Source organism: Gimesia maris (assembly GCF_008298035.1).
GTDB lineage: Bacteria > Planctomycetota > Planctomycetia > Planctomycetales > Planctomycetaceae > Gimesia > Gimesia maris.
In genome coordinates this window covers 5,818,297-6,048,982 of record NZ_CP042910.1, presented here as the reverse complement: position 1 = coordinate 6,048,982, position 230,686 = coordinate 5,818,297, and the positions used below count along the sequence as shown (strand labels likewise).

The 230,686-nt window shown below is 50.3% G+C and carries 161 protein-coding genes and 1 tRNA gene (2 of these 162 running past the window's edge); 79 read left to right on the top strand and 83 right to left on the bottom strand.

All coding sequences use genetic code 11. The annotated features are described in order from the left end of the window. The 3 genes in view from GmarT_RS22365 to GmarT_RS22355 are tightly spaced (each overlapping or abutting the next) and all read left to right on the top strand, a layout consistent with a single transcriptional unit that may run on beyond the window. Positions 1-359, top strand: partial view of a hypothetical protein gene (locus GmarT_RS22365; RefSeq protein ID WP_002645650.1) — the 3' portion only. 340 nt of this gene lie to the left of the window's left edge; 359 of the gene's 699 nt are visible here — the last part of the coding sequence; the start codon falls outside the window, past its left edge; its stop codon occupies positions 357-359. Then, positions 352-1,065, top strand: a complete 714-nt coding sequence (locus GmarT_RS22360; protein ID WP_002645651.1) for a hypothetical protein — start codon at positions 352-354, stop codon at positions 1,063-1,065. The genes GmarT_RS22365 and GmarT_RS22360 overlap by 8 nt, the downstream gene beginning before the upstream one ends. Continuing rightward, the gene (locus tag GmarT_RS22355; protein WP_002645652.1) at positions 1,062-1,547 is read left to right on the top strand and encodes a hypothetical protein; all 486 of its coding nucleotides are present in this window, start codon (positions 1,062-1,064) and stop codon (positions 1,545-1,547) included. Before GmarT_RS22360 ends, GmarT_RS22355 begins: the two co-directional genes overlap by 4 nt. Positions 1,548-1,559: 12 nt before the next feature. Here the strand turns inward: GmarT_RS22355 and GmarT_RS22350 are convergent, their stop codons facing one another. The 14 genes from GmarT_RS22350 to GmarT_RS22285 all read right to left on the bottom strand — a co-directional run bounded on the left by GmarT_RS22350 (position 1,560) and on the right by GmarT_RS22285 (position 14,058). Next, entirely contained in the window at positions 1,560-1,985 is a 426-nt protein-coding gene (locus tag GmarT_RS22350; protein WP_149303255.1) for a hypothetical protein, read from the bottom strand. Between the two features lie 165 nt (positions 1,986-2,150). Beyond that, positions 2,151-2,642 (bottom strand): hypothetical protein, encoded by a 492-nt coding sequence (locus GmarT_RS22345; RefSeq protein ID WP_002645654.1) that lies wholly within the window; start codon positions 2,640-2,642, stop codon positions 2,151-2,153. A 70-nt stretch (positions 2,643-2,712) separates the two neighbouring features. Continuing rightward, positions 2,713-3,687, bottom strand: a complete 975-nt coding sequence (locus tag GmarT_RS22340; RefSeq protein WP_002645655.1) for a DUF1559 domain-containing protein — start codon at positions 3,685-3,687, stop codon at positions 2,713-2,715. Positions 3,688-3,944: 257 nt separating this feature from the next. Beyond that, on the bottom strand, positions 3,945-5,051 hold the full coding sequence (locus GmarT_RS22335) for a slipin family protein (protein ID WP_002645656.1): 1,107 nt from the start codon (positions 5,049-5,051) through the stop codon (positions 3,945-3,947). A gap of 468 nt (positions 5,052-5,519) precedes the next feature. Continuing rightward, positions 5,520-5,585, bottom strand: a tRNA-Asn gene (locus GmarT_RS22330). Positions 5,586-5,759: 174 nt separating this feature from the next. After that, positions 5,760-6,851 carry a TRAP transporter substrate-binding protein gene (locus GmarT_RS22325; protein WP_002645657.1) on the bottom strand — a complete coding sequence of 364 codons (1,092 nt, stop codon included), beginning with the start codon at positions 6,849-6,851 and terminating at the stop codon, positions 5,760-5,762. Positions 6,852-6,868: 17 nt separating this feature from the next. Further along, a complete protein-coding gene (locus tag GmarT_RS22320) occupies positions 6,869-8,131 on the bottom strand; it encodes a TRAP transporter large permease (protein WP_044237314.1) in 1,263 nt (420 codons plus the stop codon). 56 nt (positions 8,132-8,187) lie between these two features. Further along, entirely contained in the window at positions 8,188-8,718 is a 531-nt protein-coding gene (locus tag GmarT_RS22315; RefSeq protein ID WP_002645659.1) for a TRAP transporter small permease, read from the bottom strand. Positions 8,719-8,800: 82 nt separating this feature from the next. Continuing rightward, positions 8,801-9,739 (bottom strand): ectoine hydroxylase, encoded by a 939-nt coding sequence (gene thpD / locus GmarT_RS22310; protein ID WP_002645660.1) that lies wholly within the window; start codon positions 9,737-9,739, stop codon positions 8,801-8,803. 86 nt (positions 9,740-9,825) lie between these two features. Further along, entirely contained in the window at positions 9,826-10,221 is a 396-nt protein-coding gene (locus GmarT_RS22305) for an ectoine synthase (protein WP_002645661.1), read from the bottom strand. Between the two features lie 77 nt (positions 10,222-10,298). Then, positions 10,299-11,591, bottom strand: coding sequence for a diaminobutyrate--2-oxoglutarate transaminase (gene ectB, locus GmarT_RS22300; RefSeq protein ID WP_149303253.1), 1,293 nt, complete (start codon positions 11,589-11,591; stop codon positions 10,299-10,301). After that, positions 11,588-12,121, bottom strand: coding sequence for a diaminobutyrate acetyltransferase (gene ectA, locus GmarT_RS22295; RefSeq protein WP_002645664.1), 534 nt, complete (start codon positions 12,119-12,121; stop codon positions 11,588-11,590). The genes ectB and ectA overlap by 4 nt, the downstream gene beginning before the upstream one ends. Before the next feature lie 493 nt (positions 12,122-12,614). Beyond that, the gene (locus tag GmarT_RS22290) at positions 12,615-13,127 is read right to left on the bottom strand and encodes a MarR family winged helix-turn-helix transcriptional regulator (RefSeq protein ID WP_002645665.1); all 513 of its coding nucleotides are present in this window, start codon (positions 13,125-13,127) and stop codon (positions 12,615-12,617) included. A gap of 100 nt (positions 13,128-13,227) precedes the next feature. After that, on the bottom strand, positions 13,228-14,058 hold the full coding sequence (locus GmarT_RS22285) for a glycerophosphodiester phosphodiesterase (RefSeq protein ID WP_002645666.1): 831 nt from the start codon (positions 14,056-14,058) through the stop codon (positions 13,228-13,230). 432 nt (positions 14,059-14,490) lie between these two features. Here GmarT_RS22285 and GmarT_RS22280 point away from each other — a divergent pair, with 432 nt between their 5' ends. From GmarT_RS22280 to GmarT_RS22265, 4 genes are all read left to right on the top strand, one after another. Then, positions 14,491-16,680: a peptidase domain-containing ABC transporter gene (locus GmarT_RS22280; RefSeq protein WP_002645667.1), complete on the top strand. Its 2,190-nt coding sequence runs from the start codon at positions 14,491-14,493 to the stop codon at positions 16,678-16,680. Then, positions 16,670-18,154 carry an HlyD family secretion protein gene (locus GmarT_RS22275; RefSeq protein ID WP_198139404.1) on the top strand — a complete coding sequence of 495 codons (1,485 nt, stop codon included), beginning with the start codon at positions 16,670-16,672 and terminating at the stop codon, positions 18,152-18,154. The genes GmarT_RS22280 and GmarT_RS22275 overlap by 11 nt, the downstream gene beginning before the upstream one ends. A 246-nt stretch (positions 18,155-18,400) precedes the next feature. Beyond that, positions 18,401-20,038, top strand: coding sequence for a TolC family protein (locus GmarT_RS22270; protein WP_002645669.1), 1,638 nt, complete (start codon positions 18,401-18,403; stop codon positions 20,036-20,038). Positions 20,039-20,131: 93 nt separating this feature from the next. Next, the gene (locus tag GmarT_RS22265; protein WP_002645670.1) at positions 20,132-21,106 is read left to right on the top strand and encodes a transporter; all 975 of its coding nucleotides are present in this window, start codon (positions 20,132-20,134) and stop codon (positions 21,104-21,106) included. 16 nt (positions 21,107-21,122) lie between these two features. On the opposite strand, the gene GmarT_RS22260 is transcribed toward GmarT_RS22265, so the two are convergent. From GmarT_RS22260 to GmarT_RS29595, 8 genes are all read right to left on the bottom strand, one after another. Beyond that, a complete protein-coding gene (locus GmarT_RS22260; RefSeq protein ID WP_002645671.1) occupies positions 21,123-22,130 on the bottom strand; it encodes a methyltransferase in 1,008 nt (335 codons plus the stop codon). 35 nt (positions 22,131-22,165) lie between these two features. Beyond that, positions 22,166-23,179 (bottom strand): methyltransferase, encoded by a 1,014-nt coding sequence (locus tag GmarT_RS22255; protein ID WP_002645672.1) that lies wholly within the window; start codon positions 23,177-23,179, stop codon positions 22,166-22,168. 24 nt (positions 23,180-23,203) lie between these two features. After that, positions 23,204-23,995 carry a peroxide stress protein YaaA gene (gene yaaA, locus GmarT_RS22250; protein ID WP_002645673.1) on the bottom strand — a complete coding sequence of 264 codons (792 nt, stop codon included), beginning with the start codon at positions 23,993-23,995 and terminating at the stop codon, positions 23,204-23,206. Between the two features lie 91 nt (positions 23,996-24,086). After that, positions 24,087-25,208 (bottom strand): glycoside hydrolase family protein, encoded by a 1,122-nt coding sequence (locus GmarT_RS22245; RefSeq protein WP_149303251.1) that lies wholly within the window; start codon positions 25,206-25,208, stop codon positions 24,087-24,089. A gap of 74 nt (positions 25,209-25,282) precedes the next feature. Continuing rightward, a complete protein-coding gene (locus tag GmarT_RS22240; protein WP_002645676.1) occupies positions 25,283-26,155 on the bottom strand; it encodes an alpha/beta hydrolase family protein in 873 nt (290 codons plus the stop codon). Positions 26,156-26,178: 23 nt separating this feature from the next. Then, on the bottom strand, positions 26,179-28,638 hold the full coding sequence (locus GmarT_RS22235) for a c-type cytochrome (protein WP_002645677.1): 2,460 nt from the start codon (positions 28,636-28,638) through the stop codon (positions 26,179-26,181). A gap of 48 nt (positions 28,639-28,686) precedes the next feature. Further along, positions 28,687-29,529 carry an endonuclease/exonuclease/phosphatase family protein gene (locus GmarT_RS22230; RefSeq protein ID WP_002645678.1) on the bottom strand — a complete coding sequence of 281 codons (843 nt, stop codon included), beginning with the start codon at positions 29,527-29,529 and terminating at the stop codon, positions 28,687-28,689. Positions 29,530-29,742: 213 nt separating this feature from the next. Continuing rightward, the gene (locus tag GmarT_RS29595; RefSeq protein ID WP_155367800.1) at positions 29,743-29,880 is read right to left on the bottom strand and encodes a hypothetical protein; all 138 of its coding nucleotides are present in this window, start codon (positions 29,878-29,880) and stop codon (positions 29,743-29,745) included. Between the two features lie 646 nt (positions 29,881-30,526). Here GmarT_RS29595 and GmarT_RS22225 point away from each other — a divergent pair. From GmarT_RS22225 to GmarT_RS22210, 5 genes are all read left to right on the top strand, one after another. Further along, entirely contained in the window at positions 30,527-31,513 is a 987-nt protein-coding gene (locus GmarT_RS22225; RefSeq protein WP_002645681.1) for a DUF1559 domain-containing protein, read from the top strand. A gap of 188 nt (positions 31,514-31,701) precedes the next feature. Beyond that, complete coding sequence (locus tag GmarT_RS30260; protein WP_261337826.1) at positions 31,702-31,830, top strand: hypothetical protein; 129 nt, start codon at positions 31,702-31,704, stop codon at positions 31,828-31,830. Between the two features lie 297 nt (positions 31,831-32,127). Continuing rightward, entirely contained in the window at positions 32,128-33,114 is a 987-nt protein-coding gene (locus GmarT_RS22220) for a DUF1559 domain-containing protein (RefSeq protein WP_044237271.1), read from the top strand. Positions 33,115-33,645: 531 nt separating this feature from the next. Beyond that, positions 33,646-34,641 (top strand): DUF1559 domain-containing protein, encoded by a 996-nt coding sequence (locus GmarT_RS22215; protein WP_315851737.1) that lies wholly within the window; start codon positions 33,646-33,648, stop codon positions 34,639-34,641. Between the two features lie 356 nt (positions 34,642-34,997). Next, positions 34,998-36,638: a calcineurin-like phosphoesterase C-terminal domain-containing protein gene (locus tag GmarT_RS22210; protein ID WP_002645685.1), complete on the top strand. Its 1,641-nt coding sequence runs from the start codon at positions 34,998-35,000 to the stop codon at positions 36,636-36,638. A gap of 179 nt (positions 36,639-36,817) precedes the next feature. On the opposite strand, the gene GmarT_RS22205 is transcribed toward GmarT_RS22210, so the two are convergent. Together GmarT_RS22205 and GmarT_RS22200 are read right to left on the bottom strand one after the other, a co-directional pair. Then, positions 36,818-37,276: a hypothetical protein gene (locus tag GmarT_RS22205; protein WP_002645686.1), complete on the bottom strand. Its 459-nt coding sequence runs from the start codon at positions 37,274-37,276 to the stop codon at positions 36,818-36,820. A gap of 161 nt (positions 37,277-37,437) precedes the next feature. After that, a complete protein-coding gene (locus GmarT_RS22200; RefSeq protein ID WP_002645687.1) occupies positions 37,438-39,819 on the bottom strand; it encodes a WD40 repeat domain-containing protein in 2,382 nt (793 codons plus the stop codon). Between the two features lie 253 nt (positions 39,820-40,072). Here GmarT_RS22200 and GmarT_RS22195 point away from each other — a divergent pair, with 253 nt between their 5' ends. The 9 genes from GmarT_RS22195 to GmarT_RS22155 all read left to right on the top strand — a co-directional run bounded on the left by GmarT_RS22195 (position 40,073) and on the right by GmarT_RS22155 (position 48,408). Beyond that, positions 40,073-41,515 (top strand): sulfatase-like hydrolase/transferase, encoded by a 1,443-nt coding sequence (locus tag GmarT_RS22195; RefSeq protein ID WP_002645688.1) that lies wholly within the window; start codon positions 40,073-40,075, stop codon positions 41,513-41,515. A gap of 772 nt (positions 41,516-42,287) precedes the next feature. Further along, positions 42,288-42,821, top strand: coding sequence for a DUF2975 domain-containing protein (locus GmarT_RS22190; protein WP_002645690.1), 534 nt, complete (start codon positions 42,288-42,290; stop codon positions 42,819-42,821). Between the two features lie 77 nt (positions 42,822-42,898). Next, complete coding sequence (locus tag GmarT_RS22185; RefSeq protein ID WP_002645691.1) at positions 42,899-43,138, top strand: helix-turn-helix domain-containing protein; 240 nt, start codon at positions 42,899-42,901, stop codon at positions 43,136-43,138. A gap of 15 nt (positions 43,139-43,153) precedes the next feature. Next, complete coding sequence (locus tag GmarT_RS22180) at positions 43,154-43,564, top strand: VOC family protein (RefSeq protein WP_002645692.1); 411 nt, start codon at positions 43,154-43,156, stop codon at positions 43,562-43,564. A 410-nt stretch (positions 43,565-43,974) separates the two neighbouring features. Continuing rightward, a complete protein-coding gene (locus tag GmarT_RS22175; protein WP_149303249.1) occupies positions 43,975-44,226 on the top strand; it encodes a hypothetical protein in 252 nt (83 codons plus the stop codon). Positions 44,227-44,382: 156 nt separating this feature from the next. Continuing rightward, positions 44,383-44,862, top strand: a complete 480-nt coding sequence (locus GmarT_RS22170) for a hypothetical protein (protein WP_002645694.1) — start codon at positions 44,383-44,385, stop codon at positions 44,860-44,862. Positions 44,863-45,001: 139 nt separating this feature from the next. Continuing rightward, entirely contained in the window at positions 45,002-45,544 is a 543-nt protein-coding gene (locus tag GmarT_RS22165; RefSeq protein ID WP_149303247.1) for a hypothetical protein, read from the top strand. A 103-nt stretch (positions 45,545-45,647) separates the two neighbouring features. Continuing rightward, positions 45,648-47,009, top strand: a complete 1,362-nt coding sequence (locus GmarT_RS22160) for a sulfatase (protein WP_044237334.1) — start codon at positions 45,648-45,650, stop codon at positions 47,007-47,009. After that, positions 46,975-48,408 carry an arylsulfatase gene (locus GmarT_RS22155; protein WP_198139405.1) on the top strand — a complete coding sequence of 478 codons (1,434 nt, stop codon included), beginning with the start codon at positions 46,975-46,977 and terminating at the stop codon, positions 48,406-48,408. Before GmarT_RS22160 ends, GmarT_RS22155 begins: the two co-directional genes overlap by 35 nt. A gap of 87 nt (positions 48,409-48,495) precedes the next feature. On the opposite strand, the gene GmarT_RS22150 is transcribed toward GmarT_RS22155, so the two are convergent. Next, positions 48,496-48,918 carry a hypothetical protein gene (locus tag GmarT_RS22150; protein ID WP_002645698.1) on the bottom strand — a complete coding sequence of 141 codons (423 nt, stop codon included), beginning with the start codon at positions 48,916-48,918 and terminating at the stop codon, positions 48,496-48,498. 553 nt (positions 48,919-49,471) lie between these two features. Here GmarT_RS22150 and GmarT_RS22145 point away from each other — a divergent pair. From GmarT_RS22145 to GmarT_RS22130, 4 genes are all read left to right on the top strand, one after another. After that, the gene (locus GmarT_RS22145) at positions 49,472-50,185 is read left to right on the top strand and encodes a GntR family transcriptional regulator (protein WP_002645699.1); all 714 of its coding nucleotides are present in this window, start codon (positions 49,472-49,474) and stop codon (positions 50,183-50,185) included. Between the two features lie 10 nt (positions 50,186-50,195). Next, the gene (locus tag GmarT_RS22140) at positions 50,196-51,359 is read left to right on the top strand and encodes a sialidase family protein (protein ID WP_149303245.1); all 1,164 of its coding nucleotides are present in this window, start codon (positions 50,196-50,198) and stop codon (positions 51,357-51,359) included. Between the two features lie 154 nt (positions 51,360-51,513). Then, positions 51,514-52,467, top strand: a complete 954-nt coding sequence (locus tag GmarT_RS22135; protein ID WP_002645701.1) for a DUF1559 domain-containing protein — start codon at positions 51,514-51,516, stop codon at positions 52,465-52,467. A gap of 171 nt (positions 52,468-52,638) precedes the next feature. Then, positions 52,639-53,028, top strand: coding sequence for a hypothetical protein (locus GmarT_RS22130; RefSeq protein ID WP_149303243.1), 390 nt, complete (start codon positions 52,639-52,641; stop codon positions 53,026-53,028). Positions 53,029-53,167: 139 nt separating this feature from the next. On the opposite strand, the gene GmarT_RS22125 is transcribed toward GmarT_RS22130, so the two are convergent. After that, positions 53,168-55,846, bottom strand: a complete 2,679-nt coding sequence (locus GmarT_RS22125) for a cation-translocating P-type ATPase (protein ID WP_149303241.1) — start codon at positions 55,844-55,846, stop codon at positions 53,168-53,170. Positions 55,847-56,144: 298 nt separating this feature from the next. On the opposite strand from GmarT_RS22125, the gene GmarT_RS22120 reads away from it, so the two are divergent. Then, positions 56,145-56,984 carry an alpha/beta hydrolase gene (locus GmarT_RS22120; protein WP_002645704.1) on the top strand — a complete coding sequence of 280 codons (840 nt, stop codon included), beginning with the start codon at positions 56,145-56,147 and terminating at the stop codon, positions 56,982-56,984. Between the two features lie 142 nt (positions 56,985-57,126). On the opposite strand, the gene GmarT_RS22115 is transcribed toward GmarT_RS22120, so the two are convergent. The 5 genes from GmarT_RS22115 to GmarT_RS22095 all read right to left on the bottom strand — a co-directional run bounded on the left by GmarT_RS22115 (position 57,127) and on the right by GmarT_RS22095 (position 61,576). Further along, positions 57,127-57,351 (bottom strand): hypothetical protein, encoded by a 225-nt coding sequence (locus tag GmarT_RS22115; RefSeq protein WP_002645705.1) that lies wholly within the window; start codon positions 57,349-57,351, stop codon positions 57,127-57,129. Positions 57,352-57,379: 28 nt separating this feature from the next. Continuing rightward, positions 57,380-57,862, bottom strand: a complete 483-nt coding sequence (locus GmarT_RS22110) for a hypothetical protein (RefSeq protein WP_002645706.1) — start codon at positions 57,860-57,862, stop codon at positions 57,380-57,382. An 80-nt stretch (positions 57,863-57,942) separates the two neighbouring features. Then, entirely contained in the window at positions 57,943-58,725 is a 783-nt protein-coding gene (locus GmarT_RS22105) for a class I SAM-dependent methyltransferase (RefSeq protein WP_002645707.1), read from the bottom strand. Between the two features lie 82 nt (positions 58,726-58,807). Beyond that, positions 58,808-60,301 carry a cryptochrome/DNA photolyase family protein gene (locus GmarT_RS22100; RefSeq protein WP_002645708.1) on the bottom strand — a complete coding sequence of 498 codons (1,494 nt, stop codon included), beginning with the start codon at positions 60,299-60,301 and terminating at the stop codon, positions 58,808-58,810. A gap of 9 nt (positions 60,302-60,310) precedes the next feature. Continuing rightward, positions 60,311-61,576: a PQQ-binding-like beta-propeller repeat protein gene (locus GmarT_RS22095; protein ID WP_002645709.1), complete on the bottom strand. Its 1,266-nt coding sequence runs from the start codon at positions 61,574-61,576 to the stop codon at positions 60,311-60,313. Between the two features lie 461 nt (positions 61,577-62,037). On the opposite strand from GmarT_RS22095, the gene GmarT_RS22090 reads away from it, so the two are divergent. Next, entirely contained in the window at positions 62,038-64,314 is a 2,277-nt protein-coding gene (locus GmarT_RS22090; RefSeq protein ID WP_002645710.1) for a bifunctional SulP family inorganic anion transporter/carbonic anhydrase, read from the top strand. A gap of 10 nt (positions 64,315-64,324) precedes the next feature. Here GmarT_RS22090 and GmarT_RS22085 read toward each other — a convergent pair whose 3' ends face one another. From GmarT_RS22085 to GmarT_RS22070, 4 genes are all read right to left on the bottom strand, one after another. Further along, the gene (locus GmarT_RS22085; RefSeq protein ID WP_002645711.1) at positions 64,325-64,654 is read right to left on the bottom strand and encodes a hypothetical protein; all 330 of its coding nucleotides are present in this window, start codon (positions 64,652-64,654) and stop codon (positions 64,325-64,327) included. Positions 64,655-64,712: 58 nt separating this feature from the next. Continuing rightward, positions 64,713-65,018 (bottom strand): hypothetical protein, encoded by a 306-nt coding sequence (locus tag GmarT_RS22080; RefSeq protein WP_002645712.1) that lies wholly within the window; start codon positions 65,016-65,018, stop codon positions 64,713-64,715. Then, positions 65,015-65,269, bottom strand: a complete 255-nt coding sequence (locus GmarT_RS22075) for a hypothetical protein (RefSeq protein WP_002645713.1) — start codon at positions 65,267-65,269, stop codon at positions 65,015-65,017. Before GmarT_RS22075 ends, GmarT_RS22080 begins: the two co-directional genes overlap by 4 nt. A 184-nt stretch (positions 65,270-65,453) precedes the next feature. Beyond that, on the bottom strand, positions 65,454-67,232 hold the full coding sequence (locus tag GmarT_RS22070) for a DUF3300 domain-containing protein (RefSeq protein WP_002645714.1): 1,779 nt from the start codon (positions 67,230-67,232) through the stop codon (positions 65,454-65,456). Between the two features lie 666 nt (positions 67,233-67,898). On the opposite strand from GmarT_RS22070, the gene GmarT_RS22065 reads away from it, so the two are divergent. From GmarT_RS22065 to GmarT_RS22055, 3 genes are all read left to right on the top strand, one after another. Beyond that, positions 67,899-69,353, top strand: coding sequence for a DUF1501 domain-containing protein (locus GmarT_RS22065; RefSeq protein ID WP_002645716.1), 1,455 nt, complete (start codon positions 67,899-67,901; stop codon positions 69,351-69,353). Then, positions 69,350-71,299 (top strand): DUF1549 and DUF1553 domain-containing protein, encoded by a 1,950-nt coding sequence (locus GmarT_RS22060; protein WP_002645717.1) that lies wholly within the window; start codon positions 69,350-69,352, stop codon positions 71,297-71,299. The genes GmarT_RS22065 and GmarT_RS22060 overlap by 4 nt, the downstream gene beginning before the upstream one ends. A 135-nt stretch (positions 71,300-71,434) precedes the next feature. Then, positions 71,435-73,090, top strand: coding sequence for a LamG domain-containing protein (locus GmarT_RS22055; RefSeq protein WP_081459445.1), 1,656 nt, complete (start codon positions 71,435-71,437; stop codon positions 73,088-73,090). Between the two features lie 79 nt (positions 73,091-73,169). Here the strand turns inward: GmarT_RS22055 and GmarT_RS22050 are convergent, their stop codons facing one another. The 4 genes from GmarT_RS22050 to GmarT_RS22035 all read right to left on the bottom strand — a co-directional run bounded on the left by GmarT_RS22050 (position 73,170) and on the right by GmarT_RS22035 (position 78,699). Beyond that, positions 73,170-74,498, bottom strand: coding sequence for a hypothetical protein (locus tag GmarT_RS22050; RefSeq protein WP_002645719.1), 1,329 nt, complete (start codon positions 74,496-74,498; stop codon positions 73,170-73,172). Further along, the gene (locus tag GmarT_RS22045) at positions 74,495-76,291 is read right to left on the bottom strand and encodes an ABC transporter permease (protein ID WP_002645720.1); all 1,797 of its coding nucleotides are present in this window, start codon (positions 76,289-76,291) and stop codon (positions 74,495-74,497) included. Before GmarT_RS22045 ends, GmarT_RS22050 begins: the two co-directional genes overlap by 4 nt. 110 nt (positions 76,292-76,401) lie before the next feature. Beyond that, positions 76,402-77,307: an ABC transporter ATP-binding protein gene (locus tag GmarT_RS22040; RefSeq protein ID WP_002645722.1), complete on the bottom strand. Its 906-nt coding sequence runs from the start codon at positions 77,305-77,307 to the stop codon at positions 76,402-76,404. A gap of 495 nt (positions 77,308-77,802) precedes the next feature. Further along, the gene (locus tag GmarT_RS22035) at positions 77,803-78,699 is read right to left on the bottom strand and encodes a DUF58 domain-containing protein (protein ID WP_002645723.1); all 897 of its coding nucleotides are present in this window, start codon (positions 78,697-78,699) and stop codon (positions 77,803-77,805) included. Positions 78,700-79,266: 567 nt separating this feature from the next. Here GmarT_RS22035 and GmarT_RS22030 point away from each other — a divergent pair. The 4 genes from GmarT_RS22030 (at position 79,267) to GmarT_RS22015 (ending at position 85,893) form a co-directional block, all read left to right on the top strand. Further along, entirely contained in the window at positions 79,267-80,892 is a 1,626-nt protein-coding gene (locus tag GmarT_RS22030) for a hypothetical protein (RefSeq protein ID WP_002645724.1), read from the top strand. 454 nt (positions 80,893-81,346) lie between these two features. After that, entirely contained in the window at positions 81,347-83,257 is a 1,911-nt protein-coding gene (gene dnaG, locus GmarT_RS22025; protein WP_002645725.1) for a DNA primase, read from the top strand. A gap of 32 nt (positions 83,258-83,289) precedes the next feature. Beyond that, a complete protein-coding gene (rpoD, locus tag GmarT_RS30255; protein ID WP_002645726.1) occupies positions 83,290-84,975 on the top strand; it encodes an RNA polymerase sigma factor RpoD in 1,686 nt (561 codons plus the stop codon). Between the two features lie 207 nt (positions 84,976-85,182). After that, the gene (locus GmarT_RS22015) at positions 85,183-85,893 is read left to right on the top strand and encodes a zinc ribbon domain-containing protein (protein ID WP_002645727.1); all 711 of its coding nucleotides are present in this window, start codon (positions 85,183-85,185) and stop codon (positions 85,891-85,893) included. A 145-nt stretch (positions 85,894-86,038) separates the two neighbouring features. On the opposite strand, the gene GmarT_RS22010 is transcribed toward GmarT_RS22015, so the two are convergent. Further along, the gene (locus tag GmarT_RS22010) at positions 86,039-86,971 is read right to left on the bottom strand and encodes a prenyltransferase/squalene oxidase repeat-containing protein (protein WP_002645728.1); all 933 of its coding nucleotides are present in this window, start codon (positions 86,969-86,971) and stop codon (positions 86,039-86,041) included. 817 nt (positions 86,972-87,788) lie between these two features. Between GmarT_RS22010 and GmarT_RS22005 the strand changes: the two genes are divergently transcribed. After that, the gene (locus GmarT_RS22005) at positions 87,789-91,649 is read left to right on the top strand and encodes a beta strand repeat-containing protein (RefSeq protein ID WP_149303235.1); all 3,861 of its coding nucleotides are present in this window, start codon (positions 87,789-87,791) and stop codon (positions 91,647-91,649) included. Between the two features lie 74 nt (positions 91,650-91,723). Then, a complete protein-coding gene (locus GmarT_RS22000; protein ID WP_081459447.1) occupies positions 91,724-93,031 on the top strand; it encodes a BBP7 family outer membrane beta-barrel protein in 1,308 nt (435 codons plus the stop codon). A gap of 6 nt (positions 93,032-93,037) precedes the next feature. Here the strand turns inward: GmarT_RS22000 and GmarT_RS21995 are convergent, their stop codons facing one another. Both GmarT_RS21995 and GmarT_RS21990 read right to left on the bottom strand, forming a co-directional pair. Beyond that, positions 93,038-93,973, bottom strand: coding sequence for a DUF6807 domain-containing protein (locus GmarT_RS21995; RefSeq protein ID WP_149303233.1), 936 nt, complete (start codon positions 93,971-93,973; stop codon positions 93,038-93,040). Between the two features lie 105 nt (positions 93,974-94,078). After that, positions 94,079-95,536, bottom strand: coding sequence for a GntP family permease (locus GmarT_RS21990; RefSeq protein WP_002645732.1), 1,458 nt, complete (start codon positions 95,534-95,536; stop codon positions 94,079-94,081). A 215-nt stretch (positions 95,537-95,751) separates the two neighbouring features. Here GmarT_RS21990 and GmarT_RS21985 point away from each other — a divergent pair, with 215 nt between their 5' ends. Then, positions 95,752-97,209: a pectate lyase gene (locus GmarT_RS21985; RefSeq protein WP_052301242.1), complete on the top strand. Its 1,458-nt coding sequence runs from the start codon at positions 95,752-95,754 to the stop codon at positions 97,207-97,209. A 35-nt stretch (positions 97,210-97,244) separates the two neighbouring features. Here the strand turns inward: GmarT_RS21985 and GmarT_RS21980 are convergent, their stop codons facing one another. Next, positions 97,245-98,060, bottom strand: a complete 816-nt coding sequence (locus tag GmarT_RS21980; RefSeq protein WP_002645734.1) for a sugar phosphate isomerase/epimerase family protein — start codon at positions 98,058-98,060, stop codon at positions 97,245-97,247. A gap of 250 nt (positions 98,061-98,310) precedes the next feature. Between GmarT_RS21980 and GmarT_RS21975 the strand changes: the two genes are divergently transcribed. From GmarT_RS21975 to GmarT_RS21960, 4 genes are all read left to right on the top strand, one after another. After that, positions 98,311-99,876: an SPOR domain-containing protein gene (locus tag GmarT_RS21975; RefSeq protein WP_044237282.1), complete on the top strand. Its 1,566-nt coding sequence runs from the start codon at positions 98,311-98,313 to the stop codon at positions 99,874-99,876. A gap of 84 nt (positions 99,877-99,960) precedes the next feature. Continuing rightward, positions 99,961-100,866, top strand: a complete 906-nt coding sequence (locus GmarT_RS21970; RefSeq protein ID WP_002645737.1) for a sugar phosphate isomerase/epimerase family protein — start codon at positions 99,961-99,963, stop codon at positions 100,864-100,866. Positions 100,867-101,020: 154 nt separating this feature from the next. Then, complete coding sequence (locus GmarT_RS21965; RefSeq protein WP_002645738.1) at positions 101,021-102,322, top strand: Gfo/Idh/MocA family protein; 1,302 nt, start codon at positions 101,021-101,023, stop codon at positions 102,320-102,322. Positions 102,323-102,442: 120 nt separating this feature from the next. Next, positions 102,443-103,345, top strand: a complete 903-nt coding sequence (locus GmarT_RS21960; protein ID WP_198139406.1) for a hypothetical protein — start codon at positions 102,443-102,445, stop codon at positions 103,343-103,345. Between the two features lie 15 nt (positions 103,346-103,360). Here the strand turns inward: GmarT_RS21960 and GmarT_RS21955 are convergent, their stop codons facing one another. After that, positions 103,361-104,872 carry a COG1361 family protein gene (locus tag GmarT_RS21955; RefSeq protein WP_002645740.1) on the bottom strand — a complete coding sequence of 504 codons (1,512 nt, stop codon included), beginning with the start codon at positions 104,870-104,872 and terminating at the stop codon, positions 103,361-103,363. A gap of 409 nt (positions 104,873-105,281) precedes the next feature. Here GmarT_RS21955 and GmarT_RS21950 point away from each other — a divergent pair, with 409 nt between their 5' ends. The 5 genes from GmarT_RS21950 to GmarT_RS21930 all read left to right on the top strand — a co-directional run bounded on the left by GmarT_RS21950 (position 105,282) and on the right by GmarT_RS21930 (position 111,769). Then, positions 105,282-106,352, top strand: a complete 1,071-nt coding sequence (locus GmarT_RS21950) for an ATP-grasp domain-containing protein (RefSeq protein WP_002645742.1) — start codon at positions 105,282-105,284, stop codon at positions 106,350-106,352. A 2-nt stretch (positions 106,353-106,354) separates the two neighbouring features. Further along, on the top strand, positions 106,355-107,392 hold the full coding sequence (locus GmarT_RS21945; protein ID WP_002645743.1) for a hydantoinase/oxoprolinase family protein: 1,038 nt from the start codon (positions 106,355-106,357) through the stop codon (positions 107,390-107,392). A gap of 290 nt (positions 107,393-107,682) precedes the next feature. Continuing rightward, positions 107,683-109,545 (top strand): glutamine--fructose-6-phosphate transaminase (isomerizing), encoded by a 1,863-nt coding sequence (gene glmS / locus GmarT_RS21940; RefSeq protein WP_002645744.1) that lies wholly within the window; start codon positions 107,683-107,685, stop codon positions 109,543-109,545. 334 nt (positions 109,546-109,879) lie between these two features. Next, entirely contained in the window at positions 109,880-110,812 is a 933-nt protein-coding gene (ispH, locus tag GmarT_RS21935) for a 4-hydroxy-3-methylbut-2-enyl diphosphate reductase (RefSeq protein WP_002645745.1), read from the top strand. Positions 110,813-110,947: 135 nt separating this feature from the next. After that, entirely contained in the window at positions 110,948-111,769 is an 822-nt protein-coding gene (locus GmarT_RS21930; RefSeq protein WP_002645746.1) for a DUF3467 domain-containing protein, read from the top strand. Positions 111,770-111,811: 42 nt separating this feature from the next. Here the strand turns inward: GmarT_RS21930 and GmarT_RS21925 are convergent, their stop codons facing one another. After that, a complete protein-coding gene (locus GmarT_RS21925; protein ID WP_002645747.1) occupies positions 111,812-112,951 on the bottom strand; it encodes a glycosyltransferase in 1,140 nt (379 codons plus the stop codon). Between the two features lie 448 nt (positions 112,952-113,399). Between GmarT_RS21925 and GmarT_RS21920 the strand changes: the two genes are divergently transcribed. The 6 genes from GmarT_RS21920 (at position 113,400) to deoC (ending at position 119,542) form a co-directional block, all read left to right on the top strand. Then, on the top strand, positions 113,400-114,707 hold the full coding sequence (locus GmarT_RS21920; RefSeq protein WP_044237362.1) for a TadA family conjugal transfer-associated ATPase: 1,308 nt from the start codon (positions 113,400-113,402) through the stop codon (positions 114,705-114,707). A gap of 61 nt (positions 114,708-114,768) precedes the next feature. Continuing rightward, positions 114,769-115,740, top strand: coding sequence for a type II secretion system F family protein (locus GmarT_RS21915; RefSeq protein WP_002645750.1), 972 nt, complete (start codon positions 114,769-114,771; stop codon positions 115,738-115,740). 92 nt (positions 115,741-115,832) lie between these two features. Further along, on the top strand, positions 115,833-116,759 hold the full coding sequence (locus GmarT_RS21910) for a type II secretion system F family protein (RefSeq protein WP_002645751.1): 927 nt from the start codon (positions 115,833-115,835) through the stop codon (positions 116,757-116,759). A gap of 579 nt (positions 116,760-117,338) precedes the next feature. Next, positions 117,339-117,731 (top strand): hypothetical protein, encoded by a 393-nt coding sequence (locus GmarT_RS21905; protein WP_002645752.1) that lies wholly within the window; start codon positions 117,339-117,341, stop codon positions 117,729-117,731. Positions 117,732-117,914: 183 nt separating this feature from the next. Further along, positions 117,915-118,832 (top strand): sugar phosphate isomerase/epimerase family protein, encoded by a 918-nt coding sequence (locus GmarT_RS21900; RefSeq protein ID WP_002645753.1) that lies wholly within the window; start codon positions 117,915-117,917, stop codon positions 118,830-118,832. Between the two features lie 11 nt (positions 118,833-118,843). Further along, positions 118,844-119,542, top strand: a complete 699-nt coding sequence (gene deoC / locus GmarT_RS21895; RefSeq protein WP_002645754.1) for a deoxyribose-phosphate aldolase — start codon at positions 118,844-118,846, stop codon at positions 119,540-119,542. A gap of 360 nt (positions 119,543-119,902) precedes the next feature. Here the strand turns inward: deoC and GmarT_RS21890 are convergent, their stop codons facing one another. The 4 genes from GmarT_RS21890 to GmarT_RS21880 all read right to left on the bottom strand — a co-directional run bounded on the left by GmarT_RS21890 (position 119,903) and on the right by GmarT_RS21880 (position 124,023). Further along, the gene (locus GmarT_RS21890; RefSeq protein WP_002645756.1) at positions 119,903-120,835 is read right to left on the bottom strand and encodes a DUF1559 family PulG-like putative transporter; all 933 of its coding nucleotides are present in this window, start codon (positions 120,833-120,835) and stop codon (positions 119,903-119,905) included. Between the two features lie 501 nt (positions 120,836-121,336). Beyond that, positions 121,337-122,263, bottom strand: coding sequence for a DUF1559 domain-containing protein (locus GmarT_RS21885; RefSeq protein ID WP_002645757.1), 927 nt, complete (start codon positions 122,261-122,263; stop codon positions 121,337-121,339). Between the two features lie 504 nt (positions 122,264-122,767). After that, a complete protein-coding gene (locus GmarT_RS29590) occupies positions 122,768-122,932 on the bottom strand; it encodes a hypothetical protein (protein ID WP_002645758.1) in 165 nt (54 codons plus the stop codon). 164 nt (positions 122,933-123,096) lie between these two features. Then, positions 123,097-124,023 (bottom strand): DUF1559 domain-containing protein, encoded by a 927-nt coding sequence (locus GmarT_RS21880; RefSeq protein ID WP_002645759.1) that lies wholly within the window; start codon positions 124,021-124,023, stop codon positions 123,097-123,099. A gap of 660 nt (positions 124,024-124,683) precedes the next feature. Here GmarT_RS21880 and GmarT_RS21875 point away from each other — a divergent pair. From GmarT_RS21875 to GmarT_RS21860, 4 genes are all read left to right on the top strand, one after another. Then, the gene (locus GmarT_RS21875; protein ID WP_002645760.1) at positions 124,684-124,908 is read left to right on the top strand and encodes a FeoA family protein; all 225 of its coding nucleotides are present in this window, start codon (positions 124,684-124,686) and stop codon (positions 124,906-124,908) included. Between the two features lie 73 nt (positions 124,909-124,981). Further along, positions 124,982-127,285, top strand: coding sequence for a ferrous iron transport protein B (gene feoB / locus GmarT_RS21870; RefSeq protein WP_002645761.1), 2,304 nt, complete (start codon positions 124,982-124,984; stop codon positions 127,283-127,285). Between the two features lie 48 nt (positions 127,286-127,333). Continuing rightward, positions 127,334-127,531: a FeoB-associated Cys-rich membrane protein gene (locus GmarT_RS21865; RefSeq protein ID WP_002645762.1), complete on the top strand. Its 198-nt coding sequence runs from the start codon at positions 127,334-127,336 to the stop codon at positions 127,529-127,531. 213 nt (positions 127,532-127,744) lie between these two features. Then, positions 127,745-128,683: an SPFH domain-containing protein gene (locus GmarT_RS21860; RefSeq protein ID WP_002645763.1), complete on the top strand. Its 939-nt coding sequence runs from the start codon at positions 127,745-127,747 to the stop codon at positions 128,681-128,683. A 14-nt stretch (positions 128,684-128,697) separates the two neighbouring features. On the opposite strand, the gene GmarT_RS21855 is transcribed toward GmarT_RS21860, so the two are convergent. Both GmarT_RS21855 and GmarT_RS21850 read right to left on the bottom strand, forming a co-directional pair. Next, positions 128,698-131,034: an aminotransferase class III-fold pyridoxal phosphate-dependent enzyme gene (locus GmarT_RS21855; RefSeq protein ID WP_002645764.1), complete on the bottom strand. Its 2,337-nt coding sequence runs from the start codon at positions 131,032-131,034 to the stop codon at positions 128,698-128,700. After that, positions 131,031-131,861 carry an HpcH/HpaI aldolase family protein gene (locus GmarT_RS21850; protein WP_002645765.1) on the bottom strand — a complete coding sequence of 277 codons (831 nt, stop codon included), beginning with the start codon at positions 131,859-131,861 and terminating at the stop codon, positions 131,031-131,033. The genes GmarT_RS21855 and GmarT_RS21850 overlap by 4 nt, the downstream gene beginning before the upstream one ends. 201 nt (positions 131,862-132,062) lie before the next feature. Here GmarT_RS21850 and GmarT_RS21845 point away from each other — a divergent pair, with 201 nt between their 5' ends. Beyond that, positions 132,063-132,752 carry a FadR/GntR family transcriptional regulator gene (locus GmarT_RS21845; RefSeq protein ID WP_044237376.1) on the top strand — a complete coding sequence of 230 codons (690 nt, stop codon included), beginning with the start codon at positions 132,063-132,065 and terminating at the stop codon, positions 132,750-132,752. 295 nt (positions 132,753-133,047) lie between these two features. Here the strand turns inward: GmarT_RS21845 and GmarT_RS21840 are convergent, their stop codons facing one another. Next, positions 133,048-134,718 carry a hypothetical protein gene (locus tag GmarT_RS21840; protein ID WP_002645767.1) on the bottom strand — a complete coding sequence of 557 codons (1,671 nt, stop codon included), beginning with the start codon at positions 134,716-134,718 and terminating at the stop codon, positions 133,048-133,050. Further along, positions 134,718-135,263 (bottom strand): sigma-70 family RNA polymerase sigma factor, encoded by a 546-nt coding sequence (locus tag GmarT_RS21835; protein ID WP_081459449.1) that lies wholly within the window; start codon positions 135,261-135,263, stop codon positions 134,718-134,720. The genes GmarT_RS21840 and GmarT_RS21835 overlap by 1 nt, the downstream gene beginning before the upstream one ends. A gap of 411 nt (positions 135,264-135,674) precedes the next feature. On the opposite strand from GmarT_RS21835, the gene GmarT_RS21830 reads away from it, so the two are divergent. Further along, positions 135,675-136,268: a hypothetical protein gene (locus tag GmarT_RS21830; protein WP_149303231.1), complete on the top strand. Its 594-nt coding sequence runs from the start codon at positions 135,675-135,677 to the stop codon at positions 136,266-136,268. A 155-nt stretch (positions 136,269-136,423) separates the two neighbouring features. Then, positions 136,424-136,765: a hypothetical protein gene (locus GmarT_RS21825; protein WP_149303229.1), complete on the top strand. Its 342-nt coding sequence runs from the start codon at positions 136,424-136,426 to the stop codon at positions 136,763-136,765. 68 nt (positions 136,766-136,833) lie between these two features. Here the strand turns inward: GmarT_RS21825 and GmarT_RS21820 are convergent, their stop codons facing one another. The 4 genes from GmarT_RS21820 to GmarT_RS21805 form a co-directional block, all read right to left on the bottom strand. Next, a complete protein-coding gene (locus tag GmarT_RS21820) occupies positions 136,834-137,553 on the bottom strand; it encodes a hypothetical protein (RefSeq protein WP_002645771.1) in 720 nt (239 codons plus the stop codon). Beyond that, positions 137,553-141,296, bottom strand: coding sequence for a coiled-coil domain-containing protein (locus GmarT_RS21815; protein ID WP_002645772.1), 3,744 nt, complete (start codon positions 141,294-141,296; stop codon positions 137,553-137,555). The genes GmarT_RS21820 and GmarT_RS21815 overlap by 1 nt, the downstream gene beginning before the upstream one ends. Positions 141,297-141,348: 52 nt before the next feature. Then, positions 141,349-143,763: a hypothetical protein gene (locus tag GmarT_RS21810; protein ID WP_002645773.1), complete on the bottom strand. Its 2,415-nt coding sequence runs from the start codon at positions 143,761-143,763 to the stop codon at positions 141,349-141,351. A 73-nt stretch (positions 143,764-143,836) separates the two neighbouring features. Beyond that, positions 143,837-144,298, bottom strand: a complete 462-nt coding sequence (locus GmarT_RS21805; RefSeq protein ID WP_002645774.1) for a hypothetical protein — start codon at positions 144,296-144,298, stop codon at positions 143,837-143,839. 426 nt (positions 144,299-144,724) lie between these two features. Here GmarT_RS21805 and murC point away from each other — a divergent pair, with 426 nt between their 5' ends. Both murC and murB read left to right on the top strand, forming a co-directional pair. Further along, a complete protein-coding gene (gene murC / locus GmarT_RS21800) occupies positions 144,725-146,185 on the top strand; it encodes a UDP-N-acetylmuramate--L-alanine ligase (protein ID WP_002645775.1) in 1,461 nt (486 codons plus the stop codon). After that, a complete protein-coding gene (gene murB / locus GmarT_RS21795; protein WP_002645776.1) occupies positions 146,142-147,020 on the top strand; it encodes a UDP-N-acetylmuramate dehydrogenase in 879 nt (292 codons plus the stop codon). The genes murC and murB overlap by 44 nt, the downstream gene beginning before the upstream one ends. Positions 147,021-147,080: 60 nt before the next feature. Here the strand turns inward: murB and GmarT_RS21790 are convergent, their stop codons facing one another. The 6 genes from GmarT_RS21790 to GmarT_RS21765 all read right to left on the bottom strand — a co-directional run bounded on the left by GmarT_RS21790 (position 147,081) and on the right by GmarT_RS21765 (position 156,748). Next, positions 147,081-148,316, bottom strand: coding sequence for a PQQ-binding-like beta-propeller repeat protein (locus GmarT_RS21790; RefSeq protein WP_002645777.1), 1,236 nt, complete (start codon positions 148,314-148,316; stop codon positions 147,081-147,083). 85 nt (positions 148,317-148,401) lie between these two features. After that, the gene (locus GmarT_RS21785; protein WP_002645778.1) at positions 148,402-149,811 is read right to left on the bottom strand and encodes a DUF1501 domain-containing protein; all 1,410 of its coding nucleotides are present in this window, start codon (positions 149,809-149,811) and stop codon (positions 148,402-148,404) included. Between the two features lie 19 nt (positions 149,812-149,830). Beyond that, positions 149,831-153,196: a PSD1 and planctomycete cytochrome C domain-containing protein gene (locus GmarT_RS21780; RefSeq protein ID WP_002645779.1), complete on the bottom strand. Its 3,366-nt coding sequence runs from the start codon at positions 153,194-153,196 to the stop codon at positions 149,831-149,833. Positions 153,197-153,393: 197 nt separating this feature from the next. After that, positions 153,394-154,758, bottom strand: a complete 1,365-nt coding sequence (locus GmarT_RS21775) for a DUF1501 domain-containing protein (protein WP_002645780.1) — start codon at positions 154,756-154,758, stop codon at positions 153,394-153,396. Positions 154,759-154,863: 105 nt separating this feature from the next. Then, positions 154,864-155,634 carry an HpcH/HpaI aldolase family protein gene (locus GmarT_RS21770; protein WP_002645781.1) on the bottom strand — a complete coding sequence of 257 codons (771 nt, stop codon included), beginning with the start codon at positions 155,632-155,634 and terminating at the stop codon, positions 154,864-154,866. 154 nt (positions 155,635-155,788) lie between these two features. After that, on the bottom strand, positions 155,789-156,748 hold the full coding sequence (locus GmarT_RS21765) for a hypothetical protein (RefSeq protein WP_002645782.1): 960 nt from the start codon (positions 156,746-156,748) through the stop codon (positions 155,789-155,791). A gap of 519 nt (positions 156,749-157,267) precedes the next feature. On the opposite strand from GmarT_RS21765, the gene guaA reads away from it, so the two are divergent. Then, positions 157,268-158,866 (top strand): glutamine-hydrolyzing GMP synthase, encoded by a 1,599-nt coding sequence (gene guaA, locus GmarT_RS21760; RefSeq protein WP_002645783.1) that lies wholly within the window; start codon positions 157,268-157,270, stop codon positions 158,864-158,866. Positions 158,867-159,148: 282 nt separating this feature from the next. Next, entirely contained in the window at positions 159,149-162,211 is a 3,063-nt protein-coding gene (locus tag GmarT_RS21755) for a PVC-type heme-binding CxxCH protein (protein ID WP_002645784.1), read from the top strand. Between the two features lie 86 nt (positions 162,212-162,297). Here GmarT_RS21755 and GmarT_RS21750 read toward each other — a convergent pair whose 3' ends face one another. Then, the gene (locus GmarT_RS21750) at positions 162,298-163,524 is read right to left on the bottom strand and encodes a hypothetical protein (protein WP_002645785.1); all 1,227 of its coding nucleotides are present in this window, start codon (positions 163,522-163,524) and stop codon (positions 162,298-162,300) included. A gap of 841 nt (positions 163,525-164,365) precedes the next feature. On the opposite strand from GmarT_RS21750, the gene GmarT_RS21745 reads away from it, so the two are divergent. From GmarT_RS21745 to GmarT_RS21735, 3 genes are all read left to right on the top strand, one after another. Continuing rightward, positions 164,366-181,837 carry a choice-of-anchor Q domain-containing protein gene (locus GmarT_RS21745; RefSeq protein WP_044237291.1) on the top strand — a complete coding sequence of 5,824 codons (17,472 nt, stop codon included), beginning with the start codon at positions 164,366-164,368 and terminating at the stop codon, positions 181,835-181,837. A gap of 299 nt (positions 181,838-182,136) precedes the next feature. Beyond that, positions 182,137-182,922: a hypothetical protein gene (locus GmarT_RS21740; protein ID WP_052301243.1), complete on the top strand. Its 786-nt coding sequence runs from the start codon at positions 182,137-182,139 to the stop codon at positions 182,920-182,922. A gap of 13 nt (positions 182,923-182,935) precedes the next feature. After that, complete coding sequence (locus GmarT_RS21735) at positions 182,936-183,667, top strand: endonuclease/exonuclease/phosphatase family protein (protein ID WP_044237294.1); 732 nt, start codon at positions 182,936-182,938, stop codon at positions 183,665-183,667. 83 nt (positions 183,668-183,750) lie between these two features. Here the strand turns inward: GmarT_RS21735 and GmarT_RS21730 are convergent, their stop codons facing one another. Further along, the gene (locus tag GmarT_RS21730; protein WP_149303223.1) at positions 183,751-184,113 is read right to left on the bottom strand and encodes a hypothetical protein; all 363 of its coding nucleotides are present in this window, start codon (positions 184,111-184,113) and stop codon (positions 183,751-183,753) included. A gap of 604 nt (positions 184,114-184,717) precedes the next feature. Between GmarT_RS21730 and GmarT_RS21725 the strand changes: the two genes are divergently transcribed. Then, positions 184,718-186,043, top strand: a complete 1,326-nt coding sequence (locus GmarT_RS21725; RefSeq protein ID WP_198139407.1) for a sulfatase family protein — start codon at positions 184,718-184,720, stop codon at positions 186,041-186,043. A gap of 203 nt (positions 186,044-186,246) precedes the next feature. Here the strand turns inward: GmarT_RS21725 and GmarT_RS21720 are convergent, their stop codons facing one another. After that, positions 186,247-186,567: a hypothetical protein gene (locus GmarT_RS21720; protein ID WP_002645816.1), complete on the bottom strand. Its 321-nt coding sequence runs from the start codon at positions 186,565-186,567 to the stop codon at positions 186,247-186,249. Between the two features lie 260 nt (positions 186,568-186,827). Beyond that, the gene (locus GmarT_RS21715) at positions 186,828-190,526 is read right to left on the bottom strand and encodes a [protein-PII] uridylyltransferase family protein (protein ID WP_149303221.1); all 3,699 of its coding nucleotides are present in this window, start codon (positions 190,524-190,526) and stop codon (positions 186,828-186,830) included. Positions 190,527-190,903: 377 nt separating this feature from the next. Between GmarT_RS21715 and GmarT_RS21710 the strand changes: the two genes are divergently transcribed. After that, positions 190,904-192,175, top strand: a complete 1,272-nt coding sequence (locus GmarT_RS21710; protein ID WP_044237304.1) for a hypothetical protein — start codon at positions 190,904-190,906, stop codon at positions 192,173-192,175. Between the two features lie 26 nt (positions 192,176-192,201). Here GmarT_RS21710 and GmarT_RS21705 read toward each other — a convergent pair whose 3' ends face one another. The 3 genes from GmarT_RS21705 to GmarT_RS21695 form a co-directional block, all read right to left on the bottom strand. After that, entirely contained in the window at positions 192,202-194,730 is a 2,529-nt protein-coding gene (locus tag GmarT_RS21705; protein ID WP_149303833.1) for a prolyl oligopeptidase family serine peptidase, read from the bottom strand. 144 nt (positions 194,731-194,874) lie between these two features. Further along, a complete protein-coding gene (locus GmarT_RS21700) occupies positions 194,875-195,438 on the bottom strand; it encodes a hypothetical protein (RefSeq protein ID WP_149303219.1) in 564 nt (187 codons plus the stop codon). 154 nt (positions 195,439-195,592) lie between these two features. Next, a complete protein-coding gene (locus GmarT_RS21695; protein ID WP_149303217.1) occupies positions 195,593-197,662 on the bottom strand; it encodes an ABC transporter ATP-binding protein in 2,070 nt (689 codons plus the stop codon). A 497-nt stretch (positions 197,663-198,159) separates the two neighbouring features. Between GmarT_RS21695 and GmarT_RS21690 the strand changes: the two genes are divergently transcribed. Continuing rightward, positions 198,160-199,608, top strand: coding sequence for an MATE family efflux transporter (locus tag GmarT_RS21690; protein WP_044236103.1), 1,449 nt, complete (start codon positions 198,160-198,162; stop codon positions 199,606-199,608). Between the two features lies 1 nt (position 199,609). Here GmarT_RS21690 and GmarT_RS21685 read toward each other — a convergent pair whose 3' ends face one another. The 4 genes from GmarT_RS21685 to GmarT_RS21670 all read right to left on the bottom strand — a co-directional run bounded on the left by GmarT_RS21685 (position 199,610) and on the right by GmarT_RS21670 (position 204,251). After that, the gene (locus GmarT_RS21685) at positions 199,610-200,347 is read right to left on the bottom strand and encodes a lipoate--protein ligase family protein (RefSeq protein WP_002643785.1); all 738 of its coding nucleotides are present in this window, start codon (positions 200,345-200,347) and stop codon (positions 199,610-199,612) included. A 1-nt stretch (position 200,348) separates the two neighbouring features. After that, entirely contained in the window at positions 200,349-201,731 is a 1,383-nt protein-coding gene (gene lpdA / locus GmarT_RS21680) for a dihydrolipoyl dehydrogenase (RefSeq protein WP_002643786.1), read from the bottom strand. A gap of 62 nt (positions 201,732-201,793) precedes the next feature. Continuing rightward, a complete protein-coding gene (gene odhB / locus GmarT_RS21675; RefSeq protein ID WP_002643787.1) occupies positions 201,794-202,981 on the bottom strand; it encodes a 2-oxoglutarate dehydrogenase complex dihydrolipoyllysine-residue succinyltransferase in 1,188 nt (395 codons plus the stop codon). Positions 202,982-203,306: 325 nt separating this feature from the next. Next, positions 203,307-204,251: an SMP-30/gluconolactonase/LRE family protein gene (locus tag GmarT_RS21670; protein WP_002643788.1), complete on the bottom strand. Its 945-nt coding sequence runs from the start codon at positions 204,249-204,251 to the stop codon at positions 203,307-203,309. 17 nt (positions 204,252-204,268) lie between these two features. Between GmarT_RS21670 and GmarT_RS30440 the strand changes: the two genes are divergently transcribed. From GmarT_RS30440 to GmarT_RS21635, 7 genes are all read left to right on the top strand, one after another. After that, positions 204,269-204,457 carry a hypothetical protein gene (locus GmarT_RS30440; RefSeq protein WP_002643789.1) on the top strand — a complete coding sequence of 63 codons (189 nt, stop codon included), beginning with the start codon at positions 204,269-204,271 and terminating at the stop codon, positions 204,455-204,457. Continuing rightward, positions 204,447-205,646: a M20 family metallopeptidase gene (locus GmarT_RS21660; RefSeq protein WP_002643790.1), complete on the top strand. Its 1,200-nt coding sequence runs from the start codon at positions 204,447-204,449 to the stop codon at positions 205,644-205,646. The genes GmarT_RS30440 and GmarT_RS21660 overlap by 11 nt, the downstream gene beginning before the upstream one ends. Positions 205,647-205,981: 335 nt before the next feature. Continuing rightward, positions 205,982-206,314: a PadR family transcriptional regulator gene (locus tag GmarT_RS21655; protein ID WP_002643791.1), complete on the top strand. Its 333-nt coding sequence runs from the start codon at positions 205,982-205,984 to the stop codon at positions 206,312-206,314. After that, entirely contained in the window at positions 206,301-207,758 is a 1,458-nt protein-coding gene (locus tag GmarT_RS21650; RefSeq protein WP_002643792.1) for a DUF1700 domain-containing protein, read from the top strand. Before GmarT_RS21655 ends, GmarT_RS21650 begins: the two co-directional genes overlap by 14 nt. Before the next feature lie 43 nt (positions 207,759-207,801). Continuing rightward, complete coding sequence (locus tag GmarT_RS21645; protein WP_002643793.1) at positions 207,802-209,187, top strand: DUF1700 domain-containing protein; 1,386 nt, start codon at positions 207,802-207,804, stop codon at positions 209,185-209,187. 83 nt (positions 209,188-209,270) lie between these two features. Beyond that, a complete protein-coding gene (locus GmarT_RS21640) occupies positions 209,271-210,698 on the top strand; it encodes a DUF1700 domain-containing protein (RefSeq protein ID WP_002643794.1) in 1,428 nt (475 codons plus the stop codon). Beyond that, a complete protein-coding gene (locus GmarT_RS21635) occupies positions 210,664-212,247 on the top strand; it encodes a hypothetical protein (RefSeq protein WP_149303215.1) in 1,584 nt (527 codons plus the stop codon). Before GmarT_RS21640 ends, GmarT_RS21635 begins: the two co-directional genes overlap by 35 nt. Here GmarT_RS21635 and GmarT_RS21630 read toward each other — a convergent pair. The 5 genes from GmarT_RS21630 to GmarT_RS21610 form a co-directional block, all read right to left on the bottom strand. After that, positions 212,210-216,385, bottom strand: coding sequence for a DUF7133 domain-containing protein (locus tag GmarT_RS21630; RefSeq protein ID WP_187782313.1), 4,176 nt, complete (start codon positions 216,383-216,385; stop codon positions 212,210-212,212). The two genes, GmarT_RS21635 and GmarT_RS21630, sit on opposite strands and share 38 nt — an antisense overlap. Positions 216,386-216,520: 135 nt before the next feature. Continuing rightward, complete coding sequence (locus GmarT_RS21625; protein WP_002643797.1) at positions 216,521-217,126, bottom strand: hypothetical protein; 606 nt, start codon at positions 217,124-217,126, stop codon at positions 216,521-216,523. 192 nt (positions 217,127-217,318) lie between these two features. Continuing rightward, positions 217,319-218,806, bottom strand: a complete 1,488-nt coding sequence (locus GmarT_RS21620) for an AAA family ATPase (RefSeq protein ID WP_002643798.1) — start codon at positions 218,804-218,806, stop codon at positions 217,319-217,321. Between the two features lie 70 nt (positions 218,807-218,876). Further along, a complete protein-coding gene (gene polX, locus GmarT_RS21615) occupies positions 218,877-220,598 on the bottom strand; it encodes a DNA polymerase/3'-5' exonuclease PolX (RefSeq protein WP_002643799.1) in 1,722 nt (573 codons plus the stop codon). A 141-nt stretch (positions 220,599-220,739) separates the two neighbouring features. Next, complete coding sequence (locus tag GmarT_RS21610) at positions 220,740-221,936, bottom strand: hypothetical protein (RefSeq protein ID WP_002643800.1); 1,197 nt, start codon at positions 221,934-221,936, stop codon at positions 220,740-220,742. A gap of 739 nt (positions 221,937-222,675) precedes the next feature. Between GmarT_RS21610 and GmarT_RS21605 the strand changes: the two genes are divergently transcribed. From GmarT_RS21605 to GmarT_RS21595, 3 genes are all read left to right on the top strand, one after another. After that, positions 222,676-223,632, top strand: a complete 957-nt coding sequence (locus GmarT_RS21605) for a tetratricopeptide repeat protein (RefSeq protein ID WP_157158890.1) — start codon at positions 222,676-222,678, stop codon at positions 223,630-223,632. 384 nt (positions 223,633-224,016) lie between these two features. Beyond that, positions 224,017-225,027 (top strand): GTP cyclohydrolase FolE2, encoded by a 1,011-nt coding sequence (gene folE2, locus GmarT_RS21600; protein WP_002643803.1) that lies wholly within the window; start codon positions 224,017-224,019, stop codon positions 225,025-225,027. A 253-nt stretch (positions 225,028-225,280) separates the two neighbouring features. After that, positions 225,281-226,126 carry a 3-keto-disaccharide hydrolase gene (locus GmarT_RS21595; RefSeq protein WP_002643804.1) on the top strand — a complete coding sequence of 282 codons (846 nt, stop codon included), beginning with the start codon at positions 225,281-225,283 and terminating at the stop codon, positions 226,124-226,126. A gap of 105 nt (positions 226,127-226,231) precedes the next feature. Here the strand turns inward: GmarT_RS21595 and GmarT_RS21590 are convergent, their stop codons facing one another. The 4 genes from GmarT_RS21590 to GmarT_RS21575 form a co-directional block, all read right to left on the bottom strand. After that, entirely contained in the window at positions 226,232-227,524 is a 1,293-nt protein-coding gene (locus tag GmarT_RS21590) for an NAD(P)/FAD-dependent oxidoreductase (RefSeq protein ID WP_002643805.1), read from the bottom strand. A 148-nt stretch (positions 227,525-227,672) separates the two neighbouring features. Next, positions 227,673-228,209: a hypothetical protein gene (locus tag GmarT_RS21585; protein ID WP_002643806.1), complete on the bottom strand. Its 537-nt coding sequence runs from the start codon at positions 228,207-228,209 to the stop codon at positions 227,673-227,675. A gap of 67 nt (positions 228,210-228,276) precedes the next feature. Further along, entirely contained in the window at positions 228,277-229,587 is a 1,311-nt protein-coding gene (locus GmarT_RS21580; RefSeq protein WP_002643807.1) for a coproporphyrinogen-III oxidase family protein, read from the bottom strand. Positions 229,588-229,667: 80 nt separating this feature from the next. Further along, positions 229,668-230,686 carry the 3' portion of an outer membrane protein assembly factor BamB family protein gene (locus GmarT_RS21575; RefSeq protein WP_002643808.1) on the bottom strand. The gene runs 208 nt beyond the window's last position, so 1,019 of the gene's 1,227 nt are visible here — the last part of the coding sequence; its start codon lies beyond the right edge, outside the window; its stop codon occupies positions 229,668-229,670.

Below are 230,686 nucleotides of genomic sequence, written 5' to 3'. Positions count from 1 at the left end.
GTCCGCACTGCAGGCAGATCATTATGGCAGGGACGCTGTCTTCTGCAGAAGCAATACATGAGTACTATGCGGAGCAGGAACTAAAAATTAAGCGTCTGGAAATAGTAAATATGAAGAGCGGAGCAAGGATTTCTTTCTGGTCCGCGTTTCTCATTTTACCACTCTCGATCCCCATGTATTACTGGATGAAAAGTCTGGAAGAAGTGCTGGGGCAGGAGACCTCCTTTAGAGGCGTGAGTGGTATTCTCATCATGTCAGTGGGCTTGATACTTTTGTCGGTCTTTCTCAAAAGAACAGGGAACCGCCTGGAACAAAAGCTGAATGAGCTATTTAAGCAGGAAGAGACTGCCCATGAATGACGGAGGGATTTTAGTCTCAGATTTCAGGTTGCGATTTGAAGCAGCAGAGAAAAAAGCGGGCATGCGGATGGTCTTTTCTACTTTATTTGCCTTTGCACTTTTCGACGTGAATTTATTTCTGCTCTATTTGTTACTGGTACGATATGAAACGACGTTGGCTCCGATCCGTGCAATCGTCTCCAGTCAATCTGACTGTATTGCGGGGATCGGCTGTCTACTTTTCGGCTGTTCTGCTTTTCTCTTAGCGAGTCTGATCCCGCTTCTTTTTTTAAGAGATCAAATCAAACGTGCGCGGCGTAACCCGGCATTCCAGTGCCCGCACTGTCAAAATTCAGTAGCCAAGGAGAAGCTGAGAAATGTCGTGCAATGGACGGGGTACTGTCCTCTCTGCAAAGTCAAACTGATGGAAGGGAAATTTGCTTCGACGGCAGAAGTCAAAGAACACAGCGAGAAAATCCGGAAGACAGAAAAGCGTGCGGTCCGGTTTGCTTGGATTGCTACTCTGGCAGGAATCCCGATTGGTATCGTAATTTATCCCTGGTCCATCTCCACAGCCGAGGCTGCGGGAGGCACGGTTCGCGGGCATTGGGCAATCCCCTTGCTGACTCTGGTGATTCCGGTCATGTTGTGGGGGATATCGAAATTCAGTGGAAATGAATATAATGCTACCATTCAGTTATTTCACGAGATTGAGAATCAGACATGACCAGCCTTTCATTGTATTATCATCGCCAACGGGGACCGCTCTGTCTGATTCTGTACGGGCTGGCGATTGCATTTTTTGTGATTGCCTGGTTTGTACGGACGGTACCACCACAATCAACTCTGAGTCTGATCTTCGTGCTGGTGGGACTGGTGATATTGATCCTGGCGACAGGCTTTCATCATCTGACGGTGGCTGATGAAATCGATCGCCTGCGGATTTCCTTTGGCCCGCTCCCCCTGTTTCAACGCAGCGTATTGTATGAAGAAGTAATCCGGGCCGACGTGGACCGGACCACATTTATAGAAGGCTGGGGGATTCATCTGAGCCCGCGCGGAGGCTGGGTCTGGAATCTCTGGGGCCGCGACTGTGTGGCCATTCAGATGAAACGCGGCACTTTACGCATCGGCACTGATGATGCTGAGAACCTGGCCGCCTTTGTGAATGGTCGCGTGGAAGAATTGGGTTTGAATGCTGCGGAGTAGTAAGCATCAGCCTTAATCATCAAACATCCATTTCTTGCCGACACTCATGAAAACTCCCGCCATCACTAGAGCAGAAACCGGTCGAGCCTTTCCGCCTTTAAAATCTTCTCCGACATAGAACATATAAAGGGCAGCACCCAGCATCGCTACGCCTAACGCCATCGACATCACGCCAAAAGTCTTTTTGACGACGCCTCCTGCCGAGATGTTGAGAGGTTTTCTGCTGGATGACTTTTTCTTTTTGGCTTTGATCGCTTTTTTCTTCCGAGGTTGTGCGATCGGCTCACCATATTCGGCAGACAGGTCTTCCAGTTCCTCTTCCACTGCGGGCACACGCATTTTGCTGCCGCAGGACTTACACTTCAGAGTTTGTCCTGCTCGTTCCTCTTTGACCTGATAACTTTGAAAACATTCCTCACACTGGACCGCAATGGACATCAAATCAACCTCAAAATAAGTCAGGAGAACGAGCCGCTTCTGATATACTGATGTGAGGACCTTTTTACCCGAAAGGTTCACGGCTTTCCAGTAGTTTATCAAAAAAATCCCTTTGCTCGAAGTCGAGTCAGAGGGATCAGAGATTTTGAATTGTGTCGGAAGAACTTATTTCTTCAGAGTGAAATCATTTGTGGTGGGTTCTGATCCAACGACCGCGGTGAGCTTACTCGCCGTGGGACTGGAGTACTGTGCGGGCAGCAGTTGTTTTGCCCCTTTTTCTTCAGCTTCCGCATCGGAAAGGGTTTCCGGTACTGCTGATCCATCCGGCAGAACCAGCTTATGAATATAGATACGGTAGTTACCGGGAAGGGCTCCCTGTGAGTCTTCCGGTGATTGACCCGTCAGTTGAGTCTGCAGAGTATAACTGCCTGTTTCATCAGTCAGGCCGAAGGCAATTTCACCCCCCGGTTGACCTTCCGCCGGAATGTAATTGATCATCACTCCAGACAACGGTTCCCCTTCCAAGGTGACTTTGCCGGTCACAGGAACCAGCTTGGATACAAATTCCGGTTCTGCTGAAGTAGATCCGCAACCGGAAAGATTCAATACAATCGGAACCAGGAAGCAGAACAGGGAAATACGAATGAAATGTCGCATAGTAATTCTTTCAGGATAAACGTTCGATACGTGAAGACAGATTACTTGATCAGGTAAACTGAGTTTCAGATTACCATTCTCCAATGACATTTCCGTCAGCGATGCGATCCAGATTCAATCGAATGGAATAGTCTGTGTTATCGCCCATGAATCTTACAGCACCGTCACCCAGCAGAACATGAAGTCCGCCGACATGCAGACTGCCTGTGGTATTCCAGTCGCCCAGCCAGGGAGCAAAATCTTTTGACCCGCCCGGGTAGCTGGAACTGTTACGCGTCGTGCGATTCGGCGTGACGCCGCTCAGACTCAGACCGATTTGTGTATAACCTCTTCCGCCCCAGTTGGCGTTGGCACCATTACCGCAACAGGCCTGACGCGTTTCCGCCATCATGGCGGTATTCGACATGCCATCGGTGACATCGCGGGGACGGCATTTGCTGCCATCTTCAAACATGGTGCGCTGGCTCGCCGCCCGGGAAGTCCAGCCATGACAGTTGTTGTAGGTTAGTCGATAGACAATGAAATCGTAGTTAGTACGATGCTCATTCGAACCGCCGGGAAGCATGTAACTGCTGCTGACCGGGATTCCCTGGGGACCGGGATCGGAGGGGCAGTTAAAGATCGCCATTCTCCGGTTCACCAGATCTGCATTTGTAGTTGCACCGCCACTGGGGAGCGGGGCACTTCCCGGACCGTAATCATCAAAGGCCAGGCTGAAATTGAGCTGATTATACAGGGCACTTTGATCTAAATAGGGGAGCAGCAGAACCAGCCCGTTACCATTTAACGTATTACTGGCGGCAACCCCGGTTGAACAGAGCCCTTTGGCAACGGAACTGGGAGGCAGTACGCTGTGTGTTTCCAGGTAATTATGTAACGCCAGTCCCAGCTGTTTCATCTTATTGCGGCAATCAGATCGACGGGCCGCTTCCCGCGCCTGTTGAACGGCAGGCAGTAACAAGGCAATCAGAATGGCGATAATGGCAATTACAACCAGCAGCTCAATCAGCGTAAATCCCTTGCGGGTTTTAGTTTCGAGCATCATAAAGTTCTCTCCTCGGGTGGGAATTCAGGAAGGATCAGTTATTGAGACGCAAATATATAAGTGATATTAATTATATACTGTTAAATAAGCATAGTTAATGAACAGGAAGGAACTTTCTGATGCGAAAGTGGGAAAATATTGGCAGGAATGATGGTGGGTTTATCAGGTGAGAATTCATGAAAGGAGCGGAATCAAAAAAAAAAGCCCCGGCTCTGATTTCTCAGATCCAGGGCTTTGATTCAGTGGATAAATCCGGGTTAAAGCAGGTTTACCACGCGGTCTGTCAAACCCTTCTCACCCAGGATGATATTGAGTTTGTTTTCCGCAGCGACTTTTTCCAGGACTTCCAGTTCACGCAGACGCATCAGAACCGGGTTGTCCTGCAGCAGTTTAGCGGTATTTACCTGACTGCGGATCGCCGCTGTTTCCTCGCGACGCGCAATCAGATTGGCCTCCGCTGCTTTCTTCGCTTCGGTGACCTTGTTCATCAGGTCTTTCATTTCGCCTGGCAGGATCACATCGCGAATCCCCACCGATGCGATTTCCAGACCCAGTTCAGCGGCACGACGTCGCAGGTTTTCTTCGATGTCCTGTGCCAGCGCATCCTTCTCAGTCAGGAAGACGTCCAGTTCCCGGGCACCCAGAACGGCACGCAGCACCAGCTGCGTTTCGCGGTAGAGTGCCTGTCGCACGTCGTCTGTCTGTGAAGCGGCTTTCCGGGCATCGACCACTTTATAAGTCACAACGGCATTGATCCGCAGTGTGACTTTGTCCGCAGTCATGATGTCCTGACCACTGATGTCGACCATCGTTTCCCGCAGGTCATATTCCGCGATCAGCGCCGGGGACTGACCCAGCCAGAACGCATACAGACCTGGTTCCAGGGTGTCCATATAGCGACCGTCGATAAACAGAACCCCGACATGGTCACGTTCCACCGTGCAGACATCCAACAGACGCTGTGCTGCGACAGAGCGCGCGATGACTTTCAGATCGATGTGCTCAAAGCGTACTTTTCGCGCATCGACGATTTCGACTCGCACTTCTTTCAGCTCTGTCCAGAAGACGTACTGGCCAGGTGACAGGATGTGGTTGAACCGGTTGTCGATCCAGACCAGTCCCCGTTCGTGGTCCTGCAGGTCCAGTACCAGCGCATGTTCCTGTAGTGCCTTCGATTTGAAGATCAGGTCCAGTTTTTCGTGGGTCAGCAGTGGAGTGCGCAGCGACACGATGTCGACCTGAACTTCATCGAAGGGATTGAAAAACCAGTGCGTTCCCGCTTTGAGGAGTCCCTGAAATTCACCATTCTTAAAGAACAGTCCCATTTCGTAACTGTGAATTTCATAGCGTTTGATACCGAACATAACTACCTCCTCAGGGAACGTCCCTGGACGGGAATTCTGCTTTGACATTCTAGCAGAGACAAAAAAATAAAACGCGACGTCAGTGTCGCAAACAGTTTTGAAGAGACACCTTTCGAAGACAGAGTGTTCGCCGATCACACAGGCACTTCGCGGAGTACGCTTCAGCAGGCTTATTCCACCGCATCCACATTGTTTCACGCGACTTGATTCAGACTGGGGACCTGGAGGCATCCCAGTTGAATCGCACCTCGCTTCACTATGTTTCTACGTTGACAGGACGCCAGCGGTATCCACGTACTGCAAGGCGGTGACTTGTGCCGCCTGAAATCACTTTCTCCACGCACATAGCAGGCAATCCACGCGGAGTCCATCACTTCAGGCCGATCCAACGGACATCTGTCTTCGTCCGGTTTCTTGGGTTAACGCTTGCAGCGTTTGAGAGATAGCCGTTTTCCGGCTAACTCGTGATTGGAACAGGAATCGAACCTGTAACAGCCAGATTAACAGTCTGGTGCTCTACCAGTTGAGCTATCCTGGCATTGTTATCATCCGGTTAGAACCCCGACACGGCACGTACAGCATCAAACCGGACACGGTGATCTGCACGCCGCTGGACGGACGACGAACAATGGTTCCTGCATAGACAACTGCGTGAACAGGAGGGTTCAGTATTCTCTGAGAGAAAAAGCAGGATGGCAGAAAGAAGATTTAATCTTGAGCAGTTGACGATGCTGGAGTCTGTTTTCGTTCATACTCTTTGATCGTCGCTTTGATTTCTTCCAGGAGTTGGCGACCATCTTCACCCGTCATTTCGATAAACTGTTCGCGAACAGGCTGACTCGCTTCGCGAAACGCAATGCGGGCTTCGGGGGTAAGTTCGTCGACGATATTGAGCTTGGGTCTGTTTTTACGTATCAGATTCAATCGCTCCCGGTTGAATTGCTTCTGTACATCCAGAATATAACCGTTCAAATCGGAGACAACTCCCAGAACCAGCTGCTGTCGTTTCGGAGGGAGGGAGTTAAAAAATTCACGATTAGTGACAGCAGTGGTGATAAAGGGAGCGTGTCGTGCGAAGATCATCCAGTCGGTGACTTCATAAAAATTCATTTCCTGAATCGCAAAGACCGGGTTCTCCTGACCGTCGATCATATTGAGCTGCAGAGCCGAATACACTTCGGAGTAAGGCAGAGGAGTCGGGCTGGCACCATAGGCTTCATACGCGGCCAGTAACAGAGGCGTCGTCATGACCCGCATTTTTACTCCCTGAAAATCATCGGGCTTCTGGATGTCTTTCTTGGTGGTCCAGACCTGCCAGCCTTCGGAGAAAATCGAAAGCAGTTTCAGATCTTTGCGGGCGTAAAGTTCATCGAACGTTTCCTGCAGTTTGGGATCTTCGTTGAGCACCTTGTTATTGATTTCGTCGTCATCGGAAAACAGAAAGTGGAGCAGAAAGACCTGGACCTCCGGAATCAGTTTCCCCAGGTGACCCGGCGATGCCATGGCAAACTGAATCACCTCCATGTCGACGAGTTCGGTGATCTGGTCTGACGTCCCCAAAGTTCCATAGGGATAAATCGTGACTTCAATTTTTCCCTCGGACCGCGTTTCAATCAGTTCTTTGAACTTGAGGGCGTATCGATGCTGTACGCTGCCGATGGTCTCTTCAATGGCAAACCGCCACTGCACTACCGGTTCTTCTGTAGAAGCGGCTCCCTCTGATTCACAGGCAGAAGGCAGTGTGAGGCAGATCAGAAGACTGCATAACTGAATCATTTTGAAAGCGAATGTGCTGTTCATCGTTGTTACCTGTCTGATCAGTTAAAAGCCAGATCGCGGAGGAAAAGGGAAATCGCAGGGAACGCGATTAATAAAACTCCAGCGAGCAGCAGGATGGCAATGAACGGGGGCGTGCCGCGAATGACTTCCAGGTAAGGGCGGCGGAAAACCGCAATCGCCGTAAAAATATCACAACCGAAGGGCGGAGTAGCCGAACCGATCGCGACCTGCAACGTCACGACAATGCCCACCAGCACCGGGTCTATGCCCGCAGCCGCTGCGACAGGATGGAAGATGGGGGTCAGGATCAGAATCACCACAATCGGGTCGACGAACATGCAGCCAATGAAATAGGCGACGGCAATCGTCAGCATAATCGTCCAGTAACCGGATTCGGGAGTCAGCCCCAGCCAGTTATTTATGAGTACATCGGGCAGTTGGGCAAACGAGATCACCCAGCTGAATCCCGCGCCGGCGCCGACCAGGATAAAGACCACGGCAGTCACCAGGCCGGTCGAAAGCGCAATATCGGGAATATCTTTCAGCGAGAGATCGCGAAAGCAGACGATTTCTAATATGCCGGCATAAAGGACAGAGACGGCTGCCGCTTCGGTGGGGCTGAAGATACCGGAATAGATGCCTCCGATGATGATCAGCGGGAATCCCAAAGGCAGTAAGGCCCGTTGAATTGCGGAGCGGCGCTGCGCATGATCCGCTTTTGGTTGACGGGGAATCTGCATCCGGATGGAGGCGACCCAGCAGTAGATGCAGAACATCAGCAGTACCAATAGACCGGGACCGATCCCGGCTATGAACATTTCACCGATCGATGTTCCCGAGACAACACCATACACAATCATGCCGATGCTGGGAGGAATCAATAAGGCGATGTCACTGGCATTGATAATCAAAGCGGTGGTGAAAGAGTCGGAATAGCCGGCTTTGAGCAACTGGGGCCGCAGTGGTCCGCCTATCGCGACGACAGTCGCCTGGGTGGAACCCGACATGGCCCCAAACAGGGTACAGCTGATGGCACTGGCAATGGGCAGTCCGCCACGCAGGTGACCTACAAATGCGGTCACCAGGTCCAGCAGCCGATTCGCCGAGTTCCCGCGCGTCATGATATCTGCGGCAAAAATAAACATGGGAACCGCGATCAACGCTGCCGGCTTAATGCCGCCAATCATCTGCTGGATCAACACCGCCGGAGTCACATCCGGGTGAAACACCAGCAGGACCGCCAGTGCTGCGGTGATGAGGGGGACTTTCATGGGAAAGCCCAGCATCAACAGCACCAGCATGATTCCCAGAATGAGTAATGCTTCCACGCGGTTATCTCCCCACTGCCTTGGTCATTTCAGAGTTCCCCTACCACTGTGGTTTCATATTCGTCCTTCTGGCTATACGAAATATACACATCAGGGGATGTCAGATTCTTCAGAACGGTTAAGCCGTACTGAATGGCTGACAGCAGCAGGCCCAGTGGCACAAACAGATAAACCAGGTACAGGGGAACCTGCAGGACGGGAGAGACGGTCTCCAGAAAGCGGACCGTGAAAATATATTCGAATGCATACCAGGTGAGTAGCAACATCAGCAGGGCAGTCAGCCCGCTGATGGCAATCATCAGGATTTTGCGCCAGCGCTGATTGAGCTGATCGTAGAAGGCCGTCATGCGAATGTGGCGACCGCGACTGGCGGCGTAGCTTAAGCCCACAAATGTCACAATGATAATCAGGAACTGGGAGAGCTCCCCGGTAAAGGAGAGACTGAAACCAAGCACAGCGCGGCAGAACACATTGCCGATCGAAAGCGCAGCGATCGCAATGATTGACCAGGCGAGCAGAAACGCTTCGATTTTCTGAATCAACTGAAAGAGGCGGTTCATCAGCGTCTCTTTCTGAGATTCATGATACGATCCATGCAGTCACCTGCAGGTCGCCTGGGAATGCGGATTTGTTTGAACGACATCAAATGAACTCTCTGGGTTTCATTGTATTACTGAATTCACGTGAGGCGATAAATTCAGGCCGTGGTTTCTGATTACAGAAAGGGTTAGCAAGCTGGTTCCAGATACTGTTATAAACAAAAAACAGGTTGGAGCGGGGATACGGTGTAATATTACCATTAGAACCATGCATGGTGTTGCAGTCAAACAACAGTAACGATCCGGCGGGCCCTGTCGCCTGTGAAATCCCATATTCCTGCACTAACTGTGTGAGCGATTCCGGATCGGGGACCCCATATTTCTGTTGTTTTAACGACGACTGATAATGGTTTTCGGGTGCCTGACCGACACTGGTCACGTATTGGCGATGTGATCCTGGCAGCAACATTAACGGCGCATTAAACTCATGATTATCATCCAGCAGCAGAGAGCAGCTGACCGTTCGCATTCGCGGCAGACCATCTTCAACGTGCCAGGTTTCAAAATCGGAATGCCAGAAAAATTCTTTGCCGGCAAATCCCGGTTTGAGGTTCACCCGCGACTGATGGATATAAACTTCGCTTCCCAGAACCTGCATCACCATTTCCAGAATTCTTTTATCGGCTGCGACTTGAGAAAATCGAGTGCTGATTTCCGGTCGATGTACTGCAAACAGCGAGCGTAACGCGGAGCCGTCCGGCTCAACGATCGCTTCAGGACGTTGTCTGATTTGCTCTGAGTCACGCAGCCTGTCTAGTTCCTGGTGGCACTGCGAAACCTGCTGGTTAGTATAGAATCCGGGTAACAGCAGAAAACCATCCCGGTCAAATTGTTCAAGTTGTTCCGCGTTCAACGGTCCATTTTGAGCATCTCCATACACGACCGGATCATGGCGTTCGAGAAACTCGGGTTGCTGTTTGACGCGGGAAGGATAGAGATCCTCTACGCGTGTAGTAGAATCAGGTGTTGTGTTGGCAGTCATCAGAGGCGCTTTCTGTGGATGTTGCCGCTACAGGTAGTATCTGAAGCCTTTCGCTTTACGAGAATGATAAAATGATAAAATCAAGGTCAGGCATCGGTACCAGCGGCAGCCGGATAAACCCCGTTTTCATCATGCACTTCCTGACCCGTCACCGGCGGATTAAAAACACAGATCATTCGCAACTGTGTTTTCGCCCGCAGCAGGTGACGGTCGTGTTCATTTAATGCATACATCATTCCCGGTTTGATGGCGTATGTCGGGCCACCGGGGATCAGTTCAATTTCCCCTTCTCCTTCAATGCAGTAAACCGCTTCCAGATGATTCTGGTACCAGATTTCGGTTTCCGTGCCGGGATGAATCAACGTATCGTGCAGTGAAAAACCCATCTTTTGACCCGCCAGTAATAGACGGCGACTGTTCCAGGTTTCCGCATGGACATCCCTGTCTGTTCCGAGAATGTCCTCCAGTTGTGTTACAATCATGATCTCACTCTTCTGAATCTATTTGAAATACCGGTATTATTGACTGTCGTCTGAATTACATCAGAGAACGGGGGGGCTCAATTTGAGACCAGACCCAGTTCTTTAATTACCTTTTCGTCATTGAGGACTGCTTTGAAGCAGTCTGCAACAATATCCAGGCCATCCAGCAACTGGTCATCTTCGATCGTCAGTGGTGCCAGAATTTTCAAAACATGGCTGTCCGTCCCGCTGGTTTCAATAATCAAGCCGCGTTTAAAAGCTTCAGCACTGATCATGTCCGGCAGTTGAGGGTATTCCTGACAGGCGAGGCCCCAGATCATCCCGCGGCCACGTACTTCCATTTCCAGTTCGGTTGTCGTATCAGCAATTGCCTGGAGCCGGCTTTCAATCAGAGTTCCTTTGCGTTTGACTTCGCGAGTGAGTCGGTAATCGCTCCAGTAAGTTTCGATGGCAGCTGCTGCTGAAACAAAAGCCAGGTTGTTTCCGCGGAATGTACCGTTGTGCTCACCTGGTTCCCATTGATCGAGTTCCGATCGCATCAATACCAGCGACATGGGTAAGCCATAACCGCTCAAAGATTTGGAGAGCGTGACGATATCGGGAACGATGCCCGCTTCTTCAAAACTGAAGAAACTACCGGTACGGCCGCAGCCGACCTGGATATCGTCAATAATCAGCAGCATGCCATGTTCCTGGCAAAGTGTTTCGAGCTGTTGCAGCCATTCTGCACTGGCAACATTGACGCCCCCTTCACCCTGCACCGTTTCCACAATCACGGCAGCCGGCAAATCTAAACCACTGCTGTTATCTTTCAGCAGCGCTTCGAAGTATTCCAGTGTGTCGATGTTGTCACCCAGGTAGCCGTAATAAGGCATGAAGGTCACATTGTTCAGAGGCGTACCGGCGGCATCGCGAAAATGACTGTTGCCTGTCGCAGCGACAGAACCGAGGCTGACGCCATGAAATCCATTGGTGAAGGAAACGACGTTGGTTCGTCCGGTTACTTTACGTGCCAGCTTGAGGGCCGCTTCGACGGCGTTGGTCCCGGTGGGGCCGGTGAACTGGACTTTGTAATCGAATTCCAGTGGAGAAAGAATATGTTTTTCAAATACTTCCAGGAAACGTTGTTTGGCATCAGTGTGCATATCCAGGCCATGCAACAAGCCGTCCCGTTCCAGAAATTCGAGCAGTTTTTCTTTGAAGACCGGGTTGTTATGACCGTAGTTTACAGTACCGGCTCCGGCGAGGAAGTCGATGTATTCGTTTCCTGCTTCATCAGTTAGAATCGCATTCTGGGCTTTTGTAAAGGTTGTCGGGAACGAGCGGCAGTATCCCCGGACATTGGATTCGAGTCGGTTGAATATATTCATGATACTTGTGATTTCTCTCCATAAGAAGGTGTGAGTGTGAATGGGCCTAGCTGGTACAGTTCTTCGGCTTCGTGTTCTTCAGCTTCACCAAACAAATCCGAAGGAAATCCGCAGCACGTTCGGCACTCAGTGTTGAGCCGCTTCGCCAGTGAGCGAAACAGCTTTTGGGACGATTTGTTAGAAGGTGTAATCGTCGTTTCCAGATAGTTGATGTCAGACATATTGTCTCGGGAAAGCAGGGCGTCCAGCATACGGGAAGCAACTCCGCAGCCACGCATACTACTGTCGACGGCTGCCTGCCAGATGAAGATCGTGTTTTCTCGCTGAGGGGGGCAATAAGCCGAGAGAAAACCAACGATACGGGAATCATGCTCTGCCAGGACACATGTATCGTGAAAGTCGCGGCAAAGCAGCAGTGAGACGTAATGGGAATTCACGTCCAGGGGAGGGCAGTTCTTCACCAGGTTTGTGATAGCGCGACCATCTTCCAGAGTGGGTTCGCGAAAATTCAGTTGTGTGGCCTTATCCATTTGGCTGTGTGTTACGGGCTTAAGAGCAAACGGCTCTAGTGTGTGAAAAGATTAGACTACAAAGTAAAGTTGGCTTCAAAAGCTGCCTTGAACATCTGATGTTTTCAAAGCAGTGAATCCTTAAACATAACTGTTTAATGAGTGTTATGTTGATACATGTAAGGAGTTTTAGTAAATACAATCCACTTTCTGTACCATGCTTGTAGGTCTATAATGCTTAGTGTGCATTGTTTTGTACACAATGGAATATTGGGTGTCAACCCTCAGTTTTTTAAAAGCCCGTGAAAAGAGTGTGAGATGATGACGCACGCTGCTGGAGAGACACCAGCTGATCTTCGGCCTGGACGGCGGAATCAGGTTAGATAGACAGGCTGAGCTGAGCAGGCTTATTGTCAGAATGCAGCAGGAAATAGAGTCTGTTCGTATGTATTGCAGTATTTTCGCTTTTTTTGCCCGGATCTTTGTCGATTGAGGTTCGGGTAACGAAGCAGGTCTATTCGTTCAGGTATCGGGCATCATGTTCTGCAGGAGTCGAAACTTCACCTGCAGACAGTACGGGAGAGGCATCGATGTCTTCGGCATCCATCATGGATGCGATACGTTGCAGGGTGGAAAGCATCTGAGTCTGTTCCCATTCCTGCAGCAGCAGCAGTTCGCGGTGAAAACGGTCCTGTAATAAGGAGGGGGCATTTTTAATCATCGCCTGCCCCTCTTCGGTCAATTCGACGACGACCGTCCGCTTATCCTGTCCTCGACGACCCCGGGAAACCAGGTTTCGGGATTCCAGTCGACTTAAGATCCCGGTGAGTGTTGCCTGGCTGAGATGAATCGATTTCGCCAGGGCACCTACGGTAATGGGTTGCATTCGTGCGATCGTCTGCAGCGAGGCCAGCTGAGGCGCTGTCAGTCCGATTTCCTGCATCAGGCCCCTGGAGTGTAAATCAATCGCGCGTGTGATTCGTCGCAACGCGACAATGACCTGATCCTCAAGACTGAGAGGTGACATAAGATTCTCGATGTAAGTAGCAGGTGGATAAAAACAAAGCGCAGACGACCCCTGGGAGATATTATGCATACATAATATTGTTTTTCAACCAGTTGTAAATTCAATCGTCAGATTTCAATTGACTCTGTTGCTGCAGGGCGCGTAAAGCGAGTGGATAGTCAGTCAGAATGGCATCAATGCCGGCAGCGGTTGCCTGCTGCCAGTTTTGTGGAACATTTCCACTGACGGAGGAACCGGCGATGAATGACTTCTTACCGGCAGCTTGTACCTGTTGCATTTCTGACCGGGTGGGAAGGTACCGCACATAAACCCAGTCTGCATCTGGTTCTGACAGCGCTGCGGAAAATTCAGCCATGTTGTTGGCGACCGCCGCCGTTTCCGCTGCCAGGGAGGCAGCCTTGATATTTTTTCTGACCAGGGGATTTTGAATCGTTCGCCCGATAAAAATAAGTCGTTTGAGAATTCCCTGTTTTTTCGCGAGTTCGACAACCTCCTGTTCGACGCCAGGGTCTTTGAAGTCGACGGCGATCAGGATCTCATGCTGTCGATATTGCGCAGCGAGTTGCAGCACTTCCTCGACTGTGGGAACCCGTTCTCCTTGAAAACGAGGATCGAACCAGCTGCCGGCATCCAGCTGTCTGATTTCCGCCAGTGTCAGCTCGGCGACTTTCCCGGAACCATTGGTGGTTCGATTGAGGGTACTGTCATGAATACAGACCAGATGACCGTCCTTACTGCGTTGTACATCAAACTCAAACCCCAGTCGCAGCTCCAGGCAGGCTCGGAAATTCGCCAGCGTATTTTCCGGGGCCACTCTGAGTAAACCGCGATGGGCGACGATCAGAGGTTCTCCTGCAGTTGCAGAACGAACGTCGACAGGTAAGCAGGCAACTGCGATGATCAGAATTAAAAACGGGAAATATCGTTTCATGCCAGGTTGCTTTCAATGTGGACTGTCATCGGTGATTTCAATCAGCTTGATTTAATCAGAGTACTGGCCCAGACACGGTTGTTCAATCATTGTCGGGGTAAATCAGACCTTGTGGAATGAGTAATCGAAATTGTTCTGATAATCCGAGATCATTGATTGTCTCCCGGCCTGGGCTGTCTAAAATGGGGCGAGAATGCGCTTAACTACAGTGTTGTCGGGAACTTTTATGTCATATCGTACAGGGAATAGTCGATAGAAAAAGAGAAGCTGCTTCGCGTGAAGGTTGTCGTGTGTTCAGTTTTTATTACTGCAAACTGCTGAGCATATAGTTTAATTTGGAATTCTCCCTCCCCATTTCTTGGATAGCTGCCTGGTTCTATAGAGGAATCAAAGTTGTAACCTCCTTAATAATTTTGCACTTACGAACTCCTGATGTCTACAACACCACCTGACAATGCGGATAATTCAGCAGACGCTGATACGAAGTCGGTACAATCCGATATTAAGGCAGCTGCCTGGCTGTTTGAGCATCTGGCCGTTGATGATGGTCATTCGGCTGATCGTTCACGCGTTCGGCGTGCACTGATCGAAGCAGCGTCTGCCAGATCATCGGAAACAGACGACGACTGGTGGAACTGGTTAGTCGAAGCGAGTCGCAGTTTAGAGCTCAAGTACAAAGTGATGGACTGTACCTTCCATGAACTGGTTGCAATCACCAGTGAGGGAGGGCGAATCATTACGCGTGTCGGGGATGATCATCGCTGGACTGCGATCCTCTCGACAAAACGCCGACGGTTCCAGATTCTGCAACCACAGCGGGATCGCACTCGGATCTGGATCAGCGCTCGCAGGATGCGGTCAGTATTAGAGGTTTCAAATCGTGAGGATGTGGTAAGGTGCCTGGTCGTCGAGCCTGAACTCATTGCCGCACATTCTGCTTCGGGAGATGCCCACGCTCATCGCCCGCTTGATCGTGTGTTGCAATTGTTGAAACCAGAATTTTCTGATATCTGGATCATTATGGTTTTCGCGCTGGTCACAGGGTTACTGACACTGGCGACACCGCTGGCTGTTGAGACGCTGGTCAATACGGTGGCCTTCGGTCGGTTGCTTCAACCAGTCATCATTCTGGCATTAATGCTGCTGGCTTTTCTTTCCTTCTCCGCGGCTTTGCTGGGATTGCAGATCTATGTTGCAGAAATAATCCAACGGCGCCTGTTCGCGCGCGTGTCTGCAGATCTTTCATTTCGACTGCCTCGCGTAGTTCCTGCTGCTCTGGATGGTCAATCGGGGCGAGAACTGGTCAACCGCTTTTTTGATGTCCTGACAGTTCAAAAAGCGACGGCCTCTCTTCTGCTGGACGGGATTTCTCTGGTACTGAGTACCTTGATTGGTATGACCGTTCTGGCTTTCTATCATCCCTGGTTGCTGGGGTTCGATATTGTGCTGCTGGCGTTGATTGCGTTTGTGATCTTCGTACTGGGACGGGGGGCCGTTAACAGCAGTATTAAAGAGTCCAAGGCAAAGTATAAAGTCGCAGCCTGGCTGGAAGATCTGATCAGTTGCGGAACAGCCTTTCGTTATCGGGGAGCAGCCGAATTTGCACTGGATCAGGCAGACCATTTAACATTTGAATATCTCAGTGCGCGTAAAAAACATTTCCGAATTGTAATGCGACAGATTATTTTTGCGCTGGGAATGCAGGCAGTTGCCAGTACGGCTTTGCTGGGTTTAGGGGGCTGGCTTGTCATTTCAGGGCAGTTGACGCTTGGGCAGCTGGTGGCAGCTGAGTTGATCGTGACGGTCATCGTAGGCTCGTTCGCCAAGTTGGGCAAACACTTGCAGAGCTATTATGATCTGCTGGCTTCGGTTGACAAACTGGGGATCTTATTTGATCTGCCTATGGAGCGTCAGGATGGACTGCTCAAAATACCGCATCATCAACCCGCTGAGGTGATTGTCAGCAATGTCAGTTGTGCGACGCACCAACATGATTCTCATACTGAGCCAATCAGCCTGACAGTGGAAAGCGGTGCGCGATTAATGTTGATGGGCCCCAGTGGAACTGGCAAAAGTCAGCTTCTGGATCTGCTTTTCGGATCACGCATGCCTGCCGAGGGACACGTTTCCATCAATGGAATTGATCCTCGCGATCTGCGCCCCGACGCCCTCAGGAAACATGTGGCGCTGGTGAGGGATATTGAAATATTTTCCGGATCGCTGGAAGAGAACGTGCATCTGGAACGTACCCATGTTTCCACGAGTGATGTACGGGAAGCGCTGGAACTCGTGGGGCTGACGGACGAAATCCTGCGACTCCCCGATGCGCTGAATACCCATCTCGTGGAGACCGGATACCCGCTGACACCCAATCAGGCACGCAAATTGATGCTGGCCCGTGCCATTGTCGGCCGCCCCCGGTTATTACTGATTGACGGGTTGATTGATGCATTTCCTGATCGTGAGGCAGAGCAGTTGATGCAAATGCTGGTTGATTCTGATCGTCTCTGGACATTGATCATGGTCACCGGGCGACTCAGTCTGGCAGAAGCCGGAACTGCGATTCACGAATTGGGAGCACATGCTGTCAGTTCTGATGAAGGAGAAAACCATGCCAGCTAAACAGCAACTGGATCTACCTGCATCCCAGACGGAGCATCAGCGCTGGTCAATGCTGGTGCCCGTGGCTTACAGTGAATCGAGTATGCCGGCCTTAAGGCTGGCAAGATCATCAAAGACGGTACGTAAGATCGCCCGAGTTCTCTTTGTGGCTCTACTGTTAACGATTGTCTTGATGGTGTTTGCTCCCTGGCAGCAATCTGTGACGGGGACCGGCAATGTGCTGGCGTACGCACCTGATCAGCGTCAACAGGTCATTCAGGCACCGATTAAAGGGCGGATTGCCAGCTGGGGAGATCAGATCTTTGAAAATGCCCGCGTCGATCAGGGACAGGTGATTGCTAAAATCAGTGATTTGGACGAATCGTATGCAGCGCGTCTGGATCTGCAGTTGATGAACAGCCAGCAGTCAGTGACAGCAGCCGGTCAGCAACTGGAAGCGAGTCAACGCGCCCTTGACGCAGCGAAGACGATCGTAGAATCATATCAGGCACAAGTTCAGGCTTATGAAACAGTCAAGCGGGAGACGATTGCCGCCCAGGATGCCTATATCGAAATGGCTGTAAAAAAAGTGAAAGCCGAAAACCAGAAACTGGTGGAATATGAAGCTGCATTACCGCAATTGCAGGCTGAGTATAATCGAATGAAAACACTGCAGGCTGAGAACAATATCTCGCTGCAGAAATTACAGGAAGTGAATCGGAAGCTGAAAGAAGCATCCAGTAAAGCCAAGGGGGCCGAATTTTATTACGGGGCTGCCCAGGATGAATTGTCCGGCAAGCAGAGTGAGCGAAAAGCAAAAATTGAAAAAGCGCAGGCCGATATCGATAAAACGAGGGCACTGCTGCGAAAAGCTAACGGGGATGTCTCCAAAGCTGAAAGCGATGTTGCCAAGGCGCAACAGGGGTTGAATAAAGCTGAAAAAGAACTACTCGATATGCGGGTTAAAGTGGCACGCCAGGAGACCCAGGTGATCAAAGCCCCCTTTGATGGCTACATAGTTCAGATTACCCCGAATCTGGGAACCGGTATTCTGAAAGAAGGTGACCCCATTTGTACGATCGTGCCTTATACAACTGAACGATCTGTTCAAGTCTGGCTCGATGGGAATGACGCACCACTGGTTGAACCCGGTCGACCTGTAAGGCTGCAGTTTGAAGGATGGCCGGCCGTTCAGTTTGCCGGTTGGCCTTCGGTGGCCGTCGGGACCTTTGGTGGAACGGTTGTTTCCGTTGATGCGACTGACAACGGAAACGGAAAGTTTCGTATTCTGGTTCGTCCCGATCCCTCAGATGAACCTTGGCCTCAGGAGCGGTTTCTCAGGCAGGGAGTACGTGCGAATGCCTGGGTTCTGCTGAATCGCGTGCCTCTCTGGTATGAAGTCTGGCGAAAACTCAATGGCTTCCCTCCGGTCGTCTCAATCAACGAGCCAGGTCAGAAAAACAACAAGAGCAAGCCTCCCAAGCTGCCCAAGTAAAAATGGGAGGGCTGGGTGCAGTTTGCGGCCTTCGTCGTTTGTTACGGAAAAGTAGAGAATTTCTGTGATAACGCTTAGCGTGTTCTGACTCTCTATTAATACCCTGATTCCCTTATGCCGAATTCTAATACAGAGCGGTTTGTACCGATTGTAATAACTGTATTGATAATTCAGGTTGCTGGTGAAGCAGGCCAGTAGAGTGATTCCGTAATGTTAAGAGCTTTTATACCCTTGATCTCCGCAACCATGGCATTCGGATGTGCAGGCACAAAACAGAATGTGTCACAGCCGGAAATGACATCTGCTGTTGCGCGGATTACGGTTGATGCTACTTTTTCTGAAACCGTTGAACCGACTGAACTTCAATCGGCGTTGTTTCATGACGAGCGAGCAGAGCAGACAGACGAGAATCAGAATCAACCATCCACACCTTCAGATCAGGTGTCGCTCGTATCTTCTGAAACGATCGATCAAGAAACATTTGCTATTCCGAACATTCCTCCGTTGCCAGGCGAAAACTTTGAGCCCAGCCGGCATGGACTGGATCTGGAAGAAGTGATTTACTCGGTTTATCAAAGCTATCCCTTGCTGGATGCCGCCATTGATTCACGTGAAGTTGCTTCTGGTGAGCGTTTGCAGACATTAGGAGAATTTGACCGTAAATTCAAAGCAGCGACGGAAAACGGGCCGATGGGGTATTACAAAACTTATCGCCAGAATATCGGACTGGTGCAGCCGTTGTATCAGGGAGGGGAACTCTTTGCAGGTTATAAAATTGGTCGCGGAAATTTTCAGCCCTGGTATAAGGAGAGGCAGACCAATGAAGCAGGGGAGTTTAAAGCTGGTTTTTCGGTACCACTCTCCCGCAATCGAGACATTGATGCCCGACGGGCTGCGTTATGGCGTTCGACATTTGGCGTAGATGCTGTTGAACCGGACATTCAGGCACAGCTGATCGGCTTCGTTCAGGAAGGCACGTATGCCTATTGGGACTGGGTCGCTGCGGGTGCCAAGCTGGTGATAGCGGATCGGATACTCAAGCTGGCTGAAGCGCGGACGGATCGGATTCGAAGTCAGGTTGAAAATGGATTTCTTGATCCACCGGAGTTAACCGATAATTTGCGGCTGGTTGCTGAGCGTTCAGGGAAGCGTGCCTTTGCCGAACGAAAGCTGCAACAGGCAGCCGTCAAACTCTCATTGTATTATCGCGATGCCAGTGGTGAACCGCTGATACCGGGGCCCGATCAGATTCCCGAATTCCCGGAAATGAGGGAGATCGATGCATCACGGGTCGAGTACGATGCTGCATTGGCCCTCGAACGGCGACCGGAAATTTACGCACTTGAATTATTACGACGCCAGTTGGATATCGATCACTCAGAGGCCATGAACGACTGCCTGCCCGATGTGGATTTAGTGATGGCAGCCGCCCAGGATATCGGTTATCAGACAGATCCCAAGAATGATAAAGGTCCCTTTCAACTCGATGCAATGCTCTATGTGGAAGTTCCCATTGAACGTCGCAAAGCACGCGGGAAGATCCAGTCGGTCAGCGGCAAGATCTCTCAGCTGAATGCCAAGCGAAAATTAACCGAAGAGAAAATTGTTGCTGAAGTCGAGTACGCCTATGCCGGCTTAATCGGTGCTTACAAACAGGCCAGACAGGCCGAGCAGGCCGTGGGTTATGCAGAAGACCTGGCACGCCGGGAACGACGCAACTTCGAAGAAGGATTATCCGATCTGTTAAAAGTGACTTTGCGCGAACAATATGCCGTTGAGTCTGCAGAAAAAGCAGTCGATGCAAAACTGCTGTATTTCAGAGAACAGGCAGATTACCGGGCAGCGCTGGCAGAAGATCAGCTTCCAATCTCTCAAGGCGAGTGAGCGTCTCTGACCTGAAAATGGCAGACAATACCAGGTCGTAGACCTTTTAGTCGTAGACTTTTTCAATGAAAGAATCAACAGAGAGCCACTACGATGATGCAACATCGGATTCGCAGCCTGCTCTTCCTGCTGACACTCTGTTCCATAATCAGTTGCCCCCGTTTAGTGAGTGCAGACCGCGGGCCAGTTTTGTTTGAGCAGAGTCTGCTTGCATCAGAATGGGGCGAAACTCCCGAGGTGGAATATGCAGCCTCTCGTGATCGGATTCTTAATTTATCACCAGAGTGTGGCACCCTGTTTCAGTGGAAAGGCAGCTCTGGCTGTCACGGAGGGCCGCAGCTTGATCAACCTCTGCAGACCGACCGGCCGAACTTTACATCCACTTCTGTGACGGTAGGGAAAGGCGTGACTCAACTTGAATTCGGTTATACCTATCTGGACAGTAAGGAAGCGGGAGCGGATGTCAAATACCAGTCATTCGGTGAATTCCTGTTTCGCCGGGGGATTGTGGCTGACTGGATGGAATTTCGGTTGTCGTTTGCTCCTCTGGAACAGAGTACCGATGCGGGATTCTATCAGAATACGACTTTCGGGAGCCAGGATCTGGGACTGGCGCTGCAGTTCTCGCTGACTCCCCAGCAGGGTATTCTGCCTGAAATGGCTTTGATTACTTCGATGAGCGTACCGACAGGAAGTACTGCGTTTACTGCGAATCAGGTGGAAGCGGGCATTGATCTGGTCTATGCCTGGACCCTCAATGATTTTGTGAACGTCGCGGCCGCTACACAGGGTTATGGCGATATCGATGATTCCGGCGAATCCTTTCTTGAAATCGCACAATCCTGTTCGGTGGGTTATACCCTGACTGAGAAACTGGGAGCCTTTACCGAATGGTTTGTATTGATTCCCAGCGGTGCCCGTACGGCGCGCACCGAACACTATTTTGATGCCGGCCTCACGTACCTGATCAACAACAACCTGCAGCTCGACATGAGTGCGGGCGTAGGTTTGAATGACGCAGCAGATGCATACTTTGTCGGCGCGGGCTGCTCAATTCGTTTTCCCTGAAAAGACGACAGGGGATTCAGCGTTTGATTCCTTCAATGATACTCAGTTCCGATTGGGTCGGTAGAATGCGTGTCAGTTCGAAGCCCGCCTGATCGTAGAGTAGCTGAAATTCTTCAGCCGTGCGTTCCTTACCACCTGTCACCAGCAGCATTACCAGGTCGACGAATTTGCCCGCGAATGGATCGTTGCCCGGATCGATCACACTTTCCATCACCAGCAGTTTTCCGTTCACGGGCAGTGCTGCATGACAGTTCTTGAGAATCTGAAGTGATTTCTCGTCATTCCAGTCGTGGATGATATGTCGCAGGAGATACGCGTCTGCTCCGGCTGGCACTGACTGAAAGAAGTCACCACCGACGAGATCACAGCGGTCGGTCAGACCTGCCTGGTCGAATTGCTCCTGGGCATTATCAACGACATGAGGCAGATCAAAGAGAACGCCCTTCAGGTTCGGACAGGCCTGGAGGATGCTGATCAGATTTGAACCATTGCCGCCCCCGACATCCGCCAGTACTTTGATGTCTGCAAAATCGTACGCTTTGATTGCGGCATCGGTGCCGCGACCATGGATGCCGATCATCGCCTTGTCAAAGATGCGTGCTTTCTCCGGATGCTCAGACAGAAATTCAAAAATCGACTTCCCCCAGATGTTGTCGTACGCCGGCTTTCCGGTTTGAAGACTATAAATGATTTCGCACCAGGGGCGAAACTGGTCTTCGCCGTTCATGATGGCTAACGCCTGCTTTGACTCGGGGTCGTCAGTGCGTAATGGTTCTGCCAGCGGGGTTAAAGCGAATTCCCCCGCTTCATTTTCTTCAAAGATACCGATACTGGCCAAAGCGCGTAACAGGCGATAGAGGGCACTGGCATCAGTATTGGTGGCAGCCGCCAGTTGCTCAGGAGTCTGAGGGCCCGTGATCAGCAGATCCGCAATTCCCAGTTTCGCAGCGGCATAAATACTCTGCGATTTCCAGTAGCCGGTAATCAATTCCTCCACTTGCTGATGCGTTGTTTTCTCTGGCATGTCGTTTCACTTTCGTGTGTGAATGCTTCGGTTCATCAGGGCAGGCGCTTGGTTCCTTCAATGATGCTCAGTTCGGACTCGGTGGGGATGATACGTGTGAGTTCAAAGCCTGCCTGTTCGAAAAGTGCCTCATATTCTTCAGCCGTGCGTTCCTTGCCGCCGGGAATCATCAGCATCACCAGGTCCAGGAACTTGCCGGGAAAAGGATCATTCCCCTCGGGGATCACGCTTTCCACAACCAGCAGTCTGCTGTTCTCTGACATCACGGCATGGCAATGACGCAGAATTGTAAGCGATTTCTCATCATCCCAGTCATGGATGATGTGTCGCAGAAAAATGGTATCAGCGCCTGCGGGGACGGATTCAAAGAAGCTGCCTCCGATTAACTGGCAGCGGTCTGTCAAACCCGCCTGTTCGATATGAGGCTCTGCCCGTTCCACGACCTGCGGTAAGTCGAACAGGATCCCTTTCATCTCCGGGTAGTTCTGCAGAAGATTGACGATGTTGGAGCCGTTTCCCCCGCCGACATCCATCAGGGTGTTTATTCCGGAGAAATCATAGGCGTTCATGATATCGCCGGTTTCTCTTCCATGAATGCCCGTCATCGCCTGGTCAAAAATCTGTCCTTTGTCCGGGTTGTCAGACAGGTATTCGAAGATCGGTTTTTCAAATACTTTATCGAACGAAGTTTTTCCGGTCTGGATACTGTACAGGATCTCGCTCCAGGCCTGGAACTGTTCATCACCACTCATCAAAGCCAGTGCGCGTTTGGAACCGGGGACATCGCTTCGTAGAAATTCCGCCATCGGTGTGAGCGCGAATTCACGTTGTGCGTTCTCAGCAAAAATACCGACACTCGCCAGGGCGCGTAACAGGCGATAGAGAGCACCACAATTTGTTTTTGTCGCGTCAGCGAGCAGTTCGGCTGTTTGAGGGCCGGCAACCAGTAGATCGGCAATTCCCAGTTTCGCGGCGGCATAAATACTTTGGGAGACCCAGTAACCGGTAATCATCTGGTCGAGTTGTTGTGGGAGCGCATTTTCTTTCATTGGTTTTATCTTTAAAAAGTGAGGTTATTTTTTTCCGACCGGTGGCGGCTGCGGGCGGGAGAAAGTCAATTTGGCGGACGTCGATTCATCCGCTTGAAATTCATAACCGTCCAGATTGAAATCGCTCAGTTGATCGGGCTGGTCAATCCGATTTTGAATGATCCAGGCCGCCATCCGTCCCCGGGCCTGTTTTGCGAATAAGGCGATGGTTCGCGATTTGCCATCCTTGATTTCTTTGAAAACTGGTGTAATGACCGGGCCTGAGAGCAGCCGGGGTTTCACCGATTTGAAGTATTCATTTGACGCCAGGTTGATCAGTTCCTGATGTTTGTGTGTTTCCAGTTCTTGATTGAGGGAACGTGTGATTTTCTCCCCCCAGAAGTCATACAGGGAATTCCCGCTGCGGGTGGAGAGGCTGGTTCCCATTTCGAGACGATAGGCCTGCATCAGGTCCAATGGGCGCAGTACGCCATAGAGTCCCGAAAGTATCCGCAGGTGATCCTGGGCAAAGGCGAGATCGCGGGCTTTGAACTGTTCCGCCTGTAAACCCTGGTAAACGTCACCATTAAACATCAGGGCCGCCTGTTTGGCATTCTCTGTGGAGAAGGGGCGTGCCCATTGATTGAAGCGTTCGTGATTCAACTCCGCCAGATCCTCACTGATCCCCATCAGTTCCCGCAACGACTTCTTCGACATCCGTCGCAGTTTTTTAACGAGTGTTTCCGCTTCATCCAGAAATTCAGGAGTCGAGAATTTCGATGTCTGCTTTTGCGGTTCCAGATTCAGTGATTTGGCAGGTGAGAGAACAGTCAGCATGGTCGCGATATATCCTTAAACGTTGTGAGGGGGATTCGTTTCGGTTATAGATCGCGCCTTTCAGATTGTCAACGAATACAAATCCCCTCGCCTATGGTTTGATCGCACGATAGTACTCGATCATCGCGTCCACTTTGTCCGTTTGTGGATGGAGTGAACCCCAGCGAAAGACCATCACGCCGGTCGCAGGCAGACGGGTGCCATGGTCCAGAACAGAATGCACCTGTTCGACGGGCACTGATTCGCCCCAGTCCGAAAGCTGGACGATCGGCCAGATTTTGAGCCGTTCTCCCGGTTCACCTTTGATGTCCAGATATTGTCCCAGCCAGGTGGTCTGACGTGAGATCCAGGCTGGATCTTGCGGGTGATTGAAGCGGGCGTGATAAGGCATGGTGCTGAAAACATCCAGGTACTTCGCCTGCGATTTGAGATCAATGGCGAGTTTGTTTTTGAGTGCGCCATTGAAATCAGTGTCGGACCAGGGACAGTGAAAGGTTCCCAATAGCGCCTGGGGGCGCGTTTCGTTGAGGATCGAACGGAATTCGCGGACCCAGTCGGTAAAGACATCGCAGCGCCACGCTACCCAGGCGGCTTTCCGTTTTCCCAACAGGATCTGCGAGAGTTCCGAAGCGGGGACATCAGGCAGTGATGTGTTGGTATCCTTCTGAAATTGATTCAGGCACCGTTTACAAAAACAGGTGTCAGGCATATCGGGAACCGCGCGCTCCCAACTGGCGTGGCTGTGGTGATAATCGAGCCAGATGCCGTCGATCTCATACTCCTTGAGTACTCTGCGGAACTCATCCATCCGATATTTGCGATAACCAGGATGCGTCGGGCAGATCCCCTGCCAGCCCTGCGGCGCTGGACAGACTTTTCCATCAACGCCAATCGGGGCAGCGTCCGGATGGTCTTTAAGATAGTTGGCAACGTGCATTGTATTGAATTCGGCAAAGACCTGTGCGCCCTGTTTTTTCAACTGCGCAATGCGCTCATCAGTTAAACTTCCCGAACCCATGAAGATCGCATTCACACCCAGTTCGGGCAGTTGTTTATTCTGTTCCAGCAACTGTGTCGGCGCGCCGCCATAAATGCCACGGATTTTGATATGCGGTCGTGGTTCATCCTGGGCCTGAACAGATTTTAAAGGTGAAAAAACGCCGGAAATGACGACCATCAATATTAACAGGGAGTTCAGCAGTCGATTTGACATTTTGTTGTTTCCTCTGGAACTGGTTGCAGATCAGATTCCAATCTACCACGATGCCGGATCAGAGTAAATTGAGATCAGTTTTTGAGACAATCAGTCAGCCATTGGCGGGCCCTGGCTCGTTCGGGAATGTCTTTCAGAACCCATTTATCGGAATGATTGGGGTAGGGGATCGCCATGAATGTGAACTGGCCGTGGGGATCGGAGTCCTTGAGATATACTTCTGTGGCTTGAGTTGACTTTTCCTGTGTGATGAATTGCCGCCGGCTACCAAGACGGGCCAGACGCTGGCGGGCGGAAGCGGCATCACAGTCGGGGTAATTCCATTTTCGTACGCCATCATAATGACTGTGAGGCAGCATGCCTTTCCAGAGAGCCGCGATTTCGTCGTCGCGCAGGCCGATATAATTGCAGGCGATCGCACCCCGGGAGAAGCCGGTGAGAAACACATACTCAGGATCGCCACCGAATTCTCTGCAGATGCGGGCGACGGTCTGGCGGCAGTAGTCCGCAGTGGCGTCCGGATCGCCCCACCACTTGATCGTATGCTTGCCGGTCCGGGGATCGACGAAGGGCAGACTGACCCAGATCATCCCCTTGCCGGCGGACAGGCCAAATCCCAGTTTACAGTCTTGGACTCTCCCTTGGCTGACATCATTTAAAGCATTCGAATAGCCGCCATTCCCCGGGTACTCCATGATGACCGGGTATTTTTTACCAGGTACCCAGTCGGAAGGCAGATAGAGAGCGTGTGTAATTTCGGTCTGTTCGAACCCGGGATTCTGCTGCCAGACCCGTTTTCCCGCCTGTGGCTTTTCTTGTGTGACTTTGGGAACCTGCAGATCATTGGGGATGCTGTGAATGTTGACCGGTTCTGCTGCGAACAGTCTGCCGACGGCGTCCAGCATCAAAAACAGCACGAACAGTTTCATCCATTGATTGACTGGCATATTCAGATCTGACCCTGTGTGGATTACTTTTGAAACGCGGTTGCCTGTGGATCTCCGCCCGCTTTGAGATAAGCCAGCAGATCCAGGATTTCTTCCCGTGTGAGGACATCAATCAGATTGGCAGGCATCGGCGATGTTTTGGAAAGGATGGATTCTTCAATTTCTTCCCGGACAACAGGGACCGTGGTTTGGCGAATCGGATCGGTTTCCACAGTGATGGTGGTCTTGCTGACCCCAACAGGACGCCCGGTCACAATTTTTCCGTTCGTGAGAACATAGACGGTATAGAGATATTTTTCGTCCATGACTTTGGAAGGAGTGATAATCGACTCCAGTATCGCGCGGCTGTCGAAGCGTTTGCCGACCGTGGTCAGATCGGGGCCGACCTGGGCGCCGGTCGAACCGATGCGATGGCATTTCAGACAGTTCGCAGCCAGCAACGCCTGCCGCGCACTTTTGAAAGACCTCTTTGACGAAACTGCAGCCAGATGTGGTTCCAGTTCACTGAGCGTCCATTCCTGCACGACCGGGCGAGCGGGAACCAGTTCTTCTTCGACGAGAGGCTTATCCAGTTCGGCGATCTGTTTACTGAACTGCTCTCGCTGCTGATCAGAGAGTGTTTTCAGGAAATCTTCGCGAATGTCGCGCAGTCGCTCGGTAAGCTGCTTACCGCCCGTAAAAGTGCGGGCATGAGCCAGCCAACTGAGAAACTGCCGCTGCTGAGTCTTCGTCCAGGACTGTTTTGCATAAGTCAATGTACGCGCTGCTCTGATCTGCTCTTCCTGTGTTGAGGTATCAGTGAGTAGTGTTAATGTCTGCGGGATAACCTGGCTGTCGTTCAAGTAAACCAGCAATTCGCCCAGCAGATGATTCACACTGCTGCTGAGATGTGGATAAAGCGGGCTCAGTCGCTTTTTCAGTTCGCTCGCCTGGGCGTCTGTGGGAGAACCGAGTCGAATCAGGCAGAGCTGATAAGCTCGCAGTAGTGCCAGCAGTTGTTGCTGTTCCAGCGAACTCATGTCGATACGATTCAAAGCCGCCAGAACGGTGTCCCGATCTTCGGCAGTTCCCTGGTGACTTAAAGCGATCAGACCGGCGATGGCAGCAGTAGGATGGGTTTCGGTAATCGCCTGCGTCCGCCAGCGTGATACAGCCTGGTTTTCAAGGGCGCGTCGCGCGGTAAAACGGAGCCAGCGATCCTCACTACTGAGATGCTTCCAGAGCGTGTCGATTTCGGGGACCGGTCTGGAGAGGTATTGTTCCAGGTCTCTTCTGATCTGCCGGGCAGTGGCTGCCTGCCTGAGAACCTGTTTGCTGATCTGGGGGGGCTTAGATTTTGTTTTCTGACCTGACAACGACGTCACACGGTACAGACCAGACTGGGAACCGCGACCGCCTGTAATGAAGTACAGCGCACCATCGGGGCCAAACTGCATATCACAGACATTGAGCGGGCCTCCCTCCAGAAAGACTTCGTACTGGCAGGAATAAGTGGCTCCGCTGGGAATCAGGTCGACCAGCAGGATGCGGCCGTTCTGCCAGTCGGCGATATACATCGCCTGTTGGAAGCGCGGAGGGAAGCTGCTGTCGGTTCCGAATACCATGCCGGTTGGAGAACCCAGGCCGGTATTCAATGTGGAGGGGAGGCTGTCGGCGTAGTATTCGGGCCATTTACCGGTGCCCCAGCGCCAGCCATATTCTCCGCCGGGGATGATATGATTGATGCGGGTCGGGCGGTACCAGGGCTGTCCGATATCCCATTCCATATCCGCGTCGTAGGTAAACATCTCCCCTGCCGGATTAAATGCGATATCGACCTGGTTACGAAAACCGCCCGCGACAATTTCCCAGGTCTTGCCGTCCGGATCGGTTTTCAGAATGTAGCCCACACGGTTATCCTGACCGGCGTCGTGCGGATTGGGCAGCAGGTGATCATTCTGAGGATTGCGATATGGTGACTGGGGAGAGACTCCTTCCGGAAAGGAGACATCATTGCCGACAACCAGATAAATGTTCTGATCCGGGCCGAGCACGATCTGGTTATGCCCGTGCCCGAAGCGGCTGCGGTAGTCCAGTTTTTTCAGGAGCTGTCTCTGATCGAACTGATCGTCACCCGTGGTATCTTTCAGGCGATGCAAGCCCTGTCCATTCGTCTCACTCACATACAGACTGTGGTGGGCATACAGCACGCCGCGCGGATGCTTGAAAGTTTTATCGATCTTCTCGAAGCTGGTTTTTGCTGGATCATCATTAAACGTGATTCGTCCCAGACCCACATCATCGAGCCCCAGGATGATTCTGCCCCGATCATCAAAGGTCATGCTGATCCAGGAACTTTCGTCTTTCTGAGCAGATCGAAGTAACTCAACCTGAAAACCGGGCTGAACACGAATCGAGCTGACCGGTGTTGCCTGCGGCTCTACTGCGTTCAAAAGAGTTGGCATGAACAACAGAAGCAGGATACAGTAAACTGGCAGACGCATGATACTTCTTTCGTCTTGTTTTACTTGAGGTTGGTGTTTTTCAGGAACTTATTTCTGTTTCCACTTCAAGATGGCAAAGATCGGTCGATGATCCGAGGCCAGCGACTCATCGATGACTTTGGTCTCAATCACTTCAAAATCAGCAGCAGGTCGATAAAAAATATAATCGATGCGCGACCGGGGTTTGGTGGCAGGAGCCGAGGGGGTGGCTTTGTCATCGATGGCATTGGTCCACTGTTTTTGGAGAATCTGAATCGGTTCTGCCTCGGGAGTGGCATTCATGTCACCGGCGAGGATTGTGGGGATATCGGAGTCTAAGGTGAAATGCCCGTTGATTGCTTTGGCTTCTTCGATCCGGTCTGCCGGGAGATTATGTTGAAAGTGCGTGCTGATAAATCGAAGTGGTTTTCCATTCTGACCACGGACAGTCACGATGATGGCACCACGGGGGTAGGTTACCAGTTGGGGGGTACTTTCCGTGTAAGGCAGAGGCTGGATCATTACATCCAGGATCGGGAGTCGCGTCAGGACGGCGTTCCCGAACAGGCCTCCTTCGTAGTGTTGTGTCGGTCCAAACCGGACGGCCAGACCTGTGAGCTCTGCCAGACGTTGCGCTTCATGAACGCGGTTTGAGCGTTTCACGCCCACATCTACTTCCTGCAGGGCAACCAGATCCGGCTTCGTCTCTTGAATGACTCGCGCCAGCCGGGAAATGTCATATTTTCCATCCGTTCCCTGTCCATAATGGATGTTGTAGCAGAGCACCCGCAAAGTCTGCGTCTTTTGATCTGCAGAAACTTCTACTGTGATCAGGCTGAGAAACAGGAGCAGGCCAAGCCGGTAGAACACGGGAGCCAGGCGAATCGGTTTGAAGATAAGGGTATGCTGCATGCGGGCAGGCTCCTGTCTGAATCATGTCTGGATGTCTGGCTCTTCAGTATTTTGAGCGGTAAGTCTCCTTCTTACTATGAGAAATCCGATGACTTGCGTCAATCTCCGGCTGTCATTCATCATCCGGTAAATAAGCTGCTCCAGAGACAAACGGCATCGAGGCTCAGCCCCACGATTCCCAATGTCCAGCCTCAGACCCAGATCATGAACATTTTAAATTACCCTTCTTCGCCCTCGAACTTCGGCATCCAGCATGGTTTCGGGATACATCTGGGATGCGATCCCCATTCCAGGTAATCCGATTCCAAAGAGAACCGATTGCCAGTTTTGCAGCACATGTCGCGGGTGCATTCCGAGATTCCTTCCATATCAGGACATATTGCTTGTCAGGGACTGAAGCGGGTAGCTCGAGTGAATTGCATCGGATTGTATTCATATAGTACCTACTGTCAATAAATTCATTTTCCAGTAACGTTACACGAAAAAAAGGAGAAAGCACCAGAAATTAAAAAATAGTCGAATGCAGGATTGTATGAATTCCTTTAATTCTCAGTGCTCTTTACAGGGGCATCTTCCCGATTTCAGTGATTCCGGAATTTGTGACAAAATATATCAGAGACTTTTACGCTGGCAGCGAATGATGAAAATCGATTGTCTTTTGAAGTTTCAGAACCGATCGGAGTCAGCAGGGAATTTTGTCTGTATGCGAAGTATGATTCTGCTTGCTTGCTACAGAAAAATTGTGCCGGAGCAGATCGCTTTGTTTCGATATCGATTCTGGATGAATCTGATTTGGAAGTCGAGCGGCAGCGGTCGCGAAGAAGATTTCATTTTTCGAACATGTAATCTTAATAATCCACCGGTAAGATTCTCAAAAATTCGGAGCGCGAAGCCCTCTTCCCCCGAGCCTGGGTCAGTCAAGACCTGCACCGGCATCAAAGTGCCTTGAAACGCTGAAACAATTTTTTTTCATTCTTCCTTATTTAGGGGATGCTTGATGCTTCTTCGTTTTTCGCGCCTTGCCGGTGCGCGTGCTGTGAATTCAGCACCACGTCGTGGATTTACTTTGATTGAACTTCTGGTGGTGATTGCCATCATCGCAATTTTGATTGCGTTACTGTTACCCGCTGTGCAGCAGGCACGTGAAGCCGCCCGTCGCAGCAGCTGTAAAAACAATCTCAAACAGTTGGGGATTGCATTACAAAACTATCACGACACACATGGTGTCTTTCCTCCCGGTGGCGTCATTGGTACCTGTGCCGGTACACCTCCCACCAATCTTTCCGGCAGCCAGGAATGCAGTGGACAGAGTCTCGGCGGGAACTGGATGGTTTTTATTCTGCCTCAAATGGAGCAAAGTGCTTTATGGGAAAAAGCGGCTCCCATTCTGAATACGAATCATCCGTTGGACAGCATGAATAACGTCTTTGGACATTTTTCACCTGCTGCCTACCGTTGCCCCAGTCATCCCTGGGACCGTCGCAGTAATGTGGCATTCCGGGCTCTGGAGCATATGTCGCGTGCCAACTATGGTGCCAATTATGGTGCAAGTGATCTGACCGCTTCTTATGCCAATACCACTGGTGGCGTTTTTACAGCCAACTCTTCAGTAAGTATTCGTGATATCAAAGATGGTACGACCAACACACTGCTGGTCAGTGAACTGATCTACGCGAATGATGTGACCGCCGATGCCCGTGGTGCATGGGTTTATTCTGGTATGGGCGGATCTGCCTTCAGTACCGGACGTGGTCCGAACAGTACGCTTGCTGACATTCTGGCCAGCTGCAGTACTTCTACAGAATATCCCTGTACTGAAGGAAACGATGGAACCCAGATTGCCGCTGCCCGCAGTATGCATGATGGCGGTGTGCAGGTCTGCTTTGTTGATGGTTCCGGCCGATTCATTTCGGAAAACATCAGCCAGACAATCTGGAGTGCACTGGGAACGCGTGCCGGTCGAGAAGTGATCGATAATTTCTAGACATGATAAAAGTCTGCCTTCCGCAGTTGGATGTTGAATGAAGTCTCTTTCAAGAGACTGAACGGTTCCGGAAGGCAGAGTCAGCTCTCAGGATTGATCCTGAAAAACTCGCAAGCCTGAGTCGGGGAATGATCAGAAAATCGTTCCTCGGCTTTTTCTGTAAGATTCAATTATCGGAGAGACCAGTGATGAAAAAATTAATGTTATGCCTGTTTTGTTTGACCTGTCTGGCGCTGACAACCTCCGGTTGCTCAGGAGAACCAGAAGAAGGTGTGACAGGTGATACGACTCCCACTCCTGAATACACCGATCCCTAAGACAGGGACTGGCTTTATATTTTTAAATCCGGAATGGCTCACGCTGTGCCCGAAATAAACTCAATGTTCTCATACTTACTGACAGACTTCCCGTTAAAGGGTTGTCGGTGAAGCTGACCACAGGAATTATATTTTATTTTCTCTGAATGAACTGGTTGACGTTTTGTACTGGGTTGAATCCACAAGGTCTAATCCATCAGACGTGACCGTGGTTCACATTTAAAAGACTGATTTTGAGAACATTGAGAAACCTATGTTATCTGTCATCTTTTTTTACAACTTTCGAAGGAGAATATGATGCTACGCTTGCTCTCGTTAGTTAAGCCAGTGAATCCGACTTCTAAAAAACGTCGAGGATTTACTTTAATTGAGCTTCTGGTGGTAATCGCCATCATCGCCATTTTGATCGCGTTACTGTTACCCGCCGTACAGCAGGCGCGAGAAGCGGCTCGTCGCAGCAGCTGCAAAAACAATCTGAAGCAGTTGGGTATCGCTCTGCAGAATTACCATGATACGCATAACGTCTTTCCTCCCGGTGGAGTGATCGGAGACTGTGCAGGGAGTCCTCCGACTAATCTGACCGGGCTTCAGGAATGCGGCAGTGGACAAAGCCTGGGGGGAAACTGGCTGCTCTACATACTGCCTCAAATGGAACAGAGTTCTCTCTGGGAGAAAGCGGCACCCATTCTCAATGCAAAAGACCCCCTGGACAATATGAATAATATCTTTGGACATTTCTCACCTGTTGCCTATCGCTGCCCCAGTCATCCCTGGGATCGCCGCAGTAATGTTGCCTTTCGTTCCCTGGAGCACATGTCGCGTGCCAACTATGGTGCCAATTATGGTTCAGGTGACCTGACGGCTTCTTATGCCAATACCACCGGCGGCGTGTTTACGATTAATTCCTCGGTGAATATCCGGGATATCAAAGATGGAACCACCAACACATTTCTGGTGGGTGAATTAACCTATCTGAATGACGTGACTGCCGATGCCCGCGGCGCCTGGGTTTATTCAGGAATGGGAGGCTCAGCTTTCAGTGCTGCACGCACCCCGAACAGCAAGACAGCTGATATTCTGGGAAGATGCACAAGCACCACAGAAATGCCCTGTACCGAGGCCAACGATGGAACTCAGATAGCCGCTATGCGAAGTTATCACGATGGCGGAGTTCAAGTCTGCCTGGTCGATGGCTCCTGCCGCTTCATCTCTGAAAATATCAGTCAGACCATTTTAAACGCATTGGGAACCCGCTCTGGTCGAGAGGTGATCGACAACTTCTAAGTGCGAAAGCAGATCACTAGACGGAATGATCTCACAGCAATGATCCTGAAAGACTCGCAAGCTTGAGTCGGAAAAGGTCCTGAAAAATTATTCCTCGACTTGATCTATAAGATTCAATTAATGGAGAGACAAGTGATGAAAAAAATATTGTTGTGTATGTTTTGTTTGACCTGCCTCGCACTGACAACTTCAGGTTGCTCAGGCGAACCAGAGGAAGGTGTGGTTGGCGACACAACTCCGACTCCCGAATACACCGATCCCTGATCCAGTGATAGAACGGGCAGGCTGAATTCCAGTTTGTAATGAACTACTACTGAAAAGAAGAGTCCGATTTCACTGGCAGTCCTGAAACATCAGGCTGTCAGTGATTCTGTTCTCGCAATTCAAATATAGCGCATAGAGGTCAGCTCCCTGGTAAGGCGGCTATGTACCGTGTCGAAGCTTTCTGAACGGTCTTCTATGTAATACAGCTCTAACTGGTTGTGAGAGCACTAATTGTCCTATGTCATTTTTCTATTTATGAAGGAGAGCATGATGCAACGCTTACTGTCGTTAGTGAAGCCTGTGAATCAGACTTCCACAACACGCCGTGGCTTCACTTTAATCGAGCTGCTGGTTGTGATCGCCATTATTGCCATTTTAATCGCGCTACTTTTACCTGCCGTGCAACAGGCACGTGAAGCTGCTCGTCGCAGCAGCTGCAAAAATAATCTCAAGCAGCTGGGCCTTGCTCTGCAGAATTATCACGATACCCACAACGTCTTTCCTCCCGGCGGGGTGATTGGTGACTGTGCAGGTAGTCCACCCACCATTCTGACCGGCGCTCAGGAGTGTGGCAGCTTCAATGGTCAAAGTATGGGAGGAAACTGGTTGGTCTTTATTCTACCTCAAATGGAGCAAAGTGCATTATGGGAGAAGGCAACTCCGGTTCTCAACGGGGGTGATCCTCTGGATTACATGAACAATATTTTCGGGCATTTTTCTCCCGTTGCCTATCGTTGCCCGAGTCATCCCTGGGATCGTCGCAGCAATGTTGCCTTTCGTTCCCTGGAGCACATGTCGCGCGCTAACTATGGCGCCAATTATGGGTCAGGTGATCTGACGGCTTCTTACGCCAATACTACCGGGGGCGTATTTACCATGAATTCCTCGGTGAATATCCGCGATATTAAAGACGGGACGACCAATACGTTTCTGGTGGGTGAATTAAACTACCTGAATGATGTGACTTCGGATGCCCGTGGCGCCTGGGTCTATTCCGGCATGGGAGGCTCTGCCTTCAGTGCAGGCCGCAGTCCAAACAGCAAGACAGCTGATATCCTGAGCAAATGCGTCAGTACAACAGAAATGCCCTGTACCGAGGCCAACGATGGAACTCAGATTGCCGCCATGCGAAGTCTGCATGATGGCGGAGTTCAGGTCTGCCTGGTTGATGGCTCCTGCCGCTTTATCTCAGAAAATATCAGTCAGACCATCTTACAGGCATTAGGTACACGTTCTGGTCGTGAAGTTATTGATAACTTTTAGACTGTGTGCAGTTTTTACTGTAGCGTCTCCAGGGCCATTTGGATCGAATATCATAGATCAGGAGACGTTACGGTTAAATGTGATGCACTCTGGAATGGTTATTATGACACAGGCTGAATGCTGAAATGTTTCACAACCGGAGCCGGTTCAATTCACCGCACTCCGGTTGTGTTATTTCAACAGTGTGAGAAGCTGTCAGAGTGTGACGTCGCGATTGAATTCTTGTCACTCGTACACTGGTTCGGTGCAAATCCGAGAATTTGTCTGAAATCAGTTTTGTCAGCCGCTGTGAGCGCGTACCATATTAATAAACCAGATTAAGTAATATTATGTTTTCGTATTTTAAAGGAAAGTCAATGAGTCGATCGTTTCTCACTGGAATCGTACTGGGAGGCCTGTTGCTGGGGTCGCTAAGCGGAACCATTCAGGCTGAATCAAAAACAGAGCAGACCGCCACCGGTTATGTTTTTCAGGATACCAATCAGAACCGGAAGCGAGACCCCGGCGAGCAGGGGCTGGCCTGTGTGCGTGTTTCCAACGGCCGTGAAGTTGTCTGTACAGATCAATCTGGAAAATACGAACTGCCAGTCACTGATGATACCATTTTGTTTGTCATCAAACCTCAGGGTTGGCGGACGCCGCTCAGCAAAAATCTGACGCCCGAGTTTTACTACATTCATAAACCCGCCGGTTCTCCCCAGTCAAAATATCCGGGAGTCAAACCGACAGGTCCACTGCCGGCCTCGGTTGATTTTCCCCTGTATCCTCAAAAAGAACCGGAACAGTTTCGGGCCATCTTTTTTGGTGATCCCCAACCGCGAGACCAGAAGGAGATTGATTACATCGCCCACGATATCATTGAAGAACTGGTGGGCACCGATGCTTCGTTTGGTGTGACCCTGGGTGATATTCTGTTCGATGATCTGTCCCTGTTTGAATCGCAGGCCCGGGGGATCGCGTTACTGGGAATTCCCTGGTACAACGTGATTGGCAATCATGATATCAACTATGATGCACCCAATGATAAATTGAGTGATGAAACATTTGAACGGGCTTTTGGTCCCGCTTATTATTCCTTCGACTACGGACAGGTGCACTTTATCGTGCTGGACGATATCGAATGGATCGTTCCTGAAGAAAACAAAAAAACAAAGAAGGAAAAGAAGGGACATTATCAGGGCGGACTCGGAAAAGAGCAGATCGAGTTTGTAAAAAATGACCTGCAGCAGATTCCCGCAGACCAGCTGGTTGTTTTGATGATGCATATTCCACTCGTAGGCGTGGAAGATCGTCAGGACCTGTATCGTCTCATTGAAAAACGTCCGTTCTGCATGTCGATCTCCGGGCACACACATCATCATGAGCATCGTTTTATTACAAAAGAGGATGGCTGGCGCGGACCCAAACCACATCATCACATCATCAATGTCACTGTGAGTGGCAGCTGGTGGTCGGGTTCGCCGGATGAACGAGGCATCCCCCATACGATGATGGCGGACGGCGCGCCCAACGGGTATTCGATTATCTCGTTCGACGGAACCGAATACGATCTTGATTTTCGGGCCGCCGGTCGTGCAGCCAGTTATCAGATGAATATCCTGGCTCCCGAAGAAGTGACTGCTGATCAGACGTCTGAGATCGAAATCTTTGCCAATATCTTCAACGGTTCAGAACGTTCCAAAGTCGAAATGCAGGTAGGAGAGTCCGGCAGCTGGACGGTTATGGAAAAGATTGATGATATCGATCCCAGTTTTAATAAACTCTCTGAGACTGAAAATGCAGTGGAAGGTAAGAAATATCGTAATCTGCCCAAAGCCAAAAAATCAACGCATCTCTGGCGGACGAAATTACCAGCCGGGTTGAAGCCGGGGACGCATCTGATTCGCATTCGTACTGTAGAAATGGATGGCGACAAACATCAGAGCGGACGCGTGATTCGTGTTCTGCCTGCGAAGCCCGCAGAAAAGACGGCTTCGACGTCTGGAACTGAAAAGTAACGAAGTGAGACTGAGTTAAAAACAGGGGAATGCGATTTGGTTTCGCGTTCCCCTGTTTGCGTATCGGCGAGAGCGCATCACTTTAAATCCTGGCGTCTCTCTAACTTGGTTTACACGGTTCCCAATGGACCTGGAGTCGTTACAGTAGAACGGAGCACAGACTATAGACCCCTGGAAGTTTAACGCTGGGAAATGACGACCTTATTCACTTTCTTATGACAGGCAATGCAGGTCATCGTTAAATGCAGGTAACTGAGTGATGCACCATCCAGGTTTTTCGCCTTGGCAAATTTGATGACTTCTTTTGCGGAAGAGCGGAACTCTTCACTCTGTCTGGCAAATATGGGACCTTCAATCACCTGCCATTCGGTCGCATTACTCATCTCGATCATCCGCTTGGCTCCTTTCTGCATCAGGTCGTAGTCTTCCACCATCAACCCTTCCAGAACCTGCTGCGAACTGGTGAGCTTTTCCCGCATAAACCGACTGAGTCGTTTTTCGCCCTCTGTTTCCTTCGAATCTTCTTCCTGATCACATTGATCCGGCGCGAAGGCATGTGCTACGCGAATTTCCTGAGAACTGATTCCTGCGAACATCAGTAATAATCCACCAAACAGGTAACAGAGAGATTTCGACATTGCTCGGGCCTTTTTTCTGTTGAAAGTGAAGGAAACATTATTAAAAGTACAAACGGATCCCTTAGTCCATTATTGTACCGGATACGCTCCCTTTTTATCAATGCCGATCCCAATGGCAGAAAGATTCGATGCCTGTGGAGTCTCATTTCCCGACGAAATTCTCAGTCTGGCAAAGCGATTTCCAGCGGTAGCGAAGACAGCTTTTTATCCCGGGGGATGAAGTAGGGAATGGATTCTGCCATCAGCCGGTTCTGCAGACCTTCGAACATTTTGGTACGTGCTTCTTCAGCGGTGGCATTTCGCAGAATGAGAAACCGTGGATTCACCAGTGCCTGTGTTGACCAGAGTGTCCGTTTACTTGTCGTATCGACCCAGGATAGTTTGAAGGCGGCAGCGGTTGCCTGCAGCGTTTCTCCCGTGGGAGTCTGACCCAGGGGATTTCCCGAGCCCGGCCTGCCACGTTTGGTCATTTGCAGCTTATTTCCATCCTGTTCCTGGTATTCGATTTTTAATACCACCGGTTGATCAGGGGCAACTTTAAAAGTGTCTGACTCCAGACGCTGCTGCATGACTTCGGCCAGAACAGATTTGACTTCATCCTGATCCCCGAATTTGAGATTGCCTACAGAAACATCAATGCTGACCTCCTGGCCGGCTCCTAAAATGGAATCGGACTGGCTCTGGTAGGCAGCCAGACTGTCAGCGATTTTTTGTTCTGGAATATTAACCGGTACCAGTTTGGGTTTTCGATTGAGCAGAGCGCGGCCTTTGGCATCCCGCAAGGTGGTCGCCGTTTCTGCCAGCAGGTACCTGGGAGTCAGATAGATCTCGCTGCGAATGATGACATAAGGAACCGGTTTTAAGGTCCACAATACCTGCTGCAGTTTGCGGTCAATAAACCAGGCGCCATACAGCAGCCAGCCACGCCCGTCCGGGAACCAGACCATGTCTTCTCCGCTGTATCCGGGATCCCGTGTCGCTTCACTCAAGTTTCCGGTAACGTGATAACCCAATGCTGCCTGACCATTGGCCAGGTCAAGCGTCCAGAGGGTCGTACTGTCTGAACTCATCAACAGCAGTCCCAGTTCCTTGCCGTCTGCTGAGAAATTCATACCGTTATAGATGTAGTAAGGGTCCTTGCCATATTCAGAGCCCGTGGCACTCAGCAGTTGTTTGACATCAACTTCTCGCAGCAAGTCCAGTGTTCTCAGGTCATAGATATGAAGTTTATTGGAAGAGTCATAGGAGATCAGATAGTTTCCACCCGGGCTGATTCTAAAATACAAATCAGAAAATTCATTGTATTTGACTTCCCGTTCCTTAATCAGTTTTCCCGATGAGATATTCCAGACTTTCAGCATTGTTTTAAAACCAGATGCTTCTTTGGAGAGCATTTTGGCGAACGCGAGGTCCGATCCGCAAATTTCATATTTGGAAAGAATCGAATCGACAGGTCCGACTTCCCAGTCTGCAAGCTTTTGCCCGGTCTCTACGCTCCAGCTTTCCATTTTGGGAGTTTTCGAATCGCGAATCACATAGCCGAACAGCAATGTTTTTCCATCAGTACTTAACTTGATTCGCTCTGATAAAATCCTCCAGCCTTTGTCCAGCGGAATCGAAAGCTGGCCGGTCTTTTTCTCGGTCGCCAGATTCCAGATTTCGACGTTAAAAAAATTACGGTTTCTGTCACGAAATCCCATAAAGGGGCTGAATGAGTTGGGAATCAGTCTGTGAGAATCGATGTTTCTTAAATCAATCGAAAGTTTAGGTGTATCCGACCAGTCTGCCACGACCAGAGGTGGGTCGACGAGCGAACTCCAGGGTTGATTTGCCTGTTTCGGCGTGGATGCTGTTTTCTCCGGCTTTGAGCCAGACTTTTTCTGGACGGCTGCGACTTCTTCTTTTTGCTTACCGGTAATCAGTTTGATACGGGCCAGTGTCGTTTTCATCTTTTCGACGATCGCCTCACGTTCACTGGCCTCGGTGGTCGTTTTCATTGTTTCAGAATAGGCAGTCATCTGTTTACGAAGCCGATTTAATTCTTCGGTGCGCGCTTGAGGATCTGCAGGAATCGGCGTCGTATCAACAGGCGCGTCCACAGTCGATGTCTGTGGTGAAGTCGCAGTGGCATTCGATGCGACCGTTTCTGCTGGCGCTTCCTCTCCCGCTGCTCCAGGCTGCTGTTCTGCCACTGCATCTGCTGGTTGATCCTGCTTGTCGTTGCCCGGAAATAATCCTTTCACGACGGTATAAGAAATAAAGAATGCGACGACAAACGCGCCCACTCCCGCGATAATTCCCACCAGGTTTGAGCCGCTCTCAGCAGATTTCTTTTTCTTCGAAGTGCGAGCGGAAGTTTTCTTTTTTCGGGTGGGACGCACAGGCGACTCGAAATCTTCCTCGTAAAAGTCCTCCAGCACATCATCGTTCCCGTCAGGCACGCGCATTTTGCTTCCGCAGGATTTGCATTTCAACGTCTGACCAGCGCGTTCATCACGTACTTTATATTCCTGAAAACAGGATTCGCATTCGAAATTAATCATTCGTGGAGGCCCTTGCAGTTTCGATCAGTCAGAAATGAAAATGAGAATTATCTCAGCTTAAATCATCTCTCAATTAATATTGAATCGCAAGTAGAAAATACTGATTTCGATCGATTTCAGATGTATGGCGAATTTTGTATCCACGCGTGAGAATTAAGCATACAGACTGTGATTGTAACCAGCTCAGCATATAATCAATCTTGAGGAAAAATGATAACTCGTAAGCTTGCCCATGAGACTTAAGGACACTTTGATGAAACAAACAATCAAGTTGTTGACGGGGATGATGACAACGGCTGTTTTCAGCATGTTCTGTCTGGTGAATCTGGCAGATGCGGCTGAACGACCACCGGGAGATCGTCCCAACCTGATCGTGATCATGGTGGATGATATGGGGTATGCCGGCGTGAGCTGTTTTGGGAACCCTTATTTCAAAACACCCGAGATCGATCGCCTCGCTGCCGAAGGCATGAAGTTTACCGACTTTCATTCTTCGGGCACCGTCTGTTCTCCCACTCGGGCCGGCCTGCTGACAGGCCGCTATCAGCAGCGTGCTGGAATTGAAGCGGTCATCCATCCGGTCAGCGATCATCCCGAACATCAAAAAGGACTCCGTAAAAGTGAAAATACATTCGCCGAACTCTTAAAGCAGGCCGGGTACCGCACGGCGCTGATTGGAAAATGGCATCAAGGCTATCCCCATAATTCCGCGGAGTTTCATCCTGACAATCATGGCTTCGACACCTTCGTCGGTTATCACAGTGGCAATATCGATTTCATCAGCCATGTCGGAGATCACGTCAAACACGACTGGTGGCATGGACGCAAGGAGACGCAGGAAACAGGTTACTCCACTCATCTGATTAATCAGTACGCACTGCAGTTTATCAAAGAGAGCCGAAATCAACCGTTCTGCCTGTATCTGGCACATGAAGCCATTCATAATCCCGTGCAGGTTCCCGGCGATCCGATCCGTCGCACGGAAGCAGCAGGCTGGAAACGCTGGAAGCCCGCCAGTGAAGCCGAACGCATCGAGAAATTTCGAGGCATGACACTGCCCGTGGATGCAGGGGTTGGCCAGATCCGTGAGTTCCTGGTGAAGTCCGGCCTGGATAAAAATACGTTCGTACTGTTCTTCTCGGACAATGGCCCGTCGCGCGACTTTCCCAGTGGCAGTCCGAAATGGCGCGGTGCTAAAGGTTCGGTCTATGAAGGCGGACATCGCGTCCCCGCGATCGCCTGGTGGCCGGGAAAAATTCAGGCAGGAACCGAGACTGATGTGCCCGCGATCAGCCTGGATGTCATGCCGACCCTGCTGGGAATCGCACATATCGATATGCCGAAAGAACGTCCGCTGGATGGCGTCGATCTCTCCCCGGTATTGTTCGAACAGAAACCACTGTCCGAGCGTCCGCTGTTCTGGGCTTCCTTGTCGAATAACGGCAGTCGTTCTGAAGCCATGCGCGCAGGACCGTGGAAACTGGTGGTGCAGCATCCCCGCGCGAAGCCGGGCACATTTGAAAATGAGAAGGTCGAACTCTATCGTCTGGATCAGGACCCCGGAGAAGCAAACAACCTCAGCAAAGCTGAACCGCAGCGCGCCTCCCGTATGCTGAAACAGCTGAAAGACTGGTACCAGGACACACAGAACACAGCCACATCCCAACCAGGGGGCTGGTTGAAACAGGGGAGTTAATATCTCAGCCTTACATTTCTTCATTTCTTGCATATCCGTGATACTCTCTGACATTCTTTGAGTTCCGGTTTCATTCATACTGGTCAGATTCGACTTGACTCCAGCGCACCGCTGCCGAGGATATGCGACAAAGTGAGTCGCGCGCGTGACCAGTTTACAGTGCACCGAAACACGCGACACTGATTCTTGATCATCACCATAAATGAGCCTGTTTTTTCCAGATCTTCACTGACTGTAACCACACTAATTCCTGATGTATGCCTGCGGGTCGCCGCACATCGCAGCCTTTCATCACAGCACCACCCCTGCTCACACCTGCATCGGACTACTGTCAACAAACATCGCCACCCGATTCTATTCATCTCCCTTGACCTCCCCACGCCTCTGCATAAGATTTTACTTCGTGCAATGAAAACAGGCTGCTCCTGTTCTCAGAGATCACACATGACTCATCAGAGAATAAATTATCGAAACCGTCCATTACTCTAACTGGTTCTCCCTTCAGAAATGTCACTATTAATTTCGTGTTTTTTCGTACTTTTTGTGGTAGCAATAAACATTTCACAGTGTGCCCGCAGTCGGCTGTCCCTACCGTACCTGCTCTTCCAGGCACAGCACCCATTTCATTGTATCCCAATACAGCTTTTCAGCCTCAGATGAATAATCTGAACCAGATCGGTAGAAATCGCTCAAAACTGGGATTGCAGTGTTTATCGTAAAACGATAAAAGTTCGCCGTCTTACATTAAAACCCTTTGGAAAGGATTCCTGAGATGGCTCGAAAAGATCGTACCAGTGTCATTTGCCGTGTTCTGTATTATCTGTGTGCACTATCCCTCTGGTTGCTCCCCGCATTTTTAATCTGGGTCTGGTTATATGCCGACCTGATTGCCATGCAGAACGGAATCATCCCGGTGAAAGCCATCCCGCTTCCGGTCCCGGTTTCAACGAGAGTCGGCATGGTCCTGGTGACGGCCCTGTTACTGGCACCCACCTACTGGGGCCTGTTTGCTTTACGTCGTTTTCTCAAAGCCTGTTGTGCCGAAGATTACCTGGGCACGCAAAACAGCCGCCTGCTCAAACGCTTTGCCCTGGGACTGATGGGCACCGCTTTTCTCTCTCCTGTCTGTGGCGCTGTTCTGAGCGTCTTATTGACCATGCATAATCCACCCGGACAGAAAATGCTGGCGATCAACATCAGTTCGAATCAGATCGTCCTGGCCGCAGTCGGAGCACTGATCTTTCTGCTGGCGAATCTGCTAAAGCGAGCCAGTCTGATCGCGGAAGAACATGCCCAGATTGTTTAACCGCTGGTCTGATCTGTAACATTCAGTTATAGTGGAATGAGAGAACGGTACTGCTTCGGAAAGCTAATCAAGATATCATGCAAATTTATATTACCCTGAATGTAATGCTGGCGAAACGTAAAGTGACTTCCCGCGATCTCGCGAAGCACGTGGGAATCACCGAACAGAACCTGTCCCTGTTAAAATCGGGAAAGGTCAAAGGGATTCGCTTTGCGACGCTGGAAAAGATCTGTGAGTTCCTGGAATGCCAGCCAGGCGATATCCTGCAGTATTCAGCAGCAGAAGAAGAACAACAATCAACAGGCCAGGCAGCCTGAGCAGGAGAGAGACTCGTGAAAGTGCACGGCGTGCTGGAAACAGCCATTTATGTTGATGATCTGCAGGTCGCCATCGACTTTTATCAGCGGCTGTTTGAATTTGAAATCATGGCAGAAGACCAGCGGTTTTGTGCCATGAACGCCGGCGACCGCAGTGTGTTCCTGATCTTTAAACGGGGCGCCACCCACACCGCCGCCCATCTGGAAGGGGGCGTGATACCACCGCACGACGGGGACGGCCCCGTGCATTTCGCTTTCGCGATCGAGCCGGATGATTTTAAAAAATGGGAAGCCCGCCTGGTAGCCGACGGCGTTGAAATCGAAAGTCGCGTCAGCTGGCCGCGCGGCGGAGAAAGTCTTTATTTCCGCGACCCCGACAATCACGTCCTCGAACTCGCGACCCCCGGCATCTGGCCCATTTATTAAGCCCCTGTAATGTCGATATTAAAGGAAGCACCAAAGCCACGAAATTATTTACTGGATTTTCATTGTGCTGAAGTGTTCCGTGGGTGGTCCCGAATGTAATTCGGGATTGCCGCAGGCAACAGGAAATGGCAGGATTCGCACACTTGTGTTTCAAGTGGTTCCTCATCCTCTGATAAACAATAACAGCTGCTCCTGTCTGGCGGCGCGTTGATTTCTGTATCGGTGAAATAAGGTACAAATGGTCTCGACTGAAATCGGGTTTTCTGTTACATCACGGCTCTGGACAACGAACTTTATTCAGGCCCGATGATTTCAGGAGGCTCACGATGCTGAAACCGTTTCTGTCACTCGTTTTCTGCTGTGTTTGTTCATCTCTGTTCGCAGAGGACGTATCTCAAAGCATTTACGAAATGGATTCTTTCGAGACGCCCGTTTTAAAGCCGGTCATCGCGCCTCTGGCCCCGTCTGAGAATGAGATGGATCTCATCGAGCTGACAGATCTGAAACTGGATCAAACACAGGTCCGTGAACCAGCACAAGTCTTTCTCAGTCAGTCGCTTCCGTTTACACCGGTGGTCTGCCCCTCAGCAAAAACAGATCCCAGTCTCCTGTGGCCCCGCCCGCGGCTGGAACTGCAGTGGCTGATGGCTGATAGACCCTGATCGTTTCTTCAAGCGATTTCCAGAGCGCATCACATTTAACCATAGCGTCATTCAATCTCATATACTCGTCCCAGATGGCATTGGAGACGTTACAGTAAAACTGGACACAGTCTAATCAATTCAACTGATCAGAAACAATTTGAAAGGAGTTCTTTCATGCAGCGACTGTTCTGTGCACTCGTTATCTGGGGTTCCACCTGCATCATTCTCCATGCCAGTGAAGGGCATGACAGTATCTACAAACTGGATGTGTTGAATGTGTCCGCCCCGGATGCCGTCGTAGTCCCCCTGATTTGCTTTCCGGAACAACCCACGGCAGAAACGCCCCGCGAGCGGAATGATGTGGACGTCAGCCTGCTCTTTCAGGCGCAGTCTGTCCCTCTTCTTCCCTTCTATGAGTCATACGATGCCAGTCAGTTTTACGACCGGATGCGTTACTTGAATGCAGGACTTGAGTGTGTCATGCCCCGAAAGAAGCATGAAGAGACAAAGCTCGCCGCGGCTGACGGAGCCTTCACCATTTCAAAAAAACTCGAAGCAGCCTGGGAACGTTTGAAATCCGACTACCAGGAATCCGAAGAGAAATATCGCCTGCTCAATCTTTACTACGGGGCGCGATACGTCGATCGACCTTAAGCTTTCTCCCGTTCACGCTTGAGAGGGCATACCTGTCTCCGTATGCTGGGGTTCAATTGGAAACACGCGCAGGCTGATAAATCAGTGTGCTTCCAAGACTGAACGACACGAGATGAACCAGCAGATCGGGGAGCGCGTCATGAATTCAGGTGAAGTGGAACCGGAGCGTCCAGAGAAAACAGTTCAGGCAGACGTGGAAATCCCGATTTTAAATCAGGGAGTTCCTCAGTCCATAGATTCAAATCAGAATCCGACAGCACGTTTAGAGGCGGAAGCTCTGGAGTATCAGCATGATCTGAGAAAACTGGCCTGGTCCATCGTGATTGCCCTGTTTCTGATTGGGATTTCAGTTATCGGATACGCTCAGTACACCATGCTCAGTAATGAATGGCATAACGATGAACTCGATGCGCAAAAGAAATCTCTTGTCGATGAGATCAACAGTCGTAATCGCGATTATTTTATCAGAAACAATCGTAAGCGGCCGTACGATGAAGCGATGGAGGAAGTCTGGGCCGCCGAGGAGAAAGTAGAAGGCTGGAAAAGAAAGCAGGAATCGAACCGGGACATGAGAAGCGAACTGCTGCAGACACGCACCATCGGCATGGGGGTTCTGGCACTGGCAATTATTCTAATGTCCTTCATGTTGATCGGAAAGCTGCGGCGGGAACGACTGGAATAACACGATTGCGTCTTTTCATTTGTGCTCGACTGCTTCTACCAGCTATAGTAAAGAGAACTGATTCTAAAACCCGCGTTCTCTTTTGATGGAAGCACCAGACCTCATGCGTTCCGTTCTGTTTGCTTTGTTCATTGCCGTTTCCTGCCTGCTGATCCGTTTCTCTGCTGCAGAGGCAGCGCAGCAACCGCCGAACATCGTCCTGATCATGGCAGACGATCTTGGGTATGGGGATCTGGCCTGCTACGGAAACAAACAGGTCAAGACGCCTCATATCGATCGGCTTGCTGCGTCCGCTCTGAAGTTCACCGACTTCCATTCCGCCGGCGCGATGTGCACGCCCACCAGGGCCGCGATGCTCACGGGGCAGTACCAGCAGCGTTTCGGGCGACAATTCGAGTCGGCTCTGTCAGGGAAATCCAATCACGATATCGGACTGCCGCATCAGGCGGTGACGATGGCGGAACTGCTCAAGCAACAGGGTTATGCGACCGCCTGCTTTGGCAAGTGGCATCTGGGCTATCAGCCTCCCTGGCTGCCCACAAATCAGGGCTTTGATCTGTTTCGCGGCCTGACCTCGGGTGACGGCGACCACCACACCCACGTCGATCGCTCCGGTAACGAGGACTGGTGGCATAACAATGAAATCAGCATGGAGAAAGGATACACCGCCGACCTGTTGAGCAAATACAGCGTGGCATTTATGGAAGCCAACCGCACGCGTCCCTTCTTTCTCTATGTGCCACACCTGGCGATCCATTTCCCCTGGCAGGGACCCCAAGATCCGCCACATCGCAAAGCAGGGCAGGACTATCACGCTGGCAAATGGGGTATCATTCCCGATCCCGGCAATGTCAGTCCCCACACCACGGCCATGATTGAGTCCCTGGATCAGAGCGTGGGGAAAATACTGTCTGCCTTGAAACGTCTTGATCTGGAGCAGAACACGCTGGTGATCTTCACTTCCGACAATGGTGGCTATCTCACCTATGGAAAAAACTTTCAAAACATCTCTAGTAACGGCCCCCTGCGCGGGCAGAAAGCAACCCTGTATGAAGGCGGGCATCGTGTCCCCTGTCTGATCAGCTGGCCGGGAGTCATCACCGCCGGCGTGACCGACCAGACCGCCCATTCGGTGGATCTGCTTCCCACCCTGGCGCAGGCAGCGGGAATATCAGCGACCAACTTCCAGACCGACGGTCTCGACCTGGCACCACTCTGGCAAACGGGACGTCCTTTAGCAGACCGCGACCTGTTCTGGCGGATGGGGAACAACCGCGCTGTCCGCCGCGGGCAGTGGAAGCTCTGTCTCAAAAACAATCGCAGTGAACTGTATCATCTGGAAACGGATCTCGGGGAACAGCAGAATCGGGCAGCGGAGCACCCGGAAATCGTCAAATCAATGAGTCAGGCCTTGAAGGAATGGGAAGCAGATGTCGACACCAGCGCGAAACAATTCAGTAAGTGAAATTGGAAACGGAGGCCATATGATTTCAGGTTCACGAGTGTTCTGGCTGATTGTCTGCCTTGTCTGTCTGCCCGCGTCGATGCAGGCCGCGGAAGGGGAGCGTCCCAATATTATTTTCATCATGGCCGACGATCTGGGTTACGGCGACCTGGGTTGTTACGGCCAGAAGCTGATGAAAACGCCTCACATCGATCAGTTTGCCGCTCAGGGAACGCGGTTCACCCAGGCTTATGCAGGCGGTTCCGTCTGCACGGCTTCGCGGGCTGTACTGCTGACCGGACTCCACAACGGGCACACTCCCGCGCGGGACAACATCCCTCATTACGCGACCTATCTGCAGGAAAGCGATGTGACCATCGCCGAGGTCCTGCAGAAGTCTGGCTACCGCTGTGGTGGCGTGGGGAAATGGTCACTGGGAGATGCAGGCACGGTCGGGCGGGCGACGAATCAGGGGTTCGATATGTGGTTCGGCTATCTGAATCAGGACCATGCGCATTATTACTTTACCGAGTACCTGGACGACAATGAGGGCCGCCTGGAACTGAAGGGGAATACCAAAAACCGCCAGCAATACAGCCACGATCTGCTCACCGAACGCGCGCTGCAGTTTATTCGCGACTCCGCCGCCCAACCTTTCTTTCTGTACGCGGCTTATACGCTACCTCACTTTTCCGCGAAAGCAGAAGACCCGCACGGTCTGGCGGTGCCGGACACGGAACCATATTCAGACCGGGACTGGGACATCAAATCAAAAAAATACGCCGCGATGATTCACAGGCTGGACCGCGATGTCGGACGGATCATGTCCCTGGTGAATGAGCTCCAGCTGCGCGAGCGAACGCTGATCATTTTCACCAGCGATAACGGCGGCCACAGAGGCGTGCCCGCACAACTCCACACGAACGGCCCCCTTCGAGGTTTTAAACGCGATCTCACCGAAGGGGGAATCCGCGTGCCATTCATCGCAAACTGGCCTGGCACGATTCCTGCAGGCAAAGTGAGCGACGAAGTCATCGCCTTCCAGGACATGCTGCCCACCTTTGCCGAACTGGCGGGCGCACAGGTTTCCGCGAATCTCGATGGCATCTCGGTGCTGCCCGCCTTACGGGGGGAGCCTCGCAAAGTCAAACACGAATATCTCTACTGGGATTACGGCCACTGCCGGGCCCGCTACGATCAGGCAGTCCGCTGGAACAACTGGAAAGGCATCCGCCACGGCCAGCAGGGAGAAATCGCCCTCTACAATTTAGACCAGGATCTGAGCGAATCCAGAGACGTCGCCGACAAACATCCCCAGGTCGTCCAGCGGATCGCAGAGATCATGAACACAGCCGCAGTCCCCAACCCCCGCTACCCCATCGGCACAAAATACAAAGGCAAAGCACTATGGCATCCGTGAGCGTCTGCCGCTGCAGAGCGATGAAGAAATCGTGATTGATTAATGCTGACCTGATGTTTTCAATTCAGTGAGGAGCGAAATCCTCGTTTATCCAATTTGAAGACCCATCCTCTTTGATCTCACTCGAAATATCCACGCGATCAGCCACGGACAGAGGGACAAAGCAAGCGTGGCGAAAATCTGTGTCTGCTTGCGAGTCATCGTCCTCTTGTGAGGCGGATTCGACATGGAAGTGGAAATGTCATCCGCATCAAAACCGTCGGCTGGTGAAGTCCCGTTTGCGCCATGGAAAGTAACGATTGTCCCGTTGGACGGCGTGTGTTCAATATCGAATGCATGGTCCCACGGATCAACGGTATCGGGAGGAAGTTCTCCTGTCTTGATTTTCTGAGCCTGATTGAAGGCCAGCGCGTTGCGGGCCTCCTGGCGGCCTTGCTCGACATTGGGCATCCCCAGCAGGAGGATCAGCAGGGAGAGAGCAGCCAGAAAAATGAACTTGATGATTACCATCACGATACCGCAGGAACGGTGGGAATTTTACTTTGTCTAACAACGGATAGACCGACTTATGACTCTTTCTGAATATATCAGGATGAGTGTCTCCAGACAATTGGATTACTGCTTAACCTTTATTCTCTTCATATCCAGGCCGCCCCTCCTGACATGTAAATCACACTTCGAAAATCAGTTCCGTCGGCACACCCAATATTACTGTCAATGACGGCGGGAACTGCATGCTTCCAACATCTGCCGTATGTCGTTAGCCACGGATCAGTAGGAATCTACTCCCGCTTAAAACAGGCTGGAGCAGTCATGTATCAGCAAGTTTTCTGCTCCCGATCCTCTCTTTGTTTCCCTGGATATCGATCCCCGGCAGGGTAACAGATTCGGCGATTTTCCGCAGATAATGTGGTCTGTATATTCGTAAGTGTATGATAAATATAGAGATAACGTGTTCAGTTGAAATGGGTTTCGATTGATGGTATTGAGTGTTGACACATGGTATACCATGTGGTAATTATGATGGTTCATTATTTCATGTTCTAAAACAGGGAATGGGCGCATGGGAGAAAGTGATGTTTATGAGAAACTCTCACAGTTGATATTTTCCGGTGAATTCGAGACGGGAAGCAGTCTGGTCGAGCGTAATCTTGCCGACCGACTGGGCGTCAGTCGGATACCGATGCGTGAAACGCTTTCCAGTCTTGTGGCACAGGGGGCGCTCGAAGGAGGCCGCAAAGGGGAAAGTGTGCGTTTACGACGGTACACGGTCGATGAACTGCGACAGCTCTTTGATTATCGTGCGGTCATTGAGGGCGGCTGTGTTCGTTCCGCGGCGATGTATACCAGTGAGGCCGACCTGATGCGGCTGGAGATCATTTGCGACGGCATGCAAGACATTCTGGAGGGAGATGATTTCACGAAATGGAGTTCGCTGGATGTCAAATTTCATGAAGCACTGGCAGAAGCGAGTCGCAATGATCGCTTTGAACGGACGTTGAAAAGTCTGCTTCGTGAGTGCTTCTATGTGTTTTATGTACTTTCAAGACGTCGCAGTCGGCGTGAACTGACGAAGGAAGAATTCGCATTTCATAAACAGCAGGCGTTGGACGATCATCGGGCCATTATTGAATTGTTGAAAACCAAACAGGTTGAAGAAGCGGAAGCTCGAATACGTCTGCATATCCTCCGCTCTGCCGACCGCGTGATACGAGCTTCCATTGAAACAGACCTGGAGTCGAATGATGACAAAGCTGACCAGGCTGAATCCAGTTAACGGGAATACGATGATGAGACATACTCTGATCCTGACTGCACTGTTACTGTTGTTGATAAACTCAGCCGTGCACGCCGATCCGAAACCGGAACGACCTGTCTTCAGGCAGGAGCAGGTGATCTTGAATCCCGATCAGTTTTCTGCTGAAAAGCAGATGTCATACCTGGCGTTTCCGGCCGTACTGCGTCTGAATTCAAAGGAAATTCTGATCTCCTATAAACGGGGACGCAGACACTCCAGTGATCCTGGTGCCGTGCTGGAAATGGTGCGTTTCGATACCGGTACCAACGAAATTACCGAACGCAGAGTCATCGGAGAACAGCAGCCGCTGATCTTTCAAATGGGAGAATGGGTTCAGTTTCCCCAGGGGAGAATCGGAAATCTGGTTGACGTCCAGAAAGTGGTGCAAGCGCGGAAACGCAATCATCGTACCGGCGTCTATTGGACAATGAGTGATGATCAGGGTAAGACATTCTCTCCCATGCAGAAGCTCGGTCCCATTGATGGAGTGGAATATGGTTACATCTTTGAGAGTGCAGTTGTCGGCGACACCGTCTATCTGTTGGCGATGGACTTTCCTGAACTGACTGCGCGAAAAAGTGCTTATGATGAACAGGGAAAACGGATCTATGGACAGGTTTCGGTGATCGCATCGGCTGATAATGGACAGAGCTGGAAACACGTGCGCAACCTCAGCCGGGAATTTGGAGATCTGAATCTGAATGAGAGCTCGATCATTGTCGACGGGACAGGGTTTCTGATTGCGACGCGGGGATACGATAACAGGGTTCGCCTGCATCGGGTCGATCAGGATTTTAAATTAATCAAACAGCGTGACCTGACTGCAGCTTGCGAGACCATCGGTACACATATTGGACGCCCACGACTCTTCAAGCGCAACGGACATTTGTATCTGCTGGGACGAAATTCACGCGGAGGACCGATGGAACTGGCTTTGTTTCGTATTAATCCTGACTCGTTTGACGTAGAACGCCACGTTGTGCTGGACCCCGAACCGGGAGTCACGATTAAAGACGGATATTATGCCGTTCCTTATTTTCAACAGAACAATGATCAGACGCTCTTCAATGTGGTTACTTATCGTATGTCTGCGGGAAACCAGAAAAATCCGGAACTCGTCCGTCTGGAATTTCTCTGGAATGAAATTCGATAACTGGCGTGTCGACCGACCAGAATAGGTGTTTTTTATCAGAGGAGTTTTATAACTCAACGATTTTTATTCTCACGTTTAGTCAATATTTATCATTTTTTATATCGGCTGACGTCGGATCTCTATTATATGCGTTAATTAAAATGGAGGGTTTCAGATGTGGTTGATAGTTAAACAGAAAAAACACGGTTTTACGTTAATCGAACTGCTTGTTGTGATTGCCATTATCGCGATTCTGATTGCACTGTTGTTGCCGGCGGTTCAGCAGGCACGAGAAGCGGCCCGACGAAGTACCTGTAAAAATAATATGAAGCAACTCGGGCTGGCGCTGCATAACTACCATGATACGCATCGCACCTTTCCTCCCGGTACCATCTCGACACGCCCCGGATTTTCTTATAGCGGTAACTGGTGCGCGTCCAGTGCGATGGATTCCCGCGCTTCCTGGACTGTCCAGGTTCTGCCTTTTCTCGAGGATTCCAATCTGTATAACAAACTGAATTTCGAAGCACTCTTCACGACGACCTCAAATCTGCCGGGGGTTACAGAGAACGAATCTGTTTTTCGACAGAGTAACAAAAAGTATCAGTGCCCTTCCGATCCCAATTCCGGTTCAGGCGTCAATAATTTGAATTACCTGGGAGTGCAGGGAGGGGGTGCATCCATCGTAGCTCCTTCCTGTTCTACAGTAAGCGGACAGCGGGTGTTTTATGTCAACGGGCTCCTGTTCCATAATTCAAATATACGCATGCGTGATGTTACTGACGGAACAACCAATACATTTCTGGTCGGGGAAACCAAATATGCCTTAACTCACACAGGTCGGAGCGACGGAGTTCACATTGGCTGGGCATCCGGCGGACGACTGGGTTCCTCCGGGGCACCAAACGTTCTGGCTGGCGCACAATTGCCGATCAACTCTGTAGCCGGTCATGGCGGAGACCACGATACGATTAATCAACAATCGCGTCTGTTCGGTAGTTTTCATGTCGGTGGATGCCATTTTACTTTAGGAGACGGGTCGGTCCGCTTCATCAGTCAAAATATTGATCTGAATACGTATTTTGATCTGGCGCAGCGTGCCGATGGTCGGGTGATCGGCGAATTCTAGACGGAGGCCAGATTGAGAAAAGCAATGGCGAAGTGGATGTACTCTGGATGAAGTGAAATTGTCATTGGGGATTCCATGATTTCCCGATCTGAATTTCGGTAGAAACCATTTAAGACCGCTGTTCACAAAGGTGGCAACATGTTGATGATCTGCTGGAACGTAATCAAACTGATGTCTGTTCTCATTGTACTGGCCGCGGTGGGCTGCGGTGGGCAGGCCGAAGGGCCTCAACGCTACACCCTGACCGGTACTGTTACTTATCAGGGGAAGCCAGTTCCCGAAGGTGAGATCGTGATCACTCCCGATCGCTCAGCGAATCACAGCGGACTGGGGAGTTACGCGACGATCAAGAATGGGCATTATGAAACTGCGCCGGGAAAAGGTATCACAGGTGGGGCTTACCTTCTGAGTGTCACAGGCTTCGATGGCGTCCCTTTCAAATCCGATGACGGCGGAGAAACCTTCCTCCAGGGCAAAGCACTGTTTTCTGATTTCAAACTCAAGCAGCAGTTTCAATCCCAGGATGAAACGCTGGACATTGAAGTCCCTGCCGGTAAGTAAAACCCGGTCTTGGGAATCTGTGGATTGATGAGCTGGATGGTATCGAAATCCGTCAGGTTCATTACTCTCAATAATTGATCCCTTGCAACCCCTGCATTTACTTTATACCCGAATGTTTTCCCGATCTTATTGAGAGTTCTTAATCCTGCTGTCGCATTCGTTTGCAGGCTTTTTCGACTTCGACGGCGATGAATACGATTGATGAGAGGGCAAGGGTGATGGCAAGTTCGCCCGCTGTCAGGGGGACGGTTTTGAAAATCCGGTTCAGAACAGGGACATAAAGGGTGGCCATCTGCAGTGCGAGGGTCAGCAGCACGGCTGCCATGAGTGGTTTGTTCGTAAACGGACCTTGTGAGAAGAATGATTGCCGTTCCGAGCGAATGGCCAGAACGTGTCCCATCTGGCTCAGGCAGAGAACCGTGAAGACCATGGTCTGCCATTGCGCCTGGCTGTGATCAATGAACCAGGCCTGCGTCACCACCGAGACCGCTCCCATCAGCAGACCGACCCAGATGATATGCGTCCCCAGGCCATGGGCGAAAATATTCTCTTTGGGATCGCGGGGCGGTCGCTGCATCAGGTTTTTTTCTCCGGGTTCAGCCGTGAGTGCCAGTCCGGGAACACCATCGGTGACGAGATTGATCCACAAAATATGAATCGGCAGCAGCGGGATGGGCAGACCCAGCAGCGGCGCCAGGAAGATCGTCCAGATCTCACCCAGGTTACTGGTCATCGTGTATTTGATAAATTTGCGAATGTTATCGAAGATCCGTCGGCCTTCCCTGACGGTCTTGACAATCGTCGCGAAATTGTCGTCCAGCAGAATCATATGCGCTGCTTCCCGGGAGACGTCAGTGCCGGTAATGCCCATCGCGATTCCGATGTCGGCCCGTTTCAATGCCGGTGCATCATTCACGCCGTCCCCGGTCATCGCGACAAAGTGTCCCCGATCCTGCAGAGCCTGCACGATCTTCAGTTTCTGCTGCGGAGAGACACGGGCATAGACTTGAACTTTTTCAACCTGGCATTCCAATGCTTCCAGGGACATCTGTTCGAGCTGCCGACCTGTAAGCACGGTTCCTTTCTCCTGTTCATCGAGAATCCCCACCCGCCGGGCAATCATCTCCGCGGTCAGGGGATGATCGCCGGTAATCATCACCGGGTGGATACCGGCCGAGCGACAGAGGGCCACCGATTCCGCTGCTTCCGGCCGGGGAGGATCCAGCATCCCGATCAGCCCGGCCAGGGTCAATGCGGATTCCACCTCTTCCGAGATGAGCGGTTCCGGAACGGAGTCCCAGATGCGCAGTCCGAAGCCCAGGGTTCTCAGGCCTTCTCCGGCAATCTGTTCTGCAGTACTCTGGAGCTGGTCCTGGTTGATCTCGATCTGTTCCGCCGGGGAATACTCATGAGTCGAGCGGGACACAATTTCTTCAGCAGCCCCTTTCGTGATGGAAACGACCTTCCCCTCACTCCAGGGGTGGAAGGTGGTCATCAGCTTGCGCTCGGCATCGAAGGGGATCTCGGCCAGACGGGGAAATGTTTTTTCCAGGGACTCGCGCAGAAATCCTTTCTCCCGCGCCAGTTCAAACAAAGCTGTTTCAGTCGGATCGCCGACGGCCTCGTCGTCGCCGTCCAGGCGGGTGTCGTTACAGAGTGCCAGCGCACAGAGCAGCAGTTCGGGATGGGAAAGTTCTGTGAAACTCCGCGGGGTCTGGGATTCCTCAACTGTCACAGGGAGTTCGTCCGGAGCGACGAGTTCGCCGTTGAGATAAACCTGTTCGACGGTCATCCGGTTCTGTGTAAGGGTTCCGGTTTTATCGGTGCAGATATAAGAGACTGACCCCAGCGTTTCGACGGCAGGAAGTTTGCGGATGAGCGCCTGTTGCTTAACCAGCTTTCGTGCTCCCAACGCCAGTGAAATGGTAATCACCGCGGGCAGTGCTTCCGGGATCGCAGCGACCGCCAGGGAGATCGACGTCAGCAACATCAGCAGCGGCGGTTCCCCCCTGGACAGACCAGCGATAAAGACAATCGCGCAGATCGCCAGGATGACATACGCGAGTTTCTGGCCGAATGTGGCCAGGCGTTTCTGCAGAGGAGTACGTCCTTCTTCCTGATCCTGGAGCAAGGTGGCGATCTGTCCCAGTTGGGTCTGCATACCCGTTTCGGTCACGATTCCCTGGCCGCGGCCTTTGGTGATCAGCGTGCCTTTAAAGGCAAGGTTTTTCCGGTCACCCAGGGGGAGATCTGCTTCTTGAATAGCCTGTGTGATCTTTTCGACAGTCAATGATTCACCCGTTAAGGCAGCTTCATTGATCTGTAACTGGACCGCTTCTGTCAGTCGCAAATCCGCGGGCACAATGTTGCCTGCCTCCAGTAGGACGCGGTCGCCGGGGACAAGCTGCCCTACCGGAATGGTCACGACTTTATTGCCTCGCACCACGTTTGCAGAAGGAGCCGCCATTTTTTTCAAAGCCGCCATAGCTTTCTCAGCCCGGTATTCCTGAATGAACCCCAGAATGGCGTTGAGCAGTACGATGACTGTAATCGCGATGGTGTCAGCAACTTCCCCGATCACCCCGGAAATGACCGCGGCGACGATCAGAATCAGAATCATAAAATCCTTGAACTGATCCAGAAACATCATCCAGATGGATTTACGCTGTTTTTCGATCAGTTCATTCAGTCCAACTTCCGCGCGGCGGGTTTCCACTTCAGAGAGCGCCAGCCCCTGGTCAGGCGATTGCAACCGTTCCGCGACTTGACTGAGATCGAGCTGATACCAGGTGAGAGAGTTGTCATCCTTGGGAGCCATCAGGTACCTGTTCATTACAGTAGATATGAATCACTTTAGCGGACTATTGCGTTCCGCTTCTGGAACTTTACAAAAGCGGAACGCACGTTTGATTCTAGTGGATCAAACCTGTTTCAGCTATGGGGGAAGTCATAACTTCCGTTGAGGTCGCTGGTGTATCAGACACCCTTGAATGATTCGGTTGTATGTTTCCTGCTGATTCCTCAGGAATGCCATCAGACGCTTTCAGCAAGATCAACATTGACTTGCTGGCTGCCGATCGTTTATTCTCCGTCGCTTCTTTCTCCTGGAGATGTTCATGCGCCTATCTTATCAACTCGTGTGGGGGCTGCTTTTCCTGCTGGTGGGTTGTGCCTCCCTGGGGCCGCTGTCCCCACTGGTTCCGGTGGAACGTACGCTCGTTTACCAGCCCAGTCCGTTTCCCGAACCGGGTTCGCTTCCAGAGAACCTCCCTTTTGAAGATGCCTGGTTCGAAGCAGAGGACGGGACGCGGCTGCATGGCTGGTTTCTGGGACACCCGAAACCACGTGCGGTGGCGCTGTTCTGTCATGGCAACGCGGGGAACATCGTCAGTCGAGGCGAAACATTAAAGATCCTGCAGGAGCGTCATGGCCTCGCGATCATGACTTTTGATTATCGGGGATACGGCAAGAGCGAGGGCAAACCGAGCGAACGCGGTATCTTGCAGGATGCGCGTGCGGCCCGCGCCTGGCTGGCTTCGCGTGCTGGTGTTGAGGAAACGGAAATCGTACTCATGGGCCGTTCGCTGGGAGGAGCGGTCGCCGTGGATCTGGCGGCGCAAGACGGCGCGCGGGGGCTGGTTCTTGCCAGCACATTCTCATCTCTTCCTGATGCCGCGGCTCACCATATGCCGTGGATGTTTCCGAACCTGAATATGACGCAGCGATTGAACTCGGCCGGAAAGATCGGGAACTATTCGGGACCTCTCCTACAGAGCCATGGCGACAAAGATCTATTGATCCCAATCGAACTGGGGCGGAAGCTGTTCGACGCAGCCGGGGAGCCAAAACAGTTCTTCGTCCTGCCAGGAGCAGGGCACAACGATCCTCAACCGGAGGAGTACCGCCGCGTTTTCGACGAGTTCATCGCGTCACTGCCTCCAGCTGGCACTCAATAAACATTTTTCTCGACCGCACGCAGCGACAGAGATACTGCGGGCCTGATTTACTAGAACGCATCACATTTAACCATAGCGTCTGTCAATCTAATCTACTCGGTCCCAATGGACCTGGAGACGCTACAGTAATACGGGACACAGTCTAGACCTCATTCACACCCGAGTGATCTTTCAGCAGTGCCAGAATAATCAGCCCGATCAATGACAGAAAACCAGCCAGGTACCACAGCAGCATCACGGTTCCGCCAATAAACATCACTAAGCCGAGCGCCTCCTGTCCGCTGTCCATAATGAAACGTCCCGCAATCTGGATGATGAGTCCGGGAATGGCAATCGCCAGGCTCAGGTTGTTGTACCGTTTGATCATGAATCCGATCCTTTTGAGGAGTTTCGTGTTACTCCTGGGTAAATCGATTGATCACTGAGTTCAAAGATTCTTCTGATGGAGAAGTGAGCAGGGAAGGCTCACTGGCGGCTGGTCTATGAAACGCAAATATGATTTGATTCTGGAGCATTACTTCTGCCCATTTAAATTCAGGGATGGAATATAAGCTGAATCCCGCAGGTTGATGCTTGTCACTAAGAACAAAATCGATTCCGTGTGAAAAAATTGATTCAGTAAAACGCAAGAAGTCAATCGTTGAGATTGAGATATCGAGCTCCAGACGATGAATTGTATATTTCAACTCAAGATCAGAAGTATTAAAGATGGTATTGGCTAACAGGGGATTCAGCTGACCGGACAATTCAACCTGGGGATTGTGAATCCAGGTAAAACCTTGATTGGGAAGAATTTTAGACCAGTCTTTGTTATGAAACGGAGGCAATACCGTTTTGAATACGCCATCTTCTACATTCACTTTGAAAAACTCAATCATAGTAATTATTCACATCTATTATTCTAACGAGAAAAACAAAGAGGATTCTTCTGCCGGCCTCCTGAACTTCTTTGTAGAATTCATGAATGAGGGAAAGCAATCAGCGCGTAAAACATCATCTGTTCTTCATAGACGCCGTTGGGGTTGAAGTCGAGCAGGGTGGCTCGCAGGTCGGCTTCAAAGTCGGGTTGCTTCTCTCTCAGAACGGCGGGGGAGGCGAAAGAGGTCGAGTACAGATTGCCCAACAGATCGTCCAGCGTCCAGGTTTGCGGATGCTCGTATTTGATTTCTTCCAGTTGGTAACCGGCGTCGAGTAAGACCAGTTCGTGCGGAGCCGCGAGATTGTTGAATTCACCCGTGCCGGCACGCCGTTTTTCGCCATGCCAGCGTTTGACGACCTCGCGAACCAGCGGATGCCAGTCGGCATTGCCGCTCCAGATACTGGTGTAACCCATGATGACCAGGGGCTGCTGCGGCTGGAGCCAACTGCGGATGCGCGGCGCCATGACGGGCCGATCCATCCAGTGGAAGGCGGCACCGATCGTGATCAACTCGAATGAATCCGGCTCCGTGGAGAACTGCTCGGCGCTTTGATTGCGCCACTGAATGTTAGTGGCCTGTTGCTCCCTTGCTTTCTGCTGTGCGGCTGCCAGCATCTCTGCATCAGGGTCAACAGCAAGCACTTCCTCAAAGCGGGACGCCAGACGGATCGCGAGTTCACCCGTGCCACAGCCCAGGTCCAGCAGTCGGCCGGAGCCTGTCAGTGGGGCCTGCTCGCAGACCTGTAACAGAAGTGCCTGTGGATAGGGAACGCGGTAACGCGCATAGTAGGGAACCGTTCCCTGGAATAGATGTCTGTTCAAAACCGAAGTTCCCGTTTAAGTCGACTGTTGCCTGAATGCTTTGTTACAGGAGAGTCAGTTTAAACCAGAGGGCAATACGACTTCAATCGAACAGAGAGCCTTGCCGCTTTTCTTTGCTGAAACGTTCCAGGTAACCATCTACGCTGAATTTGCGGGCCGTGTTTTCGCAGGTCATATAGCGAATTTTTCCGAAGATCGGTCGTTCGGGGCCCCAGGCACGATCATAACGACCTAAACACCAGAAGATGCCCGAATAGGAATTCGGGTTCCGACCATCGACCGCGTATTTGTTGTTGAGGTGCATCATAATCTCCAGCGCCGCCTGGGGAGATTTCGACCAGTGCAGAATTTTTTTGCCCCAGAGCATCCGCATGTAATTATGCATGCGTCCTTCCGTAACCAGTTGCGTCTGGGCAGCGTTCCAGAGTTCATCGTGAGTGCGGGCTTGTTCGAATTCTTCCAATGTATAACACGGGTCACGTTTATCAGCAGCATGTTCCTCGAGTGTGGTCCGTGCCCAGTCGGGCAGTGACTCATACTGGTCATAGTCGTCGCGCTGCCAGCACATGTTATAACCCAGTTCGCGCCAGGTGATCAGTTCGTCCAGAAATCCCTCGGCGGTTTCACTCATCTGCCACCAGCCCGCCCGTTTGCCGGTCGCTTTCTGATCGATTACTTTTGCAGCGTTCCAATCTTCCCGATCGGCGACCCGTTTAAAAACTTCATGCACAGAGATATGCCCGAAATGCAGGTAAGGGGAGAGCCCGCTGGTAACTTCTTCTTCCGGCAGATTCCGTTCTTCAGCGTAACGTTCGAAGCGCACATTGAGAAACTGTTTGAGCGTTTTGCTCGCAGCCTTCATTCCTCCATCAAAATCTGCCGGTCCGACCTGATGATCAAGGGGCAGGTCAGCCAGGACTTCGGGAGTTGCCTGTAATAATTGATCCGATGCCATCGGCCAGCGTTCCAGGATTTTTGCGGGCAACGAGGAAAATTCGGGAAGATCGATGTGGGACAGTGGGTTGATTTTAGGAGTCTGATCCAGGTGGTCTGGCAGCGCTTTGTGCAGAAAGCGGCGGAACGCGTACGCGGTCGGATAAATCTGAGAAGCGGCTCGCAGCGGCAAGAGACCGTTGGAATCAATGGCTTCCAGTCGCACGGACAATCGGGGGGCGACCGACTTCAGCATCTGGGGAATGAAAAAACAGGGGAAGTCATCAGTGACAACAGCGCAGGCCTTTGTTGCCAAAGCCGACAGCAGTCCTGAACCATGGCCGGCTTTCGGTTCCACGTAACAGTAATAACCCACGGGGCTGTCCTGTAAACTGTCCCGATTGTCGACCATCCCCTGCAGGACGAATCGATGCAGGCGATCGCTAGCCCATTCGTAGCCGCAGCGCAGTGCTTCGAAGACAAGCAGAGGTTTGTTGAGTTCTTTGCTGAGTTCCACAGCCCGCTGCAGACTGTAGTTGTAGCGGGTCCGCCGATTGGCGATCATCCAGTACAGAACGTAATCACCGTTTTTTTGCAGAGAAGCCTGGTTAAGCGGACGAATTCGTATTTCGGGAACGGTCATGAGGATTGGTTATTTTTCGGTATCCGAGGTGTTCCAGCGATAGACGGCGAGATGATCCAGTGCACGAATGAAAAGTTCATTGCCGCTGACCGCAATGTGCGCCCACGAATCGTCGGCTACTTTGCGCCGATCCAGCAGTTCAAACTTTTCCGGGTTCGCATTGATCAACAGCAGGTCACCGGTTTGATCGAGTGCCAGTATTTTATCACCATCGGTGACCATGCTCCAGTATTTTCCATAGGGGGTCGTGGTCCAGCGGGTTTCGCCCGTCTTGAGATCTATACAGGTGAAACGCTGATTCCGCAGATGCAGGTAAATGAAACCGTCAATGATCAGCGGAGAGGACATGTAGCCCTGGGCTTTGTTGGTCCAGATTTCCTCAGGGGCCGCGGAGTCGCCCGACTTGTCAGGAGTATAAAGAAAAGACTTGCCGCCGTAGCTGCTGGTGAATACGGAATTCTCGTGCACTGTGGGAGTCAGAATATTCATGCCTCGAAAGGCGGGAATGTCCTGTTGCCAGTAAACAGCCCCATCAGCGGGATTGACGCCGGTCAGTGTCGTGCGGGTCTGAACAATCAACTGCGGAACCCCATTCAGGGTGGCGTAATAAGGTGAGGAAAAGGCACTGCCAAACATGCCGCCCCCATTGTCAAGGGCCCGCCATTTGATCGCGCCGGTCAGTTTGTCGACCTTACACAAACCACCGCCTGCCTGGACATAAACGGCATCGCCCACAATGAGAGGCGAAGAAGCAAACCCGAAAGCGGGGGGAGGCGTTTTCAGTTTTTCCACAAAATCAATCCGCCAGAGCACCTCGCCGCTCTCTGCATTCAGGCAGACGAGAACATCACGGATGCCGGCGACGTAGAGTCGTTCGCCATCATAAGCGGGGGTTGCCCGAATCCAGTCCCCGTTGGCTTTGGCAAAGAAGGGAACACTGATGGCGCCGGGCCACTCCTGTTTCCAGATCAGTTTGCCAGTCGCGCGATCCAATGCACTGACGACCTCCATTTTCTCATCAATGGTTTCCGTTACAAACACACGATCCGCAGTGACAATGGGGCCCGAGTAACCCGGACCGAGCGGGATTTTCCAAACCTGGGTCAGAGATTGATCAGACAGGCTGTCAGGGAACTCTGTCCCCTTGATGAGACCATCGCGGTTCGGCCCTCGCCACTGAGACCAGTCCGCTGGGCCGGGGTCTGCTGAGAGAGTCAATGCAGGTATCAGTGCGAGAATCAAACTGGCCAGTGGAAAGGGGAGAGGCGACTGCATGGATGAACTCTTTCGTCTGTTGACGCAGGAAATACTATGGCGCGGGTTGAAGTTATCGGTACAAATAGACCTACAGGTCTGAAAATAACTGCTGTTCTCGTAGTTTGAAGGTGTCCAGTAAGGAATGAAAAACTGTTTTGAATTTTAATCTGATCGGTTATAGTCAGTGCGTCGGCTTTTGAAGTGAAAAAAATCTGATCAGAATTCAAATTGCTGAAAAAACTGTAAAAGCAGATTGTAAAACGAGATGTGATTTTATAATACAGTGTCAAAGGTCTGAGGTCTTGCGCGGTAAGCGATGATAGCTCTCTGATGTTTCAGATGGTTCCGCCCTAGAAGTTCTCAGATTTTGATATCAATGCAGACTTTGTTCCGCTGTGTGATTGCACTGACGATCCCATTCAGTTTACAGAGACTGTGAGTAACCCGCCAAACTTTAAAAATTGATTGAGTGAATAGACATGAGCGACGCACGTCTTTCGGGCTATCCCCTTACGTACCTGCCACGCGACCTGACAGCAGGTCTGGTGGTATTTCTTGTGGCACTTCCACTCTGCCTGGGAATTGCCCTGGCTTCCGGGGCGCCGTTGTTTTCGGGCTTGGTATCGGGAATCATCGGTGGAATTGTGGTGGGGTCCATCAGTGGATCCAGCACCAGCGTGAGTGGACCTGCTGCAGGTCTGACGGCCATCGTGATCGCGCAAATTGCCGCCCTGGGTTCTTTTGAAGCGTTTCTGCTTGCTGTCATGCTGGGCGGGGTGATCCAGATTGTGCTGGGGATCGTGAAAGCCGGTTCACTCTCCGCGTTTTTCCCTTCCAGTGTGATCAAGGGGCTGTTGGCTGCCATCGGTGTGATTCTGATTCTGAAACAGATTCCCCATGTTGTGGGACACGATTCCGACCCGGAAGGGGAAATGTCATTCACGCAGCCAGACAAACAGAACACATTTTCTGAAATTCTGACAGTCTTTGAGGGCGATATCCATTATGGAGCCGCTGTCGTCGGATTGTCTTCCATTGCTCTGCTGGTGCTCTGGGGCCGAATTAAAATGCTGAAAAATTCTGTCATCCCTGGCCCGCTGATGGTGGTGCTGCTGGGGGTGAGTCTGCATATTCTGTTTCAGCGCACGGGTGGCCCGTGGGCGATTGAGGCCAGTCACCTGGTGCAAATTCCTGTTGCAGAAACAGCCGGTGATCTGCTGACCTTCCTGAAGTTTCCTGACTTTACTCAGTGGGCTAACCCGGCCATCTATGTGGCTGCAGCGACGATCGCGATCGTCGCTTCTCTGGAAACCCTGTTGAACCTGGAAGCCGTTGATAAGCTCGATCCTGAAAACCGCAATTCGCCCTCCAGTCGTGAGTTGATTGCACAGGGGGTTGGTAACGTGACCGCCGGTATGATTGGCGGCCTGCCTGTGACGTCGGTGATTGTGCGTGGTTCCGTGAATGTGAACGCTGGTGCTAAAACCAAAGTGTCATGTATATTCCATGGAGTTTTGCTGCTGATATCAGTCGCGTTAATCCCCGTTTATATGAATATGATTCCTCTCGCGGCGCTGGCAGCAATTCTGCTGGTCACCGGTTTCAAACTGGCCAGTCCCGCCTTGTTTCGACAGATGTGGAGCGAGGGACGCTACCAGTTTCTGCCCTTCATGATCACGTTACTTTCAATCGTGTTTACCGACCTGTTGATCGGTATTTTAATTGGACTGGGTGTGAGTCTGCTGTTTATTCTGAACAGTAGTCTCCGACAACCGATCCGTCGAATTGTGGAGACACACGCCGGGGGTGATGTTCTGCATGTTGAACTGGCAAACCAGGTCAGCTTTCTGAACCGTGCCGCACTGGACACAGTGTTTAACGATGCCCCTCCCGGCACCAACATGCTGATTGATGCCAGCGGCACGGATTATATTGACCCGGATATTTTAAGTCTGATCCAGGAGTTCAAGGATAAAATCGGCCCCGCGCGAGGGATGAAAGTCAGTTTGCGCGGTTTCCGTAAAAAGTATCAGTTGAATGACGAAATCCAGTTCGCTGACTATTCCACGCGTGAACTGAAAGACCGGATTACACCGGATCAGGTCCTGCAGATTTTACGTGAAGGGAACGAGCGGTTCTATACCGGCAATCGACTCTCACGCGACCTGGGGCATCAGGTTAATGCCACTGCGGGTGAACAGAATCCGCTGGCGGTCGTTTTAAGTTGTATCGATTCGCGCGTCCCCGCGGAACTGGTGCTCGACCTGGGGATTGGTGATATTTTCAGCGTGCGTGTTGCTGGAAACGTGATCGGGAATAAATCGCTGGGCAGTATCGAATATGGTGTCGCTGTCGTCGGCGTGAAACTGGTGCTGGTGCTGGGGCACACCCGCTGCGGAGCCGTCACTTCCACAGTGGAACTGATGTGCGAAGATGATAATGCCTTGCAAGTCACAGGTTGTTCACACCTGGAATCGATTGTCAATGAAATTGTTCCCTGTGTCGACGAAGAAACCTGCTCGGAAATCCCTCGGATGAGCCAGGATGAAAAGGAACGGTTTATCGACGAAACGGCACGACGTAACGTCTGTCGCAGCGTATACGAGATAAAGGCCCGCAGCGAAGTCCTTCGTAACCTCGTCGATGCCGGCAAGGTCATGGTGGTTGGTGCGCTTTACGACGTAAAAAGCGGCAAAATGGAATTCCTGACCGATCCGTCAGCGGAACCGGAATATGAGCAATCACCGCAGGCTTAAGTTCCCTGAATCAGCGCTCCCCTGTTAACCAGGGGAGCGAGAATTTCACTTGCTCTGAAGTGATACATTGTCTTTCACTTTTGACTTGCACCTTGCCGCTGACGGGCTGCACGGTGGATTCTGGACCCTCTTCTCTCTGAAAGGTCAGTTGATCTGTTTTGCAGACGAGATGTCCGATGCGAATTTCCAACTGGGGACCGTCGGCTGTCTGAATCGAACGCAGAATGACTTGCGTTGGATCAACCTGGGGTTTGGCAGCCTGGTTGTTTTCAGATGAGGAAAACAAAATCAGACCTGCGAGGATGAGAACAAGATAAAACGTTTCTTTTGAATGAAACATGACCTGACTCCTTTCGAGTTTATGGTTTGCCTTCAGGTTTTACGACCCATCCCGATATTTATGTTGCAAAAGGGATGACTTGCTTCTGCCCGTTGAAGCAGATGGTGCCTTGTGTTTTTTCAAACTGCACAATGATCAGATAATCGGACGGAGTCCAATTGCGTGAGAGATGCTGAATTGCCTGCATGTCTTTTAAGAGTCCGACGACATAATCTTCCAGCAACAGTCGAAAACGTAAGCGGTCTGCATCTGAGATTTCCCGTTCCACAACTGACGGCAGCCTGTTTAAGGCTTTCTGCAGCAGTCGGATAAAATCTTTCTCAGACTGACTGCTGACTTCAAATGTGTGCAGGGGAAATTTCATGATGAATTCACTGGGATACTTTCCGTTTTCTTCCAGGCACGAAAACAAATCAGTACAGCAAGGACTGAGAGACTAATTACGGTCCAGTAAAAAAAAGAGGACATATTTCCCAATCCGAAAACCGCATAGCCATAGACGCCGTAATGTTTCTGCGAGGCGTTTCCCACTATCTGGTAGCGGGGCGTTGAGGAAACCAGCAGTAAGATCGTAAAGGCTAACCAGAAGTTAGTTGCGATAAAGTAGCGGAGCATGTTTCTTTATCTGCCTTGTGAAAAGATGGGATGAAATCGGTTTCTTCTCAATTTCATTCTAAACGAAATATCCTGAGAGGGGAAATAAAAAATCTATTTGGACAGGAAGTCAAAAAAACAGGCCTCTTTCCATTACGAAAAGAGGCCTGCCCGCACTTAATATACTCTTAGTATTGCAGCGAACTTATCTCCGCCCGCCCCGTCCACCGGAACGTCCTGATGAACCGCGGTTGCTGCTGCCCCGTGAGGAACTGCCGCGCGAGTACGAAGGTGTGCGACTGCTGGAAGGACTGAAGCTGGAGCCACGTGAATAGGCAGACGAAGGTCGCTGCTGTGAGTACGTTTGCACTCCCTGGCGAGACTTGGAAGCAGCCTGGGAGGAACGGTTCATCTGCTGGCTGAGCTGTCCCCAGTTTTTCTGCATGCTTTGCAGGCCGGACGCAATCTGCTGACTTGAAGATTGACTGTAGCGGGAATTTGAGGCAGTCGACTGGCGGCTGGAACGGTACGAACCTTTCTGGCTGCTGCTGCGGGCCGCCTGCTGGCTGCCTGTGGATTGTCGATTGCGGGCCGAAGAGGAGCTCTGCCCGACCTGACCGTCGCCGAGTGTACCCGTCGCGGAGCCATTTTGTGTGGTAACCGTTGAGGAGACCTGTCCATTACCGGCAGTTGTATCCACCGAGGCAGAACCTTTGCTGGAATCGATGGTTGTGGAACCGTTGTAGGTCCCGTTGCCATTTCCGGTCGCTGTGCCGGAACTGTTATGCTCCACATCAGCATAACCCCTGGTTCCTTGAACGGAAGTGGAGGACGAACGAACGCCGCTGACCGAGCCATCGGCGTTCTGGTTCACGCTGCCACTGGTGTTCCTGCTGCCATACGCGTTGACGCCAGTATTTGTTGCGACAGAGCCACTGGCCTGGGTGTTGTAGTTGGCTCCTGTCTGTGTCTGTTGAACGGATCCGGTCACCTGACCTGCGCCGGCCGCCGAGAGTCCATTGGATGTGTTGACGGTTCCGCCGCCCGCTGCGCCGAAGTAAGTCGTATCACCGGCGGTTGTCGTACCGGCAATGCCCGCGCCTGTTGCGGTCGCTGAATTTCCCTGGGGCCCGGTGACCGTTGTGGTGGCTGCACCCGCACCGACAGTGATAGCACCATTCTGGTAGACAACACTGCCTCCCTGGGTGGCTCCCGTCACTGTGTTGCCATTCGGACCTGTGTATGTTGTCGCGCTGCTGCCGGTGGACGCCGTTGCGTGTCCATAGGGACCCGTTGTGGTGGTTTGAGTCGCAGCGCCATTTACGTTTTCACCATGATAGGTGGTCGTCGTTGTCGTCTGATGCGGATACGCGTATGCGGTGTAGAGTTCGGAAACGGTCGCAGGAACGAAGTATCGACCGGCGACATAACCGGCGGCGGCCACGTATGCGGCCTGGCCTGTCAGCGGAACGCCACTCTCATCCACAAACTGTTGGGGCTGTTCTTGTAGTGCGGCATCGACTTCAGCGCGGAGTTTGTCAATCGCCCGCCAGACGTCATCAGGCTGGGACTGGTAAGCACGTCCCAGTAAGGTGGTGGTCGCGATGTTGTCGCTCAGTTGCGACAGAATTTCGGGATACTGTTTCAGCTTGTCGACATTCGGGTCGACTGCTTTGTTGAACTGCTGCACGCGTTCTGCAAAGCGTCCGCCACCAATGCGGACGACCGGTTTGTCAGAAGCCTGGCGGATTGCCAGTGGATGCTGTGATGCGTTGAGAATTGTTTCGACCAGATCGTCCGGATAGAAGGCAATCCCGGTGACCAGGCTTTCCAAAGCCCGCGGTGACAGGTTTTTCTGTGGCAGCTTCTGTTGCATTATGCCGCCGGGCTGTTGTGCATTGCTGATCCCTGAATGCAGAATAAAACAGGCTCCGACTGTGAGGGCGATGAATCCTTTCAAATAATTCTGTGAAGTAGCAGTCATTGATCTCCCCATCTTTTTACTGAGATTGTGAAAACGGTCTCTCGTGGTTCACATCTTGCCTTCTCTGATGTTTCTCGACCTGATATTGCGCTGGTCACTATTCATATAGCTCAGATTTGATGAGTGATCGGAAATGCTTTTCAGAAAAACAGGTTTTCCGGGAACTCTTTTTAACTGACAGTGCAATGGGCCGGGAAACGATGTTCGTAGACAACATGTTGCCAAAAAGAAACATCACATGGCCTCATTCAAAACCATGTTGTTAACCCCGCGGGGAAGCATACTCAAGCTGTAGAAGCGCGGTTTCAGAAAGCAGAAAAAATGAGTGAGAAAAAAGGAATCACTCGAAAAGAAATCAGAAAAAAATTCGGAACGAATCGGGATCGAATGGGTTTGATTTATATCATCAAAGAGACAATGTGCCAGACAGGTTGTTTCTGCGTGTGCGTCTCTCACTTTGATCTGTCTGAATGGTTCCGCACCGTGCCAACATTCGTCCCGAAGGTCTCAGGTCGAATTCCAGCCATCGAAGCCCGTTTTGGAGATGGGACGCATTTCTGTCAATTTCAGACAAATCAAAAAACGTGGATGAATTCAGTCGAGCTGACTGTGTTTCCCTGATATATTAATGTCTTGCCCAATAGGACCTCAGGGAGAGAACGCAGTATGCAGGCGAAGCGATCCAGCCACGATACGATTTCTGATAACTGTGGGAACGGTCTGTTTAATCGTCGTGAAATGTTGCGGACTGCCGGTGGCGGTATCGGAATGATGGCCCTTAATTCTCTATTAGCGACAGATGGAGTTGCACAGGCCGCCTCTGATTCATTGAAACCGAAAGAACCGGATTTCAAACCGCGTGCCAAGCGGATGATCTGGCTGTTTATGCACGGCGGTCCCAGTCACGTGGATCTGTGGGATCCCAAACCCGATCTGGTCAAGTACTCAGGGAAACCGTTGCCCGACAGTTTCGGCGAAGTGATGACCCGCCGCAAGGTCGCAAAAAATCCGTTGCTCGCGCCGATTAAACCGTTTCGCAAACGTGGAGAATCGGGACTCGAAGTCAGTGATTTTCTGCCGCATACCGGTGCGCTGGTTGACGATCTCTGTGTGGTACGCTCGCTGCATGGTGACAGTGTGAATCACCCGCAGTCGGTCTACCAGATGAATACCGGCAGCATTTTGATGGGGCATCCCAGCGTCGGCAGCTGGGTTGCTTACGGACTGGGTTCTGAGAATGCAGACATGCCTGCGTTTGTGGTGATGCCTGATCCCGGAGGTGGCATCAAAGGAGGTCCTCCCGCGTGGGGCAGTGGTTATCTTCCCGCGACGTTTCAGGGAACCACGATGCGCGCCGGTAAGACACCGATTCTGAATTTAAAACCGCCGGCGTCGATTTCGTCGCAGCAACAACGGGCGACCCTGGATCTGATTCAATCGATGAATCGCCGCCACCTGGAAGCCCGCGACCAGGATGACGAACTGGCGGCGCGCATTTCTGCCTACGAACTTGCTTTCCGCATGCAGACGGCCGCTCCGGAAATCGTCGATCTGACACAGGAGACACAAGACACGCATGCCATGTACGGGCTCAATGATCCCCAGACGCGGGACTTCGGCGAACGTTGTTTGCTGGCGCGACGGATGATCGAACGGGGCGTACGCTTCGTACAGCTCTATTCCGGAGACACCGTTGGCTGGGATGCACACAGTGATGTGACTAAAAATCATACCGCCTATTGTAAAAAAACGGATCAGCCTGTTGCCGCTCTGCTGAAAGACTTGAAACAAAGAGGGCTGCTGGAAGACACGCTCGTGGTCTGGTGTGGTGAATTTGGTCGCATGCCGATGAGCGAGCAGGGCAGAGGCCGCGATCACAATCCGTGGGGGTATTCCGGCTGGCTGGCCGGAGCCGGAATTACCGGCGGACGGTCTTACGGGGCCACCGATGCCATCGGCCTGCGATCCGTTGAGAACAAGGTGCACGTCAATGAATTTCATGCAACACTGCTGCATCTGCTGGGTTTGGATCATGAATCGCTGACCTATTTCCATAACGGTCTGGATGAGCGTCTGACAGGGCCTGCCGAAGTGGAGATTGTGAAAGGATTGCTCACATGATTTCACACAACATGAGGTTCGTATTATCAATCGCGACTTTGATATTTGCTTGCAGTTCTTCATTGAAAGCAGAGGAAGCAGTAAAGCTTTCAGAGGAACCGATTACGGAAGCAGACCGGGAACACTGGTCGTTTCAACCGATCAAACGACCGGCACTGCCCGCTGTAAAAAATCAAACCTGGCCGCGCACCCCGATTGACCATTTCATTCTGGCTGAACTGGAGTCAGCAGAATTGCAACCCGCGACTGAAGCAAACCGTACCACGCTGATCCGTCGGCTCTATTTTGATGTGATCGGTCTGCCGCCAATGCCGGAAGAGGTCGAAACGTTTCTCGCGGATCAAAGTCCCGATGCCTATGATAAACTCGTGGATCGACTGCTGGCCTCGAAACATTATGGGGAACGCTGGGCGCAGCACTGGCTGGATCTGGCCCGCTTTGCCGAGACCGATGGTTACGAACATGATAAGGTGCGACCTGATGCCTGGAAGTACCGGGACTGGGTCATCAAAGCGCTGAATGAGGATATGCCTTACGATCAGTTTGTCCGCTGGCAACTGGCGGGCGACGTGATCGCACCGGAAAACCCGGAGGCGAAAATTGCGACCGCCTTCTGTCTGTCCGGTCCCGATATGCCTGATATCAATTCGCAGGAAGAACGCAGGCATACGTTGCTGAATGAAATGACCTCCACCGTCGGCTCTGCATTCATGGCGCTGCAGATGGGGTGTGCCCAGTGTCACGATCATAAATACGATCCGATCAGCACCATTGACTTTTACCGCATGCGCGCCTTTTTTGAACCGGCGGTCAAACCGGTCAAGAACAGATCGGTCACCATGCTGGCTTCGATCGGAAAGCCTGTCGCCCTCAGTCGTGTCATGATTCGCGGTGACTGGCGTCAGCCCGGCCCGCGAGTGCAACCGGCATTTTTAAGAGTAGCGAATCTCCAGGAGCAGGCTGTCGACGCCGATGATTCACGCCAGCAGCGACGCGAATTTGCCTTCTGGCTGACCCAGCAAAACCACCCGCTGACTTCGCGTGTGATTGTGAACCGCATCTGGCAGCATCACTTCGGGCGTGGCCTGTCTGCGACTCCCAGCGATTTCGGGTTGATGGGCGATCTGCCCACGCATCCGGAACTGCTGGACTGGCTGGCGGCCGAACTGATGTCGTCCGGCTGGAAAATGAAATCACTGCATCGACTGATTCTGACTTCAAGCGTGTATCGACAGGCGGGGCAGTTTAACGGTTCTCAAGCATCAGAAAGTGCCTGGAAACGCTCCCTGAAGGAAGATCCGGACGTTTCCCTTTTATCCCGATTTCCGCGTCAGCGTCTGGATGCGGAAGTCATACGTGATGCGATGCTGGCGGTCAGTGGTAAACTGTCAGAGAATTCAGGAGGACGTGGCGTGATGCCACCGCTGCCACGCGAGTTACGGGCGACGTTACTCAAGGATCAGTGGAAGACCAGTGCCAACGTCGAGGATCACTATCGGCGGAGTATTTATGTTTTCGCCCGACGAAATTTGCGTTATCCCCTGTTTGATGTATTTGATCGTCCGGATGCGAATACCAGTTGTTCGCGACGCGGGAATTCGACAACGGCACCGCAGTCACTGTTGATGATGAATTCGGAGAGTTCTCTGAAGTGTGCGCAGGAACTGGCGGGATTGATCTGGGATCAGGCTGGTGAAAATGAGGTACAACAGGTTAAATTGCTTTTCCGTCGTGCCCTGGGTCGCATGCCGACGGATAACGAGTTGGATGAAATGCGCCGGTTTCTCAGCACGCAGCAGAAGATACTGGCACAGGAACAACGTTCTGCCGGAGAATTGCTGTTACCTTTAAGCGAGACGCCGATCAAAAATGCATATGCCGGTGCCGCCTTGACGGATCTGTGCCTGGCGATTTTCAATACCAGCGAATTCCTGTATGTGGATTAATCAGTTTCAACAGGAATACGCCTGCCTCATCACTGAACTTGGATCAAAGAGTTTTTTTAAATGTTGAATTTGTTAGATTTGTTAAGAATGGAGCTGTGTAGATGCCGTTCTCTTTTCTGTACTAGAAGGTGAAAGATGATGATACGACCTGGAATTTATTTGCTGATGATATTGCTCGGAAGTGTGACAGGCTTTGATTGCGTGGCACTGAATGCAGAGGAACCTGAGTTGCTGGGGGACTGGCGATTGCAGGGGGACTCTCAGGATCGGAGTGCACTGCATCTGAAAACGATCAATCAGGGGGTCGTGCTGAAACCAGATCAGGCGGCGGTATTTGACGGGCGCAAAGCCTTTCTGGAAGTACCGCATACAGATCCGTTATCGCTGGGGACTGATGAGTTTTCCATTTCGCTGACCGTGCATACCAGTGCTGAACTGGATGATGTGCTGGGAACCCTGCTCAGTAAATACGATCGAAAGACGCGGCGAGGTTTTCAGTTGAGTCTCAAGAATCATGCCGGCGTGACCAGCAGTCAGTCGAATGACCGGCATCTGCAGTTTGGAATCGACAATGGCAGAATCGATGCCGAGTGGACCGATCACGGACAACTGGGGAATGCCGTGCTGATTTACAGCATGGCCGTTCACGATGGGAATCTGTATGCAGGAACCTGTGTGCCGGGTGAAGCAGCCGCCGGTCGGGTTTATCGGTTTGACCAGGGACAGAAATGGATCGACTGTGGCGCACCCGATTTGTGCAACGCGGTTTCCTCTCTGGCGGTCTACCAGGGGAAGTTGTACGCGGGGACAGGCAAGTATCGCTTGAAGGGTTCATCGCTTTCGGAGTCAGATAATCCTCATCACGGAGGGAACGTTTATCGTTATGAAGGCGACGGCAAGTGGGAGCACTGCGGCAAACTGCCCGAGGTAGAAGCGATTAACGGCATGGTCGTTTATCGGGGTAAACTGTATGCCTCTTCCATGTATAAACCGGCTGCCTTTTACCGTTACGACGGTGATCAGAAATGGACGTCGTGTGGAGTGCCTGACGGGAAACGTGTGGAATCGCTGGCCGTTTATAACGGCGATCTGTACGCATCGGGTTACGATGAAGGAGCCGTCTATCGTTTTGACGGAACAAACTGGTCACAGGCCGGGAAGGTGGGAGAGTCGACACAGACTTATGGCTTCACCGTTTACGAGGGGGACCTCTACGTGAGTGAGTGGCCGCACGCGGAAGTGTATCGTTATGCGGGTAAGAATCTGTGGAACCTGGCCGGGCGGTTGGGAGAGGAGAAAGAGAGTATGCCGTTGGCGGTCTATAACGGAGCCATGTATTCGGGCTCATTGCCTCTGGCTGAAGTGTATCGTTATAACGGCGGTGTGGACTGGACGAATACAGGTCGGCTCGATTTGACTCCGGATGTACGTTATCGGCGTGTCTGGTCGATGGCGGTTTTTCAGGGGAGACTGTTTGCAGGCACCCTGCCTGCCGGACGTGTGCACTCTATCGAAGCGGGCAAGAGCGTGACGTACGATACGGCGCTCAAGCCTGGCTGGAGACAGATTGTGGCGGTAAAGGAACCCAAACATCTCAAACTGTATGTCGATGGCAAACTGGTTGCGACCTCTGGTGAATTCAATTCAGCAGACTATGATTTAACAAACTCGGAACCATTGAAGATCGGCTTTGGAGCCCACGATTACTTCAATGGGAAAATGAAGGATGTCAAACTGTATCGCCGTGCCTTATCCGCGGAAGAAGTTCAGAAAGCGTTTTCTGCAGACTGATCATTCATAGATATGACAAAAAAAGAGTCATCTGAGATTCTCAGATGACTCTTTTCGTTTTAAATTGAGAGGCTGGATTTTACTGAATACCGTGATTTCGTCGCAGTTCACTTTCGAGTTCTGGAACCCGCCCCTGCTCCTTCAGCCACAATTCTTTGAGTGCGAAGGATGAAGGTAACTGCAGACCTTTGAGTTCATGGATGTATCGCCAGAGAATGACTGCCCGGAGCCCTTCTTCGATGGCGAGATCTTCAGACTTCAAACTGGGGTACCGATTGAGAATCGCAGCATATAAAGCCATTCCTTCTTCCAGTTTCTGTTTCGCTTCATCAAGCTTATTTTCGAATACGAGCTGCTCGCCCTGATAAAGATATTCGTGCGCTTTGATCGTATTCTCTTCTGACTCTGAAGAGGCCCGCGTCCGCCAGAATCGATAGTTGGAAGTATCCTGGTAGCGACTGGTCCAATCACGCACATCTTTTTCCGTAATGGATTCATCCCGCGCTGCCAGGGCTTTGATATCTTCCTCTGTCCATTCCAGTACGATCGGACCTTTGGGTGTGATGAACTCTTCACGGCCGTAAATCTCGGTCCATTCATCATAACCCTGTTTCCAGGCATCGGTGCGCTGTTTGCCGAAGACACCTTCACGCTGCATGGCGTTGGCATAATCAAATTGTGCATGCCACGGAGAGCCCCGGAAGAGCATCCGCATCTGCAGGTGCTGTTTGTGTTTGAGTTCTTTGTCGTTGGCAATCAGGAAGTGTTCTTTGGCCACCTGGTAGTTATCGAGACGTTCGGGGTTGATTTCCGGATCCGGGCCCCCATCGTAGCGTTCCGTATCGGGGTCCACTTTATAGAAGCGGCGGAACTGTCGCCATTCGTCCGAGCGTCCCACTTTCTGACCATGCAGGTTTCCGACTTTCCAGTCCAGTTCCGGAAATCGCTCGTTGCGTGTGACACCTTCATTCAGGAATTTAATGCCCTCTTTGACCCAGAAGTAGCGGTCTTCAACAGCGTCCCATTCAGCGGAAACGTTATAGGCCAGATTCCAGCCCTGGAAATCCCAGACTTTCATATAGTGAGGCTGGAGCAGGATGATGGAATCAACGGTCGAGCGGAGTTTTCCCCATTCTTTTTTCTTCTGATACTCGTTGGCATCGATCCAGAGCATATTCGTAGCAATGCCGCGCAGCCCCAGCAGAACAAAGTTCATGGAGGCACTCGAGGGATCAACGTCACCCAGGGTACTTTCCCCGAGTTCATGTTTGTCACGCAGTTGAGCCAGTTTACCACCAGAGCCATCTTCACCCGTGGAAGGCATGCCGAGCCAGATCACCGGGATCAACAGGACAATAATGGCAATAACGTATGCCAGTTTACGATGTTTGGAAGAGAGGTTGTTCATTTCGCCTCCAATTCGCGAAGTTTCAAGCTATAGAATGATATGATTAAACACGGAAGTATATAAGCCGCGGTTGTCGCGATAGCAGGCAGCATGGCCGCACTCCAGGAGATATCAAAACCTTTAATGACGTATTCACGCATATTGGAAAAGATACCAAAGTTCGGGATCACCTGCTGGCAGAGCCAGAGGAAGTTAATAATGATGGAATCGACCACTCCAATTATTACTTTTACGGGACCAGGTGGTAATTCTGTTTGAGAATTCATATGAGTAATCAGCCGATACCAGGCTTCAATCGCTCCTGCTGCTTCCATTTTGCCGCTGAGTATTTCATTCATGTATTCTTTCGACATGAATCCCACCAGTACGACTGTTAACGTGGTGAGAATGGCGACGGGGCCTTTCACAAAGCAACTGATGGTCACGCCGAGCATGATGACCAGCACCATGGGCATCCAGATTCCAAATACTGCTTTTGAGTAGCCTACGTAAAACTGACGGTCGGGCGTCCGGATAAACAGGTCGGATCGGGCCATTCCGAGCAGCTGCCCTGCTTCCTGGCAGTGTACTTCGACAGTCAGGTTCCCTTCGTCATCCACCAGGTCATCAAAAATATCGACTTCCACATCTTCTGAACCATCGAATTTTTTCTGGACCATTTTGCGGTTGATCGCGATTCGGTTATCCGAATATTCCCTATTCACATACGGCGGGGACTCAACACGCAGGCCTTTATCTTCATTCACGAAAGTGAGCTGGAATAGAATACCGCCCACTTCCATATTTCCTTTATGAGTACGAAACGCTTCAAATGACGACTGCAGAACCAGATCGTCGCCAATCGCATCGCTTTCGTCGACTCCTTTGAACTTGTAGATGGCGCTGGCTTTGGTAGCCCCTTCGATGTAACTGCGGAACATCCAGACGTCGCCGACATTGATCCCCAATGCGGTGGGAGCGCCTTCACGATCGGTAAAAGAGATCTCGCCATACAACGGGACTTTGGAAACCAGCAGAGAGACATCTTCTTCCGGTTTCTCTTCTGAAGTCGATTTTTCCCCGGATTCCTGATTCTTCGCGGCAGATGCCACCGATTTACTTTGTTCGATGTCCGCGACCTGACGTTCGATCCAGATGTAACCGACTGTTCCCATTACCAGCAGGATCACTGTACCCAGCAGAGTAAAACCAAGCATACGACCGAGCACGATTTCAATGCGGTAGGCAGGTTTGGTAACCACGGTGTGAATGGTTCTGAGGCGAATGTCTTCGGGTAAAGACCAGCAGGCCAGCAGCAGCATGATGGGGATCACGAGCCAGCTGATGGCTTTCAAAACGAAGTCAATGTAGGACTGAACCTGCAGATCAGGTCTGTCTGCCGTTCCGGAGAGGAACCAGCCGGCAAACATGAACAGGACTGCGAAGATAATAAAGACATACAGAATTTTCTGACGGAGTGACTCGCGAATGGTGAGCACACTCAGCGACCAGATGCGCCGACAGGAAAGGTGGATCATCTGGACAAAGAAATCGCCGATTGCCAGCAAGATGGAATAGAGAGCTTCCCCGGCAGAAGAAAAGGTAAATTTAATGGCATTGAAAAAAGGGATTTTTTTGACTTTCGTCAGGAAAGCCCCTTCACCGGAAAAGTATTGGTAGATCCCGCTACAGATTCGAGTGAGAAAATCTAACAGGAAGCAGAACAGGACCGCGAGTAACATTGAGCTGCCGAACACGATCAGAAAATGAACGAGAGCAGCTGACTTGTCATATGGAATCGGATCAAAAGACATAATGATTTACTTCTGTGAATAACATCTCAGCGGAAATGATGTCTGCTGATTTCTGCAGCAGAGCCAGAATCAATGATCGAGAGTGGCATTATGCACAACAGGCATCCTGCTTACTCGGCCGTTTTTTTCTCTTCCGTCTCGGGAACAAATCGTTGACCGGGCCGCTCTTTACTTTCCTGCACTGTTTTCAGGAACAGAGATTCCAGAGTCGCCGTCGGATGGTCAATCGTATCCACTTTTCCATTGTGTTTAGCGACAACCTGTTCAATTTCTTTGATGGCTTCATCACTCAGTTTCGAAGTCAGGATTTGTGTTTCTTCCTGTTCTTTGAGCAGGTCATCCACGCGGCCCATCACCTTGAGTTCGCCGCCGTACAGAATTGCGATGCGGTCACACACGTCTTGAACATCTGCCAGCAGGTGGCTGCACATCAGAACGGTTTTCCCCTGTTCCTTGAGCTCCACAATCATCCGCTTCATGTCGTCCGTTCCCAGCGGGTCGAGACCACTGGTTGGTTCGTCCAGCATGACCAGGTCGGGATTGTTGATTAACGCCTGAGCCAGACCGATACGACGGGTCATCCCTTTGGAGTATTCTTTAAGCTGGCGGCGCTTGGCGTGGCCTAAGCCGACTTTTTCGATCAGTTCGGCTGATCGCTCGCGGCGCTCCTGTGCCGACATCTTGAAGAGACGTCCGTAGAAATCAAGGGTTTCTTCTGCATTCAGGAAACGGTACAGGTAGGATTCTTCAGGCAGATAGCCGATGCGTTCGTTCTTTTCCACATTGGACGCGGGTTGACCGAGGACTGTAATTTCCCCTTCAGAAGGGAACAGCAGACCCAGAAGCAGTTTCAGCGTGGTCGTTTTACCAGAGCCGTTCGGACCCAGCAGACCAAAGATCTCCCCTTTTTTTACTTCCAGGCTTAATGAATTGAGTGCGCGAACTTTTTTGCGGCCCCAGAAATCACGATAGATCTTTGTCAGATTGCTAATCTGAATCACTGACTCATTGTCCATTGGCGGTTCTTAGCTCCACTGTTGTAGTTAGATTATGACCAGTATAAGAACGGTTTCTCAGTCCTAAAAAGAACCAACTAAAACTAACGCTAGAAAATCTGCGAGTTTACTACGATTTGTATCTGTGCTCCGTTGGTAAAATTTTCAATTTCCAGACGAGGAAACGAAAAAACAGAGCAGGCAGCAGATCAATGTGAGGCCAGCATCCATGACAGGGGCCAGAAGATCAGGAATCCATTCGAAAACAATGATCCATGGTGGATAACACTCTAAAATTGCAGAGCAGCTCTTGCAAGCTATTAGAGTGGCATACTGGGTTAAGATTTCAAGAACGTGGTCGCTGCAACCTGTATACGACGGCGAACCCGTATAACTTAACCCCGACTGGTTATGGAAGCGGTTACAAATGACAATGGTTTGTGTTCATGCGGATAGATGGATGCTCCGCTTCGAATCGGTAAACGCAGCAGATGGCAGGAGCAGCACAATTCGTTTTCAGAAACGGGCTTTGCGTTGAGAGAGATATTCGATCAATGCCTTGTCGAAGGGCATGCTGGTATCCAGGGGGACATAATCCACGCCCATGGCGAGCAGTTTTTCCTGATAGGTTCCTCGAAGTTCCTGCACTGCTTCCAGGTAGTCGGCTTTCATGCCTTCCGCATCGAGGACCAGGGAGTCGCCCCCTTCAGGTTCTTTGAGATCAACCATGCCTTCAAAGGGAAAATAGACCTCGGCTTCATCCAGAATATGAAACAGAATGACATCATGACCTGCATATCTCAATCTCTGCAACCCGTCGAGAACGTTTTTCTGATCCGTCAGCAGGTCTGAGAAAATCATCAACAGGCTGCGATGTTTGACCATGGATGCGATCTGCTGGATATTCTGTCCGATTTCAGTAGTGCCGCTGGGCTGCGAATTGGCCAGCATTGCCAGAATATTACCCAGCTGTCCCCGTTTACTGCGGGCCGGCAGAAAGTTCTTAATCCGGTCTCCAAATGTAATCAGGCCGACCGGGTCCTGCTGGTGGATCATCATATATGCCAGCGAGGCAGCCAGGCAGATCCCATAATCAAACTTGGAAAGCTGCTGGCGATAGGTATAAGCCATGCTCTCCGAAAGATCGAGAATCAGATAACCCGTGAGATTGGTTTCGGCCTGGTATTTTTTGATGTAGAAGCGATCCGTTTTGGCATAGACCTGCCAGTCGATATCGCGTGGATCATCTCCCTGGGTGTAGCGACGATGTTCGCTGAATTCAACACTGAAACCATGATACGGGCTGGCGTGCAGTCCACTTAGAAATCCTTCGACGATGAATTTCGCTCTCAGATCCAGCCGCGCCACCGTCTGTATGACTTCTGGTTTCAGGTATTGTTCCGCATTAGCCATAAAGGGTTGTCTCAGTCAGATCAGGATTACAAAAGAGATATCTTTGTCTTGTAAGGCTTGCTGTCAGCTCAAGCTGGTGCCTTGAATTGGTTTAGAAGCGATTAACCGTGTTACAGGTATTAGTTAGGCCAGGGAGGTATACTCTTGAGCATTTCGGGTCGGTTGGTTATGGTTATTCATCAGACAGGCTATTCGAAACAGGATCTTCATCTTGATTTCGAAAGGGAATAAACTAGGTTTATGATAACCAGACATCACAGGATCGCGATCCTTTTTTCTGAAAAGGGGTGGTCTGGTGTCAGGTAATACATAATATTAGTAAAAGCAGAATTCATTACTGCAATCAGCCTGTGGCTATGTTAATCTGGAGTGCGGGCTTCCTTCTAAGCCAGATCATCAGGTTTAGTATACCTTCACAATAAATTACGTTCGAGACCTGCATTTTTCTTCTGCTAAATCTTAATCTTTTCGATATCTGATCCTAATACATTAGCAGAAGTACTAAATATTTAATCTGTTTTCTAATTTCACTTTCTCGTCATTTATTTATCCAAACAGGGATTTATTATGTCAAATGGCATAACTCCGGATGAGCAGAATAATAATCCTTCGGAAATACCGTGTCCGCTGTGTAATGAAATGGTTCGTTCAGGCCTGGTTCGCTGTTGGAATTGTGGTTCCTTCATGCGGGAAGACATAGCAGAAGCTTATCGAAAAATGCAGGAGAATCCGGCACCGATGATCTTCAGCCAGCTACCGGAAGAAACAGAGAATCCGGAAGAGGAGCAGTCCCGAAGTTCAATCGCTACGATGACCGGCTATTCCGACCGTGATGACGACGACTTCGAACTGGATAAGAGTATTGCCGTCACGGAATATGAAGCCAGTGATGATGATTTCCAGTTGACCGGGGACTTGGATTCCAGCCAGGATGATCAAAAGACGATTCCCCTGGCACGTGAAGAATCCGAGGTCGAAGCCAGGCAACATGAGGAGCAGGAAGAGGAAGCTGAGGCACCTGCGACAGAAGAGAAAGCGAAAAAGATTGCAGAAGCCCCTGCCGAAGATCATTCTGTCGCAACAGGTGGTGATGTATTATTCAACGTCGCCATCGAGGAAGAAAAAGAAGAGAAAAGACGGCGCAAAGGGGGCGGACGACGTCGACGGCGACGCGGTGGAAAAGTTGAGGGTGGCATCGTCGTTTATTGTCCTAATGGGCATCGCATTCGGGTCCGGGAAGAATATCGGGGTGCGGCAGGAAAATGTCCTGCGTGCAGTGTCGTGTACCTGGTTCCCAGGGCGGTTCCCAGCGAGCAGCAAGCTGAACAGCCTGAGGCTGCCGAGGGGCAGGAGGTAACAGAGGGTTCGGATGGATTCGACGCTGGTGCGTACTCACACTGGCTGAAAGGGATCAAACTGCATGCAATTGACCCGACCAAGCTGAAGCTGAAACCGAACAGTCTGGAAAAGGCATTTACCACAGTCGATCTGGCGATTTCTCCGGAAAAAATGCTGGTTCTGGTTGTGGCCAAAGCCGGTTTGCTCGGCGGTGGTTCGAAAGACAAACTGGATAAAGCCAGAGCGGAAATTGCAGCCCATCTCAGGGAAGAAAAAGAGGAAGCCGAAATTCCAGCAGCCAGCGTACAGACGGTCACAGCCGAGCAGATTTCCAAATTGCGCGTGGTTTTCCCGACGATGTACGATCATGAGTCCGTGTTTGCAGGAGTTCCCGTGTTTGGTAAAGGCCGGATTGCGATAGCCCTGCCAAAACAGGAAGATTCAAAGGAAAATCAGTATCTCACTTTCTCGTTGAGCGAATATCGCAAACTGACTGAAGCACTTTCAGAATTCTTCGGCATTGATCAACTGGGACAGGATTCAGGAATTCCTCTGACTGATCAGATGCAGCAGGTAACCTGCCATTACAGCGAGGAATCGTTTGAAGTTCTGGATAACGAAAATCTGGAATTTTATGAGGCAGATCCTGAAATCGAACTGACTCTGGCGGGCAGACAATGTCAGGGATGTCAGTTGATTGTCAGTGAAGATTCCCGAAAAAAGGAGCGAATCGGGGGCAAGACTGGCAAAGGGATTGCCAAAACCAAGTGCCCGAAATGCAATGAGAAATTCGGCAATATCTCACTCTACCAGCTCGCAAAAACAGAAGTGCCTGCAGAAGCTGCTGCCGAATAGGTGAAAGGTACGGCGTTTCCTCAATCGTTGAAACAAACCACCACTGCGCGCAGCGGGGGAATTTTATTGTGCGGTGATTGCAGACGCCGGACGGACGGCTATAATATGTTTAATTCATATAAACCAACTGTCCAGACTTGTCTGCGTACGGGAGTTGACAGTCACTGAAGATTCCGGTTACGCAAGCGAAAGAAGCATGGTTTGCTTTATGGTTTTAAGCTCACCTGGATGGTTAGGTATTTTTGTAACGTTATACAAATTTTGAGCTTAAGAGACGATCAGAGTTGGGAATCGTGAAGGGGAAATTCTTGACCCACTCGATCTATGGAGTAGAATTAAAGTACGCCAAGTTGAGCAGGGAAGCACTCTTGTACTGTGTTTGTATGTTCACTTTTCATTCTGAGACGAAAAGTGACATCGAGGGGCCGCTTTTTGAACTGTTCAGGAGAAACTGGTGTCGCCAGGATTTGATCAAAATTTCAAAGAACTGGTCCGCCAGAGAACGAGTCTGGTCGAGTTGGTTTCCGAGTCAGTCCAGCTGATTCCCAACGGGCGGGATTTCAAGTGCCTTTGCCCTTTTCATAACGATCATAACCCCTCACTGGTTGTCTATCCCGATCGCGAAACCTGGCGCTGCTGGGTGTGTAACACCGGGGGAGACTGTTTTGAGTGGGTCCAGAAGTACGATGATGTCGAGTTTTTCGAAGCTTTGAAGATTCTGGCCGAGCGTGCTCATCTGGAAATGCCCCAGTTAGCGCGGCAGTCAAACGGCGCGCCACGATCAAATATTGTTGAAAAAACATCATTATTCGATGTGATGAAATGGGCGGAACAGCAGTTTCATGACTGTCTGATGAATACACGCGAAGGAGAAATGGCCCGCCGTTATCTGATGGAAGACCGGGGCTATACCGAAGAAACCATTCAGCAGTTCCGACTGGGCTTTCATCCGAATGACTGGCAATGGCTGGTCAACCGGTCACGGGGACATTATCCGGAGAGCCTGTTGTCAGAAGCCAGATTGATCTTTAAAAAGGAAGGTCATTCCCGCTATTCCGATTATTTCGTAAATCGGGTCATGTTTCCCGTTCGCGACGAACGGAAACGGGTTGTTGCATTTGGGGGACGGATCCTGCCTGGCTCCGCGGCGGAGGGAATCGCAAAATACTTTAACAGCCCTGAAAGCATTATTTTCACTAAGAGTAAGCTGTTATTTGGTTTGGATGAATCCCGCCAGACCATTCGCGAAACGGAAACGGTCGTTGTCGTGGAAGGGTACACTGATTGCATTACAGCACATCAGTTTGGTGTGACGAATGCGGTGGCGACATTAGGGACAGCTTTGACAGAAACTCATGTTTCTTATCTCAAACGTCTGGCGCGAAAAGTCGTATTAGTTTTTGATGGAGATACTGCGGGGCAACAGGCTGCAGAGCGATCTTTAACTAAATTTATTGCCCAGGAAGTTGATTTACGAATTTTAACACTGCCTGCAGGTAAAGATCCTGCTGAATTTTTAGAAGAACAGGGAGCAGAGCAGTTGAAGCAGTTGATCGCGGATGCTCCTGAAGCCTGGAATTTTAAATTGAATGTCTGTGTCCAGAAATTTGGACTGGAGTCTATTGACGGTCAACACCGAATTTTAGAAGAGATGCTGGAGTTACTGGCGTCAAGCCCTAACCTAACCGGCAAAATTCGTGAAGACATCATATTAAGAAAGTTGGCAGATCGACTGGGTTTAAACGAATCAGTTGTCCGAAAACGACTGAGTGAAGTGAAACAAAAAAAAAGCCCGAGTCTTAATACGAACCTCTCCTCCAGCGAATCCTACTCGACTCCGAGACCGACTGACACTTCCGGTAACTTCCAGGAAGCAGACAATTCAACGAAAGACAATCAACTTGAGAGCGAACTTCTTGAAATCATTTTTGTGTATCCCGAATGTGTCACTCGTATTCAACAGCTTATCTCCCCCGAAAACCTGAAAAATCCCCAGTTACGATTCCTGTATCAGTTATGTGTTGATTTGACTGAAGAGGGACTGGTACTGGATATCAATCGCATTTTGGATCGCATCGCTGATCCAGATCTGAAACAGCTGGTTGTCAAAATAGACGCCCATGCCCGCGAAAAAGCAGTTCACGCCAAACTGCTTGATGATCCGGCTCCACTTGAGGGAATTCCACATTTTCTGAAACATTCCATCAAGAATCTCAAATGGCGGGAAGAACGGGAACACCATGAAAAAACCAAAGGGCTGCTGTTCCAGAATGCCCAGAACCAGAGTTTAAATTCGGATGCAAAAGAACTGTTAAGAAAAGCATCTGAATTTCATCAAAAACGAAACATTAAAAAAATTCACTAGAGAATCTAACCAGACTGATTGGGAGAAGCAACGTGCACCGACTCGACGCCCGATTGAATGAACTAATTGAAAATGGCAAAAAGCAGGGTTACCTGACCTACGATCAGGTCAGCGCCTATCTGCCTGATGAAGCGCTGAATCCCGAAAAGCTGGATAATCTCCTGCTGACGATTGAGGAGATTGAGTTAGACATCATTCCGGATCAGATCATTACGATCTTACAGCCGGAGAAGCCCAAGGGACGCTCCCGCACTTCCGATGATCTCTCCCGTAGGATTGATGATCCCGTGCGGATGTATCTGACGCAGATGGGAGAAATTCCACTCCTGACGCGAGATGAAGAAATTCGTCTGGCGAAGAAGATTGAAATCACCCGCCGTCGCTTCCGTCGTGAATTATTGAGCAGCGACTATGCAATGCGTCAGGCGATTGAAATCCTGGATAAAGTACATAAATCCGAGCTTCCCTTTGACCGGACCATTAAGGTTTCCGTCACGGAAGGCCTCGAGAAGAATCAGATTCTGGGGCGGATGCCACACAATCTCAAGACGCTCGAATTCCTGAGTAATAAAAATGCCAGTGATTTTCAGCAGTTCGTCAATCCGGAACTGACCAAAAGCCAGCGAATGGAAGCTTATGCTTCACTACAGAAACGTCGTCGTAAGATGGCCACTCTGATTGAAGAATTAAGCCTGAGGACACAACGTCTGCAGATTGGTATGAAACGCCTGGAGCAGATTTCCCAACGGATGACGGAACTGGAAGATCAGATTCGCGACATGAGTGATATGCGAATCAAAAACTCCAAAGATGACCGAGCCAACCTGGAGCGAGAGCTGCAGGACCTGGTGGCCATGACCATGGAAACTCCCGAAACACTGCGGGAACGCATCAAAGCCGTCAAGCAGCGTTACCTGGACTATGAAACGGCAATGCGGGAACTTTCCGGCGGTAACCTGCGACTGGTGGTTTCGATTGCCAAGAAATATCGCAATCGTGGCTTAAGCTTTCTGGACTTGATTCAGGAAGGTAATACCGGTCTGATGCGTGCTGTTGATAAGTATGAGTATCGGCGGGGTTATAAATTCTCGACCTATGCGACCTGGTGGATTCGCCAGGCCATTACCCGTGCCATTGCCGATCAGGCTCGTACGATCCGGATTCCGGTGCATATGATCGAGACCATGTCGAAATTACGAAAGGTCAGTAAGCAGTTGCTGCAGGAAAATGGCCGCGAGCCTACCCTGGAAGAAACTGCGGAAGTGGCCGGCATCAGCCTGGAAGAGACGCGACGCGTACTCAAGATTTCGCGACATCCCATCAGTCTGGATCGACCCGTTGGTGAAAGTGAAGACAGCTACTTCGGTGATTTCATTGAAGATTCAGATTCAGACAGCCCGGTGAATACCGCCAGTCAGGAAATGCTCAAAGATAAAATTGATCATGTCCTCAAAACACTGACCTATCGCGAACGTGAAATCATTAAACTTAGATTTGGTCTGGGGGATGGTTACACCTACACCCTGGAAGAAGTCGGTCGGATTTTTAAAGTGACTCGAGAACGTGTACGACAGATCGAAGCCAAAGCGGTCAGGAAATTACAGCATCCTGTTCGCAGTAAACAGCTGCAGGGTTTCATAGAAGGCCTGGTTCCTGAATGGGGACAGGCCGAAACCGAAGAAGAGACGGCGGATGCCACAGCATCAGCCAGTATCTGAAATTCAAAACGCCGATCAATTCTGATCGGCGTTTTTTTTATGATCAAAACAGTACTGAAACCGAGTTTTCCCGGGAGAGGCTGAGAAGATCGGTCAGTTTTACAGCGTATGTCTGGCTATTTGGTACGAAAATCTTTATAACAAGGTAAAAGCACTGAGGCGCTGCCTTAATTGCCTCAAATATGAGCGTTTCCGGAGTTCTTTAACATGTCGACGACTGCTGCCAGTTTGAAAGCTTTACATCATTTGTATCTGAGACTGCATGATGTGAATCAGAAATTAGAACAGGGGCCCAAGCGAATTAAACTGAAGGAACAGTTCGCATTGGTGCAGGAAGACAAGCTCAAAGCGGTGCAGGATCAGGTCACTCAGCTGAAGAAGCAGGTCCACCAGAAAAACCTGGATCTGCAGACCAATGAAGCAAAAATCCTCAGCCTCAAAGGAAAACTGAATACCGCTTCGTCAAACAAAGAATTCGACATCATCAAAGGCCAGATTGAAGCTGACCAGATGGCCAACAGTGTGCTGGAAGATGAAATTCTGGAACTGATGGATAAAATTGACGCGACTGAAACGGAAGTTCAGGAGTGGGTCAGGAAAAAAGACACAGCGCACGCCGAAGCCAAAAAAATGGAACAGGATTTTGAGTCGATGCGCAACTCTCTGGATGAAGAGATCAAAGAGTGTAACGCGGCGATCGCAGATGCAGAGCAGATCATTCCTGACAGCATTAAAGTACAATTTGAACGACTCGTGCGAACACATGGAGCGGGGGCCCTGGCTTTTGTAGCCGGCAAATTCTGCTCTGCCTGTAATGTAATGATTGAGCCTCAGTTGCGCGTCGAGTTGAATTCAGGTCGACTTGTATTCTGTAAGTCTTGTGGGCGGCTGCTGTATATGGAAGATGCTTCCGAATAATCACAGCACGGGTTTTCAACGAGAGCGCATCACTTCGCGAGCAGATCGCATGTACGCATAGCGTCTGTCGATCTATTATATTCGGCCCAAACCGCTTTGGAGACGCGACAGTAAAACTGGACCGGTCCAGTCTTTTCCTCAGAAATCAGCGTCCCAGCAGAGCGAGTACTCCCAGCCCGTAAAACGTGTATTCCACGTCTGCCTGTTCATCCCAGCTGGCTCCTCGAAATCCACCCGTGGGAAACTCCAGCCACTCGGTCATAAATTTTTGTACCTGTTCCGGGTCGATCAATGTCTCCAGCTCCAGATCCTGTGCGGTCAACAAGCCTGTGAAGGTAGAGAGACCATCAGCAAATGGGATTCTGGTATTAGCCTGGAAGCCTCCTTCGGAACTTTTGACCTGTTTCAGGAAGTCCTGAACATCATTTTTGAGTTCGTCATCCATGCTATTCAATATTATCAATGTTGCCACTGCTGCCGCGGTAGGGTTTGTGCCACTCCGTTTCATGGGCGAGATTTCGACAAAACCACCATCGTCGCGTTGTCTGTCGTACAGAAATTGGATCAGATTGTTCGGATCAGGCAGATCCAGGCCGATCAACTGGTAAATCAGAATGACTAAAAAGCTATGATAAGTGCTTCCCAGTGCTCCCTGTTCCGACTTGGCATAGCCTCCATCTGCGGTTCGCAGGCGTTCCAGCGAACAGGATATTTCTGAATTCCAGTTGGCTGGCGCTGTTTGCAGCAGGTCTTCTCCACCGGATGCTTGAACAATCAACGCGCAGTAGAGCCAGCTTAACAGGTCAATGGTAGACAGTTTTTCAATTTGAAACTGTCTGAGATAGTCACTGATCTTCTCGCATTCGTCAGGTTTCACTCCGCCTAAGATTCCCAGGCTACGGACTGCAAAACCTGTATAATAGAGGTCTGATCCCCCTTCTCTGCCGGAAAACCCCCCGTCGGGCTGTTGTTGCGATAAAATAAACTGGCGATGTTTTTCCAGAGAAGTTGCTGGCCACTTTTCCAGACCCTCCGCCAGGCGAAGTGCCAGATTCAGTAAATAGGGCTGGTGATTCATAAAAAATGCGGGCCTTAAGCGGAAAAACCAGATGACAGGCAGTATTTGAAGCTGTTTTTCGCTGGACTATTTTTAAAATTGTCAAAAAATTCTCGTGGGAAATGTCAAATTCGTCTTTCGTCGGATCAGAATTTAGAATATGTTCCCGCCCAACATCTCTAAAACTCAAAGAATCATTCTCTCTCCAGACTGTAAAACAAGTAAACCATTCGGAACTCTCTTATTTTACTGTCTAACCGGTTTTGTCTGATCTTCAGACGGATCCACGATTCTTCCGAGCTACAATTCACATTAAAAACAACCAGTAAACTAATCAAATCACCGTAACATGTTTCCGTGAAAAAGCTGCTTTTTCCCGGTTCGTGTCACAACATATCCAATATCAGGATGACCAGTGCCTCATTTGAGGAAACCGTCATGATCACAGCCTCTCTCTTGATCTTGATTCACCGGTCAAACTGAACCCACTCCAGTAAATCAATCAATCAATTTAAATAGACATTCAATAACAGATGTGTCTCCATCTGCGAGTGTTTCTGCCTGTGGTGGAATCATCTGTCATCGAATGTGCGCGTAACGTAGATACGACTTGAATAATCGAGTCTGTGGAGAATTCTCCCTGGCTCATTACCGAATTCAGAAGATTTCTTGTTGAGATAATCTCATGGATTTTCCTGAAAATATTGTCATAGATCAAAACAAATTCATGACAGATCAAAATAGAACAAACCGGGACGAAAACGCCAAAATGCACTCAGCGTGCTTTGCCGAGGTGAAACAGATGCCTGTGTTGACATCAAGCTATTCTGGACGATTTATGAAAATTGCATTTCGCCTGATTGCCGGCGTAATCGTTCTGGCGATCTCCGCCATGTCAGGAACATTATTAGCCGAGGATGAAGTCGAATTTTCGACGATCATTGCTGACGGATCAGAGGCAACAGATACGCTTGATGGAATTTCATCAGTCGTGCCGGGTAACGGAATGGGAACACTCTTTCGGGCAGGTCACCAGGCGGGTAAAACCGTTGGTCTGGGCGAATCCATCTCTCACATCGAGGCCATGCCCTATCTGTTTACTCATACCAAAAACCCGGATGATGCCGGGATGATGTTTGGTAACTTTCGCCTGTGGCGAACCAATCGCGGTAACCTTGGTGGTGGCGCAGGCCTGGGCTATCGTTTCTACAATTACGACACAGACCGGATCTTCGGTACCAGTTTTTATTACGACCGTGATGATTCGACGGATAAAATATTCCAGCAGTTGGCATTGAACGTCGAGACCATGGGACGCTACTGGGATGCAAACGGAAACTTTTATCTGCCAATCGGAAATCGTGAACAGCAGTTGAACCTGGAGTTTAATGATGGCAGCCAGAGATTCTCTGGATTTAATGTACTGTACGATCAAACGCGGACCATCGGAAAATCGATGCGGGGGTTCGATGCGGAAATCGGGGTTCCCATCTGGGGTGAACTGGCACAACAGTTTCAGGCACGCGCTTACGCAGGTACGTATGGATTCCAGGCGTCAGAAAGTGCAGATGTCTGGGGCTGGCGTGGTCGTCTGCAGGCTTATCCTCTGCCTAATGTACTGACAGAACTCAGCATCACGAGCGATGACACTTTTAATACTAATGTCTTTTTCAATGTTACCTGGACCTTCGCCGGTCGTCCTGAGTGGAACCAGATGGAAAAATCCACCCAGATGTATCGTATGGCGGAACGGGTTCGCAAAAACTATAACGTTGTTGTCGAACAGAGTAAGGTTGTCGATTCCGGCCTGGTGGCAATTAACCCGGAAACCGGTTTACCCTGGACCATTTCTCATGTGGACTCTTATGCGGGAGCTGGTGGAACCGGAAGCGTTCTCGATCCTTACCAGACCATCCCGGAGGCACAGGCAGGCGTATCCCGGGACATTATCTTTACTCATGCTGGCAGCGAATATAGTAATGCTGCACCAATCACTCTGGTTGCCGGTGACCGGATTCTGGGTGAAGGACAGGGAGTAGATCATTTCATCAATATTCAGGGATTTGGATCAAAGTTACTACCTAACTCACCCCTCTATGGAAGTCCACTCAGGCCCAACAGTCTCATCAGACCTACGTTTAACGATACCGTCGGCGATGGTGCGATCCTGGCATCAAACAGTGAATTTTCCGGTTTCATCCTGAATAATGCGACAGGGCGTGGTATTGTCGGCATTGGAGTTTCAGAAACCGTTGTGAATAATGTTGATGTCAACAATGCCGTTGGCGAGGGAATCTATCTGAACAGTACCTCCGGCACCCTGACCTTTGAAACCACAAATGTAACGAACTCGGCGGGAGATGCCTTTGTCGTTGATGGCGGTAATCCATTGATCCGCTACGAAACGGGTACGATCACGAACACGGGAGCAGGTCGCGCCGTGTTGGTTCAGAATACCACGGGTGGTTCCGTGAATATGACAGGCTCAAGGATCAGTGATACCAACAGTCAGGGGGTCCTGATTAACAATATCGGCGGTGGAGCCGTATTGGATAATGTTACGATTACAGGCAGTACGAATGAAGGGATTCATGTGACTGGCGGTTCTGCCAATGCCGTGGTCACAATCAGAAATACCGCCCAGGCGGCCACCATCATTGATTCTGCCACCGATGCGAGCATTTTCGTTGAGGATTACCCGGGCGTCTTTCAGATGCAGGATATCGATATCCTGAACCGAAATGGTACCGGTATCCTGGTTGAAAACTTAACCGGTAACATGTCTGTCGTAGGGAACACCACAATCTCTGATGGAGTCTCCCTGGCGACTGAACATGGTATTGATATCAATAATACTTCTGGAAATATTTCGTTTGGCGGGAATGTCGGTGTTACAGGTAGTGCCGGCGAAGGGATCTCGTTCAATACGGGTGGTAACACTGGTACCTTCAGCGTCTCAGGGACAACCACGGTTTCCGGTACCGCAAATGAAGCCTTTATCGTTCTCGATGACAGTCCCATTATTCGCATGGGGAACATGGTACTTTCCAACAGCAGTACTACCAGCTCTGTGTTGTTGATCGACAATGCCGGACAGGGAGGAACCGCGGGTTCTGTATCCTTTAATAACACGACCGTCACCGGAACAACGAATGCCGCTGTGCCAGTCGTTCATATTCTGAATACAACTCCTATCGTAAGCTTTGGTTCTCTTAATGTGACAGCCAACAGTATCGCTTATGTAGCACCAGTAGTATTACCGGTTGTCGATCCACCAGTTGGCGTCTATGTGCATGATAACCCGGGTAATGTTAATTTCGGCGACTTGAATATCACCGCGGTTGATAACCTGGCATTGATTGCGAATGATAATGCAGGAACATTAAGCTCCACAGGTGGTATCATTACGGTAACCGATGCGGCAGCGATTGATATCGAAGACTCCAGTCTCTCTTTGAATCTCACCTCGGTCACCGCGGGACCCTCAAACGGGCCTGACTTAAACACAGTCAATAGCGCCGGAGATAACGCCTTTTATCTGAACAGTGCCGGTATTCGCCTGGTGCGTACCCCCGGACTATTCTCCATCGCCGGTGATGGTGCCACCATCGATGCTGGTGGAACAATCACTGCAACCACTCACGGTGTCTGGATGGAAGACATTGGTCGCGTCAACCTGGATGGACTGGAAATTCAGATCCCGACGGTTTCCGGTATCGAGTGGCATGAGACAGATGTTGACGATGGCCCACGCGTGAACCTCACACGTGTACGAGTCGAAGATTCGCTGGGCGATGGTGTCCGAATTGTCAATGGTCGCACATTCCAGATGGTCGATTCCGAATTACTGGATAACGGTACTGATAATACTGAGCATTCGATTGACTACCTGGCCAATATTGAACTGGACGATACCGACGATGATGTGTTTGCCATCATCTTGCAGAACAATACCATTACTGACGACAGTGCAGATGCCATTCGTATTCAATCCGGTGGATTACTTGACGATTCCCTGCTGACCGTATCGATGGAAGGCAACAATATTACAAACAGTATCTCCAACACCGCTGGACTGAGTGTGATCTGGGAAGGTCCGATGGATATTACGGTTACCAATGGGAACCAGTTCTTTGGAACCGGGGCTACAAATAATCAGGGGATTGATATCGAGGCCACCAGCAGTGACCTGGAAGACCTGATGACATTGACCGTCACCAATAATAACAACTTTACAATCGCAGGAACAAACAGTGAAGGGATTCAGGTTACTACAGAAGGACCTTCCAACATCCTGATCGCCAATAATATCGATCAGGGCTTTGTCATGGCGGGTGAAGACTCGACCGGTCTGCGATTTCTGGATTTAGCTGCTAACTCCTCAGTACAAATCGATACAAATATTATCAATATGTCTGCAATAGGCGGCGACGCCATTTTCTTTGATCTGATTGATGCCACAAGTTCTTCTGTTGTCATTGATAACAACCTGATTGGTTTATTCGATGGCGGTTTTGATGATAACGAAACAGCAGTTGGCTTCAACGCGATGCTCAATGGTCCGCTGCAACTGGGAACTGGAATCAATAATATTGTGAATGTAACAACGGTCGGTAATAACAACAGTTTCATCCTGTTCAATCCTGGTGGTGGTACATTCGATGGCCAGATCAGCCTGAACGGATTCCTGCTGCCGTAAAGCCATACCTGAGTCAGTTTCATGTTTAAGAGCACGTTCGTGTGTTTTAATCCAAAAATTCAAGGTTTTAATCGATGAGTCGCACATCCTGGAAAGTAATGATGATTACTCCATTCAGACTGAGTGCACTACTGGTGTTGCTGTGCTCGACCGGCTTACCTGTCGGGATGCATAAAGTAGCAGCAGCCGATGATGGCACAACCGAATTTGTCATGCACGGTGATGCCGACATGGTGGATGAAGAAATTGTTAATGAATCAGGCCTGTTCTCAGGCGTCAATACCTATTCCCGATCTCTGGTTCGGCAGTTGCCCGTCGATCGGGGATGGACCTACGACTCTCCCATTGATAAGTCGATCAAAAGCATGTTTGGTTCGACAACTCTCAAACTGGAGTATCTGCACTGGTCCCTGGAAGGACCTGATAACATATTATTGAGTGCACCAATCCTGGGGGTTCCGGATCCAACTGAGCCAACACCTGTATTTGACCGTTCGACCGGTATTGCCCGAGGTGATGGTGTCGCTTTGAATTATATCGACCGTACCATGGATACGAACGGGATGCGGGCTACATTAGCGTTTCCCATACAGGATGGAGCAATCGAGTGGAATGCCTGGGGGATTTTCAAGAATAAATCGACTCGTCCTACTGATTCCATTTACGCAACTCAGTCGAATTCCATTCCCGATGATGACCTGGTCGTTGTGACCAACTTCAATATCAATGGAGCTCTGGCTTCCAATACAAACGTGTACGATACGAGCTATAGCGTGAACCTGAACACTGAGATGTTCGGTACCGGGGTGAATTATATCTTGGATCCCTACCTCCCCGGCGAAGGATTTCGGATGCAGCCTCTGTTCGGTTTTCGTTTCATCAGTCTGCGGGAAACAATGAACCAGGTAGGCGTGGATTCAGGTGGGGGAATCGGAACACCTCGTACTACAACCATCTATTCAAAAGTCGAAAACCGTGTGTTCGGCCCCAGCATTGGTGCCCGGGCAGAATACCGACACAGTCGCTTTACAATTGGGGCAGAACCCAAATTTACCTTCGGGTTCAATCGGGATACCGATCAGGTGCGAACAGATCAACTGTTTGAAGCCACCGACCCGACAATTGTTTCCGTACAGAAAAACAATGAGTTTTCTCCTACATTCCAGCTTTCCTTGTATGCCAAACTGAATGTGACTGAACATCTTCGCTGTTTCGTCGGGTACGATTACCTGTTTATTGGTCAGGTCTCGCGTGCTTACGATATCATTGACTACAATGAAGACCGGTCTTCTTCAAATCCGGCAACTGGTACGAAAGTCCGCCAGGAGCACTCCAAGTTCTCTGCCGATGGTATTACCGGCGGGATTGAACTTGTCTGGTAAATCTACTTACTGAGAAGTTCTTCGACTGACCGATGCGCTGGTGTGCTTCTTTTCCGGCTTACGCAACTGATAACGCAGACTCTCCGAAAATTGCTGATAGACCCTGCTTGCCTGGTCATGATTGATTTCGCCGGCATGGGCATGCAGTAGAAATCGAAATGTCAACGGCGTCTTTCGAGTTGTTTCCAGAGATCCGTGCATGCAGGGAGATGCTCCCATCCAGCCATCTTCCCGAACATGCCACGATACAGAATCCTCTGATGCTGCCACGGGATTTTCGGGATGATAAAAATAGGTGATTCCCTCTGTGATTTCAGGTGCAACAGGACCTGAATAATCCATCCATTCAGCCGGTTTACCAAAGATCTCTTTTTCACCCGACTGCTGGCGACTGTTCGTGATTTTTCCTGCACCGAAAAAACTGGAGATGGATTTCGCGACCCGCACCGCCAGAAAACCGAAATTCGTTTTCTGAAACTCCAGGGATTCTGCCATCGGATAAAATGTGGTTTGCAGTTCCAGAAACAGTTCCTGTTTTTGATTCGTACGTATTGCAGAAATCAGTTCCTGGCGCAGTAAAGGCTGTGGGTCATGTCCATCCCGCCATTCCAGTTCCACTGCCAGGATTGCTTCGTCGTCTGCTTCATCGAGGGAAAGCCAGCGTTTCTGTGCGATGGTCGCTTCCGTATTTTCTGCCCAGAAGTTGATTCCCAGTACCTGGTGGTGCGCGAACCAGACCGAACGATGATGGTCATGATTGGGAGCCCCGGGATGTCCAATGCGAGTTAACGGGATGCCGGACGGCCCGGTCAGCGGATAGAAAAAAGGGCGTGAATAATGGGTTGCATGATGCCAGCGCAACCGTTCCTTGCCCTGAATTCGAAACGAGAATTGAGATTCGGGCTGAGGAACAATCTGGCATTGCGGAAAAAGGGCGCTCATCTCCGGACTCCTCTCAAGCGGAAAGCATACGTCAGGTGTGTATCGGGACCTCGATTCAGAGTAGACCCTGATTTCAGCAATGTAAAGCTGACATCCGGAAAAGAGTTATGACATTGGCCAGACGATGGAAAGCAGGATGGTCGTCGCCATACTCGTACATCCCATCACAAACAGCAGGGGGGTCCAGGATTTAAGGGCTTCCGCCTCGGTCAGGCCACTCATCTTACAGAAAATCCAGAAACCACTGTCATTCATCCAGGAACCAATCAAAGAGCCGGCACCAATCGCTGTTGCCAGGTAAACGGGATCAAATCCGAGGGAGATTGGATTAACAGTGTTTGTAGTCAGCATGGCTGACAGCATTGCCGAAGTTGTAATCATCGCGACCGTACTGGAGCCTTGTGCCACTTTCAACAGGGCGGCGATTCCAAATCCCAGGAACAGAAAGCTCAACCCCGTTCCACCAGACTCGTTGCTGAACATCTCCTGAATGGCGGGACCGATTTTGGCCACGGTCAGCATTTTACCAAAGGCTCCTCCGCCTGCAGTAATCAGAATGATCACGCCGCCACTCATCAATGCCTGTTCAACGGTGGCACTCAACTGTAATAGAGTCATGCTGCGTTGTCTCAGCAGGATGATCAGAGAGATCGCTGTCGCAACCAGGAGTGCGAAGTTGGCATCACCAATGATCGTAGTATAAGGAGCGATATTGGTGAGAAGTTTCTGGGGGCCAATGTTGGCATCGACAAGTGAATTGACGAGTGTATTGGCGGTAATCATCAGCACCGGGAGGACAATCGGGAGCAATGAAACAAACAGCGAAGGGAGCTCGTGCTCTTCAAGCGGATCAGGTTCTTTATGTTCGGCGACGTCCCGCATGGGAATATCCATCATGTGATTGGAAAACTTTCCATACAGGATGCCAACCAGTGCAGCCGGTAAAGCAACCAGCACGCCGACAAAGATCATTTTTCCCAGGTCAACACCCAGGTATTCTGCCATCGCCAGAGGACCGGGAGTCGGAGGAACCAGTGTGTGAGTAATGGCGCCACCGGCGGCGATCGCCATGATATATAACAGGTAGTTACGATGCGTGCTGCGGTACAGTGAACGTGCCAATGGGATCAACAGGTAGAAGACCGTATCAAAAAAGACCGGCACAGCGAGGACAAAGCCACTTCCCATCAGCGCAAACGATGCATTCTTTTCACCTAATGCCTTGAGAAAAGTGCGCACAATTCTGTCCGCTGCACCACTATCCATCATGCATTTACCGATGATCGCAGCCAGCGCAATGACGATACCGATCCCGGAGACCGAGTCACCAAAGGCGATCGCGACCCGTTTCATGCGATTAATTCCCTCGGCAGATTCGGGACCCAGCAGACTGACTACCATGGCAGCAGTGATCAATGCCAGAAAAGCATTAATCCGGAGAAAGATAATCATCCCGATGACTATGGAGATACCGATCGCCAATATGACGAATGGCTCGTCCAGATAGCTGAACAATTTATTGAAGCGGATCGCTGATAGGATAAATGGACTGTTTTCCAACATAAGCGCTTCTCCGGGAAAATCTTAGATGAATCTTCATGAATGGGTACGAGCATTACATAGAATTGTCGCTGACGCAACCCACCGCGCCGTAGAAATTGAGGCCTCTATTACTGAAGTAAATTAAGAAAAGGTGATGCTTCCGTTTAAAATCTGTTTGCAGTACGATGATTCTCTGTTGCCTGTCATACAACTATTGCGAAAAGGATCTGTGGCTCATGTCGGAAACGCGCCCCTTGATGAGAATGTGTTTTTTGTTCTGTATCAGCTTTGTTTTCTTCTGTGTCATCGCCGATGATCTTCCCGGTGCCGATGTGACGGACGCAGCGGCGCGACAGGCCATGCAGAAGGCAACGAATTATTTTACCAGCCAGGTTTCCACCGAAGGCGGTTATCTCTGGCTGTACAGTCAGGATCTCAAAGAACGGGAAGGGGAAAATCAGGCGCCTGCTTCGCGTGTCTGGGTTCAGCCTCCGGGAACCCCCAGTGTGGGCGAAGCGTATCTGAGAGCTTATCAGAAAACCGGTGAGCCTTATTTACTGAAAGCAGCGAAATCTGCCGCCTATGCTCTGGTCAACGGACAACTGAAATCGGGTGGCTGGAATTACTACATCGATTATGAAGATCGCAAATCTTATCAGTATCGTGTGAATGGCGGCGGTCCCAAGGCACGCAATACAACCACACTGGATGATAATACGACTCAGGCCGCATTACAGTTCCTGATTCTGATGGATCAGGAACTGAAGTTTCAGGATCAATCAATTCACGAAGCAGCCATGTATGCATTAAACGCATTACTGAAAGCCCAGTATCCCAATGGAGGCTGGCCGCAACGCTTTGACAGTCCACCCGATCCCCAAGAGTATCCTGTGATCAAAGCGAATTATCCGGAAAGCTGGCCGCGCGAGTTTCCTAAGAAAAAGTATCTCAATTACTACACCTTTAACGACAATCTGATTGAAGATCTGGTAGACGTGATGTTTCTGGCACATCACGTGTATCAGGATGAGCGCTATCAGCAGGCTGCATTGAAAGCGGGAGACTTCATCATTCTGGCCCAAATGCCCGAACCACAGCCAGCCTGGGCACAGCAGTATAACAGCCAGATGCAACCAGCCTGGGCTCGCAAGTTCGAACCCCCTGCCGTGACCGGTGGCGAGTCGCAAGGCATTATCAAAACGCTGATGCAGATCTATATTTATTCTGGTGATAAAAAATATCTGAAACCGATTCCACCTGCCCTGGCGTATTTAAAAAAGTCGGAACTGCCTGATGGAAAGCTGGCCCGGTTTTATGAGTTGAAAACCAATCGTCCCCTGTACTTTACGAAAAAGTATCAGTTGACCTACAACGACAATGACCTCCCCACACATTACGGCTTCATTATTAAATCCGGTGTCGATTCTCTGGAGGGTCGTTATCGTAGACTGCTGGATGATTCACCTGAGAAACTGGCTTCCATGCGGTTTCCCACACATCGGGTCCGTTTGACTCCTTCGTTGACAGCGAAGGCGAAATCTGCCATCGAGTCCCTGAACTCCGAAGGTGCCTGGTTGAAACAGGGCGATCTTAATGCATCGGGCAAAGAAAATTTGCGCACGATTGATACCCGTGTCTTCATCCGGAATCTGAACACTTTGGCTGATTTTGTCGCTGCAAAACAAAAGGACTAATCAAGTCGTATCGTGAAATAGAGTAGCAAGACAGATCAGGCATTTTCTGCAATCGACCGCATACGTTCCAGGCCGAGCCGGGCAACACTGAGCGGGTCCTGCTGCCAGAGGTCGTCGCGAAACAGTTCCAGTGAAAGCCAGCTGTTGTAACCAATCTGTTTTAAGAGCCGGCAATAGCGGGTCAGGTCGAGGTGCCCGTCGCCAGGAAGCACACGATCCGGATCCATCTGCTGTTCGCGGGGAATCGTATCGACGGCGTCGTTGAAATGGGAAATCGCGATCTGAGCTGGTTTCAGCTGCGCGATCGTTTCCATGCTGCCTCCGCCGCGGAAGACATGAAACGGATCGAGGACTAACGTCGCCTGGGGATGTGCCGATTTCTCGACGACCTGCAGTGCGTCTTCGATTTTTGTGACGGCTTCGACGAAGCCCAGGAATTCGACTGCCGGTTTGGCCCCTGCTTCAATGCCGGCTTCAAGCAGTTCCCGATAGCGTTTGCCGCCCAGATCATAATCGGGGACTTCACGATGCGGACAGGCGATGACATATTCCGCCCCCAGTTCGGCAGCGATTTTGATGCGTTTCAGACAGATCTCAAACACAGTCGGGTACTCTTCTTCTGATGCGGACCACCAGTCTCGCAGCATGATCATGGTGGGAATGGCCAGGCCGGATTTCTGAATTGCCGCAGAAATTGTCTCCAGTGTTCCTCCTGCCTCCAGATATGCTTCGATTTCATCAAACCACAGCTCAATGCCTTCGTAGCCGGCTTCCGCCGTCACGCTGATTTTTTCAAGCAGAGGAGTGGTACGGATTGTACTGGCATTCAGGCTGTAACGAAAAGCACTCATAGAGCGGATCCTCTAAAACAAAAACGAAGAAATGATTCAGCATTCGGCACTGATCTTACGTAAGAATAAGATACGGCTACTGTTTCTGCCATCAGCAACTGATCTGATCATTCTGCAATAATTGATCGAATTGATCAACTCAGGCACTCACCCGAAAGGTTCCTCGACTCCAGCCGCTCAATCAGTCACAATAGTCAGGTCGATCAGCGTTGATTCAAATCCAGTACATAAACTGAACACTGTAGATGATATGAATAGACTTGCTCCCAACCTGGACTGTCTCAGAGGCCCTGTATCTTTTTCACTGGCAATCTGTTTCTGTCTGCTCGCCGCGTGTAGCTCTGAAAAAAAATCGCCGCAAGCAGCTGAAGAATCCGTGGTGATTGTCGCTGATGCTCCCGTCGAAACAGCGGGAAGTGAAAAAACTGTTCCGCCACAGAACGTCAGGCAAAATACGCCTCAGCCTGAAAAAACTCCGGCCACGTCATCCACGGCCGCTCCCGAAGCTTCGAAACCGGATCAGACGATCTACCGCCCCAGTGATCAGAGGCCCGTCCATAATAATCAGCGACTGGAACTTTTGGGGATTAAATGTTACGAATCTCCGCGGCTGAAACTGTACACAGATATTGATCCCAAAATTGCAGTCACGCTACCGGCGGTGATCGATCAGGCTTATGCTTCGCTGGCCGACTATTTTGGTCCGCTGCCTCCCGATCGTGAAGGAACGGAATTTCAGGTCACCGGTTACATCATGCAGAACCGGGCCCTGTTCAGGGAAGCGGGGGTGATTCTGGATTCACTTCCGGCAATTGTGAACGGTCGGCATCAGGGGGCTCAGTTCTGGATGGACGCACAGAGTCAGCCTTATTACCTCAAACATCTGATGCTGCATGAATACACGCATTGCTATAGCATGATCATGGGGGACATTGGTGCTCCGGTCTGGTATCTGGAGGGCATTGCAGAGTCAATGGCAACCCATACCACGGACGCAGACGGTAAGATTCACTTAAATGTGATGCCTCATAATAAAAATGATTTTGGTGGCCTGGGACGAATCACTCTGATTGAAGATGCAGTGGAACAGGCTCCCCCCAGGTCGATTCAGGAGATCATGCAGTTTCATCCGGCAAACTTTTTATATAACAATGAAGAATATGCCTGGTCCTGGGCCTTATGTCAGTTTTTTGATAAGCATCCTGTCTATGGAAGCCCATTTCGCGAACTGGCTCAGCATATGCATGGAGACGGGTTCTCTAAAAAAATTCAGGAAATGCTGGGCGATGATTATGCCAAAGTGAATGATGACTGGATGCTGTTCGCCCGCAATCTGCAACCGGGCTACGATTTCCAGAATGCGGCAGTGACGTTTGCTTCAGGTGAATCTTTGCGGCCTGATAGCAGCGCGACGGCAGTGGTAAACAGTCAAAAAGGCTGGCAGTCAAGTGGAATTCATGTCGAGCAGGGAATTGTATATGAAGTCAGTGCTACGGGGCGATTTACGCTGGCTCAGAAACCAAAGCCGTGGGAGAGTACTGCGGACGGAATCAGTTTTCAGTATTTCAAAGGACAGCCATTGGGGCGGTTGATCATGATGATTCAACCGGATCCGGATATGAAGCTGACCCATCCCAATTCGATCTTAAAAGAATACCCGCTTGGTGCCCATGCCAGCTGGATGGCTCCCGTGAGCGGTACCGTTTATTTTCGCTTGAACGATGCCTGGAATTCACTGGCGGATAACAGGGGGGAAGTAGAAGTCACACTGCAGCGAAAGTCAAAGCCGACCACTGGAGATGATTCGGACAGATAAACGGATTGGTACGTTGCAGACAGAACCGATATTCTTTGTTGATGCGTGATCATCAGCTTTAATCCGATACAGAGGAGCGGCAGTATGTTAAATCAGAATCTGGAAAACCTGGCATTATCACATCAGGCATCCCGTAGATTGTTTCTGAAACAGTCTACCGCCGCACTGCTGGCAGGAACTATGACGCAAACAGGTGTCTCGCTTGCTGCTGAGACTGCGCCGGTAAAACCAAAACCGGGTATCAAAAAAGCGGTGAAGTATCAGATGATTACGGAACCCGTTTCAGTGCTCGATAAATTCAAAATGCTGAAGGATCTCGGCTTTGACGGGACGGAAATTCATTATCGTTCCAAGGTGGATCCCAAAGAAGTGCGACGGGCCATTGATGAAACGGGAGTGCAGGTTCACGGGTTTCTGAACAGCAGTCGCGACGAACTGAAAGATTCCATCGATCAGGCAAAATATTACGGCGGTACGAGTGTGCTGGTCGTCGCCGGCCGCGTGGATAACAGCCATCCGTATGATGTGGTGTATCAACAGCAGCAGGCCAAGCTGAGAAAGCATCTGCCTTATGCCGAGCAGCAGGGCATAAAACTGCTGGTGGAAAATGTCTGGAACAATTTTCTGTTAAGTCCGCTGGAGATGGCGCGTTTCATTGATGAACTGGAGAGTCCCGCGGCAGGCGTGTATTTCGATGTTGGAAATGTCGTTCGGTTCGGCTGGCCCGAACAGTGGATTCGCATCCTGGGCCCCCGGATTGTCAAACTGGATATCAAGGAATACAGTCGCAAGAAACAGGTCGACGAAGGACTCTGGAAAGGTTTTCAGGTTGAGATTACGGAAGGGGACTGCAACTGGTCTGAAGTGCGTAAAGCCCTGGCAGACATAGGTTACACACAAGGCTGGGCGACAGCGGAAGTCAAAGGAGGGGATCGCCAGAGATTGCAGGATATTTCGGAACGCATGGATCGTGCACTTGATCTTGCCTGAGACAGAGTTGATAATAAATTAAGGTCATTTAGTAGCCATGCTGTCAGATGACCGTCCTCATATTAATCCTGCCTGTAGTTAGCTCTTCAACAATTATTTGCGTAGTAGATACAGATTAAGAACCCTGTCTACCATCTGAATGAAAGGTTTTTCCATGTCCGAAAAAGCATCTGAACAACAGCCGAACCAGAGTCGCCGTAAATTTATGAAACAGTCTCTGACCACGCTGGCAACAACGGGGCTGGTTGTAAATCCGGCATTAACTTCTGGTGCTTTTGCTGCCAGTACCGAATTGATTAAAGTCGGACTGGTTGGTTGTGGCGGTCGTGGAACAGGAGCGGCAGCACAGACCCTGCGGGCGGATTCGAATGTCGAACTGGTCGCACTGGCGGATGCATTTGGCGATCAGCTGGAGCAGAGTTATCAGAACCTGAAAAAAACGGAAGTTCAGGATCGCATCAAAGTCGACGCGGACCATAAATTTGTCGGTTTTGATGCCTTTCAGAAACTGATTGATTCTGATGTGGATCTGGTTATTCTGGCAACACCTCCTCATTTCCGTCCACAGCATCTGCAGGCATGTATCGATGCCGGCAAGCATGTGTTCTGTGAAAAACCGGTCGCCGTGGATGCACCCGGGATTCGCTCTGTACTGAAAACAACTGCTGAAGCGAAAAAGAAAAACCTCACGATCGTTTCCGGTCTCTGCTGGCGGTATGAGACGGGGATGCAGGAGATGGTCGATAAAATTCATAATGGTGGCATTGGTGATATCATCGCCATGCACAGCACCCGCTATCTGGGCGGAGTTGCCAAAATGGTGAAACGCAAGCCGGAATGGTCAGACATGGAATACCAGATGCGAAACTGGTATTACTACACCTGGTTGTCGGGTGACTTCAATACCGAACAGTTCGTGCATGAGCTGGATAAGCAGTCCTGGGTCATGGGAGAATATCCTGTCCGCTGCTACAGCACAGGCGGACGTCAGACCCGAACCGGTGAAGATTACGGACAAATATTTGATCACTTCAGTACGGTGTACGAGTATGCCAACGGGGCGAAGTTTGTCGCGTCCACCCGTCATCAACTGGGCTGCAGTTCCATGTTTGTGGATACCGTGTCAGGGACCGAGGGGACTGCCACGCTGATGAAATACCAGATCGAAGGTAAGAATCCCTGGAAAGGCGCTCGTCGTCGCACCAACATGCATCAGCTGGAACATAATGAGATGTACAAAGCCCTCAGAAATGGTGAAGTGATCAATAATGGCGAGTACATGGCGAACAGTTCCATGATGGGAATTATCGCCCGTATGTCTGCCTATACGGGCAAGACGCTCACTTGGGAAGAAGCCATGAATTCCAAAGAAGATCTTTCTCCCGAGAAATACGACATGACCATGTCGCTGCCCGAACCCAAAGTGGCGACACCCGGTGTGACTCCCTTCGTATGAACAGAGTCGACAAATCGAATTTGATTCAACAACCGGAGTGTGATTCGCACTTCGGTTGTTTTTCTACCGTGATATCAAAAGGATCAGTTTTACAAATTGAAAATGAAACCGGAGGAAGTGATGAATTCGCTCGCGAATTCGCTTTTACTGCTGGGAGTTGTGGCAGGGACCTGCCTGTATGATGCCGCTGCCACGTGCCGGGGTAATGAAAAATCAGCCAGCCAGACACAAGCGAAACCGCGTCTGACGCTCTCGCGTGAAAAAAACATGCTGTATATTCACGGCGATCATATTCCGGGGGGAAAGATCCCCATCAATTATCTGGAAGCTTACTGTCGCGCGAATTCGACTGATGCCGACTGGGGAAAGCATACGGTGGTCAAACACGAAACACAGACGCTCTCCCTGAACAAAGACCAGACCGTTCTGAAACTGAAATGCACGGTAGCCGATGGTGTAACGGTGCAGCATACAATTACCGCGCAGGGGGATGAGATCGACTTTCAACTGGTGGCCCACAATCCGACCGATCGACGGTCTGAAGTCCATTGGGCACAACCCTGTATCCGTGTAGGTGAATTTGCCGGCCTGGGCGCCTCCACGACAGATGATAAATATGCCTACATCAAAAAATCATTTGTCTTTCTGGATGGCAAGCCAGCCTTCATGCCGACCCGCAACTGGGCTACAAAAGCACGTTATGTACCCGGTCAGGTCTGGTGTCCGCAGAATGTGCCTCGCACCGATGTGAATCCCCGTCCGTTAAACAGTGAAGTTCCCAGTAATGGCCTGATCGGCTGTTACAGCGGCGATGGAGAGTGGATCTTCGCCACTGCGTTCGAACCGTATCAGGAACTGTTTCAGGGCGTGATTCGCTGTCTGCACGCTGATTTTCGTCTGGGCGGACTGCAACCGGGAGAGAAAAAAACCATTCGCGGGAAAATCTATATCGTTCCCGCCGACATGGAGGCACTGGTGAAACGCTACGAACGCGATTTTCCTGAGCAGGTAAAACAGAAATAAGGGTAGCGGTGCTGATTAACGGTTTACCGTTGTGATTTCGGTTACCTGGGTTTCCAGCTTTTCCGCATCCGCACCGGAAATCGTGACATTAAATTCGCCGTCACCCGAGCCAATCGCTTTGACCAGAATCGTGTATTTTAGAAAGGCATCGGCAGGAAGTTCACGTACCGGAGAGACACGCAGGATATCCTGATTGACTTCCGGCCTGAGATTGAGCTTCTGGTTTCCCTGGTGCGCTTCGACAGACACGACGCGAAACATACGCGGGATTTTTGCCTGAAGGACGATGTCTTTAGCCGGCTGCAGCCCTCGATTTTCGATGCTGACTTCGTAAACCGTCTCTTCGCCGCGGGCAATCGGATCTTTGGTGTCGCGGACCTGCACATCCAGCACGCCTTGTGCAGGGGTGACTTTGAGACAGGCCGAAACCTGTTCGTTGGGCAGGTCCGGGCTGGTCACGTTGACTCGCATGCAGGCATGCTCGGCGGCAACTTCGCATTCGAATTCCACCTGCAGCTGCACCCCTTCACCAACACGAATCGTATCCAGGGTCCATGTCAACCGATCGGATTCCCTGGTGGAACCGATGGATGCTTCGCGAGGGATCAGGGCCGAATCGTATGTGACTGCCACCTGGATGTTATTCAGATCGACGTCTGCCACATTGGAAAGTTTCAGGTTGTATTCTGCCCGGCTGCCGATGCTGCGGGAAGAGGGGCCAACCACAGACAGATCCAGTTGCTTCTTTTCATATTCCACACAGACCGATTTCCAGACCAGTTCATCTCCGTCAGCCAATGCCCGGAAACGACAACAGTGACTGCCTAGAACATCACTGAAGAGTGTCAGAGAAATCTCTTTTGATTCGCCGGGCTGCAGTGTGCCCAGACGCTGTCCGATTTTCTTTTCGCGGCGACCCGGGAACATCAGGGCGGCATCAAACTCACATTCCAGCAGAACATTTCTGACGGAGCGATCACTCGCATTTTTGATGATCAGATAGAATGTGGCGCCACTTCCCAGCTGGCGTTTGGGAATGACGTCCACCGTCATCTCCAGCGGTCCAGCGGTCGCAGGTGCAGTCATCATGGGGCCTGATGGCTGTTTTGATAAAGGTTCCGGCTTCGATCTGCTTTGGATATCGGGTACATTCAACTGGGGACGCGGCATCACCTGCTCAGGCAGGTCTCGCGGTTGAGGAGGCTGATTCTGTTTGAGCGATTCCGGTACGGCAAACAGATCTTCTTTGGGTTGGGGCGAAGTCGGCTGTCTTTGCGGAATCGTCTGGGGATTTGTTCGTGGCTGACTTAAAGGATTGACACGTTGCGTTTCACGTGACTGGGGAGATGCCTGCGGAACGGGACCGTTCAATGGCTGATTCTGGGGGTCCAGAGGGGGCGGATCAGTCAGTTTCCAGGAGGAGCGTTGACTGGGCGCAAGGGCTGAGCAGGCTGCTGTCGAGAGTGTCAACAGCAGCAGCAGGAATGATATGACTCCTGATGAGGGTCGAATTCTGCTACCCGGCATGAATAATCCCCGTTGGTTAAAACAAAACTATACACTGAAAGTTTATCACGAAAACTTGAGTGTAACAGGGAGAGATTTGCAGGAAATTGAGAATAGTAATTGCGCGAATCCAGCTGGAAAACACGTGTTTATCTGCATTATCTCGATTATGGTGACTCTATGAATTCTAACAGTATTAAGTGCGTTCCATTCGGCAGAATCCGTACAGGAGGGGCATGGCAGGAAGCTTATGAAAAACAGTCTGAAAAACTTGAGATGATTCGTCAGGGCAATTAACAAAGCATAGTGGAGTTTCTAGACTGAACCTGCTTGAAGTGTTGTATGAAAAATACAGGCGGTACTGAATTTAATACCGACAGGCGAAGTCAACGCAGCCTGTTTCAGTAACAAAACGTGGCAAGGATCGGCTTTGAACATCTTTGTGTCTGAATATCTCTGTAGTGGTGCCTGGGACCTTACCGATGCAGAATCCGGTTTACTCAAAGAGGGAACCGCAATGCTGGAAGCGGTCATGACTGATCTGCTTGCGCTTCCTCACTTTCGCGTGATGACAGTCCTGCAGCAGACGCTCTCTCTGAAATCACCGCTCATAGTGGAAGCGCTCCAAACCGGACGGTTGCAAATCTTCCGCGCCGCCACATCACAGCAGGAACGTGAGAACTTTAAAACAGCCTGTCGCTTAGCCGATTGTGTGATGGTCATCGCACCCGAGTTCGAGGATCTGCTGTCCAGTCGAACGCAGCTGGCTTTGGATTGTGGCGCGACAGTCGCCGGCTCTGCTCTCAAAGCAATTCAGTTAACAGCCGATAAGTGGCGATTGTTTGAATTGATGCAGGAATCCTCAATCCCCACGATTCCAACCTGGCAGTTTTCAGGTGAGTTGCTTCGGTCTGCGGTTTCGTTTCCCTGTCTGATCAAACATCGTTTCGGCGCAGGAGGTCTGGGATTAGAAACGTTTCAAAATGATGACTGTTTGCAGAAACGAAGGAATCAACTGAGATCATCCGAGGAACAGTTTCTGATGCAACCTTTACTGCCAGGAAAAGCCCTTTCGACCGTGGCACTGATCAGAGCAGGGGGACGGGAATTTTTTCCGGTGGGGGAGCAGCAGATCAGCTGGAAGCAGGGCTTTCGGTATCAGGGAGGAACCATTCCCGCGGACGTCGATGCCCGTGTGCTCCCGGCCATTTCTGATTTACTGAATCGTGTCTGTGATTTACTGCCGGGACTTGCGGGATATGTGGGCTTTGATATTCTCTTACCAGAAGACGCGCCGCACGAACCCGTGCTGGTGGAAATCAATCCGAGACTGACGACCAGTTACACTGGTTATCGCAGGCTGACGTTTGATAATCTGGCAGCCCGACTCATCGATCCGGATACCGATTTCCCCGACATTAAATGGAAGCAGGGAGAAATGATTCGGTTTCAACCAGATGGAAGTTCTACACTGTTACCACAATCTGAATCGAGAAACTGAACATGTATGTCATTGGCCTGGATATCGGCGGTGCGAACCTCAAGGCGGCAGACAGCGATGGTGCCGCCCGGTCGATGTCGTTTGAACTCTGGAAAACTCCCGAATTACTACAGTCAGCATTACAGGAGTTATTGACCTCGTTCCAGCGTCCCGATCTGGTTGCGGTGACGATGACTGGGGAACTGGCAGACTGCTTTTCAACCAAAGCAGACGGGGTGGATCATATTCTGACCGCCGTCGAACAGGCTGTACCCGGTGTGCCCGTGCTGGTCTGGCAGACCGGAGCCGAATTTCTGCCCACAGAGATCGCACGGGAATTTCCTCTATTGGCGGCTGCCGCCAACTGGCATGCGCTGGCAACCTGGCTGGGACGGATGATTCCCGATCAGCATGGCCTGTTGATCGATATCGGCTCAACGACAACCGATCTGATTCCACTCAAAAACGGATTACCGGTTTCCGAGGGATTAACGGATGTCGAACGATTACTGTCAGGAGAACTGGTTTATACCGGTGGTCGTCGGACCCCACTGGCGATGCTGGAGAAACGTGTACCATTACGGGGACAGGACTGTCCCCTGGCGGCGGAATCTTTTGCGACGACGGCAGATCTCTATCTGCTGCTGGAAGAAGTGCCCGAATCTCCCGAAGATGTCGATACGGCGGACGGCAGACCTGCGACACGGGCGAATGCATTTGCCCGAATTGCCCGTTCTGTCTGTTGTGACATCAATGAACTGAGCGAAACAGAAGCGATCGAGATGGCAGGCTGGCTGGTTGCACGACAGCAGGCACAGATTACCGAGGCACTCAATCAGGTCCTGAGCCGTATGGATGAACATCCCCAGACGGTTTTAATCAGTGGCAGTTCCGTGTTCCTTGCAGAAAAAATCGCTCGCTCCCATCCGCAACTTGCTCAGGCAATGATCACGAATGTTGCTGAGATATTTGATCGATCCATATCAGACGCTGCCTGTGCTTTTGCCGTCGCGCGACTGGCAGCAGAACGGGTTCAGATCTCCCGCGGGGATAACGGGTGAGATTAAGAATCCTGACTGTAAGTTTATATAAGTTTATAATTTACAGTAGTTTAATGAGTATGTGTCCAAACGATTCATACGGAATCGTAGTTGACTTATTTTCGAATCTTGTGGTATCTTCCCGCACTTGAAACTGTTCCCAACAGACAAAATCAAGACTCACGAGCTTCCCCCTTTCATTTCTAAGTTCTGGTAACTTGAACAAGGATGACAGGCTACCAGAATGATGGGGAATTGCGCTGAGCACTCAAAATATATTTTTACCCTCATCCAGCGATGGAGCGCGAAACATGTGTGGTATAGTCGGATATATCGGTCATCGACAGGCCGGACCCATTTTGATCAAGGGGCTGCAGAAACTGGAATATCGTGGCTATGACAGTGCCGGGGTGGCAGTCCACGATGGTGATGCGATCCAGATTCGCAAGAAAAAAGGACGTGTCATGGAGATGGCGTCCCTCTACAAGTCGAATCCGGTTTCCGGTACGGCAGGCATAGGACACACACGCTGGGCGACGCATGGCGAAACCAACGATCAGAACTCGCATCCCCATGTGGGGGGAAACGCTGATGTTGTCATCGTCCATAATGGAGTGATCGAAAACTATACTTCGCTGCGAAAGCAACTGCAGGGATTGGGATACGTTTTTCGTACAACGACTGATACCGAGTCAGTGGCGCATCTGCTGTCACATCATCTCGAAGAACAAATTAAATTTGGTTCTGACCCGGAAGAGTTGGCCACCTATCTGAAAGCGGTAGAAATCACCCTGACGAAACTCAAGGGAACTTATGGCCTGGTTGTGATGTTTCGGGATCTGCCCGACGTGATGATCGCTGCACGACTGGGGAGTCCGCTGGTGTTAGGTGTCGGCAAAGGCGAACATTTTATCGCCAGTGATGCCACCCCGCTGGCGGGGTATACCGACGAAGTGATTTACCTTGCTGATCATGAAATGGCTGTGATCACACGCGATGAAATCGAAATCTTTCACCGTGATGAAGGTCAGCAGAAGCTTTCGATTCAGACCCTGGATCAGGTGAGTGTCGAAGCGGAACTGGGTGAATTTGAACATTATATGCTGAAGGAAATATTCGAGCAGCCCCAGGCTCTGGAAAACGCCATGCGTGGTCGCCTGGATGAAGATGAAGCGACTGCCAAATTTGGTGGTTTGAATCTGAGTGCACAACAACTGCGAAAAATTGATCGCGTCGTGCTGACAGCATGTGGAACCAGCTGGCATTCCGGACTGGTGGGTGAATATCTGCTGGAAGAGTTTGCCCGGATTCCGACGGAGGTGGAGTATGCGAGTGAATTACGCTATCGCAATCCCCCGATCTCAAACAGTACCATGATTTTCGCGATTACTCAAAGTGGTGAAACTGCGGACACACTGGCAGCGATGCGCGAATGCAAACGAAAAGGCCATCCAACACTGGCGATCTGTAATGTGGTCGGATCGACGATCGCCCGTGAAGCGGATGGCGGGATTTATCTGCACGCCGGACAGGAAGTAGGAGTGGCATCGACAAAAGCTTTCACTTCTCAGGTCATGGTCTTAATCCAGTTAGCACTGTTTCTGGGACGGATGCGTCACTTGTCGTATCCGGCGGGGCGCAGAATCATCGATGCCATTCATAAAGTTCCCGACCAGATCCGTAAGTGCCTGGAATGCAATGAGCAGGTGAAAGACATTGCGTTGAAGTACTGCAACTTTAATAACTTTCTTTATCTGGGACGCCTGTATAATTTTCCCGGTGCTCTGGAAGGGGCGTTGAAGCTCAAAGAGATCAGCTACATTCATGCCGAGGGATACCCGGCTGCTGAAATGAAGCATGGTCCAATTGCCCTGGTGGATGAAGCCACTCCCAGTGTGTTTGTGGTGCCCCGCGGACAGATTTATCCCAAAGTTATGAGCAATCTGGAAGAGGTCAAAGCACGTAAAGGCCCCGTCATCGCCATCGCCTGCGAAGGGGATGATAAGATTGCGGATATTGCCGACGATGTGATTTATGTTCCCGACGTCGACGATTTTCTTCAGCCTCTTGTCACGGCGATTCCATTGCAGCTGCTTTCGTACCATATTGCGGTTTTGCGCGGCTGCAATGTCGACCGGCCACGGAATCTGGCAAAAAGTGTGACAGTCGAATAAGACCGACGACCTCTTGATCTGGTTCCACCAGTGTGTGTCGCTGCGCGTGTCTGTCTGGCGACTGTTGATGAATCGATCAGTTTATCGCCCGAAATAAGCTGAAAACTGGTTTTCCTTTGTTGAAAGTGGGAAAAATCAACTTCCCGGATCTGGTTTCGCCTGATGATCAGCATAGAATAGTAGCTGAGACCGTCAGAGAGATTACTTCTGACGGATTTGACGCTTCAAATCATTGCAGACGGGACATTACCCCTGCACCTTTTCAGGGGAATGGGATACGACGCCCCTCAACAGAAATAAGAAATTGCATTTCTGTGCTACTGGAACAAAAACAATGAAAGTAATTCTGGCGAATCCCCGCGGTTTCTGTGCGGGTGTGAATATGGCAATCGAGTGTCTTGAAGAAGTCATTCGCATTTTTGGCAGTAATGTGTATGTCTATCATGAGATCGTACATAATAAATATGTCGTGAATCGTTTTACGAACCAGGGGGTCACCTTTGTCGAAGCAGTCAGTGAAGTACCGGAAAATTCCATTCTGGTCTTCAGTGCTCATGGGGTGTCCCCGGTGATTCGTAACCAGGCGCGAGAACGAAATATTCGCACGATTGATGCAACTTGTCCGCTGGTGACCAAGGTACATACCGAAGCCATCAAATATGCCGACGCCGGGTATCATATCATTTTGATTGGCCATGAAGGGCATGACGAAGTCATCGGTACGATGGGGGAAGCTCCGGAAAGCATAACGTTGATCGAAACTCCGGAAGAAGTGGCCGCCCTGGAATTTCCTGAAGGGGCGCGACTGGCTTTTCTGACTCAGACCACTTTAAGTGTAGAAGAAGCGGGCCGCGTGATTCGCAGCCTCAAGGAAAAATATCCTGCCATTGAAAGTCCACCGAAGGAAGATATCTGTTATGCCACCACAAATCGACAGGAGGCGGTCTCTGAACTGGTCTCTCGAGTCGACCTGGTACTTGTCCTTGGCAGTCAGAACAGCTCTAACAGCAAACGCTTAATGGAAATTGGTAAGACGGCCGGCAAGCCCGCCTTTCTGATCGACGGGGTGGAAGAGGTCTTACCGGAATGGTTCGACCAGGCAGAAACCATTCTGATCACAGCGGGCGCCAGTGCCCCCGAAGTCGTCGTGCAGGAACTGATTCAATTTCTGGAAGATAACTACCAGGCGGAAGTCGAAAATGCGATTGTCCGCAAGGAGTCAGTTCGATTTCCCCTGCCCAAAGAATTACGGGCTATTCAGACGTAGTATCAGATCGCATGAAATGATCAAAATGCTCTGTCTGGTTTGCTGAGTGTCGTCCGGAACCTGCTATGATTATTGTCAACCAAGATCTTTGAGTCGCGAGACCGTCAAGCAACCTGAAAGAATGAAACAGTAGCCATGAGTGATAATCCGACGCCAGCAGACAATAATGATGATTCTTCCGAATTCAATCCGGAACGCCATACGCAGGAAATCAGGCATTCCCAGGTCAGTGCCCGGGTACCGGAAGGCGTCTCACGCGGCGTTTTCAGTACGGGCGCTGTTGTGCTTCAGGGAGGCCATGAATTCATCCTTGATTTTCTGTTGCGGATTTCCACGCCGCAGCAGGTCGTCGCACGGGTCGTGCTCCCGATTGGAGTCGTTCCGCAGATGATACGCGCACTCCGCGATAATCTCACAAACTATGAAAATCGGTTTGGGACTCCTGTCATCCCGACTCCATTGCCTCCCGCGGTTACTGGATCCTCTGAATCCATCAACGTCGGGGCAGGTATCGAAACTCCTGAAACGGAGCAGTCTGTTTCCCCGACAGCCGATTCAGTATCGGGGGCCGCTGCTGGCGGGGCAGGAGTGGTCGGAGAAACGAGAACCCCGGAGTCCGGTAATGAAGAGACATCGGAAACCAAAATCAGCCCGGTACAATCTGCCCAGAAACCGCCGTCAGCGGAAGAACTGTATGATGAATTGAAACTGCCCGATGAAATGCTGTCCGGCACGTATGCGAATGCGGTACGGATTGGACACTCGGCAACAGAATTTTCGTTCGATTTCATCACAACGTTTTTTCCCCGTTCCTGCGTGTCTGCCCGCGTCCATCTGGCAGCACCGAATATTCCCCGCCTGCTGGATTCGCTGACGCATTCCTTTGAGCAGTTTCAGAGAAAAGTCGCCCAGCAGCAGAAACGTCAGCCTCCACAGCAGGATGACCTGCCCGACTGACAGGGACCGGTCTGGAAAGCATCTCTTGCGAAACGGGAGTATTTACTCTGTGCGCCTGAGTTCTTTATCGGTCGCTGCTGTATCTGTCTCTGCTTCTGGTTTGTGTTTGGAGAAAACCAGATAGCGGCAGAGCAGAAAATTGAAGCCCATGCCGACCAGAATTCCAATGAATGCCGCCAGCAGGATCCGCTTCTCAAAGAACTGGAAGGACCGGCTCAGGACCATTGTCGTCAGCCAGTTAAAGACGGCCCCGGTCAGGCAACTGCCACAATAGCTCAGGTACTGTTTCAGGAACGGTTTATGTCTGGCGTATGAGAAGGTGATGTTCCGGTTGAGCAGGAAGTTGGTACTCATGGAGGTCCAGATTGCCAATGCCACTGCGATCGGGGATATCATCCAGTTTGAGAGCAGGGCGAGCATCTGCAGATTCACGAAGACACCCGTCAGCCCAATCAGTGCGAATTGCGTGAAATAGGCATAGTTCTGATATTTGAAATCAAACAGTCGTTTGAGATGTTTCAGATAACGCAGTTGCTCTTTGAATGAAAGTTTACTCGAGCCTGCGACTCGATCTGTAAATTCAATCGGAATTTCAACCACGTTTCGACAGCGGCATTTGACGATGAGTTCCAACCCGATTTTATACCCGACGGGATTCAGGATCTGGTGAGCCTTCAGGTAAGTTTGCCTCTTGATCGCGAAGAAACCGGCCAGGGGGTCTCGAGCACTGGTGAAAGGACGGGATAACCAGGTGGCCACCCGGGAATTCCACTTTCTGAACCAGCCCCAGCTCTGGTCGGTTGTGCCTCCCTCGACATAGCGACTGCCAATCACAAAATCCGCCTGCCGCTGATTGAGCGCGGAAACCAGTTCGGGTATTTTTTCAGGAGGATGGGAGAGGTCTGCATCCATGACCAGCAGGATACCGCCCGAGGCAGCATTCAGTCCTGCAATCACAGCAGTCGAGAGTCCTCGCTCATTTTTGCGGGTAATCAGCCGCAGGGGACAGTTTTCGGCCAGTTTCTCACACACCTGTATCGTCTCATCCGGGCTGTCGTCATCGACTACAATGATTTCCGCATCCAGTTCGGCTTCAGTGAGAACGCGGTTTACGCGCGGGATGAGGACCGTCAGATTTTCAGCTTCGCAATAAGTAGGAACAATAATTGATAATTGCAGCAATGTTTTTACTTTTCAGGATTGTAGCGGTAATGCGGCTGGAGATGTTTGCTGCTGGTTTTCAGTGAGCGGCAGACAGTATGCAGGGTGAATCTGATTTTCAGCTCTTACACTGATGAAAAGCCACCTCACAGGGAGGAAAAGCCGATGAATCCTGCAATCTCATTCTCCATCATGTTTGCGATGAGATCAACCGGATTGACCGTCATAGAGCTTAAACCGGACATCATCGACAGAACCGTTATGCATGTCCGCTTTTGGCTGATGCAGAGATGCTGCTTTTTTGCATCATTTTATTCTTCAGGCGACTTGCTGTCATTTTATGAACTAAATTTAAGCTGAAAACCCTGTCACACCTGCCTGAACCGCTGGTGTGATTACGGATGTCGAAGTCGGACAGAACATTCTGGTTTTTAAATTAAAGACACAACTTCAAGGAGTTTTGAATAAGATGGCAGCTACAGGCTTTTCGCACGCCGATTCTAATATGGCATTTGATGATCTGAAACGACTGATTCATGGCAAACTGGTTGAGAAACTGGACCTGTCACGCGTGGGTGATCTGGAAGGTGATTCACTGCGTCGCGAAATTCGACTGGTCATCGAGCACTTGTGCGATACCGAAAATCCACTGTTAAACCGTTCTGAACGGGAGCGGTTGATCGAAGAGATTCTGGACGAGACTTTTGGTTTCGGGCCACTCGAACTGCTGCTTAAAGATCAGGATATCGCGGACATCATGATCAACGGTCCCAAGCATGTCTTCGTGGAAAAGAACGGTCGGATTGAACGGTCCAGTGTCGTATTCCGCGATAATCAGCATCTGCTGCAGATCCTGGACCGGATCGTCTCCAAAGTGGGACGACGCGTCGATGAAACGTCTCCGCTGGTCGACGCCCGCCTGCCTGATGGCTCGCGTTTAAACGCCGTCATCCCTCCGCTGGCTCTGGATGGCCCGTCATTAACGATTCGTAAATTCGGATCGAATCCACTGGGGCTGGAAGATCTGCTGCGGTTTGGTGCGTTCACACCGGAAATCGCCATGCTGCTGGAAGGTGCGATTAAAGCGCGAATCAATACGATCATCAGTGGTGGTACCGGTTCCGGTAAAACGACACTGTTAAATACATTATCCGGATTTATCCAGAGTGACCATCGCGTGATTACGATTGAAGACGCGGCGGAACTTCAATTGCAACAGGAACATATTTTACGCCTGGAAACCCGGCCTCCCAATATCGAAGGCCGTGGTGCGATATCCGCAACGGACCTGGTGAAAAACGCATTGCGTATGCGACCGGACCGGATCATCATCGGGGAATGTCGTGGCGGCGAATCGCTGGACATGTTGCAGGCAATGAATACCGGTCACGAAGGTTCATTAACGACGATTCACGCCAACTCTCCTCGTGATGCTGTTTCCCGTCTGGAGACCATGATTACGATGGGCGGAGTGGAACTGCCTCTCAAAGCATTAAGGCAACAGTTTGCTTCCGCAGTGGATCTGATCATTCAGGTTAACCGTCTGCAGGGGGGGCCGCGAAAGGTAACCCACGTGACAGAGGTGCTGAACATGGAGCAGGACACCGTGATTATGCAGGATATATTTCTGTTCGTACAGGATGGTATTGACGCGGACGGCAGAGCCTATGGTCATTTTGAAGCGACCGGTGTACGACCTGCTTTCATGGATCGACTGGAGGCTGCCGGAATTCGACTGCCAGGGAATCTGTTTGCCAATCGCGTATTACAGGGCTGATATCAATTCTGTTTCGATAAGACTTAAAACACGACTTTTCAAACGATAAAGGTAATCCGAGATGGATCAGACACTTATCATCTCCATCGCTGCATTTCTGGGAATGATGGCTTTTGCAGGAGCCGTCATCTTTGTCATCAAGGATTTTTCGTCCAGCAAGGCAGAAGATCGACTGGCTGTCATAACCGGTAAAAAGAAATCGTCGGAAGAATCAGCCTCGTTACTCAAAGAAGAATTTGTGAAGGGAGGCTTAAACAGCCTGTCTGATCAGGTCGCACACTTATTTGATAAGTTTGGAAATATCAAGTTGCTGCTGGAACAGGCAGAAGCGCCTTTTAAAGCAGATACATTTCTATTAATGACCGCTGTTACCGGTTCAATGGGTTTTGCTGCTGCCTGGTTTACGAATGCACCTGGTCCTTTTTGCCCTGTGGCTGCATTGGGCACCGGGGTATTACCGTTTATGTGGCTGCTGTTCCGTCGCAACCGGCGATTCAAAAAATTTGGTCAACAGTTACCTGATGCACTGGAACTGGTAGGGCGTGCGTTACGTTCCGGGCACAGCCTTTCCTCCGGGCTCAGTGTTGTGGTTCAGGAAATGCCGCCACCGATTTCAACGGAATTCGCATTAGCTTATGAAGAACAGAATCTGGGGATTCCCATTGGAGAAGCATTGAAAAACATGCTCACGCGAATGCCAAACCTGGATTTGAAATTTTTCGTAACAGCCGTTGTCATCCAGAGACAGGCCGGGGGAGACCTGGCTGAAATTCTGGACAAAATCGGTTACATCATCAGGCAGCGCTTTAAGATTATGGGTCAGGTCCAGGCTTTGACCGGGGAAGGTCGTATCAGTGGAGTTGTGCTGATGGCTTTGCCTATCGCGTTGTTCTTTGCTGTGTATTACCTGAACCCTGATTATGTGATGCTCCTGTTTACAGATGAACTGGGACGAAAAATGATTGCCGGTGGTATCGTCCTGCAGGTACTGGGTGCATTGTGGATTAAGAAGATTGTCAACATCAAAATCTGACCAGGCAGAGATACCTCGGGATGTACCTCGTAAATTGATTTCTGAAATAATGTGAATACTGTTTTGCTTCGTTGAATGCTGGAGATTTAAACATGGATTTTGTTCAATTATTACCATGGGCTATTTTCGGAATGGTGATTGTGGGTGTGATTGCCCTGATCAACAAACTGAATTTCGATCATTCACGTGCCAATGCGCGGCTGGATGAATTACGGAATCCCCATCTGCGAAATAATCCCGAGGATGCGAATTCCGCCAGTTCGTTATTTGAAAAAGCGGCTCCTGCGCTTTCGAAGGCATTAACACCAAAATCAGAACTGGAAGAAAATCAGTTAAAAGTGCGACTGGCGAACGCCGGTTATAATTCAGAAGCGGCTCCTTCGATCTTTCTCTCGTTAAAAGTCGCATTAGGTCTCCTGGGGGTGGTGCTGGGCTCGGGTTACGGTTTTTATAACTTTGGGATGACTCAAAATGGCTGGACTTCGCTGGTGATTGCCGGGGGGATCGGCTTTTATCTCCCGGAGATTGCGTTGCGTCTGTTGATTAAAGGGCGTGTCGAACGCATTTTTCTGTCTCTGCCCGATGCGCTGGACCTGCTGGTGGTATGTGTGGAGGCGGGGCTGGGACTGGACGCTGCGATGCGACGGGTTTCTGAGGAACTGGAAGAAACCGCACCTGATGTGTGCAGTGAGTTTGCCTTGTGTAATCTGCAGTTACAGATGGGGCGCCCCCGCAGGGAAGTGCTGCATGATCTGGGGATTCGCAGTGGGGTCGATGATATGCGGGCTTTGGCGGCGATTCTGATCCAGGCCGACAAATTCGGTTCGTCGATTGCCCAGGCTTTACGCGTGCAGTCGGACAGTATGCGAGTGAAACGAAGTCAACTGGCCGAAGAGCAGGCTGCGATGACTGCCGTTAAGATGATCTTTCCGCTGGTATTGTTTATTTTTCCGGGTATCTTTGTGGTCCTGGTCGGGCCCGCCGCGATTATGATGATCAATGGCCTGCTGACAAGTTGAACTGCATCTTCAGAACTGTTTCCTGAAAACATCAAAACGTAAACACCTTTGAACATTCTGTAAATCAAAGGTGTTTATTTTTTTTACACACTATCTCACGTGTCGGGTTTACTGCTTATTTACTTGATAAATCTCTTGTGAGATAAAACACATTCAGAACTAAAGCTGCCCTATATTGAAATAATATTGATTCTCAAATCAGTATAAATCACTAATCCGGTTAGCTGACTCAATTTGGCACTTTTTTTGCGTCATTGGTTGGGGAATCGGATATTCGAAAGTGTTTCTGTACGTCTTTAGCCGTAATCACTCACTATTGAATCTTCGCTTGATTGCCGTCTTGCAGAATGAAATACAGGCTGACTCTGATGCAGCCACGGGCAAGGCACCTCAATCAATTAGAAATCAGTTGCACTGATACCGGGAAGCAGATAGTCGTGTAAAATTCGCATGATCTGGCATTGTCTTAGTTCCTGTGTCAATTGATTTACAGCGCAGTTAAAATGATTCTCCCAACTTCCAGACCAGTTACTAGATTGAATACTTCAGATGCCTGCCCCACCTTCATGGCTGAAAACAATGGCAAATCAAGTGGCATCTCTGATGTACGATGTCGATATGCTTTCGCCGATCGGATGTCATTTTTTCCACAACGGCAGTCGCAACGAGTGGGAAGTGACATTATTTGCTTCCAGTACTGAGATTGTCGGTGGTGAATGGGATGGTGTACTGGCACCTTCCAAGTTCTGCTTCAATATCCTCAAACTGGGTGAAATATTTGAGGAAGTCGAGTCTTTATACTGGCAGGCATTGCCCGTCGACTATGATGATCAGTTGGGTTGTCATATCTCCATCGAAGGGATGTATGAAGGCGAGCGCGTCTGGGTCCGCGTTTTGGCGGAAGCCCCGGAAGAATTCGAAGCGGGACGTCGTATGCAGGCTTACGAATTCAACCTGAAAGAGATCTGGTAAGCTCGCCTGCTGTTCGCTTGATTCAGCCATGAAACCTTCCACCCGTCCCGTTCCAGTCGCAACAGGCCTGGCCGTTTCTGTTTCCGGTTGTAGACCTGTTCTCCTTAGTTGCTTATGATATCAGTCTCGGAGCAGGAAACTTCCGAAATGACATATCACAGGAGCAGCAGGGAGAAACAGAGAATGCAACTGGGTTTTGTGACGGCTATTTTACCAGATTATGATCTGCGCGGGGTATTTCAGGCGGCTGCAGAGATTGGCTATGACTGTGTTGAAGTCATGTGCTGGCCTGAGGGAAACGATTCCCGTCGCTATGCAGGAATTACACATATTTCTGCAGAGCAGTTTACCGATTCGGATGTCGAGACGATTTCACAGCTCTCCGACGAATTCGGAATCGAGATCAGTGCGCTGGGCTATTATCCGAATCCTCTCTGTCCCGATCTGGAAGTAGCCGGTAAGTATGTGGAGCATATTCAAAAGGTGATTACCGCCTCGGAAAAACTGGGAATCAATCGCATGAATACTTTCATCGGGCGAGACTGGAAAAAGTCGGTCGATGAGAACTGGCCTCGTTTTCTGCAAACCTGGCCTGAGATAATTCAACATGCCGAACAGCAGCAGGTGCGCGTTGGAATCGAAAACTGTCCCATGTCATTTACCCAGGATGAATGGCCGGGCGGGAAAAACCTGGCCTGCACACCTGCCATCTGGCGGCGGATGTATGCGGATATTCCAAGCGAGTATTTCGGTCTGAATTATGATCCTTCCCATCTGGTGTGGATGCAGATGGATTATGTGGCTCCCATTCGTGACTTTGCCGATCGGATCTTCCATGTGCATGCAAAAGATGTCCGCGTCGATCAGCATCGGCTGAACCAGGTGGGAATTATGGCCTGTCCCCTGGAATATCATACCCCCAAGTTACCGGGGCTGGGCCAGGTTGACTGGGGCAGTTTTTTTTCACAACTGAATGAAATTGGTTATCAGGGACCGGTGTGCGTCGAAGTGGAAGATCGCGCCTACGAAGGTTCCACAGAATCGTGCCTGGCTGCGTTGAGACAGTGTCATACTTACCTGCGAAATTATATTCCCTGTTGAGAGTAAAGCTCATGGAAGACCAGTTCAAAAAAATTTCAAAGATGATCGATCACTCGCTGTTGAGTCCCATATTGACGGTTCCGGAGCTGGAAGCAGGCTGTCAGCTGGCACTGGCTTATGATGTGGCGAGTGTGTGTATTATGCCTTTTTACCTTAAGCGGTGTGCCGAGATACTGGAGCACTCTACTGTCCATCCCAGCACGACCATTGGCTTTCCGCATGGCGGACATACGCTGATTATGAAACAGCGAGAAGCAGAACAGGCGATTGAGGATGGTTGTGAAGAACTGGACATGGTCGTCAATCTTTCGCGGGTACTCAGCGGTGACTGGAAATACGTCGAGAACGAAATTGGAGCGATTACCAGAGTTGCGCACCAGGCAGGCCAGAAAATCAAAGTGATTTTTGAGAACTGTTACCTGACCAATGATCAGAAGATCGAGCTGTGTCGTATCTGTGCGGGCCTGGGGGCGGACTGGGTGAAAACCTCGACCGGTTATGGTACCGGAGGCGCGACATTAGATGATTTGAAGTTGATGCGGGAACACAGTCCAGATCGGGTGCAGATCAAAGCGGCAGGCGGCATCCGAACGCTGGATCAGCTTCTTGAAGTTCGTGATCTGGGAGTGAGCCGCGTCGGGGCCAGCGCCACTCGCGTTATTCTGGATACCTGCCGGACCAGGTTGAAACTTCCCGCGATTTCAATATGACATGCCGTTGCAAAACGGACGTTTCCTGCCTGCAAGCCTATTGTAATTTTTTCATGTCTTCAGCTTCCTGTTCCGGGGAGGTTTCACTAAGGATGTCCTCATCATTTCCAGTTGAAGCTGGCGGTTCTTCATTACCACAACCGAACTGAAAAGGAGCCAGACAGAACATTAACAGGAACGAAAACAGGTATCGATTCATAGCGAATTATTTAACCTTTGCTGATAGTCGCTGCGATGTGATCTGAAGAGTGACATCGATCGCAGTCAGTGCTATATCCAGTAATGAAACAAATGCTAAGCAGAAACCTCGCCACCTGAGCTACGTGGCGAGGTTTGCTTCATTTCACAGTTAAGGCAGGTTTACCATTCACCCAGTACGTTTCCGTCTTGAGGGTTCCCCAGATTTCTCCAGATAGTATTGTCAATGTTATCGGAGGCAAATCTTACTGCACCATCGGCAATGAGAGCGTGGACACCACCCGTGTGCTTGCTGCGCGCCGCCAGCAGGGCAGACGTTGTACTGGAACCAGCACCACAGTCCGGCATGTCCTTGTTATTCGGATTATAAACAGTCCCGTAATAATGAGACTCGTAATGCGTTCCATAGAACCAGGAATAACCTTGCTGATTACTACCCGTGTAAGGTGCTTTTGTCAGACAACTGGCAGGACAAACGCCACTGGCAGGTTGATCATCACAGAAAGGTGCACTGGCAAAAGTTTCCGAAACCATCATCGTGTTAGAGGTGCCATCTTCGATATCGCGGATTGCGACGCGGCTATTAATACTGAACATCGAATTGGTTCTGTCATTTCCAGAGCTTGTTTCCGTACCACGGCAAGCCAGATAGCTGGTCTGGGCGTAACTGTTGTTAGGACGACGTGAAGAGTCACTGGGGCAGCGGACTACCGTTAAATTCACAACTCTGACGTCGGCATTTGAGCCTCCATTGCCAGGAGCCCGCTCAAAGTTAATCTGATTATACAGCGGTCCCTGATCGAGGAACGGGAGAATCCGGCCAATCCAGGTGATCTGGCTGGTGGACCATGAATTAAGACCACTATAGGTGTCTCGAACATCACCAGGAGGAAACGTCTTGAAGTTGTCGTGATAGTTGTGCAAGGCGAGTCCAATCTGCTTGAGATTGTTTTTACATTGCGAGCGACGGGCCGCTTCACGGGCTTGTTGAACGGCTGGCAATAATAATGCAATGAGAATCGCGATGATGGCAATCACGACCAGCAATTCGATGAGCGTGAAACCGCGCTTCTTGGTGAGCAACATTTTTTTCATTGCTTGAACTCCTGATAATAAAATGAAACGGATAACGTAGAACGGAATAATGACGATGAGGCGCAAAGCATCACCGCTTGAATTTCTGTATTAAAACTCAGGTTGAGTTGGTATCAGTGTTCAATTAGGAACAGAGCTTCAAAATGTGCGAATGCACTGGAAAATGAGAAAGTTTGAAGCCGCTGAGTGATTTGATTTGATGAGACTGCATGAAGAGAATACATGGAGTTACGAAACAAATCGGTCTATTGAATCTTAGCGGGGCTTGTAATATTTTCCAGTTGATTTAATAGAAACAAACTGAAAAACAGGGTTTCCCTCCACGGTACGGTTTCAAAATATTGTTAAAACTCCCTTGCAGACCGTCGTTTAACAAGGGAGTGATGGATTGATGATAAACCAATTTCAGGGAAAACCCTTAAGCAAAAACGCCACCCGATCAAAAGACCGGATGGCGTTTCATAATTAGAAAATTCTGCTTTTCAGATTTAAGCGATAAGCTTACCACTCACCCAGCACATTTCCATCAGCGGGGTTGCCGAGGTTTCTCCAGATGGTTGTGTCGATGTTGTCTCCGGCAAAGCGAACGGAACCGTCGCCGAGCAGAACATGAGCCCCACCTGTGTGTTTACTGCGAGCAGACAGATGTGCTGCCTGAGAGCTGGAACTGCCACCACAGTCTGGTTGTTTATTATTGGGGGTGTAAACAGTTCCGTAGTAGGCGGCTTCATATAATGAAGCATACATCCAGGAGTATCCCTGTTGTGCTCCTCCGGTATATTTCGTACATGTGGCAGGACAGACGCCGCCTGAAGGTTGTTCCGTACACAGGTCAGCGCTGGCAAATGTTTCTGAAACCATCATGGTATTCGAAGTACCGTCTTCGACGTCGCGAATTCTGACGTCACTGTTGTTCCAGAACATGGAAGTCCCTTTGTTACTTGTGGTGGTAGTATTATTACCACGACAGGCCAGGTAATTGGTCGGACCATAAGATGAAGAGGGCTGACGTGAAGAGTCACTGGGGCAGCGAACGGCAGGAATTTTTTCCGCACGGAGACTGTTGTTAGGAGCAGCGCTGACTCCGTGTTCCATTTCCCAGTTGATCTGATTGTAGATCACAGCCTGATCGAGAAAAGGGAGAATGCGGGGAATCCAGCCCAGTTGACTGGTCGTCCATGACTGAACTCCGGAACCATAAGTTCTGCGGACATCTCCTGGAGGAAACATATTGAAGTTGTCGTGATAGTTGTGCAATGCGAGACCAATCTGTTTGAGATTGTTCTTACATGTCGAGCGACGGGCGGCTTCACGCGCCTGTTGAACTGCTGGCAATAATAATGCAATAAGAATCGCGATGATGGCAATCACGACCAGCAGTTCGATAAGCGTGAAACCACGCTTTCTTGTGAGCAACATTTTTTCCATTACTTGAACTCCCAAAATATAGAAAATGAAACGAGAAAATTTTGTAGGGTAAATTTATGGATGTGCGAACGCATTGCCAGATTGATAACTTCTGGGGCAGCAATAAATTTTCAATTGAGATTAGAGATATTTGAAATTGAATTCAGGCTTCGGTTTGTGAGTTAACACGCGAATGTGAATGATTTGAAGCCTCTCTCTGGCCGATTGCATGTGAAATCTACATGAAATTACCAGTAAAATAGATTGTCTTACTATAGTGGAATCAGACGGAAAAATCCAGTGTATTCTGCTGAAAGGAAACAGAAATAATTGATCTAAGTGATTGTGTACAGTTGGTTTAGAGTGGTGAACAATACTGAGAGTTCTTAAAAAAGCTGTCTCTGTATTACGGGAAAGCAATTTTCAGCTGCGGTTCAGGATTGCTTATAAAAAAAGACTGCAAGGTCTCTGGCAATTCAGAGACGTTGCAGTCTGGATCAGTCTAAACCTGATAAATTTAAAGTCTCAGTTTTCCTGCATTGCTTTCTTTTGGGCAGCAGCTTCTTCAGCGGGATCAAGTTGATCCATTTCGTTAAAGGTTTCTTCCGGCGGAGCTTCTTCTCCTCCACATCCTTGCAGGAACGTCGTCACACAGGTCAGAATCAGGATAGATAGAATGTAGCGCATCATGATAGTTTCAATTCTTTATGCTATGAGAAACGAAGAAAGATCTTACAGAAATCGCATCTGAGAGATCCGGTATAATCAATATAACTGTTTTAAAAATAACGCCACCTGATTCTTGAATCAAGTGGCGTTGAGAAAATTCTGCTTTTCAGATTTAAGCGATAAGCTTACCACTCACCCAGCACATTTCCATCAGCGGGGTTGCCGAGGTTTCTCCAGATGGTTGTGTCGATGTTGTCTCCGGCAAAGCGAACGGAGCCGTCGCCGAGCAGGACATGAGCCCCACCTGTGTGCTTACTGCGAGCAGACAGATGTGCTGCCTGAGAGCTGGAACTGCCACCACAGTCTGGTTGTTTATTATTGGGGGTGTAAACAGTTCCGTAGTAGGCGGCTTCATATAATGAAGCATACATCCAGGAGTATCCCTGTTGTGCTCCTCCGGTATACTTCGTACATGTGGCAGGACAGACGCCGCCTGAAGGTTGTTCCGTACACAGGTCAGCGCTGGCAAATGTTTCTGAAACCATCATGGTATTCGAAGTACCGTCTTCGACGTCGCGGATTCTGACGTCACTGTTGTTCCAGAACATGGAAGTCCCTTTGTTACTTGTGGTGGTAGTATTATTACCACGACAGGCCAGGTAGTTGGTGGGACCATAAGATGAAGAGGGCTGACGTGAAGAGTCACTGGGGCAGCGAACGGCAGGAATTTTTTCCGCACGGAGACTGTTGTTAGGAGCAGCGCTGACTCCGTGTTCCATCTCGAAGTTGATCTGGTTATAGATTACAGCCTGATCGAGAAAAGGGAGAATGCGAGGAATCCAGCCCAGTTGACTGGTCGTCCATGACTGAACTCCGGAACCATAAGTTCTGCGGACATCGCCCGGAGGAAACATATTGAAGTTGTCGTGATAGTTGTGCAATGCGAGACCAATCTGTTTGAGATTGTTCTTGCATGTCGAGCGACGGGCGGCTTCACGCGCCTGTTGAACTGCTGGCAATAATAATGCAATAAGAATCGCGATGATGGCAATCACGACCAGCAGTTCGATAAGCGTGAAACCACGCTTTCTTGTGAGCAACATTTTTTCCATTACTTGAACTCCTGAAAAGTTGAAAAAGACGTCGACCATAATTGTCGACAAAATAGAGTCTGCATCCTATCTATATTATTCTTTGAGCGTAATAAAACAGTATGTGTAACGATGAGAAATCAGTTGAGCGCCGGAGCCCTCCTGTATAATTAATAATTGTGCCAGCCTGAAAGAACTTACTCTGGCATTTGCGGAAATACAGATTCAGGGGGAGGTCATTACCTGTTTATGTTGAGCAAAAATGAGTATCGATAACAGGTTAAGACCACACAGGATTTTAGAAGTCTGCATGAGGAGAGACAATCACTGGTTTCTCGAAAACTTTATGAGACCATCATAATTAATGATCACAGTATGTTTTTATGTGCATGTATATCGAATGGAACGCCATAACTGATCGGAAAGAGATTCCTGTTCTGTACATGTCACGGTGCGGCTCTTTTCTCAGGTCGTCTTAGTGGAAACCCGGAAGAATCCGCATAATCTCAAATTACATTTGCTTCAGCAGGGCAAAGGGTTACATCTATTTCAGCCATTGATAAATATCAGATCTTAGTTGAAACTGAGTCTCAATTTCCTTATATTGGAGTGCTCTCTGCTGAGAGCACACGAGATGATATCCACCCTCCGACTTCTATTGTGTTGAGTTACTTAACTGTGATGACATTAAATCAACTTATCAAAGGTCAAGTGGCACGGATCACACAGATCAAAGGTGAAGACGCCATTTCCATTCGCCTGATGGAAATGGGGCTCATTGATGGAGAACAGATTCAGTTGCTGGGGAAAGCACCACTGGGTGACCCGCTGGAATATGCGGTACGAGGGTACCGGTTATCCCTGCGTTTAAACGAGGCCAAGTGTGTTGAAGTCGAGATTGTGTAAAATCCCTCCCCTCTGAATCAGAGGGTCCTGCCTGTCCTTCCTGACGAAAGCATGCTTTCAGATTTCAAAATCCATGACCAACCCTTCCACCGTTCCGAAGCAGCAAACTGTGCAACAACAGAAAATGACGATTGCCATTATTGGCAATCCAAATACGGGCAAGAGCACGCTGTTCAACCAGCTTTCAGGCGGCCACGCCCATATTGGCAATTTCCCCGGCGTGACGGTTGAAAAGAAAGTGGGTAGCGTGACATGGGAGGGGCGCAAGATCGACCTGGTCGACCTGCCTGGTACTTACAGTCTGGCACCGAGATCAATCGATGAAATGCTGGCGGTGGATGTGCTGCTGGGCAGGCAGAAAGGTGTTCCGCGGCCTGATGCGATTATCTGTATTGCGGATGCATCCAACCTGGAACGAAACCTGTATCTGTTCAGCCAGATTCTTGATCTTTCGACACCGGTAGTGCTCGTCTTGAATATGTGTGACCTGGCGCGATCCCGTGGTATCGAGATTGATGCGACTGCTTTGTCCGAACGACTTGGTCAGCCCGTGGTCTGTACCGAGGCCCATCATGGGAAAGGGATCAAAGAACTTAAGGCGGCGATTCTGAAGATCGATCCGGGCAGTCGGCATGAAGTTCAGCAGTTATTCCCGGAGTCATTTTATACAGAACGTGCACAATTGCGGGAAAAGCTGGAGTCAAACCAGGATGAAAGTCCTCCTGATTTTCTCGTCGACCGTCTGTTGCTGGATGTGGGTGGGTACGTTGAATCTTACTTTGAACATCATACCCACAACGGTCTGATCGAGCATCTGCATCAGGCACGTCTGCGTCTGAAAGAGGCGGGATGTGCGGTCCCTGCAACCGAAGCCCGGGTCCGTTACGGCTGGACACGTGAATTATTACAGGGAGTGATTCAGCAACCGGAAATTCAACAGGAAACGACTTCGGATAAAATTGATCGCTGGCTGACCCATCCGGCTTTCGGTTTTATCTTCTTTATCGTATTGATGTTCTTTGTGTTTCAGTCTGTATTTACCTGGGCCGGGCCGCTGATGGATCAGGTCGAAGCCGCCCAGACAGCGGTGGGAGGAGCGATCGAGTCGCTGATCGCTCCCGGTCCTCTGCGAAGTCTACTGGTCGATGGTGTGATTGCCGGAGTAGGAGGCGTGCTGATCTTCCTGCCTCAGATTGTGATATTGTATTTCTTCATCGCCGTTCTGGAAGATAGCGGGTATATGGCACGCGCTGCTTATATTATGGACCGCTTAATGCGAAGCCTGGGGCTGAGTGGAAAATCGTTTATTCCCCTCATGTCATCCTATGCCTGTGCTGTCCCCGGCATTATGGCGACGCGGGTGATTGAAAATCGTCACGAACGCCTGACCACAATCCTGGTGGCACCGTTGATGAGTTGTTCGGCACGCTGGCCCGTTTATACACTGTTCATCGCTGCTTTTATTCCCAATGTCATTTATTTCTCACTGGGTGAAGTGACCTTCGTTTCGCTGCAGGGCATTGTGCTGTTTGCGATGTCCTCAATCGGTGCCGTGATCGCGATTCCCGTGGCCTGGTTCCTGAAGCGAGTCTGCTTTAAAGGGGATGTGGCTCCTTTTGTGATGGAACTGCCCGGGTATAAATGGCCTTCGCCACGAAATGTGATTTACCGCGTGTATAACCGGGGAAAATCATTCGTGGTGAAAGCCGGAACACTGATTTTTGCAACCTCGATCGTGATCTGGGCTGCGGGCTATTTTCCCGGGGATCACAGCGAGCAGTTCACACTGCAGGAGCAGATTGAGACAGTAGATGCTTCGGTAGAGAAAACAGAAGCACAACTGGAAGCTGCGAAAATAGAGACGCCGGAAAAAGTGGAAAGTCTGGAGGTTCAGTTGAATAATCTGGAGTCAACTCAATCGTTGCTGTACGAAAGACAGAACCATGTCAGTGGCCAACTGATCGAAAACAGTTATCTCGGGAAAGCCGGTCATCTGATTGAGCCGGCAGTGAGGCCTTTGGGCTGGGACTGGAAAATCGGAGTGGGCGTGATTGCCTCTTTTCCTGCCCGGGAGGTCATCATTTCGACACTGGGAACGATCTACAGTCTGGGAGGAGATGTGGACGAAGAGAGCGAAGGATTGATCGGCTCGATTCGTTCAGCGACCTGGCCGGATGGTCGGAAGGTGTTTAATATTCCCGTGGCGATTTCGATCATGGTCTTTTTTGCGTTATGTGCCCAGTGCGCTGCGACTTTGATGGTGATGCGACGGGAAACGAACAGCTGGGTCTGGCCCATTGTATCCTTTACTTACATGACAACGCTGGCTTATCTGGGCGCCCTGGTTTCTTACCAGGTTGGTATGCTGTTTATCTGAATCAGAAGTTTCGGGGTTTGAAATACTGTTCTGGCAGGAAAGGGGGGAATGATGAATCAGATTGACTGGCAAATGGTGGTTACTGTGTTCTTTATCGCCGCTGCGGTTCTGTTTCTGGTACGGCGCAGTATCCGTTTTTTTAAACAACGTTCGGGTTGCGTCGGCGGTTCCTGCTCCGGTTGCCCTTCGTCTTCCCGGGAGCCTGCCAATTTTATTTCACTGGATCAGTTGAAACAGACGAAGTAGCTTCTGGCTTTCCCGTACATGCGATCTCTCTCTCTGGTACTCAGTCCCTTGATTTTCAGTACCGGGAAGGTGCTCCTTCTTCTGGTGAGACAAAACCAGATACACATACAGGCTGTTTTTCAGGGATGAGATTATTTTTAATCCTTTTTTGATTTGAGTCCGTTTCACTGGATATCACACTGAAACGAGACAATTCATTCCGGGAGAGTAAAAATGGCTGAAGAACGTGTCTATCATCCAATGTCGGGCTGGTTTCCGCTGACCGTTTGTCTCGCAGGTATATTGGCAGCGGGGCTTCTTTTTGTTGCTGGAGCTGTTTCAGAGAGCGGGCTGCTGATTTTGCTGGGAGTCATGACTGGCCCTGCCTGTCTGGTCGGGTTATTTGGTTGCATGGCGATTGCCCCCAATCAGGCGCGGGTTCTGCTGCTGTTTGGAGAGTATAAAGGCTCCGTCATGCAGTCCGGATTCTTCTGGGTCAATCCGTTTTACTCCAAGAAGAAGATTTCCCTGCGGATCCGGAATTTTGAAACGGGCTCGGTTTCCACGCCAGAGCAGAAAGATCAGGCGGGAAATATCATCCAGCACAAAACGAGGTCAGGCGGGCGTCCTTCCAAAGTGAATGACCGGGACGGGAATCCGATTGATATTTCAGCGGTTGTGGTCTGGCGGGTGGTGAATACTGCAGAGGCAATGTTCGAAGTGGATGATTACGAGGATTTTGTCTCGGTGCAAAGCGAAGCAGCGTTACGAAACCTGGCCAGTCGTCATCCTTATGACAGTGAGGACCATGAACTCTCGTTAAGAGGTAATACGCAGGATATCTGTGATCAACTGATGGTGGATATTCAGGAGCGGCTGGATAAAGCAGGTGTGGAAGTCATAGAGGCCCGGATCAGTCATCTGGCTTATGCACAGGAGATTGCCGCTGCGATGTTGCAGCGACAGCAGGCGCAGGCCGTCGTGGCAGCCCGGACCAAAATCGTAGAGGGGGCTGTTGGAATGGTGGACATGGCACTGCAGCACTTGTCTGCGGGGAAAATTGTGGAACTGAATGAAGACCGTCGCGCAGCACTGGTCTCCAATCTGCTGGTTGTCTTATGCAGTGACCGTCATACACAGCCGGTGGTGAATACGGGTTCGTCAGGTGCTTAAAATAAGACCGGCAGTTATGTTTTCGGGCTCGGCGTCAGTCGGGCGAAACCGGAATGTCTGACGGGCGTTTTGAGCCGGCTGGATAAGTCACCAGATGAAAGTGCCGCTGCGAGTTCCGCAAAAACCGGGTCAGCAGCAGCAAAATAATTCTGGATGTGGCGTGGCTGATGGGCGAGCGTGGGGTAAAAGCCACTGCCGGTCAGGAAACCTTTTTCCAGCATGCGAATGGTAAACAGCGTTCCCAGTTCGGCTGCCTGGGGATGGTCAAACTGATGGTGCAGCAGAGCGGCATGTCCGACGGCTTTCACCGGTATGTCGTGTTGCCGGCCGAGCTCCAGCCAGCCTGAGCGGAAGGCCTCACCAGTCTGCTGAATGTGTTCGCGGACGTTGACAGTCTGCATTTTCTGAATGGTGGCCAATGCAGCCGTTGAGCCCACGCCTTCGGTCCAGTAGGTGCTGGAGATGAATGACGTTTCGGCTGCATCCATCACGGAACGCCTGCCGATGATGGCTGCGACCGGATGCCCGTTTCCTAACGCTTTGGCGAAAACGGCGATGTCCGGTTCAATTCCATAGTGCAGGTGAGCGCCCCCCATCGCGAGACGCCAGCCTGTTGTGATTTCATCAATCACGAAAACCGCGCCGCATTCATCACAGAGTTCGCGAACTGCTTCCAGAAAGCCGGGGTCGGGGTGAATGAAACGAGTCGGCTCCATAACGACCGCTGCCAGTTTTGAGCCCCGTTCTTGAATAATCTTTCTCAGGCCGTCGATGTCATTGTAGGTAAAGGGATGCGTGGTTTCAGACAAGCCAGAAGGAACCCCGGACGGATCCAGGCCCGGCAGGAGATGTTTATCGAGAGAGGTTCCAGACTCGTTCGATTTGCGAGGCAGGTTTGTCGCGAGGTACCAGTCGCTCCAGCCATGATAGCCACACAAGGCAATTTCATCGCGTCCGGTTTTCGCGCGGGCAATACGGACAGCGATGGCCATCGATTCTCCGCCGGTCCGGCAGAAGCGGGCCTGGTCAGACCAGGGGTGGAGGCTGGTCAGCAACTCGGCGAGTTCCACTTCTTCTGGTGAATTCAGCGAGCTCATCGAGCCCAGTTGAACACGGCGGACAACGGCGTCGGTCACATCGAGGTCCCGATAGCCGAGCAGGCAGGACCCGATGCCCGAGGTTGCCAGGTCGTGATAGGTTTTTCCGTCGAGGTCGATGACTTCGCAGCCATTCGCTTCCCGGAAGTAAGCAGGCCAGCAGTCCGGGGCAAACATTTCAGGCCGCTTGCTCAGCAACTGGGTACCGCCGGGAATTAACTGTTTGGCCCGTTTGTAGGTTTCCTGGGTTTTGTTTTTGGTTGAGCTCGTTTCAATCCCCAGCATGGCACGGGCATTAAAGCAGAAGATACGTTCGATGTCCGCGTCGTTCAGTCGCAGTGTATGGCAGGCCTGTTTGATTGCCAGTAGCGATTCCAGTCCCACGCGAACCGGTTTAGCGAAGGTCGTCGATTCCCAGTTCACATTCTCTTCGCCCAGCCAGAAGAAACCATCGCCAATGCTCACGCAGCGGCCAAAAATTTCGCTGACAGAAAAATCGGTTCCGAACAGCAGGCGGCTGGTACCAAATTCTCGCAGGATGGCTTCGAAAGGCTGTGGTTCACAAATGGCAGAAGTGTCGAAGAAGACATTGTCGATCCCACGGAGTGATGCGATGCCTTCCGTGGTATGGTTTCCACAGAACCCCCGGGCGGCATGTGCGAGAATGAGTTTCGCATCCGGGTATTGCAGACAGTGTTCACGGATGTAGGACTGATTGATGGGGTCTGCCATCGCCCGGGCGCGAACCATGTGAAGCATGATGGCCAGGCTGTAACGGTTTGAAAGTTCCCAGACCCATTCCGGAATGTACTCCTGGGGTTCTGCCTGCAGGGTATCTTTTCGATTGGCATAGACGTGGTAAACTTTAAAGCCGCTATACTTGCCTGCGAGAATTTGTGCTTCGACTTCTTCGGGCGAATCTTCAGGAGTGACCAGCAGAAGTGCTCGACAGCCAGGCTGATCTGCTAACTCGCTCAGAATGAACTGATTCGCCGGCTTGCGATCCAGGGTAGGCTTCGGGATGGCAAAAAACAGTCCGGCTGAAGGACGCAGTGAGCCCATCCAGAGTTCCAGGTTCTCACAGTATTCGTTCCAGCCTGAAAAGCCCTGTTCGTTTTCTGCTGCGGGGGGCAGGGCGGAGATGGCATCCTGTGGCCGGTAGAGGTGGGCATGGGCGTCAAAGCTGTCAGGGGGAACAAAGTCTTTGAGCTGGCTGGCAAACAGTTCCTGATCGTCGGGTAAAAACTCAGTCATGATTTCTTTCCCTGCGTGTAGTGAGTGGCTGAATCTTTCAGTTGATTTTCGAATGTAAATCCGATCTGGCTGAATTGCTGCTGCATCTGTTCAAGGCCATTTTTCACGAAAATGATATCAGCCATGTGGTACAGCATTCTGGCGCCCCGCTGCAGAAGCTGCTGGGCATGTTCCAGGTTAAAAGTGGGCATGCCCCAGTGTTTTCCCTGATTGGCTGCAGCGGTGGCAATCGTCTCGATGGCAGTCTGCATTTGTGGATGATTGAACTGACCGGGGAAACCTTCGAGTATTGAAAAATCGGCAGGGCCCAGCATTAACGCGTCGACGCCGGGAACCGCGGCGATTTCTTCCGCCTGGTCGACGGCGGACTGTTCTTCGAGTTGGATGGTGATGAAAGTGTTTTCATTCGCCTGTTGCACATAGTCTGAGACAGGCATGGTGCAATAAGGCATGTCCGCTCCTGAACCATCGAAGCCTCGTTTCCCCAGTGGAGCGAACTTGGACCATTTTACGACTTCTGCTGCTTCCGCTGCATTGCTGCAGCGAGGGTACATGATGCCTTGCGCACCGGCCTCGAGCATGCGACCGATTCTCATGAATTCCCCATTCGCAGGCCGGGCAAGAATATCTGAGGAGCCGATGCGTGCCGCCCGCATCAGTTGTGTGGCTGTCTCCAGGCTATAGGTATGGTGCTCCATGTCCATCCAGATACCATCAAAGCCCATCAGGCTGGTGAGCTCAAACAGTGAAGGGTCCAGCAGATGCAATTGAGTAATCAGGACCGGTTCGTTCTGGCTGAGCTTGTGTTTGATGCGGCTGGCTCTCATCGAGTCATTCCTGTTTCTGGATTTTAGAGGAGTGAGAATATTTCAAGATATTACGTTATTATATGATAATAAAGACTGCAAGTGTGATGGCGGAAATATTAAGTTAAGCTATTAATTGTTGCGTTAAGGCTGTTGTTTCGCGTGGAATTTTATATCTGGAAATTGACAGCTATTGCTTAAATGTATGATAATATCTGCAATATGGCCGAACCACTACAAAATTCGATGGCGACAGTACTGGCGGAGAAAATCCGTCGAAGGATCATGAAAGAACAGTTGCCTGAAGGCCATGTTTTCATGACCGAGGGGCAGTTGGCAGAGGAATACCAGGTTTCCAGGCCCATTGTCAGGGAAGCGGTCAGCCGGTTACGTGCCCTGGGCATTCTGGATGTCAGGCAACGGAAAGGGCTGGTTGTACAACGTCCTGACTTGATGCAGTTGCTTTCGGACAGCATTCCCTTACTGGCTGTCTCTGAGCAGGAGCAACGTGAACTGGGAATGTTGCGCTATGTATTGGAGATTGGTGCCATCGAACTGGCGGTCAAGTATGCGACTGAGGATCAACTGGACCGACTGGATCTGATCGTTGCAGAGATGGAGCAATATCTGGAGCAGGAAGATTGGGAACAGGAAATAGAACTTGATCTGGCATTTCATTCACTGGTACTGGAAATGACAAATTCTGTCTATGTGGCGGGCATGCAGCAGATTCTGGCAAAGTATTTTCGGAACATTTCTGGAACCGGTCATTCCAGTTCAGACCAGAAATCGCGGATTATCTGGGAACATTCAGAGCTGGCAGCTGCGATTCGCAATCGTGATCTGGAGCATGCGCGTGTGATGATCCGAATGCAGTTCCAGGGGCTTGTTTCAGAAGTTCAACCAGAATAAAAATGGGGCTTGAGCAAAATACTCAAGCCCCACCGTTCAGGGACTAGATGATTAAAATACCTGAAAATCAGGTGAATTATGCCTGCTCACAATCAAGGGTCGCCTGCTGTAAAGAGATTGTCTGTCGAGATTCAATTTTTACTACCAAAAAGCTGAGAAAAATAAATTTATCGTGAAATCGCGATATATGAGGTGAATCCCGTATCGTCTGGAACGGAGATTCGCCTGTTGAAGCGTCACCAGTTCGCAGGACGCTCGGGCAAAAAAAACAGGCGAATCTGATTCGGGCTGACTCTCAGGGAGCGAGTTCTGGAGATTGAGTATTGATTACCGAATCCCAGGTGGTGCCGATGCGTAGTTCGTCAAACAGAAATTCTGCATTGCGGGCGGCGTGCAGTCTGACCTGATCGTACACGGAGGAGTCCTTGAATGGATCCGATGCACAAGTCCAGACGGGGGGCTCATGGCCGGGGATCGTTTCTTCCGGCGCGAAAGCACGCATGAAAATCTGATCTGAAGCATTCTCGCTGGCAACAATCTTGGCGACAAAGAAATAATTCTTATTCGTCTGTAACGGTGGAGCGTTCTCGATGACCTGCATTCCTGCCTGCAGGGTGGAGAAATTGTGGGAACTCATGCCGATTAATATTTTATTCTGAGATTGTGCCGGTGTAAATGTCATCAGGGAGAGGTTCCCATATTGCTTATCTGATGCTTTTCCGGAATTCTGTTTCTGCATGTAGAAGCTTAAGTAGTAGATCGCATCTTTATTCATGCGGACCGGCTTTTCCAGGGTGCGCCAGGCGGTATTCCCTTTTCTCAGTTCAACGAGCCCCAGTTGATCCTCGGCCAGTTTCGAACCCGTCAGTGAGTTAAGGGGCTGGCTGTCACCGTGGGCCGGTTCTCCGCCATTCAACTTGTTTCGCCAGGGGTTCTTCCAGCCCATTCCGGCATTTCTCCAGTCTGAAAAACTTTCCGGATCACTGATGATGGCAGGGTGAAAGCTGTCGTAGGCCCTGGTTTCTTCTCGAATCGCCTGAATGTTTTTGGGATTGGTGGGGACTTCGCGTTTAAAATCTTCCGGTTTGATCTGAATATCGTCGATCCGGTCCTCTTTGAGCTGTTTTGCCTGACCCTCTTTGATAATGATGGATGCAACGAACATTTGATTGTCCTGATTGGGATCAACGCGTACAGCCCCTTCGAATACGTGCAGATCGACTTCGCCATCGGCGTCGATTTTAGCGCCGTATTCTGTTCCAATATCGTGAAACGTCAGTTGGGGTGTGATTAATGCAAATTCCGGAGCTGCTTCGTACCCATGCAGGACAACCTTCCCGGAGGAAACGGTGGCACAGCAGGCAGAATCCATTTTGATTTTGGTCGGGCCTTCGATCACAAGGCGGACGCCGGTATCGAAGCGAAATTCTGCATATCCTTCTTCAAGGAAGAGGTCTTGTGATAACAGTCGCTGTCCTGAAAATTTAGGAGGAGCGTCTCCTCCCCAGACACAATCGGTGGCACGTGTGAGCGTCGCGATATAGGGGAGGTTGACAACAGCGGTTTCTGTCTGAGCGATCTGGGGCTGATCCCAGAAGAAGTGTCCCGAAACCAACCATTCCATGAGCAGGAAGACCATCATGGATGCAGCAGCCACCAGCGCGTAGTTTATGTATTGGGAACGTCGTGGGCCTGGTGCGTGAATCTGTGCAACGGAAGGGGAACGCACAGAAACTGGAGTTTCTCGCGTCACGATCTGTTCAAGGGACTGGAGTCGTTCGTTCCAGTCTGATTTGATACCGGTATTGATGTCGATGTACTCAAAATACTGGTGCATCGCATCGGGGCTGCTTTTCAGAATGTTTTGAAATGCTTCGAACTCGGTAGGTGAAAACTCTCCCTCCGGGCTATCGAGTAGCCGATTCAACAATTCTTCGAATTCCGGGGGAATTTCCTGTACCGACATTATTGTTGACGCTCACTTTGAAGCTTACGGGATATACAAGCCGCCAGTTCACGTCTGAGGAGTGAGAGGCGGTTATAAAGGGTTTGGATTGTTTTTCCTGCAGTTTTGGCGATCTCTTTCACCGACTGATTTTCGTATACTGCATTTTTTAGTAACTGCTGGTCTGAGGAATTCAAGTTCTGCATGCAGTCCTGCAGAAAATCGAGGCGAATATCGTGGTTGTTTAAATGTTCTTCACGTTCATGGGACATGGTTTCAATGAGTTCCTGATTGAAAAAATGTCGATCTCTTCCAATACTTCTTCGATAATTGCAAACAGTAAAAAAAGCGACTCCACAGGCCCAGGAGAAAAAGTCCCGGTCCTGATCAAATTCATCGAACTTATTCCACAGTGTTAAACAGACATGCTGATAAACATCTTCTGCATCTGAATTATTGGGGACGAGTGTTCGGATATAACCGAAAATCCGTAAACGATCTTTACTCAGTAAAGATGTAAACAAACCCCTTGTATCTGGATGTAAAGACGATGTGGAAGTCGACATAAAAGTCGGGAACTCCGTTCGTAAGAGGCTTTGGCGATTTGCAATCGTTTAATCATAATGAAATCAAAGGGCCATTAAAATTAAATAGAAGCAAACTTTGCTTTAGAACGGAAATCTTCGCCAATTCTTATGTCATTATCAATACAAATGGTTAGTATATTGTCAGTAAAATTCTGCCTGCTTATTGAAACTTGTTCTCAAACCAATGACATTTACCATATAAAATTGCGAAATATGTAAAATCCTCACTGGAATTCGGAAACCAGCGAATTTACTTCTGGATTCTACTGCTATTTCCCTTGCTTGAATCGCCAGGATTTGGATGAAACAATTATCTGGTTATGGTACTCTGTCAGTTCAGAGCGTGTCGTTTCCAGTATCTCAGCATTAAAAAATAAACGAGTGTGTCCGATGAAAAAAAAGACCCGAAGAATGTTTGATGCGACCAGCCTGCTGTTAGCAGCAGTGATGGTCATGCTGGCAGGTAATGGATGTAAGGATCCAAAAGAAATCGCCCGTCAACAGGGAGAAACAATCGAAGATAAACCGCAAAGCAAAGCGCCTCAAGAACCGGTAGCAGAAAATGCGGCTGCCGACGAACAGGGAGGCAATGCAAATGAAGACAAGAAAAGTATTATCCACAAGACCACCGCTGTTGTAGTGGATGCAAAAAAAGCATTGGAAAATCCGGATATTGAAGTTGTGGATGGCAAAATCAAAGGGGGCGACCCTTTCACCCAGGCTGGCAGTGCTTATGTTTCCATGGCGTCCCGGGTCAGCACATTGGGAATGCAGCAGGCGATTAAAGCGCACAAAGCGCTGAATGACCGATTCCCCACTTACGATGAATATATGCAGATGATGAAAGAGAATCGCATCGAATTCGCAGAACTCCCGCCTTACAAAATGTATGGCTACGATGCAGAGTCCGGAAATATCCTGGTTCTCCAGGATAACAGGAAAAAAGCAGAGCTCTATAAGAAAGCAGGTATTCCGCTCGACTGAGTGATTTGGTTCGTGACTGGCATACAATCTGCGTCTTACTTCTTCATCCCCTGAATTGAAGAGTGAATGTTGATTCGATTCAACATTCGTTTCAAAACAGTATCAGCGTGTTGCAAAAAATCAACATGTTGAACAACATTGAAGAGGTGAGTCTTATGAAATTCCAACACTCTGCAAAAATCGGAAAGTCAACCACACGATTATTGATGCTTGGAATCTTAACAGCCACTCTGAGCATTGGCAGCGGAACTCAGTCTGCAGAAGCAGAAAACTGGACATTCGGCCGTTCCTATTACAGCCATGAGTTGCCACCAGAGGTCGCTGCCCGTTATCCTCGCCCGGAAAGTCGTTCTGCTTATCGCACACCAGAACTGGCGACAACTCCCGGATTCGCTTTACGGGGAGCCCGTCGCTGGAATTACGTGCGTCTGTATAGTGGAAACAGCTATGATACGACGATTTATCGAAGTGATACATTCAATGTCGTCGCCCCCTGATCATTAGTCTGATATGCCTGACTAATTTTGCTCTCTGAAAACGTACTTCCCTGGCTTTCCCGAAACAGTCAGGGAGTACGTTTTTTCTTTTCTGCCAGAGCCTCATAATAACGTCGCACCTGATCTTCGTACTGGGGAAGAAATTTCTCGGTGTAGATGTTCAATAACTGCTGTCTCATCGCGGGTGGCAGATGTCCCCACGCATCTTTGGCATAGTTGCTTTTTGCATTCAGGTTGCCGGGAGTTACCTGGCCTTCATTCTGGCGGTCGGTGGACTGCCGCGCAGGTCCTTGAGAGAGCTGATTCTCATTGTTCTGTTTCTGCATCCCTTCACGATCCTGTCGTTTCTGCTGCTGTTCCTGTTGCTGCTGATTATTCTGATTTTGCAGACGCATCGAAGTTTTGGGTGCCTGTTCGACCAGGCGAATCAGTTTTTCCAGGTCTTCCACAACCTGTTTCTGAACCTGTTGCACTTCTTTCCCGCCATCCTGCTTTTCAATCAGTTTGCCGGCACGTTCCATCTCTTTAATGATGGGTTCAATCGGTAATTGATTTTTTTGAGCCCATTTTTTGAGCTTTTCTACCTGCTTATCAGACTGGTCTTTGTCCGGTTGGATTTTGTCGGCAGGTTCGTCCGGTTCTGACTCTGCTCTCTGAGTTTTGACGGGTTCTTTTTTTTCAGAACTTTCATCTGCGTTCGTCGGCTGTTCTAAGACAGTAAAGACGATGGTCGTACTGATCGCCAGCAGATACAGGAACGGTATTGATTTTGAGTTTCTCATCTGCATTATTGGATCTCAAGATTTTCTTCCGGGTTGTCCGGCAGGAGTTGATTAAAGAGCTCTAATATTTTCTGAGAGAGTTCTGCCAGATCAGCCTGTTCTTTTGAAAGTTGCTTTCTTAATTCAAGCTGCTGTGCCGTTAATTGTTTTTGTGGAGTCAGAGTGTCATTAAACTCTGTCGTCCGCTCAAGAATATCCTCTTGCAGAAGCTTGAGTAAACGAAGTTGTGCGATGATGGGAATCTGATCGGAGGGCATCAACTGCTGGCCATCGCCTGGCTGCTGTTCTGTCTGTACTGGTTCCGTTTTGGCATTCAGGGCTTGCAGCAGAGTTTTGAATCTGGATTGGGCATTCTGTTCGGCGCTTAGCGTCTGCTGGTCCGTCAGCCTCTGATCCAGGCGGTCGACAGCCAATTCCAGTTGATCGATTGCTTTCTCCATCGCCAGTTTAAAGACAGGGGCTTTCGACAGTTTTTCTGCTACTTTGACGGACTGCAGCTGCAGGTCCTGTTCGGTCTGCTGTAGCAGTTTCAGAGATTTCAACTGTCCCCGAGACCAGCGACCACGTGAAATGCGTTCCTGTTCCAGCCGGACGGTCTCTTCAATTACCGACTGCTGCCGTTCAATCAGTCCTTTGATTTCTGATTCCAGCTTGATGAATTCTTCAAAGGCCAGAGATTCCTCCAGCTCGTTGCGACGGGCTGCCAGTTCACGTTGTGCCTGCTCCAGATCATCAAGCGATTCCTGGATCTGTTCCTGTGCTTCTTCCGTATTTCCCTGTTGTAATGCATTGTCGATCTGCGATGTTCGCCGGCCGCTGCGCTGCATCGAATCCGCTGCTTTATTGAGGCTGAGTCGCTGCAGTTTCAGTTCCAGCTGTTGCATCTGCTGTTTCAGTTCCTGCTCCTGTTTTCTTAACTTCTGCAGTTCGGCCTCTTTTTCTTCACTATCAGGTGCATTCTCCGCTTTCTTCAGTTTTTGTAATATTTCCTCCTGTTTCTGTTTGATCAGGTTTAATTCCTGCTCACTTTTTATCAATTGATTTAACAATTCTGCAGTCGAATTGACGGGTTGGTTTTCGAAAATATTTTTTAATTTCTGCATCGATTCCTGAAGTTGCTGCTGTTCCTGTAATGCCTGCCCCACCTGATTCTGTTTTATTCTGTCTGCGGTCTGTTTCATGACTTCGGGAATCGAATTTTTCCGCAGGAAGTCGATTGCTTCCTGGTTTCGCTGCCGTTCGGAATGGGCGATTTCCTGTTCCTGGTCGTTTAATGTATCAAGCAGGTTGCGGAAGGCTTTAAACTGATCGGCCTGTTGCTCCTGGCGATGAGCAAGTTTTTCCAGGTCTGCCTGTTCCTGCAGTTTCAGCTTCCCAAAGGTTTTGGTAATCGTTTTCCTGGCCAGCTTTTCTGTCTGATTTTGAATGTCTGCCTGCTGCTGGATCTGTTCATCCAGTTCGGAAACCAGATCCCTGGTCTGCTGCCACTGCGCCAGTGATTTTAAGACATGATCCAGCCTTTCAATCACACGCTGTTGACCATTCCCCGCGATGGTTAATGATTCCAGGGGTGTTGTTTCCGCTCCATCTTTTGTGCTCTTGTTCTCTTCAGCAGCGGTAGACTTAGTTTCTTTGCTGGATGATGTTGTGCCCGGCTCCCGGGATGGTTGTGTATCCACTTTAGCCAGCATTTTTTTTCGAGCCTGTGTGATCTGCTCCTGGATCTCCGGGAAGACCTGCTGATTCAACTGGGAAAGTTCCGTGTTGAGTTCTGCGAGTCGTTGCTGCATGGCCGGATCTTCAATGCCATTCCATTCCAGTTCCTGCAGCAGTTCACTGGAGCGTTGCTCCAGACCAGTCCGGGGGCTGTGGAGTTGCGATGCAATCCGCTTCTGATCCATTTCCACCTGTTTGATTGTATCAATTTCTTCGGTACGTGCCTGGCCTACGCGCTGCAGTTGATGCTGAACGTCTTTGATTTCCGTTCGCAGCAGTCTCTGGTCTTTCAGGATACGGGCGAGTTCTTCCAGCAGGTTTGCCTGACGATTCGCCAGTTCATTGGCTTTGAACTGCGGGCTGACAATGGTCAAAACTCGAGAAATACTGGTTCCTGTATGGGAGTCTGCAGGTTGCGCTTCCTGTGAACTGGTTGCGGAACTGTCCTGGAATAGATCACGGGCTTCGGCCCGAAAAATAATCCGATCCCCTTCTTTAAGCGCCAGTTCAGAGAGCTTCCAGTTGTCTGTCAGCGTCAGGTCCTTCAACTGGTTTTGCCGCTGGTTTGCTGCCGGCTCCGGGGGAAATGGCAGGCGAAAAGAAAAGTTTTCACGGTCTGTACGCAGGGCGCGCGAGAGAGTCTCCTGGCTGGAAGATTTCTGATAGCGGATGAGAACATCTTCGATCCCCAGGTCATCATGAACAACGACTTTGAGAGGGATTTGAGCAGTGGGTGTCACTTGCAGGTCGGTATCGGGAACTTCCAGAAAAATTTCCGGTACGTCATCGCTGATTGCAGTGATTTCAAAATGATCGGGAGTGGGTGGTTTAAATCCCTGATCATTTTCCGCTTCGAACCAGTAGGAATAGGTTCCCGGCGCATTGACAACAAAGGTACCTGAAAAATGTTTACGATCCGGTTGTAATTTAAGGGATACAGGTTCGCTGTTTTTAATCCGCAGGTCTACCGTTTTCAACAGTTTGTTAGAACTGGCTTTAAACTCAACACGCGTGCCGACCAGCGCTTTGAAGTTGCCTATTCCGGTGGGGAGGATTTCTTCGGAAAGCTGCGAGTAAGCGGGAGGAATAAGTCTGACCTGCTTCAGACGAATCATGGTGGGAGGGACCGAGACAATATTGAGCCAGGGCATGTGGGTATCATCACCGCCAACTGCGCGCAGTTTGAGCAGTTTGTTTGTGATGACTAAAGAACCTGTGCCCAGATCATGTGTGACTCCCGAATTATCGGGAACCGATACAATACGCAGGGGGTCAGAATAAATTTTACCCGCAGACTGTTCTTTCTGACGGGACTGATATTCGAGACGAAGATCGTCGGGAGGAGTGCCTTTGCGGTTTTCAACAAAAAACTGAAATGTCTGTCCTTCGACTACCTGGTAGGGATTGTCTGGCCCGGTTTCGATGGGAACCAGTTTTTCGTCCAGGATCAGCAGTTCAACCCGTTGAGGCCAGTCCGGTGCCGAGAAAGGGAGTATCAGGCGGTGAAGCCCCAGGATCACTACCTGCGGATGCAGCAGGGTTAAGAAGGCTGTGATCAGACAGAGCAGAGTAGCAGAAAACATAATCTTTCTGAGGGGGTGTGTATCAATCAGTTCCAGAAAATTAATCTGAGAGGCACGTTGATAGGCATCTTCGATCACAGCCTGACGCATCTGTGTTGAACCGGCAAACTGAGTGTTGGACTGGTGATCAAACTGAATGCTGCTGGAAAAACTGTCTCGCAATGTCGGGTAGCGACGTTCAATTTTGAGCGCCAGGTCTAAATCGGTCAGAGGGGTTTTTAACGGGATGATGAGATGTTTCCAGAGGATCCAGATCACACTGGAACCTGCTGCAAGACCGAGCAGGAGTCTGCTGGCGGGATCTGAAATATTCAGCATCCAGTCCAGACTGATGATCAATGCTGCGAGCCCGAGAAACAGGGTCAGTCCCCAGCACAATCCATTCAGCCAGATGAGCTGGCGAATCTTGTGATGCAGTTGTTCCAGTTGTGCTCGAATGGAATGTTGCATGATACCGGTTTCAGGAAAACTGATTGATGCCCCAAAAAGTGACTATGGTTTATTATACTAAGCGAAAACGTTTTCTTAACAGCCATTCTGCTGAGATCAGTAAAGTAAACAGTATCAGGAATTCCCAGCGATTCCAGAGAGGGATGGGTTCTTCATTTTCCAGTGGAACGGGATGGCCCGCCGGTATGGTCTGGGGAAGCTGTTCTGCTGCATAAATGGGAAAATATTTTCCACGCGATTCACGGGCCGTTTTTTTCATATCACTCTGATTCATATCGCGGTTGACCAGTTCGCGTTGAGAAATTTCGACGCGAAAATCCACCGCAGGCGGCGTTCCCTGAAGAATGGGCTGTGAGACCCAGGTGTGATAGGCGCCTTCCGGGATATTCGAGACACTGCCTTCAAAAATTCCGGGTGAGTTTTCCAGAGGCGTTAATTTCACCGGCTTCGAAGCTTCGCCCTGTCGTTCGAGCATGACCGTAACGCTTTTTGAATCTGTGGGAATCAACTGTTCATCGAGGAATTTGACACGAAACTGTACGGTATCGGCCTGTTGGTAGGTCTTTCTATCCAGCGTCAGCTCCACAGCCTGTTCCTGGTTTAAGAGTTTGGACCGACTCAGATAGCGAATCGTTTGCACCCAGAATCGCGAATAGTAAAGGTCTCCTACCAGGTCCCGCCAGCGCCACAGGTCATCCGTGGCGTTGAAAATGACTTTGCCGGCACCGACTCGCTGGGTCGAGATAATGGGAATTCTCTGACCTTTTTTTCCCTTTTGCGTAGGATGCACTGCGAAGACGGAGGCGCCCGGTTTGATCTCATCTGCTGCATAGAACCAGTACAGCTCAGGCAGCTGATTCCAGATCAACTGGCTTTCTTCAGCATTGTCAGCAAATCGAAAAATGGAGGTGCTGAACTGTCCTTCCGTGGTCAACTCCGGCTGAAAACCTTCGATCACCGGTTTGTATTCTGCAGGTTGCCTGTTATTGGAAATCTCGACCGGCAGCAATGCTTCCAGATCGGTGTTTAAATAAGCGTGGGGAGAAAAACGGGGACCGGCCACCATAATCAGCCCGCCACCTTTTTCCCGAACGAACTGGTCCAGGTTCTCAAATACGGCCTGGCTGAAGTAGGCCGGATCGGCATCACCCAGGATGACGACATCATATTGGTACAGATCTTCTTTTTTGACCGGAAAATAATCGAGGGCAGTGGCATCCTCTGATGAATATTCCAGATCTGATTCCTGCAGAATACTGCGAAGCTCGATCGTTTTATCCCGTTCCAGCAGATGTTTGAGATAGCGGTATTCATATCGGGGAACCGAATCGACGAGCAGGACACGGATTTTCTGATCGAGTACAGAAATCTGACTCGTCTGCTGATTATTCTTGAGATTGACTTCTCCTTTTACCGGTTCGACGGCGATGACATATTCGAGTAATCCGGGTTTCGTGGGAGTGAATGTCAGCTCGATTTTCTGATAATCTTTCTGGGCATTGATCGGGAACTGCCGCGACGCCAGGGGACTGCCGGTGTGTGCTTCCCTGAGACTGACTTTCATGTTACCGGATTGAATACCAAAGAATTTTACTTTCGCAGAGACGGTGACGGGGTCGTTGATGAAGGCAACATCATCAACCAGCAGGTCATACAATTGCAGGTCTTTCACCGGCTGTTCGCTGCCGACACCGACGGGAAAGAGGGGAACCAGCTTGGATTTTGCCAGTGTCCCGGCGCGGGAGAGGAGGTCAAGGTCACCGGTACTGGAGATGCCGTCACTGAGTACAATGATGGCCGTCGGTGGGGTTCCCCGAAAATCATTGAGAACTTTTTGGACTGCATGAAACGGACGCGTTTCTTTTCCCACCGGTTCCAGCTGTTTTAAGACTTCCTGTGTCCGCTGGTAATTCTGGAGATCGATCAGCCCCTGTTCGCCCAGAGGCAGGCATTCGTCGGAAAAATGATAAAGTCTCAGTTTGTGTTTATTCTGAAGTTCCGTCAAAAAACGGGCTTCATTTTGCAGCAGGAGATCTTTTACCAGTTCCAGTCGGTTTTTTCCCCGACTCTCCTGCAGGAATGGTTTGCTCATACTGCTGGAGGATAATTCCGCGTAATCATCTTCGAGTCCCATACTGGCAGAATCATCAATGAGTACGGCGACGAATGGCAGTCCGGTTCTATGAATGGTTAAGGTGAACCGCGTAAGGAACAGGATAACGATGGCAAACAGTGTCAGTCGAATTCCAATCAGAACCAGACGTTTATTTACATTCAGGTGAGCGGTATCTTTCAGGTATGCATAGATCAGCAAAAAAACGATCCCACTGCCCAGCAGGAGTACCGCCCAGTCAGGTAACCAGCCAGGCCAGGGAGAATTCCACTGAAAATTCCAGGCGGAACCCTGGCCGGGACCCGCAGCGGGGATCTCGAAATAGGATTCCAGGAGTTGTTTCAGTTTATCCATGGTTTGTGCAAATGTATCGTGACAGGACTGCAGGTAGTCTGTTGATCGAAGTGACTGACAGCGAATCGACTGCTTATATTGTATTCAGATCATCCAGTAATTGCTGTTTTTCATCGCCTTTCAGATCTGATTCTGCGATTTTTTTAGCCTGTTCTACATAAGTTGCTACTTCTTCCGGTTTATTGGAGATCGAAGCAGCGCGGGCCAGAGCTTCATAAGCATACGCCAGGCAGAACGGGCTTAAATGTTTGTCCTGAGCGATTTTGAGACAGAGCATCGCAAAACTGAATGCATTACTGGGCTGATTCGTAACCGCGTAGACTCGTGATAACTGCCAGTAAGCGATGGAAATATTTTCACCCGTGTGATCTTCAAATTGCAACCAGTGCCACAAGGAGGCATGGCAAGTGGAGATCATCTCCAGATTTTCCGTAGCTGCACGATCCTGTTTTTCCAGAAACTCCCATGTTTTATTGAAGCTGTCCGCGGCAAAATAGCGATGTGCGGCCTGTTTATCAAAATCGGATGTCTGCATGATGATTCTCCTTGTGTAGCAATTCCGTTAACCAGCGTCTGATGGAAAACGGGACCTGAAAACTGATCTTCAGACAGATTCCATTTCGAGGCATAATGCATTGTATCGCAGCCGGAGAAGAATTATAAGAACTTACGAAAATTGGCAGGAGATCAATGAATTCTTCCTGATTCGGGTAAAAATCAGGCTGAGTCTTCCTGTCTTATCAATTTTCACCAGCCTACCGGCTTGATGCAACAGGATCTTGCTATTCGATAATGTTTATCCAGTCGAAACAAAAGTCATAACCAATGGATTCAGAACGCGCTGATTCCCGATAGTTAGAGACGTAGGATTTCGGACCGATCCAGCCGAGGCCTGCCACTTGTCTGGGAAAACCCCTGCGAGAAATATCATCGGGAACTTCAGATAAACATTAAGGCGATTATGATCCTGTCAAAAGAGAATATTCATCAGCAAAGTCAGTCAGCAGACGGGCTACGTCTGGAATCATCTGCCTTGCCGGCTTCAGCCCATCTGGTTGGCATTTGCGGTTCCGGAATGAAGGCCCTGGCAGAATATCTGGCTAGTGCCGGCTGTCGAGTCACAGGATCTGATTTAAGCCCCCCTCTCGCTACAGAACCTGCTTTGCGTGCAGGAGGATACCGCGTGCACCAGGGGCATGACATGCGGTTTGTACCCGAAGGGACGAGTGTACTTGTCTATAGCCCTGCGATCGGTCTGGCGAATCCGGAGCGTCGATTTGCACAACGAATGGGAATTCCCCAGTTTTCGTATGCTCAGATGCTGGGGCATCTGATGCGTCAGAAGCAGGGAGTCTGTATTGCCGGTACGCATGGGAAAAGCACGACCACAGCTTTGACTGCATTTATCCTGCAGAATGCCGGCGTATCCCCTTCCGCGGTCATTGGAGCCGAACTATGCAGCCAGAATCTGAATGGCTGGGCTGGTGAAGGTGCTTTGTTCGTCGCTGAGAGCTGTGAATATCAGCGTAGTTTTCTGAATTTATTCCCTTTTTACGCAGCGATTACCAATATCGAACCCGACCATTTTGATTATTTTAAAAATCAGGATGATATGACAACCGCTTATGCCGAGTTCGTGGCGCGGATACCTAAGGGAGGGACATTAGTATTACCCTCTACCTGCATGGGCTTACAGAAGCTGCGTGAAGCCTGTAAAGCAAAAATCTCCACGTTTTCGCTGGAACGCGGGGCGGACTGGTGGGCTACCGATATTAAATCGACGGCGTTCGGGTTGCGGTTTCGACTGTTCCATCAGGGAGAGTATTTTTCTGAAATTTCGCTACAGAAAACGGGAAAACATAACGTTTCCAACGCGATGGTCGCTGCCATTCTCTGTCATACCGCCGGGATTGATGCGGAACAGATTCGAGAGGGGATTTACGAATTCCCCGGGATTCGTCGACGTTACGAGCGGATGGGGTCCTATAAGGGGTTAACACTGTTCGATGATTATGCCCATCATCCGACAGCCATTCAGGCGACATTAAAGATGTTAAGGCAGGAATATCCCGATCGCCGGATCTGGTGTCTGTATGAACCGCATCAGGTTTCGCGTACACAGGCGTTGATGGATTATTATGCCGGCAGCTTTCAGCAGGCGGACCGGATTCTGATTGCTCCCGTGTATGCCGCTCGCGAAAAACTCGCTGAAGAACCTGTCGAAACGTCAAAAGAGCTGGTTCGGCGAATTCTTCTGCATAATGCTTCGGTCAGTTTCAGCAGTTCCCTTGACCAGATGCTCTCAACTTTAGAGACTGAGGCTCAATCTGGTGATATTATCATTACTATGGGAGCGGGCGAAATAAATCGGATCCATCATGAGTTCAATCGAAGACTTCAAAGAGATTCTCAAACCATCTGAACCACTGGCCAAATATTCCTATTTCAAAATAGGGGGGCCAGCACAGTTCTTTCTGGAACCACGGAACGCAGACGAACTGCAGGCTGTGATCAAATGCTGTGTTGAGAATGAAATTCCGGTACGCGTCTTTGGCGGTGCCTCTAATATTCTGATTAAAGATTCCGGTGTGCAGGGGGCCGTCATTCGCATCCATGCCGACGAGTTTTCTAAAATCAGCATCGAGGGGACAACGGTCACTGCCGGCGCGGGGGCTTTACTCTCCAACCTGGTCTCAGAAACGGTCAAAGCGGGTCTGGCGGGCCTGGAGTCCCTGGTCGGAATTCCGGGAACTGTTGGCGGCGCATTACATGGCAATGCCGGCGGCCATAATGGCGATACCGGCCAGTTCGCGACTTCCGTCACTGTTCTGACCGCGCGGGGAGAAAAGTTTGTGCGAACTGCGGACGAACTGAGCTTCAGCTACCGTGAGAGCAGTATCAATGAACTGGCGATTATCGAAGCAGTATTCGAACTGACGGCTGATGATTCGGAAGAAGTCACAAACCGGATGAAAAAGAACTGGATCATGAAAAAGGCGAATCAGCCTTTGACCCACCAGTCAGCCGGTTGCATTTTCAAGAATCCTCGTGGCATGCACGCTGGTGCTTTGATTGAGCAGGCTGGTCTGAAAGGCACTCGTATTGGAGGTGCAGAGATCAGTGATCGACATGCTAATTTCATCATTAACGATGAGAACGCCACGACAGAAAACGTACTCGATCTGATCAATCTGGCACAGAACACGGTTTCTGAAAAATTCGGCGTGGATCTCGAACTGGAAATTGAACTCTGGTAAATCCGGAGTTCAATTCACCCGCTGCAGCATGGTCAGCCTATAAAGCAGTCTCTCAACGGACTACTTTCCGATGCAGTAGAGGTGCCGAAATGTTCTGATAAAGACCTGTCCGTCAGAAACAGCAGGTGTGGAATTGCTGCGTTCCTTCAGCGGGTTCTCTGCAACTTTTTCCAGCCCGGCAGTGCTCGGTTGGAAGACGTGCGTCGTTCCATTCTGATCGGTGACATACAGATGTTTGTCGGCTAAGACCATGGAACCCCAGCAGGCGGCTCCTCCGGAGCGCTCCTGCCAGACGATTTCCCCTGTGGCAGGATTCAGACATTGAAACAGATTCGGCCCGGCGTTAGCCATGAACAGATGGCCGTTCGTAAAGATGCCGGTAGAGATCCGCTGCGGATTCGGTTCTTTCAGCCACAATCGTTGCGCGTCTGTAATATTGCCGCTGCCCTGCATCCTGAAGCCGATCGCGGGACCATTAAAGCCACCCATGGCCACACAAATCTTGTTTGCCAACACTGGGGAGGTATAGGCGAGATCCCCTTTCTTTCCATGTAGACCTTCACAACTCCAGATGATTTTACCGGATGTGGGCTCATAGGCATTCACTCGCAGCGCCATGCTGCAGATGATAAGCGTCTGACCGTTCACATTCGCGATGACCGGAGTACTCCAGGAACCCATGTACTTCCTCTGGTCATTATATTGACCGTCGCCGGCAACCGGTTCATTGGTTTCCCAGAGCGTTTTTCCACTTTCCAGGTCGAGGGCAGTCATGAAAACCCGCTTGCCTGGTCCACAATGCAGAATGATCTTGCCTGCGTGCAGTACAGGCGAAGCACCGTAGCCCCAGATGTGTTCAAATTCCCCCAGGCTGCGATGCCAGAGTTCTTTGCCTGCAAAGTCATAACAGTATAAACCGGCTGAAGAATGCCAGACTACAACCCGCTTACCATCAGCGGCGGGGGTCGAGCCACAATAGTTATTGGTCTTATGCGTCGGCATGACTTTGTCAGGTTCTACAGAACGAACCCAGAGCTGCTTTCCACTGGTTCTGTCAAAACAGTACAGACTGCGTTTGCGACCTTCGTTTTCAGCACAGGTGATAAAAACTTTGCCATTTGAAACGATGGGACTGCTGTTACCAGGAGCAGGCAGCGGTGCTTTCCAGAGGATATTTTCTTCGGCGCTCCATTTGAGCGGTACATCGGTTTCCTGGGAGATGCCATTTCCCAGAGGTCCTCTAAAAGCGGGCCAGTCTTCCGCGCGAAGCTGCCCGGCGGAAAAAACGAGACACATTGAGAATACACAACAAATACTTTGCCAGTGTTTGACCATCTGAGCGCCTCTTCAAAATATGCAATCGAATTGTATAGTGACCAGCTTAAGCGATGATGTCGTGGATCACATGGCCATGCACGTCAGTCAGACGCATGTCACGACCTCCAAAACGGAACGTGGACCTGGTATGCTCCAGTCCCAGCAGGTGCAGCATTGTCGCATGAATGTCGTGAATTTCGACGCGATTTTCGACGACTTTGTAGCCCCAGTCATCGGTGGCGCCATAGGTCATGCCTCCCTTAATGCCTCCGCCGGCCATCCACATGGTAAAGCCGAACGGATTATGATCCCGCCCGTTCTTGCCTTGCGCAAAGGGGGTTCTGCCGAACTCGCCCCCCCAGATGACCAGGGTCGATTCCAGCAGTCCGCGCTGTTTCAGATCTTTCAGCAGTCCGGCGATCGGTTGATCGACGGCGCGGGCGTTATTTTCATGATCCCGTTTCAGATTACTGTGCTGATCCCAGCGATCCCCTTTGACATTCGGGCAGGTCAACTCCACGAAGCGGACTCCGCGTTCGACGAGTCTCCGGGCGAGCAGGCACTCCGCACCGTAAGTGCGTGTGGGGGCATACTCTGCATTGAAACCATACAGGTCCAGCGTGGCTTTGCTTTCGCTGTTGAATGTCATCAGGTCGGGGATGGCCATCTGCATTTTATAAGCGAGTTCATAATTGGAAATCGCGGATTCGATTTCATCATGGACGCCGGTCTGCTGCTGTTTGAGCAGATCCAGCTGCTGCATCAGTTTGAGCTTCTGAATTTGGGTCTGACCGGATTTTTCCTGTCGTTCCACATTGGCGATGCCACTGCCCCCCGGTTTGAAGATAGAGCCCTGAAAGCTGGCAGGGAGAAAACCGCTGTTAAAACAATCCAGTCCACCGGGAGGGATCAGGCCGCCATTGATCACGACAAAGCCGGGCAGGTCCTGACATTCGCTACCCAGTCCGTAATTCACCCAGGCGCCCATGCTGGGACGTCCCTGCAGTCCACTGCCTGTATGCAGGAAGTAGTTGGCAAAGGTATGCTCCGGAAATTGCGAGACGACCGAGCGAATGACGGCCATGTCATCAATACAGGAGCCAATCTGGGGAAACAGGTCGCTGACCGGGATACCACTCTCGCCGTATGGTTTAAACTTCCAGGGACTCTCCAGGACTTTGCCGACGTTATCAAACTGGGTGGCCTCGACTTTGAAGAAGTCGCCGGGACTTTTGCCATTAAATTTTGACAGCATCGGTTTGGGATCGAAGGTGTCTACCTGCGAAGGACCGCCGTCCATGTACAGGAAAATGACGTTTTTTGCTTGAGGTGGGAAGTGTGTTTTTCCCGTTGATTCACTGGCGAAGGCACGATCCTGCAGCAGGGCAGTGAGTGCGGCTGCACCGAAGCCGTTCGCGCACTGCTTGAGAATCTCTCTTCGCGTATATTGCTGTCGAAACTTTCCACAGTGCATGCTGTCGTCTTTCTGAAACCTAAAACAGGTAGATAAACTCTTTAAGATTGAAGATCACATGTCCCAGTTCAGACCAGGTTCGAGTCTGATCAGAATCGGAAGGATTTGTTTTCGTTTGTTGTTCTAAAAATTCTCGGGCTGTCTGCAGTTCTTCCAGCGTGGGAAGCCGACCCAGCGCGGATTCGTACATCCAGCGAATGCGGTCTTCGGTTGTCTGCAATCCCGATTCTGTCAGAACGCGTTTGCCCCACAGTTCTGCCTGCTGAAGTACAAACGGATCATTCATCATGATCAGCGCCTGTGCGGGGACATTGGAAACGTTGCGTCGGCCCATGGTGCTGAAAGGACTGGGGGTATCGTAAGCCAGCATCATGGGGGAAAGAAAATTACGGCGAACCTGAATATAAATGGATCGTCTGCCTGCACCATCCAGGGGACCGTTGACAGGCGGCTTGCCGCGGCCATCCATGAATTTTGTCAGATGGACGGGAATCGAAGGTCCATACCGGGTTTCGTCGAGACGTCCTGAAATCTGCAGCAGGGCATCGCGGATTGCTTCCCCTTCCAGACGTTTCAAAGGCATTCTGTAAAGCAGGGTATTGTCAGGGTCGACTTCTGCGACATCCTGAGTGGTGGTGCTTGACTGCTGGTAGGTCTGAGTCAGCACCAGATATTTGATCATCTGCTTGAGAGAGCGACCCTCTTCAAGAAACTTCAAAGCCAGGAAATCGAGGAGTTCAGGATGCGAAGGTCGTTCTCCGAGTACGCCGAAATTATCGACGCTGGGCACGATGCCACGTCCGAACAGATGAGCCCAGATGCGGTTCACGATCACGCGATGTGTGAGTGGATTTTCAGGAGCATTGATTGCGGCAGCCAGTTCCAGTCGACCGCTGCCTGCTTTGCTCCCGGGTGAAGCGCCCCCCAATGCTTCCAGGAAACGACGTTCCACGATGGGACCTGTATTCTGATGGCTGCCTCGAATCAGGACGTGATCGTTTTCGGCACTGCCATCCATAATTGCCATCGCGGTCTGGGATGCGGTTCGGATCGACTTTTTCAACGCATTCCGCTGCTGCTGCCAGTCATCGATTCCTGCTTTGAGATCTTGTCGTGCCGGACTTTGAGGTTCAGAGAACAGATCAGGATGAGTCAGCACCCAGTTGACCAGGGCTATTGACTGCGAGGTTGGATTAGGATTACCGGAAACAAATTCCTCAAACGCGGTTTCCAAGGCAAGCGGCATTTTGGGGCCCGTCAGACTGACGGTTGTCAGGTCAGGTTCCAGAAGAGAAGCTCCCTGTTTAACCTGATACACTTCCAGGGGAGACTGATCGATGGGCGTGAATTCGAGATGGACGCGATGTCCTTTGTAGCGGGACAGATCGTGAGTGACCCAGACCGGCTTACCGTGGGGACTGGATTGCACTTTTTTGAGTGTGGAGCCATGCAGAGGACCAAACAGCAGTCGATGGGAATCAACGCAGGCATAAACCCAGCAGTCTCCTTTCACGCGATAATTGACTGCTCCCCGGACTTCGAATGTGGGAGTGCGAAGCGTTCTGCCGGCGCGGGGGTAGGATCGCAGCTTGTTTTTCTGGTTCAGTTGTGGCGACTTCGTGTCCACCAGATCATTCCAGAGCGGATCACGCCGGGCGGCGCCTTCGGTTTGTAAAATTAGATGGGAATCAGCACTGGACGAATCAAGAACCAGCGTTCCTCGCGAGCGAGGTGCCATGCCAAAGATAAATCCATCCGAAATGAATTCTTCCGGGGCAGACTGCGCATAATCAATGATGATGCGTTGATCTGTTTTGTCAGCTAGATTATTCGCAAACGGTGAAGGGGGCAAGAGGGGGGAATCCTCTTCTGAATCCAGCATAAAGCGGAGTGACATCAGCTGGCTGTGATCCGGGTTTGATTTGAGAAAGCGGACCCAGTTCTTCAGAATTTGAGGCGAGAGTGTTCCCTGAACCGCCTGCTGTTGCAGATCCGCTTCCAGGGCGGCTGTGTTTTCTGCAGGATATTTCTCTGCCAGCGCTTTGGCTTCCCAGTAGTATTTCGAGAAGTTTTGAATGCCTTCGCTGAAGGCCGGTTTGATTTTTGCTTTGAGAAGTTCCTGCTGGCGTTGATCGAGTTGTTCAACCTGTTTCGCGATTTTCTGATTGTGTGCCTTTGATTCGAATCTGACCTGGTGGTAATTACTGCTTTGCAGATAACCGTACAGAGCGTAGTAATCTTTTGTGGAGATCGCATCGAATTTATGATCGTGACAGCGTGCACAGGAGACGGTCATGCCTAGAAACGATTTGGTCATGACGTCAATCGCGTTATCGAAACGATCGGTTTCATCTTTGCGAATATCCACGGGAGAGTGTACCCATTCGCCGAGGTACCAGAATGCAGTTGCCAGTACAGATTCATCAAACTGGGATTCGGGATTGAGTCGTGGCTGCGGCAGGAGATCGCCGGCAATGTGTTCTGTGACAAACTGATCGTAAGGCAGATCTGCATTCAAGGCACGAATCACATAGTCGCGATACTGGTAGGCATTGGGAGCATCGTTATCGAACTCATGGCCTCGGGATTCTGCATAGCGCATCAGATCGAGCCAGTGTCGTGCCCAGCGTTCACCAAACCGGGGAGAGGCCAGTAAACGGTCGACGACTTTTTCTGTCGCATCGGGAGACGAATCAGCCAGGTAATGCTGAATCTGCTCGGGAGTGGGAGGGAGTCCTGTCAGGTCGAAACAGAGACGGCGGAGTATCGTGCGCTTGTCTAATGGAGCACTCGGATGCAGTTTTTTTTCTTCCAGTTTGGCGAGGATAAAGTGATCAACCGGATGAGTTGACCAGTTTTTCTGTTTGACAGTGGGAGGCTTCACATCCTTCACTGGTTGCCAGGCCCAGTGATCCTGTTTGCGTTGTTGCAGATCGAATGATCTGGCCGCTTCAGACGCAGCGGGCGTTTTTTCGTCAGGCCAGGGCAGTCCCATTTCAACCCACCTGGAGAGTGCTGCGATCTGCGCGGGCTTCAGTCGCGTATCGGGGGGCATTTCATAAGATTCATAGCGGACCGCCTGCATCAGGAGACTGTCGTGCGGTTGTTTCAGTTCCGCTGCCGGACCCGAGTCGCCTCCTTTCAGGAGCAGCGAACGGGCATCCAGTCTCAAACCACCTTCCAGACGTTTCGACTGACCGCTGTGACATTCGTAACAATGTTCGGCGAGCAGGGGACGGATCGATTTTTCAAAGAATTCGAGTTGCGCGCTCGAAAAGCGAGGGGCTGTCTCTGCTGTTCCCTGTTCCTTTTCAGCAGAGTTCGAAAAGCGACTCAAACCAATCAGGAGCAAAACCAGAGATGTGATACGAATAAACTGCTTCATGCGCCGGTTTCTATTTACGGTGTTCAGGTAATGATCTGGCTGAAGCTGCCGAGGCACTGTGGTATACGCTGTGCCTCACTTCAATGGAGGGAGTATTCTTGAAAGAGCATGCCCATTTATTCTAACGTGAATCCAGACGACGATTCAAGTTTTAATCGGCTGTACAGCTCAAGTGGATCGAATTCAGGCCGGATGCATCAGATGAGCTCTGGTAACGGCCTGGCGTGACCTTCGACCAGGTATTGCGGTCGTCCACTGAAATCTTCTACTGTGGTATGTTCTGTTTCGATCCCGAGATTGTGATAGAGAGTGGCGAACAGTTCGGGGAATGTGACGGGACGTTCGACCGCTTCGCCTCCCAGCCTGTCAGTGGCTCCAATGACCTGACCGGTTTTCATACCACCACCGAACAGAATGGCCGAGTTGACGCGCGGCCAGTGATCGCGGCCAACCTGAGCACTGATTTTGGGGGTTCGACCAAATTCACCCCAGATGGCCACCGTGCAGTCCTGATCCAGTCCGCGCTGATGCAGGTCTTCCAGCAGCGCACTCACACACTGGTCAAAGACAGGGAAGTCTTCTGCTTCGCGTTTGAAGATGGAATTGTTCTTGCCACCATGCCAGTCCCATTTACTGTAATTGAGTGTGACAACGCGGGCACCAGCTTCAATCAGACGACGGGCAACAAGCATGCTCTGCGGAACGCGGGGCGCGCCGTTACTGTCAATGAACTTGGTGGGATCGCCGGTACCGTAACGTTCGACGGTCCGGGGATCTTCTTTCGACAGATCCAGGGCTTCTGCCAGTTCAGAAGAAGTGAGGACCCCCATGGCCTGTTCGGTGAAAGTATCCAGTCCTGTCATCATTCCGGAAGCATCTGCTTCCCGTTTGAAGTTGTCTATACTCTGCAGCAGTTGTTTGCGATCGGCCAGTCGTTCCAGTGAAATCCCATTCAGAACCATGTCATGACGGGTCGGGCCCATCGGACGGAAGGGGGATTGCGACAGTCCCAGGAAACCCGGCCCCGGTTCATTATAAGGACCGTGAGTACAGGGATAGCAGAGGCTGATGAACGGGGGCGCCGATTCGACGTGCGGACCCTGCAGTCTTGCGACGGTCGACCCAAATTGAGGCCAGCCCCCCTGCGGGGTCAGTTTGCGAGGATCATGTCCGTTGAAGCATTGGATGGCATCGTGGCCGCTTTGTGAACCGACGATCGAACGGACCAGCACCAGCTTGTCCATTGATTGTGCCAGTCGCGGGAATGCTTCACAAATTTCAATACCCGGAACATTCGTAGCGATTGGCCGCCAGGGGCCGGCAATTTCTTTCGGCGCTTCGGGCTTGAGATCGATCATATCCTGGTGTGGTGGACCACCTACGAGGTAGATCATGATGACTGACTTCTGCCGCTTCTTAGCAGGATTTTCCGCTTCGGCCTGTAACAGACGTGGCAGTGTCAGACCGGAAAGCCCCAGGCTGCCAATCTGTAGAAAATTGCGTCGCGATAACCGATCACAGAAAGATCCTTCTGTGTGATTCTGTCCAGACAGCGTCAGCATACCGTTCTCTCTCCCGCAAAAAACGCTTCAGTCTTGAGCCGATGTGAGAACGATTGTATCAATTTGTGTTTATGTGTTCCAGAGGATTCAGACCAGTTCCTCGGATTATTTTCTGGCCCGTTCGCGCAGTTCGGGCAGGACGGATTTGATGCCATTAGCGCCCAGTGAAGCAATTGAGCCGATATTCACAAATCGATAACCTTCATCGATGGCCTGTCGACAACGGTCCAGGTCACCAAAGGTGATTCCGGCAGGTTTATTGGCTTTCGCAACCCGTTTGGGGAAATCGGCCAGCAGTTTCTGCAGTTCCGGATGTTGGATTTGTCCGATGATACCCAGAGACGCAGACAGGTCCATGGGACCTGCGAAGACCACATCAATCCCGTCTACCGCGGCGATGGCTTCGATATTTTCGATGCCTTCCGGTGACTCAATTTGAGCGACGATGGCGGTTTCCTGATTGGCGTAAGGCAGGTAATCATCAAAAGTGTAATCCAGGAACATCACCCAGTCCGGAGAAACTCCCCGTGTTCCTTCAGGTGGATATTTAGCGTACTGGACGGCCAGTTTTGCTTCTTCCGCATTATTGATTTGCGGTACCATAATTGTATTGGCGCCGATATCCAGTGCTTTTTTGAAGTATATCTGATCAAGGCCCGGCACGCGAATCATGGGCATACATCCCTGTCTCCGGGCAATCAGCGGGAGGTTCTTGACTTCATTGATCCCATAAGGACGATGTTCGAGATCGATCCATAAAAAATCGACTCCTGTGTCGACTGAAAGTTTCGCCAGAATTTCCGAAGCATCAGGCATACCCACTCCCAAAGCGACATCACCTCGAGCAGTCAGTGTTTTAATTTTATTTTCGAACATCAGGGGATCCAAAACAAAAGATGAGATTAAACGGGTGAATCAGACGACGTGGCGAACGTAAAATATCATAAACGTAAAAACAGCAACGGCATACCCTGAGAGAGTATGCCGTTGCTGAAATAATCTGATTTGTTTTGATCAATCTTCTGTTTGACTAGCGGCTGATGTAATACATCGCCGGATCATCAATGATCCACTCAGTAGACCAGGTCCGTCCGTTATCCTGATTGCAGACATTGAAGAATGCGGTGTGGAAAGACTGGATCTGGGTTCCATAGGGATAATGTGAAGCAAAGCGGTCAGCCTGAGTCAGTGGACCAACTCCAGGCTTTGCGTAATAGTGGGTTCGTCCATCAGGGGTAAAGGACATGCCCAATGTCCACCAGCCGGTCTGTTTGATTTCAGGGCCGATGAAATCCTGTCCGGAAGCATCTGCCCGGACCACGAACATGGCTGAATCTTCACCATTAGGACTGTCTGTTTTACTGTTAAACTGAATAAACATGCCCAGGTAGATGGTCTCAATTTTGGTCGAAGAACTGCTGCGGAAGAACCGTCGGCGAGATCTGGAACTGGACTTCATGGGCGCTTTGACAGCGGTACGAAAACCAAACGAAGTACCGGTTTTGTCTTCCCATTCTTCAAACGGGGGCAGATAAACGCGCGTCACAACACTGGGGGAGTAAGCAACGGAGACCATGCTTCCCGACATGATCAGGTCATCCTGATTTGAACCGCGACTGCCTTGTCCGGGAACACCCGTATGCAGGGTTTTCATCAGTAGAGAGCTCTTACTGCCGGGCAGGCCACCTTCAGGAGTGGGGACGCGTTGAATCACATCGGGTTGTCCCCGTTTTGCGCTTTCGGTCCAGACACCGTTCGAAGACTGTCCCAGTGGGTAGCGCGTTTCTTTATCGACATTCGTACTGCTCTTGGGGAGGTTGGTAATATATTCCCACGATTCATCTTCGAAATCATCCCAGGCGCCATCAATGCGGGTCCCTGTACCAGGAACAACCTGTGCATTTGCCTGGCCGCCGGCAATCAGAATAGTGGTTCCTGCAAACAGAGCGAGACAATGTCTCGTAAGAAAATGTTTCCATGAGAAAAACATGCGATTGGTTCCTGGCATCGAGATAAAAGAGAGAGGAAAAGTAGCAGAATCCTGACGCTTGGCTGATTCTCCCCTGAAATGGAGGAAGGCGTACTATTTCAGGGGGAGGTTACTTTTCCGCAGTTGTGCTATTACTGGAATTATCGGACGGATCGGCAGAAATGGTTCAAACGCTCCTCTCAATCTATTATTGCCGTAAGTTCTTTTCTGGCTTCTGTTTTGAGATATAAAACATCGCACATGCCGGAAAGAGAAAGAACGAAATTTGCGATCAGTGAGCCTATAGACTTTGTAGCTTTTGTATTTTGACTGAAAGGTAGGGATTCCAGTATTACTTAATCGAATTGAGCGTGCTGAATTGGATTTCGAAAATGGAGTCGCTAAGATGGCGGTTTGCTTTTCACACCAGTTCCAACTTAAGTCAAACAGGCTGATTTTTAATCGTAGAAACCACTTGAGAGGGCTTGGCGCGAGCACCTCCCATGAAATTGACGATTGATTTTAACTTTCGAGAACGTAATGACTGATCCACATATCTCTGAGCAGGATGCTGTTCCCCAGAGTGTTATTGATACCAGACAGGAAGAGTTGATCCTGGTGCTGGATTTTGGTTCCCAGACCGCACAGTTGATCACAAGGCGTGTACGTGAACAGAACGTCTTCAGTCAGCTGGCCCGTCCCGATCTTTCAGCCGAACGAATCCGAGAGTTGAATCCGAAAGGAATTATTCTCTCTGGAGGTCCGGCCAGTGTCTACGGTGAGAATTCTCCCCAGCCTGATCCGGAAATATTCAATCTGGGGATTCCGATTCTGGGAATCTGTTATGGCATGCAACTGGTCTGTGCTTCCCAGGGTTGCGAAGTCAAAGGGGGAGAGTCGCGGGAATTCGGACGAACCCCCAGTACGGTTCTGGATCATTCCAATCTGTTTTCAGGAGTCCCGAGCCAGTTTATAGCCTGGATGAGCCACGGAGATCAGGTTCAGAATCTGAGCGAACATTTTGAATCTCTGGCTTCAACAGAAACCTGTCAGTTTGCCGCTGTCAAACACCACAGCAAACCCTTTTTCGGTCTGCAGTTCCATCCCGAAGTGACACATACTGAATTTGGAGGTCTGTTGCTCTCTAATTTCGTACAGAAAGTATGCGGTTGCGAGGGAACCTGGAAAATTTCCAACCTGATCGAGCAGGAAATTGAAACCATCCGGAAACGTGTGGGGGACAAGCAGGTCATTTGCGGTTTATCGGGGGGAGTTGATTCCTCAGTCGTCGCCGCTCTCCTGTATCGCGCCATCGGGTCTCAATTATCCTGCATTTTTGTGGATAATGGCTTGCTGCGAAAAGGAGAAGCAGATGAAGTAGAGCATCGTTTTGGTGAGCACTTCAAAACGGACCTGCATGTGGTTGATGCACGCGATCTGTTTTTATCTGAATTAGCAGGGGTTACTGATCCCCAGGAAAAACGGAAAATCATCGGCAGGTTGTTCATTGAGGTCTTTCAAAAGGAAGCGGCTTCAATTGAGAACGCCAAGTTTCTGGCACAGGGAACACTGTATCCGGATGTAATTGAATCGGGTGCCAACCCTGATGGACCTGCGGCAACTATCAAATCGCATCATAATGTAGGCGGACTGCCTGAAAAACTGGGTTTTGAACTCATCGAGCCTCTGCGGGAATTATTCAAAGACGAAGTCCGGCAGATGGGACACGAACTGGGGTTACCTGATGAGTTGATTTATCGGCATCCCTTCCCCGGTCCCGGTCTGGCAGTGCGCTGTCTGGGAGAAGTGACAGAAGAACGTCTGAAAGTGCTGCGTGAAGCCGACCTGATTGTCATTGAAGAACTGCATAAGGCAAACCTGTATCGCAAAACAAAACAGGCGTTTGCCGTCCTGCTGCCGATTCGTTCGGTCGGGGTGATGGGAGATGGTCGGACCTATGAAGATGTGGCCGCCATTCGCGCCGTCGAAACAGACGATTTTATGACGGCCAACTGGTCACCATTGCCTCATGAGGTTCTGGAGCGCATGTCGACGCGGATTACCAACAATGTCCGTGGCATCAATCGTGTTGTGTATGATGTGAGCTCCAAGCCTCCCAGTACCATTGAATGGGAATAAATTTCCTTTTCATACTCTTTTTTTACTGGTTCGCAAAAGAACTGACGTAGAAGGAACAGCTGCGCGCTGAGTTCTGCAATTCAGCCGATCTGGACTTGATTTCCCTACCAATCAGGCTAAGGTAGGGTGTATTCGTTAATGTTCTTTATAATTATCGGACTGGCTGCGCGGGTGGTGTCATTGTGCACGTGACCTGCTGGGATTTCGAAAATCAGTTGTTTTCGGAGACGCGGCTACCTCCCTCCTGATTCATGCCTTTGCTGAAAGAGAAAGTCGGATTTTATGCGTTCGGTTTCCAAGAGAAGTCTGTTTTGTCTGGCCACTGGCTGTTTATCCATCGTCTTATTATTCACCAGCGGTTATTTTTCTCGGGCCACTGCTCAGAAGCCACTGGCCGACGAAGGTGATTTAGCAAAACGCCTGAAGCGTATCCCCGCGACGTCACCCCAGGAGAGTCTGAAAGGTTTCAAGCTCGAGCAGGGATTTCAGCTGGAACTGGTCGCCTCTGAACCGGATGTGATGGATCCCGTCGATGCCTGTTTTGATGAAAACGGTCAGCTGTTTGTCGCAGAAATGCGAGGCTATCCTTATCTGCCGGATCAGGTGCCCGATTACTTCGATCGGCCGGTCAGAAAAAATGCGGGCGTAATCCGCCTGTTAAAAGACACCACCGGCGATGGCAAAATGGACAAGAGCATTGTCTTTGCCGACACCATTACCTGGCCGACATCCGTCTGCTGCTATGATGGTGGCGTCTATGTGATTGCTCCCCCCAATATTTATTATTTCAAAGATACAGACGGTGATGACAAGGCGGATATTCGCGAGACGGTCTTCACGGGGCTGAAAACGAATAATGTGCAGGGTCTGGCGAATAATCTGAAATGGAGCCTGGATAACCACATTTATTTCGCCGGCGGTACCAATGGTGGTTCGATTCTCAAGGACGGCAAAGAAGTCATCCCTTCCGGTCGCCGCGATCTGAAACTGAACCCGAAAACCAGAGCGCTGGAGCCCGTTTCCGGTGGTTCTCAATTCGGTCATTCCATGGATGACTGGGGCAATCGATTCGTCTGCAGCAACAGTAATCATATTCAACACGTCGTCTATCCCAGCCATTATCTGAAGCGGAATGAATATCTGGCGGTTCCTGGAGTCCTGCGAACTGCAGCACGGAAAGGGGCTGCTGCCCCTGTGTTCCGCCGAAGTCCCCCCGAACCTTATCGTGTCGTTCGTACGGCGCGGCGGGCTGCCGATCCCAATTTTCGCAAACGTCTTTCCCCCACGGAACTGGTTGCGACGGGGTTCTTTACTTCAGCAACCGGCGTGACAATTTATCGGGGCAGTGCCTATCCGAAAAAATATCAGGGGAATGCGTTTATCGGTGATGTGGGAGGAAACCTGATTCATCGTAAGACGATGGATGAAAATGGTGCCACTTATGTGGCAACCCGTGCGGATGAGCAGACCGAATTTATTACATCCAATGATAACTGGTTTCGTCCTGTGAATTTTGTGAATGCCCCTGATGGAACACTCTGGGTGCTCGACATGTATCGTGAAACAATCGAACATCCGTTTTCAATTCCCGAAGATATCAAACGTCATCTGGATCTGGAAAGTGGACATGATCGCGGGCGGATTTATCGTCTGGTTCATCCTCAGGGAAATCAATTTCCAGTGCAGAAACTGGGGGAAATGTCAGTCGAACAACTGGTTCAACAGCTGGAATCCCCCAATGTCTGGAACCGGGAAACGGCTCAACGGCTGATCTGGGAACGACAGGATCAGACTGCTGTGCCTTACCTGGTCAAACTGTTTGAAACGTCAACACAGCCTCTGGGACGCCTGCACGCTTTGTGGACCCTGGATGGATTAAATGCCTTGGAGGCAGATCTGTTGTTAAAGGCCCTGAAAGATCCCCATGCCGGAATTCGCGAACACGCCATCCGTCTGTCTGAAAAGCAGGCACAGGACAGTCCTGAACTTTCAAAGGCAGTACTGGCGTTGACTTCAGATCCCAGTTATCGCGTCCAGTTGCAACTGGCGTTCTCACTGGGTGAATTTGACAATCAGGCTGCGATCACCGGCTTAACCAAACTGGTTGATTCACCCAATTATGATGGCGATATGCAGGTAGCCGTCTTGACCTCATCCGCGCAGATTGCAGGGCCACTGGCAGTCAATTTCTTAAAGGCCGCGGAAGGAAAACTGTCGGGCGGGAAACGGTCTTTGGTGATTGAACTGTTGCGGATATCAGGAGCAAAAAAAGATACGACTGATGCTTTGACCGTGCTGGAATTTGTCTCAAATGATGCTGTTTCACTGTCGGAAAAACAACTGGTTCTGGGAGCTTTAGGTGAAGGCCTGGGACGTCGCGGCGCTTCACTGGCGACGCTGCTGAAAGACCCGAAACTGGCCCCTGCTGTCAAGCAGCGATTTGATAAAACGATTGCCGATGCAGTTGCGATGGTTGCGGAGGAAGACAAGCCGGTTGCCGACAGGGTGGCCGCCATTCGACTGCTTGGTTTCTTTGACTTCAGTGTCTCGGGAGACGTGTTGGCTGAGGTGTTGAACCCTCGTTCGTCGCCGAAAATTCAGGAAGCTGCTGTAGCCTCGTTATCGCGGATGGATCATCCGGATGTGAGTGGGGCGCTATTGGAAAACTGGTCTGCCTTCAGTCCTGCTGTGCGAGCAGATGTCGTAGATGCGCTGCTCGGATCTTCTGCTCGCATCGACAGTCTGCTGAAAGCCATTCAGGGCAAACAAGTCAAGCTGAATGAGTTGTCACGAGATAAAAAAGACCTGCTGCTGAATCATCCAGACAAAGGGATTCGCAAACGGGCACAGAAGGTGGTCGGCGGTGAAGTCAACAGCGACCGTGCGAAGATCGTTCGCAGTTATGAAGCGGCTCTGGAGCTCAAGGGGGATACCGTCAATGGTCAGAAAGTCTATATGAAGAATTGTGCCGCCTGTCATAAGGTGGGTGACAAGGGGCATAATGTCGGTCCCAATCTGGCAACCACCAAGAACAAGTCTGACAATGACCTGTTGATTGCGATTCTGGATCCCAGTCGGGAAGCACAATCCAATTACAATGCCTACACGATTGTGACGGAGCAGGGGAAATTGTACACGGGTATTATTGCGGCAGAAACTGCAACCAGCTACACCATTCGCAGGGCCGAAGGCAAGGAAGACATCATCTTGCGGAACAACATTGATACGCTGCTGTCCAATGGTGTGTCTCTGATGCCGAACGGTCTGGAAAAAGAGATCAGTCCTCAGCAGATGGCTGATCTACTGCAGTTTATCAAAACGCTGGAAGCTCCGTCGGAAAAGTAAATCCCCGGCCAGAAATAAAAACAGCCCTGTCAGTGTATCACTGGCGGGGCTGTTATCGTAATTGCTGTTTCTCAGGGTGGTTTGGTTTACCAGTCCATTCCCAGAGTGATCGATCCACCGAGCAGGCTCAGGTCGCCCGATGAGCTGGCAGCCGAACCGGCGCCACGCCACCACATGCCATCCCAGGCGGCTCGCACCCAGACAAGGGCTCCGGTCTGCAGGACAAAGTCTGCCTGCATACCGACTTGAACTTCTGTGATACTCAGTGATTTCTTCGAAGTGGTTTGTGCGGTTGCCGTGACAGGCCCTGGAGTCTGGTCTTCTGCAGCATATTTCGAATTACCCCAGAGTGCAGCGTATTTTGCACTGGTAATGAATGACAGGCTGGAAGTTCCTTTGGTGCGGCGATCAAACAATCCTAATGGACGGCGTGCTTCACCAAAGACCACGATACCATTTCCGTCGAACCGATGTCCCGCATTGGAAGAGACCGCTGCACCACTGGCAGTACCAACTGCACTGTATTGCTGGCTCACAGACGCGTGACGGTAACCGCCGCCGAATGTGGTCTGCCAGCGTTCAAAATTTAATTCCTGACTCAAATCAACATCAATCGTATAAAGTTTGATATTGCTGGATGTCTGGATGAAGTCTCCTGCCTGGCCACCTGCACGAATACCACCAATGGCGGTTTGAGTAGGCAGGCCATTGTAGAAGATGAAATTGTTTGCTGCGGTGGCACCATTGGAAGAGTCGTCTTCAAACTGGAACCAGCGAACCTGGGCACTGAGCCCTTCGTTATCAATCAGTCCCAGGTTGATGCGGGGAGCAGATTGATAGTTGTAAGGAAAATCATTTGAGGTCGTGATTGTGGCCATACCCGACTGATCTTCAGTCTGAAATGCGGTATCCGTATCGAAACCGGGTTTCACGAAGACGGCAGCCGCACCAGCGATAATTCCCAGCCGTTCATAGGTCGTATCCTCAAGGTAAGGATCATCAATCCAGTCACCCTGGGAGTATTCTTCGAAGGGGCCGTAGTATTCACCTCCACCACCGTAATATTCGGTTGAGGTATACTGTCCCCCTTCCGGCATGGCGATCGGAGATAAATCTGAGGTTCTCGGAGAGGACGGCGCAAAAGAAACGGCGTCGACTGCTGGACCATCATAATTTGACGTATTTGAAATTCTGAAGACACCTTCAGTTTCATTTGATGGTTCGACTGGGAAATCTGACTGAGAATAAAGTATCTGCGTCGAAAAACAGCAGATTCCCGCAATCATCAAGCCAACGAATCCGTTCGTTCTCATAGCTCAATCTCTCCATTTCGGTCTCTGCAGAATCGCACTGACTCGGCCGACCGAAAGATGCTAATTAAAAACTAACCTCTCCGACAAAGCACAAATTGTGATCTCAGAGCATTTTTGTTCGTAAGTACAGCAGCGAGGGGATCTGTGTGTAGACAACCTGCTGTCATAATTGATCGGCTCAGTTCTGTGATGAAGACCATTAAAAACGGTATATCTTGCAAAAACAGTCCGATTTTTCGGAATAAATGATGCAATTGTATAGTGGCTTTAATAGTGAAAATCAGTCAATTTTCGGCGGTTCTCTGGAGACAGGAAATCATAAATACCTGAAATAAATATAGTTATGAATATTAAAAAAAAATGAAAATGCTGCACAGACGAAGCGAATCATCGTTAGTTTTTAGATTGCCATTCGTCAGTTATGTGAGATTTTCGAGTTACTGTGGGGAACGGATTGGTATTTCAGGTGTACCTGCTCCAGATAAACATCTGGTGAGACTGGAATTCCGAATGTGCTGGCATGATTGTTATAAGTGGAATACACCAGTTATAATTTACCTATTTTGTGCAAATTTCTTTGACATCGGTTCAGACTAGTTTTTAGCATCAAAGACTGGAATTCTGTAAACAGGCAGGTTTTACGCGATGAGAGAGAGTATTCGAATGTTCTGTGTCGGGTAGTCTGCAGGCAGAAATCGTTGAACTGAATTAGAAAATTGACAACTAACAATACAACAGAATGGCATTCAAGTTTGTTCTGAAATAAGAGAAGTGGGATGTGATTTCCTGCTCGAATTTCAGTAAAATGCCATGGCAAATTAGAGTTTATGGGAGACAGCAGATGTTACTGACATCTTGGGTTGAGTCGATGCGAGTTGCGTTCGAAAAAAGCCGTAAGGCAACTTTAAATCCTCGTCGCAGACTTCAGCTTCGAAGCGTTCCTTCATCCGCCCGCCAGAAGGTGCAACGCCGCATCGCGATCGAGCAACTCGAAGATCGAACTCTTCTGACGTCACTGATCATCAATCAGCTCACCGCAGGCATGGGGGTGACGATTGATAACTCCGTGCTGGACCCTGATGCCGACGGCTTTTCCGAGTATGACTCGATCATCTTCGAGAATCTGACTATCGATACGACAACGGGATATGGTGTTTCGATCGATCTGGATGGTCTTCAATTCCAGGATGATGCTCATACGCACGATGTACCTTTCTCAATTCTATTCGACAATGTTTCGATCAATGCTGCCGCGGGTAACGGCATCAATATCGAATTGTCCAACTTGCTGGTGGATACCATCGCGATTGACAGTTCGACAATTACGGGCGGCGTAGGAAATGCCTTCAACATCGATCTGACTAATGTAATTCTCAATGAATTCAACATCGTCGATTCGACGTTGTCAGGTCAGGCGGGGGCAGGTGTCACGGTTGCGATGAGTGCATCAACCGTCGAGGAAACTTCGCTGCGTCGTTCCAGCATTGATGGTGTGTCGATTGATGTCGCCGATGGGTCCGTTCTGCGACATACGACAATGGCTGATAATACGATTGCCGGCTCGTCAGGTAATGACGGTGTCAATGTCAATATTGTGGACTCGATTGCAGAAGAACTGCGTCTGACGAATAACAACAGCATTCAGGGGGTGAGTGTCACCGTTGATGATACTGCCGCCGGTGGAGCAGCATTATTGACAGAGTTGTTCATTCATTCGAATTTCATCACCGGGAATACAACCGGTGCTGGCGTCAGCCTTAATCTGAATAATGTCGATCAGTTTGTTTCGATTACCGGAAACTCCATCACTGCCAATAGTGGTGACGGGATTGTCTTCGATCAGACCGACGGCGATCTGAGTGGTGAAATTTCAGGCAACAATATTGCCAACAACACTGGGCACGGTATCAATTTCACACCTTCAACAACCAATCCAACGCCAACGGGTGGTGCTCCCGGCGTGCCGGCTTATGCAGGTATTCCCGGGCCGACAGATACGATTGATTTTGCAGCGCCCCGGAATGAAGTCCAGTTGATTACTTTTGCAGGTGTGCCCACGGGGGGAACCTTCACGATCTCCTATACGGGAGGAAACGGCGTCACTCAAACAACGGCTGGGATTCTGGCGACCGCGACTGCATCTCAGGTCAAAGCCGCCATGGTTGCCGCTTTCAGTGACATTGGTGTCGACGATGTTCTGGTCAATGGTAACTTCCAGGACGGGTATGAAATTGAATTCGTCAATGCCGCAGGGGGCGTTAATGTTAATCCGCTGACCGTTGATGTCAGTGGGTTCAACAGCACCGCTGCCAGTGTTGTTCCAGTTCAGGATACGAGCGGGAATGTCGATGAAATTCAACACATCGATGTAACGGGTACACCCGCTTTTGGTACCTTTCAGTTGACATTTTTAGGTAATTCTCTCACTCAAAATTATACACAACTGAATGCGGCAGACCTGCAGACTGCTCTGAACTTCCTCGCCAATATTTATAATGACGGTACAGGAAATCCCTTCACGGGAAGCCCGATCCAGGTTACTGGTGATGTTACAAGCGGGTTTGATATTCTGTTCCTGGATTCAGGGACGATGCACGATTATAATGTAGAAGAGGTCGTTCTGGATGCTACCGGGTTGAACCTGTTTGTGGTTGCAGAGATTGGTCCACAGGGAGCGAATCCGAATAAACCAGCCCCTCAAACTATCACCTTCCAGGATGTCGACGGGAATATTGTGACACCGTCGGGGGGATCATTCCAGCTTACGTTCCAGACAGAGACAACTGCGCCCATCCTGATTGATTCTGATCCGGTTGTGATGGCTGCGAATATCGACGCTGCCCTGCAGGCCCTGTTCTCTGCGACGACCAAGACCGGTATTGAAGGTGACTTTATCGTCTCGGGTGATTTTACAAATGGCTTTGTAATCGAATTCAATGAAATTCAGCACTTGTCAATGCTTGGTTCATTTGATCCGACCTTCGGTAGTTTTCAGCTGACATTTCTGGGATCAACAGCCACTTTTGGTTATGACGTTTCGATTCCCAGCACAGCCGGCGCACTGCAGATTCAAAACGAGCTCAACACGATCGCAAATAACTCGGGACTGGGTTATACCGGTTCACCCGTCAGTGTCGCGGTCAGCGGTAACGGTTATGATATTATCTTCCTGGATTCAGGCACAATGGCAGATGCCGATGTGCAACAGATTACAGTCGACGCATCCCGGATGCGATTTGACGTGGATATTGCCAACCTGATCCAGGGGAATGGCACAACGAACGAACAACAGACACTGGACTTTGCCGACTTCCAGGGGAACTTCCCCTTTACTTTCGCTGTAAACGGCATTGATATCACGAACCCGCCAATCGGGACCGCGTTTACGCTGACATTCCAGGGGGAAACAACCCAGGGAATTGTGATTGATAGTGATCCTGCTGTAACAGCAGCAAACATTGATGCTGCCCTGGAAGCATTGTCCATTGCTACCAGTGGCGATGACTTCGATGTGACCGGCGATTTTGCCAACGGATTCATCATTGAGTTTCAGGGAGACTTTGCCAACGCGAATGTACCGCTGCTTGTGGCTGATGTCTTCCCACTTGATGTCGTTGGGACAACTCTGGTGGGTAATTTTAATATTTCTACAGTCAATCCCATAACTGGTGACACGACAAATCTTGAGCCAACCGTCACGTTCGATGTCACTACAACATTTGATGGTGTAGGTGATAACGAAATCCAGAGAATTTTAATTCCGAACGTGCCCGGTGGCGGAACATATTCACTGTTTGTGAACACTGTTCCCCTGGAGCAGGTGGTTGTGGATTACGATGCTACGGCTGCTGAAGTTCAGGCCGCTCTGGAGTCCCTGTCCAGCATTGGAGTCGGTAATGTTCTGGTTACCGGGTCGGCACAGACCGGAGGCTTTAATGTTGAGTTTGTCGGGGCATTTCGCGCTGCTTCTCCTGGCTTCGTACTCGACATTGACGATAGTGGAATCCTGATTGTGGTCCCTACGCTCACCACAATTGCCGAAGGAACCACAATCAATGAAGTTCAGGAAGTCGGTGTCAACGGTACCCCAACCGCTGGTACTTTCAGCCTGACATTTGACGGCGCGACAACCGGACCCATTGCCTATAACGCTGATGCGGCTGCCATTTATGCTGCTTTAGTTGCTTTACCAAATCTGAATGCGGACGATGTCATGGTTCGCGGGGATGCGTTAACCGGCTTTGAAATTGAATACACGGGAAATCTGGCAACCATCAATACGCCTCAAGTGGTCGTAGATAATACCAATCTGATCGGGGCTCTGCTGACGGTTAAAACGACGACCGTAGGCGGGTATCTTCGGGGGATCAGTGGCAACACAATTACAGGAAACTCCGGAGCCGGTATTGAGATTGACCTGGAGATGTATACTTCATTCTATGGAGATATTTCCAGTAATACGATCAGCTCGAACAATGCTGTCGGGATCAATCTGGTCGCGGCTGACCCCACATCTCTGTGGAGTGTCGATTTCAGCTTGAATGTCGACGGAAACACCATGGATGATAACACTGGTGCTGGCGTTGCTGTTGCCATGCAGGATACTGCGACGGGTGATATCAGCATTACCGGAAATACCATTACCAGTTCCAACAACGATAATAATGCCTCGACACCTTATGCCGGGGACGCTATTTACGTCGACCTCTATGGAACTGATGTCAGCTTTGAAGCATTCAACCAGTTGCGTGACTTGACGATTGATGGTAACTACCTGGGAACTGATTCCGATGGAACAGCAGGTCAGGGGAATGTCGGCCATGGTGTGGGGATTCATATCGAAGAATCTACCATCATTGACCGGACCCAGATTTCCAACAACGTGATTGCGAATAACACTGCCGACGGGATTAACTTCCATCGTGAAGATGACGCCCGTGTCGGTCGTGCGATTGTTGATCCCATTGTGGGTGAAGAACGTGCTGTCATGATCTACAGTAATATGATCACGGGAAACAGTGATGGTATCGATATTCTGGCACAGAACGGAAACCTGACCACAACGGATTTCGAGATTAAAGACAACGTCATTACGACGAATAATCGTGATGGTGTCAGCCTGCATGCCGAAGCGGATGCGACAATTTTTGCTGATATCATCAACAACCAGATCCTCGCAAACAACCGGAACGGGATCGAAGGGACCACTCGTACCACAAGTTACTTTGGTACTGACCGTCGTGATATTTCCGGAACCTGGATCCAGAATACCATCAGTGATAACGGATTCCACGGTGTGCGAATTTCCGGTCGGATTGGTAACCGCAACATGCTGTTTATCGGTCTGGATGGTGTGGACCCCGTGACCGGCCTGGATCGGGGTAACCTGATCGAAGGTAACGCCCGGGATGGTATCCAGATTGCTGCACAGCAGGACCGGGTTCAAGGTAATGTCAAAATCGCGAACAACTCGATTCTCTCCAACTCGACCGGCGGGATTGAGCTGCTCGGTGAAAGTCTGACTTCTTCCCTCGATAACAACCTGATCGCATTCAATACCGGCAAAGGGGTTGATATCAACTCCAACGGCCAGACGATTTTCATGCGAAACAATGTGATTACCGAAAATACATCGGATGGTCTGGAAATTCTGGCTGCGAACAGTATTTCACATAATGAAGACAACTTTACCTGGACAGTCGGCATCGGTGGCAGTAACCGCACCAGCCTGACAGCCATTGGAAACTTCATTGATAACAACGGCGGTCGCGGAGTCGATCTTCAAACAGAAGGGCAGGCAGACTCCGATGTCATCTTTGGGGATGGAACGGAAGCCGGAGCAAACCGGATCGTCTCGAACGCTCTGGAAGGTTTCTATGTCGTCACGACCGCTTCCACTGGTCAGGATCAGGATGCCAACAGTACAGCCACACTTGATGCAACGGGAAGTGTGGAGAACTCTCATGCTGACATGGTCCTGCAGATCAATACCAACTATATCCAGGATAACGGGGTTAACAGCGGATTTTCTGCCAATGGTCTGATCCTGCGAATTGGTAGTATGGCGGGAGAACATTCTCAATATTTCAGCCATGCCCCGGGAACCGATGCGGGTACCGGAGCGGAAGGCAGCGATGAACTGACAGGAACCAGCGATGGCCGTTCGAACGTTTCAGTCCTGAATAACCAGTTCGAAGGTAACTATGGTGAAGATGTCTATATTGAATCTTTCACTTCGACCGTCGATCCCAATACGACCCAGGATATCTGGACGTCTCCCACAGCGAATCCTCCTTTCCGCGTTTTAAGTTCTTATGAAGGGGATCCGCTGGCACGCTTGAACCTGGAATTTCAAGGGAACACCGGAAACGGTCTGAATGTGACTAATGTGGGTGCGTTCTACGATAACTCGGAACCAGACTTCAAATCGCGTCTGAATAATAAGGTCGCGCCGAACCCCGATGGTCCGTTTACTTCCGCCACCCGCCGTCGTAACGCACAGCGTGTCGCTTCCCGAACAAACCTGGCTCCTTTCTCTGGTGGTCCGAACGATGCTCCTACCGCTGTCGGAACGGTCGCCAACGCGTTTCTGTCTTCGCCCGGTGGTCCGATTCAGATTACCACGACCACAGCTCACGGCCTGACTTCAGGCAGCGTTGTAGAAATTACCAATGTATTCTCAAACGAAACAGGAGCGTTTCGTGATATCAGCCCGGCCAACGGTGTGTTTTATATCGATGTAGTTGACGCCTTTAACTTTACTTTGAGAAGTACAGAAGGGGCGATCCTGGGGTCGGTATTCCAGAATTTCGGAACCTGGTCATATAACGACAATAATGCCTTCCTGTATCCCGGTATGGGGGTCAGCACATTCCGGATTGCTCAGGGGTTTGACGGAGTGGGTAATGGATTTCAGCAGGGTGATTCCTTCTTAAATGAGATCAATCGCCCGGGAACAATTACGGGTGAACTGAGCTTCGGCTGGGATACCTGGATTCCTGATGATGACACATTTCTGGCTCCTTTTACCAGCACCTTCCTGACCGCTGACATTTCAGTTGCCAATGCCGATCCGACAAACAGTTCGATTTCGAATCCGTTTATTATTTCGTTTACTGAAGATGTCATCGGGGTCGATATTTCTGACTTTGTTCTACTTCGGGACAATGTTGCCGTAGCTTTGAATACTTCGATGTTAACACAGTTGGATGCAAGAACCTTCTCACTCGATCTGAGCTCGGTGACCGGCATTCAAGGGGAGTACCAGTTGCGACTGAATGCGAATGGTACGATCTCCGATTCGAAGTACATCGATCCACTGTCACCGATTTTTGGTAACTTTCCAGACAACTACCTGTTATTTGGTGACGTTGAGCGGTTCACTGTCGATACAACTGCTCCAACAGCAGACATCGTCGATGTCTCTCCGGATCCTCGCAGTGATGCTGCCGGGGAAGTGGTGGTTAACTTCTCGGAAGATGTCAACGGCGTTGACCTGAGCGACTTCACCATTACCGTCGATGGCGGCACGCCCATCAATCTGGCGTCCACACCTGCGACTTTAACTCAGGTTTCAGGCAGCCAGTTTATTCTCGACTTGAGCAAGGTGACGAGCCTGTCCGCCAACTACGTGTTAACGCTCAACTCAGCTGGTTCTTCGATTACGGACCTGGCCGGCAATGCCCTGGCTGCCAATGCCAGTGATGCCTGGGTGAATGATACCCTCTCACCTACAGGTAGTTTTCAGTCAGTGAGTAATGGTACTGTAACCAGTGTGGACTTCACTTTTCTGGAACCTGTCACCGGCGTAGATGCTACTGATTTCGAACTTTACAGAAATGGGTCGCTCGTTCCAGGCGGCGTTTTGAGTGTATCCGGTGCTGCAGGGAATTATACTGTCAACCTGGATTCTGCAGTGACCAGCCTGAACGGCGTTTATACGCTCGTATTTCTGTCAGAGCAGTCTGGTGTTACTGACGCCTCTGGGAATGTTGCCGCCAGTTCTCCTGATGCGAAGTGGACTAACGGTACTGATTTTACTGCTCCCACTGCCGGGATTCAGGATGTGTCACCTGACGGAACTGCATTACCTGCGGGGACCTTTGACATTCAAGTGTCGATCAATTTCTCTGAGCCTGTCACCGGCGTTGATGACAATGATGGTTTTAATTACTCAGACTTCCAGTTGATTTTTGATGACGGCAGTGGTCCTCAAATTCTTGATGTCCCCGTTGGTACTTTGACCGGTTCCGGTTCCTTTTATATTCTTGACCTCAGTTCATTAATTCTGGCCAACGGAGATGGTCAGTATACCCTGAATCTGCTTGGTAATACCGGAACGATTACCGATGCCCAGGGTAACGTCTTCATCACTGGTGCCACTGATACCTGGCGGATTGGTGAACCTGAACTGGCAGCTACGATTGAGGATATTCCGCCTGTGATTCATACCAACGCGGGTCTGGTCTCGATCAGCTTTGATGATGGGATCAGCTCGGTCGCTGTCAATGGTGTGACACTGAATGATTTCCGACTGACACTGAATGGTCAGGCAATCGACATGGCAACAGCTGGCGTCACTCTTACGCCTGCAGCAGGCCCTGCCTCAACATATACCCTTGATTTAACTATGGTCACCCAGGTGGCAGGCACTTATGAGCTGACATTGGTTTCAGAAGGTTCAGGGATTACAGGCGGTGGTAACCCACTACTGACTGACGTTTCCAGATCCTGGGTCAACAGCTCCACCATCGATTTGACTGGAGCTGATCCGACTAATACAGACCGCGTCGATGATCTTGCCGGTGATGGTATCATCGGTGATGGGAGTGCGGCCACAGTTACATTGCGTGCCGCAATTCAGGAAGCAAACGCCCTGGTTGGTTCGAACGTCATTGAACTGGCTGCAGGGACCTATTTACTGGGTATCGGGGGTATCGACGAAGACCAGTCTGCGACCGGCGACCTGGATATTCGCGACAACCTGACAATTCGTGGTCAGGGTGTCGGTGTTACCATTATTGATGGTGGTGCCCTGGATCGTATCTTCCAGATTTTTGCCGGTATCACTTTGAATCTGGAAAATCTGACAATCACCAACGGTTATCTGACGGGCAGCGATGATGGTGCCGGTATCCGCAACAGTGGAACGACCACCCTGACGAATGTGGAAGTCACCGGAAACGTGGCTGAGGACAGTGCCGGTGGTATCAACAACAGTGGGCTGATGGTGATCGTCGACAGTACGATTTCCAACAACACGGCTGGTGGAAGCGGTGGTGGCTTACGAAATACGGGAACCCTGCAGGTTTCACGCAGCACGATCAGTGGAAATACCACAGAGCGTGACGGTGGTGCTTTGTTTAACGCCGGGACCGGAACGGTAACTGTTACGAACTCCACCTTCTCGGGTAACTCTTCAGACCGAAGTGGTGGAGCAATTCGTAATACGTCAACATTGAATGCCACCAATAATACCATGACATTGAATGATGCCGGTACCACTGGTGGTGCAGTATCCAATACTGGAACTGCCAATATGCAGAATAACCTGGTGATTGGAAATACTGCGACAGTCAACCCGGAACTGGATGGTAGTTTTACCAGTCTGAGTGGAAACCTGACCGGATCGATTGGAACTGCAACCGGATTTGGACTGGGAGATATCCTGGATGTTGCCGATCCCACGCCTGTGCTGGATCTCAACCTGGCAGACAACGGTGGACCGACTCTCACTCACGCCTTGCTGCTGGGCAGTATCGCGATTGATGCGGGAATCAATGCCAATACTGATGCTCTGGAACAACGGGGTTCGAGCCGTATTCTGGGGTCGAATGTGGACATCGGGGCTGTCGAATACGGTGCCTTCTTTGTGAATAGTACTCTGGATACTGTGGATGCCAGCCCTGGAGATGGCATTGTTGCGGATATCGACGGTAATGTGACATTGCGTGCGGCAATCATGGAAGCCAATGCCCTGGCCGGTGACTCTGTCATTATTCTGGGTGCTGGAAATTATGACCTGACTTTACTCGGTTCCCTCGAAAACTCTGCTGCAACAGGCGATCTGGATATCACTGACACAACAGGCAGCCTGACGATTATCGGTGCCGGAATCGGCCAGACGATTATCAGTGCCGCCGGACTGGATGACCGTGTCTTCGATGTCCGTTCCGGAGCCGATCTCTCATTGCAGGGTGTGACGATTACTGGTGGTAATGTGATAGGAGAAAGTGGTGGTGGTATCCGCAACGTGGGTACGCTGACGCTGGTCAATTCACTGGTAGATGGAAACGCCGCTGAAATCAATGGTGGTGGTATTCTGAATGGCGAGCTTGGTCTGCAGGGGAACCTGACTCTGACCAACAGCGATGTCACGAATAACAGTGCTGTCGACGGTGGTGGTATTTTCAATAACGATCAGTCTGTCGTCACAATTGTGGATTCTGAAGTCACCGGTAATACCGCTTCCAGCGATGGTGGTGGTATCTTTAACGACCTGCAGGCAACCGTCGATATACTGCGGAGTTCGATCTCCGGTAATACTTCCACAGAAGACGGTGGTGGTATCTACAACAACGATCTGGCAAGCCTGACGATCAATGACAGTAAAGTGAATAATAATACGGCGGACCAGGGGGGAGCGATCTTCAACGAAGAGGCTGCTTCCCTGACGATTGCCCGGACCACGGTCTCCGGTAATACCGCAACCCAGGATGGTGGTGGTATCTATAACGATGAGGGTGTGGTCTCATTGAATGCCGTTTCCATCCTGCTGAATACTGCCGCTTTTGATGGCGGTGGTCTGTACAACGCATCCGCAGGTCAGATCACGATAACGAATGGTATGTTTGATGATAACTCGGCGGACCGCGACGGGGGGGCGATTGCCAACTTTGGAATCAGCCTGTCACTCAACGGGACAATTGTCCGAGACAGCAGTGCCGTCAGGAATGGTGGTGGCCTGTTTAACGATCAGGAAGAAGGAACCGTCAGTCTCTTAAACGCTTCCTTCCTTAACAATGAAGCTGGCTCCGGTGGCGCCATCTATAACCAGGAACTGGGAGTCATCAATCTGGATCTCTCTGACCTGATGAATAATACGGCCAGCGTGAATGGTGGTGGTATCTTCAATACTGCAGATGCCACGATCAACGTGCATCGGAGTACTGTTGATGGAAACACTGCTTTGTATGGAGCTGGTATTTACAACGATGATGTTGCTCAATTGAACCTGATTGACAGCACTGTTTCCAATAACGTAGCCAGCAACGATGGCGGTGGTTTGTTCAACAACTCGCTGGTTGTAGGCGACATCGTGAATGCAACGATCTCCGGGAACGAAGCGCTCAATGGTGCCGGGATTTACAATACAGAAGAAGGTGCGATGGAAATCACCAACGCGACCGTCTTCAACAACGCGGCAACAACCGGTGGTGGTATTTTTAATGAAACCGATGGATCTGTCAGCGTAGTAAATACCATTATCGCCGGAAATTCAGCGACAGTGGTAAGCTCAGACCTGATGGGGGTATTCAGTTCTAATGGAAACAACCTGATCGGGGATCAGGCTGGTTCATCTGGCTTCACTGATGGTGTTAAAAACGACCAGGTCAATGTCAGCCCGGGTCTGGGGGCATTGCAGGATAATGGCGGTGCAACCTTCACTCATGAATTGCTGGGGGGAAGTCTGGCCCGAGACGCTGGTAATAATTTCTATGCACCCACAGACGATCAGCGTGGGTTTGCCCGCCTGTTCGATGGTGACGGAAATGGATCTCTGATCGTTGATATCGGGGCGTTTGAATCTGGTTACATTGTCACCAGTTTTGAAGACTCGGTCGATGCTGCTCCCGGTGATGGAGTGAGTGTCGACTCTAAGGGACGCAGCACACTACGTGCAGCAATCATTGAAGCCAACGCCCGTACTGGTGCCGATACCATTCTGCTGGGAACAGGCGTTTATACGCTGTCCCTGTTCGGCCTGAATGAAAACGGCGCCTTGTCAGGCGATCTGGACATTACCGACGACCTGACCATTATCGGAGCCGGTTCGGAGCGGACCTTTATCGATGCTGACTTCCTGGACCGTATCTTCGAGATCTTCCCAGACGTCAATGTTTCCATTCGCGGCGTGACGCTCGTGAATGGAAATGTCACACGTGTGGAAGACGGTGGTGCGATTCTGAACTTCGGTAGCCTGACGTTGGAAGATGTGACGATTGAGAACAGTCTTGCCAACCGTGGTGGTGCCCTGTTCAATAATGGGATCGTCGCCATGACGGACAGTTACTTCCATAGCAATACCGCGATTGCTGACGGCGGAGCCATCTTCAATAACGATTCTGGTACGATCACCATTGATCTGAGTACCATTTCCGGCAACGATGCTGAAAATGGTGGTGGTATCTACAACTCTACAGGGGGAACCCTGGCAGTCAACGACACAACAATTGACGGCAATACTGCAACGGTTGCCGGTGGTGGTGTCTTCGTTTCGGATGAAGTGGCTGTCGGGAATGGTGAAGGAGGGAGCGGAGGAAGTGCATCGGCTCCCCTGCCGGGATCAGAGTACCAGGGTGAGGTCGTGGTTGTAGAAGAGTATGAAGAACACTCTATTCCTAAATACGATGATGGTGGCTCAGAAGCTGCCATCTTGAGTGAAGCTCCTCCATTCCCAGTCAGCGACACGTTCAACCTGAGTTCGCTGCCCGGATCTAACTTTACAATTTATCTTGATTTCAACGGCCACACGACCACTGGCACACAGTGGAATAACGCTTTCGGTACCATTGTCACACCTGCTTATGATACCGATGGCAACGTCGGGTCATTCAGCCTTGCTGAAATCGAAGTGATTCAACGTACGTGGCTGCGGGTTGCTGAGGACTTTGCTCCGTTTAATGTCAATGTGACGACTGCGGAACCGCCAGTCAGCGATCTGATTAGAAGCGATGCCTCAGATACACGCTGGGGCGTGCGGGTCGTCATTGGAGAAAACACCTGGTACAGCCCTGCCGGGGGCGTAGCGTATGTGGGTTCGTTCAACGACAACGTCGATACACCAACCTACGTGTTTAACACAAGCCTGATTGGTGTATCCGAGGCGGTCAGCCACGAAGTGGGACACACAATGGGGTTAGTCCATGACGGTACATCGCTTCTGGAATATTATGACGGTCATGGCAGTGGATCAACAGGCTGGGCTCCTATCATGGGAGTTGGTTATTACCAGAATCTGGTCCAGTGGAGTCAAGGTGAATACACAGACGCCAATAACCAGGAAGACGATCTGAGTATCATTACTACTCAGAACGGATTCAGTTATCGCCCGGATGATTATGGCAGCACCATTAGTACTGCATCAAATATCACCACCGGTATGGCTTCCGGTATTATCGAACGAAACACAGATGTGGACTATTTCCAGTTCACAACCACTGGTGGCGATGTCATCATTGATCCATTCTTCGAGAGCCCCAACCTTGACATTCTTGCCACATTGTACGATTCCACTGGAACTCAGATTCAAACGAGCAATCCTCTTGGCGCTCTCGATGCGTCATTCATCGGACTGGCAGCAGGCACCTACTACGTGTCCATCGAAGGGACAGGTGAAGGCGATGTTCTGGGAACGGGTTATTCAGATTACGGGAGCCTGGGGCAGTATACAATTTCGGTTAGTGGCATGCCTCCGACAGTGGACGTTATCGGGAACGTGACGATTTCCAACAGCACGATTTCGAATAACTTCGCCGGTACCCGTGGCGGTGGTTTATTGAATGAAGATACCGTCGATATCTCCAACGTCACCTTCTCCGGAAACGAAGCTGGCAAAGAAGGGGGTGCGATTCATAACACCGGCGACATGACCATCAACAACACTACGATTTACGATAACATCACTGAAGGCACCGGTGGCGGTATTTATTCCGTTGCTGATACTGCCAGCATGAGTGTCAAAAATACGATCGTAGCCGGTAATGAGGCACTGGTCAGCGGGTTTGATCTGGCAGGAGTTTTCTCTTCTCTGGGGTATAACCTGATTGGATCCAGCGGAACAGCTACCGGGTTTATTGATGGTTTCAACGGAGATATTGTGGGAACCGATTCTCAACGTATCGATCCCGCACTCAGTGTTCTCCAGGATAATGGTGGTCCGACTCTGACGCATGCATTACTCGCAGGCAGTCGGGCCATTGATGCCGGTGACAATACCGATGGCGTCTCCATCGACCAGCGTGGTGCTACTCGTCCTACCGATACCACCAGCGATATTGGTGCCTTTGAAATTGTTACGCCGACCATCAATATTTCAGATGTCAGCCAGGTCGAAACCAATTCTGGTACGACAGTATTTGAGATTGTCGTTTCTTTGTCCAATGCGAATGTGGATGAAGTGACCGTGGATTATGAAACTTCAAATGGAACAGCGACGGCAGGTGTTGATTATGCCTTCACGACAGGCAAGGTCACATTCGCGCCTGGTGAAACCACTCAGATTATTGAAGTGATTGTCAACGGAGATACCACGGTTGAAGATCATGAAACATTCTTTGTGAATCTGTTTAACTCTGTCGGAGCCCTGATTGGTGATGCCCAGTCCGTGGGAACTATCTATAACGATGAAGCATCAATCACGATCAGCGATGTCACTGCCCTGGAAGGCCCCGTTGGTACAACCACCAGTTTCAATTTCGAAGTGAGCCTGACGACTCCCGTCGCTGGCGTTGTAACGGTTGATCTGCAGACTGCAGATGGTTCTGCGACTTTGGCAGATTTGGATTACGTACAAGAGCTACTGCAGACGATTACATTCGATCCTGATGAAACGACAAAGACGGTCACGGTGACCGTGAATGGAGATTCAGGAATTGAAGGTGATGAAACCTTCACGGTGGAACTGTCGAATCCCAGCAGCAATGCCACGATCGCTGATTCCAGCGGGCTGGGCACAATTGAAAATGATGACTTTGCTCTGCTTTCGGTCAGTGATGTCACGCTTACCGAAGACTTTGATGGTGGAGCAACGACCACTTTTAACTTTACCGTCTCATTATCACAGGGTACGACATCTATTGTTGAGTTTGATATCGAAACTCTGGACGGTACGGCAACAGTCGCTGGTGGTGACTTTGACTATGACACGCAGCATTTCATATTTGCTCCCATGCAGACATCGGCGACTTTCAGTGTCACCGTGAATAATGATCTGTTAGACGAAGGGATTGAAACGTTCTTTGTTGAAATTTCCAATTCTTTAAACGCCAATATTCTGGATGGTCTGGGTGTCGGGACGATTATTGATAATGGAATTGTTGTGACCACATTCGCTGATGTTGTTGATTCTGGTGATAGTGTCATTTCCCTGCGTGAAGCCATTGACATGGCCAATACGAATCCTGGTGTGGATAACATCATTCTGTTGCCTGGCACCTATGATATGGATATTGCCGGTGTCAATGAGAATAATAACGCGTCCGGTGACTTTGATATTCTCGCAGACTTGAATATCTATGGCCAGGGGTCTGGAACGACCATTATTGACGGCGACCAGGTTGACCGTATTTTCCATACTGGAACCGGTGTGACGCTGAACCTGTCGAATATGCAGTTGATCAATGGTGATGCTGATGATGGTGGTGCCATCTATGCAGAGGGAGATACAAGCCTGAATCAGGTCATCTTCCAGGACAACCATGCTGATTACCTGGGTGGTGCGATTGTCAGTATCGGACAGCTCGATATTACTGATGCCCAGTTCCTGAATAACCATGCCGGTTTCCAGGGGGGAGCCATTTATCAATACACTGACACAGCAACAGTCAGCCGTACCACCTTCTCCGAAAACTCCTCGGATGGTCGTGCGGGAGCCGTCTATGTTGCCAGCGGTGCCACCTTTGATGTTTCGCAGTCTCTGTTCTATGCGAATAACGCGGGCAGTCGTGGTGGTGCTATTTTCAACGAAGGCATAGTCACTTCGACCAACGCCACATTCTCTGGTAACCATGCCGGATCTCGTGGTGGTGCGATCTTCAATACGGGTACATTAAGCCTGTTAAATAATACTCTGACTCTGAATACAGCAGATCAGACTGGTGGCGGTATTTCGAATGATTCCGCAGTCAATTCCAGTGCCACTGTGACGATGACCAACACGATTGTCGCTGGAAATATTGGCTTCCTCGGAAATCCGGATCTGGGTGGTGACTATGTCACGTTGACCAGCTTTAATAACCTGATCGGGGATATCGGGGCAGCAACCGGGCTGACTGATGGAGTGAATGGAAACATCATCGGTACTCTGGCGGCTCCCATTGATCCGAAACTGGGTATCCTGCTGGATAATGGTGGTCCTACCAAAACCCATTCTCTGCTGTTTGGCAGCCAGGCAATCGATGCTGGCTTGAATGGATCTGCTCCTCTTGTTGACCAGAGGGGGGATGTTCGACCCGTGGATGGTGATCTGAGTGGAACTGCCACAGCTGACATTGGTGCCGTTGAAGTGCAGTCGCCTCCACCAGCTCCTCTGTTTGGAACGGGCGGTGATTCCTCAGTAGCTGACGAAAATACCAATATCCAGATTTCAGTAGTTAAACAGAAAACAGTTGTCTCCAGTAATGGGCACACAGCCGCATTACCGGGTAACGAAGATTGGATTCAGGAATGGGATTCCTTCTGGGTGGAAGTCTGGGTGGATACCGCCAGTGGATTCGGCATCAGCGATGTGCTGACCGATATTGCCTATAACACAGCCTACTTCAGTGCGACTTCCGTTGAATTTGGTTCCAACTTTACCTTCAACAAAACTGTTGTCATTGATGATGCCGCGGGCGTGGTCCGCAATCTGGGTGGCAGCACACTTGCTGCAAACGTCGGTGGAACCGGTTATGCCCTGCTGGCGCGAATTAAATTCGAGTCTCTCGCAGGTGATCAGGTTGATGTTGATCCAGCCGATCTGACGATTGAGCCACTTCAACTGGGGCTTGAAATTCAGAATGCCAAAATTGATGTCTCGGGAGTTGGTGAAGTCACTGTCAACGTGGGAGCACTGCCCGAAACCGACCTCTATCCAGTGATCTATGACATCGATGACAATAATGCGATTGATTATCGTGACCTGATCTTCTTCACTTCTGCCTATAACCAGAATGTCTTCAACGCGACTTCACCTTATGCTTCTGCTCTGGACTTTGATAAGAGTGGTAAAGTTGATTATCGCGACCTGATTGCTCTGGCTGGAAATTACGGTAAAAAGAAGAGTGGTAATACTCAAATCAACTACCCGGCAAACTTCGGTCAGAAATGGGTTGGAAATCAGCTGGAAGTAGCCAGTGGTGATGACAGCGTTGACCAGGTAATTGAGGCTGCCATCGATACATGGGAAACAGCTCTGGGGGTTGAAAATCTGGATGTGCAGGTTGTCGTACACGACTTTGGTACTGCTCAACTCGGGTCAGGACAGTCAACGGAATACAGTGTTGATGGTATTCCAGTTGGAGGTCGTGTTGTGATCGATGACGATGCCAATGGATTAGGCTGGCACGTGGATGTGACCGATCTGCCAACAGGTGGTGCCTACGACCTGTATACGGTACTGTTACACGAAATCGGACACGTGCTTGGATTCACCCGTTACTTTAGTGGTTTCGGAAGCCTGGTTGAAGAATCGGGTGGTGACCTGGTATTTGTCGGTTCTGACTTTACTGTGGCGTTGGATTCAACTGGTCTGCATGTCGATGATCCCGCCTATGCAGACGACTTGATGAGCGATACGCTTGATCCTGGTATCCGCAAGACGATTTCCGATGTGAACGTGCAGATGCTGCTGGAAGCTTATGCCAGTGCCCAGGCAGGTTCAGGCAGTGGTGGTGGTGCAGCTCCGATCTTTGGTACTAACAATGTACCCACTGAAGAGATTGCTGAGCCGGTACTGATTCAAAGTCAGGAAGCTGCTCAGACATTTGTTGAGCAGTCTTCAATGAGTCTGGTAGCTCCGGCAGTCATCAAATCGACTGAAGAAGAAGATACGAATACCGGAATTCAGCAGACGGCCACCTTCGATGTCTTCCAGCCAACAGTCTTCTCTGACAATCAGGTTGCAGACGAGATCGAACTGGATACAAGCCTGTTTGAAGATCTGTATTCTTCTTCGGAGTTTGAAGACGCTCTGATGGATTCTGATACTGATGACCGACAACTGGTCTTCACCCATGCAGAAAATGATCTGGAGTGGGGGCTGGATGACGAAATCATCGGGGAGCAGGAATCCATTGACGACGCCTTTACCAACTGGGAAGGTCCACTGCTATAAGGTCTGTCTCCAATCGTGCTGAATGGAATTAGACTGTGTCCAGTTTTACTGTAGCGTCTCCAGGTCGTTTGGATCTGGTACATTCGATTGACAGACGCTGTGGTGAAACGAGATACGCTTTAGAATTGGCCCTCTGTAGATGAGTTTCATTTACAGAGGGTCTTTCTTTTGCATGTATTAAAATATACGAGATTCTTTCCTCTCCCGCAGCCTGGCGGTAAGATATGGAGAGAGCTTTGCTCACTAAGCGACTCATTTTACGATGTATTGATTTGCCTGCTTCACGAGGAGTGACCATTTTGTTTTGGAATCGTTTCAATTTTTGTTGCTGCCTTCTGGTCGGTAGCCTGGTCGGCATACTGCCGACGACTGTCACCGCTGCAGAGTGGGGCACTTTGACGGGGCAGTTCATTTATACCGGACAGGTGCCACAGCCTGAGCAGCTGGATATCAGTCGCGATGAGGCAATTTGTGGTAAATTCAGCGATCTGATTGTCGATCAGGGGCTCGTGACGGGAAAAAAAGGGGAACTGCAGAATGTCTTTATCTACCTGAGGGAATCGAATCTGGAACAATCTCAGATTCACAATGATTATCTGAAACTGCCAGAAACGGTAACAATTCAAAATAAAGGCTGTATCTTTCAACCGCATGTAGCCGGGCTCTGGGTAAACCGGCAGAAACTGCTGGCTGAAAATAAAGACTTGTGCGCGCACGGGTTTCAGGTGAAAGCTTACAGGAATACCAGTCTGAATCAGGTTCTGCCACCTGGTCAAGAGATGCTGCACACATTTGAATATGGAGAAAAACTGCCACTTCGGATGAGCTGCAGCATTCATCCCTGGCAGGAAGGCTGGCTGGTTGCATTGAACCACCCCTATTTCGCAACATCCGATGAAAGAGGGCGGTTCACGATTAAAAACCTCCCGGTCGGCGAGTGGGAATTTCAACTCTGGCAGGAGAAGGCCGGTTATCTGGCAGCCAGACCGGAGTGGAAACGAGGACGTATTAAGATGAAAATTGCGCCTGGTGAAAACGACCTGGGAGTGATCAAGGTGTCTCCCGCGGTGTTCGCAGGCAAGTAACAGCGAATCGATAATGAGATTATTAAGCTATAATATTCATAAAGGCATTGGTGGCAGAGATCGCCGCTATCAGCTGGAACGAGTGATCGCGGTGATTGAACAGGAAAATCCTGACATCATCTGTCTGCATGAAGTAGATCGCAATGTCAGACGTTCCCGCTTCAATAATCAGCCAAAAATCTTTGCTGACTATTTCAATATGCAGGATTCTCTGTATCAACTTAACGTCAAGTTGAAGACGGGGGGATACGGAAATCTGATTTTGTCTCGCTGGCGCTTTTTATCTCAACATCAGATTTCCCTGACGAATAAGTGGCGTAAAGCACGCGGTGCACAGATTGTGATGATTGATTCACCGGAAGGCACCTTTCAGCTGGTGAACTTCCATCTGGGACTGGCAGAAAAAGAACGACATTGGCAGATTAACCACCTGTTGACACATCGTCTGTTTGCAGAGGGGAATGGCTATCCCTCCGTGATTGTGGGAGATACGAATGACTGGCGAAACACCCTGGCAGGAGGAAAGTTTTCAGAGCATGAGTTTCAGGAGGTGACACAGCCTCCTTCCAGGTATCGCTCGTTTCCCGCTTACATGCCTGTAGGGACTCTGGACAAAGCGTTTATCCGTGGGGCAATTACGATTAAGCATGCCAAGGTTGCCAAATCAAAACTCGCGAAGCAGGCTTCAGATCATCTGCCGCTGGTGATTGATTTTCATTTGAATGGGGCTGGAGAGATATCATAAAAAAAGGCAGGGCAATTAAATGCCCTGCCTGTATCTCATGTTGAGGGGAACCAGCACTGCTGAATGTGCTGATCTCATTTCAACTATTCAGATTTTTTAGATGGTGGCATTTCATCTGCTTTGATGAGATCACCATAAGTTTTGCCTTCGACTGAGCTGGGTTTCATTTCTGCAGCTTTAAGCGCTTTGACGATCATATCTTTATCGGTTGCTTTGCGTTTTTTGCCCAAGGCTTCAAAGACGGCTTCTGCGTAGTCGCTTTTTTCTTTCTTGCTTTTTCCAGGATGACAGATGCCACACTTTTTGGAAATCAGCATTTTGGAATCGGGATAAGTGTCAGCCCAGATATTTTTAAAGTTAGGTCGAGCCTCAACTTTGTTTGCAGCGCCGAACATCGAAAGTCCTGCTACTACCAGACCAAACAGTAAAGCTGTTTTCACATTCATCAGTTTCCGCATAAAATTCCTCATATTCTTCTAAAAAAGTAAGTGACATTTAAACTTCAATTACCCTGGTTTGAGCCAACCAGAGTTATCTCGAAGTGGTTGCCCCGTATCACGTAACGTTCTCATTGGTAATCAGAAACAGGACTACCAATACATTAGAATTATCATTTTCCACGCTGTCAACGCATCCAAGCTGCTTTAACCGGAATGCTTAATTTGAAAAAGTTGTCTTTTCAGGCAATCTGCAGGTTCTGAAAATCGGATACCAGATGAAATGGGTAAATCGATTTAAATCGCCCTGACTGTTCAAAGTAAAATAAATTGTAAGTCTTTTTGGATATTGATCTTAGTGAAGCAGTTGGTAGGATGGATAGAATGTGAAGCAGAAGTGTGTGTATGTCTTCTGCAACTAACTACGCCATTATAATGTTGAGTGTTGGGGAAATAAACGAATTTTTTCATAATAATTCCAGTTCAAATGATCTCATCAAAAAGTGATTTGGGATCCAGTACAGGTAATCTCCTGATCTAGTCGGACTCTAAATCCCCCGCGTCAGCAAGTCGATTGCGTTCCAGCCTGTGTCCCATCCTGAGGAGAATTAAGGTGAAATTATTTTTTAGGTGTTCCGGATACCTGTTTTCGATTTTATGCATCTTTCATTTTCCGGAACTGATTCAGGCTGAATCGGAATCCAGCCATCCGAATATTGTGATCATTCTCTCAGATGATCAGGCCTGGAATGATTATGGGTTCATGGGGCACGATACGATCAAAACGCCTGCTCTGGACAAGCTGGCTTCTGAGAGCGCCGTATTCAAAAGAGGATATGTTCCCGTGAGCCTCTGCCGTCCCAGTCTGATGACGGTGATTACAGGTTTATACCCTCACCAGCATAAAATTACCGGTAATGATCCTCCCAAAGGGATGAATCGACAAAAACTGTTAAAGCATGTGAAACAAGCCGACTGCCTGCCTGAAATGCTGGGAAAGATCGGTTATCAAAGTTTTCAAACCGGAAAATGGTGGGAAGGAAATCCGTCGCTGGCAGGTTTCACTTCCGGGATGACTCACGGCGACCCCAGTCGGGGAGGCCGCCATGGCGATCGGGGACTGAAAATCGGTCGCGAAGGTATGCAACCCATTTATGAATTTATTGATAAGTGCGGACAGGATCCTTTTTTTCTGTGGTATGCACCATTTCTGCCTCACACTCCCCACACCCCGCCACAACGTCTGTTGGAAAAGTATCTGAGTTCTGACCTGCCAATCGAACTATCTTACTATTATGCGATGTGTGAATGGTTTGATGAGACCTGTGGACAACTGATGAATTACCTGGATGAAAAAGGACTTTCAGAGAATACCATCGTCGTTTATGTCACTGATAACGGCTGGATTCAATATGTACCGGAAACAGACCAGGAACGGCAGAAAATGAAGCGGCGTTTTCGATATGCTCCCAAATCGAAACGAAGCCCCTATGATGGCGGGGTTCGGACACCGATCATGTTTCGCTGGCCGGGGAAAATCAAGCCGGCTGAATATGATACACTGGTCAGCAGTATCGATATCGCTCCCACATTGCTCGCTGCAGTCGGTTTGAAACCCACAAAAGAGATGCAGGGCATTGATTTACTGGAGGTAATGCGCCAGGGGGGAAAAACAAAACGAGATGCCCTGTTTGGCGATATTTATGAGCACGATATGGTCGATATAGACGATCCAGCGTCGAGCCTGAAATATCGCTGGTGCGTCCAGGGGGACTGGAAGGCGATCTTTCCAGGTTCGCGTCTGAAAGAGGAAAAAGTGGAATTGTATCAGATCACCACAGATCCCTTTGAACAGAATAATCTGGTTTCGAAAAATCCCGAAAAAGCAAAGCAGCTTTTGAAATTGACCAATCGGTGGTGGGATGCAGATTCCCGATAATCCTGAATGATCAAAAACCAGAGCAGATCGCTAACGCAGAACTGCTCTGGTTTTCTTTGCCACTATTAAAAAACAGGATCATGGAGTTCTCCCGGTTCCCCTTTCCACTCGCATCTTCATTTCACATGCATCTCTTAAACAAATTGGATCAAATCGATGAAGTCATTTGAATAGTGAGATCCTACAGAGATGCAGGCAGCATTTTAATGCCGATGGTGACGTCGTCGTCCACCATCCCAGTGCCCTGTCTGGTGATAGTCGTAGTGACCTGGTACATAGTGGTAATGATTGCCATGACGCTGGAATCCGCCGGGATGATAGTCATAGTGACTGGTATCATGCCAGAATGAGTGGCGTCGGCCATAGTAGCGGGGAGTCTGGTTATAGCCCCGGTTCCCATAATAGCCACCATACCCATTGCCAATGGTAATTCCGAAATTCACACCGCCAGCCTGAGCCGTGGATGTCGTTCCAACAAATGCCAAACCTGCGAATGCGACGCAAACGATCAATAATTTTTTCATCTCTCCATTCCTTAAAAGAAATTACAGTCTTGTTTGAAACTCACGACCGCTTCTGAAGGATGTTAAAAAGCATCGATTGTGCCAATTAAACAGGAATATCTCTAAGTGACTAATATTATTGGTTTTAATGAAAAAGGTACTATTTATGATTAAATAGAGTGTGCGCTCAAAGTGATAAAAGTGATATCAAAATGATGATTGTCTGCAGGCAGTGTTCGGCAGATTGCTGCAATGAATCCGCGGGTAGGAGAAACCCGGGATCAGCCATTGGTTCGAATAGTCATGGCTTTAATAGGCGCCAGTAGACGACTGAAGTCACGCACACGATCCATGGTTACGGAGATTTCAGTCTGCAGTTTCTCAGTATGCGAACCATATCCCAGTCGCCTGGCAAGGAAGTCGAACTCTTCCTGGTCTTGAGGCGGGACTGTTAAATCCTTGGCATTCCCTCTGACCATGCGAAGTGCATCGATGAGTCTGCGGAGGAAGATGTAGGCATTTCGGAGTTTCACGTAATCATCAGGACTGATTAACCCCAGTTCTTTGAGTGAGTCAATCCCTTCCAGTGTATTCGTGGTTCGTAAACCCGGATTCCGATGACCATAAGTGATCTGCAGACTCTGGATCAGGTACTCACAATCAACAAGTCCTCCATCCCCCAGTTTGGCATTGATGGTTCCCCCCTTGACGAGTTGCTGAATCTGCTTCTCTCGCATGGCCAGCATGGCAGCGACGTCGAACGGTTTGCCGCTATAGATAATGGAATCTCTCATGCGGACTATCTGGTTTCCGAATTCTTCATCCGCGGCAATCGGGCGGAGTTTTACCAGGGCCTGTCTTTCGTAAGGCCAGGCTGCGCCCTCGTGAGAAAAGTAACTCTGGAATGCTTCGGCGGAAACAGCCAGGCTGCCTGCCTGACCATAAGGTCGCAGTCGAAGATCAATCTGGAAAATTCCCTCACTTCTGGTCTTGATCATCTTGCTGAATTTCTCAACCAGTTTCAGATAGTATTCGTTATTGGTGATGATTTCAGGGCCGGTGGTCTGGCCGGAACCTTCATAGATAAACATCAGCTCAATATCCGAGGCGAAACCCAGTTCACGACCGCCACATTTACCCAGCGCGCAGATGGAAATTCGACAGGGATCTTCCGTCTCCAGTCGAGGGACGCCATAGCGTTCCTGTAACTGCAGGTCACAGATTTCATAGGCACCCTGGACGACGACTTCGGCGACATCAGTCAGTTCATCTGAAAACTGTCCAAATTCCGAAATATGACCCAGGATGTGCCGCATATCAGTGCGTAACATGGCGCGGTCTTTGAACGCGTTCAGGCGTTCCTGCTGATCTTCCGCTGAAGTTGCCTCTGCCAGTTCCCGTGCGAGTTCTGCTTTTAGCTCTGCAAACGAAACGCGATTTTTTAACTCTTCCACATTTGCAACCACCGGGAAGAGATTCGAGTGCTGCAACCGCAGGAAGTCTTCCCAGAGAAAATCACTGACGCCCAGCAGACGGGCCAGGGCGCTGAGAACACTGGTGCGTTCAAGCGACGAAATTTCTTCAACCCAGTTTGGCTGTTTAAACAGATGTTCCAGGAATTCACGGAAATGCAGTAATGCAGATTCCGGATTGGGCGAGCGCGGCAGCAGGTGCGTAAAATGTTTGATGAGGACAATGGCAGCCCGCAATCCCTGTTGTTGCGCTTCGGCACTGATTTTTTCCCCTTTGTCATCAGTAACATAGAGGACATCACTGACCTTATTTCCTTCAGAATCAATGACCATTCTGGCGATATCGATGCCGCTCATGGAAAGCGCATTCGTCAGTTCATAAAGAAATCCAATCGTATCCTCGGATTGAATCCTTAAGATGGTGTAGCGTGCATCGGTATCGTTATCCAGTTCGATTTCCACCGGATACAACATCTGGCTGGCTTGAGGCAGATCGTGCAGCGCCCCCGCGACCCGCTTGGCAAGTTCTCCGACCGCCTCCTGAATTTTTCCGGTTTCAACTTTATTTAACAGTTCCGTCAGGTCTTTTTTATAGCTGATCCAGAATGACGGCTGAACGGCGGCATCAGATGCTTTGACATCGAGCACGATGACGAACTTGCGTTTACTTTTCGACTTTTCACTGAGTTTGGGAGAACGGCTTTGAGAGGAAGCAGCAGGATTGACTTTCTGATTCGTAAACAGGTGACCTTGCTGGATATCAAAGCCATAGACGAACAGCAGACCGCAGATCAGGGACAGATCGCCCGTCTGGTCGAAGCCCACCATGGTGAGACGCAACTGGTTTTCCGGAATTTTTTCTGTTTGAAGTTCTACGTTATTGGTTTCACTCAGCTTGCGGGCCATCTGGCTGTGTTTTTCGATTTCCGCTTCATTAAAGACTTTTGAGTAGGAAGCAGCCATCATGCCGATCGGATTGCTCTCCTGCTCCGACTGAGCCGTGTGCAGACCGGAGTCTGACTTAGGAGGATGGATATACTTTTTGAAGATGTTTCGTACCGCTTTACGATGTTGTTCGTAATATTGAACGAGCTGTTGACCTTCCTGGAAATCGAGTCTGCGCGCCAGATATGCCAGTTCCCGCTCATCGGTCGGCATATGATGTTCCTGGTTATAATGCATCAACTGCAGCGCATGTTCAATTTTACGGAAAAAGACATAACCACTGGTTAAGTGCCGATATTCATCTGCCTGAATCAGACCATGGTCCACCAGCCTGACCAGTCCATCAAGGGTATTGATACTTCGAATCGAAGGATGTTTGGCACCATTTGCCATCTGCAGATATTGTGTGGTAAATTCGACATCGCGGATGGATCCTTTTCCCGATTTGACTTCGCCCCAGTCTTTGCCTTTCTTTTTCAACTCCGCTTCAATTCGTTGTTTCATTTCCAGAACATTTTTACGCACTTCTTCCGGATCGCAGTTGAAAATCTGTGGCTCAATCCGCCGAAAGAAATTAATTCCCAGATTCTGGTTACCCGCGATCACACGCGCTTTGAGCATCGCCTGCTTTTCCCACAGGCGACCATGCCTGGCAAAATAATCGACATAGGCATCGACGGTTGTGACCAATGCTCCCGATCGTCCCCAGGGGCGCAGGCGCATGTCAACACGATATAAAAAACCTTCTGATGTGGATTCCATCAGAGACTTGATCAGCCGCTGACCGAGTTGCCAGTACTGTGTAGAGTTGTCGCCTGCGATAAAGACAAGGTCGATATCCGAGCTGTAGTTTAACTCTTCCCCTCCCAGCTTCCCGAACGCCAGTACTGCAAAGTCATCGAGCGGGAGGTTCAATTCTTCCGAGAGTATCGTCAGACAGGTCTGGACCAGTCCGTCTGCCAGTAGTGAAAGCTGAACGGTAATGTTTTTCAGGTCCATCAGGCCAAAAGTGTCACAGGCACCGATGCGCAGGAGTTCCCAGCGTTGAAAGCGACGCAGTATATCAAATATTTCTGCGGTCGACTTCGCTTCCTGCCGCGCTGCTGCCATTGCTTCTGAATAAAACTGCTGCTGACTTTTGAATTCGGCAATCCGGTTATAACGGGTCAGTCGTTCCAGGTAGTCCGGGTTTTTCAGCAGGATTTCTGTGAGAAACTGGCTGCCTACAAACAGTCTGACCAGAATTTCCACAGCGCGGGGGTTATGCGTGAGAAAATTCAACATGATCTCTGGTTCAGAGACACTGTTGATAAAGCGTTCAAAATTGATCAGTGATCCATCGGGAGTGGCTGCATCCGTCAAGGCCTGCAAGAGTGTGGGCAGGATCAGAGTCAGTTCTTTGCGGATACCGTCAGAAGTACACATCTCGCGAACACGGGTTAATGCGCGTTCCTGATCTGTAAATCCAATTCCAGCCAGAATCTGTTGTACTTCCGGATCTGAGGCTGGAACCTGCTGGTCCAGAAGCTTCGCTGCGTTGGAGTAGAGCACGGGTATATTCATAAAAACGGCAGAACCTGCAGAGTATCAGGTCCGGTGTTCGGATATGGATCAAATCACCGGTCAGAGGTTTGCGAGTCTGCGATTGCGGTGGATAACCTGCTGGATGTTGCCTGAGAAAGTCCAGCGTACAAAAATCATGTGAAGTGTCAGGCTGTATTATAAAGCCGATGCCGATTCAAAAGAAGGTTCTCCTCCTTTGAAATTACTCGAAATCAGTTGGTTCATCTGTTTTAACAGTTAATGATCCTGTTAATGCTGGGAATGTTGAATCCTGTTGCTTTTCTGATCTGTTTATTTTAATCTGAATCCATGTCGTATCTGGCTTAACTTGCAGAGCCATACCGGTTCTTACAGTGATTTCAATCAGAAGAAAATCAATGATCCATCTTGAATCCATCAGCCGTCGTCAGTTTCTCACACATCTGATTTCTACCGCAGGTTCCGCTGCACTGGCCGGGATTGCCTTTGCTGACAATGTAGAGTTCCCTCCGACACGCGTGATTACCAGAGGTCCGCGGCATCACTGGTTTGGATATTATGACAAGCTGCAGTTTGATCCTACCAGTCGCTATGTTCTGGGGATGGAAGTGGCGTTCGAACATCGTTCACCGAAGGCCGATGATGTAATTAAAGTCGGGATGGTTGATCTGCAGGATCAGGATCGCTGGATTGAACTGGGAGAATCTTCTGCCTGGAACTGGCAGCAGGGGTGTATGCTGCAATGGCTGCCTGGCTCCGATTCAAAGGTCATCTGGAATGATCGAGAGCAGGGGCAGTTTGTGAGCCGTATTCTGGATGTGAAAACAGGGAAAGGTCGAACTGTTCCTGCACCGGTTTATTCAGTGAGCCCGGATGGTAAAACTGCGATTACTCCTGATTTTCGCAGGATTCAGGATGTCCGTCCCGGTTATGGTTATCCCGGCTTTCCCGATCCCCAATTTGACGATCTGGCTCCCAAAGATTCCGGGATTTTCAAAGTGGACCTGGAAACCGGTAAGACAGATCTGATTCTGACTCTGGATCAAATTTCCCGCACTGGAACGATTCCCCGGCAACAGCAGGACATCAAACATTATTTTAATCATTTACTGTTCAGTCCGGATGGCTCCCGCTTTATCACACTGCATCGCTGGCAGTACCCGAACGGCAAACGACTTTCCAGGCTGGTGACGGCAAACCTGGATGGCAGCGATGTACGAGTGGTTGTGGATAATGGTTTTGTTTCTCACTTTATCTGGCGCGATCCCGATCATATTCTGACACAGTCCAAAGCGACTCCGGACAGCCCCTCCTGGGGTGATTTTCTGGTGAAAGATGAATCGCAGGGCAAGTTGCAGCAGGTCGGAAAGGGAGTGCTGGATAATGGAGGACATCTGAGCTACCTGCCGGGCAAGGAATGGATCCTGAATGATACGTATCCCAAAGGAAAAGAGCGGGTTCAGACACCGCACCTGTACCATGTAGCATCAGGAAAGCGAATTGATCTGGGACATTTTCATTCCCCCGCCGTCTATACTGGTGAATGGCGAGTGGATACCCATCCTCGTTTCAGCCCCAATGCAAAGTACGTCTGTATTGACAGTCCGCACAAAAATGAAGGGCGACAACTGCATTTGATCGATATCTCAGGCATCATCGGGCAATCCTGAGACTCGCAGCATAGCCAGGAGAAAGTTTATTGCGGCTTTTCTCTGGTCTCGGGATCCGCTGCTTTTGCAGGCAGGGCTTCCTGCGAGATCGCGAGTTGATAGAATTTATTTCTCGTCAATGCACGCTCCAGTGCACCGGTATCAACGGGGCTTCGGTTTGAGAAGGAAATTTCTTTCTTGTGCGGATTAAACTGGATCGATTTCTGATCAACCCACACAAATCCTTTCAGACTGCGCTGCACTGATTCTTTCGCATTGTCACCGCCGTAGACACCATACTGAATGACATATCTCTGAGCCGTCTTCCCCTGGGAGGCTGTTGATCCCAGATCAATCATCTTAGAGGGATTCGTTGAAGAGCCGTAATTTTCATATTTCGAAATATTTTCGGGAGTAAGGCGGGTTGGTGTTGGGCTGACAGAAACACCCGCACCCGAGAGAAGATTATCTATCTGGTATTTGACGTTTTCATCATCAGTGACTTTAACAAAAACCCATTTCTCTTCGAGGTTGATTTTAAGTGATCCGGGAACATATTTATCCAGTTGTTTCAATTTGATCTCCGCGATCCGCATAAAGTTGTCACGGTCAAAGTTCAAACCTTTGAGGAAAATGATCTTAAATAACAGTCCCTGGTTGCTGTCCGGCCCAGTGGGGGTGTTGCTCACACCTTCGATGACAGGCGGATAGGGATCCAGTGTGACGGCATTGCCTGTGTTATCTTCTGCCAGAAGCTGCGCCATATTGTCAGGCAGATTGCCGAAAAACTTAAAACTGAGTAGCTGATTCTGCAGATCAAGACGCACGGAACCTTTGATATAACCACTGACGATCTTTGTTAAGCCATATTCCACCTTATCTTCAATTGACCTGGTCCAGAACGTCGGATTGTTTTTCATGGCTGTGGTGTAAAATTCATTATATCCCGCTACTTTAAAGATGGCCCTTTGCTGCGGGGTATTGGGATCAGGTTTGTCTTTGAATGCACTGTTCTGAAACTGCATTCTCATTTTTTCCATCCTCGCGCGAGACGCAGCTGCCTGCTCTCGCATTTTCTTATTCATCTCCACCCTGGAATCAGTCAACGCCTTCGGAGTTGCAACGGGGGTTGAATCAGGAGTCGACTGAGGCTGGGGATCTTGATCTCCATTAATTTTTCTTTGAATCCACTGAATTCCCTTTGGAATTCCCTGGTCAATCATCGTCTGATAATGGTCGAAACCATTACTGGTAATGAAGTTGACATCGACCCCCTGTTTTTGTAATTGCGCAGAAAACTTTGCTGTATTTGGGTGAGAAGTGACCTGATCTCCGATGGAGTGAAATAAGAACACAGGGCAATTAATCTTTTCCGTATAGGTGATGGGAGCCGAGACTCGTATAAACTCTTCCACATCGGGAATGATACTTTTGAAGATGGGGAGGTTTTCTTTGAAGAACGCCCTGGGATCAACGGCGGGAGCGTAAGCCAGGCAACCTTTCAGTTTCAAGGAATCATCCTGAAATGCATCGGAAAAGTATTCTGCGAAAAGTAAGGAGAGCGTACCAGCGGAACTGTGTCCGGCGATAAAAATGTTATCGCGGTCAATGCCCGGAACGGTTTCTATCAACTGCTGAAACGCGTTCACACAATTGACGACTCCCGCATGGCTCTTACGGAACTTCATATGTGCTGCAGCAAACTGATCGTTGGTTGTGGTTTCGATTTCACCAATGGGGCCATCAATAGAAAACGTAATGACAGCAAAGCCTGCTTTGATATAGGGTTCATGTTCAGCATCAAGCGAAATGTCATTCAGGTCAATATCCATCCCCGTGAGTAGAGTCGCACCTGCCGGAGGAACCAGAACGCAGGGAACCTGAGTGTTCTCCGGCATATCAGGGGGGAGATAGACCTTGAATTTCTGGGTACTCCCCGTCACAGTTTGATCACCAGAGCAGACGAGGTCATATACTTTTGCTGTTGATGCCGTTTGGCGTTCCTGGAAAACATGAGCGCCTTGCACTCCCGGTTCAGGCCAGTCTGATTCAAGAGGCGCAACGGGAACGACATTCAGTTTATTCGCTTTTTTTAAATCCTCTCCGCCTGCCAGCCTGTTTGGATTGCCGTTCTGAGGAAACAGGTGATTCACCAGAATATAGGCAAAAAAGAGAAACAGGAGGCATCCGGCAACGGCAATTAAGGGAGCATATTGGTTCGATCGTGTCGGAGCAGGTCTGGACCGTTTCGATTTCGCAGTTGATTTGGCTCCCCGTTTTTTCTTCGGGGTAGAAATTTTATCCGAGGGGCCTTTACTGAGATCTTCCTCCCAGTCATCAAATTCGTCATCCCCCAGACTGTAAGATGATTCGCTCTCGTCGCCGAAGAATTCCTCTGCGAACGTCGATGGCTTCGATTTCTTACTGCTGGAACTCGACTTGATGGAGGCCGGTCTGGGGATGACAAAGGGGGTTTCGCATTTGGGGCATTTTACTTTTTTCCCAAATGCGGATTTGTTTTTTATTTTAAAAGAGGTCTCACAGTGAGGGCAATGAATTGAGAGCGGGTCTACCATGAAAGCATCTCTGGAGTAGTGAATTGAATATAAGAAAAATAAACAGGCGCAAGCTGTTTAATTCAAATATTCTATTGTTTGTCCGTACACGATGCAATTTGTATCTGCTCATTTCCTCGAATGCAGTGAGATCCTCACAGAATACTATTGGTTCCGTTCTGGTACGCGTTCCACAAGAATCGAGCGGAGTTCGTGCACTTCCCGTTTCAATTCATGAACCTCGTTTCGCAGTTGCTGCAGCGAGTCCTGTACTGCGCCGTGGGGACCATGCTCGGAAGGGTGTCTGTGTTCGAGGAGTTGCTGCAGACGTTGTTGTCGCTCTTCTGCTTCGCGGTGTACCCGATGTGCCAGTTCAGGCAGGCCAGCATCCTGCAGGTGTTCCGCTGCAACATGCATTTTTTGAATCCGGTGTCGCTGTTCATCCATGTGGCGCTCATGTTCTCGATGGTCTGGATGATGTGGTTCCCCGGTACGCCCTGCAGGTGCCCGGCGTCGTGGTTGATCTTTTTCGCGGTCTGAGTGTTTGCGATGTTTTTCACGCGCGACTTCTGATTCCAGGTATCGGTCAATTTTTCTCTCAAGAGATTCTTCAGCCACCTGTGCAGGGGGTTGAGCTTTGACTTCTGTTTCAGAGGAAAAAGGATGCTGTTGATTCAGCAGGCTGGCAAGAACAAGCATGACGAGAATCGTAGTAAGCGTCGACTTCATGGTTCGCAGTTCCTGTGGCTTCGAGGGATGAAACGGGTAAGAGTGACATCAACTTCGCGATATCATACCCATTTGCGAACGGGGAGTCGAGATTTTCATTGAATCGGTGTGTCGCCAGTCTGCAGTGCAGATGCTGCCAGAGAGCTCATCGATATCAGGCAGAACGCTGTCTGACCTGTGCACTGAGCAGGCTCTGGTATTGCGGGCAGGAGTCGACAAGTACGTGATGCGGTCCCGTCGCCACGACTTTGCCGGAATCCATGACAACGATCCGGTTTGCAAATTCCAGCAGGCTTTGGCCTACGGAATGCGTGATGATAAAGACGGTTCGGCCCGGGGAAAACTCTTTCAATGCTTTATGGATCAGGATTTCACTCTGGGAATCGATGGCGGAAGTCGCTTCATCCAGAATCAGAATTGCCGGATCGCGGAGAATCGCCCGTGCCAGCGCTATTCTCTGCCGCTGACCGCCGGAGAGTTCGTGCCCTTTCTCTCCCACATTATAGTTCAGTCCCTCTGGCATCTGTTCAGCGAACTGCAATACATGAGATTTTCTGGCGACCGATTCAATTTCAAGCCTGGTGGCGTTGGGGCGACCATAGCGGATGTTTTCCAGAATCGAATCGTCAAACAGCATGGTTTCCTGGGAGACCACTCCGATATGATTTCGCAGATCTTTCAGGCGGATATCCCGGATATCGACTTCATTGATGAAGATATTCCCCTTATCGGGATCATAAAAACGGGGCAGCAGATTGACGAGTGTGGATTTACCGGAACCGTTTTCGCCAACAACAAGTACAACTTCACCGGCATTGATTTCCAGATTGACTCCATCCAGAATCGGATCGTTATTTCGTGTCGATTCTTTCCGTTGTGCGTAGGTAAAATCAATTTTGTTGAATTTGACAGTCTGCACTTCGGTAGGGAAGCGTTCGGGGTCATCCGTTTCTTTCACCATGGATTCACGGTCGATGATCTGAAAAATCCGTTCCAGGGCAGCGCCGGTTTTTTTCAGTTTTGAATAGACAGAAGACATTTTTCGCGCGGGATCAGAAATCCCGGCCAGTAAAGCGTACATCATTGAGAGGGTCGCAATATCCATGGGGGCTGCTGAGAGCTGGATTCCCCAGATTTCTGTTTTTTGACGCAGGACCAGGTAGGAACCGGGAATCAGGGCGATAAAAATGGCCATCAATCCCAGCATTTCGGTGGTCGGGCTCGTCAGCGAATCGATACGGAGAATCCTCAGTGCTTTCCTGAAGAACTCTTTATTCTCATGATGGAAGCGGTTACGGTGTTTGCGTGCGCCGTTGAAAGCAATAATGACCTTCGAGCTTTCGAAGGACTCTTCGAGTGTTTTGTAGATGCGTGACATGCTTTCCATCATTTTCTGACTGGCATGTTTCAGGGTTTTTCCGATTTTGTAAAATACGATCGCAATCAGAGGGGCGAACACGAAAGAAAGCAGAGTCAGTCTCCAGTTAACCATGAACGCAAAGACAATGCAGGCGAGTGCCTTGAGCGGTTCACGGATAATTTTACCGCCCATCAGTGTTAAACCTTGAGAAAGCTGTTGCATGTCAAACGTGAAGCGTGACATCAGCGACGCCGTTCCCTCATCAGAGATACTCTGGTAATCCAGATCGAGAACCTTGCGAAAGCATTCTTTGCGGATTGCCATCGTCACCAGTTCCACGACGCCCCCGACCATCACATCCTGCGTGAATATACAGATGCCTTTAATGAAAGTTGTAATGAGCAGCAGGCCCAGGATGACTACAAATGTGTCAAACGGATCTTCCGGGATACGACTGATAATCGTGGACTGGATCCACTTCAGTACCAGCAGTTTCTGCGAAGCTGTATTGAGTTTGGTCTGCTGGCGGGTATGCTCGCTGAGCAAATCGACGGGGGCCGCTGCCAGATCCGTTTGTGTGAGCGTGGAATCAGGATTACTCTCTGTGGGATTTTGAGATTGAATCGATCTGGAGAGATCCTTCACGACTTTTGATTTGTCCTGAATGATTGCTTCCGTCTCACTGATCTGTTCCTGGACGTAACCACCCAGGGTTTTCCCTTCCAGCAGGACCTTGACCACCAGGAATGTGGCAGAGAGATTCGCTCCCCAGAGGATCGCTACCATGATTGCAAAAAAGAAGGAAACGACCAGTCTTTTACGGTAAGGCCAGACATATTTAATTAATCGCGTAAAACTGTTCACAGGATTCACTCTGGTGCTTTAGTTTAGGATGTTTTGTCTTAAGTGTTTACTTAGAAGCAATTTATGTGCTTTTGTCAGACGCCGGTATCAGTCAGGAAAGGAGTCCCGGACCAGGGGCTGCCCGATGAAATCCGTGAATTAAACTAGGAATTGCAAATCAGGTCCAGACGAGATTTTAAGTTCTGTAGATCTGGACAATATGCCAGAAGTTTCCAGCAGCAGAATCGGGCTGGGATTGTGGAGAGAATTGCGAACTAATTGCAGTTCTGACGTGTCGTGGGTAGGGGCATTTGTGTGAAAATTGTGATATGCTGCCAGCCGGCGGTCTGCGTTTTTCCTTCTCTGCTATTACAATTCCGGCGATTGTATTCTGCGCTCTAATTATCCTGAATCGGATTCTATTTGAGCGCAGCGCATTTAACCATAGCGTCTCTCATTCTAATATACTCGGTTCAAATGACCCTGGAGACGCTACAGTAAAACTGGACACAGTCTAGATGGACTCATCGTCCCTTGAAAATCAGAATAGTCTTGTACGACCAGGAAGCTTACGCGAACTGGCGAACGTGGCAATACCCCTGGTGCTCAGTTGCGGTTCGCTTTCCATTATGCACGTAGTAGACCGTATCTTCCTGTCCTGGTGGTCAACAGATGCCGTTGCTGCTGCTTTACCCGCCGGGATGATTCAATGGGCCATAATGTCGATTGCGATGGGTATGGCGACGTATGTGAATACGTTTGTGGCGCAGTACGAAGGTGCCGGTCAGAAGCAGTACGTTTCAGAATCGGTCTGGCAGGGATTTTACCTGGCGTTGATCTGGGGAGGTATCCTGTTGCTGGGCATCCCGCTCTCCAGTACTTTTTTTCACTGGATTGGTCACGCTAATGAAATCCAGGTTCTGGAAGTAGATTATTTTTCGATTCTCTGTCTGGGCTCAGGTCCCTCATTAATCTCGACAGTACTCTCGTGCTTCTATACCGGTCGCAGCAAGACCATGGTCGTGATGTGGGTAAATCTGGCGGGGGTAATCGTCAATATGATTCTGGATTACCTGCTGATCTTTGGGGCAGGACCAATTCCTGCTATGGGGATCAAAGGAGCCGCGATTGCAACGGTACTGGCCAATGTAGCGACAATGGGTTTTTATGCTGCGATCATCTTTGCCCGGCATGAAGCCCGCGAGTATGGCTTACTCAATCACTACCACTGGAATCAAAGTCTGCTCATGCGATTGATCCGTTATGGGTTTCCCAATGGAATGCTGTATTTCGTTGACATAGTCGGCTTCACCCTGTTTGTGGTCCTGGTCGGACGCATCGGAAAAATTGAACTGGCTGCCACGACGATTGCCTTTAATCTGAACTCACTGGCTTTTGTGCCCATGATGGGAGTCGGCACGGCGGTGATGACGCTGGTCGGTAAACGCATTGGAGAGGGACGGCCTCAACTGGCAGTCAAAACAACCTGGAAAGCCTTTATCGTCTCGGCTTTATATATGGCTGTTTTTGCAGTGATTTATGTGGGATTACCCGAACTGTTACTCAGTCCCTATCAACCGGAAGTCATGACGGAAGAGTTTCAGCAGGTGAAACAGATGACCGTCATCCTGCTGCGATTTGCTGCATTATTTTCATTTTTTGACGCATTGGCAGTGATCTTCGGATCGGCGATTCGCGGAGCCGGCGATACCCGGTTCTGCATGATCTATTCACTGATTACAGGCTGGGCCATCATGGTCATACCGACATTTCTGATCTGGAAGTATGCGGATGAAAAAATCTTTGGCAGCTGGACTGCCTGTACGGCGTATATCGGCGTGTTGGGATTCGGGTATCTGATTCGCTTCCAGGCAGGGCACTGGAAAAAAATGAGGGTCATTGAAGATCATTTTTCGACTGTTGAGGTCGAAGAGCACGAACAACCCATTCAGGAAGCATTGTCCTGATTCAGCGGCGGAGATTCCAGTTCTCCGTCGCATATTTTTCCTGTACCAACTGCTGCACACGTTCGCAGGGCAGTACGGGTTCAGGCTCTGATGCCTGCCAGGTTTCGATCAGCGCGTCTCTGAGTTGAGTAGGATTGATCTCATAATTGGTGACAAACTCCAGATGGTCACGATGGGATCGATAGTCAGGCTCCCGTTCGGGACTGGTCAGATACCGGGGAATGCGTTCCAGGTCGAAGTCGTAGAGAATCGTACCATGATGCAGGAGCGTGGTGGTTAACCACCGTTGAGAGTTCCCGGAAAATTTGTGTCCCTCAACGGTCAGATCGCTGATGCCACGCACTTCAACAGACCGTTCCGGTTTGAGTTGATTGAGAGTCCCGGAGATACGTCTCAATATTTCCCGCGTGGTCGCTTCGATGCCTGCCAGGTGCTGCTCGGCAGTGATGCGCAGAAACAACGAATAGATAAAACAGCCCGGGCCCAGCAATACGGTTCCGCCACCAGTACAACGACGGAGTACGGGAATCTGATCCTGCAGGCAGGCCGCCTGGTTCACATTTTCAGCAACCTGGTTCGAACTGCCCAGAACAACCGCGTATTGATCCACTTCCCAGATTCTCAGGCAGCCCAGAGAGTCCTGCTGATTAATCTGATACAACAGGCTCTCGTCGAGTGCCAGATTTTCAGCAGGAGTCGAGAGTGTCGTGTCGGAAAAATGACAGCGAATATCAGACATCTCAGAAGTTGAGGGCCCGTTTATCGACCGCCAGTGCTGCTTCTTTAACCGCTTCTGCCAGCGTCGGATGGGCATGGCAGCAGCGGGCGATATCTTCGCTGCTGGCACCAAATTCCATGGCGACGGCACATTCGGCGATCAGGTCTCCCGCGCGCGGTCCGAGGATGTGAACACCTAACACACGATCTGTCTGCTTGTCCGCCAGCATCTTGACTTTGCCTTCTGTCTGCCCCATCGCACGGGCGCGTCCGTTGGCGATAAAGGGAAAGACCCCTTTACGGTACTCGATGCCTTCCTCTTTCAGTTGTTCTTCTGTTTTTCCGACGGCGGCGATTTCCGGATTGGTATAGGCAACACTGGGAATCGCATCGTAATTAACGTGTCCATAACCTGTCACCAGGCGTTCGGAAAATGCGACTCCTTCGTCTTCCGCTTTATGTGCCAGCATGGCGCCGCCGATAACATCGCCTATGGCGAAGATGCCTTTGACGGCGGTTTCGTAATGGGCGTCGACCGGGATAAACCCTCGTTTATCCAAGGCGATCCCGATTTCTTCCAGACCCAGGTTGTCCGTATTGGGACGTCGCCCCACTGCGACGAGAACCCGGTCGCAACGGATAGACTTGGCGTCGGCAATTTCAACATCACAGGTCTTTTTGTTGGCTTTCACTCCGGTCACCCGGCAGCCCAGCTGGAATTCAATCCCCTGTTTTTCGAAGATCTTCTGTGCCTCTTTGGCGATTTCCAGGTCCGTGGTAGGCAGGATGCGATCCAGGTATTCCAGCACGGTGACTTTCGCTCCCAGGCGGCTCCAGACGGCCCCGAGTTCCAGGCCGATTACACCGCCGCCAATCACGACGAGATGTTTGGGAACCTGTTCGTAGGAAAGCGCTTCTGTACTTGTACCGACACGATCGCCGTCGAGTTCGATTCCTGGCAAGGTGGAAGGTTCACTGCCGGTGGCAATCAGAATGTATTTGGCTTCCAGCTCGGTTGTTTCGTCACCATTATTCACAGAGACTTTTCCGGGAGCGGTGATCGTGGCGTGACCGGAATAGCGGGTGATTTTGTTTTTCTTGAACAGCGAGTCGATGCCGCCGCCCATGGTTTTGACGGTTCGGTTTTTCTGACTCAACATCTTTTCGAGGTCGAGCGACAGCGAGCCGACGTTGATGCCGCGATCTTTGAAAGTGTGTTCTGCTTCTTTATACAGCTCACTCGATTCGAGCAGCGCTTTACTGGGGATGCAGCCGACTCGCAGACAGGTGCCACCGAGCATGCGTTCTTTTTCGATACAGGCGACATTCAAGCCCAGTTGAGCAGCACGGATTGCTGCAATATAACCACCGGGACCAGCACCGATAATAACCAGATCGTGGTTCATTTTCTCATTTTCCTGCAGTGGCAGGAAACCTTTCCAAACCTCTTAAGATGTGCGTTTGATTCTCAGACTTCCATCAGCATGCGTGATGGTTCTTCCAGGACTTCTTTGACTCGTTTGAGGAAGACCACAGCTTCTCTGCCGTCTACGACACGGTGATCGTACGTCAAAGCGATATACATCATGGGACGAATCACGACCTGGCCATTAATGGCGACAGGACGTTCCTGAATTCCATGCATGCCGAGCACGCCACTTTGAGGCGGGTTCACAATCGGAGTGGAAAGCAATGATCCGTACACGCCACCATTGGTGATCGTGAAGGTGCCCCCCTGAAGTTCTTCGAGGCTGATTTTATTCGCTTTGGCACGTTGGCCGAAGTCGTTGATTTTGAGTTCGATGTCCGCAAAACTGAGTCGCTCTGCATTTCGCAGAATGGGAACGACCAGGCCTTTTCCGCCGCCGACAGCAATCCCGATGTCATAGTAGTTGCGGAAGACCAGATCGGTGCCGCGAATTTCGGCATTGATTTGTGGATACTGGTTCAAGCCATCCACGACGGCTTTGACGAAAAATGACATGAAACCCAGTTTGACATCAAACTTCTTGAGAAACATGTCTTTGTATTTGGTCCGCAGTTCCATCACGGCCGACATGTCCACTTCGTTGAACGTTGTCAGCAGGGCTGCGTTGGACTGGGCTTCGACAAGTCGTTCCGCAATTTTTTTGCGGATGGGACTCATGGGAACAATTTCTTCTTCGCGATAGGCACCGTTGTCTGAACCGCTGGACGCCTGATAGTTGAGGGCGTCCTCTTTCAGGATGCGTCCTCCCGGACCTGTCCCTTTGACATCCGCCGGGCTCAATCCTTTTTCTGCCATCACACGAGCGGCTGCCGGCATGACGCGTTCGCCGGATCCGGTGGACGCGGATTGACTGGCAGCGGGAGCAGGCGCCGCTTCTGCTTTGGCCGGACTCTTTTCCGGGGCAGGCTCTTCAACTCCTGCGGGGCGTTCCGCTTCTTCCAGATAACCGATGACTTCACCAACGGCTGCCATCTCCCCGGTTTTTTTCAGTATTTCGATAATGATCCCATCCATCGGGGCGGGAACATCGAAGGTGGCTTTATCGGTTTCGAGCTCGACAATTTCACTGTCCTGAGCGACCCATTTACCTTCTGCAGCGTGCCAGGCTCCGATTTGGACTTCGGAGATGGATTCCCCCACCGAGGGGACTTTAATTTCAACAGACATCGGACACTATACTCCAACCGAGTCACGGGGAAAAAACGTATGTTTTCAGACTTATTTCAGATGATTTTCTTCAATTTGCGAACAGCAGTTTTGATTATGACTTCTTAAGAAAGCCAGCACAATTCCCGCGTACAGGGAAGATGATAATCAGGAAAAATTTTTGAACGGAATCGAGCGAAACAGACCACATCCTGTGGATTAGCCTGTTTCCACAAAAAAACGCTGGTCTTTTTATCGGCTTTTCAGCCAGACCAGCGTTTAGTTTATCCCGGTTCACTCATTATCGAACCAGATGGAACAAGTCGCATCAGTTGTATTGCCGGCATCATGAGGATTTACCAGGGAAACGGTGCCCTTTGGCTTTGGTGTCCACGCGATACAGCGAAGTGCGTGCGGTAATGAACAGACTCGCATTATCTTTTCCGCCAAATGTCACATTGGCCGGTTTTTCAGGGACTTCTATAATGCCCAGCAGTTTCCCTTCAGGAGAGAAGACCTGCAGTCCCAACCCCGAGGTAATATAGAGATTTCCCTTGGTATCGATCGTCAGACCATCGCCGCCTCTGCCCGGTTCGGGTGTCCCAGGTTCCTGCTTCAGGCTGCAGAAAACACGGCCTTTGCCGATTTTACCAGGAGAGGTTACAGGATAGGCCCACATTTCTTTCGACATACTCGGAATCACGTACAGTGTCTTTTCGTCGGGAGAAAGAATCACGCCATTCGGGGCTGCCAGATCGTCCACCAGGCGAGTCACTTCGCCATCCGCGGCGCGGTAATAGACGGCAACTTTACCCTGTGGCAGTGGTTCAGGGGCCCGGAAATGAGGATCTGTGAAGTAGATGCCTCCCGTCTGATCGATGACCAGATCGTTGGGGGCGTTGAATCGTTGTCCCTTGTATTGTGGTGCCAGCGGTGTGACTTTTTTGTCTTTCAGGTTGATACTGACCAGTCGTCCGTCCATTTCACAAGCCAGCAGCTTGTTCGCTCCGTCGAGCATCAGGCCATTACAGTGATTGGAGGGCTCCAGGAAGGTGGACAGTTTACCCTTTGTGTCGACCTGGTAGATTTTATTATCGGGGATATCCGTAAAATAGAGGTTTCCCTGCAGGTCAAACGCGGGACCTTCCGTAAATTTGAAATCAGTAAACAGTTTAACGGGCTTGCTGACGGGGCCTACGCCGGGGATTTCGGCCTGATCTTCCGCCTGTGTCATCGCAGCAGACAGGGAAAGCATCAGAGCCACTGCAGTCCAGTTCAGTATGTTTTTCATCGGGGACTCCTTGGAGTATGAGTTCAGCAAAAAGGGAACAGTGTTTATTCCTATTAGAGCCTGTCAGCAACACAAAATTCAACCATCTGACGAATCGGATTGCCGTATCAGTGGAAATCGATCCGTCCATGAGGGACACTTGGCAGAGAGAAATGCTGCGTGATAAAGTGCTTTTAGGCGTGGATAGGGAGCTTGATGAGAGGTGAAATGTCGATGGATGTCGTGAGGCTGTTAAAACAACTGATTGCCATTCCCAGCGTGAACCCGATGGGCCGCGCTGTGACCGGTGAGATCTATTTCGAAGGCAGACTGACCCAGTTCTTGTGTAGCTATTTTGCAGAACTGGGGGTCGAATATGAATCAATCGAAGTGGTTCCCGGAAGAAATAATGTCATAGCACGTACGACACCTAAACCCGGAGTGCCCACGATCCTCATGGATGTGCACCAGGATACGGTTCCCGTAGAAGGCATGATTGTTCCCCCTTTTGAAGGTACAGAAAAGGATGGGAAGATATACGGCCGCGGCGCCTGCGATGTGAAAGGCAGTATGGCGGCGATGCTGATGGCATTTACCCGCCTGGTCAAAGACAATCCCCCCGATGCCGCGAATGTGATTCTGTCCTGCACCTGTGATGAAGAAGCGACCGTCAAAGGCATCAATCACCTGGTGCAACTCTGGGAAAACCCGAGTGGCCTGAGCAAGATTCTGACTGAGCCTCCTGATCTGGGATTAGTAGCCGAGCCAACCATGCTGGATATCGTCGTGGCTCATCGGGGCGCGACCCGCTGGAAAATCAAGACCACAGGAAAAGCCTGCCACAGTTCTCAGCCCAATGATGGAGTGAATGCCATTTACAAGATGGCGGATGTCATCAAGGCACTGCAGACATACGCCGACGAACTTTCAAGCTGGGAGGCGCATCCGCTGTGCGGACCGCCGACCTTGAGTGTGGGTGTGATCGAAGGGGGCGAAAGTGTCAACATCGTGCCTGACTGGTGTACCATTGAAATTGACCGCCGCGTGATTCCCGGCGAAGACGGGATCGAAGTGATGAATCAGGTCGAAGAATACTTGGAACAGGCTCTGCCATTCGAATTCGAGATGCTGCCGCCGTGGATTACCGGCGTTTCCCTGTCCGATCACAATAATGGAGAGTGGAGCGACCGACTGTTGTCCGTGATTGACAAGCTGGAACCCGGTCACAAAAAAGTAGGTGTGCCTTATGGTACGCATGCCGCCCGCGTGAATCAGGGGGGCGTCCCCTCAATGGTCTTCGGCCCCGGTTCGATTGCCCAGGCGCATACGATCGATGAGTGGCTGGAAATTGATCAACTGCTGAAATCGGAAGAAGTCTACTACCAGTTCTGCGCCAACGCCGCCCGGGGTGTGTAACAGTTTGATTGAGCTTACTTCAATTGGCGCAGGTTGCGGGTCATGTGTCCGCATGCCTGGTGAGGTTCAATTGGTGCCCGCTTTCGATGGCAACAGGAGGTCGCGGTGCAGACTATGTGGAGAGTGCGTGTGCCTCAAACTCATTTAGTCAAACAATTGGGTTTCTCTGTTGTGAATTAATCTCGTAAGCTGGGACCTCCTGCTCGCTGCGCTCGGCCCGAATTACATTCGGGCTCACCCCCTGGTGAATTCTTTTCCAAAAACTTCTTGACAGTTAATACCTAGAGCGGCTATATATGTAATATGTAGTCATCCTATGTATCGGAGGATAAGCGATGAATCCGCAATTATTTGCAGGCACCATGGAGATGCTCATTCTGGAACTGGTTTCGGAAGGGCCCACTTATGGCTATGAAATTACGCAGCGCGTCACGAATCGTTCAGCCAATGAGTTTGAGCTGAAAGAGGGGAGTCTGTATCCGGCGTTGCATAAGCTGCAGCGTAAAAAACTGTTGAAGTCGTTCTGGCGAGAAGTCGATGGTCGTCGGCGGAAATATTACGAACTGACGATCCAGGGACAGAAAGCGCTCAACGAGAAACGACAGGAATGGAAGCAGTTCTCTTCCGCCATCGAACGCATTCTGGGAGCACAAAGTGGCCTGGCCTGAGATCAGTATCGAAGATTTTCCGCCCGAGCGTGATGATGAACCATCCTCACTGCGGCAGGATATCATTGATGAACTCAGCGACCACTTTGCGTGTGCCTTAAACCGGGAACTGTTGAAGAACCCGGACGAACAAACCGCAAAACAACGTGTTATTCAAAACTTCGGCGATCCCATCAAAATCGCTCGCCAGCTCTGGCTGGACGCGATGAAGGAGAAAATCATGTCACAACGTATTATGACCGGAATCTCTGTTGTGATGGCGGTGTGCTGTATTGCGGTGGTGGGCTTTGCCTGGATCCTGGTGCAGGAAAGCCGGGTGGTGAACCAGAAAATGCTTGCGCATCTGGCGACGATTGCGGGTCGACCTCAGCCCGTTGCAGCAGTTGGCAGAGAACAGCAGATCCTGGATCAACTGAAAGAGTTGAAAGAGGAACAACAGGCTGCCGCCAACGCCAGCAGTGAAGATATGAATCAGATCTCTTTTCAGCTCGTTCAAGATAACAAAGACAAAAGCCCAGCCGCTGGTTTTACAGGCACACTGACAAAAGGTGGAAATCCATTAGAGACTTTTACGCTGGATGCCGCCAGTAATGCAGAGGGACTACTTGATTTTGGTAAATTACCCTGGGGAAAATATCAGCTGAATCTGAGTGCTCCCTGGGGTGAGTCTTTTCATCAGAATGTATCGGTGATACCTGGCCGCAATTATTCCCAGGTAATCAGTTGCCCTACTGCGGCACCGGCAAAAGTTCCCGTTCAGTTTCAGATAAAATGGCCCGGCGAATTCAATGCGGATGACTGGGTACTGTTATGCGACTTTCGAAATGCCTCAGGTCGAAAGCAGCAACTGGAGAGCAGTAGACTCATTCAAGATAAAAACTGGATTTACCGACAGAATTCGACTGAAGATTCCAGTGGTGTCTTTCTCATCGATAATCAGAATATGATCTCAGCTTACCCCGTAACTAAGGATGGGGAATTCAAAGATATTGATTCGCAGCAATTGATTGATAATTCTTCGGTTAAGATGAGTCAGGGAAAACATGTTCTACCTGATCTGATTCTGGTTCAGAAACAAGATTTGCTGAAACTGTCGGAATTGAATGAGCAGAAAATCTATAACGTTTTAAACAATAGTAGATCCGACCTCGGGGGATACAGTCTGAACTATAGAAGAATACTGGGAGGTAATTCTGGATTTAGGATCGACGAAGCTCATACGTTTCTATTAATTCCCTTCCGCAATGCCCCCATTCATTTAGCTCAATCTGATGCTGTGAATGGCAATGAAGGACCGCGATATGCAGACGGGATCGAATTATCAAAGCGGCTCGTTTTTACGGCATCTCAAGACAAGGAGAATCTCTGGGAAATCAAGTTGCCTTATCTGGAAAATCTCAAGATGCCCGAAGGAGTTGCAGGGTCAGGGCAAGGTCTCTTTTAAGAAAAATGGTTTACAGGAATTGAACATTAAACGGGAGTAGTATGTGAACTGGCCAGAGCTTAGCATCGAAGATTTTCCGCCGCGACATGACGATGAACCGTCATCGCTCAGGCAGGACATCATTGATGAACTCAGCGACCACTTTGCGTGTGCCTTAAACCGGGAACTGTTGAAAAAACCGGACGAACAAATCGCAAAAAAACGTGTTATTCAAAACTTCGGCGATCCCATCAAAATCGCCCGCCAACTCTGGCTGGATGCAATGAAGGAGAAAATCATGTCACAACGCATTATGACCGGAATCTCTGTTGTGATGGCGGTGTGCTGTATTGCGGTGGTGGGCTTTGCGTGGATCCTGGTGCAGGAAAGCCGGGTGGTGAATCAGAAACTGCTGGAGCATGTCGCTGTATTGGCAGATCGCCCTGTTGCTTCTGCTGAGTCTGGAACTGATCAGGAGATTCTGCTGGAGTTAAAGCGATTGAACCAGTTGCAGGCAACGGGAGTTGTTGCGGGTCAGGACGAATTGCAGCAAGTCAGTTTTCAACTGGTGACAGATCAGAACAGTCAACCGGCGACAGGATTTAAGGGAAGACTGCTTCAACTAGTTAAGGGGTTGGATGGTTTTACGGTTGATGTCGTCAGTGATACGCAAGGCAAACTGGATTTCGGAAAGTTACCCGCCGGGGCTTACGCATTGGAATTGAAAGCACCTTGGGGAGAAATGTATCAGATACAGCATCTCAGAACGATTCCGGGGCGTGCGTTTTCAAAGACCATTGTTTGTCCCGCCCATCAACCGGAACTAGTCTCCATCGGCTTCCAGGTTGACTGCTCGGCAGAATTCGAGTCAGACAAATGGCTGTTCCTGGTAGATTTTGGCGTACGTCAGATCATACATAAAAAAGAAAAAATAGAGCGTTATTATTCCAGTGAACGTCAGATTGAAAATGAAACGTGGCTCTATGCACAACCAGTAAATCAAGGCGTTTATCTGATCGGGAAAAACGGGGCATTCTCACCGATTCCGATGACTCAAACCGGCAAGTATCCAAATCTGAAACCGGATTTCCCATTGGACCAATTAAGAGTCAAAGTGCCTCAGGGGCGCTATGCGTTGCCCGTCGTTTATCTGATCAAAAGGGATGATTTGAGCCAGTTGGCAATCATGAATGAGAATTATTTTGATCCAGTATCTTCTGAGATGTCACATTTAGTCTCTGGGCTTTCCAGGTATATCCCAGATGGGACCATGTATGGGATAAAGCAGACCATCTTCGTGTCACCGCTGAATATTCTGGATAAGCAGCCGATTGAAGTCAGTACTGGGGAAATACTGCAATACCCCGTGCAGCATTTTGTGGCAGCTCCTGGGAAGAACAATATCTGGACCATCAATTTATATGATAAAAAAATAGCCCGCGTTAAGTAGAGACGAGATTCAAGATACCCAGAGGTTCCAATGAGCATCCAAAACGTAGCCTCTATCGCAGCCCCTCGATTCAGGAGTAAAAAGTGGCCTGGCCTGAGATCAGTATCGAAGATTTTCCGCCCGAGCGTGATGATGAACCATCCTCACTGCGGCAGGACATCATTGATGAACTCAGCGACCACTTTGCGTGTGCCTTAAACCGGGAACTGTTGAAGAACCCGGACGAACAAATCGCAAAACAACGTGTTATTCAAAACTTCGGCGATCCCATCAAAATCGCTCGCCAGCTCTGGCTGGACGCGATGAAGGAGAAAATCATGTCACAACGTATTATGACCGGAATCTCTGTCCTGATGGCAGTCTGTGGTGTAATTGTGGTGGGGATGGTCTGGTCGATGATGAAGGAGAGCCAGGCGTTCAATACTCGAATGATGGCGCAGATGACGGAAATTGCGAATCGACCGGTGCCGGAAGTTCAAACTGAGTCAGCTGCCGGTGAAATGAATCAGGTTTCCTTTCAGCTGGTTCAAGGGAAGCAGGGAGGAAAGCCAGCGATTGGCTTTACCGGTGAGTTAACTAAGCGAGGCGAGAATATCGATGTTTTTAAGCTGGATGCCGTCAGTAATGACGAAGGGGTAATGGACTTTGGAAAGCTTCCCTGGGGAAAGTATTCACTGAATATTAAATCTCCCTGGGATGAACATTATTACAGTGAATTGACTGTGCTACCGGGACGAAACTATTCCCAGACCATTGTCTGCCCGAGTGCGGCCCCTGTTGAAGTGCCGGTCCGATTTGAGGTGCAATGGCCCAATGACTTGAAGTCAGATGACTGGCTGTTGTTGTGTGACTTTCGTCCCCGGCCATATCACCGGGGAATGTCTGCATTGTCTCGGAAAATTGGAGTCGAGAACTGGATTAGATCATATCCGGGTGACGGTAAATGGGACTATCCGATGGCCTGTCTGATCAATCAGGAGAATCAGGTCTTTCGTTGCCCGTTAGATCAGAATCGACTGTTCCAGAATCTTGATATTGATAAGTTAGAAGCAAAACAGTCGATCAACATGATTGAAGGAGATCAGTACCTGCTGCCGGTCATGTATCTCCTGAAAAAGCAGGATTTGTCTGAACTCTCTCGCCTGGAGCCTCATCAGACTGAGAGAATATCTCCCTACCTGGTATTGCACCACGACCGGAAATTTACCAGCGAATTGTATTCTAACAGGATTAACCTGCAGAGTGGTGGGTTTGGAGGAGGTTCAGGCAGCTTTAATCCTACGACAATGATTGTCGCGCAACATAAGATCGCGGCTCTGAGAACAGCCGCTGGGAAAAATAATCCAATTCAATTTGCCAACGGAATTCAGTTTTCGAAACTGCTGAAGTTCACCGCTGCCAAAGACCATGACAATGTCTGGCGTATCAAATTGCCTGAGTTGAGCCAGTTGAAAATTCCTGAGGGAACCAAACCGGTTGAAGCCAATGGGTCTGGCGGGGGCTTATTCTAAAGCGAAGCATTTCTGTCCCATTAAAATGAAGGAGTATTGCGTGGCCTGGCCTGAGATCAGCATCGAAGACTTTCCGCCCGAGCGTGATGATGAACCATCCTCGCTCCGGCAGGATATTATCGACGAACTCAGCGACCATTTTGCGTGTGCCTTGAATCGAGAGTTATTAAAAAATCCGGACGAGCAACTGGCGCGACGCCGCGTGATTGAACTGTTCGGCGATCCCATCAAAATCGCCCGCCAACTCTGGCTGGACGCCATGAAGGAGAAAATCATGTCGCAACGTATTATGACCGGAATTTCTGCCGTGATGGCGGTGTGCTGTATCGCTGTGGTGGGGATCGCCTGGTCGATGATGAAGCAGAATGAAAGTCTGAATCTGAAAATGCTGGAACAGATGGCGGCAATGGGCAATCGTCCTCAGGCGGCGGCTAGAGAGTTGGATCAGCAGTTTCTCAACCAATTAGAGGTCTTGATCCAGAAGCAGGTCTCACAGGCTGATTCCAGTTCGGGGGCAATGAACCCGGTTTTGTTTCGGTTGGTTGAGGAAAAGAAAGAGGGCAAACCGGCGGTTGGTTTTTCTGGAACATTGACCAAGGTTTCGGCCGATGGGGGAGACTTCAAAATCGAAGCGGTGAGTGATGCACAGGGGCAACTGGATTTTGGCAGACTCCCTTGGGGAAAATATCAGATAAACCTGCGGGCACCATGGAATGAGGAATGGAGTGAAAAAACGTTTTCCACGCTTCCGGGGCGTAAATACGAAGAGACGATCGTCTGCCCTGCAGCAGTTCCAGGAAAAGTTCCTGTGCAGTTTCAGGTCAACTGGCCAACCCGGCCTGAAGAAAAAAATTATTATGTTTTGTGTGATTTTCGATTGGAAAAATCTCAGGCTCACTTTGAAATCTTGAGTGACTCAGTCGGGAAGTACTTTCTGCAAGCTGTGCAAACTTTTCAGCAGGCTCCCTCCTGGCAATACTCGTGGTGGACGTATCGATACAACGTCAATCAGGAACCTGATAAAATCAAAGCAGTATTCCTGATTGATGTCTTGAATAACCGGGTGGCCCTTTGTCCCCTGACGCCCGATGGGGATTTTAAGAATATTGATCTTCAAGAACTGGCCTGGGAATCAAGTGTTGAGTTTTTACAGGGGAATTATTATTCACCTGCCATCTATCTACTGCGGAAAGAGGAACTTACCAGGGTAAGTGAGTTGAATTCACTCGGTAAAGTCGAAACGATTGTTCGCTCAGACAACAGGTTCAGTATGAATGATTATGGGGGCAACAATATGGGGGCGATTATTTCACCAATTAACCCCTTTGAACTCGCACCTCAGGTAGTGAAAAGTCTTGCGCAGAACAAAAACCCAATTGAGAAGAAATTCAGCAGCAAGGAGATATCAATTCGAGGATATCGGGAAAATCGTAAGGCTGCGTTTTCCAGTTTTATCGCGACCAAGGATCAGCCGAATCTTTGGAAAATCAACATTCCCGATCTGTTTCCGGTTACTCTGGAATCCGGTTCATTGAGTAGTGCCCCGTAACCGGGAAGAGTGTTTCATCTCCTTTCCCGATCTGCTGGCAGTTGACTTCGTAGACGAACTTTTCCTTCAGTTCGTTGACCTTGAGGCGCACCGTTTTTTTGTCGTCTGAAACCGTCACGTCTTCCACTTCCACTTTGTACCGGCCGCTGTCGGGACTGGCGTAGCTGCCGCTCCAGACGCGGGTGTAGCCGGCGATGGTGTAGGCTTCTTTGTCGGCGGCTTTCTTCGCGTCGACAGGTGCGAAGAATTCGAGTTCGAAGCCGTCGTGAGTCGCGCGGAGCTCTTTGATGCCGTTGGGCAGTTTGCCGTTGGGAGTGAGTTTGGTGATCGAACCGGTATTCTGACCTCCGAGCCAGCCGCTGTCGTGGATGCTGCCGACGTAGATGTCACCTTGGGGGCTGACGGCGACCGACATGGGGCCGGCAAAGTTGTGTTCATCGGGGGGGACATCCGCGCGGGTGAAATAGTAGGTCGCGCCCTGAACGGTATCGCCGACTTTCTGCGTGGTGAAGCGGATCAGGAAACGTTGATTGTATTCGCAGCCCAGCCCCTGATCGAACAGGCTGTTGTAGGCGAACTGTTTCGGAATGCAGGTTAAACCGTTCACACTGCGTGTCCAGGGGTGAGGTACCTGGATGGCAGCGCGGGTTTCTTCCAGGTTTTCCTTGTTACGCAGATCGGATTGACTGGGAACGCCGTACGCTTTGCCGGGGATCAGGAAGTTGATTTCGTTAAACGTATTCTGCACGCCCTGTTGATCGGAAATAAAGATTTCATCTTTGGAGTTGATGGCCAGGCCCGTCGGATAGCGGAAGGCGTGTCCCAGGATTTCGAGATTGCCGTTATAAGTGATCTTGAGAATCTTGCCGCGCCAGTTGATCTGATCGTCGGGGCGTTTCATCTGGGCATAATCGCTGCCTAAGCCGACATACAGATTGCCCTGGCTGTCACGGATGCAGCCGGTGGCCCAGTCATGGTAATTATCGTTGAAGCCCCAGCCGGTGGCGACGATGGTGCGCTGGTCGGCTCTGCCATCCCCGTTGGTATCGGAGAGTCGGAGCACTTCCGGCTTGTGGGAAACGATGATATCGGAGCCGTCCGCGATGATGCCGAACGGCGCGGAGAGACCTTCTTCAAACAGGGTCAGTTCGTCTTCCACACCATCGCCGTCGGTGTCTCTGGCGAGATAGATGTCTCCCTTCAAGGATGTGAAAATCATTGTGCCATCCTCGCGCCAGGCGAGAGCCGTGGGCATGATGCCACCATCCAGAGGCAGCCGCACGCCATCAAAGCCGGGCGCGCTGGTGACGGTTTCGATTTCCGGTTTGGGTTGGGGTTTGGTTTTGACCTGCAGCCCCTCTGCCTTGAGTTTGCAGAGGTAGTTCAGTGTCAGGTTGGCCTGCCCGGAGGAGGGGCTTTCAGCCTGCATGAATTCGTGTGAATTGTTATCAGGGATTCGCAGCCAGTTCGCATCGGGTTTGTGGGGAACCGTGATTTGAGGACTGCCGATGCTGTTGGTGAAACGAGGTCGACCAATATGAAGTGTGTAGCCTTCGGGAAGATTTCCCGCTTTGATCGTACGTTGCAGCCCCGTCTTACCCGGCTGATCGGGGAGCGTCTGGAAGGTGTCCGTCACTGAGACGGTAGTGGTCTGCTCGCCGATTTTGAAATTGAGTTCATAATTCAGAGTGACCTGATTCCCCTGGGATTCATAGCTGCGCAATGTGCCTGCCAGGCCGTTCTGGAGCAGTGGATAGACGGCCGCTGCGGGTTTCTTACCGGTGGGGGTCAGCACATATTCAAAGCCACGCTCGTAGCCAGAGATGATGGGGGAACCGGCCATATCCCAGTACCAGCTTTTACCTTCGGTGCGCTGGCGAGCCAGATCTCCGAGCGTCCATTGGACGATAGAGAACTGATCGAGATCAATCAGCAGGTTGTGTCCGTTATCAAAGCCGACCGCAAAGGCGCGGGATACATAGCCACCGCCGGTCTCTTTGGGGTTGGTAAAGACATCGCGGACAATCCGCGCCGGTTCGCCGGCAGCGATGGTAAAGAACTGCTCCACAACGGAGGGGTTCGTGGGAACTTTGAATTGGGGATCATTCAGTCCGAGCCAGATGGCATCCAGCTGACGGTCGATATTGCCTCCCAGTACTTTGGGAACGCTTTTCTTGAGTGCGGGCATTTCCATGCCAGGCACGATCCGGAGCGGATTGTGAACCCAACGGAGGAAGTATTCTTTCCGCATGCGATCGCCGAGCATCAGCAGGTCAGATCCGCGGGTCCCGAGCGCGACGTTGCGTGGTTCATACTTTCCGAGTACATGACAGGAGATGCAGCTGAAGCCTTTGGCACCGGTAATGGTCTGTCCGGCAATCAGCAGTTGCGCGCGATCCTGATCGGAAGAATCAACCATGAAGCCGGGCTGCCGCGGACCATCGTCGGGAACCCGATCATGGGCAACCAGGTAATCAAGCAATGCCTGTTTGTCGTCTTTTGTATGCTGGAAGCGAGGCATGCGGACGCGCAGCCAGGGCATGCGTACTTTTTTCTGTTCGCCACTGACGGCTTCGGAAAGGGCTTCCTGCTTGAGTTTATCGCCAACGGCAGTGAGCGCGGGGGGAATCATGCCTTCACTCTGTCCAGCGAGTGCAGGATCGAACTTGGCCATCTGGCCGGCGATCTGGGTGATGCCTTCGTGTTTGTCCCGTTCGTGACAGTAGATGCAGTTGCGCTGTTCCAGCACATAGCGTCCACGATCAAATTCGTTTTCCGGAGACGGCGCGCCAGCGCTTGATTTAAGATAGGCGATGACCGCTTCCCGGTCGATGGTACGATAGGCGGGACGTCCTTTTTCCAGATCGGGGGTTTCTGCCAGACAGGAGTTCTTCCAGTCTTCAGTGGACTTGGAAAGATCGACGATCTGCTGTGCCGGTGTTTCGATGCCGGGAATCGTGTGGCAGGCGGCGCAGCGGGCCTGGGTGATCAGTTTTTTTCCACTGGCAATGAGGGTTTTATCTGTAGATGGCTTTTTGCCCTGCGGGAGTTTGGCCTGCTTCAGTTCCGAAAGTGCGTAAGCCAACTGACGACGTTCGGTGGTACTGAGTTTAATGACCGGCATGCGATGTGCTTTGTTGAGTTTTGCCGGGTCTGAGAGCCAGGTGTAAAACCACTGTGTTTCGCGTTTGTCGCCAATACTGCTGAGATCGCCGCCACTGAAAGGCTGTTGGTTGCCTTTACCGTCAATCGTATGACAGGCCAGGCAGCCGACCGAACGCATCAGGATTTCCCCGGCCCGCTGTTCTTCATCATGCGTGGGGGCTTTTTTGGTTTTCTTGTCTTTCGGAGCCGCGGGGATTTTACTGAGTGATGCTGATTTGGCGTTCGCAAACAGATAGGCGGCGATGGCTTCGGCTTCCTGATCGTTGAAGCCGAAGAAAGGCATCTTGGCATGGGCGGAGACAGAGTCATCGTTTTTGATTTTTCGAACCAGCCATGCCGGGTTCAGCGCCGTTGTGACATGCGTCAGATCGGGAGCGGCGGGACTGGTCAGCTGATCTGCTCGTTGATGGCAGCGGTTACAGCGATGAGCGTCAAAGTGAGTACGTCCGCGCCAGATCTGTGCGACTTCGGGATTCCCCTCTTCGCGATAGAGGATGTTGGCCTGGATCGGTTCGAGTCCAAACAGATTGGAAGACCAGAACAGTTGCACGCGTGCCTCTGGTGAGATCTTTTTGTAAGCGACTTTGAGTTCGAATTCGCCGAAGTTCTGTTTGTATTTTTCTCCGACAATCCAGCCGGGCGTTTCGCGTTTACCTTTTAGAACGGTTTTACCGTCAATTTCAACGGTGAGTTCTCCTTCCAGGTAGGCGGAGATCTGGTAGTCACCCGGTTGCCGGACGAGGATCAGACTGGTCCAGTCGGCAGAAAACGGACCTGCGGGAATTTGCGGCAGCGGTGCCTGTTTTCCCCAGTTGAAGGCAATATCCGGATCAATCCGCTGGAATTGCGTGTTTCCAGACTGGTAAGTTCCCAATAGACCGGGGGGATAGTCGTCTTCTTCGGGATCTATTTCTTCTGCTGCCAGATTTCTGCTGGCAATGTTGAGAAAAAGAGCAAGAAGTAAAAATAACATCAGGGGCAGAACGCCCCTGATCCAGGCTGCAGGAATTCGCTGGGTGAGCATAATGGTCCGGTAGCTATCGTTCTAAGAAGGGGTTTGTTAAGAACCTGAAATAAGTCGTGATGAAAATAAAAAAGCAGCCATTCGTTATTGTTCGAATGGCTTTTCATCTTTGGCGTTGGCACCGAAAGAGGCGCGGAATTCATCTACGATGGATGTGACGGTCTTTTTAGGGCCGGTCAATTTCAGGAAGTAGTATGCTTTGCCTTCAACAGCCAGGATGACGCCCAGCATGCGTGAGTCGGGAACCGCTTCGGTTTTGCGAAGGAAAGGGGGGCCGATCGATTTGTTGTAAGTGCCCGAGATATCGACAAAGATGTATTTACCGTCTTTGGATTCTCCCTGGGTGACTTTGGCTTCGCGATCTTTTCCTGAAGCAAACTGACCAATCCAGCGCGAGACGTTCGCGGCGACGCCGCCACCTGTCCCACCAAAGGACGAGATGACAAGTTCAGCAGGTTCTTTATCACCTTTGACGGCGGGGATTTCAAATTGCGCGAGACGCAGGTTGTTGGAAGGGGGAGAACTTTTCCAGGCTTCCGGAACTTTGAGCGTGATGTCTTTGATTTTGACTTCGGTTGTTTTCTCCGTTTTTTCTTCTTTGTTGGCTGCTTTTGCAGAGCAGGCATAGATGGCGAGAGAAAGTCCGAGAACGGAATACAGAACTCTTCTGAATGTGGTGGGAGAAATCATATATATCCTCAATTTGAAATCAGGAGATTGCGCGTACAACTGGTTTAATTGTCCCGCATTTCGCGGTGATTTTCAACTCGTTGCTTCCAGATTTGGCTGACTCCAGCCAATTTTGCAGAAGTTAATGATGTTGTACAAACACGTTGCAAAAAAACAACAGGTCTGTTTTCAGGGAGAAACAGCAGGTCGTTATCAATCAGCGGAGACGCAGCGATTCTGTGCCCAGAGACGCAGTTGGGCGATTCGTTCCTGCATCAGCACCGCGAGAGGGCGTGTTTTCTGGATTTCCGAGGCGATGTGCCGATCTTCGATTTCGGCATTTTCGGAAAAGGCGGCGAACAGGCCTGACATGACCGCCTGTTCCAGCTCGGCCCCGGTAAAGTCTTCTGCCAGTGCAGCGAGGGAGCGCAGATCAAACTGATCGGAATCGCGTTTCCGCCTTTCGAGATGAATCTTGAGTATCTGTTCTCGGGCGGAAGAGGTAGGCAGGTCGACGAAGAAGACTTCATCGAAGCGTCCCTTGCGCATCAGTTCCGGCGGAAGGGCGGAGATATCGTTGGCAGTCGCGATGATAAAAATCGGATGTCGGTGGTCCTGCATCCAGGCGAGCAGGGTGCCGAACATGCGTTTGGAGAGCCCTCCATCCGCGGACGAACCGGAGGCTGATGCGAATGCTTTTTCAATCTCATCGATCCAGAGAATCACGGGCGCCATTGATTCCGCCTGGGAGAGGGCCTGCCTGAGCTGACTTTCGCTCTCGCCGATGAATTTCTGATACAGCATGCCCGGGTCCAGACGCAGGAGCGGCATATTCCAGTCTGACGCGACCATTTTTGCACAGAGACTTTTTCCCGAACCGGGGACACCCAGCATGAGCACGCCGCGCGGTGGTTCAATTCCATAGTCCTGGGCTTTTTGAGTAAATCCACCCCGACGCAGCTTCAACCAGTCTTTCAGTTTGTTCAATCCGCCGACTTCATCCGACTTCACGTCGACGGCGATGGATTCCAGACAGCCTGTGGATCCCAGGAGCGTGCGTTTGGCTTCAATGATGTGGGGGAGATCATTGGCGTTGAGATCGTTATCCTGCAGGATCGCTGAGCTGATGACGCGTTCGACTTCGCTGCAACTGAGTCCCCGCATGGTCAATACGAGTTGTTCCATTTCGCGGCGGGTCAGCCTGGCTTTGATCTCGGAATCGCTTTCCCGCTTGATCTTATTGTAGGTCTGTTTAATGACGTCTGATAATTCATCGGTTGTGGGCCAACCCAGTTCGTAGCGGATGGTGAAGCGTTTGATTTCATCGGGCAAGGGGAAGGCATCGATCAGGATGATCGTCGATTTTTTTTCATGGCAGGTGTCCATCAGATCGCGGAGCATGCGATTGACGACATTGTCGCGGCAGTAGGCACCCAGGTCCTTGAAAATAAACAGGTCTTCATCGGTATTTTGACGGATGAAGGTCAAGGACTGTTCCGGTTTGCCGCCGGGCACGGTGGGCGATTTCAGGCTGCCATGTTCCAGCTTGCATAAGCCGCCTGTTGTGGACCATTCAAAGATGGGCTTTTTCAACTTCAGCGCGATATCCCGGATCACTTTTAAGGCACGCTGTTCGTCCAGGGTCTCGATGGAGATTAAAGGATTACCCGAGCGTATCAGCAGTTGCAGTGAATTCGGCATGAAGGTTCGTTCCTGTAGAGTCTTGTTCGTCAGAAGCGGTAACGGAGCTTTCAGGAAAGGGGATGAAAGATTATTTCGATGTTTTCAGTAATTTCTGAAATTGCTTCCAGGTTTTGGTATTCGCGACATCTTTTTTCGTGAGCCCGGCCCGGCGCGCCTGGTAGATGCCGTACTGCATGACATCCAGCCCGGAGACGCTGTGGGCATCGGTATTGATCACAATCGGAATGCCCAGTTCCTTGGCCCGGGCGGCGTGGATGTCATCGATATCGAGTCGCATGGGATGCGCGTTGATTTCCAGCATGGTGCCATAGTCGGCGGCGGCTTTGAGAATCTCCCCATAATTAAGATCGGCACCGGGGCGTTTGCCAATCAGACGACCCGATAAATGACCGATGATGGAAACATTGGGGTTCTGAATGGCATTCAGCAATCGTTGATTGATCTGTTTCTGAGGTTGTTTAAGTCCGTAATGCAAGACAGCGATGACCCAGTCGGCTTCGCTGAGGACATCATCGGGCAGGTCCATGCTGCCATCTTCGAGAATGTCGCATTCAATGCCTTTCAGAATCTGAATGCCGGAGATTTTGTCCTGAACTTTTTCAATGGCTTTCCAGTGTGCCCGCAGTCGTTTGGCATCCAGTCCATTGGCCATGGTGACCCGTTTGGAATGGTCGGTGATGGCGATGTATTGATAACCTTTCGCTTTGGCGCCTTCGGCCATTTCCAGAATGGATGCCGTGCCATCGGTGGCTGTCGTATGCATATGCAGATCGCCGCGAATGTCTTTCAGTTCGATCAGTTCTGGTAATTCATTCTTTTCTGCAGCGGCAAACTCCATCCGGTCTTCGCGGATTTCCGGCGGGATCCAGGGAAGATCGAGCGCTTTGTAGACTTCTTCCTCGGTTTTTCCGGAAATCAGCTCGTCCTCGCGAAACAGTCCGTACTCATTCAGTTTGAGACCTCGATCCTGGGAGCGGCGGCGGAGCACGATGTTGTGTTCTTTGGAACCGGTGAAGTAGAGCAGGGCGGCGCCATACGATTCTTCGGGGACGACGCGAAGATCCAGTTCGAGACCGGAATTGAGCCGCACACGCTGCTTGGTATCACCGCGGGCGAGAACTTTATTCACCAGTTCGTGGTCTGCCAGCGCGTCCATGACTTCGGCAGGCTGGCTGGAAGTGACGAGGACATCCAGGTCACCGACGGATTCTTTACGTCGGCGACAACTGCCGGCTTCCGATATCTGCTGAACCGAATCGAGTTTACTGAGATCATGAATGATGGCATCGGACTGAGCTTTGGCCTCTGCGAGCCGAACACGATTTCCAGCCTGGTTGAGATGTTCGAGTCCTTCCAGAATGATCTGTTCTGTTTTTTTGCCGAAGCCTTTCTGCTCGGCGATCACGCCATTTTCAGCGGCTGCTTTGAGGTCGTCGAGTGATTGGATGGAGAGTTCAGAAAACAGAAACGCGACTTTTTTAGGACCAATTCCTGGGATATCCAGCATGCGAACGACGTCTGCAGGTATCTGTTCTTTGAGTTCTTCCAGCTGAGGGAGCGTCGAAGTTTCAACGATCGTGACAATTTTTTCGGCGAGGTCTTTACCAATGCCGGGCAGATCCTGCAGTTCTCTGGGATCGGACTCCACAATATCCTGAATGGAGTCAGGCAGTCCCGAAATGGTTCGGGCGGCGTTTCGATAAGCGCGGAGCCGAAAGGGGTTTGCGCCTTGAATTTCCAGCAGGTCTGCCAGTTCCTCAAACTGGCGTGCGATTTCTGAGTTTTGCATGTTCCGAATCCGGATGTGAGATCATAAAGAGTGGAAACCGAAAGTGGTGTCGTATGCTTCTTACGATAACGGGACTGGCGCATAAAAAAAGTGCAAGGCGGTCAGGCACTTGCACTTTGTTGAGACTTTGAGTTTCTGCGATTACTTGCTGGCAATTTTTGCAGAATCAGTAATAGCAAACCAGCCGGAATTCACAGGCACATCCTGTTTGGCAACCTGCGGTGCAGAGAAGCTGGTACGAATCGTCAGGCGTTCGGCACGAGGTGCTGATTTCCAGGTGATTTTCTGGTCCAGATTCAGAGGACGCACTCGCAGAGGAGGAAAGTTTGTTTCCTGTTCTGCTTTCGGAGTTTTAATCGCTGGTTCCTGAATCGGAGCCGTCTTTTTCTGGGGGATGGCGGTTTTAGGAAGTTTGCCATCGGGGGTTGGCTTGAAAGCGTCGGTTGAATTGCTGCCACCGAACAGATCGTTGCTTTCTTCTTTTTTCTCGGGGCCGAAATCAGGCTGGCTACGTTCAAAACCCGGATTGGCAGGAGTCGCCGGTTTGGCGCCTGGCATAGGCAGTTCTTCCACATCCCGATTCAGAGGAGCTTTGAACAAGTCTTCCGCTTCATTCTTCGGCATGGGAGTTGAATTCATGGGACTGCGATCATAGCGTCGCTGCTCGAATCCGGAGTCTTCCACACCGGGATCTGGCTTTCTGGAATTCATGGGGTCATCGGCAAATGTTTTGGGAGTTGTACTTTCGACTTCGCGCGGTGGAGGAACTGTCCCCCCGGCATTCGGATCGGGGGTTGGCGTACTAGCGGTAGCCGGGTTATAGGAGACTCCGCATTGTCCGGTACTGCAGCCAGCTGCACCGCAGGCACCGGTTGAGCATCCGCCGATACCACAGCCACCCATTCCACAGGAGCCACAACCAACCGGGCCATAATAACTGCCGGTGGAAGCATAAGCATTTCCGCCGCTGAAATTACGGTAACTGACGCCAACCGCTTGAGGATTGTTGAGCAGATACCAGCGGTAGGCTGCACGGGAACTGCGTCTTGTCTGACTGCGATTCATGGTTCCACCATAGTAGCTGGTGTAACCGGGCTGGCCGCAGCAGCTGCCGCTGTTCATCATGCCATATCCACCATAGTTGGTGGTATAGGGGGCAGGAGCATATCCGGCACCATAGGCCATGGGACCGTTTCGGCTCGGACCAAAGATGGCATTATAAGTCCAGGGAATGACTCCCGCGTTGGACTCGGCCAGAGACATCATGCCAATAGTCAGGAAACAACCGACCGTTAAACATACTTTTTTCAGATTCATTTTTTTACGAAGACTCATCATCCATTCGACCTTTTTAAATCGAGCTTAACAATTGCACGACCAGGGGCAGTAAGCCATGCCGAAAGAAGACGTAGTCCATCACGCCAGATTCTCTAAACTTCCAATTTTTTCGAATATATCGAAAACTTATCCATAAGTTACTCTTTTGTACCCGGACGATCGTACCGATGTCAATGATTGGGATTATTGCTCCGGTCGGTTAAACTAAGTTTTTCAACAGTAATTTATAATAATTCGCAATAGTCTCCATTTTAACTAAAGTCAGATTTATCGGGATTGCACCTGTTTTTGAGACTCAATCGACATTTCGAACGGTTCACCGACCGATGTTGATCAAAGAATGGTGATAAGTTGATGTGTTGGAACGACTTAATAAAAATATTCTGAGTCAGTGTTTCATTGCCTCGGATTCCGGCGTGCAGAATCTGTGCGGGGGCCTCTCAGCCTGAAAAACAGCTGAGTTCCTCTACCGCAGAAATCAAAAAAATGGTAACGTTCGTAGTCTGAATCAGGCAGATAACCTGATATTTATGCTTCAGCTTTGTGACTTCATGGAGGAAGATCACCAGCGCGTATGAGAGATCGTTGTACCAACACGTTTTCTGAGTCCCGGTTCGGTGTGCCGAATTTGAACCGCTCAGGTTGCGCGCGGCGAGCAATGTTCTGTAGTAACTCGGGCAGGTTTCTTCTGGCAATACTGTTTCTGATCTGTTCGAGCTGCGTCAGTTGGAAACAGAAGATGGCGATTCTGGATTCCGAGTCGCAGGACCTGGTGGAACAGGTGCGGGTAGCGAGCGAAAGTGGTCGCCAGGAGCAGGCTGCGGAACTGCTGAAGCAGGCCGTCGCATCGAATCCCAACAATGCGGCTGTGCGTCAGCAACTCTCTGAATTTCTGATTGCGAATGGTTACTCGGAAGAAGCGATCCAGCAGTTGCAGAAGACGACCGTGCTGGCCCCCGACGATCCACGACCTTATATCGATCTGTCTTACCTGCTGTATGAGAAGAAACAGTACACGGACGCGTTGAAAAACCTGGAACTGGGCCTGATGCTGGATCCGACGAATATTCGTGCCCTGATCCTGAAAGGGGAACTGGAGGAACTGGCGGGACTGAATTCTTCGGCAGTGGAAACATATCATCGTGTATTACAGGTAGAGCCTTATAATATTGTCTCACGCCTGAAACTGGCTGGGCTTGAGATCAAGCTGGGAGAACCGAACCGGGCGACACCGATCTTACGCCCCATCTGTCATAATACGAGTGCCACCATTGAACAACGGGCCGAGGCACAGTGGATGCTGGGAATCGCTTATGGAGCCGAGCAGCGCTGGACGGACTCTGTCGCTTCGCTGGAACAGGCGTTAAAGAATCGGGAACAGGTTTCTGCTGATGACTGGTATCGGATGGCGTACGCCTGTCTGCAGGCCAATCAGATGGAGAAAGTGTATCCGGCGGTCACTCAGGCATTGACTCTCAATCCGATGCATACCGAAACAAATCGCCTGTCCAACTTTTTGACGCAACAGACCAATCAGATGAATATACAACAGGCTTCCCTTTACACTCCGCTGCAACGTCCCGGTTTTATTGGACAGGAGCCGGAGCGGATTCCGATCGAAACTCTGCAGCCTCCCCAAGGCTGGGAACGCGTCAATAGGCACTCTGTTTCTTCTGCCAGACCGAATCTGAAGTAGGCACGGTTGTTCAGGCCAGGATCCATTAACTGTCTTACCTGTCTGGCAAGACTGATCCCGTCTTCCGATTCCCTTCAGGGAGCTGAATTAACGTAATTTCAGGTTAGAAAAGGTCTTATTTCGATCAAAGCCAGATGATTAGATAATTTTGATACTTGAAAAAAGTATCTATGGGACTAAATGATATAGTGGTAAGACTTTGCTATAGTATGAAATATAGAGTGGTTTCGATTAATTTCAGATGAATTAAATGACTGTCCTCTGCCGGGTTTTTGTGTGACTTGAGCGCTTCCGATTGAGTTTTCCCTGTTGCGAAGTCTTAAGTAAGACGCCTTCCCTTACCAGAAGCGTTACCGCAGTGACAGACCAACGAAAGACGTTTGCATGTTTGAATTTGTTTCCGATGCCCTGAATCTCAAACAGATGGGATCAATCGATCCGGGTGCGCAATCCGTTCTGTCCACAGACTCACGAGTGGCTTCCTCGAAAAGCCTGATGCCAGATGTCGCCAATGAGTCGCTGCCTTTAACGGGGGGGACACTGGAACGCGTGGGCATGTCAGGGGTCGAACTGGTACTGCGATTACGCGACGCGTCGGGCGAAATCTTTCGAACACCGGCCCGGGCGGATGCTGCCGTCAGCCTGGATGATGAAAACGTCAAAGGCATTCATATGTCTCGGTTGTTTCTGAGCCTGAACAATCGACTGGCGGACACTGAACTCAGTTTGCCTGTGGTCAACGAAATTCTGAAGGATTTTATTCACACGCATCAGGACATGAGTTCCAGCAGTTATCTGACATTAACTTACGAACATTCCCTGAAACGACCTGCATTGCTCTCTGACCATGCCGGCTGGCGTGCCTATCCGGTCAAGATTCAAAGTGCCTGCCAGCAAGGCGTCTTTCGTCATCAGGTGCAGGTCAGACTGACTTATTCCAGTGCGTGCCCCTGTTCGGCTGCCTTATCCCGTCAGCTAATCCAGCAGGCCTTCGAAAATCGCTTCAGCGATCGCAGCGAACTGACACATGATGAAATCATGCAATGGCTGGGCACACCGGAGGCGATCCTGGCAGTGCCCCACAGCCAGCGAAGTCATGCGGATGTATGCGTCGAACTGGAAAGCGAGATCGAAGAATTTCCGATCGAGTCGCTGATTGATTACCTGGAACGCGTGATTGCCACACCCGTACAGACGGCGGTCAAACGGGAAGACGAACAGGAGTTTGCCCGGCTCAATGGTGCCAACCTGATGTTCTGTGAAGACGCCGCCCGCAAGCTGAAAGGCGCACTGGAAGGGTATGAAGGCGTGAAAGACTTCCGCGTGGAAATCAATCACCTGGAAAGTCTGCATCCGCACGATGCCTCCGCTGTGGCGATTAAAAACCGCTCCTGATCTCTTTATCACACATGATTTTAAGCCTGCCTTGTCGCAGGCTTTTTTTCTGAAAGCAATCAACAGAAGATTAAAGACCGTTTTACCCCGGTTTTTCTATTTTGACGCGAGTGATGACTTTTTTGATGTTGCTTCTTGCGGAGAGTCGGCTGATCCAATAACTTAATTTTATTAAAGAAACTACTTTTGGTTTATTGTAGCGGCAGGCGGGAGTTCGGTTCCTGCTGACGCGGTTTAATTCAGGAAAGCGCAAATGGTTTTGAAACGACTACTGACGATCACCTGTGTCTGTCTGGCTGCTGTCTCTGCTGTAGGAGCGGAAGCGGGCGACAAAGTCATCACCCCTAAAGATGGTGTGATTCATCTGTTTAACGGTAAGAATCTGGACGGCCTGTATGTCTGGAATCGTGATACCGCTTATGAAGATCCCCGTGAAATCTTCACTGTGAAAGATGGCATGCTGCATATTTCCGGCGATGGTTATGGCGGACTGATTACCAAAAACGATTACCGTGATTATCACATGGTGATTGAATTCAAGTGGGGCGAAAAGACCTGGGGCAAGCGGGAAGACCGTGCCCGCGATTCCGGTGTGCTGATTCACTGCCATGGTCCCGATGGTGGATACGGCAATACCTGGATGGCATCCATCGAAGCACAGATCATCGAAGGGGGCGTGGGTGATATCCTGGTCTTAACGGGCAAAGACCCCAAGACCGGCGAACCGATTCCCACTTCACTGACTACAAAAATTACCAAAGACCGTGATGGTGAAAAAGTCTGGAAGAAGGACGGCGAAGAAATCACGTTGAGTTCCGGCCGAATCAACTGGTTTGGCCGTGATCCTGACTGGGCCGACAAAGTTGGCTTCCGCGGTAAAGATGACGTCGAAAGCAAGTTCGGCGAATGGACGCGGATGGATGTGATCAGCAAAGGTGGCGAGATTGAATACCTGGTTAACGGCGTCGTTGTGAACGCAGGCTACAACGCCAAGCCAGATCATGGCAAGCTGCTGGTGCAGACCGAAATGGCTGAGATGTGGGTTCGCAAATGGGACCTGTATCCACTGGGCAAAGCACCTGAGTACAAAAAAGATTAGCTTCACTTATTGTGAATTCAGCCCTGCTGCGGTGATGACCGGAGCAGGGCTTTTTTTATGCGCAGCTAAAAGAGTCAGAGGCTGTTGCTCTCACTGCCACTGTTATTATTTTTTCATCGTAACAGGGGAATCGTCGGTGTCTGCCAGTTCGGGAATTTCTTCCTGCATGACGGTAAACATCTCGGCGACTTCGGGTTTGAAGACATCGCCGATCAGGATGTCGACGAGATTCGATTTGAACTGCGGGTACTGTCTGAGGAAGTTTCCGAAACTGAAACCGGGGGTGTAGAATGCGTAGACCAGCTTACGGAAGTTATCGACGCCTTCTTTATAACCGGGATACCACTGGCTCAGACGCTCGACTGAAAAGTCGTCTGTTTCATACGCTTCGTTGATGGCATCGGCGATCAGTTCACCCGATTTCATTGCCAGGAACACGCCACTGGAATAGACCGGATCAATGAAGCCAAGTGCGTCGCCGGCGAGCATCCAGCCGGGACCGGCAGGTTGGCTGGAGTGATATGAGAAGTCTTTGGTGGTCATGAATTCGGTAACGGGATGGGCTTCGGTCAGGCGGCGTTTAATGCCGATACATCGTTCGACTTCCTGGAAGAAAATATCTTCGCTGTTCTTTCTCTCTTTGGAGAACATGTAGTTCATGTCGCCGGTACAGCCGATGCTGACCACGTTGTCCTGCAGCGGGATATACCAGAACCAGGAGCGTTTGCCTTCGGTCTGCAGGATGAGGGTGGCTCCTTCGTCGATACCGGGATCGCGTTGTGCATTTTTGAAGTGTGCCCAGACCGTTCCTTTCCTGAGTACCGGATCCGTCTGTTTGAGTTTCAGTCGATTGGCAATGAAGCCGGATTGCCCGCTGGCATCAACGACCAGTCTGGCAGTGATGTTGCGTGTTTCCTGGTTGCCCAGTTTGACTTTGACGCCGGTGACCTGTTCGTCTTGTGTCAGCAGGTCAGTCACTTGGGCTTCGTTGTGGAAGGTGGCACCTTTAGACTGAGCATTGTCGATAAGCATCTGGTCAAATTCGGCACGATAGACCTGCCAGGTTTGTGAGCTTTCGTGATCTTTGTAGTCGTGGAAGTAAAAAGGCATCGTTTCGACGCCTTCATCTGTCACAAACTGGACGCTGAGTTTTTTGGGAAATGCTGTCTGCTTGAGCCGCTCAATCAGGCCGAGTCGTTTGAGAGGCCAGTAGGTTTCCGGAATCAATGATTCGCCGACGTGGAAGCGGGGAAAGCGGGCGCGATCGACTACCAGGGTATTGCGTCCCTGTTCGGCCAGCAGGGCAGCCACTGTAGAGCCTGCGGGGCCGGCTCCGATGATCACAACATCGTATTCAGATTCGAGTTCAGGCTGTTCTTTCAGGTCCGTATCAAGCATGGAAAACCCTTAGTCAGTCAGTATAAATTCAGTTAGCGAGCAAGCAGTGTTTTATTGTGTCTCTGCTGCCAATCAGGTCGAGTCGACCAGACCCAGAGACACGCTGGTGAACGGGAGGTCGCCCCGCCCCGTGCTGGTTTCCAGAGAGTTATAGCAGTGGAGCCGAAACTTCCAAGAGGTCAATTGCCGGTTGTTGATTGCAAAAAATAGTTGCCAGGCGTCCATAGGTTATCTGGCCAGGTTCGATTTTCATGACTTTCGACAGGCCGGGGCCTGCTGTAATGCGGAGTACGGCTCCCAGGTCAACATGTCGAAGTACGTTGTGGTTGATTAATACACGACCGAGCGGAATTTCACCCGCCAGAATTTCGTCTTTCACAGCCTGGGTGACATAATCAAAATTGAAACGGACGATTCCGAACTGGACGACATCGTCGGTGCCACTCTTGGATAACAGGATCTGCCTGCTGTAAACATTTTCATCGAGTCTCTGGTCAAGCACGGTCACATCGACAGAAGTCTTGTGGTATTCCTCCATGGTGACAGTCATGTGGTGATAGTGCGCGAGTAATGATTTATAAGGTTCCGGCAGACTGGCAGAGGAAACGTGTTCAGCCCGTTCGAACAGTCGTTGTTCGTTGGGAAACAATTTGACAAGTGCATCGAGTTCGTCTTGTGGGTTCACTTGAAAATGATTTCTTTTATCAGGGGAGGATCAGGAGGAGTATCATCTATCTGGTAGCATAGAAATTTTATGTGTATCTTACCATACGGTGTTCGGGTTCGAAATATTCGGTCAGCAGACTGTCTGCCTGGAGCATGCCTTTGCGTGTCAGTTTCACCTGCGCCTCGTCATAGGTGAGGTAGCCCGCTTTCTGCTGATTTTCCAGTGCTTCCGAAAATTCTTCGGTCAGATCGACGCCAAATTTATCCTTGAATGGCTGGGTCAGTACGCGGCCTTCTTTGAGCTGCAGAATGAATTCGCGAATGAGCCGCTGGTGTTCGGAAGGTTCCAGGGCGCGATTGATGGGGAGATCCCCTTTTTCTACGGTTTCCAGATAGTCTTCCAAGCGGTCGAGATTCTGGTAATGGACCCCCTGCATATGTCCGAATGAAGAAACTCCGGTGGCGATGATATCGTTACCCCGGAAGAGATTGTCGCGGTAGACGAAACGATCTGTTTCGGGATTTTTGACAAGTTCGTTTCCGCTGGCGAGGTGATAGCCTTTTGCCTGCAGTGTTTCGATGGCTTCATTCATCCAGCGTCGTTTGGTAGTCCAGTCAGCGATGGGAGAGGTGAGGCCCATCTCTTTCATTTCTTTGGAAATGATCGTGTTGTGTGGAAGTTCCATCTGGTAGATGGTGATATTATCCGGCGCGAATTCAGCCGCTTTTTCGACGGACTCGGACCAGTTCTCATCGGTTTCTCCCATCATGCCGGCAATCAGGTCTATGTTGACCTGCGGGAAGCCGACCTGCTGAATCCAGTCATAGGCTTTGTAGACTTCGGGTGTCAGATGGGCACGGCCGTTGGCTTCGAGCAGTTTGTCGTTAAAGCTTTCGACTCCCAGGGAGATACGTGTGATGCCGATCTCTTTGAGGGTCTCGACTTTTTCCTGATTCAGTGTTCCCGGTTCACATTCAAAAGTGACTTCTTTTGCAGTCTCCCAGGAGAGTAGACTGGACAGTCGGTCGCGGACGGAGAGCAGCTGCTTTGAACTGAGATACGAGGGTGTCCCACCGCCGAAGTAAGTGAAGTCCAGGGTACGGCCTTTGATGGCTTCGACCTGGCTCAACATTTCAAATTCCTGCTGCAGCGCCTGCACGTAGCGTTCGATGGTTTTGGCATTCTGTTTTTCGTAGACACGGAAGTAACAGAATTTGCAGCGTTTGCGGCAGAAGGGAATATGGATGTAGAGTCCCATAGGAATGGATGTATCAGGACTCTGGTGCAGAACTTCGTGGATGCGGGTTACATATTCCTGTTTCCACTGGGAAAAAGGGGGATAATTCGAGACAAAATAACTGCCGATTTCGGTGGTGCCTGTTGCTTCCAGATCCATATTTCTCTCAACGTCTTAAGTAAATGTTCAGTGGAACCAGCGTCAGCGTTTCTGCTGTTTCCGGGGCTTACTTCTTATTGTCACTTCTTTCCGAAACAATACAAGGCACCATTTCGGGATTCTGTGCCGATGATCAAATGTCCTGAGCCAATCGCAGGTGAAGCAGTGATGTCATCACCCAGATTTTTTTTCCAGATGTTCTTGCCTGTCTTCAGGTCCAGTTCATACAGGTTGTCGTCCGAAGATCCGATAAAGACGCGATTTCCCAGAATGACGGGAGAGCTGTCAACACGTCCGCGAGTGGCAAAATCCCAGACCGATTTTCCGGTCTTGCGGTCGACACAGTGAACCTGCTTGTCCCGGCCGCCTGCGACGACGTACTCATCTGTAATTGCTGCAGAAGAATGATAGGGAAATTCTTTTTTGGGATCTTTAAAACGCCAGTCGACTCTCAGTTCTTTCCAGTTGACCGAGATAATTTCACTGGCATAAGTACCCACGTAGAGGTTGTCTCCCATCAAAGCCGGCGAGGCGATCAGGTAGGTTGCCAGGGGCATAATGCTGTGCTGTTTGCCTGTGGCGATATCGATGACGCGGAGTTGTTCATCGCAGCCGGTCACAAACGTGAAATTTTCCACGATGGCGGGGGAGCAGTTGACATAGCCGTCGGTTTCAAAACGCCAGACGAGAGAACCATCATTTTCCTTGAGACAGTACAGCGAATTGTCGTAGCTGCCGAACAGGAGTTTTCCGTCTGCCGTGACATTGGCGCTGCTGATGATTTCAGCATCCGTTTTGAACTGCCAGAGTTTTTTCCCCGTCTTGAGATCAATGGCGTGAAAGATCCCGTCTTCGTCTCCCAGGTAGACGCCTTTCGCTGTGACCAGCGGCGAGGCTTTGAAACCGGGGGCGAATTCTTTGGGATCGGGATTTTCAATCGAGCGGTATTTCCAGATCGGTTTGCCTGTCTTGAGGTCAAGGCATTCCACATAACCGTTGAGGCCCGCCATATAGACGCGATTGCCGACGATCGCAGCGGTAGAGGCGATGCCATCGGAAGAGGTATGTTGCCAGAGCAGTTCCAGTTCGGCGGGCAGTG

Coding starts and splice junctions, on each gene's coding strand:
- GmarT_RS21920 (WP_044237362.1), top strand. CDS start 113,400: ATGGCAGCTACAGGCTTTTCGCACGCCGATTCTAATATGGCATTTGAT.
- polX (WP_002643799.1), bottom strand. CDS start 220,598: ATGCAAAACTCAGAAATCGCACGCCAGTTTGAGGAACTGGCAGACCTG.
- GmarT_RS21945 (WP_002645743.1), top strand. CDS start 106,355: ATGTATGTCATTGGCCTGGATATCGGCGGTGCGAACCTCAAGGCGGCA.
- GmarT_RS22145 (WP_002645699.1), top strand. CDS start 49,472: ATGGGAGAAAGTGATGTTTATGAGAAACTCTCACAGTTGATATTTTCC.
- GmarT_RS21755 (WP_002645784.1), top strand. CDS start 159,149: ATGCGTTCGGTTTCCAAGAGAAGTCTGTTTTGTCTGGCCACTGGCTGT.
- GmarT_RS22245 (WP_149303251.1), bottom strand. CDS start 25,208: ATGTCAAATCGACTGCTGAACTCCCTGTTAATATTGATGGTCGTCATT.
- GmarT_RS22225 (WP_002645681.1), top strand. CDS start 30,527: ATGCTTCTTCGTTTTTCGCGCCTTGCCGGTGCGCGTGCTGTGAATTCA.
- GmarT_RS21655 (WP_002643791.1), top strand. CDS start 205,982: ATGAATCCGCAATTATTTGCAGGCACCATGGAGATGCTCATTCTGGAA.
- GmarT_RS30260 (WP_261337826.1), top strand. CDS start 31,702: ATGAAAAAATTAATGTTATGCCTGTTTTGTTTGACCTGTCTGGCGCTG.
- GmarT_RS22115 (WP_002645705.1), bottom strand. CDS start 57,351: ATGATCAAACGGTACAACAACCTGAGCCTGGCGATTGCCATTCCCGGA.
- GmarT_RS21625 (WP_002643797.1), bottom strand. CDS start 217,126: ATGATTTCTCCCACCACATTCAGAAGAGTTCTGTATTCCGTTCTCGGA.
- murB (WP_002645776.1), top strand. CDS start 146,142: ATGAGTTCAATCGAAGACTTCAAAGAGATTCTCAAACCATCTGAACCA.
- yaaA (WP_002645673.1), bottom strand. CDS start 23,995: ATGCTGACTGTTCTCTCACCTGCCAAATCACTGAATCTGGAACCGCAA.
- GmarT_RS21580 (WP_002643807.1), bottom strand. CDS start 229,587: ATGGATCTGGAAGCAACAGGCACCACCGAAATCGGCAGTTATTTTGTC.
- GmarT_RS22215 (WP_315851737.1), top strand. CDS start 33,646: ATGATGCAACGCTTACTGTCGTTAGTGAAGCCTGTGAATCAGACTTCC.
- GmarT_RS21590 (WP_002643805.1), bottom strand. CDS start 227,524: ATGCTTGATACGGACCTGAAAGAACAGCCTGAACTCGAATCTGAATAC.
- GmarT_RS21770 (WP_002645781.1), bottom strand. CDS start 155,634: ATGTTCGAAAATAAAATTAAAACACTGACTGCTCGAGGTGATGTCGCT.
- GmarT_RS21780 (WP_002645779.1), bottom strand. CDS start 153,196: ATGAAGCAGTTTATTCGTATCACATCTCTGGTTTTGCTCCTGATTGGT.
- GmarT_RS22200 (WP_002645687.1), bottom strand. CDS start 39,819: ATGATTAATTTCGAATGCGAATCCTGTTTTCAGGAATATAAAGTACGT.
- GmarT_RS22165 (WP_149303247.1), top strand. CDS start 45,002: ATGAATTCAGGTGAAGTGGAACCGGAGCGTCCAGAGAAAACAGTTCAG.
- GmarT_RS22305 (WP_002645661.1), bottom strand. CDS start 10,221: ATGATTGTAACACAACTGGAGGACATTCTCGGAACAGACAGGGATGTC.
- GmarT_RS22140 (WP_149303245.1), top strand. CDS start 50,196: ATGATGAGACATACTCTGATCCTGACTGCACTGTTACTGTTGTTGATA.
- GmarT_RS22005 (WP_149303235.1), top strand. CDS start 87,789: ATGAAAATTGCATTTCGCCTGATTGCCGGCGTAATCGTTCTGGCGATC.
- GmarT_RS21890 (WP_002645756.1), bottom strand. CDS start 120,835: ATGAAAAAAATGTTGCTCACCAAGAAGCGCGGTTTCACGCTCATCGAA.
- GmarT_RS21835 (WP_081459449.1), bottom strand. CDS start 135,263: ATGTCGACTTCCACATCGTCTTTACATCCAGATACAAGGGGTTTGTTT.
- GmarT_RS21955 (WP_002645740.1), bottom strand. CDS start 104,872: ATGCCGGGTAGCAGAATTCGACCCTCATCAGGAGTCATATCATTCCTG.
- GmarT_RS21985 (WP_052301242.1), top strand. CDS start 95,752: ATGTCGGAAACGCGCCCCTTGATGAGAATGTGTTTTTTGTTCTGTATC.
- odhB (WP_002643787.1), bottom strand. CDS start 202,981: ATGTCTGTTGAAATTAAAGTCCCCTCGGTGGGGGAATCCATCTCCGAA.
- GmarT_RS22355 (WP_002645652.1), top strand. CDS start 1,062: ATGACCAGCCTTTCATTGTATTATCATCGCCAACGGGGACCGCTCTGT.
- GmarT_RS22085 (WP_002645711.1), bottom strand. CDS start 64,654: ATGTTTCATTCAAAAGAAACGTTTTATCTTGTTCTCATCCTCGCAGGT.
- GmarT_RS22240 (WP_002645676.1), bottom strand. CDS start 26,155: ATGCCAGTCAATCAATGGATGAAACTGTTCGTGCTGTTTTTGATGCTG.
- GmarT_RS22210 (WP_002645685.1), top strand. CDS start 34,998: ATGAGTCGATCGTTTCTCACTGGAATCGTACTGGGAGGCCTGTTGCTG.
- GmarT_RS22260 (WP_002645671.1), bottom strand. CDS start 22,130: ATGCCAGAGAAAACAACGCATCAGCAAGTGGAGGAATTGATTACCGGC.
- GmarT_RS22255 (WP_002645672.1), bottom strand. CDS start 23,179: ATGAAAGAAAATGCGCTCCCACAACAACTCGACCAGATGATTACCGGT.
- thpD (WP_002645660.1), bottom strand. CDS start 9,739: ATGACTGCCAACACAACACCTGATTCTACTACACGCGTAGAGGATCTC.
- GmarT_RS21820 (WP_002645771.1), bottom strand. CDS start 137,553: ATGCAGATGAGAAACTCAAAATCAATACCGTTCCTGTATCTGCTGGCG.
- GmarT_RS21860 (WP_002645763.1), top strand. CDS start 127,745: ATGGCTGAAGAACGTGTCTATCATCCAATGTCGGGCTGGTTTCCGCTG.
- GmarT_RS30440 (WP_002643789.1), top strand. CDS start 204,269: ATGAGTTCAGCAAAAAGGGAACAGTGTTTATTCCTATTAGAGCCTGTC.
- GmarT_RS22175 (WP_149303249.1), top strand. CDS start 43,975: ATGGATTCTTTCGAGACGCCCGTTTTAAAGCCGGTCATCGCGCCTCTG.
- folE2 (WP_002643803.1), top strand. CDS start 224,017: ATGTTTGAATTTGTTTCCGATGCCCTGAATCTCAAACAGATGGGATCA.
- GmarT_RS22090 (WP_002645710.1), top strand. CDS start 62,038: ATGAGCGACGCACGTCTTTCGGGCTATCCCCTTACGTACCTGCCACGC.
- GmarT_RS22055 (WP_081459445.1), top strand. CDS start 71,435: ATGATGATACGACCTGGAATTTATTTGCTGATGATATTGCTCGGAAGT.
- GmarT_RS21715 (WP_149303221.1), bottom strand. CDS start 190,526: ATGAATATACCCGTGCTCTACTCCAACGCAGCGAAGCTTCTGGACCAG.
- GmarT_RS22150 (WP_002645698.1), bottom strand. CDS start 48,918: ATGGTAATCATCAAGTTCATTTTTCTGGCTGCTCTCTCCCTGCTGATC.
- GmarT_RS22265 (WP_002645670.1), top strand. CDS start 20,132: ATGATGCAACATCGGATTCGCAGCCTGCTCTTCCTGCTGACACTCTGT.
- GmarT_RS22275 (WP_198139404.1), top strand. CDS start 16,670: ATGCCAGCTAAACAGCAACTGGATCTACCTGCATCCCAGACGGAGCAT.
- GmarT_RS22335 (WP_002645656.1), bottom strand. CDS start 5,051: ATGTTCGGTATCAAACGCTATGAAATTCACAGTTACGAAATGGGACTG.
- GmarT_RS22285 (WP_002645666.1), bottom strand. CDS start 14,058: ATGAAACGATATTTCCCGTTTTTAATTCTGATCATCGCAGTTGCCTGC.
- GmarT_RS21785 (WP_002645778.1), bottom strand. CDS start 149,811: ATGCACTGTGGAAAGTTTCGACAGCAATATACGCGAAGAGAGATTCTC.
- GmarT_RS22230 (WP_002645678.1), bottom strand. CDS start 29,529: ATGCAGCATACCCTTATCTTCAAACCGATTCGCCTGGCTCCCGTGTTC.
- GmarT_RS21965 (WP_002645738.1), top strand. CDS start 101,021: ATGTCCGAAAAAGCATCTGAACAACAGCCGAACCAGAGTCGCCGTAAA.
- GmarT_RS21745 (WP_044237291.1), top strand. CDS start 164,366: ATGTTACTGACATCTTGGGTTGAGTCGATGCGAGTTGCGTTCGAAAAA.
- GmarT_RS22320 (WP_044237314.1), bottom strand. CDS start 8,131: ATGCTGGTGCTGTTGATGCTGGGCTTTCCCATGAAAGTCCCCCTCATC.
- GmarT_RS22315 (WP_002645659.1), bottom strand. CDS start 8,718: ATGAACCGCCTCTTTCAGTTGATTCAGAAAATCGAAGCGTTTCTGCTC.
- GmarT_RS21865 (WP_002645762.1), top strand. CDS start 127,334: ATGATGAATCAGATTGACTGGCAAATGGTGGTTACTGTGTTCTTTATC.
- GmarT_RS22125 (WP_149303241.1), bottom strand. CDS start 55,846: ATGGCTCCCAAGGATGACAACTCTCTCACCTGGTATCAGCTCGATCTC.
- GmarT_RS21915 (WP_002645750.1), top strand. CDS start 114,769: ATGGATCAGACACTTATCATCTCCATCGCTGCATTTCTGGGAATGATG.
- GmarT_RS29595 (WP_155367800.1), bottom strand. CDS start 29,880: ATGCACCCGCGACATGTGCTGCAAAACTGGCAATCGGTTCTCTTTGGA.
- ispH (WP_002645745.1), top strand. CDS start 109,880: ATGAAAGTAATTCTGGCGAATCCCCGCGGTTTCTGTGCGGGTGTGAAT.
- GmarT_RS22070 (WP_002645714.1), bottom strand. CDS start 67,232: ATGACTGCTACTTCACAGAATTATTTGAAAGGATTCATCGCCCTCACA.
- GmarT_RS21710 (WP_044237304.1), top strand. CDS start 190,904: ATGATCCATCTTGAATCCATCAGCCGTCGTCAGTTTCTCACACATCTG.
- GmarT_RS21825 (WP_149303229.1), top strand. CDS start 136,424: ATGAAATTCCAACACTCTGCAAAAATCGGAAAGTCAACCACACGATTA.
- feoB (WP_002645761.1), top strand. CDS start 124,982: ATGACCAACCCTTCCACCGTTCCGAAGCAGCAAACTGTGCAACAACAG.
- GmarT_RS22110 (WP_002645706.1), bottom strand. CDS start 57,862: ATGATTGAGTTTTTCAAAGTGAATGTAGAAGATGGCGTATTCAAAACG.
- ectB (WP_149303253.1), bottom strand. CDS start 11,591: ATGAATATATTCAACCGACTCGAATCCAATGTCCGGGGATACTGCCGC.
- GmarT_RS21810 (WP_002645773.1), bottom strand. CDS start 143,763: ATGGATAAACTGAAACAACTCCTGGAATCCTATTTCGAGATCCCCGCT.
- GmarT_RS21730 (WP_149303223.1), bottom strand. CDS start 184,113: ATGAATGTGAAAACAGCTTTACTGTTTGGTCTGGTAGTAGCAGGACTT.
- GmarT_RS21705 (WP_149303833.1), bottom strand. CDS start 194,730: ATGGTAGACCCGCTCTCAATTCATTGCCCTCACTGTGAGACCTCTTTT.
- GmarT_RS21995 (WP_149303233.1), bottom strand. CDS start 93,973: ATGAGCGCCCTTTTTCCGCAATGCCAGATTGTTCCTCAGCCCGAATCT.
- GmarT_RS22325 (WP_002645657.1), bottom strand. CDS start 6,851: ATGAACAGCACATTCGCTTTCAAAATGATTCAGTTATGCAGTCTTCTG.
- GmarT_RS22220 (WP_044237271.1), top strand. CDS start 32,128: ATGCTACGCTTGCTCTCGTTAGTTAAGCCAGTGAATCCGACTTCTAAA.
- GmarT_RS22035 (WP_002645723.1), bottom strand. CDS start 78,699: ATGGCTAATGCGGAACAATACCTGAAACCAGAAGTCATACAGACGGTG.
- GmarT_RS21905 (WP_002645752.1), top strand. CDS start 117,339: ATGGCAAATCAAGTGGCATCTCTGATGTACGATGTCGATATGCTTTCG.
- GmarT_RS22075 (WP_002645713.1), bottom strand. CDS start 65,269: ATGCTCCGCTACTTTATCGCAACTAACTTCTGGTTAGCCTTTACGATC.
- GmarT_RS21885 (WP_002645757.1), bottom strand. CDS start 122,263: ATGGAAAAAATGTTGCTCACAAGAAAGCGTGGTTTCACGCTTATCGAA.
- GmarT_RS21765 (WP_002645782.1), bottom strand. CDS start 156,748: ATGTTTTTCTCATGGAAACATTTTCTTACGAGACATTGTCTCGCTCTG.
- GmarT_RS21845 (WP_044237376.1), top strand. CDS start 132,063: ATGGCCGAACCACTACAAAATTCGATGGCGACAGTACTGGCGGAGAAA.
- GmarT_RS21735 (WP_044237294.1), top strand. CDS start 182,936: ATGAGATTATTAAGCTATAATATTCATAAAGGCATTGGTGGCAGAGAT.
- guaA (WP_002645783.1), top strand. CDS start 157,268: ATGACTGATCCACATATCTCTGAGCAGGATGCTGTTCCCCAGAGTGTT.
- GmarT_RS22065 (WP_002645716.1), top strand. CDS start 67,899: ATGCAGGCGAAGCGATCCAGCCACGATACGATTTCTGATAACTGTGGG.
- GmarT_RS21605 (WP_157158890.1), top strand. CDS start 222,676: ATGGCGATTCTGGATTCCGAGTCGCAGGACCTGGTGGAACAGGTGCGG.
- GmarT_RS21690 (WP_044236103.1), top strand. CDS start 198,160: ATGGACTCATCGTCCCTTGAAAATCAGAATAGTCTTGTACGACCAGGA.
- GmarT_RS22050 (WP_002645719.1), bottom strand. CDS start 74,498: ATGAACAACCTCTCTTCCAAACATCGTAAACTGGCATACGTTATTGCC.
- GmarT_RS22080 (WP_002645712.1), bottom strand. CDS start 65,018: ATGAAATTTCCCCTGCACACATTTGAAGTCAGCAGTCAGTCTGAGAAA.
- GmarT_RS21775 (WP_002645780.1), bottom strand. CDS start 154,758: ATGCTGACGCTGTCTGGACAGAATCACACAGAAGGATCTTTCTGTGAT.
- GmarT_RS21805 (WP_002645774.1), bottom strand. CDS start 144,298: ATGCAGACATCCGATTTTGATAAACAGGCCGCACATCGCTATTTTGCC.
- GmarT_RS21700 (WP_149303219.1), bottom strand. CDS start 195,438: ATGAAGTCGACGCTTACTACGATTCTCGTCATGCTTGTTCTTGCCAGC.
- GmarT_RS22095 (WP_002645709.1), bottom strand. CDS start 61,576: ATGCAGTCGCCTCTCCCCTTTCCACTGGCCAGTTTGATTCTCGCACTG.
- GmarT_RS21930 (WP_002645746.1), top strand. CDS start 110,948: ATGAGTGATAATCCGACGCCAGCAGACAATAATGATGATTCTTCCGAA.
- GmarT_RS22160 (WP_044237334.1), top strand. CDS start 45,648: ATGCGTTCCGTTCTGTTTGCTTTGTTCATTGCCGTTTCCTGCCTGCTG.
- GmarT_RS21610 (WP_002643800.1), bottom strand. CDS start 221,936: ATGATGAGTCTTCGTAAAAAAATGAATCTGAAAAAAGTATGTTTAACG.
- GmarT_RS22010 (WP_002645728.1), bottom strand. CDS start 86,971: ATGAATCACCAGCCCTATTTACTGAATCTGGCACTTCGCCTGGCGGAG.
- GmarT_RS22120 (WP_002645704.1), top strand. CDS start 56,145: ATGCGCCTATCTTATCAACTCGTGTGGGGGCTGCTTTTCCTGCTGGTG.
- GmarT_RS21815 (WP_002645772.1), bottom strand. CDS start 141,296: ATGCAACATTCCATTCGAGCACAACTGGAACAACTGCATCACAAGATT.
- GmarT_RS21630 (WP_187782313.1), bottom strand. CDS start 216,385: ATGTTATTTTTACTTCTTGCTCTTTTTCTCAACATTGCCAGCAGAAAT.
- GmarT_RS21980 (WP_002645734.1), bottom strand. CDS start 98,060: ATGAGTGCTTTTCGTTACAGCCTGAATGCCAGTACAATCCGTACCACT.
- GmarT_RS22345 (WP_002645654.1), bottom strand. CDS start 2,642: ATGCGACATTTCATTCGTATTTCCCTGTTCTGCTTCCTGGTTCCGATT.
- GmarT_RS21910 (WP_002645751.1), top strand. CDS start 115,833: ATGGATTTTGTTCAATTATTACCATGGGCTATTTTCGGAATGGTGATT.
- lpdA (WP_002643786.1), bottom strand. CDS start 201,731: ATGAACCACGATCTGGTTATTATCGGTGCTGGTCCCGGTGGTTATATT.
- GmarT_RS22015 (WP_002645727.1), top strand. CDS start 85,183: ATGTCGACGACTGCTGCCAGTTTGAAAGCTTTACATCATTTGTATCTG.
- GmarT_RS22340 (WP_002645655.1), bottom strand. CDS start 3,687: ATGATGCTCGAAACTAAAACCCGCAAGGGATTTACGCTGATTGAGCTG.
- GmarT_RS22170 (WP_002645694.1), top strand. CDS start 44,383: ATGCAGCGACTGTTCTGTGCACTCGTTATCTGGGGTTCCACCTGCATC.
- murC (WP_002645775.1), top strand. CDS start 144,725: ATGATCCTGTCAAAAGAGAATATTCATCAGCAAAGTCAGTCAGCAGAC.
- GmarT_RS21850 (WP_002645765.1), bottom strand. CDS start 131,861: ATGAGAGCCAGCCGCATCAAACACAAGCTCAGCCAGAACGAACCGGTC.
- GmarT_RS22135 (WP_002645701.1), top strand. CDS start 51,514: ATGTGGTTGATAGTTAAACAGAAAAAACACGGTTTTACGTTAATCGAA.
- GmarT_RS22100 (WP_002645708.1), bottom strand. CDS start 60,301: ATGACCGTTCCCGAAATACGAATTCGTCCGCTTAACCAGGCTTCTCTG.
- GmarT_RS22205 (WP_002645686.1), bottom strand. CDS start 37,276: ATGTCGAAATCTCTCTGTTACCTGTTTGGTGGATTATTACTGATGTTC.
- glmS (WP_002645744.1), top strand. CDS start 107,683: ATGTGTGGTATAGTCGGATATATCGGTCATCGACAGGCCGGACCCATT.
- GmarT_RS21750 (WP_002645785.1), bottom strand. CDS start 163,524: ATGAGAACGAACGGATTCGTTGGCTTGATGATTGCGGGAATCTGCTGT.
- GmarT_RS21970 (WP_002645737.1), top strand. CDS start 99,961: ATGTTAAATCAGAATCTGGAAAACCTGGCATTATCACATCAGGCATCC.
- GmarT_RS21840 (WP_002645767.1), bottom strand. CDS start 134,718: ATGTCGGTACAGGAAATTCCCCCGGAATTCGAAGAATTGTTGAATCGG.
- GmarT_RS21595 (WP_002643804.1), top strand. CDS start 225,281: ATGGTTTTGAAACGACTACTGACGATCACCTGTGTCTGTCTGGCTGCT.
- GmarT_RS21990 (WP_002645732.1), bottom strand. CDS start 95,536: ATGTTGGAAAACAGTCCATTTATCCTATCAGCGATCCGCTTCAATAAA.
- GmarT_RS21875 (WP_002645760.1), top strand. CDS start 124,684: ATGACATTAAATCAACTTATCAAAGGTCAAGTGGCACGGATCACACAG.
- GmarT_RS21685 (WP_002643785.1), bottom strand. CDS start 200,347: ATGTCTGATATTCGCTGTCATTTTTCCGACACGACACTCTCGACTCCT.
- GmarT_RS22030 (WP_002645724.1), top strand. CDS start 79,267: ATGTCAAATGGCATAACTCCGGATGAGCAGAATAATAATCCTTCGGAA.
- GmarT_RS21620 (WP_002643798.1), bottom strand. CDS start 218,806: ATGCCGAATTCACTGCAACTGCTGATACGCTCGGGTAATCCTTTAATC.
- GmarT_RS21900 (WP_002645753.1), top strand. CDS start 117,915: ATGCAACTGGGTTTTGTGACGGCTATTTTACCAGATTATGATCTGCGC.
- GmarT_RS22155 (WP_198139405.1), top strand. CDS start 46,975: ATGTCGACACCAGCGCGAAACAATTCAGTAAGTGAAATTGGAAACGGA.
- GmarT_RS22195 (WP_002645688.1), top strand. CDS start 40,073: ATGAAACAAACAATCAAGTTGTTGACGGGGATGATGACAACGGCTGTT.
- GmarT_RS21790 (WP_002645777.1), bottom strand. CDS start 148,316: ATGTGTCTCGTTTTTTCCGCCGGGCAGCTTCGCGCGGAAGACTGGCCC.
- GmarT_RS22185 (WP_002645691.1), top strand. CDS start 42,899: ATGCAAATTTATATTACCCTGAATGTAATGCTGGCGAAACGTAAAGTG.
- GmarT_RS21660 (WP_002643790.1), top strand. CDS start 204,447: ATGAGAGGTGAAATGTCGATGGATGTCGTGAGGCTGTTAAAACAACTG.
- GmarT_RS22360 (WP_002645651.1), top strand. CDS start 352: ATGAATGACGGAGGGATTTTAGTCTCAGATTTCAGGTTGCGATTTGAA.
- GmarT_RS21975 (WP_044237282.1), top strand. CDS start 98,311: ATGAATAGACTTGCTCCCAACCTGGACTGTCTCAGAGGCCCTGTATCT.
- ectA (WP_002645664.1), bottom strand. CDS start 12,121: ATGGATAAGGCCACACAACTGAATTTTCGCGAACCCACTCTGGAAGAT.
- deoC (WP_002645754.1), top strand. CDS start 118,844: ATGGAAGACCAGTTCAAAAAAATTTCAAAGATGATCGATCACTCGCTG.
- GmarT_RS22190 (WP_002645690.1), top strand. CDS start 42,288: ATGGCTCGAAAAGATCGTACCAGTGTCATTTGCCGTGTTCTGTATTAT.
- GmarT_RS21720 (WP_002645816.1), bottom strand. CDS start 186,567: ATGAAAAAATTATTGATCGTTTGCGTCGCATTCGCAGGTTTGGCATTT.
- GmarT_RS22060 (WP_002645717.1), top strand. CDS start 69,350: ATGATTTCACACAACATGAGGTTCGTATTATCAATCGCGACTTTGATA.
- GmarT_RS22350 (WP_149303255.1), bottom strand. CDS start 1,985: ATGTCCATTGCGGTCCAGTGTGAGGAATGTTTTCAAAGTTATCAGGTC.
- GmarT_RS22235 (WP_002645677.1), bottom strand. CDS start 28,638: ATGCGTCTGCCAGTTTACTGTATCCTGCTTCTGTTGTTCATGCCAACT.
- GmarT_RS22040 (WP_002645722.1), bottom strand. CDS start 77,307: ATGGACAATGAGTCAGTGATTCAGATTAGCAATCTGACAAAGATCTAT.
- GmarT_RS29590 (WP_002645758.1), bottom strand. CDS start 122,932: ATGATGCGCTACATTCTATCTATCCTGATTCTGACCTGTGTGACGACG.
- GmarT_RS21830 (WP_149303231.1), top strand. CDS start 135,675: ATGAAAAAAAAGACCCGAAGAATGTTTGATGCGACCAGCCTGCTGTTA.
- GmarT_RS22270 (WP_002645669.1), top strand. CDS start 18,401: ATGGCATTCGGATGTGCAGGCACAAAACAGAATGTGTCACAGCCGGAA.
- GmarT_RS21855 (WP_002645764.1), bottom strand. CDS start 131,034: ATGACTGAGTTTTTACCCGACGATCAGGAACTGTTTGCCAGCCAGCTC.
- GmarT_RS22000 (WP_081459447.1), top strand. CDS start 91,724: ATGAGTCGCACATCCTGGAAAGTAATGATGATTACTCCATTCAGACTG.
- GmarT_RS22280 (WP_002645667.1), top strand. CDS start 14,491: ATGTCTACAACACCACCTGACAATGCGGATAATTCAGCAGACGCTGAT.
- GmarT_RS22290 (WP_002645665.1), bottom strand. CDS start 13,127: ATGTCACCTCTCAGTCTTGAGGATCAGGTCATTGTCGCGTTGCGACGA.
- GmarT_RS21670 (WP_002643788.1), bottom strand. CDS start 204,251: ATGAAAAACATACTGAACTGGACTGCAGTGGCTCTGATGCTTTCCCTG.
- GmarT_RS22130 (WP_149303243.1), top strand. CDS start 52,639: ATGTCTGTTCTCATTGTACTGGCCGCGGTGGGCTGCGGTGGGCAGGCC.
- GmarT_RS22045 (WP_002645720.1), bottom strand. CDS start 76,291: ATGTCTTTTGATCCGATTCCATATGACAAGTCAGCTGCTCTCGTTCAT.
- GmarT_RS21880 (WP_002645759.1), bottom strand. CDS start 124,023: ATGGAAAAAATGTTGCTCACAAGAAAGCGTGGTTTCACGCTTATCGAA.
- GmarT_RS21960 (WP_198139406.1), top strand. CDS start 102,443: ATGAATTCGCTCGCGAATTCGCTTTTACTGCTGGGAGTTGTGGCAGGG.